Origin of the sequence: Salinivibrio sp. IB868, assembly GCF_001995655.1 — a bacterium.
GTDB classification, from domain to species: Bacteria; Pseudomonadota; Gammaproteobacteria; order Enterobacterales; family Vibrionaceae; genus Salinivibrio; species Salinivibrio siamensis.
In genome coordinates this window covers 57672-236042 of record NZ_MUEW01000005.1, presented here as the reverse complement: position 1 = coordinate 236042, position 178371 = coordinate 57672, and the positions used below count along the sequence as shown (strand labels likewise).

Here is a 178371-nt window from a genome sequence, read left to right as displayed (position 1 = left end):
GTAGGACATCGCCAGGCTTGCTTTCTTGTTTTCAGATTTTTGGAAAAATCTGAAGGCAAAAACGGATTTAAGCATCAAAGCAGATTGACGTAAGACTTTGATGAGACAGGATTGGTGCGGAGTGGTAGTTCAGTTGGTTAGAATACCGGCCTGTCACGCCGGGGGTCGCGGGTTCGAGTCCCGTCCACTCCGCCACTAGTTATAGGGGTATAGCTCCAATTGGCAGAGCAGCGGATTCCAAATCCGCGTGTTGGGGGTTCGAATCCCTCTACCCCTGCCACTCGAAAAGCACTGACATCCGTCAGTGCTTTTTTTGATCTATTCAAACAAGTCTTCTAATAGTTTTTGGCCACAAATTGGCTTGGACCTGTTGCATCGGGCTGGTGACTGAAACAAAGCTCATAAGCAAATGCCGTGGTATGCATTGGCTCTGTTCGGCTCTCACTGTGATATTCGACTTCCACAATCACTCTCTGATACCCCGACCCCTCAAATGCATCAAGTTTAGGTAGAAAATGGGATAAGTCCTCTGCTTTTAAAAGCCAACCCTCAACGCGATCATTGACAGAATCGCTGAGCTCAATGCCGGGATAACCTGAGGCCGATCCCCAACCACGGTCGGTGCGTATTGCTTGTATACTCGCAGGGAACCACTGACCATGGACTTCCGCGAGCACATGGTGATTTGTGCCTTCTGGACACAGGGTTCCGTATACGAAGAGGTTGTTAAGCATAGGCGTCGCTCCATGAATGCACTTTGTTATTATTTCTTTTCTATCCTATCTCTGAGTTGAAGCAAGCAGCAAGTAATAAGTCAGTGCAACCACTTGTATTTCAGCCTTCATGATCGCAAAATCGGCGCCCATTCTAGTAACAACCTATACTCACACTGGCAAGCGTTATGGTGGTGATCAAGCAATGAAAAAACGTATTGGCAAGGTAGTGGCATGGGGCAGTGCTATTTTTGTCCCTGCTGCGGTGATTGGTGTCAATGGCTACTTCACCGTGCCTGACAGCACCCAGCTCCATACAGTGTCTGGTATACATCGCCAGTGCGTTGATTACACACATTCTTCGCCGCTTGACGAACAAGGCCGTTTTTCTTTGTTGGTGTGGAATATCTATAAACAGCAGCGCCCTCAGTGGGACACGGCGTTAAACCAGTATCATCAACCTCACCGTTTGATGTTGTTGCAAGAGGCAAGCTTTGGTCCACAATTGGCGCGTTGGATCACGCAAGCATCATTGCACTATGACCAAGCTTATGCGTTTGCGATGCAAGATGCTGTTGCAGGGGTGATGAACCTTTCCAAAGTGAACCCTTTGCACAGTTGTGCGTATACTGCGGTCGAGCCTTACCTGCGCCTTCCTAAAAGTGCTTTGTATAGTGAGTACCAGCTCTCCAATGGACAGCGCCTTGCGGTGGTGAATATTCATAGCATTAACTTTACTTATGCAATGGCCGCTTATAAGAAACAGTTGGCGGCATTGGAGCAAGCTTTGGCGCGTGTCGAAGGGCCTATTATTTTAGCCGGTGATTTTAATACTTGGTCTCAACGGCGGTTAGACGCGGTGAGAGCGATGGTTACGCGCTTATCATTACAAGAAATGAGTTATCACCCCGATGAGCGAATGACTAAATTTGGGTTGCCGTTGGATCATGTTTTCTACCGTGGGTTATCGGTAGAAAAGGCGAGTGCGATAGATAATGGTGCCTCCGATCATGCAGCGATAGAGGCACAACTGAAAGTGACAGGATAGAGGCAACGAGGGGAGCCCCCTCGCTGAACTTTCCTAACTTAGTGCTATGACGATGGCCCAACTGGCAAAAACGGCAACCCAAGGCAGGGTAGCGACGACAATCGCTTTGCCATGATTGAGTGGTGTCCAAGTGCCGATAACCGTAATGCTTAATACCCAGTACCACGGGAGCAGTAGTGGTAAGCTTGCTGCCCATGCACTCCATGAGGAGGCGAGCGGCAATTTTAGCAAGCCATTAAGACTATTTAAGTCCGCATGAGCCGGCAAAATAAAACCGGATGATAAAGTCATATTGGTATAGCTTGCTAAATCGCCTACGACGGCGGGCAAAAAAATAAAGCAAGAGGCCGCGAGCCAGTGACGATAGCCAAAGTTAGGGGCTTCTTGTTTGGTGGCTAACCGAAACCACAATGCCAAGGCAAAAATGACCGCCGCTCGGCCAAACCAATCTCCGAGCACTTCAGAGGCAAGAAGTGTTTCACGTTGTAACCACTTTTCAGCGTCTGCAGGTGGCATCGATAATTGTTGCGCGAGTGCTTGCTGAAGCGCGGCAAGGTTGGTGTGATCAAAATAAGCACTCCAAAATGCAATAGCGCTTAGGCACATGAGCAAATAAGCCAACCAACCCCATACCGGGCGCTGGCTTAATGCAGCAAAGCACGCACTGGGACGAAGGACGATGTCTCTTAAGGCGAACAATGGATTGGCTGAAGCTTGCATCATGAGCCGCTACTCCGAGAAATGTCGATATGCAGTGTTAGCTTTTGACCTGGTTGGATATACGCGTTTTGGCGTAACTGGTTCCATTTAACCAGCTCGGCGACTGATACATTGTAGCGTTGTGCAATACTGCTCAACGAATCACCTTGTCGAATTCGGTAGGTAATCGTGCGGATGCGACGTGCATCCCCCTCTTTATCCCAAACGACCAACTTCTGGCCAATGCTGAGGGTGTCGCGAGGACTCATGCCGTTCCACTTAGCGAGCTGACGATAATCAACGTCATAACGACGGGCGATTGTCCAAAAGCTGTCGCCTTGGCGGACTGTGTGGGTGCGCTTGTGGCCGTCTCGCTCCGCCGCTTGCAATGCTGCGAGGCGCTGTGGTGCGCTTAGCGTATATTGTGATTCATCTTTCAGCGAAACAGGGATCATCAGGCGCTGACCCACGCGAATACGTGAGGAGTGGAGTTGGTTAGCACGTTTTAATACTTTGACGGTGGTGTTGTACTCAGCCGCGATTTCACTCAGGCTATCACCTGACTTCACCGCATAACGTTCCACACGAAGCCCTTGGTTGTCATTTTTAGCCAACTCAGTATTAAAGCGTTCCACATTTTCGTTGGGCAACAATAAGTGGGTGGGGCCTGATGGTGACGTTGCCCAATGGTTATACGCAGGGTTAAGGCTTTGCAGCTCAGAAACACTTAAACCGGCATAGTTAGCCGCGAGAGCGAGATCCATTTGCATCTTAGGATCGACCAAGGTCAGTGCTGGCTGGTTAGGGATCGCAGGGACCTCTAAGCCATATTGATCTTGATGGCGTAGTACATCGCCAAGTGCAATCAGCTTAGGCACATAACTGCTGGTTTCTTTGGGGAGATCCAAATGCCAAAAATCGGTGGGTTGGCCGCGTTGCTTGTTGCGACGAATAGCACGAGCCACGCGTCCCTCGCCGGAGTTATATGCAGCGATAGCGTGTAACCAATTACCATCAAACATGCCATGCAAGTACTCGAGGTAATCGAGCGCTGCATCGGTTGATTGCACCACATCACGTCGGCCGTCGTACCACCAATTTTGTTCCAGGCCAAAACGGCGGCCGGTTGCTGGGACAAATTGCCAAAGGCCAGCAGCCCGGCCATGCGAGTAAGCAAATTGATCAAACGAGCTTTCTACGACTGGAAGCAATGCCAGCTCGAGTGGCATGTTGCGTGCTTCGACTTTCTCTACGATCAGGTGCAAAAATGGCGTGGCGCGCTCAGCTACCGTGGCAAGGTGATTAGGGTACTTTAAGTACCAATTACGATAACGGCGCACCGAGGCGTTATCAGGTACTGGAAGCGAAAGCTGCATACTGATGCGTTGCCACACATCACTCTGTTTTTGCGGGGAAAGTACCGTAGGCGTCGCGGGGGTGGCTTTCTTGGGCGTCTCTGTGGCTTTATCAGGCGAGCGCGTTGTTTTTTTTGCGACAACGGGCGGTGCCTCGGAGGCGATATCCGTATTTTGAGCGTCGCCGATAGACTGACAGCCGCTCAGCAACAGCGTGCTCAATATAATAAAACGGTACTTCATTGCATAAAACCTTCGTCCAAAATAGCCGATGATGATAGGGGCTGGCCTCATTGATGACAAGAGACTCAGCTCAAAATTCGTCCTTCCACTGACGCAGCGCACGGAAAACGGCAAGCTCATCGTCGGCAGTGGTGCGACCTACGACCGCTTGAATGACCGTCGGCTCTTGAGTGCGCAAAAATGGATTAATGCGCTTTTCTCGCTCTATGGTACTGGGGAGCGTTTGCTTTCCTTGGGCGCGTAAGCGGTTCACTTCTTCCCGGTATAGATGTAATGCATCGTTTTCAGGCTCCACAGTCAGCGCAAACGCGACATTGGCGGCGGTATACTCATGGGCACAATACACTTGGGTTTCGATGGGGAGCGATGCCAGTTTTTTCAATGAGTTGAGTGATTGTTCAGCGGTGCCACCGAGTAAACGGCCACAACCGGCTGAAAACAATGCATCGCCACAGAACAGCTTACCATCGCCGACAAATGCAATGTGATCGTCGGTGTGGCCTTCGACACCGACGACCAAAAAGCGATGGTCAAAGACATCAATTTGGTCACCGTCACCAACCGCCATTGAACGTTGAGGTATCGGGTGAACATCTGGGCCGATCACTTTGGCGCTTGGCGCATAGCGTACAAGATCGTCAATGCCATTGGTGTGATCCCAATGGTGGTGTGTGATAAGAATGCACGATAAAGTCAATGAATTCGCTTTGAGGTAGTCAATAACCTGACTTGCCTCACCCGGATCGACCACGGCGCAGCGATTATCTTCACTAATAATGAGCCATATGTAATTATCGTTAAATGCAGGTATGCTTTTTACATGAAGCATTGGGTTCTCCAGCGATAGAATGAGCCTTAATCAATGAAACCAGCGCGCATAGAACATCAGTTTGACTATCCCTATACGTGGGACCAAGTTGCTTACGGTGATTGGGCGCGCACCCAATTGCAAACTCGGCTGGATGAATGGTTGCCGACCTTATTTGGCTACCATTTGCTGAAATTGGGCGGCTTAAGCTGCGAGCTAGTCAGTGAACAGTGTAACATTCAACACCAAGTCTGTGTCGACCAACATAACCCAATGCGCAATGTGACCGCGACACATTATGCCTTGCCATTTATCGAGAAATCTTTTGATGCGTGTGTATTAGCGCACCAACTTGATTATAGCGATGATCCGCACCGTTTATTAAGAGAGGTTGATCGTGTGATGATTGATGACGGTTGCTTGATCATATCGGGTGTTAACCCCGCAAGCTTTTTGGGCGTAAAAAAAGTGCTACGTGGCAGGCATCAACGGCTTCCGTGGGGGGGACGGATGTTTTCACCTCTTCGCGTTAAAGATTGGTTGAGTGTCATGAACTATGAGGTGGTTGAGGCGCACCAGATGGGACTGTGGCCGACTCATCGACCCAGTGCCCGCCATGCTTGGGTAGAGAGTAGCGCCAGTATGGTGACACCTGCGCTTGGGTCCATTTATTTGATCATTGCGCGTAAGCGTAGCTACCCACTAAAACCCATTAAGCCTCGTTGGAAACTCAAGCAAGCGGTCTCACCGCTGGGCGGCGTTGTTCCCAACGGCGGCTAGAAATAGGATTAGTCTGCAGGCTGATAGCCTTCATCGATCTCGGTAGGGTGGTTGGCAGCGTCGCGCGCGAGCTCGTCACAACGCTCATTTTCCGGGTGTCCAGCGTGGCCTTTCACCCAGTTCCAGGTGATTTGGTGCTTAGATGCCGCTTGATCAAGCTGTTGCCATAAATCGGCATTTTTCACCGGTTTCTTATCCGCCGTCTTCCATTGGCGTTTTTTCCAATTATGGATCCATTGGGTGATCCCTTGTCGAACGTACTGGCTGTCTGTAGTGAGAACCACGTTACAGCTTGTATTAAGCGCATTTAAGCCGACAATTGCCGCCATTAGTTCCATGCGATTGTTGGTGGTGAGGGTGAAACCGGCACTCAAGGTTTTTTCATGTTGTTTGTAGCGCATCACCACACCATACCCGCCCGGCCCCGGGTTGCCGAGACAAGAACCGTCTGTGAAAATTTCTACCTGCTTGGTCATCTTTGATACTATTGGCTATTCATCTGAGCCAAGTTTGACACAGTTATTGCCATGAAAGCGAATTACGATCGCCTCGTTGTGCTTGATACCGAAACCACCGGTATGAACCGCGAAGGGGGGCCACATTACCAAGGCCACAATATTATTGAAATCGGTGCGGTTGAGATTATCAACCGTAAGCTGACGGGGCGGCACTTTCATGCCTACATTCAGCCTACACGCGCGATCGATCCTGAGGCGATTTCGGTACACGGTATCACCGATGCCTTTTTGGCCGACAAGCCGCGATACGCGCAAATCCATCAAGCCTTTGTTGATTTTATTCAAGGGGCGGAGCTGATCGCCCATAACGCGCCCTTTGATGTGGGGTTTATGGATTATGAATTCAAAAACCTAGGTGTCTCGCTGCAAACCACTGAGCTTTGCACCATCACAGACACCTTAGCGATGGCGAAGAAAATCTTCCCTGGAAAGCGTAACAACCTTGATGTGTTGTGCGATCGCTACGGTATTGATAACTCTCGGCGAACGCTTCACGGCGCTTTGTTGGATGCGGAGATCCTTGCTGACGTATACCTATTAATGACCGGGGGACAAACTAACTTGTCATTTAATGCGGGTACTGAGACGGATAATGCGAGTCCAATGGCACCAAGAACCGTTAAGCGTCAGAAATCGCTAAAGGTTATTCCCGCATCGGCCGATGAAATGAGTGCGCACGAAGCGCGTTTAGACTTTATTGAGCAAAACGGTAGCTGTCTTTGGCGGCAGTAGGAGAAGGCATGAAGAAGCGATGGTGGGCGGTGTGTGTTTGTTTTCCCTTGTTGGCACACGCTAACGAGCAAGAAATTCGTCTGCTGGAAAATCGCTTCCGTGTTGATCCAACCATTGAACGTGCGGCCTTCGTGATTTATCGAGAAAAGCCAAGCATGCCAGTGGTATTGGTACGCCCGGACGGCACCAAATATTATGCATGGCGCCACCCAGACAAAGTATCCTGGCATCAAGAATCAGACATGGACATCGTGTCGATTACCGACCCCATGCCAGGACCATGGCAAGCGATTGGCCGAGTGAGCCCTGACAACAAAGTCCGTGTTTTAAGTGACTTGCGTATGCAGGTTGAAGACTTACCCAGTCGTCTTTATCAAGGCGAGGCGGTGAAGTTTACCGCACAGCTCATGCTGGGCGATAAGCCCCTTAACTTGCGTGACTTCATTGAGCGTGTCGATTTGACCGTACACTTTACTGAGTTCATCGAAGATCCGGAGTCGCTTAATCCCGATCAGCGGCCACAGCCCAAAGCATTAGGGCAATTTAGTGACGACGGCTCGGGGCTTGATGAAGCACCCAATGACGGCGTTTTCACCGTGTCTTTGCCGATTAACGTCATGCCAGGAAAATACCGCGCACGCGTGACCTCGGGTAACGGTATTTTTTTCCGTACTTTAGAGCAACAAGTCTTAGTTTACCCGACACCGTTAATGGCCACGTTTAAACAAAGCCAAGGAGAGGGCGAACCGCATCAATTGGTTGTTGAGTCGGAGAAGGCCAGTATTGAGCCAGGTAGCGTGTCTGTTCACGCCAAATTCACCGATACCGAAGGAAAAACGACGGTCTACCAAACAACCGCTGAGGAAGAGCAGCAAACGATTACGCTCGATATTCCTTATGCCAGTACACCTGGACAATACAAATGGCGGACAACCTTGTATGCGACGGATCAGTTATCGGGACGACCCTTGGTTTTTCCTCTTCCAGAACAAACCTTTGCGGTCACCGATTACGCGGCGCTGGAAGAAGCCGAAGCAGAGCGTGAAGCGCGTGAACAAGCCATGATGGAAGCAGCGGAGGCGCGCCGCCAACAACGAGAGCGAGAAGAAGCACGAACCACTTCCCTGTTGATCATTGGATTAGGTAACTTATTGGTGATGCTGATAGGTGCCGCCACTTGGTTTGTCTTGCGAAAACGCAAAGCACGCAAATTGGCTGAAGCGGCGCAAGAGCTGGAAGCCCCTCCACTGGACAGCGACGGAGACGACCAAGCCAGTGAGCTTGACATGGATAGGCCGGATAAAAACGACTAGCACTGTGGTGCGAGTAAGCCCATCTATACGGGCAATAAAAAAAGAGAGGGAAGCCCTCTCTTTTTACGTCACGCCATTGATGCAGGAAAAAGCGGTTAAGCCGCGTTATGCATCTTGCTCTCCTTGACCGACGCGGCGGGCAGCTCTGACGGGTCAAAGTCATCTACATTGATCGTTTCAAGACGGCCTTGCTCGGCTTCTCGCAATAGTGCAGCTTCTTGCTCGGTAATCACGCCGGCGCTCAAGCCTTTATCCGCGACTTGGTCGAGGAACATAAACGGTAGCTTCTCACCGATGCCATCACACACTTTTTTATGAATAGGCTCGGCATTCAAAATGTCATGCAGTGCCTTTTCAATATTACCAATCGCATTACCTGGCTCGAAGTACTGACCTCGGCCGAGGCGATCACGCGTTGCACTGGGTGATTGTAAAATGACAGCTAGTTTGCCATCGAGGCGATCGCCAGGCTGACGGCGTCCTTTACCCAGCGGGAATACCAGTACGCGCACCAAGCCAGCAACCACTCGATTCGGGAAGTTAGCGATAAAGCCATCCAGTGCTTGTTCAGCTTGGTACATGGCGTCTTGCATGCCCCAATGCACCAGAGGGAGATCCTCTTTCTGATAGCCTTCATCGGCATAGCGTTTCATGGTGGCTGACGCAAGATAAAGCTGGCTCAGCACATCGCCAAGGCGCGCTGACAAGCGCTCTTTACGCTTGAGGTTGCCGCCTAATACTGCCATAGATACATCGGCGAGTAGCGCGAGCGCGGCACTGTAGCGATTCATCTGCTGGTAATAACGACGTGTCGCGTCTTTGCGGGGAGCTTTAGACAAACGACCATCGGTAAGACCAAGCCAGAAAGCACGTGCAACATTGCTAAACACAAAGCCAACATGACCAAATAAGGCCTTATCAAACGCTGCGAGGGCGGCTTGCTGATCGCTATTTTCGCTGGCACGAATCTCATCCAACACGAATGGATGGCAACGAATCGCACCTTGACCGAAGATGATCATTGAACGCGTCAGGATGTTAGCGCCTTCCACCGTGATGGCGATCGGCGAACCTTGATAGTTGCGTCCCAGGAAGTTTTTTGGTCCCAGGCAGATGCCTTTACCGCCTACCACATCCATCGCATCAATCACACCTTGTTGACTGCGGTGGGTACAGTGATATTTAACGATGGCAGAAATGACCGAGGGCTTCTCGCCGATATCGATACCCGTCACCGTCAGCGCGCTGGCGGCATCCATCACGTAGGCGTTGCCAGCAATACGCGCGAGAGGCTCTTCAATCCCTTCCATTTTACCAATGGGGAGTTTGAACTGACGGCGAATGCGTGCGTAAGCCCCTGTTGCTAGGGCGGCTGACTTTAGTCCCCCCGTGGTATTGGAGGGTAGGGTAATACCGCGACCGATGGACAAGCACTCCATCAGCATACGCCAGCCTTGGCCTGCCATTTTCTGGCCACCAATAATAAAGTCCATCGGTACGAAGACGTCGTTGCCTTGAGTTGGACCGTTTTGGAAAGGCACGTTAAGCGGGAAATGGCGACGGCCAATTTCAACCCCTTCGAGGTCCGTTGGGATCAACGCACAGGTAATGCCAAGTTCATCCTGATCGCCTAATAGGTGTTCAGGATCGCGTAGCTTAAACGCCAGACCCAACACAGTGGCAACCGGGGCGAGGGTAATATAACGTTTGTTCCAGGTGATTTTCATCCCCAGCACTTCTTCACCTTGCCACATACCTTTGGTGACCACACCATAATCAGGAATCGAGCCTGCATCAGAGCCCGCCTCTGGGCTGGTCAACGCAAAACAAGGGATTTCTTTACCTTGGGCCAAACGAGGGAGGTAATGGTCTTTTTGCTCTGTGGTGCCGTAATGCTGGAGCAATTCACCTGGGCCTAGTGAGTTAGGGACCCCCACGGTGGATGACAGCACACCAGAGACGCCTGACAATTTTTGCAGCACCAAGGATTGTGCGTAGGCAGAAAATTCCAAGCCACCATATTGCTTTTTGATGATCATGGCGAAGAATTTGTTGTCTTTCAAATATTGCCAAACATCCTCGGGCAGGTCAGCGAGTTCATGCGTGACTTGGTAGTCATCGACCATGCGGCAGACTTCGTTGACCGGTCCATCTAAAAATGCCTGCTCTTCCGCACTCAGCGTCGGGGCGGGAATGTCATGCAGTTTGTTCCAATCCGGCGCGCCGCGGAATAGGTCGGCTTCCCACCAGACTGTTCCCGCATCAATCGCTTCTTTTTCCGTCGCTGACATTTCTGGCATCACGGATTTAAATGCTTTGAAAGCGGGCTTGCTGAGCCAGTTGCGACGAAACGTCACGATATTGAGGGGCAACGCGATCACGGCAAAGATCAACCAAGTGATCTCCCCGACGCTGCCCATGATTGTCCCTACAACTAGTCCGGCTGCGAGCACGGCAGTCGATACCAGCAGCTTAGCACGATGGTATGCGAGTACACCGGCCAGTATTAGCATGGCGGCGATATATAACCCTGTTGCCATCACGTCATCTCCTTAGGTTTTGGTTTGCCCTTACTGTCGTGGTAAGAGGTCGTACCACTCAATGTAAGCAAATAATTAACGAATTGTAAAATGATACGGTGTGACCTAGCTTGCAAGGTGAGAAAATCACCACTTGAGGATGAGGACAACTGGCAAGATAGGTTGCCATTCAAGCAAACGTGACCTGGCTCGCTTGTCGGAAGGGCGCGGCAGTCGACAGCCGTAAAACGATGCGGGTACACTGGCAGTCATGTGACGTTATGCCTGTCAGGCAAGAACGTCAGATATTTGTTAACAGTGGGAAGGTGCCATGTACCAAGATATTATTCGCGGTGAGCTGACAGAAGCTGCCGATGTGTTAACAGCGTTTTTAAGTGATGACAATAACATTCAGCAAATCGAGAAAGCCGCGAAACTGTTGGCCGATAGTTTTAAGGCCAGTGGCAAGGTGCTCTCTTGTGGCAATGGCGGCTCGCATTGTGATGCCATGCATTTTGCTGAAGAATTAACCGGTCGCTACCGAGAAAACCGTCCTGGTTATCCCGCGATTGCCATTTCAGATCCAAGCCATATTTCGTGCGTGTCGAATGACTTTGGCTACGAGTATGTTTTCTCGCGTTATCTTGAGGCGGTGGGCATGAAAGGCGACGTGTTGTTTGGGCTATCTACATCGGGCAATTCGGGGAATATCCTCAATGCCATTGATGTCGCCAAACAAAAAGGCATGAAGACCATTATGCTTACAGGAAAAGACGGCGGCAAAATGGCAGGTCTCGCTGATATTGAAATCCGTGTGCCTCACTTTGGTTATGCGGATCGTATTCAGGAAGTCCATATCAAAATTATCCATATTCTTATCCAGCTAGTGGAAAAGGAAATGGCAGCGTAACCCCTCGGAGGTAGATGAAAGAATGTGCGAGCTGCTTGGCATGAGTGCCAACGTCCCAACCGATATTTGTTTTAGCTTTACTGGCTTGATTCAGCGCGGCGGTAAAACGGGCCCGCATCGCGATGGCTGGGGGATCACCTTTTATGAAGGCAAAGGGTTTCGCACCTTTAAAGATCCGGCACCCAGTAGCCAATCCAAGGTCGCAGAGCTGGTCACCAGTTATCCGATAAAAAGCTGTGCGGTGGTTAGCCATATTCGCCAAGCAAATCGAGGTGGGATCAGCTTAGAAAACACACATCCTTTCACTCGTGAGATCTGGGGGCGTTATTGGACGTTTGCTCACAATGGGCAGTTATCTGGGTTTGAGAGCCTGGATACTGGCCACTTTAAGCCTGTCGGGGAAACGGACAGTGAGAAAGCGTTTTGTTGGTTATTGAATGAGTTGTTTAAGCACTATCCGCAACAGCCAGACAATATGTGTGAGGTGTTTGACTTTATCGCTTCACGCTGTGATCGCCTGCGCGCGTTGGGTGTCTACAACATGCTGTTTAGCGATGGCGACTATGTCATGGCGTATTGTACCAATAACCTCCATTGGATCACGCGTCGCGCTCCGTTTGGAAAAGCTAGCCTGATCGACCAAGAGATGACGGTCGATTTTCATGAGCAAACCACGCCTAACGATGTGGTGACCGTGATTGCCACGCAACCCCTTACCAACAACGAGCGCTGGCATAAAATGGCTGAAGGGGAATATTGTGTGTTTCACTTTGGCGAGGTGTATTGCGCCAATCACACATCGGTATCTTAGCGAATAAAAAAGGCGCGAATGCGCCTTATTTTATGTTGTCAGTGTCTATACGAGCTACGCGTCTGCGGCATAGCCGGCGTGGCCGAGTGCCTGACCATCAAGCCAAGCGTGATCTTCCATCATCTTCAGGCGGCCATCGACAAACCACTTGACCACCAGTGGGTAGATCCTGTGCTCTTGTTGTTGGACGCGCGCGGCGACAGACTCTGCGTCGTCGTCCTCAAAAATAGGTACACGAGCTTGGAGTATCACGGGGCCACCGTCGAGCTCTTCAGTGACAAAATGCACCGATGTACCATGCTCGGTATCGCCAGCATCAATCGCACGCTGGTGGGTATGCAGTCCTGTGTACTTGGGGAGCAGGGAGGGGTGAATGTTGAGCATTCGCCCCGCATAGTGGGCAACGAAACCTGGGGTTAAAATACGCATAAAACCCGCCAGTACGACGAGGTCGGGCTGATAGGCATCTAGCGCTCGAATAAGCGCCGCATCATACTCTTCCCGGCTAGCATAATCGGTGTTGGCAACCACTTGATCCGGTATCCCCGCGTGCTTGGCACGCGTGAGCCCATAGGCGTCAGCTTTATTGGCAATCACGGCGACAATGTTCGCGTGCTGCGCGTGAATGTTATCAATCAATGCTTGCAAATTGGAACCGCTGCCGGAAATCAAGACGACAATGCGCTTCATGCTTTCAGCTCCACCTGTGCGTCGTCGCCCGTCGCGTGAGCAATATGGCCCAGTTGCCAGGCGGTTTCGCCCGCTTGATTTAACAGGGTAATCGCTTTGTCAGCTTCAGCCTGAGGGAGTGCAATCACAAGTCCCACACCACAGTTAAAGGTGCGTAGCATTTCATAGTCACTGACGTTGCCTTTTTCTTGCAACCAGTTAAACACAGCCGGCCATTGCCAACTGGTGTTGTCGATCACCGCCTTGGCTCCATCGGGCAATACGCGGGGGATGTTCTCCCAAAAGCCGCCACCTGTGATATGAGAAATCGCGTGAACGGGGATTTGCTCAAGCAGGGCTAATACCGATTTGACGTAAATGCGGGTCGGGGCTAGCAAGTGATCGATGAGTGGTTGGCCTTCTAGGTCGTCACTCAGGTTTGCTTGACTGATTTCGAGGATCTTTCGGATCAGCGAGTAGCCGTTTGAATGCGGGCCACTAGACGCAAGGCCAATCAAGACGTCGCCATCGCTGACTTGGCTCCCATCAATGATGGCAGACTTCTCGGCAACACCGACACAAAAACCAGCCACATCGTAATCATCGCCGCTGTACATGCCAGGCATTTCCGCGGTCTCGCCGCCGATAAGGGCGCAACCTGCTTGCTGACAGCCTTGGGCGATACCCGTCACAACGTCCGCCGCGACGTCAACATCCAACTTGCCTGTTGCATAGTAGTCGAGGAAAAAGAGAGGCTCAGCACCTTGCACGATCAGATCGTTAACGCACATTGCAACCAGATCGATGCCGATAGTATCGTGTTTATTCGCATCCAGTGCTAAGCGCAGCTTGGTACCTACGCCGTCTGTACCAGAGACCAATACCGGTTCTTTGTATTTGGTTGGCAATGAACAAAGCGCGCCAAAGCCTCCTAGGCCTCCCATGACTTCGGGCCGGTGCGTTTGTTTTACTACCCCTTTAATGCGGTCGACTAGTGCGTTACCAGCGTCAATATCGACACCAGCGTCCTTATAGCTAAGAGATGATTGTTTACCGCTCACTGCAATTCCTCGCCGGAGTTGGAAGTCAAAAGTCGGCGCTATTCTATCAGTGGATTCAGAGAAAGGAAAACGTTTGCGTAGGCTGTTTGGCGAGAATCTGGGCGATATGTCAAGCCCTAAGCCTACGCTAGCAAAAACCTTTCATGTATACTACCGAGAATTTGTTTTTTGTAAGGAGTCTAAGATGAAGGTCGTGGAAGTAAGGCACCCGTTAGTCAAACATAAAATCGGCTTGATGCGCGAGCGAGATATTAGCACCAAACGGTTTCGCGAGCTTGCGACCGAAGTGGGCAGTCTGCTGACTTATGAAGCGACGTCTGACTTCGATACAGAAACAGTAACGATTGATGGCTGGGATGGCCCAGTTAATGTCGATCAAATCAAAGGCAAAAAAGTCACCGTGGTGCCTATTTTGCGTGCAGGCTTGGGCATGATGGATGGGGTGCTTGAGCATGTCCCAGGTGCGCGCATCAGTGTCGTCGGTGTGTATCGCGATGAAGAAACCCTAGAGCCTGTCCCTTACTTTCATAAACTAGCCAGTAATATCGACGAGCGCATGGCCTTGGTTGTGGATCCGATGTTGGCCACGGGGGGGTCGATGATTGCGACTATCGACTTGCTCAAAGAGCAGGGCTGTCAGCAGATCAAAGTCTTGGTATTGGTCTCTGCCCCAGAAGGGATTGAGGCATTGAAAAAAGCGCATCCTGATATTGAGCTTTATACGGCGGCTATCGATGAAAAGCTGGATGACAAAGGGTACATTGTACCTGGGCTTGGTGATGCCGGTGATAAGATTTTTGGTACCAAGTAAGCGTGCGTGAGCGGGCTAAGCCACTGCGTCAATGTCCGCTGAAGCATAAAAAACCCGCTCATTGGTAGCGGGTTTTTTCATACCAGAAGATAGCGCCTGACTCGTGTTGCAAAAACGACGCCTCTACGCAGTCAACGCCCCTATTCAGCCAACGTGGCCAAGTAACGCTGAATTTGAGCCTTAATGCCGGGGCCATCGAGCTCAAGCTCGGCGTGCACTTCTTGCTGGGTGCCTTGAGAGATAAAGCGATCGGGTAAACCGATTTGCCGTACAGGCTTGATAACCCCATGGCGCATCATCGCTTCAATCACCCCGGAGCCTGCACCACCTGCGATCGCATTTTCTTCCACGGTGACCAGGCAGTCATGCGTCTTGGCCATGTCGAGTAGCAGCGCTTCATCTAAAGGTTTAGCAAAGCGCATATCAACCAAGGTGGCATCCAGCTCGTCTGCTGCTTCCTGAGCATGCGGCAATAAGGTACCAAAGTTGAGGATGGCTAACCGTGTTCCCCGACGTTTGATCACGCCTTTGCCAATCGGCATCGCTTGCATCTTCTGTTCAATCTCTGCACCGATACCACTGCCGCGAGGATAGCGCACCGCCGCTGGCCCATTATGAATATGGCCGGTATACAGCATTTGGCGACACTCGTTTTCATCACTTGGCGTCATCACCACCAAGTTGGGGACACAGCGTAAATAGCTTAAATCAAAAGCGCCTTGGTGGGTTTGGCCATCTGCGCCAACAATCCCGCCACGGTCAATGGCAAACAGCACGGGTAAATTCATGATCGCGACATCGTGAATGACTTGATCATAGGCGCGCTGTAGGAAGGTCGAATAAATGGCCACCACAGGGTGGTAGGTACCGATTGCCATGCCTGCAGCCAGCGTCACTGAGTGCTGCTCAGCAATGGCGACATCAAAATATTTGTCTGGGTGCGTTTTAGAAAAGCGCACCATGCCGGAGCCTTCGCGCATGGCTGGCGTAATCGCGAGTAACTTGTCATCTTGCGCCGCCATATCACATAGCCAGTCGCCGAACACATTAGAAAACGTTGGGCTCGCTGGCTTGGATTTAGGCAGCGTGTGTACACTGGGATCAAACTTAGGCACGGCATGGTACCCAATCGGATCTTTTTCCGCCGGCTCGTACCCTTTGCCTTTTTTGGTCATGACGTGCAAAAACTGCGGCCCTTTTAAATGGCGCATGTTTTTGAGGGTTTTGACTAACTCTTCGACATCGTGGCCATCAATCGGGCCAATGTAGTTAAAGCCCAGCTCTTCAAACATGGTGCCTGGGACAACCATGCCTTTAAGGTGCTCTTCCGCGCGGCGCACTAACTCTTTAATTGGTGGCGCGCCCGACAATACTTTCTTACCGCCTTCACGAATACTGGTGTAGACATTGCCAGAGAGGAGTTGGGCAAAGTGATTATTCAGCGCGCCGACGTTTTCAGAAATGGACATCTCGTTGTCGTTGAGTACCACGAGCATATCGGGTTTGATATCGCCGGCATGGTTCATGGCTTCAAATGCCATCCCAGCGGTGATTGCGCCATCGCCTATCACACTGACTACACGTCGATTCTGCCCCTCTTTTTGCGCACTAATGGCCATACCGAGCGCGGCGCTGATGGACGTTGAGGAATGACCAACCGACAGCACATCGTAGGGGCTTTCTCCGCGCCACGGAAAGGGGTGCAAACCGTCTTTTTTCCGGATAGTTTGCATGCGCTCACGTCGTCCAGTCAGGATCTTGTGCGGATAGGCTTGGTGCCCTACGTCCCAAACGAGGTGATCGAAGGGCGTGTTATACACATAGTGCAGCGCCACAGTCAGCTCCACGGTACCTAGCCCAGAGGCAAAGTGGCCACTTGAGTGACTGACCGTGTTGAGTAAATAGGTACGTAACTCTTCACAAAGCTGCGGCAGGTGATCGCGTGGTAAGGTACGCAACTCTTCCGGCGTATCAGCAAGAGCGAGAGTGGGGTATTTTGATATATCCAGTGTCATAATGGTTCGGCGCTTTTATTAATCATGCTAGTTGTTGCGCTCGATGATATATCGGGCAAAAACTTCCAATTGTTCGGTATTGTAGGGGATTGCCTCCAAGGCGTGTAGTGCCTCTCGGTAAAGTTGTTCGGCTTTTTCTTGTGCACCGGCCAGCCCCAGCAATGCCGGGTAGGTACTTTTATCTGCGTTTACGTCTGACCCTTGTGGCTTACCCAGTGTTTGGGTATCGCTGGTAATGTCCAAAATGTCGTCTTGAACTTGAAACGCGAGACCGATGGCGTCAGCAAAGCGATCAAGCGCACTTAAATGGCGCACGCCGGACTCGCCAGCGGCATAAGCACCGAGCCTCACCGCCCCTTTGATCAATGCACCGGTTTTATTGTGGTGAATGCGTTTGAGTGCTTCAAGATCAACAGCACGTCCCTCCGCGGCTAAATCTAATGATTGTCCTAGGCACATACCCGCAGCACCGCTGGCCGTAGCCAAGGTTTTCACCATATGTATACGGTAAGGTTCGGCCGCTGGATTGAGTTCGCCTTCAGCCAGCACGGTAAAGGCCAGTGTTTGTAACGCGTCACCGGCCAAAATCGCGGTCGCTTCATCAAAGGCGACATGACAGGTTGGCTGCCCGCGTCGCAAACTGTCGTTATCCATGGCAGGCAAATCATCATGAATCAACGAGTAGGCGTGAATACACTCCACGGCGACAGCCGGTGTATCAATTTGCGCAAGTGGCACACCAAACAACTGCCCTGTGGCATAGGTTAGAAAGGGGCGAATGCGTTTACCACCCAAGAGCAAACCATGGCGCATTGCCTGGATAAGCGGTTGATCTTGAGAGGATAAGGTATCAAGCCACGCTTCGAGTTGTTGATTACTTCGGGTTTGCGTTTCGCGCAGCGCATCGTGTACAACAGTGTTAATCATCGTCTTGAGGAGAAAACTCAGTCAGTGGCCCATCATCTTCTTGCGAAAGCAAGATCTCGACGCGTTGCTCTGCGTCTGCAAGGGTTTTTTGTCCTTGACGCGTGAGTGCAATGCCGCGTTCAAAACGTTTCATCGCGGTATCGAGGGGGAGTTCGCCGGACTCTAGCGCACCGACAATGCTATCTAACTCTTTGAGCGTGTCCTCAAAGGTCATATTTTCTGGTTTCTTCACAGCCATGATGCCATAAAATTAGAAAAGAGAGGCTAGACGGTAACTCAGTGGTTAAGGGCGGTCAAACCACTCGGCGTGTTTTTGTGTGCTTGGCGCCACCGTAGTAAAAGGCATGTTATCCTTGTTGGTATCGGCGTATTTACGCTAAACCTATAGGGTTGGTTGCCGATATAATCAATACCCTAAAAAATGAAAAACAATGACTTGATGTAATTTAAGGGAGACTGACGTGGATATAGCGACGCTCATCGGCATTATCGGCTCGTTCGCATTCGTAATAATGGCGATGCTGTTGGGCGGCACCATGAACATGTATTTTGATGTGCCATCGGTGCTTATCGTCATTGGCGGGAGTTTATTTGTTGTTCTCACCAAATACACCGTAGGACAGTTTTTTGCCTGTTTTAAAATTGCAGGCAAGGCGTTCATGTTCAAATCTGATGACCCCGAGGATCTGATTGCCAAAATCATTGAGATGGCTGACGCCGCCCGTAAGGGTGGCTTCCTCGCGCTCGAAGAGATGGAGGTCAGTAACTCGTTTATGCAAAAAGGCGTGGACTTGCTCGTCGATGGTCATGATGCCGACGTGGTTCGCGCCACGCTGCACAAAGATATTAACCTTACCGAGGAGCGCCACGATCATGGCATCGGTTTTTACAGTGCCTTGGCTGATGTGGCGCCAGCGATGGGGATGATAGGGACCTTGATAGGGCTGGTGGCCATGCTATCGAACATGGATGATCCGAAGGCGATTGGCCCTGCAATGGCGGTTGCTTTGTTGACCACCATGTACGGTGCGATGTTGGCCAACATGGTGGCGACCCCCATCGCCAATAAACTTGCCTTGCGCAAGGAGCAAGAGAAACTGAATCGACGCTTGATTATGGACGGCTTACTTGCGATTCAAGATGGACAAAACCCGCGTGTCATTGATGGCTTTTTGAAAAACTATCTCAATGAGGGTAAGCGTGAGGTTGATGTCGATAATTAATCGGACTGAGGTTTTGGCTTCAGCGATCGCCAATTAAGGAGTCTTCATGGCACAACAACAAGAAGAAGAGGAATGTAAATGTCCGCCTCCCGGCTTACCGCCGTGGATGGGGACGTTTGCGGACTTGATGTCGCTTCTTATGTGCTTTTTCGTCCTTCTGTTGTCATTTTCAGAGATGGATGTGCTTAAGTTTAAGCAAATTGCCGGTTCGATGAAGTTCGCTTTCGGGGTACAAAATGTCCTTGAGGTGAAAGACATTCCCAAAGGAACCAGTGTGATTGCCCAAGAGTTCCGTCCGGGACGCCCAGAGCCGACACCGATTGAAGTCATCATGCAGCAAACCATTGATATGACGCAGCGCACCTTGGACTTTCAAGAGGGCGAAGATGATCGGTCGGGCGGCTCCCAACGCAATACATCAGATAAGGAAGGCGGCACCAGCGCCCAAGTGGCGTCACAATTGGAGCAGCAGCGAATGCAGCAGCAACTTGAGCAGCTGCAAAAGGCGTTGATGCAGGCGTTGCAACGCGAAATCGATGAAGGCGCGGTTGAAGTAGAGAATTTAGGGCAACAGTTGGTGATAAGGATCCGCGAAAAAGGGGCGTTTCCACAAAACTCGGCGTTTCTGCAGCCTAAGTTCCGCCCCATGGTGCGTCAAATCGCGCAACTGGTAAAAGACGTGCCGGGGGAAATAAAAGTCTCAGGACATACCGACAGCACACCTTTGGAGTCAGAGCTGTACCGATCCAATTGGGATCTCTCCGCACAGCGTGCGGTGTCAGTGGCACAAGAGATGGAGAAAGTGCCTGGTTTTAACCATTTAAGGATGAAAGTGGAAGGCCTGGCGGATACCAAGCCGCGTGCCCCGAACAACTCACCGGAAAACCGTGCATCTAACCGACGCGTGGAAATTGCTGTGATCCAAGGAAAACCCACCTATTCGGATGAAATCTCTACCGAGAACGCGTCCCCCAATGCCCCCTAGCGGCCTATCCCGGTGATAACTGACTGTCTGATAAGGCAAGTTGTCACCGGTCACTCCCACTTTTTAGCGACGCAAAAATACCCGGTTTCAGCGGCAGCCTGGTTATTGTATAATCCGCGGCCTTGTTTCCAGCTGTATCGAACCGGTTATGAAGTTTATCGTTAAAATTCACCCTGAGGTGATCGTCAAAAGTGAGTCAGTCAGAAAGCGTTTTACAAAAATCCTCGAATGCAATATTCGTAATATTTTAAAGCGTCGGACTGATAATACGGCGGTATATAACCGTCGGGATCACATTGAGGTGACGTTAAAACAACCTAACGAGCGCCAATTGGTTTTGGATGTGCTGACCAACACACCAGGCGTGCAAACCGTGCTTGAGGTTGAGCAAACCCTGTTTAACGATTTACATCATATCTATGAGCTCACTTTGGCGGACGTACGTCATCAAATCGAAGGCAAAACCTTTTGTGTGCGCGCTAAGCGTCGTGGGCAGCATGACTTTACCTCTATCGATCTTGAGCGCTATGTCGGTGGCGGATTAAACCAAGCCGTCCCGTCGGCCAGCGTGCAACTGAAAAAACCGGATGTCACCGTGATGATGGAAGTGGACCACGACAAGCTCAACGTGGTGAAACATCGTCACGCAGGCTTAGGGGGCTTTCCGCTCGGTACACAGGAAGATGTATTGAGCTTGATCTCTGGCGGGTTCGATTCAGGCGTTTCCAGTTATTTGCACATTAAACGCGGCAGTAAAGTGCACTACTGTTTCTTTAATCTAGGCGGAAAATCGCATGAAACGGGTGTGCAGCAGGTGTCTCATTACCTATGGAATAAATTTGGCTCGTCGGCCAAAGTGAAGTTTATTTCGATTGATTTTGAGCCAGTTGTTAACAACATCCTGGAAAATATCGATAACGCGCAAATGGGCGTGGTGCTTAAGCGTATGTTTATGCGTGCGGCGGCCATGGTGGCCAAACGGTTTGGTATTCAGGCACTGGTGACCGGTGAGGCGTTAGGACAGGTGTCGAGCCAAACACTGACCAACCTGCGCATGATTGATAATGTCACCGATAGCTTGATTTTGCGTCCACTGATTAATTGGGACAAAGAAGACATTATTCAAACGGCGCGTAAAATTGGTACGGAAGATTTCGCCAAGACCATGCCTGAGTATTGTGGCGTGATTTCCAAAAAGCCAACGGTGAAAGCCGAAAAAGCTAAGCTGGAACACGAAGAAACCAAATTTGATTTTAGCTTGCTAGAACAAGTGGTTGATAACGCCACTGTGATGGATATCCGTGATATCGAAGCATTGAGCCAAGAAAAAGCGCCGGAAGCGGAGCTGGTTAATGAGGTAGAGAACGGCGCAGTAGTGCTTGATATTCGCAGCCGTGAAGAGCAAGAAGATAAGCCTCTTGAGATTGAAGGCGTCGATGTCGTGCATATTCCCTTCTTTAAACTGGCGACCCAGTTTGGCGACCTTGACCAAACGAAAACCTATTTGCTCTATTGCGAGCGAGGCGTGATGAGTCGCTTGCAGGCGCTGTATCTTAAAGATATGGGCTTTGAGAATGTCAAAGTGTATCGGGTGTAACGCAGTTTTGCCGCAATAAAAACAGGCAGCCATTTGGCTGCCTGTTTACGTTTGAGCCTTGCATGAGCCTAGCCTTCTGTAAACTTTTTCTCATAATGCAGTTGAGGCAGAGGCATCATCGGCTCCGCGACTTGCCATGCCAAGGCTTTGCCGCCGAGCACGTGAACGATTTCAATCGCGAACTCCATTGCCGAGCCTGGCCCCTGACTGGTAATTAAACGGTGGTCATAATCGGTCATCACGCGGCGGCGGCTTAGCCATTGCTCTGGGATCTGATCGCTAACGCTCGGGTGACAACTCATGTGTGACTGTGGGAATAGCTGGTGGCGTTGTAGTACCAAAGCTGGTGCGGCACAAATCGCAGCGACCCAAGCATTGTCGCTCTGTTGTTGTTTAACCATTTCAGTCACAAGGTTGCTGTCCCCCAAACACTGCGCGCCTTCAATCCCTCCGGGTAAGATCACACAGTCAAATGGTTGATCGGCCACCATCGCCAGCGCCGCGTCGCAAACTAGCTTCACGCCACGCGAGCAGGTTAGCGTGAGCGCGCCTTCCGGATCGGCGCTGGCCACGGTGACGTTAAATCCGGCACGCTTCATCACATCGATGGCGGTCACGGCTTCCATTTCTTCTGTGCCATTGGCCATACAAATCAGGACTCGTTTATCACTCATGATGATTCCTTATTGCTCTCTACTTGTTGAACGGCTTGGTAGAGCTGCTGGTGGTGTGGGGTTGAGATCTGGTGTGCCTGTGCGCGTTGCAGCACATAGCCCGTAATGTATTCCAGCTCTGTTGGGCGACGGTAAAACACATCGCGATTCATTGAAGAGTAGTTGTCAGCGGTTGCCTTGGCGACCGTTTCCACACGTTGACGCACCTCGGTGGCAGAGGCGAGGATCCGCTCCGCCCGCATCACAGTGGCTAATTCTTGACACAGCGCATCAATAATAGGGTCATAATCAAGCTTGAGCAGCTCACCGTTTTTGATCCCGTGTAAAGCGGTGAGCGGGTTGATGACGCTATTGACTGCCAGTTTATACCATAGCGATTCAATGATATTGGTCTGCCAGGTTGCTGTCGGCAAGGCATGATCCAACACATCCGCAAGAAACTGACAGGCTTCACCGGCTTTGTTACCTGCCCCGAGCGCCGTGGGGCCATGGCCCGTATGTTGATATTCGCCTGTTTCAGTACGAAATACCCCTTGTGAGGTGGTTGCGAGTAGCAGCGGCTGGCTGGCAGGTAGGGAATCAATGAGCCATTGGTGAGGTCCCATCCCATTATGCATCAGCATTACCATGGTTTCCGGCTCGAGATGAGTAAAGCACGGGGTTAAGGCTGCTTGCACGTCATAGGCTTTGGTGCAAACCAGCCAAAGATCACTGCAACGAAGTAAGTCTGGTTGGTTGGCGGGCAAGATAAGGGAGTGACCGTCAAGATTCAGCGTTCGCTCATCAGCGCCATCGCGGGTGATAAGATGAACGTGATGGCCAGCTTGGCTTAATTTTACTGCCCATAAGGTGCCGATCGCACCCGCGCCTATCAAGGTGATCCGCATGACACTCGCCTACTGGTTAAAAGGCCAGTGTATCATAGACAATATAAGGCGGGGAGCACAGCGCCGGCAGGGACCGGCGCTGATAAGATTAGAATTTATACGTCGCGCTAAGGTAGTGAGAAATCCCTGAGCTGTCAGCGACTGCACCTACAACATTGTTGGCATTACCATCTTCAAAAAGATAAACATCATTATAGGCTTTTAGACCATAACCGAGGGCGTAGTTGTCTGAGTGCCAGTACAGGCCGTTAAACATCGCACCGCCATGGGTCGCTTGATTGTTGCCTTTAAAGTTGTCATCGGCACCGAATTGGTAATCGATATAACCTTGGTATGACAGGAAGCTACCGTTGTCGAAAAAGTGGAAAGGTTTAAACCAGTTGGTCGAGAATTGATAGCCATTCCAATCTTTGTTATTGATGTCATACAAGCCATAAAGGTTCATGCCTACTTTACCAAACCACGGCAGCTCGACATCGGCACCGATACCCCAGAACGAGTTGTTGACATCACCATCGCCACCGCCCCAGTTAAACAGGGTTGAAAAGTAGACTTCTTGTACCGGGCCAAACGACAAATCTTGTCCGGTGATGCCATCAATTGAGAAGCGCGGCGCCAACTTCATGAACGCTTTCGATGCACCTTTTTTATTGTTGTTATCACTGTCGTCTTCAGCCAAGTCAAAAATATCCACATAACCATAGAGATCGACCACGCCTTTGCGGCCGCCAAACTCCATTTCTAGATAGTTATGATCTTTATCGGTGTCATCACCAAACTGTACTTTTTCATCAATCGAGTACATGGCATTAAACTGAAGCCATTTATGATCATTTTTGTAGATGTCATCCGAGTAATCGGCGGCGTTAGCAACGGATACGCCGCTGGCGGCGATAACGGCGAGTGCGAGTAGGGATTTTTTCATAGTGACTGCCTCTGCTGGGTCTTGTTGTTGCGCAGTGCGCATTGGATAGACGCAGTATATTGATTAAGTTCACTATAAAGAATGTAATAAACATAGACACAAAAAAAGGCTGTGATCAGCAGCGGATTGTAAACCGTTGCATGACAGTTTTATGTGATCATTGTTACTGAATTAATCACAGTGGCGCGCAAAATTTTGCACTCCACTGTGATATCTCTGGGTTAGTCACGACGGGAATTTAGGCAGTGTCCAGCACGCTTTTCATTTTGTGACGGTGATTGGCGAAAGTGCCTACCGATGTAGATCAGCATGACCAGTCCGGGGATCACCATTAGCGCGGTTATTACGAAAAATGTTGACCAGCTATCGAGCCAGTCGACCATCATGCCACTGAACGACGCGACCGTAGTGCGACCTAGGTTCCCCAAGGACGCGAGCAGTGCATACTGGGTGGCCGAAAACGCACGGCCGGTCAAGAAGGTCAAGAAAGAGACGAATGCAATAGTGGCAAAGGCCGAGGTAAAGTTATCCACCAAGATGGCACCCAGGAGCAGGTGCTCGTTGGGGCCGACCATTGCAATCCAGGCGAACATGAGGTTGCTGGATGCCATGGCAACACCGCCAATAAACAGCCCTTTAATCACGCCAAAGCGTAGATTAATGTAGCTGCCAATCAAGGTGTAAACCACGGTAAGCCCCCAGCCGACCAGCTTGGAGTAATAACCAATTTGCTCATTGGTAAAGCCGACATCTTTGTAAAACACGATCGACATGCGACCGAGAAAGGCTTCGCCCAGTTTGAACAAAAAGACAAACAACAGCAGCGTGAGGGCTACATTAATGCCGTTGCGACGGAAGAACTCGGCAAAAGGTTCCACCACCGTCACAGCAAACCAGGCTTGGAAGCCACTATAGCCCTGGCTGAGATAATGTTTGGTGGCATTGTCTTGGCGCTGTTCACGATCACTGACAGGCTCTTTGACATACAGGGTCGCGAGAATCATTAAGCCGACAAAGCCGGCCATTATCACATAAACTTGGTTCCACCCTATGGCATCGGCATTAATAAAACCGATATAGCCAGGCACGGAATAACCTGTCCACCAACCAATGACTGACATCGCCGAGGCGAGCGGAAACTTCTCGGTTTCGTGTTCGGCGAAGTTATCGATGCGGAAGGCATCAATGGCAATGTCTTGTGTAGCTGACGCGAGAGCGATAGAAAAAATCAGCGATGAAAGCACAAGGGTGGTGACCCATGGGTCAATCGCTTGCAGGCCTTGCATGTTAACCCGAGACAAGGCCAAGGTGGCCAAAAGCATCAGTGATTGTGTCACCACAATCCAGCTGCGGCGATGGCCGAGCTTCTCATTCAGTACCGGGATTTTAAGCCTATCAAGCAGGGGCGCCCACAAAAAGTTGACGGCGTATAGCACGAACACTGAGCCAAAAAGGCCAATAGCAGTGCGCGATAACCCCTCATCGGCCAGCCAACCATTTAAGTTGGAGCCAATTAATACCCAAGGGAAACCACTACAGCACCCCATTAAAAAAACAAAGAGCAGGCGACGGTCGGCGTAGGCCGCCAAGGTCGTTTTTAGCTTGGATGACTGCATAATAAGGTGGCCTACTTAAAGACTAGGGGATTGAGACACGATTGATAGCGGTAATAATAATCGGTTGCTGCGGCACATCCTGCATCCGTTTGCTAGGGATAGTAACGGTTGGCTGCTCGGTCATGGCCTGGATAGTGTTAAACCCTTCCACGACACGGCCAAACACCGTATACCCCAGCTTAGTTGGGGTTGCATCTAAAAAGCCATTATCACTGACATTGATATAAAATTGGCGAGTGGCAGAGTCGGGATCTTGGGTTCTGGCCATCGCGATAGTGGCGCGACTGTTACGCAGACCATTGCGCGACTCATTATCGACTGGCTCATAGGATGGGCGGCGATTGAGGTCTTTATCAAATCCGCCTCCTTGCACCACAAAACGTGGGATCACCCGATGAAATTGGGTGCCGACGTAACTGCCATCCTCGACGTAGCGTAAAAAGTTGCTGACCGTCTTGGGGGCTTTGTCCTCATTTAGTTGCAAGACAAAGTCTCCCTGGGTCGTTTCAACGGCTACCATCACATTAGCTTGCACTGGCGCCACGACCAGTGCAAGTGCCCATAAAAGTGCGCGTAACTTCATGATTAAAAGTGCGCTTTCATGTGATCAAGCAGCTGCTCATCATTGGCGATGTCTTGTAAGACAGCTTCCAGTAGGTTGTTTAATGCCATTTCGATATCATCAGGCGAGGCGCTGCTAACGCCACTCTGGGTTGATTTGCCGGTATAACGTTTAACAAAGCGGCCATCAGGCGATTCAGCGACCAGCTGCAGTTGCACGGACGCTTCCATGTCGTGTTTAAACACCGTGTGCTTAACACGGACTAAGGCGTCTAGAATATCGAGGCGGAGCATGCCAGGACCATTTGCGACAACGCGGAACCCTTGTGCCGAAAGCTGGCGTGAAAGTGTGTCTTCAAGAACCACGCGCAAGTTTTGGCTGGCATGTAAAGGTTTGACATTAGAGCGACCGCTATCAATCACCGCGACGAACTGAGCCGTCCGTAAATCCTTACTCTTTACCACCACAGGAAGGTTGTTGACCTGTTGCTGATTGGATGACGCTGGGGACGGTGCAATGGTTAGTTGTGGCTCGCGAGGTGTCGAGCAGCCTGCAAGGACCAACACGGCGGCGGCAATAATCAGTTTCTTCATGGGGTTCAGCATCCTTTTGTTAAATTTGGGCGTTGACTGCCTTGAGAATAACGAATTTTTTATTTGACGCAACGACAGTCACGTTACCAAAAAGACGTTTTAGCTTAGTATGATAGCCGAGATGGCGGTTGCCAATGACTAAAAGCGCTCCATTCGTAGTCAGAACACGTTTTGCGTCACAAAACATTTGCCACGCAATATGATCAGTGATGGTCTGTTGTTGATGAAACGGTGGATTGCACAGCACAAGATCGATATCTGTGTGGTCAAAATCGGTCAAGCAATCCCGTGCTGAACATTCAAAGCGACTTGGGTCAATACCATGGCTTTCAAGGTTGTGTTGCGCACTGGCGACGGCCATATGGCTTTCATCGACAGCATAAATGTATGCCTGAGGATTGGTGCGGGCCGCCTGCAGGGCAAGCACACCATTGCCACAACCAAGATCCAGAATTTTTCTTTCTTCGTTCGAGCTTGGGATTTGCGGAAGCATTAAGTAAGCCGCGATATCCAGTTTTTTGGCTGAAAAAACGTTTGGCCAATTAGCCAGACGCATCGAAAATTCAGGCACATCGACATAGCTGCACGGATCGTTCGGTTTTTGTGCAGGAGCGTCCGCAGTGGGAAAGATCAAACGTGCTTTTTTCTTCGCCAATGAGGTGGTGGTGGTGCCAAGCCAGTGCTCAAACTGATTCAGTGTCGAGGTATGGATCTCTTTTGCCTTGGCACCGGCGAGGATGCGTGTGGCCGGCGTTGTTACAGAAGCCAGTTGCTGGAGTTGCCACGCTAACATTTTACTGCTTTTAGGCACCCGCATCATCACCGCATCGAGGGCGGTAGGTAGCGCCTCCATGCTCGAAAGTTGATGGATAGGCGGCAGCTGGTTTTGCTTAAGGTTTGCGGTGGTTGCTTGCTGTGAAACGACAGAATCGCTGATTTGAATCACTTCATAACCTTGCGAGCATGCCCAACAACTTAAGGCGCCAAATTGATCGTTGAGAACTAAAACCCGCGCCCCGTCTTTTAATGGCCAGTTGCTAGCGTGTTCCACCATATATTCATCTGCTGCATCAAACGCTTGCAGCGTTTCATTTTTTCGGCGTGGGTAGCGGTGCAATGTCAGGGTCGATTCGCTACCTGGAATCGCAAGTTGTGTTTTCATGAGAGCGTTTGCGTCGGAGGTCACAGACTGCGTATATTGTCGCACTCACACCACAACTGCAATTCAAACTCGGTGCGTATGCCATTAATGATGACGTGATCAGGCTATTGAATTCGCAATTTTATCGATAACGACTAAGATCTGGGCAACTTGCCCTTAATAGGTTGGGGAAGCCATGAAAATTCAAACGCAAATTACAGAGAAACTGGCACACGCTTTTGCGCCTGTTCATCTTGATGTCCGCAATGAAAGCTATATGCACAATGTGCCCGAAGGCGCAGAGAGTCATTTCAAGGTTGTCGTAGTGTCAGATGAGTTTGAAGGTAAGCGTTTAATACAGCGTCATCGTGCTATCAATACCACCTTGGCGGACGAGCTTGCCAATGATATTCATGCATTGGCTATTCATACTTACACCCCAGAAGAGTGGCAAGAGCAGGCGCAAGCACCAGATTCGCCAGCATGCCGCGGTGGCGGTTTGAAATAATGGTTAGCCAATATGCTTAGGCGTGTTGATTCTTCACGTTATGGCAACAAATTCTTACATAAAGTCATCGGTGGCGATCGTGTCAACGCGCCCCTTGGCACACAACGCTAAGGGCGTGTGGTCGGGGAACGTAACCTTAAGGCGAGCAAAAAAACAACAGTAAAACTGTGAGCTTACAACGAGCATTGTTTGAACAGGTATGCATAATTGCCACGCCCTAGTGACAATACCCATAGAATCAATACTGGGGTTAGTGATAGAATGCCGTGCTTAAAGACTAACCTAGGCTACCTTTGTGTAACGTTATGGTTAGCAGGATGTTGCGACGGTGCGCCCTCAGGCCACCATACAGTCGAAAGTCGTGTCTTTAACTGCGCAATAACAGAATTCTTTTTCCCGTTAATGTAGTGCAAGTGCGTATGATTACAATAAAAAAGGGTTTGGATATCCCCATTGCTGGGACTCCTGCTCAGGTGATAAATGATGGCCCAGCTGTCAAGAAAGTCGCCTTGCTTGGCGAAGAGTACGTTGGAATGCGCCCCACGATGCATGTGCGAGTGGGTGATGTGGTGAAAAAAGGCCAGGGTCTTTTCGAAGATAAGAAAAACCCAGGTGTGGTATTTACTGCTCCAGCAGCTGGTAAAGTGGTTGAAGTCAACCGCGGTGCCAAACGTGTTCTTCAATCTGTCGTCATTGAAGTCGATGGTAACGAGCAAGTCACATTCAGCAAGTATGAAGCTTCGCAACTGGCGTCTCTTGAGCGTCAAGCGGTAGTTGATCAATTGGTTGAATCGGGGATGTGGACTGCGCTCCGCACGCGCCCGTTTAGCCGTTCGCCCGCTATTGATGCGTTGCCGGAAGCTATTTTTGTAAATGCAATGGACACCAATCCGCTCGCCGCGGATCCGAAGGTGATCATTGATGAGCAAAAAGAGGCATTCGTTGCAGGTCTTGATGTACTCTCCCGCTTAACTGACAAAAAAGTGTTTGTCTGTAAGGCGGATGTTGAGTTACCCACCAGTCAGCAACCTAACGTTGAACAACATGTCTTCGCTGGTCCTCACCCAGCAGGCTTAGTTGGCACCCATATCCACCACTTGCGCTCAGCAAGCATGGAGAAAAAGGTGTGGCATCTGAACTACCAAGATGTGATTGCGTTTGGCCACTTGTTCCTTACCGGTGAAATCAACACTGACCGTGTGGTGTCATTGGCAGGCCCGATGGTTAACAAGCCACGCTTGGTGCGCACGCAGTTAGGCGCGAACCTTGATGAGTTGACTGATGGCGAGCTAATGGCGGGTGAAAGCCGTGTTATTTCTGGCTCTGTGCTCTCGGGAACCAAAGCCTCTGGCCCGCATGCTTATTTGGGTCGCTTCCACCTGCAAGTGTCTGTATTGCGTGAAGGCAACGAAAAAGAGCTGTTTGGTTGGTTGTCGCCAGGTAAAAACCGCTTCTCGGTGACGCGTGCCTACCTTGGCCACCTATTCAAAGGCCAACTTTTCAATTTGACCACCTCGACCAACGGCAGTGATCGTTCCATGGTACCAATCGGTAATTATGAGCGAGTAATGCCACTAGATATCGAGCCAACAATGCTGCTGCGTGATATCTGTGCTGGCGATACAGATAGCATGCAACAGCTGGGCGCGCTGGAGTTAGATCCTGAGGATTTGGCCCTTTGTACCTTTGTCTGCCCAGGCAAGTACGAGTACGGACCAATGCTCCGCGAGAGCCTAGAAAAGATTGAGAAGGAAGGGTAACAGATGAGCCTTAAAAATTTTCTAGAGCAAATCGAGCCACACTTTGAGCCAGGCGGCAAACATGAAAAATGGTTTGCCCTGTACGAAGCGGTCGCCACCATTTTGTACACCCCGGGTATGGTGACCAAAGCCGGCGCGCATGTACGTGACAGCATCGATTTGAAACGCATCATGATCATGGTGTGGTTTGCCGTGTTCCCTGCGATGTTCTGGGGCATGTATAACACCGGTAACCAAGCCATCATGGGATTGATGGACTTGTATTCTGGTGATCAACTGGCACAGGTGATCAGTGGTAACTGGCATTATTGGCTCACCGAGTCGATTGCGGGGCCGCTAACCGCCGCGGGGTGGGGAACCAAAACCATTCTAGGCGCCACCTACTTCCTGCCTATTTATGCCACCGTATTTATTGTAGGTGGTTTTTGGGAAGTCCTGTTCTGCATCGTGCGTAAGCATGAAGTCAACGAAGGTTTCTTCGTTACCTCGATTCTCTTTGCGCTGATCGTGCCGCCAACCTTGCCATTGTGGCAGGCTGCACTGGGTATTACCTTTGGTGTGGTGGTTGCAAAAGAAATCTTCGGGGGAACTGGGCGTAACTTCTTGAACCCGGCGCTTGCCGGACGCGCGTTCTTGTTCTTTGCTTATCCCGCGCAGATCTCTGGCGATTTGGTGTGGACAGCTGCAGACGGCTACTCAGGCGCAACGGCACTGAGCCAATGGTATTCAGGTGGTGAAGAAGCACTGCAACACAATGTCACTGGACAAACGATGTCTTGGATGGATGCCTTTATCGGTAATATCCCAGGCTCTATCGGTGAAGTGTCAACCTTGGCTATCTTGATTGGTGGTGCGGCCTTGGTGTACATGCGCATTGCCTCATGGCGCATCATCTTAGGTACCTTCTTGGGTATGGCCGTTGCGGCAACCCTGTTTAACCTGATTGGTTCCGACACTAACCCGATGTTTAGCATGCCTTTTTACTGGCACTTGGTACTAGGTGGCTTTGCATTCGGCATGATGTTTATGGCAACGGATCCCGTTTCAGCCGCGTTTACTAACAAAGCGAAGTGGTGGTACGGCGCATTGATCGGTGCCATGGCTGTGATCATTCGCGTGGTCAACCCAGCATACCCTGAAGGCATGATGCTGGCGATCCTGTTCGCTAACCTGTTTGCACCCTTGTTCGATAACTTGGTGATTCAGGGCAACATCAAACGGAGACTGGCTCGTAATGGCAAGTAGTAACGATAGTATTAAGAAAACGCTGATCGTTGTTATCGCGTTGAGCTTGGTGTGCTCAATCGTAGTATCCGGTGCAGCGGTAGCGCTACGTCCTTTGCAGCAGATGAACGCAAAGCTAGACGTACAAAAGAACATTCTTTCAGTCGCCGGCATTGAGGTGTCGGGCGGTAAGAGTGCGATCAACGATGCGTACAACAAGTACATTGAGCCGCGTCTAGTTAGCCTAGAAAAAGGCGACTTTGTTAGCGCTGATGCGGTGAATGTTGAGGAAGTCGCTGACTATGATCAGCGTGAAGCCGCCAAAGACCCTGAATTGTCAAGAAAACTGAGTGGTGAGGAAAACATTGCGGGTTTTGGCCGTCGTGCTGATATCGCAAAGATCTACTTAGTGAAAAACGACGCAGGTGATTTGCAACGTCTCATCTTGCCAGTTAAAGGCTCGGGTCTTTGGAGCATGATGTATGCGTTTGTTGCGGTCGAGCCCGATGGCAATACGGTGGCAGACATCGTCTATTATGAGCAAGGGGAAACCCCGGGCTTGGGTGGCGAAGTTGAAAACCCGAAATGGCGCGCGAAGTGGGATGGCAAAAAGCTGTTTAACGACCAAGGCGAGCCTGCTATCAAGGTGGTTAAAGGCGGTGCACCGAGTGATAGTGAACACGGTATTGATGCGCTATCGGGTGCAACCCTGACCAGTAACGGTGTGGAGAAACAATTTGATTTCTGGCTAGGTGATTTGGGCTTTGGTCCATTCCTAGCAAAAGTTCGTGAGGGAGGCCTGACCAATGGCTGAAGCGAAAGAACTGAAGAAAAATCTGCTATCGCCGGTGTTAGACAATAACCCGATTGCCCTTCAGGTTCTCGGTGTATGTTCGGCACTGGCGGTGACGACGCAGATGCAAACGGCCTTTGTTATGACCTTGGCGGTGATGTTCGTGACTGCCATGTCTAACTTGTTCGTATCGCTGATCCGCAATCACATTCCTAACAGTGTACGTATCATCGTGCAAATGGCGATCATCGCGTCATTGGTTATCGTGGTTGACCAGACACTCAAAGCCTTTGTCTACGATATTTCCAAGCAGCTATCGGTATTTGTTGGCCTTATCATTACCAACTGTATCGTGATGGGCCGCGCGGAAGCGTATGCGATGAAATCGTCGCCGCTGCCGTCATTTATCGATGGTTTGGGTAACGCACTAGGTTATGGTTTCGTTCTGATGACGGTTGCCTTCTTCCGCGAGCTTCTGGGCTCAGGCTCTGTCTTTGGCGTGTCTATCCTGCCTGTAGTCAGTGAAGGGGGTTGGTATCAGCCAAACGGCATGATGCTATTGGCCCCATCTGCATTCTTCCTAATCGGCTTTTTGATTTGGATTGTGCGTACCTTCAAACCAGAACAAGTTGAAGCGAAGGAGTAACAGCACATGGAACATTATTTGAGCCTGCTGGTGCGCTCAATCTTTATTGAGAACATGGCGCTGGCATTCTTCCTCGGCATGTGTACGTTCTTGGCGGTATCTAAGAAAGTCAAAACAGCGTTTGGCCTTGGTGTCGCCGTGGTGGTGGTATTGACTATCGCAGTACCGGTTAACAATTTGGTCTACAACCTGATCCTGCGTGAAGACGCGTTGGTGAAGGGGATCGATCTAAGCTTTCTAAACTTTGTGACCTTTATCGGTGTTATCGCCGCATTGGTCCAGATCTTGGAAATGGTATTAGACCGCTTCTTCCCGCCACTTTACAACGCGTTAGGTATCTTCCTGCCGTTGATCACGGTGAACTGCGCCATCTTTGGTGGCGTATCATTCATGGTACAGCGTGATTACAACTTCGCAGAGTCAGTCGTATATGGCTTCGGCTCTGGGGTGGGCTGGATGTTAGCCATCGTCGCCCTTGCGGGTATCCGTGAGAAAATGAAGTATTCAGACGTGCCGCCAGCACTGCGGGGATTGGGGATCACCTTTATCTCTGTTGGCCTGATGGCATTGGGCTTTATGTCTTTCTCTGGTGTGCAACTGTAAGCCGGGTAAACTGCGAGAAAAGGAATAGTCAATGGACATTATTCTTGGTGTAGTGATGTTTACTCTGATTGTGCTGGCATTGGTATTGGTGATCTTGTTCGCCAAATCCAAGCTGGTACCAACCGGAGACGTCACAATTGATATCAATGACGATCCTGAAAAAGCGATCGTTACTCAGCCAGGCGGTAAACTGCTTGGCGCACTGGCTGGTGCTGGTGTGTTTGTATCGTCTGCCTGTGGTGGCGGTGGTTCATGTGGTCAGTGCCGCGTGAAGATCAAAGAAGGTGGTGGTGATATTCTGCCGACCGAGCTTGACCACATCACCAAAGGTGAAGCACGTGAAGGTGAGCGTCTTTCATGTCAGGTTGCAGTCAAGCAAGACATGAAAATCGAGCTTCCCGAAGAAATCTTTGGGGTGAAAAAATGGGAATGTGAAGTTATCTCCAACGATAACAAAGCCACCTTCATCAAAGAGCTTAAACTACGTATCCCTGATGGTGAGTCGGTTCCCTTCCGAGCTGGCGGTTATATTCAAATTGAAGCGCCACCGCACCACATCAAATACTCAGACTTTGATATTCCAGAGGAATATCTTGAAGACTGGGAGAAGTTTAATCTTTTCCGCTATGAGTCGAAGGTGGATGAAGAGATCATCCGTGCGTACTCGATGGCAAACTACCCAGAAGAGGAAGGCATTATCATGCTGAACGTGCGTGTGGCAACGCCACCACCACGTAATCCTGATGTGCCACCAGGTCAGATGTCGTCCTATATTTGGTCACTCAAGCCAGGTGACAAGTGTACAATCTCTGGGCCATTCGGTGAGTTCTTTGCTAAAGACACCGATGCGGAGATGGTATTTGTGGGTGGTGGTGCCGGTATGGCGCCAATGCGCTCACACATCTTTGACCAGCTTAAGCGTCTGAACACCGATCGTAAGATCACCTTCTGGTATGGTGCGCGCTCTAAGCGAGAAATGTTCTATGTCGAAGACTTCGATATGCTCCAAGAGCAAAACGATAACTTCGAGTGGTATTGTGCGCTATCGGATCCACTTCCAGAGGATAACTGGGAAGGGGACACGGGCTTTATTCACAATGTCCTTTATGAAAACTACTTGAAAGATCATGAAGCGCCAGAAGATTGTGAATATTACATGTGTGGGCCGCCGATGATGAACGCCGCCGTGATTGGTTTGCTTAAAGACCTGGGTGTCGAAGACGAAAACATTCTTCTGGATGATTTCGGCGGGTAAACACCGACAGTCTGTCTTACCTCTTAATGGCTGGCCTATGGGTCAGCCATTTTACGTATGAAACTGATGTCGAAGGACACCACTATGAAGACGTTATGGTTACGCTGTGCATGGGTATTTGCGCTAGCTGTCGGATTGCTCGGTTGCGACCGTGCTCCTGAGCTGGTGCATCTGACCGGTGAGACCATGGGAACATACTACTCGGTGAAATATATCGCCACCGACAACGCGCCATCACAGGATGTGATTCAAGCTGAAATTGATAAGCGCTTGGAACGAGTCAACGATCAGATGTCGACGTATCGTACCGATTCTGAACTCAGCCAGTTCAATCAGCGGAAAGCGGATACACCAATGGACGTATCGCCAGCAACCGCGACCGTGGTGAAAGAAGCGATTCGGCTGAATGAGTTCACTCAAGGGGCGCTCGATGTCACTGTAGGCCCGTTGGTGAACTTATGGAGCTTTGGCCCCGAGAAACGCCCAGAGAATATTCCGAGCGACAAAGACATCGCCTCACGCATGGAAAGGATTGGGTTGGAGCATTTACAGGTTGAAGGCAACACCCTCACCAAAACCCATCCTGATCTGTATGTCGATTTGTCGACGATTGCCAAAGGGTATGGGGTAGATGTGGTCGCCAATTATCTCGCCACGCTTGGTCTCGATAATTATTTGGTTGAGATTGGCGGTGAGTTACAATTAAAGGGTGTCAACCAAGATCAAAACCCGTGGCGGATTGCCATCGAAAAACCCAGTGCTGGCGCGCAATCTGTGCAAGAGATCATTCAGCCCGGTGATATGGCCGTCGCTACGTCTGGCGATTACCGTAACTATTTTGAGCAAGATGGTGTACGTTATTCGCACATTATCGACCCCAAAACAGGACGACCCATTAATCATCACCTCGTGTCCGTCACTGTGCTTGATCCGTCTTGCATGACCGCTGATGGTTTAGCGACGGGCTTTATGGTGTTGGGGCCGGAAAAGGCCATGGCGCTGGCCAACCAAGCGGATATTCCCGCGTTTATGGTGGTCAAAACCGATGACGGGTTTACAGAAATGGCGTCAGAGGCCTTTAAACCGTACCTAAACCGTTAGTGCGTCACGCGCACTGGCGGCTACTATTACACGCATTAGGCGTGGAACTAGCGTTCAGCGTTATGTTGCTGAGCGTGACGACTAAAAGTAGGTGAGCAATTATGTCAGTTTTTCTTATCACCTTTGCTGTCTTTGTACTCGTCATTGCCGGCATGGCAATTGGTTACATCGTGCAGCAGAAAACGATCAGTGGTAGCTGTGGTGGCTTAGGGGCCGTCGGTATCGAAAAAGAGTGCGACTGCCCAGAGCCATGTGATGCGCGGAAAAAGCGAGAAGATCGCGCGGAAAAAACGCGTGAATGGAAGAAAAACCAAATCATCTAAAGAGAATGCCCACCGTGGTGACCGCCACGGTTGGGCTGTTAGCGACGCAGCATAATGACGAGCTCAAAAACCCGCCGAGCGAGCAAGAAAATTATCCATATCGACATGGACTGTTTTTATGCGGCCGTCGAAATGCGGGATAATCCTGCGTTACAAACCATTCCCTTAGCGATTGGTGGGTCTGCGGATGGGCGAGGTGTGATAGCGACCTGTAATTATCCGGCGCGCCGATTTGGGATCCGCTCGGCAATGGCGACCGCCCAAGCTCTTAAACTATGCCCTGGGTTAACCGTGATGCGCGGCGATATGGGCAAATACCGCCGAGTATCTCAGCAGCTTCATGCTATTTTTCATCGCTACACCGATCTCATCGAGCCGTTATCTTTGGATGAAGCTTACCTCGATGTCACCGACACTGTGTGTCTACAAAACTCTGCGACGCGGATAGCTCAAGCGATTCGGCGCGATATTTATCAAGAGCTTGGTCTCACCGCATCAGCCGGTGTAGCACCGGTGAAGTTTGTCGCTAAAGTCGCCTCTGACAAAAACAAACCGGATGGCATTTGTGTGGTGGGGCCTGAGCAGGTGGATGACTTTGTCCGTGACCTCCCTTTGCAGTCAATTCCTGGTGTGGGTCGAGTCACATTGACAAAACTACATGAATGGAACCTTTTTACTTGCGCAGATATCCAGGCCTGCGATCAAACCGATTTGATACAGCGGATGGGGAAATTTGGTGCCGTGCTATGGCAGCGGGCGCACGGTATTGACCCACGAGAGGTTGAAGTTGAGCGAGTTCGCAAATCCGTGGGCGTAGAGCGGACCCTCTCCGAGGATATTGACCAGCTCGAGGCCTGTCTACCCTGGATAGATCACCTCTATCAAGCGTTATTGGTTCGCTTAGAAAAAGCCGATGCTAGTGGCCGAATTTGTCGGCAGGGGATAAAAATCAAGTTCAATGATTTTCAAACCACCACGGTGGCGCATCGATGCGAGTCACTTGACCGCGCGTTGTTTGATACCTTGCTGCATGAGGCGTTTTATCGTGGCGAGGGACGACACATACGACTGATTGGGCTATCGGTGGGATTGGGGGACGATAATGCCCCCCAACTTAGCTTACTGGGTTAGGCTGATTTAGTGGGGATCGCCTTTAAAATCGCCTGCATTTGCTGCCAGTAATGGCCCACACTGTCGATATGCACTTTTTCATCGGGTGAATGTGGGAACTTGATGGTCGGGCCGAAGGAGATCATATCCATCGTTGGATACGGCTTCTTAAACAAGCCACATTCAAGGCCAGCATGAATCACCATAATGTCAGGCTTACGCTGATAAATACCTTCATAGGTGTCACGGAAAATATGCATGATTTGTGAGTCAGGATCGGGCTTCCAGCCTGGATATGCGCCTGAGAACTCGACCGTGACATTGGCGAGGCTTGCCAAAGATTGCAGCATCCCCTGCATCATTTCTCTGCCTGAATCGATTAACGAGCGGATCAGAAATAGCACAGTAATGCGATCCTCTTCGGTGTTGATAACCCCTAAATTCAGTGACGTTTCGACCACGCCCGGAACATCATCACTCATTCTGACAACGCCGTTTGGTGCGGCATTCAAGGCCGCCAATAAACGGGATTGCACGGCGCGTGTCAGCGGTGCAATGGGGTTATCACACGGCTCTAGAATGACAGTGACTTGCTGTTCAAGCTGGCCAAGTTCGTCTTTCATCAGCATGGCAAAATCATCGACAGCCGCCGCCAGCGCTTGCTGCTGGCCTTTAGGGATGGCGATATCGGCAAACGCCTCTCGCGGGATGGCATTACGCAAGGTGCCGCCCCGCAATGCGAGTAGGCGTGTATCCGTTTCTCCAAGATGATGACTGAGCAAACGGGCCAGTAATTTATTGGCATTGGCGCGTCCGGTGTGGATGTCGACTCCTGAGTGACCACCTTTTAGCCCTTTGATCCCCACGGTAAAGCGCGCAAGCCCCTCGTCGTTGATTTGTCGCTCAATCGGAAAATGCATGCTGGCATCGACGCCACCGGCACACCCCATATAGACTTCGCCTTCTTGCTCCGAATCCGTGTTGAGCAAAACGTCGCCTTCTAGCCATCCTGCTTCCAAGCCAAATGCGCCATCCATTCCGGCTTCTTCATTGGTGGTAAGTAGCACCTCTAGCGGGCCATGCTCAATGTCATCCGCATCTAGTACCGCAAGGCATGAAGCCATGCCAATGCCATTGTCCGCGCCTAATGTCGTGCCATCAGCGGTCACCCAGTCACCATCGACATAAGGACGAATAGGATCGCGAGTGAAATCGTGATCGGTATGCTCGTTTTTCTGCGGCACCATATCCAAGTGGGCTTGGAGTACGACCCCTTTACGGTTTTCCATTCCGGGCGTTGCCGGTTTACGAATAAATACGTTCCCCGTTTGATCCTGACGGACGTCTAGGCCGCGCCCTTTAGCCCAGTCGATAATAAATTGAGCAAGTTGCGACTCATGATAAGAGGGATGAGGAATAGCACAGATCTGGTCGAAGAATGCCCAAACGGGGCGGGGTGATAATTGGCTGATTTCAGACACGGTAGACTCCATTTTATTTTATCTATGGCCTTTTTCGTAGCAGGCCTCTCTGGAATGGAAAAACAAACCCAAGGATATCACTGTCTCTATGTCGACAACAGTCACGGAGAGAAACCACTTATGCCGGCATTACTAGGCGTTTTTATTGTAACTAAATTACACATATGAACTTTTTGTGACTATGGTCACCATTATACTTGTAAATAAATTACCATTGGGGTATTATCTAGACATTGGCAACCAAGCTTGCCAGTTGTTCATGGAGTGAACCCGAGTATTCGCCTCCAAGGAACCGAGATAAATGTGAACAACATTGGTTTAAACTTGAGAGAGGTTAAAAATGGAAGGCATGGTATCAAGCTACTACTGGAACCAGCAGTCAGTCTATACACAAGGTTTTACGTATCCGGCACCGTTCGGGTATAGCAAGTAAGTTTTACGATTCCCCCGCTCTTACAGAGACATTTCTGATCCAGAAGCAAACGCTTTAATTCTGGCGCCGCACAATGTGTGGCGTTTTTTTTGCCTGTTTGCTACCAAATAATGACGATTTTGACAGTTATCTGTTCGAGTCGGCGATATTTACCCTTGTTCCGGTCTTTTTACGCTGGAAATTTCCGCCATCGATCGGTAAGATTTGCGCCAAATTTTACCACGCAAACGTTTTCCTTTTGGTATCTAGCGATACACCACTTTTAGTTTGGGACATAACCGATGTTAGAGCGTTTATTTAAACTCAAGGCCCATGGCACAGATCTTCGCACGGAAGTGATTGCTGGGTTTACCACCTTCTTAACCATGGCGTACATCATATTCGTCAACCCATCGATTTTAGCCGAAACGGGCATGGACAAAGGCGCTGTCTTTGTCGCCACCTGTCTCGCTGCCGCAATTGGTTGTTTGGTGATGGGGATTGTTGCCAACTATCCGGTGGCGCAGGCGCCGGGGATGGGCTTGAATGCTTTCTTCACCTACACGGTGGTATTGCAAATGGGACACTCGTGGCAAGTTGCGCTAGCGGCGGTCTTTATCTCGGGCCTATGTTTTATCTTGCTGAGTGTATTGCGCGTGCGAGAGTGGATTATTAACTCCATTCCCATGTCATTGAGGACGGGGATCTCCGCTGGTATTGGTCTTTTCTTGGCACTGATTGCCTTACAAAATGCGGGGATTGTGGTTGATCATCCAGCCACCATGGTGGCACTGGGCGATGTGACCGCGTTCGCCCCCGCGATGGCGGCACTCGGGTTCTTCCTGACCATTGGCCTTGTGCATCGTGGTTTGAAAGGGGCGGTCATGATTGCGATTTTAGCGGTCACCGTGATTGGTGTGATTGCCGGAGATGTGGCTTATGGGGGCGTGATGTCAGCACCACCGAGCTTAGCACCGACGTTTATGCAGCTAGATTTTTCTGGCGCATTGGAAGTGGGGTTGGTGTCGATTGTGTTCGCATTTTTGTTTGTTGACCTTTTTGATACCGCAGGAACCTTAGTGGGTGTGGCACAGCGCGCGGAACTTCTCGACAAAGATGGTAAACTACCGCGTTTAAATCGTGCTTTACTGGCAGACAGTACCGCGACCTCCGTCGGGGCGCTTTTAGGCACGTCAAACACGACTTCTTACATTGAGAGTGTCTCCGGGGTCGCCGCGGGCGGGCGCACAGGCCTAACGGCGGTCGTTGTCGGCATCTTGTTTTTGCTCGCGCTCTTTTTTGCGCCGCTCGCAGGGATGGTGCCAGCTTATGCGACCGCCGGCGCATTGTTTTATGTGGCGATCTTGATGATGTCTGGCTTAGTCGGTATCAATTGGCGAGATCTCACAGAAGCGGCCCCTGTGGTGGTTGTCTGTTTGCTGATGCCGCTGACGTATTCGATTGCAAGCGGTATCGGGCTTGGCTTTATTGCGTTTTGTGCCGTAAAAACCTTTGCGGGCAAAGGGCGAGAAGTCCCTGTCAGTATTTGGATTTTGGCGGGGTTGTTCTTACTCAAGTTCGTTTTCTTGGTGTAAAACAGCTGCCCACATTGATGTTATAACAAGGCGAGAGTCGCCACGAGGTTTTCACCATGAGCAATAAGTTTATTATCACTTGGGACAATATGCAGATGTACACCCGTCAGTTGGCGGAGAAATTGCTGCCCGCAGAGCAATGGAAGGGGATTATTGCCGTAAGCCGCGGAGGCCTCGTACCCGCAGCCATACTGGCTCGTGAATTGGGTATTCGTCATGTCGATACTGTGTGTATTTCAAGCTATGACCATGACCATCAACGCGATATGCGAGTGGTGAAGCAAGCCCCAGGTGATGGTGAAGGCTTTATCGTGGTGGATGATCTGGTCGATACCGGGGGTACCGCAGAAATGGTCCGCCAGCTATACCCGAAAGCGCGCTTCGTCACTGTCAGTGCTAAGCCGGCAGGGAAACCTTTGGTAGATGACTATGTGGTCGATATTGCCCAAGACACCTGGATTGAACAGCCTTGGGATATGGCGGTCAGTTATATTGATCCCATCGCCAAGTAAGTCATTCATACTCCCACCCCAAAAAACGTCGCGTTGTTACGCGGCGTTTTTGGTTTCTGGGGTGACGCTTTTGGCTGGTATGGCTGATTAGTGCGGAAAATCATGGCCTTGATATGTGTATGGTTTAAACTAACAGCACGTTACATAAAAAGCCTAGGAGCGGGTGTGTCGGACAACGAATCACAAAATCTATCGGTCAAGCTGTTTGCTAAACACAAGCATGCCACCGAGACATCGACCCTGTTCGGTGCCGTTCAGCAAACCCAACAGTCAGATTACTCGGCATTTGATGGTGACAGTGAGTCGAGTTGGTATCGAATGCGCCGTCGTGGTCAGTGGACGTGGCAAGGGGTTGAGCCATTGGAAATGGAGGCCATCTTTGCCCGTATCGCTCACTCAGACAACTCGCGTTCGGTAGAAACATTGCTCGATACCGTTGAAGGCTACCGCTCGGGAAACTGGAATTATGAATGGACAGCGGTTGGCATGCAGCATCAAAAAGCCGCCCAAGCCTTGATGGATGAGGGAAAAGCCAAACAAGCGGGGGAGCAATGGCTACAAGCTTGCACATATTTTGGTATTGCCGCTTACCCACACTTGAAAGGGGACAGCTTGGCGCTACAGTCGGAAACCTTGGCATTTAAGGCGTTCGAGAGTGCGATTGCACAACTGCCGTTCACAGTGAAAACGGTGGAGACGCGGCTAGATGGGAAATCATTGAAAGGATATCTCTATTTACCCCGCACCGACGCCACGCTACCGGTGGTTATCTTAAGCGGCAGCTTAGATAGCTTACAAACTGACTTGTGGCGCTTGTTTGTTGACTATTTTGCCCCCGCCGACATTGCTGTGTTGACCCTAGATATGCCTTCCGTGGGGCATAGCTGCCATTGGCATCTCAATGAAGATACCAGCCGTTTGCACACCGCGATGTTGGATAAGTTGGTCGATGTCCCTTGGGTGGATCATCACCGTGTGGGCACCATGGGCATTCGCTTTGGTGCCAATCCGGCAGTGAGAATGGCGTTTCTCGAGCCGCATCGCGTGAAAGCCAGTGCGTCACTCGGTGGTATTGTTCATGCGTTACTGACAGACGCCTCTTTAATGAAAAAAATGCCGCCTATGTACTTGGATACCCTCGGATCACGCTTGGGGCGTCGTATTCCTATCGACACATTAAAAACGCGCTTACAGGCGTGGTCGCTAAAAAACCAAGGGTTGCTTACTGGCCGACGCACTGAGGTGCCGATCTTAGCGCTTAGCCTAAAAGATGATCCCGTTTGTCCGGAGTCAGACAATCAAATGATCGCCAGGTACAGTCGTGGTGGCAAAGCCATGACGTTACCCAATACCCCACTGCACGATGGTTATCACCGTGCCTTGACCGAAACCGTTAAGTGGTTCGAGGATGTGCTCTAATCGGGATACCGCGGCACGGATAGCATAGGCGCTACCCGTGAGAGGGATAAAAATGAAGATGTGATCCACCGCTGAAAGCGGGATATTGTCGTTCACCTGATGGCTAAGCCCATGATATACCATGAACAAGGACGTCACAGTGCCATTGGAGGACACGATGAGCGATAAATTACCGCTTTCACATGGACGATTAAAAACACGCTTTACTGCATTGGGCCCCTACTTTCGAGAAGGAAAGTCAGACACCGAGCGCTACTTCTTCGATAGCCTTTCTGTCTGTGTGGATGCTAAAAAAGATCCTGACGCACGTGAGTTCTGGGGCTGGTGGTTTGAAATGACCCCGGAGGGGGAAGGGTTTACCTATCGTTATGGGTTTGGTTTATTTGATAAAAAAGGGGATTGGGTCGCCAAGTCGATTCCGCGTGAAGCGCAAGCGGCCGTGGATAAAACCTTGACTAACTTTTATGCCAAATTGAGTGCGTTGCTGGACGATGAACTAGGCCTGTCTCTTTCACCAAGCCAAGCACTGACTGAGCCGGAACTGGCCTGCTCTGAATAACCCGTCATTTGCCTGATCCCACCCCTTGTTAAATAGGTGAGGGATTGATAAAAGAGAGACATACGCTTTTGTGGATCAGGCAACCATGACAATTCAAGATGTATTTCAAGACGGTGACCTCGCGGCCAGCGTCTCTCCCCAAACGCTAGTGGTAAAACTCGGCACCAGTGTGTTGACGGGCGGTTCTGCGCGCTTAGATCAGGCACACATGGTTGAGCTGGTGCGTCAATGTGCCCGTTTACGGCAGCAAGGTCATCAGGTGATCATCGTATCATCAGCTGCGATTGCCGCGGGCAGAGAGCACCTCGGCTATCCAGTACTCGCTGACACGGTTGCCAACAAGCAAATGCTGGCTGCGGTGGGTCAGTGCCGTTTAATACAAACCTGGGAACATTTATTTGGTTTGTACGGCTTTCAAGTCGGACAGATGCTGCTTACCCGGGCCGATCTAGAGCACCGTGAACGCTTTCTCAACGCGCGTGATATGCTTCAGGCCTTACTGGATAATGGCATTGTGCCGATTGTGAATGAGAACGATGCGGTTGCAACGTCCGAAATCAAGGTGGGCGATAATGATAACTTATCTGCCTTGGTGGCCATCCTCGCCGATGCAGACAAACTCCTCCTTTTAACTGACCAACCCGGCTTGTTCACGGCCGATCCGCGTTCAAACCCGGATGCCGAGCTGATTCGTGAAGTCCATACCATTGATGAAACCTTACGCAAATTAGCAGGTGGTAGCGTAGGGGGCCTGGGCACAGGTGGTATGGCGACCAAGCTTCAAGCGGCTGATATTGGCCGTCGAGCGGGGGTAGAGGTGACCATCGCCGCGGGGAGTAAGCCTGAAGTGATTCAAAAAGTCACCGCTGGGGATAACGCAGGCACGCGCTTTTTGCCCTTAGAAAGCCCCTTAGAAAGCCGTAAACGCTGGATCCTTGCCGGACCGCCACCCGCGGGGGATATTGTCGTCGATGCGGGCGCGATTACCGCCGTGACGCAAAAAGGTAGCAGCCTGTTAAGTAAGGGGATTGTTGCAGTGAAAGGGGCGTTTGCGCGTGGTGAAGTGGTGCGTATTCTCTCGGTTGAAGGAAAATGCGTCGCGCGCGGTATTTGTCGCTATACCGCCAGTGATTTGCGCCGTATCGCTGGCGCTCATAGCCAGCAAATCGCAGATATTCTTGGTTATGAATACGGTCCTGTCGCGATGCACCGTGATGACCTAGTCGTAGTAGACAATTAAAAGAGCAAAGACGGGGACATAATGAGTTTACAAAACATGGGCAAAGCAGCCAAAGACGCTGCGCACCAACTGGCCGTCACATCGACGAGCAACAAGAACCGAGCACTCGCCATTATTGCTGACGAGCTGGATGCACAGCAAAGTGCAATATTAGCCGCCAACCAAAGCGATCTCGCCGCCGCTCGTGAGGCAGACATGGATCCTGCGATGTTGGACCGTTTAACCCTGACCCCAGACCGTTTAACCAATATGGCGAGCGATGTGAGGCAAGTGATTGCGCTGGCCGATCCCGTGGGCCAGATGCTTGATCATAAGCTGCTTGAAAACGGCATGTCATTATCAAAGCGCCGTGAACCGCTAGGAGTGATTGGGGTCATTTATGAGGCGCGCCCGAATGTCACCATTGATATCGCGGCATTGTGCTTAAAAACGGGCAATGCAGCGATTCTGCGGGGAGGGAAAGAAACCTTCGCGACTAACCAGGTATTAGTGAAAGTGATACAAACTGGGTTAGAGAAAGCGGGGCTGCCGCATGCCTCGGTGCAATATATTGAAAAACCTGATCGTGCGCTGGTCTCTGAGTTACTGACTCTTGATGATTATGTCGACATGATCATTCCACGCGGTGGTGCCGGACTGCACAAAATGTGCAAACAAAACAGTACCATCCCTGTGATTATCGGGGGGTTTGGCATTAGCCACTTGTATGTCGATCACAGTGCCGATCTTGATAGAGCACCCGATGTGATCCTCAATGCCAAGACAGACCGCCCATCCGCCTGCAACGCGCTAGACACCTTGCTGGTTCACAAAGACGTGGCAGCACAATTATTCGCTCGCTTGCTGACGGCGTTTAATCAGCATGGGCTGCACATCGTCGCCGGATCAAGTGCGTTACCGTATCTGGATGGTGTGGCGCAACTGCGTGAGGCGCAATCAGGAGACTTTGATACGGAATGGCTCGGGCCAACCCTTGGAGTGGTGGTGGTTGATAGTGTGGATGAGGCACTCGCGCATATGCGCGCGCACAATGCCAGCCATTCCGATGCCATTTTGACCAACGACTTGCAGGCGGCAGAAACCTTTATTAATGGTGCCGGCTCGGCGGCAGTGTACGTCAACGCCTCAACGCGCTTCACCGATGGTGCGCAGTTTGGGCTTGGGGCAGAAGTGGCGGTTTCGACGCAAAAGCTGCATGCACGTGGCCCGATGGGGCTTGAGGAGCTGACTACCTATAAATGGGTGGGGCGTGCGGACTATTTATCACGTCACTGAGTACCCAAGGTAACCGATAATAAAAAACCGCTAGTCTGGCTAGCGGTTTTTTTGTCTCAACAGCTTGGGCGTTTATTTAATTTCCACGCCTTTTGCCTGTAGATCGGCATGGTAGGAAGAGCGAACAAAGGGGCCGCATGCGGCATGCGTAAAGCCTAAATCAAGAGCAATGTCTTTCAGCTCGTCAAACTCTTCAGGCGGGACGTAACGCTCTACTGGCAAGTGGTGGCGGCTTGGTGCCAAGTACTGGCCAAGCGTGAGCATGGTGACGCCGTGAGCACGCAAGTCCTTGAGAACCTCGATGATCTCTTCTTTGGTTTCACCCAAGCCCATCATCAAGCCCGATTTGGTCGGCACCTCTGGATGCATCTCTTTGAACTTTTTCAGCAGATCCAGCGACCATTGATAGTTGGCACCAGGACGCGCTTTTCGGTACAACCGTGGCGCTGTTTCTAAATTATGGTTGAAAACATCGGGTGGGTTGTTTTGCAAGATATCGAGTGCGCGATCCATACGGCCACGGAAGTCAGGAACCAGTGTTTCAATTTGGATCTCTGGATTGAGCGCGCGGATTTCTCGGGTACAGTCAACAAAGTGTTGGGCGCCCCCGTCACGTAAATCATCACGGTCAACCGAGGTAATGACTACATAGCGCAGTTTCATGTCTTTGATGGTTTGCGCCAGATGCTTTGGCTCTTCGCTATCAGGGGCGACGGGACGACCGTGGGCAACATCACAGAAAGGGCAACGGCGGGTACAAATCGCCCCGAGAATCATAAAGGTTGCCGTGCCGTGACTAAAGCACTCCGCCAAGTTAGGACACGATGCCTCTTCACACACGGAGTGAAGGTTGTTTTTACGCATCGCGTCTTTAATTTCTTTAATACGCGCAGTCTCAGCTGGGAGTTTGATCTTCATCCAATCAGGCTTGCGCAGCACTTCTTTTTGCTCGGTCGGCATATTTTTGACCGGGATAAGCGCCATTTTGTCGGCGTCGCGGTACTTAACACCGCGTTCCATCTGAATCGGTTTGCTCATAAATCGCTGCTTTCCGTTGTAAACTCAACCTCAGAGTACGTCAGCTGTTGAGTTAAAGTGTCTACCAGCACAGGTTGAACGTCCTCGAGCGTGACTTTGCCAACCTGATCGCTCAGTTGCGTCATGGCCATACCAGCGTAACCACATGGGTTAATACGCTGAAACGGTGATAAGTCCATATTGATGTTGAGTGCCAGTCCATGGAATGAGCACCCGCGACGGATACGGAGCCCAAGAGAACATATTTTTGCGTCGTTAACGTAAACACCGGGCGCATCTGGGCGGGCGTAAGCGTCAACGTGGAAGTGTGCTAGTGTGTTCACCACAAGATCTTCAATATGGCTCACGAGCGCTCGCACACCGACTTTTTTACGTTTGAGGTTAATCAGGAAATAGGCGACGAGTTGCCCTGGCCCATGATACGTCACCTGTCCGCCGCGATCTGATTGTACGACAGGGATGTCGCCTGGGACCAACACATGTTCCGTTTTTCCCGCTTGTCCTTGGGTAAAAACCGGATCATGCTCAACCAGCCAAACTTCATCACGCGTATTGTCGTCACGCCGATCGGTGAAGTGGCGCATCTGTTCCCAGACGCGGAGATACGGTTGACGGCCAAGGTGCCTTACAACGAGTTGGTGCTGCAAACCCATTTCCCATGTTGTTGTCAGTGGCGATATTATAGAGGCTGGCAGCGCGATTTAAAGCCGCCAGTCGTGTGGGTATTCGAATTAGAGCACCATGCGGACGATGTCAATTTCACCCAGCTCTTTATAGAGGATTTCCACTTGCTCAATGGAGGTCGCCTTAATGGTGATCGACACCGAGTGATAGGTACCCTTGGCACTGGGCTTGACGGCTGGGCTATAGTCGCCTGGCGCGTGGCGTTGGATCACGGTCAATACATGATCGGGTAGTTCAGGTTTTGCCTGGCCCACCACCTTGTAGGTGAATTGGCAAGGAAACTCCAACAGATCTTTTAATTTCGGTTGCTCTTGCATGTTAACTCCCAACTGCAGGCTGATAGAGGCACGCGTTTGTGCGATTGATCACGATTAACGCGAAATACTAATCTGCCAAGCGCGAGAAAACAAGCCGCCCACCAAGTTGGTGGGCGGCACAGAGAGGGATTAACCGACGAGGTTTTTAAACATCATCACGATGTAATCTATTAAGCGACTAAAAAGCCCGCCTTTTTCAACATCGTTTAGGGCGACAAGCGGGTATTCCGCCACATCTTCATCATCCACTTGATAGAAGAGTTTACCGACGACATCACCTTTACTGATCGGGGCTTCCAATGTGTTGTCGAGGACAAAACTGGCTTTCAGATCTTGCGCCTTGCCACGGGGAAGCGTGACAAAGGTATCTTCAGTGACGCCGAGCGCGACTTCGTCTGTATCACCCATCCAGACCTTCTCAGTCACAAAGGTTTCGTTGGCTTTATGGGGGGCCACGGTCTCGAAGAAGCGGAAACCATAGTTGAGTAGTTTTTTGCTCTCTGCTTTGCGGGCGTTGGCGCTCTTGGTGCCCATCACCACCGAGATAAGACGCATGTCGCCTTCAGTGGCTGAGGTGACCAAGTTGTAGCCTGCACCGTCGGTGTGGCCAGTTTTGATACCGTCAACGTTCAAGCTTTTATCCCATAGCAAGCCGTTGCGGTTGTATTGCGTGATACCGTTGTAAGTGAAGGCTTTTTCTTTATAAATACGATATTCCGCAGGCACATCGCGAATCAGGGCTTGGCCGAGCAGCGCCATATCGTACGGTGTGGTGTAAAGATCTTTGGAGTCCAAACCGTGAACATTGGAAAAATGGGAACTGTCCATACCTAGGGTTTCGCCCCAGCGGTTCATCAAGTCGACAAAGGCGTCTTCTGACCCCGCAACATGTTCAGCCATCGCTACACAGGCGTCGTTGCCTGACTGGATGATAATGCCACGATTGAGGTCGGCCGCTTTCACCGTGGTACCCACTTCGATGAACATCTTCGAAGAGCCGGGAAAGTTTTTGGCCCACGCATTCTCACTAATGACGACGTCATCATCCATTGAGATATTGCCACGCTCAACTTCCTGACCAATTACGTAACTGGTCATCATTTTCGTCAAACTGGCAGGATTAAGGCGTTGATAGGCGTTGTTTTCAGCCAGTACCTCGCCAGAATGATAATCCATCAATACGTAGCCTTTGGCGGCAATTTGCGGCGCATCAGGGACAACAGCAGGTGCGGCTTGAGCGGTAGCAGAGGCGAATAAGGCTGCAGAAAGCAGTGTACGCATGCGGAAAACGGTTTTATTCATCATTGTTAGTACTTATGTCGGTTATCGATGTCGATACTGTGCCCTCACTATACCAAATTGCGGATAGAGGGACAGGCTCGATTTCTTTAACTTATTGATTGTTTGTTTTAGCACTTGTGACAGATGTGTCGCCATTAACAAGTGCTTCGGTGACGATAAATGCCCCCGGCAACTGATGCTGCTTTGCCGTGCGCATCGCTTGTTGCGCTTGGTCTCGATCATAAAAAGGACCAAAGCGAACACGATACACGGTATCACGGCGGGCGATATGTGTAGGTAGACCATGGGTCTTCGCCAATTGTTCCGCTTTTTGATTGGCTTTTAGGCCATCAGAGAGGGCAGCCAATTGCACATAATAGGCATGATGGCGAGCGGAATGCCACTCGTCATCCGCTGGTTTACTCGGTGAGAGTAGACGCAGTGACACGGGGGCTGTCCCCGTCTTTAATACATCCAGCTTCTTGGCCGCGGCATAACTCAGGTCTATCAAGCGCTTGTTGTGAAAGGGCCCTCGGTCATTGACGCGCACAATGGCCTTTTTACCATTATTTTGGTTGGTGACTTCCACGTAACTGGGCAGGGGAAGGGTTTTGTGCGCGGCTGACATGGAGTACATATCATACACCTCGCCATTGGAGGTACGATGGCCATGAAACTTCTCCCCATACCAGGAGGCAATGCCCGCCTCTTGGTAGCCTTTTGGATCGCGTAAGATTTGGTAGCGCTGACCATTTAACGTGTAATCTTTGTTACCCGCGAGGCTGTAAGGCTCATACCTGGGTTGGGCGTTTTCTGCGTGAATAACTTGTGGCACCGTCTCGGGTGCTTTATCACTTTGCATGTCGTAGCGACCTTGCTGGCTGCTGCATGCACTTAATAAGACGATAGCGCTAGAAACGATAATAGCTCGCATGTTTATGCCCTGGATAACATTTTACGATGAGTGTGGATAGACATCAGAATGCCAAAACCGGCCATCAGTGTGACCATTGAGGTGCCGCCATAGCTGATAAGTGGTAAGGGTACCCCAACCACAGGAAGAATGCCGCTGACCATGCCAATATTGACAAAAACATAAACAAAAAAGCTTAACACGATACTGCCAGCCATCATTCGGCCAAATGCCGTTTGGGCGCGGCTGGCGAGCATTAGCCCTCGACCGATCAAAAAGAGGTACAGGGCTAACAAGACACAGACACCGATCAACCCCCATTCTTCAGCGATAACGGCGAAAATAAAGTCTGTGTGTCGCTCAGGGAGAAACTCCAATTGAGACTGTGTCCCTTGTAGCCAGCCTTTGCCGCTTAAGCCACCAGAGCCAATGGCAATTTTAGATTGAATGATGTGATAGCCTGCGCCCAAGGGATCGGACTCTGGGTTAAACAGGGTCAGCACGCGGGTACGCTGGTAATCATGCATTAGGAAAAACCAGAGTACAGGGACAAAACTGGCCAGCGCAATCACCGCTGCTGTGATAATTTTCCAGCTTATCCCGGCCAAAAACAGCACGAACACCCCAGAGGCGGCAATCAGTATTGAGGTGCCTAAATCTGGCTGCTTAGCAATCATAATGGTGGGCACAAACAATAACACTAGGGCGATGAGCAAGTGAGTAAATTTGGGGGGCAGCGGATCTTTGCCAATAAAGCGGGCAAGCATGAGCGGTACCGCAAGTTTAATGATCTCTGAGGGTTGGAAGGTGACCACTCCGAGATCAAGCCAGCGCTGCGCGCCCTTTGCGGTTTCGCCAACCAATAGTACCGCCGCCAGTAACACCACCCCCACGGCATACAAATAGGGCGCCCAAAACTCATAGTGGCGCGGCGGCACTTGGGCGAGGGCAAACATGACCGCGAGTGCCAATAGCATGCGGATCGCCTGGCGCTCCATCATCACCATGCTTTGGCCACTGGCGCTATACATCACCACCAGGCCGAAGCCCATCAGTAACAAAATGCCCACGAGCATGGGTAAGTCGAGATGCAAGCGATCGAACAAAGAGCGTTTCGCGCTGACTTGGGCAAGTGAACTCATTGTTTGGCCTCTTTGGTCTCTTTGTCTTCTAACAAGATATGGTCGAAGATGCGGCGGGCAATGGGGCCCCCGTTGCTCGAGCCACCCCCTGCGTTTTCCAGTACCATAGAGACCGCGACTTCCGGGTTCTCAAAGGGGGCAAAGCCGATGAAAAGGGCGTGGTCTCGCAGGTGTTCAGCAATTTCGTCCGCGTTATATTCTTCATCTTCACCCAGCCCGAAAACCTGTGCGGTGCCTGACTTACCGCCCGATAAATACTCCGCCGAACGGAATGAACGACGCGCGGTCCCTTTGCGACCGTGGTTAACCAGTTGCATACCTTTGAGGCCGACATCCCAATATTTATCGTCGACCCCTTTAATCGGTGGAAACGGCTCGGTGTCGGGTTTGTGGGTGCCGTGTTCATCGCGTGTTTTATTTAACAGTTTGGGGGCTTTGACTTCGCCACGGTTGAGCAGCACGGTCAAGGCTTTGACGATTTGCATCGGGGTGGCAGTCCAATAACCTTGCCCAATTCCGACGGGAATCGTGTCACCTTTATACCAGGGTTGGCGGTAGCGACTCATTTTCCATTCACGGTTAGGCATATTAGCGCTGCTTTCTTCTTGAATGTCGATGCCTGTGTATTGGCCAAAGCCAAATTTTTCCATCCACATAGAGAGTTTATCGATCCCCATGTCATAAGCGATTTGATAGAAGAAGGTATCGACTGACTCCTCGATCGACTGCACGATATTTACCCGTCCGTGCCCCCAAGGGAGCCAGTCACGGAAAGGGCGCGTATCCGAGTTAGGGATCCGCCAATAACCAGGGTCGTTACGCGTGGTCTTGGTGGTGATAACGCCTTCTTCTAGCGCGGCGACAGCAATGAAAGGCTTCACGGTGGAAGCTGGCGGGTAAATGCCTAGGGTGGCGCGATTCACCAAGGGACGATCTTTATCATTGAGCAACTGCCGATATTGGGTACCGGAAATACCATGCACAAATAAGTTAGGATCGTAGCTGGGCGTTGACACCATCGCCAGGACGCCCGAGGTGTCAGGGTCGACCACCACCACCGCGCCTCGTCGGTCACCGAGGATGCCGCGCACGTAAAGTTGCAGGTCAATGTCGAGATTAAGAATCAGATCCTTACCCGGTTGCGGGGGCACATATTTAAGCGTACGTATTACACGGCCACGGCTGTTCACCTCAACTTCTTGGTAGCCCGCTTTACCATGCAGTGTTGATTCGTAGTATTTCTCTATCCCCAGCTTGCCAATATCACGGGTTGCTTTGTAGTTATTGAGCACCCCTTTTTGCCTGAGTTTGGCAATATCGCGATCATTGATTTTGGCGACATACCCGAGCACATGGGTCAGTGCATCGCCGTAAGGGTAATGGCGCTTTAAGTAGGCTTTGATTTCCACCCCAGAAAATTGATGCTGGTGCGCGGAAAAAATCGCGACTTCTTTATCGGTGAGCTGTGTTTTCAATGCCACGGCATTAAAACGTCGCGAGCGGCGACGCTCTTTTTGAAAGCGCGTAATGTCTTTGTCGGTCAATGAGAGTAAGTCTTTTAGCTGGGCGAGGGTTGCCGGCATATCATCGACTTGCTCAGGCGTCACTTCTAAGTGATAAACGGGGCGGTTTTCCGCCAGCAATTTCCCATTGCGGTCATAAATGAGGCCACGGTTAGGCGCCACCGGGACGACTTTAATGCGGTTATCGTTCGAGCGGGTTTGGTAGTCTTGGTGTTCGGTCACCTGAATATGATAAAGGTTGGTTAGCAGCACCCCAACCAACGCCATGATACCGACAAAGCAGACGATAGCGCGTCGCACAAACAAGGCCGCCTCGGCGCTGTGGTCTCGGATTTCAACTCGTTGGCGCTTCATCTTTGCTTATTCTCGATGATACGGGTGATTGGTGGTCAAGCTCCACGCTCGATATAGGCTCTCGGCCATAATGACGCGTACCAGCGGATGGGGGAGGGTCAGTGGCGATAGCGACCAGCTTTGCTCCGCGGCCGCTTTACACTGTGGTGCTAGCCCCTCTGGCCCACCGATCAAAATGGCGACATCGCGGCCATCAAGTTTCCACTTTTCCAACTGGTTAGCCAATTGCGGTGTGTCCCAAGGCTTGCCGGGAATATCGAGTGTCACAATGCGGCTACCACGGTTGACGGCCGCCAACATCGCTTCCCCTTCTTTTTGCAAGATACGGGTGATATCGGCATTTTTGCCCCGCTTGCCAGCAGGTACCTCTACCAGCTCGAGTGGCATGTCTTTTGGAAAGCGGCGTTGATATTCTTCAAAGCCTTGCTCCACCCATTTGGGCATTTTATTACCCACCGCAATCAATTGGATTTTCATGGTTTAGTTCCAGAGTTTTTCCAATTGGTAGAGTTGGCGTTGCTCCTCTTGCATGACATGCACCATAACGTCACCTAAATCGACCACAACCCATTCGCTGTCATCTTGTCCTTCCGTGCCGAGAGAGTCGATATCGACCGCTTGGGCCTGTTCACACACATGCTCGGCAATGGAGGCAACATGACGGCGAGAGTTGCCGGTGCACAGCACTAAAAAGTCGGTAATGCATGATTTGTCGCGTACATCCAGAGTCACAATATCGCTGGCTTTTAACTCATCGACCTTATCGGTCACAAACTGTTTTAACTCGTTAGCTTGCAAAGAAAACCTCTATGTGTTGCTGATGGTCTTATTAGGCCAGTATACCATTTGCTAACCCGTTGGACACGCTAGGGCGTGAGTGGTTCGGACGCTTGGCACATGAGTGCACAAAAATAATGCAGATCTGGCCAAGGGTCGCTACCAAAGTCCGTTTTTAGCCTGATCTCTAACTGTGCTAAGCGGCGTAGCAGTGCGGTTAATCGGGCTTTGTTGAGCCGATTGAGAGCGGCGGTGAGCATGGGACGACGTGTTTGCCATACACGAAGTTGGTCAAAGATGGCATTCAGCGGCCTGCCTTTTTGCCCCTGCTCGTGAATGGTATACAACTGTTTGAGCTCCTTTTGGATCAGTCGTAAAAGGAGAGTGGGCTCTTCACCTTCAGCATGCAGTTGCTCAAGTATCCGTTGCGCGCGTTGTGCCTTTCCTGCTAGCAGCGCATCGGTGAGCTGAAAGGGTGTAAAGTGATGGTGGCGTGACAGGGCACTCTCTATGCGTGGCAGGGTTAAGGCGCCATCCGGATAGAGCAGTTGTAGAATGTGCAGGCTTTGTACCAATGCCAATAGGTTTCCTTCATGCCATTGTGCTAACAACTGTAGCGCTGGTTGGTCTGGCTTTAGCCCTAACTGGCGACACCGTTGCTCAATAAAACGCGGGAGTTGACGGGCATCCGGGGTATTACACACCACGTATAAGCCGTGTTGGGCGAGCGCTGAAAACCATTTAGCGCTTTCTTGCTTCTTATTGAGTCTTTCCCCTTGCACCAATAGGAGGATATCAGGATGCAGATAAGCGGCCAGCTCGGTAAGCTGCTTGGCTTGCGTGCTGGTGAGGCCATTATCAGGGCAGGAAAGTTCAATAATTTGCCGAGAAGCAAACAAGCTAAGCGCTTGACAGCAGTCGATAACCTCTTGCCAATCTAGTTGCCCATCGATGACAAATTTATGATGCTCTTCAAAACCTTGGGTGCGTGCCGCGCTTGTAATGGCGTCACGCGCTTCGAGTTTGAGTAATGGGTCGGAGCCAAAGACCAAGTAAGTTTGGCGCAGCGGTTGATTGAGCTGCTGCGCCAATTGGTCGGGATAGGTTCTCATCATTGCGCGGTATTCGTCTCGGTTTGTCGCGTTTCGATGATCACGTTGGGCTCTGTTGGCGTTTCACCTTGCTCGAGCTTCTCCATGGCCGCTTGTTCGGCCTGTTGGCGTTCAAACTCGGCGATATCGCCTTTTAATTGGGAAAGTTGACGCATAATTTGCCGAGTGGCTTCTGTACGCATCTCAGCGACTAACTTATCTTCTTCCACCGATTTTGCCAGCGCTGTCAGCGGGTTATCTAGGAAATTACGGCTTAAGGTGGTGTTGTAGGTATAACTGCCTTTATCAGGCACGGTGACGCGATAGCGCGCGACATAGCGAAACTCTTTCTCCGCCACGCGGCTGTTTTGATAAAGCGATAACGTCTGTTCGCTATTGCTTTCACCGAGCAAGTGGATATTGGCCACGTCCTTGGAAGGGGAGACAAGATCGACCTTGTGTTGACGTAAGGCATTTCGCATTTGCCGGGTGAGCTCACCATAAGGGTCAAAGCTCGTTAACGACACCTTATCAACCTCATCGGGCAGGTTGTAGCTGCCACGCAAGGCAAACCCGCAAGACGCGATGGTCAAACAGACCATCGCGACAAGCAGGGAGCGAAGCATTGTCTTAAACAGATTCACTCCATCGCTCCTTGTTAGTTGGCAACAATGTTAACCAGCTTGCCAGGTACATAAATCACCTTGCGCACGGTTTTGCCTTCGGTAAATTTCACCACGTTTTCATCTGCCATCGCTTGGGCTTCCACTGCGTCTTTCTCCGCATCTGCGGCGACGGTGATCTTGGCGCGTAGCTTACCGTTGACTTGGACGATAATCAGCTTTTCGTCCTCAACCATGGCTTCTTTATCTGCCTCTGGCCACGCTGCGTCATCAATGTGGGTCTCACCCAATGCATTCCACAGGCTAAAGCAGATATGTGGGGTAATGGGGTAAAGCATTAGCACCACCGCTTTGAGGGCTTCGTCGAGCACCGCGCGGTCTTGTTCGCTTTGTTGTGGGGCTTTCACCAATCGGTTCATTAGCTCCATAATCGCCGCGATGGCGGTGTTAAAGGTTTGACGGCGCCCCATGTCATCACTGACTTTCGCAATGGCTTTGTGCACCTCGCGGCGCAGCGCTTTTTGCTCATTGGTGAGCGCGCTAGCATCCAGTGCCACGACAGGTCCTTGTTGGCTGTGCTCGTAAACCAGTTTCCAGACGCGACGCAAGAAGCGGTGTGACCCTTCAACCCCTGATTCTTGCCACTCCAGCGTCATATCCGCAGGCGCGGCGAACATCATGAACAGGCGCACCGTATCAGCCCCGTACTTCTCGACCATGAGCTGCGGATCAATGCCGTTGTTTTTAGACTTCGACATCTTGGTCATGCCCGCATGGGTCACCGCATTGCCTTGGCTGTCTACCGCATTAACAATTTGTCCTTTGCTGTCACGCTCAACGGTGACGTCGGTTGGCGAGACCCACACGCGCACGCCTTTGTCATCGGTATAGTAGAAGGCATCAGCCAGTACCATGCCTTGACAGAGCAGTTGCTTGAAGGGTTCATCGCTATCGACCATGTTTTCGTCACGCAGCAACTTGTGGAAGAAGCGTGAGTAAAGCAGGTGCATACAGGCGTGCTCAATCCCACCAATATACTGATCGACAGGCAGCCAATAGTTGGCAGCGCTTGGGTCGAGCATCTGATCGGCCTGCGGCGAGCAATAGCGTGCATAGTACCAAGACGATTCCATAAAGGTATCGAAGGTGTCGGTTTCACGCAGCGCAGGCTTGCCTTGATACTGGGTTTGTGCCCATTGTTTGTCGGCTTTAATCGGGCTTTGCACCCCGTCCATTACCACGTCTTCTGGCAGGATAACCGGCAGCTCATCCGTCGGGACAGGGACCACGTCACCGTCTTCGGTGTTCAGCATTGGGATAGGTGCGCCCCAATAACGCTGACGAGAAACGCCCCAGTCACGTAAGCGGAAGTTGACCGTTTTTTGCCCTTTACCCAAAGACTCAAGCTTAGCGGCAATCGCACCAAACGCGGCATCAAAGTCTAAGCCATCGAATTCACCAGAGTTAAATAGCTTGCCTTTTTCGGTATGTGCTTGCTCAGACAAATCAGGTGCGTTGCCATTTTCATCCAGGATCACAGGCTCAATATCGAGGCCATATTTGCTGGCAAATTCAAAATCGCGTTGGTCGTGTGCAGGCACGGCCATGACTGCGCCCGTCCCATAATCCATCAACACGAAGTTGGCGACAAAGATAGGTACGCGGCGGCCGTTTAATGGGTGCGTGGCGTACAAGCCCGTCGCCATGCCTTTTTTCTCCATGGTGGCCAGCTCAGCTTCCGCTACCTTGGTGTTACGGCACTCTTGCACAAACTCCGCCAAGGCTGGGTTGTTCTTGGCCGCGGCATCGGCCAGTGGGTGACCGGCGGCAATACCGACATAAGTCACCCCCATCAGGGTATCAGGGCGGGTGGTGTAGACGCCCAGCGCAGGGTGATCGCCCTCAACATCGAAGGTCAGCTCAACGCCTTCTGAACGGCCAATCCAGTTGCGCTGCATGGTTTTTACCATCTCTGGCCAACCATCCAGTTTGTCGATGTCTTGCAGCAGCTCTTCTGCATAATCGGTGATTTTGATAAACCACTGTGGAATTTCTTTTTGCTCAACCGGGGTATCGCAGCGCCAGCAGCAGCCTTCATGCACCTGCTCGTTCGCCAACACGGTTTGATCGTGTGGACACCAATTCACTGACGAGGTTTTTTTGTATACCAAGCCTTTGTTATAAAGCGTGGTAAAGAATTCTTGCTCCCAGCGGTAGTAATCAGGGCTACAGGTTGCGATTTCGCGATCCCAGTCGTAACCAAAGCCCAGCATTTTCAGCTGGCCTTTCATGTAATCAATGTTTTCATATGTCCAAGGTGCAGGGGCGGTTTTGTTTTTGATAGCGGCCCCTTCGGCCGGCAAACCAAATGCGTCCCAACCAATAGGTTGCATCACATTTTTGCCTTGCAGGCGCTGATAACGCGAGATCACATCACCGATGGTATAATTACGGACATGCCCCATGTGAAGTCGGCCACTGGGGTAAGGGAACATAGAAAGACAGTAGAATTTTTCTTTGTTAGGGTCTTCATGAGCCACAAAGGTTTTATTGTCGTCCCAATGGGCTTGAACTTTTTGTTCAATATCTTGCGGGCTATATTGTTCTTGCATCGATGGCTTCCGAGATTCTGTGAGAAAGGTAAAACCTGAAAGAGAAATATCGTCATAGAATAACGAAAGGCAGAGACCGCAACAACACTTGAATCAGGACAGAACCATGAATAAAGAGAAAGAACCGCAACAAAGTATCATTGAGCGGGTAAAAGAGGCACTGGAAAACAGTCCAGAGGCTTTGTCTCGCTGGGTCGAGTTGTCTGATCAATATCTCAAAGCAGCTGCGGATCTTACCAAAGATGAGTGGGCGCTGATTGAGGCTTACTTCAAGCGCGATGTGAAAGCGTTTGGTGAGCAGTACGACAAATCTCAAGGCGAAGACATGGACAGTCAGGTGTTTAACGATCTGATTGCCAACTCGATTTGGGAACAGCTGGCAGAAATCACCGATCGCACTCAGCTAGAGTGGCGTGAAGTGTTTGACGACCTTCAGCACCATGGCGTGTATGAAGCGGGTGAAATTGTCGGGCTGGGCGTATTGCAATGTGAGCAGTGCCACCACCAGTCACGCCACAGCCGGGTGGATGTGATTGCGCCTTGTAGCAAGTGTGGCCACCGGTATTTCTCTCGCCGCCCTTATCCGGTGTAAGCCAAGCGCGGTGCTTGGCTTAGCCGAGGCGGTTAAGATACCAAGGGCGAGGATAACGGTCAGTTATCAGTCAGACGAGGCGTTATCTTTGCCCTCAAAGCGTTGGCGCTCTTCGCGTTCCACTTGAGACAGGCGTGGCAGTTTTAGCCCTTGTGATTTTCCCATCCAACGCGCGAAGACGATATTGCTGGCGAACGCACAGGCGACCAAGACAAGCTCGATAGCGGCCAACCAGCGTTCCCCTTCATCGACATAAATAAGGGTCAATGCGTGCAAAAAGTAAAACATCAAAATAAAGTTCGCCCACGCATGAGTAAAGGCCTTTCCTTTCAAGATCCCCGGTAGCGGAAGGAGCAGCGGGATGGTCCAGCCGATCGTTACCGCCCAAGCATTGAGGTGTGGGTGGGGCGATAAAGACGCATGCCAGATTACTACCCAACCAATCAGGCCGAGGTTACTCAATAGCGAGAGCCTACGCATTAATGCAAGCCGAGAGTCAGTCACAGTACTATCCTATTGTCCCAAGTGGTGGTGAAAGGTTTGTGCAAAACGTGCAAGACGTTGACCTAAGGTTTTGGCGATTTGTTTCTCGTCTGCGATTAAAGGCAGGTTCGGCTCTGCCACACTCGACGCACCATAAGGCGAGCCGCCACCTTGCGTGGTATGTAGCGCACGTTCGCTATGTGGCACACCGAGCAACACCATACCATGATGAAGCAGTGGTACTGTCATGGTGAGCAGGGTGGTTTCTTGTCCGCCATGCAGCATTGATCCGGCGCCAAACACGGCTGCAGGTTTATCAATCAGGGCGCCTGATAGCCACTCCCCACTGGTACTGTCGATAAATTGCTTCAAAGGCGCGGCCATGTTGCCAAAACGCACCGGACTGCCGAGGGCTAGGCCATGACAGTCCAGCAAATCTTGCCGAGTGACAAACGGGTCTTTCGCGGTTGTGTCTGGCACTTGGCCATCAGGGTAAGCGGGCAGCTCGGGCACCGTGCGCAATACCGCTTCAGCGCCTTGCGCCTCGATACCACGGGCGACTTGCTGGGCGAGTTTGCGTGTATTCCCCGAGCGGCTGTAGTAGAGCACTAATACTTTCGTCATTTTATTAGCGTGAGGACGTTTTCAGGTGGACGACCAATGACCGCTTTTTCGCCCTTGACGGCGATTGGACGTTCGATCAATTTGGGATTGTTAACCATGGCGTCGAGTAATTGCGCTTCGTCCACGGAGGCATCGCCCAAGTTTGCCGCTTTATAGTCTGCTTCTTTGGTTCGCATCATCTCCCGAAACGAGCTGAGTCCGAGTTGCTGTTTTAACATCGTCAACGCTTCAGCAGACAAAGGGGTGTCGAGATACTTGATGATAGTTGGCGTGACACCGTTGGACTCCAACAACTTGAGGGTTTCACGACTTTTTGAACAACGGGGGTTGTGGTAGAGGGTTATAGCGGTCACAACAATGATCCTTTTTGAGTGAATTAACGGTCGCTAAGCGCTTTAAAGCGGGCTTGTTGGCGACGAAGTTGATCAAGACGCGCATCATACCGTGCCTGCGCCAAGCTACCTAGTTCTGAGAGCTGAGCGGCTTGGGTATAATTGCGAATGGCTTTGTCCCATTGTCCGCGTAAGGCATACCGCTCACCTTGGGCGGCCAGCTCACCGTCTCGATGCGTCCCGGTACTTTCGTACGCTTGTTGTAACAAAAACCAACCGTTGCTGTCATCTGGATGCTGGTGTGTATATCGTTCCAGCATGGAGATCGCCTCGCCTCCTCGCTTGGCTTTGACGAGGGTATAGGCACGATTGAGCAATAATACGCGGTTATTAGGCTGATGGTTCAATGCGTTTTCAAGGCGCGTCAATGCCTTGTCGTACTGTTTCTCACCGATGTTTAAATCGGTCATCGCATCGAGGAAAAATCGATTATTAGGTTGCGCCTTGATAAGTGGGGTTAATTTTTCTCGCGCATCGTCAAAACGACGGGCATCAATATCAAGCAACGCCATCCCGTAGTTGAGGCTTTGCTTTTCGGCCGGCGAGGCCTCTTTATGACGCCGTTCAAACCAATCCATCGCCGAGCGGCTGGCGATGCCGCTATATCGCGCGACGATACGGGCGCGCGCGAGTTGATAATCGGGCGAGACAGGTACCCGTTTTTGTGGGTATTGGCGGGCACGAGCGCGAGAATCAGTGATCCGTGAAGCCGGTAAAGGGTGGGTGCTGAAGTACTCGGGCATTTGGCTGGCGTAACGGTACTCATCCGCCAATCGTGAGAAAAATCGCGGCATGGCTTGCACGTCAAAATCAGCACGTGCGAGGGTTTCAATGCCGATCCGATCGGCTTCTTCTTCATTGCGACGGGTGAAGTTTATTTGGTTTTGCATACTGCCCGCTGTCGCGGCGTGTGCCGCTGCAATCCCGGCTTCGGGAGAGGCAATCGCGAGCATCAACGATCCCACTAAGGCGGCGACGGTCAGCGGCGAGGTTTGCGCTTGCTCCTCCATGCTTCTTGCAAGATGACGCTGGGTGACATGGGCGATTTCGTGGGCCATCACCGATGCCAATTCGCTTTCCGTTTTTGCATGGAGGAACAGCCCAGAGTGCATGGCCACGTAGCCACCGAAAAAGGCAAAGGCGTTGATTGCCTGATTATCGATTAAAATAAATCGAAAGGGTGTGCGAACATCGTTGGCATTCGCCACCAGTCGATGGCCCAAGCCATTAATATACTCGTTGAGCAGAGGATCGCTGATGATGGGCTTGCTGGCTCTTAGCATCCGCATGTAGGCATCACCAAACTCTTTCTCTTTGGCAACCGATAAGGTACTGACGGCGGCGGTACCGATATCAGGTAAGTCACTTTGATATGACTCAACACGTGCCGACACAGGTGCGCTCGCTAAAACCCCCGCTAGTGCATAACAGAGCAGGCGGCGAGCGTTGTTGCCTTTGTGAGAGCCAAGTGCGCGAGATGACATAAGTATGATGACCTTTAAATGCAGGGTGTACTTAGGTACAGACCGATAAAACCCGTTAGGGTTTCGTTGGCGTTCTATCTAATGTCCATTACAATACTGACGATAATACCGACCGGTGAGCCAGAATGGAATCTCAAACACTTGATTTGCGAGAACATGTTTGTCCAATGGCGCTATTGCTGGCAAAGCGCGCCGCCGCGTTATTGCAGTCAGGTGAGCAATTGGTGATTTTACTCGGTGATCAAGGGGCGAAAGACGATATCCCCAAGTATTTTAAACGCGAAGGCTTCAGCATGAGGTGGTTAGACACGCCAGCTTCGCGGCTACTCATCACAAAGAAATAGCGGGCTTTTTATGTTTGATATGTTACATCGCTGGTATCGGCGACGTTTTTCTGACCCACATGCCGTGAGCCTGGTGGCGATCCTTCTTTTTGGTTTTATTACCATCTACTTTTTTGGCAATTTGCTCGCCCCATTATTGGTCGCGATCGTGATGGCCTATCTACTTGATTGGCCGGTAAATCGTCTCTGCCGGCTGGGTTTGCCCCGCATTTTGTCAGTGCTGGTGGTACTGACTGTGTTTGTCAGCTTAACCTTGATGGCGTTATTCGGGTTGGTGCCGACCATATGGAACCAGGGGGTCAGCTTGGTGGCCGATGTGCCAAATATGTTTAATAACATGCAAGCACTGATGCTGAGTTTGCCAGAACGCTACCCAGAGCTGATCAATCCCCATATGGTCAATACCTTTGTCGATACCTTGCAAAATAAAGTGCTCAACCTTGGCGAAACATTGGTAAAAGGTTCATTGGCGTCTTTGGTGAACTTAGTCGCGGTGGCGGTATACCTGATTTTAGTGCCCCTGCTGGTGTTCTTTTTGCTCAAGGACAAAGTACAAATGTTGGCGATGTTCAAAGGCTTGTTACCACGCAACCGTCGTCTTGCCTCTCGAGTCGGCCATGAGATGAATCAGCAGATCTCCAACTACATCCGGGGCAAAGTGACTGAAATCATTATCGTCGGGGTGACCAGTTATTTGACCTTTAGCCTGTTAGACCTTCGCTATGCGGTCCTACTCAGTGTGGCGACGGGCTTCTCTGTCTTGGTGCCTTATATTGGTGCGGCGATTGTCACCGTCCCGATAGCCATTGTTGCCTTGTTCCAGTGGGGGCTTGAGCCTGGTTTTTGGTATGTAATGATCGCCTATGGCGTTATCCAAGCGCTAGATGGCAATGTGCTCGTCCCCGTACTTTTTTCAGAAGCGGTGAATTTACATCCAGTCGCCATCATAATAGCCGTACTGGTTTTCGGTGGACTCTGGGGCTTTTGGGGGGTATTTTTTGCTATTCCATTGGCGACCTTAGTGAAAGCGGTGTGGCAAGCGCTGCCAGTGATTGAGCTGGATGACGATCCCAAGACAGATATTGAGTGATCCATCTTGTTTTCACGCCCCTAATAAAAGGGGCTGAGCGGCAGGTAAACATCGACACGTCGTGATCAGTTTGGCCCACAGAAGTAGTAATGAAAACAGGGTTGGCATGGCACAACACAGGCAAGAACAAACGCAAGTAGAAAAGTTTCGCGTCGCGGTGATAGGTGGCGGTGTTGCGGGAACCACAGCGGCAATGCGCTTGGTTGAGCGTGGGGTGGACACCCAGGTGTTTGAGGCGGGCACCGGCTTGGTGAGTGGGCCGCCAATTTGCCATCTGCACGCGGGCGGCAATTTGTATCGTGAAATTTCACTCGATCAATGCCTGACCTTACTCGAACAGTCGGTGGCCACGGTGCGCATGTATCCGCATTCGGTCAATCGTCGACCGACTGTCCTCGCCGTTCCTCAGCAAGACCCAGGTTCATTAGACAGTGTGATTGCACGTTTAGAAACCCTGCGTGAGCGTTATGCGCAATTGGTTGAGATCGATAGCGATAATAAAGTCATGGGTGAGCCGAGCGATTATTTCCGTTTGTATCAGCAAGAGGAACTGGAAGCATTGCGCGCTCAAGACTATCACAGCGTGATCGATGCTGCCGATCGATGGATGTGGCCCGTGGCGCAATCGCTCGATTTAAGTGCAATGAAATACCCTCTGGTCCTGGTGCAAGAATACGGGCTTAGCGTGTTTCGCTTGGCGGCGGAAGCGCAATTGACCCTTGCCGACGCGCCTCATTGTCAGCTTAATTTCAATCACAAAGTGATGGATACTCAGCCCATCTCGTCAGGGTGGCGGGTAACCTATCAAGACCAGTCAGGGCAGATACAGACCACCGACGTTGACTATCTTATCAATGCGGCCGGATTCCGCACGGGGACAATCGATGATATGGCCGGGTTTGGTCGCGAGCGTTTGGTCGAATACAAAGCCGCGTATATCGCGCATTGGACACGGACTGAGTATCAGTGGCCGGAAATCATTGTCCACGGTCAACGGGGCACCCCACAGGGAATGGCGCAGTTGACTCCTTACCCGGATGGTTTTTTCCAGCTGCACGGTATGACTCAAGACGTCACCTTGTTTGAGCGTGGTTTAGTGAAAAGCTCTGCGGAGTCGGCGCAACCGACTGTCGATGCACGTTATGTGAAAAACATCGATAAAGGCTGGGACTGGCAAGAAGTGTGTGAACGCACTGATCGTGCGATTGACCATTTTGGCCAGTGGTTACCGGCATTTAAACAGGCCGAAGTAGGTGGCAAACCCTTGTGTGGTGCGCAGCAAATCCCCGGGGATGATCCTTCGTTACGTGCCTCGGATGTGTCGTTTGATGGTGAACGTTATGCGCGTTTGGAAATTGTCAAAGCATCGTCGGCGCTGACGGCCATCAATAAAGTACTGACGCAATTTGAAGATTCAGGTTGGATATCTCCTACCTCTTATCAGCCATTGTCTCGCCCCAACACCGCGAAGATAATCGATACCGCTTGCGAGCTTGCGACACGCCGCGGATACCCTGAGGCGTTGGCAAAGCCTGTCGGCTAATCATACAAAAAAGCGCACGGTGTACGTGCGCTTTTAGTCAGCAGCATGTAGGCTGCTTTGTCGCCAAAGCTAACGTGTCGCCAAAGCCAACGTGGACTGACGTTACGCTTGGTTTAAGTAATCAAGCACCACTTGGTGGTGATCCTTGGTTTTAAACTTATTGAACACATGTTCTATCTTACCGTCTTTGCCAACCAAAAAGCTTAGACGATGAATCCCATCGTATTCTTTGCCCATGAATTTTTTCGGTCCCCAGACTCCGAACGCATCGGCGACGGCATGATCTTCATCGCTCAACAGCGTGAAGTTAAGTGCGTCGCGTTCAACAAAACGGGCCAGTTTTTTCACCGGATCTGGACTTATGCCAAGCACCACGGTGTCAAGTGCATCCAACTCGGCTTTCGTATCGCGTAGCGAGCAGGCCTGCGTTGTACAACCCGGTGTCATCGCCTTTGGGTAGAAATAAACCAGAACACGTTTGTCACCTTTGAATTGGCTAAGCGTGACGGTGTCGCCATTTTGATCTTGCAGTGAAAAATCGGGCGCTTGTGCGCCTTCGGTGATTGTTTGCATGCGCTGCGTTTCCTTTTTGTCGGTAAACCGAATTCACGATGATAGAGGGTGTTCGCGATTACGCAAGTTTTTGATAATAGGATCACTGACTTGACAGGATTTGACTGCCCATTGACGCAGACTCACCCCTTCCTCGATTATAACGATAAGACACATTGTCTATCGATGAAAAAATGTCGATTAAGACATGCCTAGACGCAGGGTTATTCTTGTGTTTGCCCAGCGCCAAAAGTAACATTGCAAGCATCACTAATAAGGGAGACGAACATGGTTTCTGGAAGCATTGTGGCGCTCGTCACACCAATGGATGCACACGGCGAAGTTGATTACGTTAGCCTGGAAAAACTGGTCGAGTTTCATATCCAATCGGGCACTGATGCGATTGTCGCAGTGGGCACGACGGGTGAGTCGTCGACAGTAACCGTGGATGAGCACATTAAAGTTGTGCTGAAAACCTTGGAATTTGCTAACGGGCGTATTCCGGTTATTGCGGGAACTGGCGCCAATGCCACCCATGAAGCAATCACTTTCAGCAAAATGTTTGCTGGCTCAGGTGTGGCCGCCTGCCTAAGCGTGACCCCTTATTATAATAAACCAACCCAGGAAGGTTTGTTCCAGCATTACAAAGCCATTGCTGAAGCCACGGACCTGCCACAGATTTTATATAATGTTCCCGGGCGTACCGCGGTCGATATTCAGCCTGAGACAGTAGCGCGACTGGCGGCATTCGACAACATCATTGGTCTGAAAGATGCCACCGCTGATGTAAGCCGAGTGGCGATTCATCGGGAACTTTGTGGCGACGATTTCCTCTTATTCAGTGGCGATGATTTAACGGGCTTGGATTTTGTCTTGGCCGGGGGGCACGGCGTTATCTCTGTGACCAATAATGTGGCGGCTGCGCAAATGGCTAAAATGATCAAACTGGCGCGCGCAGGTGAAGCAGAGCAAGCGCATGCCATTAACGAAACCTTGATCCCCCTACATCGTCACCTGTTTGACGAAGCCAATCCGATCCCTGTGAAGTGGGCAGTCCGTGAGATGGGCTTGATTGCGGATGGGCACCTTCGTCTGCCATTAACTGAGTTAAGCGAGCACTTGCGTCCAGATGTTCGTGAGGCACTGCGTGTCGCAGGTGCTGTTTAAGCCGTTGGAGTGTCAATGAAACCAGTATTTAAGCTCGGCCTATGTGCCATCATGGCCACCAGTGTGGTGGCCTGCAGTGGTGGCGTCGAGCAGCGCCGTCAAGCCAAAGATGACTTTGACTATTTGCAAACAACCCCGTTGTCGCCATGGCAAACCTTGCCGGATCAAGCGCCGTATTTTTCCACCAATTATCAGATCCCGACACAAGATTTTAATGGTGAAGTCGGTCAGAACGTTGATATTCGTCCGCCGCGCCAAGTGCTGGATCTGATCCCGGGCGCACGGATACAACGTGATAGCCGTGGCGTCACCCTTGCCGTTGCCAATGAAAAGCAACTCGATAAAGTATGGCAAACGGTAGAGCGTTTGGTCAGCGAGCAGACCATCCCAGTGTCGTCGCAAACGGCAGACCAAGTAGAAACCGGTTGGATTGCTTGGGAAAAAGAAGACAGCGCCCATCAAGCACGCTTCCGTTTATCGCGCCTTGAGCAAGGTCGCCGCTTTGCGTTAGGGGTTAATATGATTGACTCGCGTGCGAAAGCCAGCGATGAACCGCTCACCCCTGCGTTGCGTGAGCGCTACAACACCCTGATGACTAACCTTATCACGGTGAGTCACGATGCGGCATTGCGTGCCGAAGCGCGCCGTTTGGCGGAGCAGCGCCAGTCTGATATTCCGATTAGCTTTGGTACCGATCGCAGTGGGTTGCCGGTCATCATCGCGCGCGCCCCATATGATGTGGTTTGGGAAAAGCTGCCTGCTATCATCAAGCCTTTAGGGTTCACGGTAGAAAGTCGTAACCAGTCGCAAGGCACGGTGAAAACCCGTCACGTCGCGCCAAATGATGAGCGTTGGCAATCCCTTGGTGTTGATCCGATTTCGTTCCCGGACAACAGCTATACCTTGTTGCTGGGCGATCTAGGCAACCGCACGTCACTTAACGTGACCAACAGCGATGGTAAGCCTGTCGATGAGGCGACGTTAGAAGCGCTGAGCCCAGCGCTCAAAGCGGTCATTGCCCAAGTGAACCAAGCATCAGAGTAATTTTATAGGGACGCGGTGAGCGTCCCTTACTTTTAGCGCCTAATGGAGAGTATAGGTAATGGAAAAACGTGCTGAGTTGTATCGCGGTAAGGCAAAATCTGTCTATGCCACAGATGATGAGCACCGCTTTGTTCTGCACTTTCGCAATGACACGTCGGCTTTTGATGGCGAGCGTGTTGAGCAGCTTGAGCGAAAAGGCGAAGTGAATAACAAATTTAATCACTTCATCATGCAAAAGCTTGAGCAGGCGGGCATCCCCACCCAAATGGACCAATTGTTGTCCGATACCGAGTGTGTGGTGAAAAAGCTAGATATGATCCCTGTAGAGTGTGTGGTGCGCAATATTGCAGCCGGTTCACTTTGCCGTCGCCTTGGCGTCGAGGAAGGGACGGCACTGACGCCACCCACCTTTGAGTTGTTTTTAAAAAACGACGCGCTACACGATCCCATGGTCAATGAACCCTTGTGTGAGTCTTTGGGCTACGCCACGCAAGCGCAATTGGCGACGATGAAATCACTGACCTACAAGGTGAACGATGTCCTCAAAGCGCTGTTTGCGGAAGGAGAGCTGTTGTTGGTCGATTATAAACTTGAGTTTGGTGTTGATCATCAAGGTAATATTGTTCTGGGTGACGAGTTTAGTCCTGACGGTTGCCGATTGTGGGATGCCAATACCCGAGAAAAACTGGATAAAGACCGTTTCCGTCAAGGCCTAGGTGGTGTTGTGGATGCTTACATCGAGGTGGCAAAGCGTATCGGCCTTACCTTGTAATTTTTGGTTTTAAAAAGCAAACGTTTGCTTTTTGCGCGCGAAAAATAGCGCCATCAATATGGCGCTATTTATTCTTTATGCTCGTCTGATTGCGCTTGATCATTCCCCGCATCGCTTTCTTTGGATGACGACTGTTTATCCGGCTTCTCTTTGTACTTAAGGCCAAACTTTGCGTTGGCGGTGTACTTGAGTGCCATGATATTACTGACCACCACGGCAACCACGATGGCAATAATGACATAAGGGTTGGTTAGCCATTCCATTGTTCCACCTCGCAGAGATTGGTGACGTAGGTTGAATATATCCAATCCAATTGGTCAAGAATAGTACGTTTACCACAAATAGGGGCATTGCCGATCGCGTTGGCAAGCATGTCTTGGCTAAATGCTGACAAAAGGGTGGCGCTGGTGGCGATATGGCTGATATGCCAAGGCTCCCTCGCAACACCGCCCTTATCCTCGGCATAAGGAAGGAAGAACCCCCATTGCGGGGCGTGGGTTTTAAGCCACTGAGAAAACGCGGCCTGAGGGCCATCATCATATTCCGGTGGGGTGAGCGCCAACCTTTGATGTGGAGCCAGTGCACGCTTGTCATACACGTCTAAATCTGTTCCCCAATGATGGCGGCTTGCCCCAGGCAAAGCTGACCAACGCAATATTGCCTTGACGCGCGCATCATCAGACAGTTGCGTGATATCCAGTGGCTGGCTGTCGGCATCTAGCACCGGTTTTTCGCCATTAAATTTACCATTCCAGATAGCCAACTGACGGGCAAACGAGCGATAGCCGCTGGCGACCATTAGGGTAAAGCCCGCTTGTGATGCCGCCTGTTGTAAGGCGGCAAAATCAGCCAGTACAGCCTGATGCAAGCATGGTGCATTAGGTTGGTTGTTGATCGGTGCGAGCACTGAGCCGTCTTGGCCAGTGAGCTGTGCGGACGTTGGGGTCAAGGGAGTGCTTTCTCCAACACCTTTTGATACATGTCCGTCAGCTTTTCTAAATCCGGGATACTGACACATTCATTCACCTTGTGGATAGTGGCATTCACCGGGCCCAGCTCAATCACTTGCGCACCCATTTGCGCAATAAAACGTCCGTCGGAGGTGCCGCCAGTGGTCAGCAGTTCCGGTGTTTGATGATTCACCTCTTCCACCGCCGCCACCACCGCGTCCAGCAACGTACCTTTATCGGTTAAGAAAGGGTCACCACTGTGCGTCCACTCAAGGGTATAGTCGAGCCCATGGGCGTCTAAAATAGAGTAAACCCGCTTTTTGATGGTTTCACTGTCCAGCTCGGTGCTGAAGCGGAAGTTAAACTGCGCATGGCATTCCCCTGGGATGACATTGGCCGCGCCTGTGCCAGCCTCGATATTGGGGATTTGGAAGCTTGTGGGGGGGAAAAACGCATTGCCTTTGTCCCAGAGTGTTTGCGCAAGCTCGGTGAGCGCTGGCATCGCCTGATGCACTGGGTTGTTGGCAAGATGCGGATAGGCGACATGGCCTTGTGTCCCTTTGACGTAGAGATCCCCGGTGATTGACCCGCGACGGCCGTTTTTCACCACATCACCGACATGGTGTGTGCTAGACGGTTCGCCAACAATACACATATCGATCTTCTCGCCGCGCGACATTAGGGTATCGACGACGCGGGTAGTGCCGTTAATAAACGGGCCTTCTTCATCTGAGGTGATTAAAAACGCGAGAGAGCCAGAGTGGTCAGGGTGCTGGGCAATAAAACGCTCAACCGCGACAACCATGGCGGCCAATGAGCCTTTCATATCCGCGGCGCCACGTCCATGGAGGTGATCGTCAATCACTGTCGCTTCAAACGGCGGTGTATGCCATTGTTCGCGCGGCCCTGAGGGAACCACGTCAGTGTGGCCGGCAAAAGCAAACAGAGGGCCTTCCGTCCCCCGCCTGGCCCAAAGGTTAGTGGTATCTTCAAACACCATGGTCTCAATGGTGAAGCCCAAGGCTTCTAACCGCGCAATCATTTGATCTTGGCAGCCGGCATCTTCCGGCGTGACCGATTCTCGGTTTATCAGATCTTTCGCTAAAGCCAGCGTGGCAGAGTCAGTCATCGGGGTTTCCTTACAACAAAAATGAATCGACTATCACATTACGCGAAAATATCAGCGTATTGGTTCTCTTTAAAGCCGAGGTAATAGCTACCTTTGTGTACGAGCAATGGGCGTTTAATGATCGCTGGGTTGTCGAGCATGATTGCGATAGCGCTGGCTTGGTCTAAATGGGCTTTTTGCTCATCGCTTAGTTGGCGGTAGGTGGTGCCACGTTTGTTGATTAACGCTTCCCAGCCCAGTTCGGCAACGAAAGTTTGCAGCATTTGTGCGTCTAAGCCATCTTTCCGGTAGTCGTGATATTGGTAGTCGATACCTTGGTTATCCAACCACTTTAGGGCTTTTTTTAGGGTGTCGCAGTTTTTAATCCCAAATACAGTTGTCATGGTCTTATCGTGATTGTTGGCAAAGGTTTAAGAGTGACACCACTGGTTAATGAACGCAATACTTGGCGCGGCAGGGATGTACGCCATGTGATGGCGCAAAACCGTGTGAAATGCGTGGGTAAATGCGCCTGCAGCACGTCGATTTGATGGCGTTTTGATCAAACGCAAAACCTCTTAGCAGGCGCCATGAATAATGGGATCATTCGTAATTGTTGGAGGTTCGTATGGAACTCAACCCGGTATTCGCTCGGCGCTTGTATCTCGCCGCACTGGTAGAAGAGATGGAGCGCCCAAATGTTCCGCGTTTGATTGAGGCAACAGGCTGGCCGCGTCGCACTATCCAGGATGTGCTCAAATCTTTGTCAGGGCTAGGCATTGATATGACATTTATCCAAGATGGCAAGCGCCACAACGATGGTTATTACCAGCTAAAAGACTGGGGCCCGTTTCGTCGCGATTGGGTCGAGGATAAAAAGCGAGACATTCGCTCGTATATCAACTAGTGATCGCCTAAGGGACGGACCAGTTTCGCCTCGACCAGTGTGCGTCGAATGGCATCAGCACGCCGACGGTTTGCGCCAAAGTCGTAATAGCCAATACGAGAGGCAGAGCGAAGCGCGAGCTGGTTATCACTGAGTGAGACTTCAACATCATCGACAAAGCGCAGCACCCGGGTGGTGAAGCGCAAGTGTGCGTAGTTTTCTTGGGCTGAAACCACTTGAGCACCTGGCATTGAGGCAACTTTCTCAACAATGGTCGCCAAGGCAACATCGGTGTTAGCCAGCGGTAAGGGCGCTAACTGAAATGTCGCGCGCGTGTCTTCTGTTGAAACACAATTAGGGCTGTCACCACAGGCAGTGACAGGCGGTTGTTTTGCCATGGGGCCTCCTTTCGAGCAGCCGAACAGTGTAAAAAGTACAATGAGGCCGAGCAGATTTTTTCCCATTATGCCCCCACGAGCGTGTAACCAATAAACCCTATCCAGCTTACGACGAGTAAAAGCCAAGGTAAACGGCTGTGCCCTTTATCTTGTGCAGTAGGCTGCGGTGAAGAGGCAGGCTCGCTGAGTTGGTCGACAGCCGGTGTCGGTTTTTGCTGTTTTTTGCGCGCTTTGTCCTGCGCCCGCGCCTTTGCTTTTTGTTCTTTTTTGTACTGCGCAATCCCTTTCTCAATCCCTTGAGCGATCAGTTTCGTCTGAGCCTTGGTTTGTCCAGGCTTTTGCGTGGCTTTGGCAACGCGCATGGCGTCTTGTTGCGTCTCTGGCGAAATCGTTGCTTTGGCTTTTGTTTTGGCCATGAGGGCTCCATGTAACGCTAAATAAATGGCTCGTCCCTAGGATAACAAATTTTGCTTTTGCGCTTGCAGTTTTTATCGCATGTCGCCATGGTAAATGCGTGACTTCTCAATCAAAAATCTTATGGACACGTTTCATCATTTCGACGACAAAGGGTATATCAAGGCCCCCCAGATCGCCGTACTGTGCCTGCTACTGTTAAGTCGCGCATGGTGGCTACTGGCGATGGCCGGTGTCAGCCGAGAGCAGGGCAGCGAGCTGCTTGCGCTGGTTTATCCGGACACCGCTGCGTTTTATCTCAGTTTAGGGATTGGCCTGGTGCCGCTTGGGCTATTACTGTTGGTGGGGAGCTGCGACAAGGCGCCTGAATGGTTAACACAGCATTGGCACTTAGGTTATTGGTGGGTGTGGCTATTGTGGACGTGGGAAGCCTATCAAGTGGTGCATACGCTCACGATGACGGGGGGACGGTTTGATTGGTTGCTTGCCTTGCACGGGCTTTGGTTAGTGTGGGCGAGCCTTTATTGGCTGAGAAGCCAGCGCGTAAAGCGCTTTTTTTATCAGTTCACATAGACTGGGCAACGCCGGGCATAAAAAAACGCAGCACGAGGCTGCGTTTTTTCCTCACTAAGTAAACCTAATTACTTAGTAACGCGCAATACAGATGTTTCACCCACAGTGACGGCACCAGAGAGCTTAGTCAGCTCTTTGATTTCGTCCATGTTAGAGATAACAACCGGCGTTAGCGTTGATTTGGCTTTCTCTTCGAGCATGCCTAAATCAAATTCGATCACGGTATCACCGGCTTTCACCGTTTGACCTTCTTCCGCAATGCGCTTAAAGCCTTCGCCTTTTAGCTCGACAGTGTCGATGCCAAAGTGCACGAACAGCTCTACGCCGTCATCAGACTCAATTGAAAAAGCGTGGTTGGTTTCGAAAATCTTACCGATTGTGCCGTTAACTGGCGCAACCATCTTGTCGCCCGATGGTTTAATCGCAACACCATCACCGACGATTTTCTCAGCAAACACAACGTCAGGCACGTCTTCGATGTTGACGATCTCACCCGACAATGGGGCGATAATTTCAATGGCACTAGCGTCGTTGCTGTCTTCAGACACCAACTTCTTCAGTTTGTCGAACAGACCCATAGTGTTGCTCCTAAGCAGTGATTCTTTGCTGATTGTATATTAGCAAGCGGTTTTTTCCGCAATAAATTTTTCGACATAGGCCTCGATTTCTGCCGCAGTTGGCAGAGTGAGTGCTTTGTCGGCCATCGCTTTCACATCAGCAAAGTTGGCATTACGGATAATCTTCTTGATGCGAGGGATAGAGATGGCACTCATACTAAACTCATCCAAACCCATTCCCATCAATAGTAACGTTGCTTTCTCGTCACCTGCAAGCTCTCCGCACATACCCGTCCATTTACCTTCCGCATGTGAGGCATCAATCACTTGCTTGATAACTGTCAATACAGCAGGAGACAGTGGGTTATACAGGTGCGAAATCAGCTCGTTACCACGATCGACCGCCAAGGTGTACTGGGTCAAATCGTTGGTGCCAATGCTGAAGAATTCCACTTCTTTTGCGAGGTGGTGAGCGATCGCAGCCGCGGCTGGCGTCTCAACCATCACACCGATTTCCAGATCAGCGTCGAAGTCGTGACCTTCTTGGCGCAATTCTGCTTTATAGGTCTCGATCGCTTCTTTCAGCTCTCGGATTTCTTCCACAGAAATAATCATCGGGAACATCACACGGATTTTACCGTGTGCCGATGCGCGAAGAATGGCACGAAGCTGATCGCGGAGAATTTCGCGACGATCGAGGCTAATACGGACTGCACGCCAACCCAAGAATGGGTTCATTTCTTCCGGCAAGTCCATATAAGGCAGATCTTTGTCACCGCCGATATCCATGGTGCGGATGATCACTGGGTGACCATCAATCGCTTTCGCTACCGCTTTATAAGCTTGGTATTGCTCTTCTTCGGTAGGAAGCGAGTCGCGATCCATAAACAGGAATTCGGTGCGATAAAGACCGACACCTTCACCGCCGTTACGGTTCACGCCGTCACAGTCTTTGACTGTACCTACGTTACCGCACACTTCGACTTGGTGACCGTCCAGCGTGATGGCTGGCAGATCTTTAAGCTTAGCCAGTTCCGCTTTTTCGGCGATATGTTGATCGCGAATCGCTTTGAACTTGCTGAGCTCTTGGTCTGATGGGTTGATAACGATTTGGTTGTTAATCGCATCAAGCACCAGCATGTCGCCGTTTTTTACTTTGCTGGTTGCATCATTGGTGCCTACAATCGCTGGTAGCTCAAGCGAGCGCGCCATGATTGAAGAGTGTGAAGTGCGACCACCAATGTCGGTGATGAAACCAAGCACATAATTCAGGTCAACCTGTGCTGTTTCTGAAGGCGTCAGATCGTTTGCAACCAGGATCACTTCTTCGTTGATAGCGCTCAACGACACCATGTTGATGCCAAGTGCGTTTTTGACGAAGCGTGAACCGATATCACGGATATCCGCGGCACGCTCTTTCAGATAATCGTCGTCGAGTGACTCAAGCGTCACCGCTTGTTCTTCGATAACGCTGTAGATTGCGTGATCAGCGGTTGCTAGGTTTGACTTAATGAAGCTGACGATCTCTTCTTCGAGCTCTTCATCTTCAAGCAGCATGATGTGACCTTCGAAGATAGCTTCTTTCTCTTCGCCAAAGGTCTCCCTTGCTTTGTCTTTGATCGCTTCAAGTTGCGTCTTAGACTGTTCGCGAGCATCCAATACGCGCTGAATTTCTTTGTCGATTTGAGACGCAGCAATCTTATCTTTATTGATGACAACGTCTTCTTCTTGCAGCAGCAGTGCTTTACCAAAAGCAATACCAGGTGATGCCAGGATGCCTGAAATCATAGCTTTACCTTACGTTTATCCAACTTAAAACCGATAGAAAAAGAGCCGGATTACTCCAGCTCGTCCATCAGTTTTACTAGGTGATCAACGGCCTGTTGTGCTTGCGCACCTTCAGCAGAGATAGTCACCTTAGTGCCTTTGGTCAAGCCAAGGGTTTGAAGTTTAAATAGGCTTTTTGCGCTCGCGCTCTTACCGTTAGATTCAACAGTGATGTCAGCGTCGTAGCTTTTCGCTTCTTTGACGAACTGCGCCGCTGGACGAGTGTGTAGGCCGTTTTCTGCAGTAATCTCAACTTGCTTCTGATACATGATTCACCCCGTTTCTCTATTTTTTTAAATCTATGTATTAAATATAAGGTTAGCTTAACCGCTAACGGGCGACTTCGCTATCCGTTGACGCTAACCTAACCAAGAAATCGACCCGATAGCTTAATCCATGTCAATTTCGTGTCATCTTTTTGCCATTTTTGACCTTCCACTCATTAGGCGCGAGGGCTTTTATTTTGATGCGGAAAATAAAAAGGCAGACGTGTTTTACTAAAGCTTAATATAAAAATCAAACAAAAAAGGCCCAATTTGGGCCTTTGCGAATAGGGGGTTATGGAGGCTGGTTGGCTAACCTGCTGTTACTGCTCGGTTTCCAGCTCGGTGAACATTCCAGCAAACAGTGGCGAGCTGAGATAACGCTCTGCTGCACTTGGCAAAATTGTGACGATCTTCTTATTTGCGAACTCGGGAAGCTCGGCAATTTTGTTTGCCGCAACCACGGCTGCACCTGAAGAAATCCCGCCCAAGATGCCTTCTTCTTCCATCAAACGGCGAGCCATCGCAATGGCTTCGTCTGAGCTGACAGAGACCACCTGGTCAACAAGCCTGACATCCAAGTTTTTTGGCACAAAGCCCGCGCCAATACCTTGAATTTTGTGAGGGGCAGGCTGCACGTCTTGGCCCGCGATCGTTTGTGCAATCACTGGTGATTCAGCAGGTTCGACCGCGACCGTGGTGATGGCTTTGCCTTTGGTGTTTTTGATGTAGCGGCTAACACCGGTTAGGGTGCCACCTGTGCCAACACCGGCAACAAATACATCGATTTCACCGTCGGTGTCTTCCCAGATTTCAGGCCCTGTGGTTTTTTCATGGATCTCAGGGTTGGCGGGGTTATCAAACTGTTGCAGCATCAGGTATTTGCCTGGCTCTGCTGCCATGATTTCTTCGGCTTTGGCAATCGCCCCTTTCATGCCTTTTGGCGCTTCGGTGAGCACCAGCTTGGCGCCCATGGCTTTAAGCAGTTTACGGCGCTCAAGGCTCATTGACTCCGGCATGGTAAGGGTCAGCTTATAACCACGTGCCGCCGCGACATAGGCGAGTGCGATCCCCGTGTTACCACTGGTTGGCTCAATCAATTCGATACCGGGTTTGAGGGTGCCTTTTTTCTCTGCATCCCAGATCATATTGGCGCCGATACGGCACTTGACGCTGAAGCTTGGGTTGCGTGCTTCAACTTTGGCTAACACGTTTGGCTTTGCCACGCGGTTTAGGCGAACTAGCGGTGTGTTTCCGATGGTTTGTGTATTGTCTTCGTAAATCTTGCCCATTGTATCGTTCCTTCATGACACCGATTTTAATCACACTCCAAGCATATCTCTGCTGCTTGGTTTTGAAAGGATCGGTTGGTTATATCTTATTGTGACATTAACCAATAACTGATTGGTTAACCGAAAAAAGCCCACACCGATGATGTGAGCGTTCGCGTAGACGATCACAGACTAATTGCGTCCCAATGACGCTTTGTGCTTATCCACCCACATGGCGGTCGCGCCGCATACGGCCGCAGGCATCACCAGTAGATTGAGAAAAGGGGTCATGGTAAATAGCATCACCACGGCGCCAAAGCCAAGCGATGCGCCCCGCTGTTGATTTAAGGTCTGGCGCATGGCGGGAAACGACACCTTGTGATTGTCAAACGGGTAATCACAGTATTGAATCGCCATCATCCACGCGCTAAACAAAAACCAGATCACTGGCCCCACAGTTTGTCCGACCGCTGGTATCCACAGCAGTAACAAAAAACCTATTGCTCTGGGGATGTAGTAAGCGAGCTTTTGCCATTCTCGTTTCATCACCCGCGGGATATCTTTAATGATGCCAGCCAAGCCATCATCAGGCGCACGCGTTCCCGACAGCTTTGCCTCCACGTGTTCGGCCAATAGACCATTGAACGGCGCCGCTATCCAGTTGGCCAATGTGCTGAACACATAGGAGAACACGACCAAGATAGCAACCACCACCAAAGGCCAAATCAAAAAAGAGAGCCAGGACAACCACTCAGGTAAGCTGGCCATCCAGTGATCGATCCAGTCACCAACTTGTGAAAGCAAATAGATGAACGCGCCGCCAAGCAGCAACACATTGATCAAAATAGGAATGATCACAAACCGGCGTAAGCCGGGGGCCATCATCAGAGAAAAGCCTTGGAACAGGTAGCCAGCACCACTTTGGGGACGAGGGCGAGCATTATTCGCCATGATATCTCCTTGAGAACAATGTAGGTCACAACAATCCGCATGCATGCGGTCGATACAAAAATAACGGTGTGCGCTATATTACGGGGGGAATCCTTGCGATGACAACGACCCAATAATGGGAAAGTTTAACGATTTGTGTGTCTTGATTCGTTAAATTCTCCCCAACTTTTGATACAGTTAACTAAGTTGACCATTAACGCATTGCGTCAGCCAACGGGCCCCGCTTATGATCACACAAACCTTTGCAAACTGGTTGGCGTTGTGACATAAGCGAATCAAAACGCTGAACATAGATAGATTTGAGAATCGATGATGCAGGAATTGCGCCTTGTACTGATTGTGTTGGGAGCACTAGCAATCGCAGCTTTGCTTTTGCATGGCCTCTGGACAAACAAGAAAGAAAAGACGACCAAGTTTGGTGAAAAGCCGTTGGGAAAACTGGATGACGACAGTGACGAACAAAAGTTTGACCAAGATGGTATTGGTGCCGTCAGAGTTGTCAGTCGCGCTAAAAGCGAGAGCGATAAGCCTGCGCGCCAAGAGCCCGCGATGAACTTTGGTGATAAACCTGATGTGGATCCCTTGTTCGCAGGGCAAACTGGCACCGTGTCTGAATCTGAACAGACCCTGTATCCTTCAATGTCTGCGACTGATGATGAGCCTTCGCTTTCAGCCGCCACTCCGCACGTAACCGGTCAAGCTCACGAAGAACCAGAGGCGCCGCAGGCACACGCTACGGTGGCCGATGATGAGCCATCAGAGCCTGCGCCAAGCGTGCATCAAGGTGATACGGAGACGGCTGAACAGGGTGAGCCGCAACACAGTGATGAACCACCAAAGGCAGATGAGCCCGCGGATGAGACCGAAGTACTTGTGTTGCATGTGCATGCGAACAATAGCGACGTGTTCAGTGGTCTTGAGCTGATCCCGACCCTTGAGCAATATGGCCTCCGTTTTGGTGATATGGGCATTTATCACCGTCACTCTGATCTATCGGGGAGCGGAAAAGTCTTGTTCAGTGTGGCCAATATGGTCAAACCCGGTACGTTCGATATCAGTCATAGCGAAAGCTTTGAAACGCCTGGCATTAGCTTTTTTATGACGCTGCCGTGTTACGGTGAGCCAGAGCAAAACTTTAAGCTTATGCTGCAAACGGCCCAGCAAATCGCGGATGAGTTAGGTGGATTAGTGCTGGATGACTCACGCACGATGATGACGCCATCACGATTGGATGAATATCGCGAGCGCGTTAAAGCCTTCATGGCCAAATAGCCTGCGCTGACGCGACCACGGTTTAAGCATACAGCGGGACATGGCTCCCGCTGTATGTGATTTATAGATATACTTGCCCGCAACCGACTCTGCTCAGACGACGAATCAAACATGGCTTACAGCAAACAACAACTCGATGATTTAAAGCATCAGCTCAACTATCATGCCTATCGCTACTATGTAGAAGACAGCCCAGAGCTGCCCGACGCTGAATACGACCGCCTGATGCAAACCCTATTGGCCATCGAGGCCGAGCATCCCGAATGGGTAACCAGTGACTCGCCAAGCCAACGGGTAGGGGGCGCGCCCCTGAGTGCATTTGAAACCGTGACTCACGAGCTGGCGATGCTTTCACTTGATAATGCCTTTGAACCCGCTGATTTGGATGCGTTTGAACGTCGTTTGAAAGAGCGCCTATCGCTAGACGCTGAGCAAGCGGTGACCTACACCTGTGAACCCAAGCTCGATGGCTTAGCGGTGAGCCTGATTTATGAAAACGGTGAGCTGGTGCAAGCGGCGACGCGGGGAGATGGCACTACCGGCGAGAACATCACCCACAACGTCAAAACCATTCGCAATGTTCCCCTCACGCTACAAAAAGGGGATTGGCCAACGCGGCTCGAAGTGCGCGGTGAAGTCTTCATGCCGAAAGCGGGCTTTGAGGCACTCAACGAAGCGGCATTGAAACGAGGCGATAAAACCTTTGCCAATCCGCGCAATGCGGCGGCAGGCAGCCTGCGTCAACTTGACCCCAAAATTGCCGCCAACCGACCATTGAGTTTCTATGCCTATGCGGTGGGTGTCATGTCGACCCCGTTTGGGCAAGGGCAAAGTGAGCGCTTACAAAAGCTGAAAAAATGGGGCCTAGCGCTCAGTCCGGAAGTGAAACGGGTGGAAGGGCTAGACGGCGTGAAAGCCTATTACCAAGACATTATGGCGCGTCGTGATGCGCTGCCCTACGAAATTGATGGGGTGGTGATCAAGGTTGATAGCATTACCAGCCAAGAACGATTAGGTTTTGTGGCGCGGGCACCGCGTTGGGCCATTGCTTACAAATTCCCGGCGCAAGAAGAAATCACCACGCTTAACGATGTGGAATTCCAAGTGGGCCGTACCGGGGCGATTACGCCCGTCGCTAAGCTTGAGCCGGTATTTGTAGGCGGCGTGACGGTCAGTAACGCCACCTTGCACAACGGTGATGAAATCGAACGATTAGGCGTTCATATTGGTGACACCGTGGTGATCCGCCGTGCCGGTGACGTCATCCCTCAAGTTGTTGGTGTGGTGGAAAGCCGACGCCCTGAGCAGGCGAAACCGATTGTGTTTCCCCATGCGTGCCCCGTTTGTGATTCAGCGGTCACTCGCATCGAGGGAGAGGCAGTGGCACGATGCACCGGTGGTTTGATTTGTCTGGCGCAGCGCAAAGAAGCGATCAAACACTTTGCGTCACGTAAGGCAATGGATATTGACGGCTTGGGCGATAAAATCGTCGAGCAGCTAATCGAAAAAGAGCTGATAGAAACCCCCGCTGATCTCTTTACCTTGACGCCAGGTCGGGTGACGCTGCTAGACAGAATGGGGCCAAAGTCAGCCCAAAACTTGGTTGATGCATTGGAAAAAGCCAAAGCCACCACCTTGCCACGCTTTATTTATGCCTTGGGGATTCGTGAGGTAGGCGAGGCAACCGCGCAAAATCTCGCTTTGCATTTTCACACCCTTGAGGCGTTGCGCGCGGCCGATGAAGACGCACTCATTAACGTGCCGGATGTCGGTGCGATCGTCGCGGGTCACATCGTCCGCTTCTTTGCCGAGCCGCACAACCAGAGTGTGCTAGAAGCCTTGCTGGATACTGGGATCCACTGGCCGGAAATCAGTGCGCCTTCTGAGCCAGATGCGCAACCGTTAGCCGGTAAAACCATTGTCCTGACTGGCACCTTATCGCAAATGTCTCGCAGTGATGCCAAAGCGGCGCTACAGGCGTTGGGCGCAAAAGTAACCGGCAGTGTCTCGGCAAAAACCGACATGTTAGTGGCGGGAGAGGCGGCAGGCTCCAAACTGACCAAAGCGCAAGATTTGGGCGTTACTGTGCTCGATGAAGATCAGATGATTGCCATGCTCAATCAGTAGCTTGTACCCATCACGCTGTGCGCTTCGCCGTGTAAGCGAATAACCGCGCACAGGCGCAATAGTTTACATGGCCATGTACCGTGTCTGGGCATGGCCTGATTGTGGAATTTACCTGTACTGGTAAACTAACCGTTACATATCATTCTCAGCACTGGGATAGGGATCCTAATGACGATTAAAACCCGCTTTGCCCCCAGCCCAACCGGCTTTTTGCATGTTGGTGGCGCGCGTACAGCACTTTATTCTTGGCTTGCAGCACGCAGCCAAGGTGGACAATTTGTATTGCGTATTGAAGATACAGATATTGAACGTTCAACCCAAGAAGCGATTGATGCCATTTTAGAAGGCATGGAATGGCTGGGCCTTAATTGGGATGAAGGGCCGTACTACCAAACGAAACGCTTTGACCGCTACAACGCGCTAGTCGATCAGCTGTTGGCAGAAGACAAAGCCTACAAGTGTTATGCCCCCAAAGAGCTGCTAGAGGAGATTCGCGAAGAGCAGAAAGCGAATGGCCTAAAAGCACGTTATGATGCCAATCACCCCAAGGTGATTGCGGCCAACAGCCAAGCAAACGCTGACGACCCACACGTCATTCGTTTCCGTAACCCCAAAGAGGGCAAGGTGGTGTTTGACGATAAGATCCGCGGTCGGATTGAAATCGCCAACAGCGAACTGGATGATTTGATCATCCGCCGCACTGACGGTAGCCCAACCTACAACTTCTGTGTGGTGGTTGATGATTGGGATATGGGGATCACCCAAGTTGTGCGTGGGGAAGACCACATTAACAACACCCCGCGTCAAATCAATATTTATGAAGCCTTGGGCGCGCCTGTGCCTGAGTTTGCTCACTGCTCGATGATCCTTGGCGACGATGGTGCCAAGCTGTCTAAGCGTCATGGTGCGGTGAGTGTGATGCAATATCGCGATCAAGGTTTCTTGCCACAAGCACTGCGTAACTACTTAGTGCGCTTGGGCTGGTCTCACGGCGACCAAGAAATCTTCTCGATGGAAGAAATGATTGATTTCTTCTCCCTAGAGGCGATCAGTAAATCAGCCTCTGCCTTCAATACGGAGAAGTTGCGTTGGCTGAACAACCATTACATCAAAAACGGTGATCCAGCTGAGGTCGCGTCACACTTGCAATGGCACCTGGATCAGCAAGGCATTGATGCCTCGACAGGACCTGCTTTGACCCAGGTTATCCAGCTGGTGGGTGAGCGTTGTGACACCCTGGTTGAGCTGGCCGAGCAAAGCCGTTATTTCTATCAAGACTTTGATGAGATTGAGGCAACCGCCGCCAAGAAACACCTTCGCCCAGTGGCGCTTGAACCACTGCAAGTGGCAAAAGGCAAGATTGAAGCGCTGGACGAGTGGACGGTTGATGCTCTGAAAGCGGTGATTGCGGATACCTGTGCAGAGCTAGACGTGGGCATGGGCAAAGTCGGGATGCCATTGCGTGTTGCGGTTACAGGCGGCGGTCAATCTCCGTCGGTGGATGCGGTGATGCACCTGATTGGTAAAGACCGTGTGGTGGCGCGTATCGATCAAGCTATCAAAGTGGTTGAAGCTCGAGCCGCACAAAGCTAAAAAGTTGCGACACCGCGGCACAATCAAAAAAGGGCGCTGCGGCGCCCTTTTTTAGTTTGTCATCGCCTGTCTTAATGTGACTCTTCTTCCATCTGCGCACTATCAACAATGTGGTTCTCGCCCATTTTTCGCGGTAGGACAAGATTGAGCACGATGGCCACTAAACCACACAAGCTGATGCCTTGTAAGCTGAAATCACCAATGCCGAAGGCCATCCCGCCAATCCCAAAGACCAAGGTGACGCCGACAATCGCGAGGTTGCGCGAGTCGTGGAGATCAACTTGATTGCGAATCAAGGTATTGAGGCCCACGGTGGCGATAGAACCAAACAGTAGGATCATGATACCGCCCATCACCGGCAAAGGAATGGTTAATAGCAGTGCCCCCAGTTTACCCACAAAGGCGAGCACGATGGCAGTGATCGCCGCGTAGGTCATAATCTTAGGATTAAATGCTTTGGTAAGCATCACCGCCCCGGTGACCTCACTGTAGGTGGTATTGGGCGGGGCTCCAAACATTGATGCGGCGATAGTGGCCGCGCCGTCACCTGCCATGGTGCGATGAAGGCCGGGCTTTTTAAGGTAGTCTTTGCGAGTGACGTTGGAAATGGCCAGCATATCGCCCACATGCTCCACCGCGGGCGCTATCGCCACGGGGATCATAAATAAAATGGCGTTAATGTTAAATTCTGGCAAGGTAAAGGCGGGCATCATCAACCAGCTGGCATTTGTCACCTGAGTAAAGTCGACAATCCCCATCACTAGGCTCGCCACATAGCCAATTGCAATGCCAGCCATAATCGGAACCAGCTTGAAAAAGCCTTTGGCGAAGACGCTGACCGCGATGGTGGTCAGTAATGAAAGCAGGGAAATCCAGATAGCGATATCACCGGCGATGAGTTGCTCACTGCCGTCGCCACTTTTACCTAGCGCCATATTGACGGCGGTGGGGGCCAAACCAAGCCCAATCACCATAATCACAGGGCCAACCACCACGGGTGGAAGTAGCTTGTGAATAATGTCGACACCTTTGAGGCGAATGATGCCTCCCATAATGAGGTAGATAACCCCGGCGGCCATCAGTCCACCCATGGTGGCAGGAATACCGAAATTGTTAACGCCGTACAGAATGGGGGCAATGAAGGCAAACGAAGAGGCGAGAAAAATAGGAACAGAGCGGCGGGTAATAACTTGAAAGATTAGCGTACCTATCCCGGCCCCGAAGAGGGCGACGTTGGGGTCAAGCCCGGTTAACAGCGGCACCAACACCAAGGCTCCAAATGCGACGAACAGCATTTGTGCCCCTTGTAAAACTTGCATCATGATCTCACCTCTAAAAAAAAATCGCGCAATGCTAGCACAAAGCGTTTCTGTGATTCCTGTCATGTTTTTAAATGTGAGACCGGTAGCAAATAAATGATGTAACGGATTTCATTAGCAAGGGGTAATTGTGAAATACGCCTTTTTGCAGCGACGACTATCACTTTATCGCGTTTGCCCTATCTTTTTTACAAATGAGGATTGCTGAACCTAGAGCTGTCAGCTTATGATCGCTCCACGCCCATTTATCCATGTGGAAAGACTATGAATCGATTTGTGTTGGCCTTAATTGCCTGTCTATGGTTGCCCAGTGCGCTGGCAAACGATCTTTATCACGCCAGCATTCCGCTCGAGAATGGCGCGCAAACCTCGCAACAAGCAGCCAAAAAACAAGGGTTAAGCGCGGTACTGACCAAGGTATCCGGTCAGCGGAATCTGTCCGACAATCCGGCAGTTAAACAAGCGCTACAAGAGGTAGATAGCTTGATTACCCAGCTTGGGTACGGCGAGAGTGATACGGCAGGTGAAGCACCGACGCGTACGTTAGAAGTCGGGTTTGACAGTCAACAAGTACGGGAAATCTTGCGTCAAGCGGGGCTACCTTTGTGGGGAAGCCCGCGCCCGTCGGTACTGGTGTGGCTGGTGGATGACCGCGGCCTTGAGCGACAAATTATTTGGGAGCAAAGTGAGCGTCCCGTGATTGATAAGCTGCGTCAAGCGGCGGCATTGCGTGGGTTGCCTGTTCTGATCCCTGTGGGAGATTTTGATGATCTGATGGCGATTTCGAGCAGTGATTTGTGGGGCGGGTTTATTCAGCCCGTTGAAGAGGCCAGTGAGCGTTACCAGCCAGACGGTATCGTGATTGCCAAACTGACTGACCAAGGCATTCGTTGGCAGCTTTTCCCTGAAGCAAACCAAATGCAAACCAATCAAACCCGTGGTCAGGCGCGTGATGCAGCCGCAATGATTCATTCACTTGCTGATTATTACGCGCAGCAAACCGGTGTGATCCTCGATCAAAACGATGATAGTGCGTCTGTCGTGATCGCGGTCGGTGGTATTAATAACGGCAATGATTATGTCGCACTCGAGAAAACGCTGGCAAACTTAAATGCGGTACAAGGTGTACATTTACGCAAGCTTAATGATGACACCCTGGTATTCGATGCGCAGTTGGCCGCGTCACAGCAAGCACTGATTAAAGAGCTAACTGCCAACCGAGAAGTGCGTTTAATGACTTCTCAGGAGCAAGAGGCTTATACGGCGAACACATCGCCAACTGCCAGCGATGCGCAACATACCACACAGCCGGCTGTTGAGCTGGAACAAGGTGAGAAGGCGGGCGAACAGGGGGAGAGCGATAGCACACAAACGCTTGTTCCCGACCCACAACCGTCGGCGGAAAAGCGTCTGTGGTTTGTTTGGCAGCCGTAACGGTGCGGTGACAACCCAATTTAAAAAAGGCTAGCCAACACGGCTAGCCTTTTTGATGGGTAGATGAGGCGTTTACGCTCTGTACGCGTCAATGACTACCAGTTGGCAGGACTAAATTGTTGACCGGCGAGGGCAGCTTCTACCATCAGTCCTCCCTTTGCATGGGTAAAGACAGTCAGGCCATTGACGTAATAAGCTTTCGACTGACGGTTACTGGCGGAGGCTGAGGTGCCAGAGGTACCTGTTTGCGCCGATGCCCCCTCGGTCAATGCGGTGGCAGACGCTTGCGCGCCTAGCTCCACTTGTCCTTGCATAAAGCGGTCATACGCTGTTTTGTCTTTAAAGAAAACAATTTCACTGAACGCTTGACCACCAAAGGTCAGCCCGACCGATACCTGTTTGAGCTCCGCGGCACTCACTGGGGAGCCTTGACGATAAACGACGCCCTTACCATAGGCACCGCCTACCCAAAAACCCCCTTTGCCGACAGAAGGGAAGACGGCATAGCCGTAGGCGTTATCAAAAAAGGGTTGTGTTTGTGGGTACTGCTTAAATTGTTCGCGCGCGAGGTTGGCTTGACGAACCTGATCTTGCTGCGAGCTAGCCGCACAACCGGTTAATGCCGTCAATGCGACAATGACCAACGCTAACCAGCGATGAGAAAGACGTAACATGTTTGATCTCCTTATGGCGTCAATGAAAATGACCAAAAGCGCAATCAGATTACGTCAGTTTCTCGCGGATAATGTCAGAGGTTTGTCGATATTTTCGCTTGCCGGCTGGGATCGCGACGCCACGCAATGAAACCGATACACCCGCTTATCAGTATCCAAAGCCATAGCGGGGCATTGCCCCATTGGCGGTAAGGCGTTTCCCCTCGGGTGCGGGTGACTTGCGTGGTGAGCACCTGGGTTTCAAATTGTGGCAAGGTAGTTTGAATCTGGCCGTGCTCGTCCATCAAGGCTGTCACACCGTTATTGGTCGCGCGTATCACTGGCAAGCCAAACTCGAGTGCGCGCATGCGTGCAATTTCAAGGTGTTGCCAAGGGCCAATCGAGCGACCAAACCATGCGTCATTCGACAGTGTAATGATGGCGTCACTGTCGGCATTCAAGTTGTCGCGGATCTGCGCGGGAAAGGCAATTTCATAGCAAAGCGCGGTGATATAGTCCCAGCCGTTGGCGGGCAGGGCAGGTTGAACCGGCTCGCCCGGTGAAAATGACGACATCGGCAGGTTAAACAGCGGGGCGAGCGGGCGTAATAGTGCCTCAAATGGCACAAACTCGCCAAACGGTAGCAAATGATGTTTGCTGTACTGGGTGGGGGCCGGATAGCGATACTCGGGGGCCCCTGCACCCAGTGCCAGTACATTGTTAAAGTACGCGCCCTGTTCATTTTGGTCGAGCGCGCCTGTGATCACCGTGGTTTGGTTATGCTTGGCGGCTTGATCAAGCTGAGAGAAAAAGCGAGGCAGTTCGCGCTCCAGGGCTGGGACGGCGGCTTCTGGCCAAATAATGACATCACTGTCCCAATGCTGGCGGGTTAAATCTAGGTACTTCATCAGCGTTGGCCAGCGCTGATCGGGACGCCATTTCAGCGCTTGCGGCACATTGCCTTGAATTAACGAAATCTGCTGCTGTTGGTCGGTTTTTGTGACCCATTGAATCGTACCGAGGCCATAGCTAACCGCGATAAGCCCTAACCCGGCGGCGACGGCACCATAGCGTGCTTGTCCTTGCCACTGGCCCCAGCGAGGTGTGATGAGCGCGAGTAGGCCAGCCAGTATAGCCAAGACAAGCGTGATCCCCTGCACGCCGAGCACAGGGGCAATGCCAGCCAGTGGACTGTCGATTTGGCTGTAGCCAGGCCAAAGCCAAGGAAAGCCGGTAAATACCCAGCCTCTAAGCCAATCAATCACAAGCCATAAGGCGGGTGCGAGGATTAACCACTTAATACCCGGCTGGCTACTGGGCAGTTTGTTGACCAATGCGCCGAACAATGCCGGATAGAGGGAGAGATAGGCAATCAGCAGGCCCATTAATGACAAGCCAGCAATGGCCGGCATGCCACCAAAATGGTCAATGCTCACGTAAACCCAGCTAACGCCGGTAGTAAATTGGCCCAGCCCCCAGCAAAATCCCAACCACGCACTGCGCTTGGGCGAGGCGTTTTGTAGCAGGGTGAATAAGCCCCACAAGGCAACCAGCATCAATGGCCAGTACGAGAAGGGAGAAAAGGCGAGGGTGGCGCTGGCACCAAAAGCGGCAGCCAGTAATGACTGCCCGCTTTGGCGTAAACGGTTAGGCGTTTTCACTGTTTGTTTCGCTACTGTCTGGGACGGTGACTTGTAGCTGAATGATACGACGACTATCAGCGGCCGTCACTTTAAAGTGATAATCACCAATATCGACTTCTTCACCGCGATCAGGGAGATGGCCAAAGCTGGTCATTACCAGACCACCGATGGTATCGACCACATCGTCTTGGAACTGAGCGCCAAAGTGTTCATTAAAGTCTTCCAAGGTCGTCAGGGCTTTGACCGAGAACGTATGACGGCTGAGCTGGCGGATTTCCTGCTCCTCTTCGTCGTCGTACTCGTCTTCGATCTCACCGACGATCTCTTCTAAGATATCTTCAATGGTCACTACCCCTGACACGCCCCCGAACTCGTCAATGACAATCGCCATGTGGTAGCGCTCTTCTTGGAACTCTTTGAGTAGACGGTCAACCCGTTTACTCTCAGGTACCACCACAACAGGGCGTAACACTTTTTCGATGTCAAAGTCTTCGGCATCTGGGCGCAGGTAGCGCAACAAATCTTTCGCAAGCAAAATGCCTTCAACATGGTCTTTGTCATCACTGATCACAGGATAACGAGAGTGTTGGGCATCAATAATAATATTAATGATCGCTTCCAATGACTGCGATCGTTCAACGATTACCATCTGCGAGCGGGGTATCATGATATCTCTCACACGCATGTCAGAGATTTGCATCACACCTTCCAGCATGTCCCGTGTGTCGTGATCGATCAGGGCGTTTTGCTCTGAGTCTCGGAACACGTCCACCAGCTCTTGTCTGTCTTTTGGATCAGCTTGGAAAAACTGACCCAGCCGCTCGAAGAAGGTCTTCCTACTCGGACCGTCTGAGTTTTGCGAATTATCGTCGTTCATTCAGTTTCATTCAGTTAGTTAACGCTCGATGAAGTCGTTAGCATAAGGGTCACTGACCCCCATGGCGGCGAGAAGCTCTCGCTCCAATGCCTCCATTTGCTCGGCTTCATCATCCTCAATATGGTCGTAACCCAGTAAGTGTAAGCTACCATGAACAACCATATGTGCCCAATGATCCATCAGTGCTTTGCCTTGTTGTTGGGCTTCTTGTTCAACAACTTGACGGCACACGATGAGGTCACCAAGCAAATCAATTTCCACCCCAGGAGGGGGATCAAACGGAAAAGATAACACGTTTGTAGGCTTATCTTTGCCGCGATAGTCGCGATTTAGGCTTTGGCTCTCACCTTCGTCGACAATACGAATCGTCACTTCCGCTTGGGGGCGAGCGGCACGCACTGCCTGCTCAAACCAAGCTTGGAGCTGATCGTCACCGGGCAAGCCTTGTTCGTTCTCACAGGCAATTTGCACATCGACATAGTAGCTCATGACGGCTCCTGTGAGCCTGGCACGGCAGGTTGCGCTGCAACTTGCTGGGCTTCACGTGCTTCTCGACGACGAGCCTCTGCTTCTTTTCGCGCTTTGGCGTCTTCCGCTTCCCACTTATCATAGGCTTGGACGATACGCGTCACCACATGGTGGCGGACGACATCATCCGCTTGGAAAAAGTGGAAGCTAATTTCGTTAACGTCGGCGAGCACCTCAATCGCATGGCGCAGGCCTGAGCGTGCATTTCTCGGTAAGTCGACCTGGGTCACGTCACCGGTGATCACGGCCCGTGAATTAAAGCCAATCCGCGTCAAGAACATTTTCATCTGCTCGACCGTGGTGTTCTGGCTCTCATCCAAGATAATAAAGGCATCGTTCAAGGTTCGGCCACGCATATAAGCCAGAGGTGCCACCTCGATCACGTTACGATCGATCAGTTTCTCGACCCGCTCAAAGCCGAGCATTTCAAACAGTGCATCGTAAAGTGGACGTAAATAGGGGTCGACCTTTTGGCTTAAATCACCGGGCAAAAAGCCCAGCTTTTCGCCGGCTTCAACCGCTGGGCGCGTGAGCAAGATACGACGGATCTCTTGACGCTCAAGTGCATCCACCGCGGCGGCGACCGCAAGATAGGTTTTACCCGTCCCCGCTGGGCCAATACCAAAGGTGATATCATGATTGACCATATTGGCGATGTACTGCGCTTGGTTGGGCGTGCGCGGTTTTATCACCCCTTTTTTGGTCTTAATGTTGATTTCTTTACCGTAAGGAATGCTCGACTCGGTGTTTTGCTCCAACACCCCCGACTCTTTGATCGCCAAATGAATCGCTTCTGGCTCAATGTCTGGAGAGCTGCCTCGCACCGGGGCGGTGTCAACGTATAAGCGTTTTAAAATATCAACCGCGGCATTGGCTGTATGGGGCTTACCCATCACAGTAAATGCATTATGGCGGTGACTAATTTCCACCCCCAAGCGGCGCTCAAGCTGTTTGATATTATCGTCAAACGGGCCACATAAGTTGGCAAGACGGGTGTTGTCGGCAGGTTCTAGGTTCAGGTCAAGAGAGATGATTTTAGACAAGATTATCCTCGCTTTCGGCGCCGGCTATCCGGCGCCGTTGAATTGATGAACGCGTTATGGCGTGAAAACACCAACACCAAGCTCGTTTTCATTGCGCGTCTTCGCCATGATTTCGGTTGGCGAGACGGCGACCCGCAAGTCCATATCTTTTTCGGTACGAACCAGCTCGCCGCGCAGCGAGTTTGGCATCACTTCAGTTATTTTGACGTCAACAAATTGGCCAATCAAATCGACAGAGCCTTCAAAGTTGACCACTCGGTTGTTCTCGGTACGACCACGCAACTCCATCAGGTTTTTGCGTGATGGGCCTTCAACCAAGATACGTTGTTCGGTATCTAGCATCATGCGCGAGTAGCGCATGGCTTGGCTATTCACTTGTTGTTGCAAGCGGTACAAGCGCTCTTTTTTCACTTGCTCTGGCGTATCGTCAGGCATATCGGCAGCTGGTGTGCCTGGACGAGATGAGTAAACAAAGCTAAAGCTCATATCGAAATCGACATCTTTAATCAATTTCATGGTCGCTTCAAAATCTTGCTCGGTTTCGCCAGGAAAGCCGACGATAAAGTCAGAACTGATAGTGATATCAGGACGCGCCTGACGCAACTTACGGATTTTTGATTTGTACTCAATCGCCGTGTGCGGGCGTTTCATCATGGTCAAAATCCGATCTGAGCCGCTTTGTACCGGCAGGTGCAAGAAGCTTGCAACCTCAGGGGTATCACGATACACCTCAATAATATCATCGGTAAATTCAACCGGATGGCTGGTGGTGTAACGGATACGGTCAATACCATCAATGGCCGCGACATAACGCAGCAGCTCCGCAAACGTGCATACATCACCGTCATGGGTGTCGCCACGGTAGGCGTTCACGTTTTGTCCCAACAGGTTAACTTCACGCACACCTTGTTCTGCCAGCTGTGCAATTTCGAACAATACGTCATCCAGCGGGCGGCTGACTTCTTCGCCACGGGTGTAAGGGACTACGCAGAACGTACAGTATTTTGAACAGCCTTCCATGATCGAGACGAAGGCGGTCGGCCCTTCTGCACGAGGCTCAGGCAGACGATCGAATTTTTCGATCTCTGGGAAGGTAATGTCCATCACTGGCGCATGATCCGAGCGCGACTGCTTGATCATCTCTGGCAGACGGTGCAAGGTCTGTGGGCCAAAAATCACATCCACATAAGGCGCACGCTCACGAATATGGTCGCCTTCTTGAGTTGCCACACAGCCACCGACACCGATCACCAGCTCTGGGTTTTTATCTTTGAGGGTTTTCCAACGCCCGAGTTGATGGAATACCTTTTCTTGTGCCTTTTCTCGAATCGAGCAAGTATTGAGAAGGAGAACATCTGCGTCTTCTGGTTGTTCGGTCAGCTCATAGCCACCGGCAGAATTGAGCAGATCTGCCATTTTGGATGAGTCATACTCATTCATTTGGCAACCCCAGGTTTTGATCAGCAGTTTCTTAGCCATGTAACTTCACGCTCATTGTTAATCTTATGGACGACATTACCCTTTCAAGCTGTATGGTTTTTAATCAGTCAATCAGCTTGGCAAGCCGCGTATTGTACTGCTTTCCAATATCGCTGACCAGATCACAGGCTCGGAGAAATCGTGTCGATCCGGCTAAACGTTTGAGCGGATGCGACAAAGGCCAACTCGGAAAAGCGAATTTGCCCTCACTTTGATCGGATTGATATCGAATTCTCGTTTACCTTCAGTAGAATGCTTGCATCAACGGCACAAAGAGACGGTCATGAATCAATTTGAAGTTATTATAGTCGGTGGTGGCATGGTTGGCGCCGCGGCCGCACTCGGGCTTGCTCGCCAAGGCCGCCAGGTGGCGTTAATCGAGCGCCAGCCCCCTGAGCCTTTTGAACCTTCACAACCGATGGACCTGCGAGTGTCCGCGATTTCTCAGGCATCGGTGAGCCTGCTCAAGGATCTCGGTGCGTGGGCGAGTGTTGAAGCCATGCGTGTTTGCCCCTACCGCCGCCTAGAAACCTGGGAAGCGGAAGACAGCCGAGTATGTTTCAGTGCCGACCAACTCGACTTGCCACAATTAGGATATATGGTCGAGAACCGCTTGATTCAACTCGGCTTGTGGCAGCAGTTTGCTCGTTTTGACAATTTGCACCTCGTCTCACCGGCCTCGATCACGCGTATGACGCAGGCGGGCGATCTGCATCAAGTCCAATTAGAGAGTGGTGACACCTTGAGTGCTCCTTGGCTTATCGGCGCAGACGGTGCCCACTCCAAAGTGAGAGATTACGCGCAAATCGGCCTTACCAGCTGGGATTATCGCCAGCACTGCATGCTCATCCATGTCGAAACGGCCGCCCCCCAACAAGACATTACCTGGCAGCAGTTTTTCCCCACCGGGCCGCGCTCGCTGTTGCCGCTTTGTGGCCACAATGCCTCGCTAGTATGGTACGACAGCCCAGCGCGTATTCAACAGTTGTGCCAGCTCAATGCCGAACAGCTCAAAGCCGAGATCGTGAGCCATTTCCCACCGGAAGTGGGCGACGTCACTCCCATCAATTGGGGGGCATTCCCGCTGACACGCCGTCATGCTCAGCAGTACCATCGTAATGGGGTCGTAGTGATTGGTGATGCCGCCCACACCATTAACCCGCTGGCAGGGCAAGGGGTGAACTTAGGCTTTAAAGACGTCGCTGCACTGCTGGATGCGTGTGCCGATGCGGGCGCACAATGGCAAGCGGCGTCAACGTTAAAGGCATACGAAAAAGCACGCCGTACGGATAACATGATGATGCAAACCGGAATGGATGTGTTTTATACCGCGTTCAGCAATCAGTTTACGCCGCTAAAATTAGCCCGTAATGCGGTGTTTAAACTGGCTGAACACAGTGGCCCAGTGAAAACGCAGGTGTTGAAATATGCACTTGGGCTCTAGTCTTCGCGACAAGGAGGTGAAATGACTGGCTACCAGAATATTATTTTTGATATTGGCAATGTGATCGTGCGTTGGTCACCAGAAGAAATTATCCGCTTAACTTTGGGGGACGCGGCGGATGCCCACGCGCATGCCAATCAAATCTTCCAAAGTGATATCTGGCAAGCGCTGAATCGTGGCACGCTCACCGAGGCGCAAGCCAAGCAACGTTTTGCCGATGACACGGCGCTTAGCCCCGCGCAACTTGAGGCATTGTTTTATTACATTAAACAGACTCAAATTTGTCTTTACGGCAGTGTTGATTTGCTTCGCTCGGCCAAAGAGGCCGGATACGGGGTTTATGCGTTAACCGATAATGTGCGCGAAATCGTGGCGTTCTTAAAACAGCGCTACGCGTTTTGGTCACTGTTTGATGGTGCGATTGTGTCAGCCGAAGTAGGGTACTTAAAACCCGAACCTGCTATTTATCAACGCTTGTTGGATGATTATCACCTTGACCCAGTTTCATGTGTGTTTTTGGATGACAGGGCGGCGAACGTCGAGGGCGCGAAAGCATTCGGCATGGCGGGCATCCCCTTTACCGATGCACAGCAAGGTCGCGCAGAACTGGCCAAGATGGGGATCGTGGTGTAGTGGATGCGGTCAACATGAGCCTTTAAACGCAAAAAAGCCCACATGATGTGGGCTTTTTAATATGGCTGGGGTACCAGGATTCGAACCTGGGAATGACGAGATCAAAACCCGTTGCCTTACCGCTTGGCGATACCCCAGTAGGCTTTGCCTAACTTGGTGCGGAGAGAGGGACTTGAACCCTCACGTCCTTTCGGACACTAGCACCTGAAGCTAGCGCGTCTACCAATTCCGCCACCTCCGCAAAAGGTGGGTAACTCGGCAATAAAAAACGCTGCCAAATTACAAAAATACATGGTGGCTACGACGGGATTCGAACCTGTGACCCCATCATTATGAGTGATGTGCTCTAACCAACTGAGCTACGTAGCCACGCTATAAGGCAAAAGCCTTAAGACGGAACGGATTATGCGGATCGAGAGCCTGAGCGTCAAGTATGGCTACCCATTTTTTTATGATTTTCATCTCGTTGGCTGCAATATTCACCAGTTTGTGCTGATTTTGCCAACAGTATGCGTACAAGGCTTGCTCTGGACAGTGGTGAGGTCAGCTGTAAGACAAAAAAAGCCAGCCCGTAGGCTGGCTCAAGATCATCAGGGTGGGGTCTCGACAACACACCCATGGCGCTTAACGCTTGCGCGTTAAACGTTGAAACGGAAGTGAATGACATCGCCGTCTTTAACAATGTACTCTTTGCCTTCAAGACGCCACTTACCCGCATCTTTGGCACCGCTTTCGCCATTGTTAGCAATGTAATCATCATAGCCAACGACTTCGGCGCGGATAAAGCCTTTTTCAAAGTCGGTGTGGATTTTACCTGCCGCTTGTGGCGCGGTAGAGCCAATCGGCACTGTCCAGGCGCGCACTTCTTTCACCCCTGCGGTGAAATAGGTATGCAAGGTAAGCAGCTCGTAACCGGCGCGAATAACGCGATTAAGGCCCGGCTCTTCAAGGCCCATTTCATCTAAGAACGCGGCCGCTTCTTCGGCGTCCAGCTCGGCAATTTCGCCTTCAATTTCGGCGCACACAGCCACCACGGTCGCGCCTTCTTGGGCGGCGATGTCGCGCACTTGCTCCAAATATGGGTTATTTTCAAAGCCATCGTCGTTAACGTTGGCAATGTACATGGTGGGCTTGAGCGTCAAGAAGTTAAGATACTGCACCGCAGCGGCTTCTTCTTTGCTCAGTTCGACTGAGCGCAACATGTTGCCTTCTTCTAGCACAGGCAGCAGTTTTTCCAATACCGTCAGCTCAAACTTGGCGTCTTTATCGCCACCTTTGGCTTTTTTAGCGTTGCGTTGCATCGCGCGCTCACAGCTTTCTAGGTCGGCGAGCGCCAATTCGGTGTTAATCACGGCAATGTCATCAGCAGGGTCGACTTTGCCCGACACATGGACAATATTGTCATTTTCAAAACAGCGCACCACATGGCCAATGGCGTCGGTTTCACGGATGTTGGCCAGGAATTTGTTACCCAGGCCTTCACCGCGTGATGCACCCGCGACCAAGCCGGCGATATCGACAAACTCCATGGTGGTCGGTAGCACTTTTTGTGGGTTCACAATTTTGGCTAACGCATCCAAGCGCAAGTCAGGCACAGGCACCACGCCCGTGTTTGGCTCGATGGTACAAAATGGAAAGTTAGCGGCGTCAATGCCCGCTTTGGTCAGTGCGTTAAATAGTGTGGATTTACCTACGTTTGGTAGGCCCACGATGCCACATTTAAAACCCATGAGATGGTAACCCTTTAATCAAAATTACTGTGCTTTGAAGGTATGTAAACGATTTTGCGCTTTAGCAAGATCGTCTTTGAGCAGTATTTCAAGGCTGCGAACCGCCTCATCAGTGGCCTGTTCTAACAGACTCTGCTCATTGGCGGGGGCTTTGGTAAGCACATATCCCGCCACCTTATCCTTGTGACCCGGATGGCCAACACCAATCCGGAGTCGATAAAATGATTTATCATTTGCCAGTTTGCTGATGATGTCACGTAGCCCATTATGGCCACCGTGCCCACCACCTTGTTTAAACTTGGCCACACCGGGTGGTAAGTCTAGTTCGTCATGCGCCACCATGATGGCGTCGACGGGAATATTGTAAAAGTTGGCGAGTGCTTGCACGGCCTTCCCGGACAAATTCATGTACGTGGTTGGGATCAACAAACGCAGATCTTGCCCGTGGACATTGATACGGCCCGTCATACCAAAGAATTTTTTTTCTTCTTTTAACGGTGCATTGTGGATCCGCGCAAGCTCTTGCACGACCCAAGCGCCCGCGTTGTGGCGTGTTTGGGCATATTCTGGCCCTGGATTGGCCAATCCAACTAGTAAGCGGATCTGATTACTCACAACGTTTCTCGCTATTTGTCTACTTATCGTAGCCGGTGAGCATCGCGCCCACGCAAAAAGGCGACATATCCTACCATTGTTGTGACTAAAGGGTCGAGCCAGCACCGACAAATGGCAGATAAAAAAACACCCCGCACAAGGGCAGGGCGCTTAGGGGCTGTTGCTGAGGTTAACTCAGTGACGATGGCTAACTTACGAGTTAAACATCGCAGAGATAGACTCTTCGTTGCTGATGCGGCGAATCGCCTCAGCGAGCATGCCAGAGAGCGTTAATTGCGATACGCGGCCAGTGGCCTGGATCTCAGCGCTCAATGGGGTGGAGTCTGTTACCACGATTTCATCAATCACAGACTCAGCGATATTTTTCGGGGCATCGCCAGAGAAAACCGGGTGAGTGGCGTAAGCGAAGACGCGCTTAGCCCCGCGGTTTTTCAACGCTTCGGCGGCTTTACACAGGGTGCCACCGGTATCAATCATGTCATCAACGATGATGCAGTCACGCCCTTCGACGTCGCCAATCAAGTGCATCACTTGTGAGACGTTGGCACGTGGACGACGCTTATCGATAATGGCGATGTCAGTGTCATCCAGCAGCTTCGCGGTTGCACGCGCGCGAACCACGCCGCCAATGTCAGGAGACACAACCACAGGGTCTTCCAGGTTCTTCGCCAGCATGTCTTCAAGCAGAACAGGGGTACCAAAGATGTTATCGACCGGTACGTCGAAGAAGCCTTGGATTTGTTCAGCGTGAAGATCCACCGTAAGGACGCGGTCAACACCCACGTTAGAAAGGAAATCTGCAATGACTTTTGCGGTGATAGGAACACGAGAGGAGCGGACGCGGCGGTCTTGACGGGCATAACCAAAGTAAGGGATCACAGCGGTTATGCGGCCAGCCGATGCACGTCGAAACGCGTCTATCATCACGACCAGTTCCATTAAGTTGTCATTGGTCGGGGCGCAGGTGGACTGGAGGACGAACACGTCACTACCGCGCACATTCTCGTTAATCTGAACGCACACTTCACCGTCAGAAAAACGGCCTACAGTGGCGTCACCCAGTGACATGTAAAGACGGTTTGCGATACGTTGGGCGAGAACGGGTGTCGCGTTACCAGCGAACAGCTTCATATCAGGCACGGTGGAAACCTCGGGTTGCATCCATTTAGTAGTCACTGACCGACGGTTTGTTGCTGCAGCGCATCAAGTAGGGGTGAACGATTCAACCCACGTGCAACAAACCCTGTCAGCCAGTTAGGCATAGTGTCGAGTGTGGCCTGGGCATCTTGTGCAGTGTCAAACTCGGCAAACACGCACGCGCCTGTCCCAGTCATCCTAGACGGCGCGTATTCTAGCAGCCACGAAACAGCCTTATCAACCTCGGGGAATTGTTTACGGGCTATCTTTTCGCAATCGTTTTCGTATTTTTGTGCCATTAGCGCAGAAACTGTGCGCTTTGGCGTGTTTCGTTGCAACTGAGGGTGAGTGAAAATTGCAGCGGTTGAGATAGACACGTCAGGCTTTACCACCAAGTAGTATTTCTCGCGCGGCGCGACGGGCGTAAACACCTCTCCAATGCCTTCTGCGACTGCCGCCTGGCCATAAATGAAAATCGGCACATCTGCACCCAGCGTCAGGCCAAGTTGCGCCAGCGCTTGTTGGCTGACTTGGGTTTGCCACAGATGATTGAGTGCGACCAGCGTGGTGGCCGCATCGGATGACCCACCGCCAAGGCCGCCGCCCATAGGAAGGCGTTTTTCCACGTCAATATGTGCGCCTTGTTGGCATCCCGTATATTGCTGCAACGCTTTCGCGGCTTTGACAATCAAGTTGTCGTTTTCACTGACCCCCTCTATCGCGGGACTGAGGCTGATCGTGCCACTCGCGTTCGGCGTAATAGCTAGTGTGTCGCCATGGTCGAGAAACTGAAACAGGGTTTGCAGCTCATGATAGCCATTGTCGCGACGACCGGTGATGTAGAGAAACAAGTTAAGCTTGGCAGGCGCGGGCCAAAAGGTGGCTTTAGTCATTATCGAGCGTCCAATCAGAAATCATTAACTTAATGGTTTGCTGGCCTTTGGTAAGGGTAATACGTGTGGGTAGCGCAGGCTGCGTGTCAGCGCTGTAGTCTTGATAATCAATGTCCCAGCCCTGCGCTCCTTTGAGGGTCGCGACACGGTTATCTGGCCCAAGCAAAAAGGTGTCTTGCGCGCGCGGTAGGCCAATGAGCCAAGGGGCAAGGGCATCAACAGGCAATGGCGCGCCAGTTAAGTAGGCCATCAGACGCGCAGGATTAGGGTCTTGATAGGTCTCACCTTGGTCATCAATCACGGTCGCGCCTTGGGCATTCATGGTTAGCGACAGCAAGGTGGTGCCGAGAAAATTGGTGAGCCGCAGTTGAGATTGGGCGGGCGAGTGCCGCCAGTACAAATTGGCAGAAAAACGCGTGCTGGGGGCAATAAACGCGACCTTACCCCGTGCGGTGTAGCTATCCACCGATGCCAAGGCGTCGCGATGGCTCTGCCACTCAGTCGTGGGGGCTGGGGCAGTGGCACACCCCGCGAGTAGCGCTAAAAACAACGCCAAGACGCTCACGCGTAAAGAGGAGAACATCAAACCGAATATCCTTTTTGTTTTGGTCAACCGAGCATGGGTTTCGTCAGCCGACCATGGGTTTGGGTCAGACGACATCAATCGCTGTGTAACGCTACTTTGCCACAAGCGCCGGAATGAGAGAAGCCAGTCAAGCGCTTGGTTGTGTGGAGGAAAGAAAGGAATGTTTGTGGTTGTACACCTTTACATCGATCTCGTGAGGCTTCACATTTCCGTGCCACGAAAATGCTGCGATACAATGTTCGCTTTAATTCGCGGGGGGCATCAAGTAAAATCCTCCGCTCCAATCCTTACTGGTGCTGTCGGTAACAACGCTTCATGAGCCTGTTAGTTCTCGGAATTAATCACAAAACGGCCCCCGTCGAGCTGCGGGAAAAGGTCGCCTTTTCGCCGCAACAGCTTGAGCAGGCGTTAGGGCAGCTTTCCGAGCATCCGCAGGTGCGCAGTTGCGTGATCGTTTCAACCTGCAACCGTACTGAGATTTATGCTGAGCTCAACCAGCCGGGTGTGGGGGTATTGGTAGAATGGCTAACGCGCTTTCATCAGCTCAGTAGCGACAGCCTAATGGCCAGCATTTATTACCATGAAGAGCAATCTGCGGTGAAGCACTTGATGCGGGTGGCGTGCGGGTTAGACTCCTTGGTGTTAGGCGAGCCGCAAATACTGGGGCAAGTGAAGCAAGCGTACGCCAGTGCCGGTGACGCGGGAATGATTTCTGGCTCATTGGAGAAATTGTTTCATAAAGCCTTTGCGGTGGCGAAGCGGATCCGTACCGAGACCGAGATTGGCGGCAATGCGGTGTCAGTGGCCTTTGCTGCTTGCACATTGGCGCGCCAGATTTTTGAGTCGTTATCCGACGTAACCACCTTGCTCGTGGGCGCTGGCGAGACCATTGAACTGGTGGCCAGGCATTTAAAAGAGCACCAATGCAGTCAGATTATTTTTGCTAACCGCACACAATCACGCGCGCAGGCACTTGCCGAGCAATTTGACGCGAAAGTGTCGGGGCTCGATGCCCTTGAAGAGCAACTCTGCCACGCTGATATTGTGATTAGCTCGACGGCGGCGCCTATGCCATTGATTGAAAAGGCGATGGTAGAAAAAGCCTTGAAACAGCGGCGTCACCAACCCATGTTGCTGATTGATATTGCCGTCCCGCGTGACATTGATGAAAACGTGGGCAGTCTCGCGGACGCGTATCTCTACAGCGTGGATGACTTACAGTCGATTGTGGAGCACAACCGCGAGCAGCGAAAGCTCGCGGCGATTCAAGCCGAAGCGATTGTGACCGAAGAAAGTGCTGATTTTATGCGCTGGTTACGCTCACGCGAAGCGGTAGACAGTATCAAGCAGTACCGTACACAGTCTGAACACATTAAACAGGCGGAATTGGAGCAAAGTATTCAGGCTCTAGCCAATGGCGCTGACGCAGAAAGCGTATTACGCCAGCTGAGTAACCGTCTGACCAATAAACTGATCCATCCCCCCACGCAGGCGATGCAGCAAGCGGCGCAAAATGGTGAGCCGGATAAACTGGCGGTGATGCGCGTTTGTCTGGGGCTGGACAGTGACAACTAACGAAGAGACATATGAAAGCATCAATATTAGCCAAGCTAGAGTCGCTATCTGAGCGTTACGAAGAAGTTCAGCACCTGCTCGGCACCCCAGACATCATTAATGATCAGAACAAATTCCGCGCGTTGTCGAAAGAGTATTCGCAGCTGGAAGAGGTGATCAAGTGCTTCAGTGAGTTCAAGCAAGCGCAAGAAGACTTAGCTGCCGCAAAAGAGATGGCCAACGAAGACGACGCAGAGATGCGTGAAATGGCGCAAGAAGAAGTCGCGCAGGCTGAACAAACCATTGCATCACTGACCGATCAGCTCCAGATTTTGCTGCTGCCGAAAGACCCGAACGATGACCGCAATTGCTTCCTAGAAATTCGCGCCGGTGCCGGTGGGGATGAAGCCGGGATTTTTGCCGGGGATTTATTCCGCATGTATAGCCGTTATGCTGAGCAGCGTGGCTGGAAACTGGAAATTATTAGTGCCAGTGAAGGGGAGCACGGCGGCTTTAAAGAAGTGATTGCCCGCGTTGCCGGTGAAGGCGCGTATGGTGTGCTTAAGTTTGAGTCTGGTGGTCACCGCGTTCAGCGCGTGCCCGCAACAGAGTCACAAGGGCGCGTGCATACCTCGGCGTGTACCGTGGCGATTTTGCCAGAAATTCCAGAAGCGGAAGCCCCAGAGATTAATCCAGCTGATCTGAAAGTGGACACCTTCCGTGCATCCGGTGCCGGTGGTCAGCACGTCAACACCACAGACTCTGCGATTCGTATTACTCACTTGCCGACTGGCACTGTGGTGGAATGTCAGGATGAGCGCTCACAGCACAAAAACCGCGCCAAAGCGATGTCGGTATTGGCAGCACGCTTGATTAAAGCGGAAGAAGAAAAGCGCGCCGCAGAAGAGGCATCAACCCGTCGTAATCTGCTGGGTTCGGGCGACCGCTCAGACCGGATTCGTACCTATAACTACCCACAAGGTCGGGTGTCAGACCATCGAATCAATCTGACGCTGTACCGTTTGGATGATGTGATGCAAGGCGATCTTAATAGCTTGGTCGACCCGGTGATTCAAGAACACCAAGCAGACCAACTTGCGGCCCTGTCTGAGCAGCAGTAATGACAGCAACGATTAGCGCACTACTGGCCGATAGCACCACAGAGCTGACCGCTTTATCGGGCGGCGCTGCGGCTGTCGACGTGAGGGCCTTACTCTGTCACGTATTAGGGCAGCCAAGCAGTTACCTCTACACCTGGCCTGAGCGCAAACTCACCGCGGCACAATTGGCGCAATTTCGCCAGCTGTTTGCCCGTCGTCTACAAGGCGAACCCGTGGCGTATATTTTGGGTTACCGCGATTTTTGGACGCTACGACTCAGTGTCTCATCCGCAACCTTAATCCCGCGTCCTGAAACCGAGCTGCTGGTGGAACAAGCGCTGGCCGTGCTGCCTGCCACGCCTTGTCGTGTGCTGGATTTAGGCACAGGGACGGGGGCTGTCGCCTTAGCCATTGCCAGCGAGCGGCCTGATGTTACCGTCGTAGGGGTCGATTTGATGCCAGAAGCCGTGGCCTTGGCAAGCCGTAATGCCCACGACAACCGCCTTCCCAATGCCCACTTTATTCAAAGTGACTGGTTCGACGCGCTCAGCGATATGAACCCGTTTGAGGTGATTGTGAGTAATCCGCCGTATATCGACAGCGCTGACCCGCACCTTCAGCAAGGCGATGTCCGCTTTGAGCCGGCCAGCGCCTTGGTGGCGGAAGAAAGTGGCTTGGCCGCGATTCGTCACATCGGCCAAACCGCGGCCACGTATTTGGTCGATGGGGGCTGGCTGATGGTCGAACATGGCTACAACCAAGGCGAAGCGGTGCGGTCTGCATGGAAAGAAGCGGGCTGGCCTGATGCCAAAACCCAACAAGATTACGCTGGGCTCGATAGAATCACCTTGGCACAGCGACTTTAACTGACACTGATAGGAAGCAGGAATCGTTATGATCTACATGGCCCTGAAGCACACCCACTTACTGACCGTGGTTTTAAGTCTCTCATTATTTGTGATCCGGTTTGTCTGGGTAATGCGCGACAGTGAGATGATGAATAAAAAATGGGTCAAGGTCACGCCGCATGTGGTCGATACCCTATTATTGAGCACCGGTGTGGCGCTGATTTTTGTGACCGGGTTTATTCCCTTCACCGAATCTGGCGCGTGGCTCACGGAAAAGCTGACCTGTGTCTTGGCTTACATTGCCTTGGGCTTTGTGGCCTTGCACTACAGCCGAGGTAAATTATTCCGAACGGTAGCCTTTTTAGGCGCATTAGGGTGGGCCTATGCCGCGGCTAACCTTGCACTACTCAAAGTTCCTCACGTAATGGGATAAACATGATGCCATTAACCGATCAACAATTAGACGCGCTGACATTGGCAGAAGGGGCGGCGACCCTGAACCATGCCATCGACTCGTCAGTCGATGTGCATCAGGTTAAAGCGTCACTGGATCGCCTTGCCGACGAAGCGGAGCACCAGCTTGGTGCCGAGCCCGATATGGCATTACGTCTGGATGGCCTGTGCCGTCTGTTTTATCACCAGTGGCAATTCAAAGGCGACATCGAGCAGTATTTTTCATCGGATAACGTCTTTATTAATAAGGTATTAGAGCGAAAAACTGGGATCCCAGCCTCATTGGGCGCTGTCTTTTTATATCTGTGCGAGCGCTTGTCGCTGCCGGTTAAGCCAATGGCGTTTCCTAGCCAGCTGGTACTGCGTATTGATGAGTTGGAAGACGCGCCGGTTTTCATCAACCCGTTTAACGGTGAACGGGTTAATGAACGTATTTTGCGTGGCTGGCTAAAAGGGAGCCAAGGCCCACTTGCCGAGCTTGAATCGTCGCACTTGCAGCCAAGTGACAACCCCACGATTATCGGTCGTTGGCTCACCGTGGCGAAAAGTGCGCTATTACGGGAAGAAAAATACGCCATGGCGCTGCGTTGTAGTGAGCTGGCGCTAACCTTTAGCCCTGATGATCCTTACGAGATTCGCGACCGTGGCTATATTTTCCAACAATTGGATTGCGATCGTGTGGCGGCGACTGACTACGAGTATTTTATTGAGCAATGCCCGGACGATCCGGCGGCAGAACTGCTAAAAATGCAAGTAAAGGCGCTTAACGAAGAGCAACCAACGTTACATTAATGCGTGATCACGCATGACTAAGGATACCTGTATGACGCAAAAAACCGTCCACATTGGTGACACCCCTGTTGCCAACGATCGCCCGTTTACTTTGTTTGCCGGCATGAACGTGCTGGAATCACGCGATTTGGCCATGCAAATTTGTGAGCATTACGTCAAGGTGACCGACAAGCTTGGCATTCCGTATGTTTTCAAAGCCTCATTTGACAAGGCGAACCGCTCATCAGTGCATTCTTACCGTGGCCCGGGCATGGAAGAGGGGCTCAAGATCTTTGAAGAGCTAAAAAGCACCTTCGGCGTAAAAGTGATTACTGACATCCACGAGCAATATCAAGCGGCACCGGTGGCGGAAGTGGCGGATGTGATTCAATTGCCTGCCTTCTTAGCGCGCCAAACCGATTTGGTTGAAGCCATGGCAAAAACCGATGCGGTTATTAACGTTAAAAAACCTCAGTTTATGAGCCCTGGACAAGTGGGTAACATCGTCGACAAATTTGCCGAGTGTGGCAACGAGAAAGTGATCTTGTGTGAACGTGGCAGCTGCCATGGCTATGATAACTTGGTGGTGGATATGCTCGGCTTTGACGTGATGAAAAAAGCCTCAAACGGCAGCCCGATTATTTTTGATGTTACCCACGCGTTGCAATGCCGTGATCCACAAGGTGCCGCCTCTGGTGGACGTCGTCAGCAAACGGTTGATTTGGCCCGTGCAGGTTTAGGGACCAAAATTGCTGGTTTGTTTATCGAAGCGCACCCAGATCCAGACAATGCCCGTTGTGACGGGCCGTCAGCGCTACCACTGGACAAGCTTGAGCCTTTCCTGGCACAAATGAAAGCGCTGGATGATGTGATTAAACACTTTGCAGAGATTGATATCCGCTAATTAGCGGTCGATCGATACCGATAAGAAAGCTGCCGAAATGGCAGCTTTTTTTGTCTGTATTGAACACAATAGGTCAGCCAGTGACGGGCGCGGTCCCTAGGATAAAAGGGGAGGTCAGCAGTTGCGGAGTAATGAGTCAGCAATCTAGACAAGCAATCAAGATATTTAGATGTTTAGACGTCCATTTGTTGACTGGACGGCTAGAGGTCTGTAACCTTGATCACAGTTTTAAAAGAGGTATTACAAAAACTGCCATGACAACATCAGCAAACACCACACCGCAGCCCTCTGCGCTTGCACTCCTCCCCCTACTATTATTCTTAACCCTTTTTATTGGGGCGGGCGTTTATTTCACTTTAGAGGGCGCGGACTACGCGTTTTATCAACTCCCCGCGCATGTGGCGATTCTGCCGGCCGTGATGCTTGCCATTGGCTTGAGCCGTGAACGTTTGAACACCGCCATCGAACAGTTTATTCGTGGTATGGGACACGGTGACATCATCGCCATGTGCTTAATTTATTTGCTCGCCGGCGCGTTTTCCGCGGTGGCCGATGCGACGGGCGGGGTCGACGCCACGGTAAACCTAGGATTGGCTCTTATTCCAGAGAGCTTAATCTTGCCTGGGTTGTTTGTGATTGCGGCGTTTATCTCAACGGCAATGGGCACCTCGATGGGCACCATTGCCGCGTTGGCACCGTTTGCATTGAATATGGCGACAGCCACGGGGCAGGCACCAGCCGTGATGGCCGGAGTGCTGCTAAGTGGCGCCATGTTTGGTGATAACCTTTCTTTTATCTCTGACACCACCATCGCTGCGACGCGCTCACAAGGCTGTAGCATGCGTGACAAGTTCAAAGAGAACGTGGGGATAGCCATTCCCGCCGCCATCGCCGCGATTATTCTGTTTGTGTTTAACAACCAAAGCGCACCCGTCGACGCACCAGAGAGTATTAACTATTTGGCGGTATTACCCTATTTGTCGATCATTGTGTTGGCGTTAGCGGGATTAAACGTGTTTGTGGTGCTCACCGCGGGGATTGCATTGGCGTTGTGTGTGGGCTTAATGAGCACCCCAGATTTCACCGTGATGACCTTCAGCCAAGAGGTCAAAGCGGGCTTTGCCAGTATGCAAGAAATCTTTGTCCTGTCGCTAATGATTGGCGGGATAGCGGAGCTAATGCGTTGTCAGGGTGGGCTGAGCTTTTTAACCCAGGCCGTGAACCGTGTGATCGCTCGGTTTGAGAAAAACCGCGGCGCGCATCACTCCCGTGCAAGCGAGTTTGGCATTGCCTTGCTGGTGTCTTTTTCTAACCTGTGCACCGCTAACAACACGGTCGCCATTGTGGTCTCAGGGCAAGTGGCGAAAAACATTGCCAGCGAGCACTCGGTGCCGGCGAAACGCAGTGCCAGCTTGCTGGATATCTTTTCCTGCGTGGTACAAGGCCTGATCCCTTATGGCGCACAAATCCTGCTCCTTGGCGCGAGCTTTGGCTTGTCGCCTTTGGTGATTGTTAGCCATTCTTACTATTGTTTCTTCCTCGCCGCGTCTGCATTGATTGCGGTGATTAGCCGCCGATGGTGGCAAGCGCGTCGCGCTTAATCGCGACGGTTGACACATCACGGCGCTGTCTTTTCTTGTCTAGATAGGTAAGCAAAGGCTGCGCCGTTTTTGATCTGTCTAGAGTGCAGGCTCTAGAAATTTTGTCTCGATCACCAAAGTCGCCTTATCTAGGCGTTGTAAGGTGATCGTAGCAACAAAAATATGAAATCACTCAGCACCATAGCATCAATTCTTTTAGACTAGATAGCGTTTTATAACCACCGACAATGATGTCGATGGTGGTTTATCCATCGCTAAAAAGGTCTATGATCATGAAGGAACGTCTTTGTTTAAAGGCAGCGGTCAGCGCTGCATTAATTGCATCATTGGCAGGCTGTGCCAACTCTGGTTCAGAGACACAAGAGCAAGGTTGGGCGCCAGATACCACTTATAAACTCACCATTCTTCATACCAACGATCACCACGGTCGTTTCTGGCACAACCGCTATGGCGAATACGGCATGGCAGCACGTAAAACCCTAATTGATGATCTGCGCGCAGAAGCCAAAGCGGAAGGCAGCGAAGTACTGCTACTATCGGGCGGTGACATCAACACGGGGGTACCAGAGTCAGATTTGCTGCAAGCGGAGCCTGATTTTAAAGGGATGACCCAAATTGGTTACGATGCGATGGCCATTGGTAACCACGAGTTCGATAACCCGCTTAGCGTGCTTGAACAGCAAATGCAGTGGGCTGACTTCCCGATGCTCTCTGCCAACATTTACGATAAAGAAACCGGTGAGCGTAAGTATCAGGCTTACGAGATGTTTGAGCGCAATGGTCTGAAAATTGCGGTTGTGGGTCTGACTACCGAAGATACCGCCAAAATCGGTAACCCAGAATACATTGGCTCGCTCGACTTCCGCGACCCGAAAGCCGAAGCGAAAAAAGTGATCGCCAAGCTGAAAGAAACCGAGAAGCCTGACATCATCATCGCCGCGACCCATATGGGTCACTACGCCGACGGTAAGAGCGGCGTGAATGCCCCAGGCGATGTGGCGCTAGCACGTTACATGGATGACGGTGACCTCGACCTTATCATCGGCGGCCATTCACAAGAGCCTGTGTGTATGGAAGGCCCGAACATGTATAACAAGAGCTTCGAGCCTGGGGATGCATGTACGCCAGACCAACAAAATGGCGCGTGGATTATGCAAGCCCACGAATGGGGTAAGTACGTAGGTAAAGCGGAATTTGAATTCCAAAACGGCGACCTTAGCCTTGTTAGCTATGACCTGATCCCGGTTAACCTGAAGAAGAAAATTAAGGTTGATGGCGAGAAAAAACGCGTCTTTATTCAAGATGAAATTGAAAAAGACCAAGCGCTGTATGATTTCTTGAAGCCTTACCAGGACAAAGGCCAAGAGAAGCTGAGCGTCAAAATTGCCGAAAGCAACGGTAAGCTTGTGGGCGACCGCAACATTGTGCGCTTCCAGCAGACCAACCTAGGCCGTCTAATTGCCACCGCTCACATGGAGCGCGCCAAAGCAGACTTTGCGGTCATGAACTCAGGCGGTGTGCGTGACTCTATCATTGCCGGTGACATCACCTATAAAGACGTGCTCAAAGTGCAGCCGTTTGGCAATATGGTCACCTATACCGACATGAGCGGTAAAGAAGTGATGGATTACCTCAATGTGGTGGGAACCAAGCCAGTTGATTCGGGTGCCTACGCGCAATTTGCGGGTCTGTCGATGGTCGTTGAAGACGGTAAAGTCCATGACGTGAAGATTGGCGGTGAGCCTATTGATATGGATAAAACCTATCGCTTCACCGTGCCAAGCTTTAACGCTGCGGGCGGCGACGGTTATCCAAAACTGACTAACCACCCTGGTAACGTCAATACTGGCTTTGTTGATGCAGAAGTATTGAAAGACTATCTGGAAGACAACAGCCCAATCGATGTCAACGACTATGCGCCACAAGGTGAGATCGTTTACAAATAAATGGATGTAAGATTGCCAGAAGAAAAAGCGGTACCGATGCGGTGCCGCTTTTTTTATGTAATCATTAGTGACGGGTTAACAAATAAGTGGCAAAAACGATGACGCCTGCAATCAAATTAGCAGAAAAACAAAGCATTGCGTTTGAAGTTCACCAGTACCAGCACGATCCCAATAACCTTAACTTTGGTGAAGAAGCTGTCCAAGCGTTAGGGCAAGACCCCGCTCGGGTATTCAAAACATTATTGTTTTGTATTAATGGTGACAGCAAGCAGCTGGCGGTGGCGGTTGTCCCCGTCAAAGGTAGCCTCAACCTAAAAGCCGCTGCCAAAGCCGCGGGTGGCAAGAAAGCAACCATGGCCGATCCGCAAGTGGCCCAGCGCACAACAGGCTACCTGGTCGGAGGGATCAGCCCCCTAGGCCAGAAAAAGCGGCTACCGACGCTTGTCGACCGCTCCGCGCAGCAGTTTGAGACTATTTGTGTCAGTGCTGGGCGGCGTGGACTGGAAATCGAACTCTCACCGGACGATCTGCTGTCTTTGACGGCGGGGCAATATGCCGCGATTGGCGATTAAATAAGAAGGATACACAGATGACTCTTACCATTTGGGCGTCGCTCGCGTTGGTTTGCATGCTTGGGGCGATGTCGCCCGGGCCGAGCTTGGTGGTAATGGCAAAGCATAGCCTTGCCAATAGTCGCTTACATGGCATTGTGGCTTCATGGGCGCATGCCTTGGGGGTTGGCCTCTACGCGCTAATTACGATGTTAGGGTTGGCGGTTATCTTTAAACAATCCCCGTTGCTTTTTACCGTCATTGCCTACGCAGGCGCTGGCTATCTCGCTTGGCTAGGAGTGAAATCATTGCTCAGTAAAGGCGGGGTGGCAGCTAAATTAGAAGCGGGACAACCCGCCAGTTTAGGCGAGGCGGCACGCGATGGGGCGATGATCTCGATGCTCAACCCAAAGCTGGCACTATTTTTTATTGCCTTGTTTAGCCAGTTTGTTGCGGTGGGCACGGACTTATTTAGTCGTAGTGTGATTGTGCTGACGCCATTATTGATTGATGGGCTTTGGTACACCTTGATAGCCTTTTTGTTATCTAGCCCTGCCATTGTCGACAAGCTACGTCACCACGGCGCGTGGGTCGATAAGCTCTCAGGTGTGGTATTGATTGCGCTGGCCGTGCGTGTGGTGGTTACGCTGCAATAGTGAGGCGAGCCAGAGGCAACAAACGGACGCGTTAATAAAAAGACTGGCAAGTGGCCAGTCTTTTTGCTTTTAAGGGCGGTGGCTTAAGTGACGTTCGCGGGTTTCTAGCTTTTTCTCTTGGCTTTTTTTGAGCATCACATACAACGCACCGGTGCCGCCTTGATGACGGAGTGCCGAGTGGTAGCAGAGCACATCTGAAATTTGTTGTAGCCACTGACAGACATAGCTTTTCATCATTGCCTGTGGGTTACTGCGCTCGCCTTTTCCATGCACAATAATCACGGTGCGCACATCCATACGCTGGCATTGTTTTAAAAAACGTAAAATTTCATCTCGGGCTTTTTCCAATGACATCTTATGCAGGTCGAGCCTTGCGTTGACGTCATATTTTCCCAGTCTTAGTTTACGAAACACGCCATCCTGTACGCCATCGCGTTTGTAAGCCATCACCTCGTCGGGCTTCACCATCTGGGCGTACTCGAGCGACAGGTATTCAGGATCGCTGTTTGCCAGTTTCTGTGCGGCCTGTTGGCGTGCAAGCTGGGCCTCAGTGGGCTGATGCGAGCCTGTTTGCTCCTCAACCTTGTCCTGCTTGATGGGCGCCACATCTGACATCATTTCTCGAAACAGCTCAAACTCGTTTTTATCACTCATCACTACAGTGCCATGTGCGTCGTGGAGTCATTTGGGGACAGTATAAACGAAAATAAAAAAAGAAACCTAGAGCCACACTCTGTGACCAACCATGCAACTCCAGGTTAAGCAATTATGCTTAAAGATAGGTAGGCAATAAAACAGGTTATTGAGGTTTGGAAGTCATCACTTTGTAGACAAAATAGCCGCCGAAAAAGCTGATCAGGCCAAATGTACAGATGATGACAATCATGGATGACAAGCCCACGGCGTTGCCGAAAAGTAGATCAAGCCAAAAGTCCATAGTCTGTACCCTCGTGTCCGTTAATGTAGGGTCAGGATGCCAATAGGAAGCGGGTTGAATACTGATCAGGATCAAGAGAAATGTCGAACAAATTATCAACATTTGTTAACAACGATCCGATCACAAACTGCGCGCAACTGATGCGAGTTTCACCGTTTAATGCGCTTAAGTGAAAAAATACACGGCGAGGGCTTGAGGTTTCGCGGTGCTTGAGTATGATAGGCGACCTCAGCAGGCAGGATGCACTTAAACGCATACTAAGCTGCTTGACAAGTTTGATACCTATTCGTAAAACTTGTCAGAGATGTCGGTGAATAGCGCAGTTTGGTAGCGCATCTGGTTTGGGACCAGAGGGTCGGGGGTTCGAATCCCTCTTCACCGACCACTATTTAGGTAGTGGAGAGCGCGTTTGGTCGGGGGCCGGAAGCCCGGTCGCATCAAATCCCTCTTCACCGACCATTATTTTGAAACTGAGTGATCGAAGGTTACTTGGTTGACGTAAAAAGCATTAACGGTGAATAGCGCAGTTTGGTAGCGCATCTGGTTTGGGACCAGAGGGTCGGGGGTTCGAATCCCTCTTCACCGACCAACAAGAAACCCCAGCCTTTTGGCTGGGGTTTTGTCGTTATAGTGGCAGGGTGTTTATGGTTTTGGGTAATGCTGGAAGGCTTGCGTGTTGCCTGCGTCATCAAACGCCATCACCGTGTAGGGCTGGTGACGGTCGCCATATTCCATGCCTGGCGAGCCGATCGGCATGCCAGCGACAGCGAGACCTTCTAACCCAGTATTGGTAGCGAGTAGCTTTTTCACCTCTTTGGCTGGTACATGCCCTTCAATCACATAGCCGTTAATACGTGCGGTATGGCACGATTGCATATCGGCAGGTACGCCCATCTCTTGCTTGATGGACGCCATATCATCATGTGGCTTGACCTCTAGCTCAAAACCGGCTTGCGCCATGTGCTCAACCCAATCGTCGCAACAGCCACAGCTGGGCGATTTATACACCACGCCGCTCGCGGCCATCGCTGAGGCACTCATCAGGCCCACTGTCGCTGCAAGTAATTGTAAACGCTTCATTATCGCTCCTTGTTATTTGTCGTCTGATTTTATTTTGAAAAAACGTAGTCGATTGGCGTTGGTGACAACCGTAATCGAAGACAGCGCCATCGCGCCCCCTGCGATAACTGGGCTGAGCAACATGCCAGTGAAGGGATAGAGGATGCCGGCCGCGACTGGGATCCCTAAGGTGTTATAAATAAAGGCCCCAAAGAGGTTCTGCTTCATATTGCGCACGGCGGCTTGAGACAGAGCAATCGCGTTGGCCAATGCCCCCAGGTGCTGGTGCATCAAGGTGATTTGCGCACTTTCTATGGCAATATCACTGCCACTGCCCATGGCGACACCTACATCCGCCTGAGCAAGAGCGGGGGCATCGTTAATGCCATCGCCGACCATCGCCACACGCTTGCCTTGCTGTTGCAGCGCTTGAATTTGCTCGGACTTACCATCCGGAAGTACACCTGCAATCACATGATCAATGCCTAGCTGACGACCAATGGCATTGGCGGTGTCAGGGTGGTCACCAGAGAGCATGATCACTTCGAGCCCTTGCGCTTGCAGGTTGGCAACCGCGTCAATGGCATCGTCACGAATAGGGTCACTGACGCCAATCAGCGCTTGCACACTGTCTGTATTGGCAAGATAGATGGCGGTCTCGCCACGCTGAGTCATGGCGTCGATGTCGCTTTGATGGGAGGCAGTCTCGATCCCTTGTGCGTCCATCCAGGCTTGGTTGCCAATGAAGTAGCGCGCCCCATCGATCTGCGCCTGGATCCCTTTGCCAGATTCGCTGTTAAAGTCGTTTGATGTTGGCAGCGAGAGATCCTGTGCCTTGGCATAATTAACAATAGCCTGCGCCAGCGGATGCTCAGAATGCTGCTCCAGCGAGGCGGCGATCGCCATTAAACGTTCTTGGTCGCCGTTAATCGCTTTTACATGGGTGACTTCGGGTTGGCCGCGTGTCAATGTCCCGGTTTTATCAAACACTAGCGTGTGAAGTTTGGCCGCGGTTTGTAGCGCATCCGCATCACGAATTAATACCCCGACTTCGGCGGCGCGACCCACCGCAGCAGTCACCGATAAAGGCGTGGCCAAGCCAAGCGCGCACGGACACGCGATAATTAGCACGGTCGTGGCGGTGACTAGCATATAGCTGACCGACGGCTCTGGGCCGACAACATACCAGATAGCCGCCGTGATCAGCGCAATGGCCACTACGATGGGCACAAACACCGCGGAAATGCGATCGGCAAGCTTGGCCAGCTCAGGTTTACTGCTTTGGGCTTCGCGCACCAAATCGATAATACGCGCCAGCATAGTATCGCTACCGACGCCGGTGGCTTTAAACGTCAAGCTCCCTTTTTGGTTGACTGTCCCCGCGTGCAGCGTGTCTCCCTGCTGTTTGCTGACCGGCACGGGCTCACCTGTGAGCATCGACTCATCAATATAGCTGCTGCCTTCGACCACTTCGCCATCTACCGGCACTTTCGCCCCCGGTTTTACCCTAAGCGTCATCCCTTGTTTGACTTCATCAAGCGGACGCTCTGTCTCCTGGCCGTTCTCGATAACCAGCGCCGTGGGCGGCTGCAAATCAAGCAGCTGGTCAAGCGCTTTGGAGGTGTTGGCACGTGCGCGTGCCTCAATCGCATGGCCTAGGCTAATCAAACCAATGATCATCGCTGAGGCTTCAAAATACACATGCCGTGCTTGTTCAGGGAATAATGCCGGTGCTACGACGACGGCGGTAGAATACAGCCATGCTGCGCCCGTCCCGAGCGCCACCAAGGTATCCATGGTGGCACGTTTGTGCTTCAGTGCCTGCCAAGCATTGGCGAAGAAATGACGGCCCCCGGTGGCGAGCAGCAAGAGGGTAAGGATAGCCACCGCGCCCCACGCCCACTGATCTTGGCTGGATTGAATGGTCATGCTGCCACCGAATATCCCCCAAGCCATAATTGGGCCACCAAGACCTAAGCCAGCTATCGTACTGCGTTTAAAGTTTTTTAACTCGGCGGCTTGTTGGTGCTGCTGGCGCTCGCGGCGGTCATTATCATCCTCGACTTTTTCTGCGCCGTAGCCAGCGTTCTCCACCGCGTCAACTATAGCATCAGGTGAGGCATTGCCTTTTACAATCGCACTGCGTTCGGCCAGATTAACGCTCACATTGGCCACGCCATCAACGCCACTAATCGCGTTTTCCACACTGCTTACACAGCTGGCACAGGTCATCCCAGACAATACGTATTGCTGACGGCTCACGTTGGAGGTTGCTTTCACGGTGTCATCGCTGGATGAATGCGCTTGTTCAGAGCGAGAGGCGGCGGAGCGGTTGCGTGCACTGTCACTGGGCTTGGCGTTTAACTCTGGCCCACTGACCGTGTCTGAGGCTGTGTGACTACCGGTTTCAGTGTTTTGGTTATCGTCGGTGGCAAGCTCAGCCTGATAGCCGAGCTGGTCAACCAGCTCAATCAGCGTATCAGCGCTCAAGCTGGTGTGCACATGAGCCTCAGTTTTACTCACTGAGTGAGAAAACACCGTGGGCTGCTCGTCCAGTGCCGCTTCGACTTTGGCCACACAGCGGCCGCAGTTTAGCCCGCTTAAGGCCAAGTGATAATGCTCGCCGACCTGATAGCCGAGCGCTTCAATCGCGGATACCGCCTGGCGAAGTGGGTACTCGGTGCTTTCACCCAGGGCCTCTAACGACACTGACTGGGTGTCAATCTCTTCAATACGAATCCCGTCGATACCCTCAAGTGCTTTTGTCACTTTTTTCACACAGCCTTGGCAGCTTAAACCACTAAGCGGCAATGTGTAGTAGGTGATGTTAGTGTCGGTGGTAGTCATTGCCTCTCCTTATCGCCTGACATGATTCGATGTTGGCGATTGTCGCAATTTTCGTTAGGCTAAACTGTAAACCTTATAGCTACTGGAAGGTCAAGCGAGCAAAATGAAAATTCAACAAGTGGCAGAGAAAACCGGCCTAACTAGCAAAACCATTCGTTTTTACGAACAAAAAGGGCTGATCACCCCGCCGCATCGGGCGGAGAATGGCTATCGGGACTATCGCGCGCAGCACGTGAGTGAGCTGCAAATGATCCGTCGGGCGCGACTGGTGGGGTTTACCTTAGAAGAAAGTGCGGATTTGTTAGCGTTGTCGCGCGATCCGTCGTTACGCAGTGCCGATGTCAAAGCGCGCGCCGAGACAAAATTGGTAGAGATTGATGAGAAAATGGCAGAACTGGCGGCAATGAAAACCACACTGCACGCCTTAACGCAGGCTTGTCCGGGCGATGGTGACGCGCAGTGCCCGATTATCGAAGCACTGCGCGGTGACAGTGAGCTAGGCGAGTTGGACGCCAGCCCCTCAAGTTGTTGTGCATCAGGGGATGAATCGCCCGTGACAAACTAACATTTAGTAAAGCAGCGAATAGAGCTGACGACGATAACGCGACGCCACCTCATTGCCTTGGCCGAGCGCGGTAAGGATGTCCATCAGGGTTTTCTTAGCTTCACCCTCGGCATGATTCATGTCGCGGCGAAGAATGTTCATCAGCAGCTCAAGCGCTTCTTCACTGCGATTGATCTGATTGAACTGCACTGCCAGCTCATAGGCGACGTTGGCGTCGTCTGGGTTTTCTTCGAGTTGAGCTTGAAGACGGCGGATTTCAGGCGCATCAATCGCTTGGTTATGTAGCTCAATCTTGGCGACCAAGCTTTTGTAGGTGGCATCTTGATCTTGCATCAGCACGGTATCCAGCAGCGCTTGCGCCGCATCAAACTGATGAGTCTCGACCAAGCATTCCGCCATCGCCAGTTTGTACTCACCCTTATCGCCGTGACTGGTTTCCAGCGGCTTTAAAATCACCAAAGCATCGGTGTAATTGCCTTCGGCCATAAGCTGACGCGCTTGCTCGAACGCTTGATCTTCTGGGCTTGGAAGGTGCTTGTTCAGCATCTCGCGTACGGTTTCTTCATTTTGCGGGCCAGCGAGGCCATCCACAGGTTGACCGTCTTTAAACAGCGCCAGGGTTGGCAGCGCACGCACGCCAAATTGCGCGGCAATCAGCTGCTGCGCTTCGCAATCGATGGTCGCCAGTGTGAAGTTGCCGTGACTGTCGTGAGCAATTTGTTCAACCGTGGGTTTAAGCTCCACGCTTTCGGGCATCATGCTTGCCCAAAAGTACACCAGCACCGGCGTGCGAGACGACGACTCGAGAATCTGCTGAAAATTATGCTCGGTTAATTCGACGATATAGTTTGCGTTCATCATGGATCCTGACCAAGTGGATTTGCTTTAAGGGTGGGGGCAAACGTGCAGAAATTCAAGCAACTGGGCGTGTATTTGGGCGTGTTATTACGGTTCTGACCAAAGGCGAAAGGGATTAAAAAGAGAAAAAACGAAAAAGCCACCGGAGGGTGGCTCATTTCGTCGGTCTGCAAGCGAAGTCATTACAAAACAAGTGCGAGTTACAACACGAGCACCACGCACAAAGCGACGCTCAAGCAGAGCCAGTTCAATTGATGCAAGGTCATCAGCCGGCTCCTTTATGATTGTTATCGAGGGTGTTGCGTTATTGGCGGATAATGTTCTAACGGACGTTTTCCACCAGTGACGGTCAGATTAGCGCTCGTCTATGACAAACGTATGACAAATGCGACAGCAACCACGCTTTTTTGGCGTTTTTTTCGCTGTTGCATCAACCGCCTTTGAGCAAGACCCGATCCAGCCAGCGGCTGGGAAGGAGCCGTTTGAGGATTGCCATCCACACTGTCGGTTGAGTCACGCGATAACGTATTTTGGGGCGAGGCGAGAACAAGGCATGCGTCAGTGGTGCGACAAGCGCGTCAGCGGGCAACGTATATTTGTTGCCACCTTCGTCTGCCGCAAGGCGGTCAAGTTGGGCTTGGTAGGCCTGTTGATGGCGGCTTTTATTAGGGTCTACCCAATGTTTAAAGGCGCTGAGTGCATTGGCACGAAACGCGGTTTCAATCGGGCCGGGCTCAATCAAGCTTACCTTAATCGGCGTGTCGCTAAGCTCTAAGCGCAAGGTATCGGTCCAGCCTTCGAGGGCAAATTTGCTGGCGTTATACGCGCCACGGTATTTCAATGCCACGATACCCAGCACCGAGCTATTTTGCACAATGCGTCCCTCGCCATAATTAAGCAGCATCGGCAACAAGGCTTGGGTTAAATGGTGCCAGCCAAACACATTGGTCTCAAACTGAGCGCGTAAGGCGTCGGTGGGCAAATCTTCCAGCGCGCCCGGTTGGCCGTAAGCGCCGTTATTAAACAGTGCAAAGAGTTTGCCGCCTGTCATTTGCTCGACGGTTTCGACCGCTTGGTTGATGCTGGCCGTGTCTGACACATCTAACTGAATACAAGTTAGGCCTTCTTGCTGTAAACGGCTGACATCGTCAGCCTTTCGGCAACTGGCGATCACCGTGTGTCCTTGCTCATGCAAGGCTTTGGCGCAGGCATAGCCGATGCCGGTAGAACAGCCGGTGATTAAAATGGCGTTATTCAGCGGTGAGGCAGTGTCCATAAGATCCTCATTCATGATTCGGTTGCGTCAGACAAGTAAGGCGCGAGTTTTTCTGCCATAAAATCGGCAATCCAAGGTTGTGCTTCTGGCATCGGGTGAATGCCATCATCACGCATCCATTCAGGCTTTTGGATCACAGTCTCCATAAAAAAGGGCAGCAAGGGGGTTTGTGTTTGCTCTGCCAGTGTAGGATAAATATCAGCAAATCCTTGTGCATAGCGCTGACCATAATTAGGCGGGATTTGGATTTGCACCAACAAAGGCGTGGCATCGGCGGCGCGGGTTTGAGTGATCAATTGCTTAAGGTTGTCTCGTATACGATTAAAGGGCCAACCGCGTAGGCCATCATTGCCGCCGAGCTCAATCAGCACCCATTCTGGCTGGTGGCGTTCTAATAATTGCGGCAGACGCTGCAGGCCATTGGCGGTAGTGTCGCCGGAAATGCTGGCGTTAATCACCTCAACCTCGACATCGTGGTCGTTGAGCGCGCGCGGCAACTTAGCAGGCCAGGCTTGTTCAGCCGCCATTTGGTAGCCAGCGCTTAAGCTGTCACCAAGGACAAGGAGCGTTTGTGCACTGGCACTGCTCACCCACAAAAAACACAACAAAGTAAGGATGCGTAACATGGCCTCTCCTGTTATTCGAGCCGAAAAAATTGCAAAACATGTCGTGACACGCGAACAGCCGCTTACCATTCTGCAGGATGTCTCGCTACAAATCGAGGCAGGCGAGTCGATTGCATTAATGGGCGTGTCCGGCGCAGGAAAATCCACCTTAATGACCTTGCTTGCAGGATTAGATACGCCCAGTGAAGGCGAGGTCGATCTGCTCGGCCACAAGCTTTCCACCTTGGATGAAGATGCGCGTGCGGCGCTTCGTGCCGAATCGGTGGGGTTTGTGTTCCAAAGTTTTTTACTGGTGCCGTCACTGAACGCGCTTGAGAACGTGATGCTGCCGCTCACCATTCGCGGTGAGGAAGAAGATGAAACCCGCGCCAAGCAACTGCTGGCGTCGGTGGGCCTACAAGGACGCGAAAGTCATTTGCCGTCGCAACTCTCTGGCGGGGAGCAGCAACGGGTGGCCTTGGCACGTGCCTTTATTATTCGCCCACAAGTGTTGTTTGCCGATGAGCCGACCGGCAATCTTGACCAAAAAACCGCGGCGACCATTATCGATTTATTGTTTGAGCTGAACGAAAAGCATGGCACCACCTTGGTGTTGGTCACCCACGATCCGGCGCTGGCCAAGCGTTGTCAGCGTACTTTGATGATGGACAGCGGCAAACTACAGGAGCGAGTGAATGGCGAGTAAAAACGGACTACTCAATCGCTGGGCGTGGCGCGAACTGTTACACGGGCAAATTTGGCCAGTGGCGGTGGCGCTGGCACTGATCATCACCTGTGTGTTTGCGCTGTCGGCATTGGCCGACCGCATTGAAAATGTGCTCACCCAGCAAGGGCGCAACTTAATTGCTGCCGATACCGTGTTGCGCACTCGCCAGCCGCTTACCACCGAACAAATTGAGGCGTTTAAACAAGCTGGCGCCACGGTATCTGCCCAAACCCGCTTTGGCACCATGGCGTTCAGCGAGCAAAAAATGCAGCTGGTGAGTGTAAAAGCGGTGGATAGCCTTTATCCGCTGCGTGGCGACCTAGTGCTGGAGCAAAACGGCCAAGCGATTGGCGGTGACCGACGCATTCAACCCGGTGAGCTATGGCTGTCTGAGCGGGTGTTCAGCTTGTTGGATGTGAAACCTGGCAACACCGTCTCGATTGGTAACCTCGATTTAAATGTGAGCGGCACATTGGCCGCTGAGCCGGAGCTCTCATTTAACCCCTTTAGCCAAATGCCCGCGGTAATGATGCACCGTGCCGATGTGCCGGCTGCGGGCGTGGTGCGCGAAGGCAGTCGCGTGCGTTATCGCTACTTTTTAACCGGTGACGAGCCCAGCCTTAGTGCGGCTAAAGCCAGCTATACGCTGCAAGATGGCGAGCGCTGGGTGGATGAAAATACCTCCGATCGCACCGGCGATATGCTGGATCGCAGCCGTCAGTACTTGTCATTAACCGTGGTGCTGGTGATTGTGATGGCCGCGGCGACGTTAACCTTAACTTGTCAGCACTATGCCAAAAGCCGTGCGGACTTGGTGGCGATGCTAAAAAGCCTCGGCGCTAGCCAGCAATGGGTGCGGCGCTGGTTGGCTCGGCAGTTAACCTTATTGTTTGTCCTTGCCACCGCCGTGGGGTTAGCGGCGGGTTACACCCTCGAAGTGCTCTTGCGCTTGCCGCTGACCGATGTGCTGCCCTCGCCATTACCAAGCTATGGCTGGGTGCCTTGGGTGCTTGCGCCCGGTGTCGCGCTGTTGGTGGCGCTGCCAGCCTTGGGGGTGCCGCTGCTTAAACTGCTGGATGCGCCCGCGTTGGCCGCCGTGCAATCGCAGGCTGCCATCGGACGTCGCCGTCGTGGCACCGCGGCTGTTTTGATTGCGATACCGGTGGGGGCGCTTGCGCTGTGGGCGTTTGACAACACCTTGCTATGGACAGTGCTGGGGGCGATGGCGGTGATGATCGTCTTGCTGGCGCTGGCAGGGTTAGGCCTGCTTAGGTTGGTGAAATCACGGGTGCGTGCGCCGTCGGTCAAGCTCGCCTTAAGCCGAATTACCCGCAACAAACTGGCTAGCAGCGTGCAGTTAGGGGCGCTCGCGATCTCCTTTATGCTCTTGGCGATTATCTGGCTGCTGCGCACTGACTTGCTCGCCGATTGGGGACGGATGCTGCCGCCCGATGCGCCTAATGTGTTTGCGCTGAATATCGCCCCGAGTGAGCAGCAAGACTATGTGGGTGAACTCGACGAAGCCAGCCTAATGCGCTCCGATGCCTACCCCATCGTGCGTGGCCGGCTGGTGGGCAAAAACGGTGAGCGTTACCAGATCCCAACCGACGAGGCCGAGCGCGATGAAGCGGATGAGGCCTTGCGCCGCGAGCTTAACTTTACCTGGCGTGACAGCTTGCCGTCACACAACGAGGTGATTGCCGGGGACTGGCCAACCGAGAATGGCGTGTCGGTAGAGGCCGACATTGCCGAGCGTTTGGAGATTGAGATTGGCGACAGCCWGACTTTTAGCGTGACCGGCCAAGACTTTACCGCCATGGTGAACTCGATTCGTGAAGTCGAGTGGCGCAATATGCGGCCTAACTTCTACTTTATTTTCGACCGCGAGACGCTCGCCGACAAACCGGCCAACTGGCTGGTGAGCTTCAGGCTCGATGAATCACAAACCCCGCTGCTCAATCGCTTGGCACGGGAGTATCCGACCGTCACGCTGCTTGATTTGCGCACCATGAGCAGCCGTATTCAGTCGATTTTGCGTCAAATTGGCTTGTCGCTCTCGGTATTAGCGGGGCTGGCGGTGATCAGCGGCTTGCTGCTGCTACTGACTTTGCTGCGTATCAGCCTGAGCGAACGCCAGCAGGAGATAAACCTCTATCGCACTTTGGGTGCGAGCCGCACCCGTATTCAACGCACCTTGTGGAGCGAATACGGCGTGATGGCCTTTGTATCGGGCTTAATGGCGGTGCTTGGCGCAGAAGCGGCGATGGTCGGCCTGCTGAAATGGGGCTTTGAAATGGAAGTACGTCTGCATCCTGAGCTCTGGGCGGTGTTGCCTGTGTTGGCGGTGGCGCTGGTGTTTGTCACGGTCGCCTCGATGCTGCGTAAACTGATTGACCCGCAACGGCGTTAACGCGATAAAACATATCTGATTCGTCGATAACAAAGCGGGTATCAAGAAAATTGATACCCGCTTTTTTGTGCAGAACGGCTAGCAAGCAACACGCTGTGTGAAAGGAAAGGGCCGCTATTTAAAAAGTGACTGCATCGCTTCTTCCACCTTGGGGTGCTGGAATTGAAAGCCCGCATCCTCGAGTGCGTGAGGCAGGGCGCGCTGGCTATCGAGCAGCAAATGCGAGGCTTCGCCCATCATGGTTTTAATTGCCAGTGTGGGGACAAAGAACACATGCGGGCGTTTTAAGGCACGGGCGAGGGCCTGGCTAAAACGTTTATTGGTGACCGGCTCTGGCGCGGTGCAATTAAACGGCCCCTTGAGCTCAGGGGTGTTGAGCAGATGGATAATCGCACCGACCATATCATCAATATGAATCCACGGCATGTATTGCTGGCCTTTGCCAATTGGGCCGCCCAACCCGAGTTTATACGGCAGCATCATCCGCTTTAGCGCACCACCTTCAGCGCTTAACACCACGCCGGTACGCAGCAAGCACACCCGCGTTTGTTGCGACGCGCCTTTTAAGGCAATTTTCTCCCACTGATGACACACATGTTGGGCAAAATCATCGGCATGGACCACCAAGGTCTCATCAAAGCTGCGATCTTGCTGATCGCCGTAATAGCCTACTGCCGAGCCGCTAATAAAGGTGTGTGGTGGGGTGCTGCTGGCATGAATTTTCTCCACCAGTTTTTCGGTTAGCCCCCAGCGACTGGTGCAGATAATCCCTTTTTGCTGCTCACTCCAGCGTTTATCGGCAATCGGCTCACCCGCCAAATTAATAATGGCATCAATATCATTGAGGTGAGGGAGGTCATCAAGCCGCTCTAACGGGGTGACCTTATCGCCAAAGCACTGGGAGACCTTTTGCTTGGAGCGGGATAACACAGTGATCTGATGCTCGGTCAGCAAGCGTGGAATTAACGCCTGACCAATCAGGCCAGTGCCGCCAGTGATTAAGAGTTTCATGCCTGATGTCCTAACGTCGAGTAATGGTGATTATTACTAACGCTAAGAGGGTTTTAGACTTAGCGCAAGTGATTGCTTTGTATCCTGTTACGTGCCGCAACCAAAATCGGTTTGATCGCGCAGTTTTCTCTTCTGCTCCTCGCACCCCAAATTGGGAGTGCTAACATTAATAGGCACATAAAAGGTGTGTTTTTCATTCTATTGCGCAGGGAGTCATGTCGCCTACATGCAAGCGTTATTCAAATCATTGCTAGGAAGCTTTCGCGATCTCTTACCTATCATCCTAGTGATTGGCTTTTTTCAAGTGATTGTTCTGCAACAACCGTTGCCTAACTGGATATCCATCACCTTTGGGTTGGTGCTAGTGGTCGTCGGGCTGACCTTATTTGTATATGGCTTAGACATGGGGCTATTCCCGATTGGCGAATCCATGGCGCACTCCCTTGCCCATAAAGGTAGCTTAGGCTGGTTGATTGCGTTTGCGTTTTTGCTCGGCTTTGGCACCACCATTGCCGAACCCGCACTCACCGCGGTGGCGGCAGAGGCGGCAGATGTCGCCGCCAATGGCGGGATGATACACACCAGCGAAGCGGCCAAAGACAACTATGCCAACGGCCTGCGGCTAACCGTGGCGCTCTCGGTTGGGTTTGCGATTGTACTGGGTGTGGTGCGAATCATGAAAGGCTGGCCGATCCACCGTTTGATTATTGGCGGCTATTTGCTGGTGGTGGCGATGACCATGGTCGCACCGCCGAGTATTATCGGCATTGCCTATGACTCAGGTGGGGTGACCACCTCGACCATCACGGTGCCATTGGTCACCGCGCTCGGCGTGGGACTGGCGACCGTGATCAAAGGGCGTAATCCTATGGTGGATGGCTTTGGCTTGATTGCCTTTGCCTCTCTGTCACCGATGATCTTCGTGATGGCCTACGGCATGGTGGTGGCATGAACAATCCACTCACCCTGTTTCTCGACACCTTTTTCTCCACCGTGCGCGATGTGATCCCGATTATCGCGATCATCTTTGGCTTTCAGCTGTTTGTATTGCGCAAAGCGCTCAACAACCCCAAACGGATCTTTCTCGGCTTTTTCTATGTCATTCTCGGCTTGAGCCTGTTTTTAATGGGGCTCGAGTTGGCGCTATTCCCACTCGGTTCGTCGATGGCCGAGCAGCTTACTGCCCCCGATTTTGTCGGCGCAGCGCTCAAAGCAGGCGGCGAGATTAACTGGCAAGCCTATTACTGGGTGTATCTGTTTGCCGCAGCGATTGGCTTTAGCACCACGGTGGCTGAACCCTCATTGATCGCAGTGGCGATTAAAGCGGCCAAAGTGTCGGGCGGGGCGATTCGGGTAAACGGTTTACGTGCCTCAGTGGCACTGGGCGTTGCCATGGGGATTGCTTTGGGGTGTTACCGCATTGTGGTGGGCGATCCGCTCCATTATTACATCATCACCGGCTATGTGGTGGTGGTGATCCAAACCTATTTTGCCCCGCCGTTTATCGTGCCTTTGGCCTATGATTCTGGAGGGGTGACCACCTCAACCGTGACCGTGCCCTTGGTGACGGCGCTGGGGTTGGGGCTAGCCTCTACCGTACCGGGAAGAAACCCGATGCTCGATGGGTTTGGCTTAATTGCGTTTGCCAGTTTGTTTCCGATGATCACCGTGATGGGCTATGCCCAAATCACAGCCTATTTACAGAAAAAGCACGCACAGCGTTCATCGTAAGGAGAGCCTATGCGGTTCAAATTAATCATGGCGTTTATTGAAGATGCCAAAACCGATGCGGTGCTCGATGCCGCCAGACAAGCCGGCGCTACCGGCGCGACCATTATTAACAACGCGCGTGGCGAAGGCTTGGTGAAAAAGAAAACCTTTTTAGGGCTGACGCTGGATGTGCAGCGGGACGTGGCCATCTTCCTGGTGGAAGAGCACTTAGCGCGCACCATACTTGAAACCATTAATGACGTGGGCGAGTTTGATGCTACCTCCGGCAGTGGCATCGCAGTGCAAATTGATGTGGAAGATGCCGTGGGCGTGGCCCACCAAATGCGAGAATTAACCGAAGTGGTGAAGGACGAGTTATGAAACAACATAAAACGGTAAGAGATGTGATGCATGCCCATGCCGTGTGTATTGATGGGCTCACCACGGTCGAAGAAGCGATCCGCATTGCACGCGAACAAGAAGTGAAAGCGATTATCGTCAATAAACGCGATGAGCATGACGAATTCGGCATTGTGTTAATGAACGACATTGCCAAAAAAGTGCTCGCCAAAAACCGCGCGCCATCACGGGTGAATGTTTATGAGATTATGACCAAACCCGCGCTCAGCGTCTCTCCCAATATGAATGTGAAATACTGCGCCCGTTTATTCGAACGCTTCGGCATCAGCCGCGCCCCTGTTATCGAAAACGGCCAAGTCCTCGGCATGGTGAGTTATAACCTGATCGTGATCTACGGCATGCTCGCCGAGGAAGTGGAGAGCCAGCATAGGAAGGATTAGGGGGATAGGTGGTAAAGGTTATCTTTTAAGTTAATGGGGGAGGGCTAACTTACTACTGCCCCATTGTGAGTTAATGTTGTTCCAATTCACTAGATCTGCAGCCATAACTTGACCAAGTTTTCCTAATGCGTGATTATGTGATCAGTTGAGTATTTGGGCCTTAAGTTAGCTACTGAAAGATTGGTGCATTTAGCCAAACTAGTGAGGGAAAAGTGAGCGACTCTATAACAATAAAAGGGGTTACTAGCTACCATCCGACCACTCCACAAATTATCGATATATCAAAGCAGAACACGTTGATTTTTGGTTTAAATGGATCTGGTAAATCCACAATTTCTAACTTCTTGTATGATAGGGAAAAATTCGACAGTTGTAGTCTTAATATTGAAGGGAATATTACCCCGATAGTTTACAATCAAGCTTTTGTAGAGCAAAATTTTGTAAATAGCTCAATGCAGGAAGGTGTTTTTACATTGAGCAAAGACAATGCAGATCTTGAAGCTAGAATTGCTGAAAAGTCAAAATTGAGGGAAAAGCTCTTAGCATTATACAACGGGATCAAAGCCAAGATATCAGAAGCTGAAAAAGCTCAAGGAAAGGCGACAGATTCTGCTATCGAAGAAGTATTCAAACAAAAATATATCATCGAAAAGACATCTCTTGCACCATTTCTTGAAGGTTTTAAAAGGCCTAAAAGTAACTTTTATAAAAAAGTAAAGTCTCAAAAAGGAGTATCCCAAGACTCTATTGAAAGCCTTCAAGCTGAGTATGATTCCTTAACTCAATCTGATAAAGTGCTACCGACACTAATTGAGCTACCTTCCCCACCAAGCCTAAGTATTGAAGAGACAACTATTCTTTCGGAGCCAATTATAGGCTCATCAAGTAGTCAGCTCGCGGAGTTTATCACTGAACTCGACAACCAAAATTGGGTTAAGAATGGAAAAGAAAATTATTTAGGGAAAGAGCAAACAAAATGCCCTTTTTGTCAAAAAGATACTATAGATGATACCTTTCGCGCTGAACTTTCCTCATTATTTGACAAAACATATGATTCCAATGTGAAAAAAGTTGAAGCTATCTCTAAGTCTTATGCTGATGCTGTCACTAACTATATAGCATCCATTAAAGGGGCCTTTATCAATTGCTCGTTATATGACCCAAACTTACATAATGTTGATCCAATTATTGCCCTATTAGAGCGTGGCTATCAAGACAACCTAGACTTGATCAAATCCAAGGTTAAAACACCAAGCTTATCCATTAAAATAATTGACTATAAAGAAAGAACGGCCCCTTTAACACGTATATCTGAAGAGATAAATGAAGCCATTCAAGTGATAATAAAAAAAGCAAAAAAATTCAGGGAAAGCAAGAAAGATATTCAAGACAGGATGTGGGACTCGGTGAAATATCACACTGAGCCTATTTTCTCATTGGAAAAGCGCTTAATAGATGAAAAGTCCAGTGAAATAAAACAACTGAACGAAGAATTGAAAAGAGTGAAACAGGTTGGACAGAAAGTTGCTAGCAGAATTAGTTATCTTCGGTCAAAAACGTCAAATATTGATGATACCATTGAAAGGATTAATGTAAATTTGAAGAGTCTAGGTCTAACGAGCTTTGAAATTGTCTCTTCAACTGACCCAGAACAAAAAAATTATTTTGTGCTTAGCCGAGGGGAAAAGGCTAATGAAGGAAAAGAAGTGTTTAAGTCTCTCAGTGAAGGTGAAAAAACACTTATAACCTTTTTGTACTTTATCGAGAAATGTAACGGAAGTATGAGTAAGGATTCAGATATTGCTGATAAAGAAAAACTGATCGTTATTGATGACCCTATTTCTAGCCTCTCTCAAAACTATATCTATGACATCGCTTCTCTAATCCACACCAAAATCATTAAAGGCAGTAGATTCAAAAAGGTCATTGTGCTAACCCATAGCTTGTTTTTCTATCAAGAACTATTGAAGTTAGCCCCGCAAGGTAAAGACAGAAAAGGAAATTATAGGTTCAATGATAAATACTCACTATATCGCTTAAATAAAAAGCAATACACATGTTTACAACCGATGAATAGAGATGAATTAAAAAATGATTATCAGTCTTTATGGCAAATAATCAAAGATGTGATTGATGGTAGTGCTAACCCTGTCGTTTTGCCTAATGTGATGCGCAACATTCTTGAGTATTATTTCGGTTTTGTACATCAGAGAGATAAGCTGTCTGGTATCCTGAATGAATTAGCAGAAAGAGAGCCAGACCAAGGATACAAAGCTTTTTATCGCTACATTAATAGGAGTTCACACTCCGATCCAACGAACATGGGTTTGATGGTCGAAGTTGAGCCTCGAGCTTACTTGGAAAGATTCAAATCTATATTTGTACAGAGTCAAGACGAGGAACATTACCGTTGCATGATGGAGTTATAATGGTTACCACTAAGGTATTCAATCAACTTATCGTCTTGGCAGCGATCGGCGGTGTTTACACACTACCTCAAGCTTGCCTAGACGAAATCGAGTGTACTGACGTACATCAACGATTTTCTGTCTCATCGGCAAAATCTCCACTTATTGCCTGTGCTTGCCACAGGCAGCCTCATCACACAATGTAATAAGCTACTTCGGTTCAGTAGGCTGGAGAATTACCTAAGTGGTAACAGTACAAGTCTAATATACTTCTATTTTTGTGTAAATCGATTACATGGTTTGAATGAGGTAGATTTTAGTTACTCTTACAAATCTGAGTTATGTAGGATAGGGGGCGTTGTTGATTAGATTGCTCATGTAAAGTTCTGATATAATTATAATTACTCCTGTTGCTCAACTCGGTAGCTAACAGATATACCGAGTCTTATGACTTTGTTCATCGCTTCCAGACTCTGACAGCAGCACCGCTATAGTTACTATGACTTCATTGACTTCGAGTAACCAAGCCTCAACTCTACCCCTAATGCATCCAAAATCGCTATCAGTGTCTTAAGGTTCGGATTGCCTTTTTGGCTGAGTGTGCGGTAGAGCGTTTCTCGTGAAAGACCGGTTTGCTTGGCGATATCTGCCATTCCTATGGCGCGTGCGATCACACCCAGTGCATCGGTGATAAATGCGGGATCGCCCGTTTGCACCGCTTCATCTAAGTAGTCTTGAAGTGTTTCTTGATTGTCCAAGAACACCGCTGGATCAAATGGGTGTGTCGTTATCATCGCTGAATCCCTTTTACATCTAGCATGTGAGGTCCTGCTATCTGCCGCCGCTTTCATGCCTTCTAGTCTAGCGCTTAAGCAACGCCTGTGATCCGCTATGCTCAAATAAAAATCGATAAACCTTATCATGGTTAACGCTATCCTGTGGCTTTTCGCGCCATTCCGTCAGCCCGCCATTAACCCACATGTCTCTTTATGCGTATTTTATGTCGCTTAGTGTCAAGTTGTGGCGTGTTATTCCGGACACACTGTGGCCAGTTTAATCAAGCGACAAGAGGCCGAACATGAATCGCAGCGTCATTCTTACCTGCGCCGTCACCGGTGCGGGCGATACCACGGGCAAAAACCCCAATGTGCCAATCACGCCAAAACAGATTGCCGACAACTGTATTGAGGCGGCGCGTGCTGGTGCCAGTGTCGCTCATATTCACGTGCGTGATCCTGAAACGGGCGGTATTAGCCACAACATTGATCACTTCCGTGAGGTGATGGAGCGCGTTCGCGAATCAGACGTCGATATTGTCATGAACATCACCGGCGGTGGTGGCGGGGATTGGGTGCCGGATGCCCAAGACCCAAGCCGTGGTGGCCCGGGCACCGATATGCAAACCCCAGCCGAGCGTCATGCGCCAGTGGGCGAGCTATTGCCTGAGCTTTGTACCTTAGATTGCGGCAGCCTGAATTTTGGCGACATGGTGTACATTAACACCGCTGACTGGCTGCGTGAGCAAGCCCGAATGGTGCAGGCCGCGGGTGTGAAAGCAGAGCTGGAGTGCTTTGACTTAGGCCACGTTTGGTTTGCGCGTCAGCTGCAAAAAGAAGGTTTGCTCGAGGGCGATCCGCTGTTTCAGCTGTGCTTAGGCATTCCATGGGGCGCGGAAGCGGACACCGAAACCATGCTGGCAATGCGCAATAAGTTGCCGGAAAACGCCAACTGGGCGGCGTTTGGAATTGGTCGCCATCAGATGCCGATGGTCGCGCAAGCCATGTTGCTGGGTGGCCATGCGCGCGTGGGCTTGGAAGATAACCTCTACCTGGAAAAAGGGGTAATGGCGACCAACGGCGGCTTGGTAGAAAAGGCGAGCACCATCATTGAAAACCTCGGTGGTCGTATTATGACGCCTGCACAAACGCGCGCCGCGCTGAAACTGGTTGACCCTAAAACCGGTAAGCCGGTTGAAGGAGGTGAGCGATGAGTAAGCAGTTAGCGGTCATCGGCACTGGCGTGATTGGTAATGGCTGGATTGCGCGTGCCTTGGCGCAAGGCTGGGACGTGGTTGCTTATGATCCCGACCCACAAGCGCCTACTCGCACCCGTGCCTTCGTGGCCAATGCCTGGCCATCGTTAGAAAAGCTAGGCCTTGCTGAAGACGCAGATCCTGCCCGGTTAACCTTTGTTGATAGCCTTGAGCCGGCGGTGAAAGAGGCCGATCTGGTTCAAGAGAACGTGCCGGAGCGCATTGATATTAAGCGTGAGACCTTGGCGGCTATTGATGCGGCTGCGGCGCCAAACGCGATTATTGGCTCATCGACGTCTGGGTTTAAACCCACTGAGCTGCAGAGTGATTGTGATCATCTTCCCGGACGCGTCATCGTCGCGCATCCTTTTAATCCGGTGTATCTGCTGCCGTTGGTGGAATTGGTGGGCGGCGAAGCCACTCAATCCGATCATATCGATCGCGCCCATGCACTCTACCAAGAATTGGCAATGCGTCCCTTGGTGGTTAAGCGTGAAATCGAGGGGCACATTGCTGACCGCTTGATGGAAGCGCTGTGGCGTGAAGCCTTGCACCTGGTTAACGATGGGGTGGCGACCACCGAGGAGATTGATGCGGCAGTGGTTTATGGCTGCGGCCTGCGCTGGTCACTGATGGGCACCTTCTTAACCTTCCATCTGGCCGGTGGCGAGCAGGGTATGCGCCATATGCTAGAGCAGTTCGGCCCGGCGCTAAAACTGCCGTGGACCAAGCTGGAAGCGCCTGAGCTGACCGATGAGCTGATTGATAAAGTGGTCGAAGGCTGTGAACACCAAGCCGCGGGTCGTCCGGTCTCTGAGCTAGACCGTCGCCGTGATGCCTTCTTGGTCGAGCTTTTGGACTTGGTACAAAAATACTGGCCCGAGGCTGAAGGTTTGGAAGGGCGCATCTAATGGCACTGTTAAAGATAGACGTCGCCCCCGAATGGGTCGATTATAACGGGCACATGAACGACGCCGAGTACGCGCGTGTGTTCTCGCTGGGTGTCGATGCGTTAATGGCCACCATTGGCTTGGATGACGCAGGCCGCACCCAACATCGCTACACTATTTATACCCTAGAAACCCATTTGTGTTACCGACGTGAGGCGCATCAAGGCCAGACCTTGGTGGTCGACGTGACCGTGTTAGCGCGGGATCAAAAGCGTCTGCACGTGTTTATGCAAATGTGTGATACCCAAGGTGAGGTGCTGGCCACCAGCGAGCAGATGCTGATGGGCATCGATACGCAAACCGGTCGCCCAGCGCCGTTTCCGGATGTTGTCGCCAGCCTGATTGAGGGGCTGCCTGCCGCATCCGATCATGATTGGCCCCAGCTTGCGGGGCGTCGCATCGGTCTGCCCAGTAGGCCGTGAGCGCGTCTTCACCGAGATGGTGAGCCATCATGAGGTCCCGCCCAGCAGTCGGCTGGGCGGATAACGGGATCGCCGGCCCGACTTCCGGCTCAAGGAGGAATCATTATCGCTACTTCAACACCCCCACACTCACCCCAACGCGGTGACAGCCAGCAGGCTGCTACCTCGACCGATTATATGGTCACCGAGCTTGCGCAAGGTGGCTTCTTTCAAGGCATGCATCGCGGCATGACCATTTGTTCAGCCGTGCTGGTACTGGCGTTTGTATTGTTCACCGGCTTTCAATCCGAGACGGCCAGTGTCTTGTTTGGCACTACGCGCACCTGGATTGAAAGTACCTTTAGTGGCTACTACCTGGTCACCGTGATGCTGTTATTGACCGTGTGCGGTTTTATCGTTTTCAGCAAGTACGGTAACGTGCGGCTCGGCCCTGACGACAGTCGCCCGGAGTTTAGTAACTTCTCCTGGTTCTCGATGCTGTTCTCTGCCGGCATCGGTATCGGCATCCTGTTTTTTGGGGTGGCCGAACCGATTTTTTACCTCGATAACACCGGCGGATTTGGTTATCCCAACAACCCCCACGCTGATATGGCGGGCGCGGCTACCATTGGCTATGAGCGCGCCATCGATGCGCTGCGGGTCACCGTGTTCCACTGGGGGCTGCATGGCTGGGCCATCTATGTGATTGTCGGTATGTCGCTGGCGTATTTTGCCTACCGTAAGCAACTGCCTTTGGCCCTGCGCTCGGCGCTTTATCCTTTTATCGGCGATCGTATTTTCGGCGTCTGGGGCCATCTGTTTGACATCCTCGGGGTGCTGGGTTGCGTGTTTGGCGTGGCGACTTCACTCGGGCTTGGCGTGAGTCAAATGGCCGTGGGGCTGGAGCGCTTGATGGGTATCGCCTCTGGCTTATCGACCCAACTGGTGTTGATTGCAGTGATTTCGTTTATCTCGATTGTTTCGGCGGTCTCTGGTGTGCGCCGCGGGATCCGTATTATCTCGCAGATGAATATTTGGGTGTCGGTGTTTGTCGTTGGCGTCTTTTTAATTGGCGGCCCCACACTGTGGTTGTTCGGCGCGTTTGGTGAAACCTTACTCGACTATGCGATTAACTTTATCCCGATGGGGCTGTGGTTTGCTGATGAGCCGGGTACGGTAGATTGGCAGCAGGCTTGGACTATTTTCTATTGGGGCTGGTGGCTTGCCTGGGCGCCGTTTGTAGGGTTGTTTATTGCGCGTATTTCCAAAGGGCGCACCCTGCGTGAGTTCGTGTTGGGGGTATTGTTTGTGCCTACCTTGCTGATCTTTGTCTGGTTGGTGATTTTTGGCGGCAATGCGATTTATCAGGAGCTTTATGCCAGTGGCGGCGTGGGCAGTGCCGGCATTATTGACTTGGTCAATGCTTGGGAGTTACCAGCGGCTCTGTTTGCGGCTGCCGATGGCATTGTTGGTACGGGGACTTTCGGCTGGATACTCTCGGCCTTGATGGTGTTCTTGCTGATGAGCTGGTTTGTGACCTCGTCGGACTCGGGCACCCTGGTGCTGACGACGATTTTGTCACTGGGTGACGAAGAGCCGCCGCGGCGTTTCCGCATTATCTGGGGCGTGGTGATTGGCTTGGTGGCGGCGACGCTGCTGATGGCCGGTGGCCTTAAAGCGCTACAGACGGCGTTGATCGCCGCTGCCTTGCCACTGAGCGTGGTGATCCTGGTAATGACCGCCGGGGTGTTAATCTCACTGTTTGGTGAATCGCGCCGCTCGCTAGTCGCGGCGAAAAAATAGCGATTCGCCAAAAAATAGCGGCTTGAAGCGTCGTCCTGTGACGCTTTGAACGCAATATCCGCTCACTCCGTTGCCGATTAAGGTAGTGGGGTGAGCGCTTTTCTTTTCTTACCTCTACGGCGCTTGACGTATCTGACGCGGTGATGCGCCGTAATGGCTGCGAAACGCGCGGGAAAAGCTCGAGCTTGAATTAAAGCCACACGCCAACCCCACGGACAACACATCGAGATCGGTTTCTTTTAGCAAGTAACGGGCTCGTTCTAGCCTTAACCCCAAATACCAGCTTCGCGGGGACTGGTTTAGCTCGCTGTCGAAAAGCCGTTGCAGATGACGAAGTGAAATACCGCTGCGCTGAGCCACCTCGGCCAAAGACAGGGGGGATTCTATATGGCGCTCCATCACATCTACCGCGTCGACCAGACGTCGTCGATGGGTGCCGAGGCGGCGGGCGAGTGTCATTCGCTGCTGATCGCGCCGAGTACGAATGCGCTCGTGCACCAGCTGCTCAGAGACGTCGATGGCCAATTGGGTGCCGTGGCGACGTGCAATCACATCCAATGCCATGTCCATCGCTGCTGCGCCCCCCGCGCATGAGAAGCGTCGCGATCCCAGTTCAAATAGCTCATCTGAGGTTTTCACCTCCGGGAAGCGCTCTTGAAACGAGGGTAGGCTTTCCCAATGCAAGGTGACACGTTCCCCTTTAAGCAGATCGGCAGCGGCCAGCAAAAAGCAGCCGGTATCGAGCCCGCCGAGCGCGCACCCCGCCGCATCAAGACGGTGCAGCCAGCGCATTAAGGGGCGGCTTAGATAGGCTTCTGGGTCAAAACCGCTACACACGGCCAGCGCGGGCAGGTCATGCACCGCATCGATGGCTTTATCCGCCAGCAGTGACATGCCGTTAGACGCCTTCACCGGTTTGCCATCTTCACTGATCATTTGCCAATCAAATAGCGCTTCGCCACTGATTTGGTTGGCAATACGCAGCGGTTCGACGGCAGAGAAAAAGGCCATCATCGAGAAGCGGGGCAGTAAAAGAAAGCCGATGCATTCTGGCATCGGGCCGGTGTATTCAAGACGCATGACCGCAAGCTAAACGTGAAGAGTGATGAACTATGATGACTGGCCGCCGCTATGGGGGTCAAGTTAAGGGGGAGCGTCTTTGTCCCGATACTATCTTTATATGTCCTTTTAGCCACTTTTGAGCGTGTGGTTTGGTGCTTATTATTTCGTCACTAACGCAAAGCATAGTGACACTGGAGCGCAATCATGAAAATCACACAAATTCGTAATGCAACACAAATAATTGAATATGCAGGTAAAAAATTCCTCATTGACCCGATGTTAGCCCCGAAGGGGACGTACCCCGGCTTTGAAGGCACAGCCAATTCGCACCTATCGAACCCCACCGTTGAATTACCTTTACCGATTGAAAGTATTATCGATGTGGACGCGGTGTTATTAACTCATACGCACCCAGATCACTGGGATGAGGCTGCCGTGAACATAATCCCCAAAGATAAAACGATTTTTGTGCAACATGAGCGGGATGAGGCTATTTTACGCTCTCAAGGGTTTATCAATGTGCAGATCTTTTCTGAAGAGGTTGATTATCATGGTATTTCATTTATCCGCACGGTATGCCAACACGGCTCTGATGCTGCTTTTCAAAATGAACAAATGGCGGACAGATTAGGTGAAGTGACGGGGGTTATCTTCTCGCACGCGACGGAGGAAAAGCTGTATTTGGTTGGTGATACGATCTGGATCCCAAGTGTTGAACAAACCATGATAAAACAACAGCCAGGTGTGGTTATTCTCAACACAGGTTGGGCACATGTCCTTGGTTTCGGCCCTATTATCATGGGTAAGGAAGATGTGCTCAAAACACATCAAGTGCTGCCTGAAGCTAAAATTGTCGCCACACATATGGGGGCTGTGAATCATGCGTTGGTAACAACGCAAGAAATGCGCGCTTATGCAAAAGCAAACATGATCCATGAGTGTGTGTTTGTGCCAGAAGATGGTGAGACAGTGACCCTTTAGGGTGGGTCAATAAAGCATCATAAGATGCTGTGCTGGTGAGCAACACAGAGTAGTGCGTCTTCATTACTCTGTGTTTTAACGATGGAAATGGCCTATGTATCCCACAGACAGTAACAAACTCCCCTCGGTGGCTATTGTCGTTTTTAATCACTTTAGCCCATTTCATATTTCCGTCCCGAGTATTGTGTTTGGGCCTAGCACGTTGAATGAGGCTTATTTTGACCTCAAGTTAGTCGCAGGAGAACCTGGTCCCATTCTTTCCGATATTGGTATGGAAATTCATACTGAGCATCAGCTGGATGCGCTAGCGCACAGCGACATCATCGTCATTCCCTATTGGCGAACCATTGATGAACGCCCCAATGAAGCACTGCTTGCTGCGCTTCAACGTGCTCATGCCCGAGGCGCATTCGTTGTTGGTTTATGTCTTGGCAGCTATGTGCTTGCCTATGCGGACTTGCTGGTAGGAAGGCGAGCGTCGACACATTGGGAACTAGAACAAGACTTTAGCCAACGGTTTCCGTGTGTTTTGCTGGATACGAATGCCTTGTATGTTGAGGATAATCACGTGATCACTTCAGCAGGTACGGCTGCCGGGATTGACTGTTGTCTCTATATTTTCCGCAAGTTCTACAGCAGTACCATTGCAAACCGAGTGGCAAGAAGAATGGTCGTGCCGCCATATCGTGATGGTGGACAAGCTCAGTTTATCGACCAACCCATACCGGTGACGTCATCCGACTCTCGTATCAATGCGTTAATGGAGAATATCAGACGTAACCTCAGTCAAAAGCACTCATTGGATGTGCTCGCTGAGTCTGTGATGATGACCCGCCGCACGTTTACCAGAAAATTTAGCCGGGCGACAGGAATGTCATTTGGAGAGTGGTTGACCACCGAGCGACTAAATGTCGCTCAAGATTTGCTTGAATCTACGGACTTATCTATCGAGCAGGTTGTCGAAAAAACAGGCTTTAGCTCGGTGCTTATGTTCAGAGAAAAGTTTAAAGCGCGCTATGAAGTGACGCCTAATCAGTGGAGAAAAGCGTTTTATCGTCAATCCAATAATCAGACCTAAGTGTCAGTTGGGTTGTTCTCTGCATCAAAAAGCCCGCGCATTTCAGCACGGGCTTAATCATTTCAGTATGTTACGCGTAGTGGCTTACCAGCCTTTTACCACGGCGCCGTCAAAGATTTCCATCGCGGCGTTGTAAACCGCATCAGTTTGGTAGGCTTTAACAAAGGTTTTGACGTTTTCTGCGTCGACGTTGTCTTTGCGCGCCACAATCAGGTTCACATAAGGCGATTCTTTGTCTTCAACAAAGATGCCGTCTTTGTTTGGCGTTAGGCCCACGCCTGCTGCAAAGGTGTTGTTGATGATAGCCAAGTCCACATCTTCCAATGAGCGAGGCAGTTGTGGGGTTTCTAGTTCGATGATTTCTACGTTTTTCGGGTTCTCAACGATATCCAGTTTAGTCGCGTTAATACCTGCGCCTTTTTTGAGCTTGATGATCCCTTGCTGCTCAAGCAATACCAGTGAACGGCCTAGGTTCGATGGGTTGTTAGGCACGGCAATTTTACCGCCCTCTGGTAGATCTTCGACGCTATCTAGCTTGTAAGAATAAGCCGCAATCGGATACACAAAGGTGTTGCCGGCAATCGCAAATTCATAACCACGGTCTTTGATTTGTGCGTCCAAGTAAGGTTTGTGTTGGAAAGCATTCACGTCGACCGAGCCATCATCCAGTGCCGCGTTCGGTGACACGTAATCGGTAAAGGTCACCAGCTCTACCTCAAGACCGAGCTTTTTCGCTTCTTCCACCGCATGTTCAGCCACTTGTGCTTCTTCGCCGGCCATCACGCCCACGGTGATGCTGTTGGTATCGGTCGCGGCTTGTTCTTTCTCGCCGCAGCCAGTCAGCACCAAGGTTGAGGCAAGGCCAAGGGTGGCAAGTAGTGTTTTGATCGTGGTTTTCATTGTCTGTCTCCCTGTTTGGAACATATTCGTCATTATTGTGTTTGATTTAGCGGTGATCGGCGCGTCGCACCAAGTAATCACCAAAAGATTGAATCGCTTGCACTAAGACTACCAGCATTACAACGGTGATCAGCATCACTGTGGTGTCAAAGCGCTGATAGCCATAGCGGATGCCCACATCCCCAAGGCCGCCGCCGCCGACCGCACCGGCCATGGCCGAGTAGCTCACCAAGGTAACCAAGGTAATGGTCGCGCCATTGATGATGCCGGGTAACGCTTCCGGTATGAGCACTTTATAAATAATCTGGAACGGGTTCGCGCCCATCGCTTTGGCCGCTTCCTCTAGCCCAGCCGGTAACTCGAGTAACGCCCCTTCAACCAAGCGGGCAATAAATGGAATCGCGCCGACGGTAAGCGGCACAATCGCCGCCGCGGTACCAATCGAGGTGCCAACCACCATGCGGGTAAACGGAATAATCGCCACCAGCAAGATAATAAAGGGGATAGAGCGACCAATGTTCACTATTGCGCCGAGCACCTGGTTAACTTGCGGTTGGCCCAGCAAACCACCGGGTTTGGTCACATGCAGTAACACGCCCAATGGGATGCCAATCACAAACCCCATGATCCCGGAGGCAAACACCATGTACAGGGTTTGGCCAGTGGCTTCGAGGAGCAAGTTGATAAGGGCGCTGTTTTCATTGACCCAGTGGGTGAGTTGATCAATCAACATAGCCGAGTACCTCCGTGTTGACATGGTGCTTGTTGAGGTAAGTGATGGCGTTTTCAACCGCCTCTTTTGGACCCATGATTTCCGCAAGGAGTAGGCCGAATTTCACGCCGCCGGCGTAGTCGATATCTGAGCTTAAAATGCTGATGTCGATATCAAACAGACGCGAGATCTGGCTGATTAATGGGTCATCGACCGTCGCGCCGGTAAACTCGAGGCGCACCAAGGGGTAACTGCCTTCGAAGTATTCTTGTTGTAAGCGCTGGGCAAAATCATGCGGCACTGACAAGTCGAGGGTTGAACGAATAAATTGTTTGGCCAAGTCGGATTTGGGATGCGCAAAAATCTCGCCCACCGGGCCGGACTCGACGAGCTCGCCATCGCCAATAATAGCGACGTCGTCACAGATACGTTTGACCACATCCATTTCGTGGGTGATCAGCAAAATGGTGAGGTTGAGCTTTTGGTTGATGGTTTGCAGCAGCGACAGAATGGATTGCGTAGTGGCTGGATCCAGTGCGCTGGTGGCTTCATCACAAAGCAGAACGTTGGGGCTTGGCGCCAATGCACGGGCAATGGCGACACGTTGTTTTTGTCCGCCACTGAGGCTGGCAGGATACACATCACGCTTATCGGCCAAGCCGACCAGATCGAGCAGTTCGCTCACGCGTGTTTCAATCTCATCGCGGCTCGAGCCACTTAGCTCAAGCGGCAGGGCGATGTTGTCGAACACGGTGCGTGACGAGAGCAAATTAAAGTGTTGGAAAATCATCCCGATTTTACGGCGCGCTTGGGTCAACTGGCGGCTGGGTAGCGCAGTGAGGTTAGTGCCACCCACTTTGACTGAGCCGCTGGTTGGGCGCTCGAGCAGGTTAACCATCCGGATCAGGGTACTTTTCCCTGCACCGGAGGCACCGATCACACCAAATACTTTCCCCTTGGGAATAAATAAGTTGATGTCATTAAGGGCATGAATTCGGCGTTCCCCGAGTTCGAATACCTTGTTGAGGTTGGTTATCTCAATCATCACATGTCCTTGGCGAATAATTTGATCACAGCAGACTCACTCAGCGGCTTGTGCCACATTCTTGCTGTCGCTCTGGTTATTGATGCTATGAGTTAGTCAAAATTAAGTCAATGGATATTTTTACTTCTGGACGTCTAAATGGCAATAAGTCCAATCGCTTGGTTATAAACTCAACAGTAGGCTTGATCTCAAACGATAAAGGGCGTTTACTAGGAGCCCCTGTAGTGCTTTGTTCTGATTACGCTTTATGCCAACTGCTTTGATTGATACCACCATGCTTTCCTTGTTCATCCCGACCTTTTTTCTGGTGTCCGTGACACCTGGGATGTGTATGACCCTCTCGATGACGCTGGGAATGACCATCGGCGTTAAGCGTAGCCTGCATATGATGTGGGGCGAGTTAATTGGCGTGGGGTTGGTAGCGATTGCCTCGGTAATTGGGGTGGCGGCAATGATGCTTAACTATCCGTCTATCTTTCAGGTGTTCAAATACGTCGGTGGTGCCTATCTGGCGTTTCTTGGGGTACAAATGTGGCGATCTCGCGGGAAAATGGCCATTCCTGAGGATGATGACGCTAGCCCCAGTGAAGCATCAGCGTGGTCCTTGGCGACCCAAGGATTTGTCACCGCGATTGCTAACCCGAAAGGCTGGGCGTTTATGATCTCACTGTTGCCTCCGTTTATTAATCCTAAATTAGCGCTGCCCAGCCAGTTAAGTGTGCTGGTGTTGATTATTCTGCTGACCGAGTTTAGCTGCTTGATGTTGTATGCCAGTGGCGGTCGCACGTTGCGTCAGTTTCTGCAGCAAAGAGGCAACGTGCAACTGCTTAACCGTGTCGCTGGCACCTTGATGGTGGGCGTTGGCGTGTGGCTGGCGCTGGGGTAGGACGTGATCAATCCGTGTTACGCCCGTGATGCTCAGCGACCAAAGCGGTAAACATCGCCCTAGCGGTGGGGAGAATCGCATCGGGAAAATCATAATCGGGGTTGTGCAGTTGCGGATGATGCTCGCCACTGCCAATGCCAAATAACGTGCCCGGCCAACGGGCGAGAAACTCGGCCACATCTTCTGACCAACGCATCGGTTCATTAAGCCAATGTACCTCAACCCCTAGCGATTGCGCGGCATTGGCGACATGCTGTGTATGGTGTGTGCTGTTCTCGGCCGCGATAAAGGGCTCATGCCAGCTAAAACTGACCGTCAACCCTGCCCGAGCCGCCAGCGTGTTCACTTTGTCTATCAAGTCGGCTTTCATGGCCTGAAAGCAGGCGTTGTCATCACTGCGTAAGGTAGCCATCACGGTCGCGTGGCCGGGGGCGACGCCGTAGGCGGGCTCTCCTAACTGGGCGTGAACCAAGGTGACAAGGCTGTTGGCCTCAGGGTAGGCGTCGGGCAGTTGTGTCAGGGTATGCATCACGCCTGTCATCGCACCGGCAGGGCTAATCCCGCGTTCGGGGTAGGCGGCATGAGAGGTTTTACCGTACAGCTCAATGGCGACTCCGGTCGAGGCACAGGCAAAGGTCCCTGGGCGTACCACGATTTGATGCTGATTAAAGCCGGGGAGATTGTGAAAGGCGTAGACGTTATCAATTTGCGCGTTGGTAAGTGAGGGGGACTCGCACATCCTAGCTGCGCCTTCGCCGGTTTCTTCTGCAGGCTGAAAGGCAAGCAGCACAGTACCACGAGCGGGCGGAGTGTGGCTAAGCTCGGCAGCGACGGCTAGCAACGCCGCGGTATGACCATCATGGCCACACGCATGCATCACGCCCGAATGCTGGGAGCAATAAGCCTGTGTTCCACGCTCTTCAATCGGGAGCGCATCAAAATCGGCGCGTAGCAAGGTGGTAGGCCCTGGCGCAGCGCCTTGAATGGTGACCAGGATCCCGTGGCCGCCGACATCAGTGGCTGGGTGAAAGCCAAATTGTCGCAACTGGGCAGCGATAGTACGTGCGGTGAGGGCTTCGTGGTTAGAAAGCTCAGGGGTTTGGTGCAGGGTATGCCGTAGCGTGACGGGATCGAACTCGTTAGCCATCTTCGACTCCAAAACCAGAATGGATATGCCATGCTAGATCGCGTTTGCATGTCACGTTGTGAACGCAAACGCAAAAAAGCCAGCAACAGGTGCTGGCTTTTGTTTTATCTCGACAGGGCGTGGTGAAAATTACACTTGGCCGTTGTCTTCCGCTTGTTTCGCTTGGATAGCTGTCAGGGCCACTGTGTAAACAATGTCATCTACCAGTGCACCACGAGACAGGTCGTTCACCGGTTTGCGCATGCCTTGCAGCATTGGACCGATAGACACCAGCTCAGCAGAACGCTGTACCGCCTTGTAGGTGGTGTTACCTGTGTTCAAGTCTGGGAAGACGAACACGGTCGCTTTACCGGCAACCGGTGAATCCGGTGCTTTCGACTTAGCAACATTTTCCATGATTGCTGCGTCGTACTGCAGTGGGCCATCAATCACCAGATCAGGGCGTTTCTCTTTGGCAAGGCGGGTGGCTTCGCGAACTTTATCCACGTCAGCCCCTTTACCTGAGCTACCAGTCGAGTAAGAGATCATCGCTACGCGTGGCTCGATACCAAAGGCGCTGGCGGAATCGGCCGATTGAATGGCGATTTCTGCCAGTTGCTCAGCGTTTGGATCTGGGTTGATCGCACAGTCACCGTATACCAGCACTTGCTCAGGCAGCAGCATGAAGAAGACCGACGACACCAAAGAGGCGTTCGGGGCTGTCTTGATGATCTGCAGCGGTGGGCGAATGGTGTTGGCCGTCGTGTGCACGGCACCGGAAACCAGGCCGTCCACCTCGTTGGCTTCTAGCATCATGGTACCCAGCACCACGGTGTCTTCCAGGTGCTCTTGCGCAATCACTTCGGTGATGCCTTTGCTCTTACGCAGCTCAACCAAGCGAGCCACGTACTTGTCACGCGCTTTCACTGGGTCAATGATTTCTACGCCAGCGCCCAAGGTCACGCCTTGCTGATCGGCAACACGTTTAATTTCTTCTGGGTTACCCAAAAGCACACATTCAGCAATTTTACGCTCTGCGCAGATAGCGGCGGCCTTGATGGTGCGTGGCTCGTCACCTTCTGGCAGCACAATGCGCTTGGCGGCTTTACGCGCAAACTCGGTGAGCTGGTAACGGAAGGCGGGTGGGCTGAGGCGACGCTCGCGGTTAGAGCCAGAGCTTAGTGACTCAATCCAGTTGCCATCAATGTGGCTGGCCACATGGTCGTTCACAAACTCAACGCGCTCTTTGTCGTCAGCCGGGACTTCGAGGCTGAAGCTTTGCAGGTTGAGTGAGGTTTGCCAGGTGTTACCTGCGGTGGTGAACACTGGTAGGCCAGTTTCAAAGGCACGGTCACACAATGCTTTGAGCTGGTCAGGGATCGAGTAACCACCGGTCAGTAGCAGTGCACCGATTTCCACGCCGTTCATCGCTGCCAAGCAGGCCGCGACAATGACGTCTGGACGGTCTGCCGAGGTCACTAGCAGTGAGCCAGGGCGGAAGTGCTCAACCATGTTAGGAATAGAGCGTGCGCAGAAGGTAATGCTCTTAATACGGCGCGAGTGAATTTCACCTTCATTAATGATGGTGGCATTCAAGTGCTTAGCCATATCGCTGGCACGGGTAGCAATCAGATCGATTTTCCATGGCACACAGCCCAGTACGCGGATTGGGCTCGTGTTGAAGATCTGCATCACTTCAACGTTAGTCGGACGCGCGCCGTCTGCATCGTCAAAGATCTCTGACAGATCGGGACGGGTGCGGCCAGCATCATCCACAGGGGCATTGAGCTTGTTGATGATCACGCCAGAGATGTTGCCGTTTTTGCTGCCGCCAAAGTTGGTGCAAGCAAACTCGATACGCTCTTTTAGCTGCGCAGGGTTGTCGGTACCTGGTGTGGTCACAAAGACAATCTCTGCATCCAGCGTCTTGGCAATCTCGTAGTTGATTTGGTTGGCAAACGGATGGTTACGCGTGGTGACCAAGCCTTCAACCAGTGCCACTTCGGTGTTTTGGGTGGCGCGTGTAAAGCGTGCAAGCACTTCTTCAAGCAGCACGTCTTCTTGATCGGAACGCAGCAGATCTTCGGCCTGGTTCATTGACATCGACTCGGCGACTTTCATGTCACTGTTGGCGTGAATGATTTCTGTCGTCAGGTCAGTGACATCAGTGTCGCTACCGTGATGAGGCTGCGCAATGGGTTTAAAAAATGAGACGCGGACGCCTTTACGCTCCATCGCTCGCATCACGCCGAGGCTGACACTTGTCAGGCCGACGCCGGAGCCGATTGGGATTAGCATAATAGTACGGGACACGTTGACTTCCTCTTACTATCTGATTGGCGTGCCGGACAGGCCGGCACAAATATAAAAACGGCTGAGTGGGATCAGCCGTTGGGAATGGTCTTACAGGCCAGTTAGGCGCGCGGTGTCTTGCGCAATGACCAACTCTTCGTTGGTTGAAATCACCATCGCAGGCACGCGGCTTTCGTCTGTGGTGATCACGCCTTCACCGCCAAAGCGGGCTTTTAGGTTGCGTTCTTTGTCGACGTCAACACCCAGCAGAGATAGGCGCTCGAGTACCAATTCGCGGATTGGGCCTGAGTTCTCACCGATACCGCCGGTGAAGACAATCGCGTCTAGGCGACCATCGAGGGTCGCGGTGTAGCTGGCCACGTACTTAGCAAGACGGTGACAGAACACGTTCATCGCGCGAGTGGCTTCTTCTTTCTCGCCATAATTGTCTTCGACAAAGCGGCAGTCAGAGGTCACTTCGGTCAAGCCTTGTAGGCCAGACTCTTTGGTTAGCATGGTGTTGATTTGCTCAACGCTGTAGCCCAGTGCATCGTGCAGGTGGAAGATAATCGCTGGATCTAGGTCACCAGAGCGGGTGCCCATTACCAGGCCTTCCAACGGGGTCATGCCCATTGAGGTGTCGACGGATTTGCCGTTTTTAATCGCACAAACTGACGCGCCATTACCGAGGTGGCAGTTAATGATGTTCACTTCATCAACAGGTTTGCCAAGCTGCTCAGCGGCGGCGTTAGCGATAAAGTAGTGCGAGGTACCATGCATGCCATAGCGACGGATGCCGTGCTCTTTATAAAGGTTATAAGGCAGTGCATACAAGTAAGCTTCTTCTGGCATGGTTTGATGGTATGCCGTATCGAATACAGCGACATTTTTCAGCGCTGGGAAGGCTTTTTTCGCCGCTTCGATACCTACGATGTGGGCTGGGTTGTGCAGCGGTGCAAAGCTGGCTGCATCGTGGATCCCTTTCAGTACATCGTCCGTAATTAATGCTGACTGAGTGAAGTGCTCGCCACCGTGAACAACACGGTGGCCAATGGCACCTAGGTTCTCGGCAAGCTCAGGCTTAGAAGCCAGGATGGTATCAACAATGAAGTTAAGCGCTTCATTGTGTGCGGCACCTTCGCCGAGTTGGGCTTCATGCTTACCGTCCATCTTCCACTTGATGCGGGCTTCTGGAAGGTGAAGGCATTCGGCTAGACCGGTAAGATGCTCATCGCCTGATTGAGCGTCGACAATGGCGAACTTCAAAGAGGAGCTTCCGCAATTGAGTACGAGAACCAGCTTGGACATGTATGACTACCTATGTTTCGTAAGACAGAGTGTATTGAACAAAAAGGATAGTGGACAAACAGAGACACTACCTTTTTAAAAAAAGAATTATCTCATGCGTTGTCGCGGGGAAAGAACCATCTTTATCCGTCCTGGATAAATGAACGCTCCGTCGAGTACAACCAGATTAGGTTGCGAGACAATCGAATCCGAGCAACAATGATAAAGTGCGCTAAGGATAGCGGGACTTGATACAGATAACAAAAATTTTTTGAGCAATACTGGTTAATTTTGAAAGTTTTTAAACAGTTTGTTTAATTTTTATTGTAAAAGTTGAGTGACAGCGCCTTGTGTCACACTGAGCGAGTCACACGAGTAAGTGAGGTAGGTATGACAACGAATAAGTCAATCTGGCGTTGCCTGCAAGATGGTCAGAAGTACATGCAGGAATGGCCAATGAGAAAGGAGTTGGCACCGGTATTCCCCGAGAACCGTGTGATTACCATGACTCGCTTTGCGATCAAAGTGATGCCAGCGGTGGCGGCGATTAGCGTGTTATTACAGATGTCGGCCAATAATGTACAAGGGCTGCCGCAGGCGGTGATTGTGGCCTTGTTTGCATTGAGCTTGCCGGTGCAAGGTTTGTGGTGGTTGGGTAAGCGTCGTGATACGCCTCTGCCGCCAGCGCTTGCGGGTTGGTATCGCGAGCTGCATCAAAAGATCACCAGTGAAGGACATGCGATGCAGCCGATCAAAAACCAGCCTCGATACAAAGAGCTTGCGCATGCGTTAAGCCGCGCGTTTAAAGTAGATCGCGCTGCGTTGGAGCGTTGGTTCTAACAGACACGCGGCGGCGTCGCTATCGACTAGCGAACAGATATAGAGAAGAAGCGACAACAAAACGCCGACCGTTTGGTCGGCGTTTTTGTATATGGGAAAGTGTCTGTGGGAAAGCGTGAGCGCTTAGCTATTTGTGGCGCGCGTGCACTGAGCGGCACCTTGCCCTTTCATTTGGCTCACCGCTTGGCGCATTTCGTCCATCGACAGCCAGCGCTGTGGCATGGGTAGCACGTGTAAGCGCAAGTCGGGCGCGTCGTCGCTTAGCATGGCTTGGTCGCTTACCGCGGTGATCAATGCAATGCGCAGTTCAGGGTTACGGGCGTGAATTTGTGCCGCGGTTCCCAAGCCTTCGGCGATGTGAAAGCGCCCGGCAATATGCACAATTTGGCTGTCAGGTTGAGCGGCATGGTAATCGACGATGCTTTCGGCCATGGTGGCATCCCACGCAAGCTGAGCCGCATACTGGGCGTCTGTTTGGCTGGCGCTGCCATGGTGCATATTGGCCTTAAATTTGCGCTTATACGGTGAATCTTGGGTATCTATGGTGTCGGCAAACCAGCTACGCTGTTGCTCGGACAGACTATCGAGATACGACAAGCCTTGCTTGCCAATACAGCGCACCAGCCGCTTGGGGGCGTTGGCAGCAATTACCTCGATTTGGCGTTGCTTGGCCAGTTCAATCAAGGGCCGGTAACTGCCATCATAATTATCCCATGCATTGGCTTGTCGCTTTAACGTGTCTTCGCCGATCTCGCCAGCAAGATATTGGTCAAGTACGGGTTGTGCATCGCGACTGAATTGCTCCATCGACAGGGCCACTGGGTGCTCTGAGGCGAGTTGGCTGAGTAGCTCAGCTTGAAAGCGGTGCACGCCTGGATGGCCGTGCCATTCGCCAATGAGCACCACATCGGCATCCGACACTTGGCGGGCCACTTGGGTCAGGCTCAATGATTCGCCCTCTGCGCGAGTGACTTGGTAGTCAAATAAAGTGGCAAGCGCATCGGTTCTTGCATGAAGCGTCGAACTGGTGAATACGATGCAGGCTGCGGCGAGCCAGGCGCTGATGATACGAACCGATACGCGACCTTGTTTCATGGAATGTCTCCTTGGCTATCATTGCTCGGCGGCGTGATGGCGATACACGCGCAGGGTGAAGTCGGCGTCGCACTCAAAGGCCTCGCTGTTCGCTAAGGTGTCACGCCATTCATCCGAGGCGCGCCAGGCAAAGGGCGTCATTTGCAGCAGAGTCAGGGCTTGCTCACCTGCCAATGTCATCGAGTAATGCAGTGAGTGCTCACTTTCAAGTTGGAAGCCTGGTAGGGCTTCAGGTGGCGTTTCGTGTAAACGCACCTCTTGATAGATACCGGCTTTTAGCTGAAATAGATGACGTGGACCTGGCGTAACCGTCACCACCACGCCGCCAGGCTTAATCGCGCGCGCTAACTCTTCACCGTTACAGGGCGCATAAATCCGTACCACACCATCCAAGCTGTTGTCGGCAAACGGCAGGCGTTGGGAAGAGGCAACCGAGAACTGACACTGTGGGTACCACTTGGCCGCATAACGCACCGCCACTTTGGCAATATCTAATCCGTGAACAGACCATTGTTGCTCTGCGGTTTGATCGGCAATCGCGTGGGTGTAGTACCCTTCACCACAGCCGACATCCAAGATGGTTTTGTGCTCGCCACCGAGCGCTTGGGTGAGAGCGTCAATCATCGCTTGGCGCATCGGCGCATAGTGGCCAGCGTTTAAAAACGCCCGACGCGCTTGGGTCATGGCCTTGTTGTCGCCCGGATCTTTAGAGCGCTTAAATTGCACGGGGAGCAAATTGAGGTAGCCTTCTTTGGCGCGGTCAAATTGGTGATTGTTCGCGCAATAGGCGCCACGTGAGGTGGCTTGCAGAGACTGTTGGCACAGTGGGCATCGATAAATCATGGTCGTTCGGTGTGTTAGCGTGAATGGGCTTAAGGGTACGGGCTTGCGATGGATTCGACAAGCGCGAGACGCGCAAATAAAAAGCCGCCTCGCGGGCGGCTGAGATTCGGGATGGTCGCGCTCTGCGGTTTAGGCGGCGAGGATTTGCTCAATCTCGGTTAAGCTTAAGTGGAATTGGCGCGGGCAATGACGCCATACATCCAGCATGCGACGGTATTTGTCCAACATGGGCATTTGGCTGTTAAAACGATGCTCGCCCTGATCGAATTGCGGATAGAGTCCCTCCGTATCGACAAGAAAGCGGACATAATGCACTAACGCACCTTCGGTGGCGGCGTCGAAGCCCCAGAATTGAACGCGGCGCGGTGATAAGGCGGCTTGGTTGGCGTCGTCCAAGAGGTTGTATGAGGCCTGCATGGCATGGTGCATTTCCATGATATCAATGATCTCACGACACTGGGTTTCGCATAGCGCCTCGAACTGGCTGATCACTTCTGCCATTTGCAAGCTGTAACCGCGCTCAATAATGGTTTGTAAGCGGCGATACTTTTCGCTATTAGAGGGATCGAGGTGGCACATTAATTGGTATTGATTAGATAAAATTAGACGTTGTGCAGGGGTCATATCCATCGCGGTTGGCCTCTTAACTCTCAAAGGTACAATAGTCATTCATCAATTGATGAGGGAATAAATAGAGACTACCAGCTCTATGAGGGGGAAATCTTGATCTGGGCTATGTCCGTAGCACGTTTATCACCCGCTAGTTGTTGTGTCAGTCAAAGGTAGAAAAGGTCAGTGACTAGGGATTGAATATGTTTGAGTTCGCCGAAGTGAGCGGTTGGCAATGGAGTGGCTGGTTATTGTGGGCAGCGGTGCTGTATCGAACCTATCCGCCGGAATTTTTTTCTAAGCTGCGTCAAGAAACCGGTTACCAGCATTTGGCGTTTTCCTCGGCGGTGGTGTTGTTTGCTTTATGGGCGCTTCAAGCAGGGATCAAAGCGGGGCTAGATATCCACTTTTTAGGCGTGACCACGCTCGCCTTGTGCCATGGCTGGCGTATCGCTATTTGGATTGCCACTGTGCCTCTAACACTGATGGCGGTGTTTGGTTTTGTCCCTGTCGCGGACTTGGGGATGACCGCGCTCACCACGGCGGTGCTGCCAATCACTTTTAGTTATGCGATTTTCGCGCTTAGTTACCATTATTTAACCCGCCACCTGTTTATTTATATTTTTATCGCCGCTTTTATCGGCGCGGCGCTGACCATGGTATTCCAGCTGTCCGTGACATCGTTGTGGTACGGGCTGGCAGAGCGACATAACTGGCAAGACATTGTCCATAACTATCTGCAAATTGCGCTCCTGATGTGGTTCCCTGAGGCGTTATTAAATGGCATGGCGGTGACAGTGATGGCGGTATATCGGCCTCATTGGCTACGCACCTTTTATGACCGTGAGTATTTATCGCCTGAGCGTTAGGCCGTGTGTCAATGCGGCGATGACGGCAACATCTCGATGAAAAATGCCGCCAGTATTGACCGGCGGCGTGATCGATAACGGCTATCTCTGTGTTAGGTGGTAACTAAGTGTTAGGCGGTGACTAAGCCTTCTTTCGCATCGGCGGGAAGGATATCCATTGCATTACCGTAAAGTGGCGCGAGTGCTCGAATCACATCGGCGCGCGTGATCACCCCCACCAAGCGCTCGTCTTTCATCACCGGATAAATATAGGGACGAGACAGTGTTTGCGTTTTGGCGCGCTCTAATGCCGATTGGTTGGTAAAGCGGGTGGCAATGCCCGCATCACTGACCGGATAGAGCACTTGGTTATCAATGCTCATGTACTGCGCCAGCTCAATCACCGATTGGTCTGCCTCAACGGTTTGTACCTCGGTGCGCATCAGATCTTCAACTTTGGCATCCATGTCGGGTTGATAGTCATTCCACCATAGATCCACTAAGACATCTTGCACCGAGAAAAAGCCAACCAGTTGATTTTGGCTGTCTACCACAGGGGCGCCTTGAAGTTTGGTGCGGTTGAGCTGCTCTAGGGCGTCCGCCACAAATTGCTGGGCTTTTAAAGCACACTGAGCCGATTGCATGTTGTTTTCAATGGTTAAGGTTTCTTGGGTCATAATAGGTCTCTCAGAATAAGGCGCAGACGGGAGCGTCAATGCAGAAATGTGCGCGGTTTTGTGTTCTCTTTCTGGGTTGATAATCAGCCAATAGCCCATACCAACCAGGCCAGCGCCACCGACGATATTGCCAAGGGTGACGGGGATTAAATTGGCACTGATAAACTGGATGAGATTGACGTCATTAAAGGCCGCGGGGGAACTGCCCACCGCTTGCCAAAAGCTGTCTGGTGCGAAGGTGGCGATGCTCATGCCCAAAGGCACCATGAACATATTGGCCACGCTATGCTCAAAACCGGTGCTGACAAACATGGCAACAGGTAAGATCACCATCACGGCTTTGGTCAGCGGGTTTTGCGAGGTGAATGTCATCCAAATCGCCAGACAAACGAGCAAGTTACAAAGCACACCGAGGGAGAACGCTTGCAGCCAGCTGTGATGCAGCTTGTGCTGCGCGACATGAAGAGCGTTGAGCCCCCACTGTCCATCATCAAGCTGATATAAACCCGCCGCCATCACGATCAGCACCAACAATAGCGCGCCGCATAAGTTGCCGATATACACCCTTGCCCAGGTATAAAGCAGGCTACGTGTACTAATTTTGCCGTTGGCGCGAGCAAGCATGGACAGCACCGTGCTGGTAAATAGCTCGGCCCCGCCGAGTACCACGAGAATTAATCCCATGCTAAAGGCCAGTCCGCCCATCAGCCGAGTGAGCCCCCAGCCGGCCGTGCTCCCCGTGGTCACCGTGAGGTAAAACACGAATGCCAACCCGATAAATAGGCCTGCCATCATCGCCAGCCCGACGGCCATACGGGTCGATTTGCGCGATTTGCTCTCTGCGTATTGTTCGGCTTGCACCAGCAGCGCAGCGGGGCCGTCAGTGTGGATAGGGGTTACCATCGGCTGCCTCCTCTTTTGGCAATGTGTACCCGACCTTGAAGACAAAAAAACATACTGGTTGTACTCCTTTTTAGACTGAATGTGAATAAATCCAGCCTATGCGTGTGGTTATCAGGAGTAAAATTGATATTGCTTAGGGTAATAATCACAAAAATTGATAGTCTAATGTCATCAAAGTCAGACAGTAAGGATCTTAGATGCGCTACTCACTTAAGCAGCTCGCGGTGTTTGAAGCGATTGCCGCGATGGGCAGTGTGAGCCGTGCTGCCGACCATTTAGCGTTAACGCAGTCGGCGACTAGCATGGCGCTTTCGCAGCTTGAAAAGCTACTCGGTAGGCCGCTCTTTGAGCGCCAAGGTAAGCAAATGCAGCTCACCTATTGGGGAGCATGGTTGCGACCCAAAGCACGACAACTGTTGTTTGACGCGCAACAAATTGAAGCAGGGTTTGATGGGCAGCACATTATTAGTGGTGATATTGCCTTAATTGCCAGTCAGACCGCAGCAGAACACCTAATTCCAGACCTTATCAGTATTATTGATAGTGATTTTCCCGAGCTGAGAATCGACTTTACGGTGAAAAATACCCAGAAGGTGATTGATAGTGTGCGTCGGTATCAGCACGACTTGGGGATCATTGAAGGGCGTTGTGACGACAGCCGGTTGAAGCAACAGGTGTGGTGCCATGACCATTTGGTGGTGGTGGCAGCCAAGCATCACCCTTACGCGCAGCGCGATCAAGTAAGTTTGGCGCAACTTGAGCAAGCCCAGTGGGTATTGCGAGAGCCGGGAGCGGGGACGCGACACAGTTTTGATAGTGCCATTCATGGCGTTATCGAAGATCTTGATGTGCGCCGTGAGTATGAGCAGGTGCCGGTATTGCGCACCTTGGTGGCTAACTCCAACTACCTCAGTTGCTTGCCGTATCTTGATGTCGAGAAGTGGATAGAACGTGAAGAGCTGGTGGCGCTGAACGTGCCGGAGCTAAATATGCGCCGCACATTGTCGTTTATCTGGCGAGCAGACGCGGCGGATAACCCGTTGCGTGACTGTATTATCCGTGAAGCCATTCGAATGACGAAGGCGCGGCGACGCGAGATGTAAGGCGAAAAAGCCGGCTGCATGGCCGGCTTTATGGGGTTAACGCTTAGTAGGTGACACTGTGACCGTAACTGGCAATAATCGCTTTGACGCTATCCATCACTTCTTTTGATGGGGGCGAGACGTCTTGCAGTTCGTACTCATGACCCAGCGCTTCCCATTTGTGCGCGCCGAGTTGGTGGTAGGGAAGTAACTCGACTTTTTCGATGTTATCCATGTCTTGAATAAATTGGCCAAGACGATGGGCAGAGTCGTCATCATCGGTGTAGCCGGGGACAACCACGTAACGAATCCAGGTTTTTTGCCCAATTTTGTGCAGGTACTTAGCAAAGTCGAGCGTTCGCCGGTTTGATACGCCCACCAAGTCTTCGTGGACTTCATCGTTGAGTTGCTTCAAATCCAGCATCACTAAATCGGTGGCATCAAGGACTTCATCAATCACCGGGGTATGTTTGCGAATATAGCCGTTGGTATCTAAACAGGTGTGGATCCCTTCCGCGTTAGCGGCTTGGAAAAAGTCACGCACAAACTCAGGTTGCAACATGGCCTCACCGCCAGATGCTGTCACCCCGCCACCCGAGGCGGTAATAAAATGGCGATAGGCACGCACATCTTTCATTATTTCATCCACGGTGACTTCTTTGCCGCCGTGCGTGTCCCACGTATCACGGTTATGGCAGTATTTGCACCGCATCAAGCAGCCTTGCATAAAGACAATAAAGCGGATGCCAGGGCCATCTACGGTGCCACAGGACTCAAACGAATGGATGCGACCAATTGTCGACATAGCTGTCTCCAGACTGCGAATGGCTATACCGTCATTTTATTACAAAAACCGGTGTGAAGATAAGGGAATTCCTGGCTTTTTCGCACTTCTCACCTTCGTATTTCTTCTATGTTGCATCCCTGTCATAGCTTGATCACAGTTCCAGTTTTTCGTCGCCTAGCGAATGAGACGTTAACCAGATAAATTCCATGCAGATTTTGTGACTTTTTGTTTTTTTGTCCAAACTTACGTGCGACACGTCGCCAAAGCGATACATGCTTATGCCAGGTTGCATGCAAGCAAGGAGATGCTTGGTGTCAGGCTAGGATCAAAGCAAATGCTAGGACTTATAATGAGAAAAATCAGTGATCTGAGAGTGAAAAATAAGCTTGTTGCACTAATGCTGGTTGCCGTTGTGTTACTGGCAGGGATCAGCGCGTACACCATCAACAAAGAGCGGGAGCAGTCTTATGCTGAACGGACGGCTTCCTTGCGTGCCAATATTGAGGTGGCGCAAAGTGTGGTGGCCTATTATCGCCAGCAGGCACCACAAATTGGCGTAGACGAAGCAAAGGCACAAGCGATCGCGCAGCTTAATAAACTGCGTTACGACGGGAATAATTACTTTTGGGTACTCAAGCCCGACCTCACCATTGTGAATCACCCGATCAAGCCCAAGCTAAACGGCACCAGTGCTGATGGGCTGACCGATGGTGACGGCAAGCACCACTGGCGTGAGATGGTGCAAGTCAGTCAAGGCGCGCAGGGCGGCGTGCTCGATTACACCTGGCGTTCACCTGAGGGCGAGATGAAGCCGAAAATTTCCTATGTGAAACGCGTTGATGGCTGGAATTGGATTATTGGCTCAGGCGTGCATGTCAGTGATATTGAGGAGCGGGTGATACAATCTGCGTGGCAAATCGGTGGTTTAACCCTGTTATCTGGCGCTATCTTGCTGGTAGCCGGTGGGTTTGTCAGCCGCGATATCGTGGTGCCCTTGGATGAGCTGGTGGAAAAATTCGATCGCATTGCTGGTGGCGATCTTCGGGTCGAGTGTGGTTATACCCGTCATGACGAAATTGGCAAACTCGCTCGGCGAATGGATACCGCGATGAGCAGTGTCCGCGAGGCGCTGCGTGTTGCGCATGATGAAGCCAAGCAATCATCGACCATGGCCTCCTCCATAGCGTCAGCCAGTGAGGAAAGTGCGCAAAGCATTCAATCGCAGCGCGCACAACTTGAGCAGCTCGCCACGGCGATGAACGAAATGACGGCTACCGTGGCCGATGTTGCCGATCACGCTGAGCAAACTGCGCAAGCAACCAACGATATTTCGTCGATGGCGGAAGATAGCAACCATAAGCTAGATAGCACGGTGGCCAGTATCCGCAACGTTGCTGAGCGTATTGCCGCAGCGGATAAATTGGTGAATCAAGTGAAGCAAGGGGTGATGGAGATCAGTGATGTGGCGACGGTGATCCAAGGCATCTCTGAGCAAACTAACCTGCTGGCACTCAATGCGGCGATTGAAGCGGCGCGAGCGGGTGAGCAAGGCCGTGGCTTTGCGGTGGTGGCCGATGAAGTGCGCTCGCTCGCTCAAGGCACGCAAAAATCGACCACTCAAATTCAAGGCACGATTGAATCGCTCACCAACAATGCGATTGAGGCCGCTGAGGCAATGACATCAAGTCATCAATCGAGTGAAGACAGTGTCAATACGGCGCTAGAAACCCAAGCGCAGTTGAAGGAAATGGTGAGTGCCTTACATGGCTCGAATGACCGCGTGGTACAAATCGCCGCGGCGGCAGAAGAGCAGGGGACGGTGTCGGAAGAGATGAACCAAAATGTGAGTAATATTCACAACTCGGCCAACGAAGTGAGCGGTGCGGCGTCGCACCTTGCCGAGCAAAGCCAGCTGCTTGCCGATTCAGCACGTGAGTTGGACAGTAAGTTGGACCGCTTTGAAGTGGGGTAATGGCTGATTGCGCCTAGCTGGCAGGTTAAACAACTGTTCGCTGGGCGTCGGCTTTTTGGCGTTGCCCCCGGACAAAGCAAGACATAGCGCTGAAAAACGACAGACAAACAAAAACCGCCAGCATTGCCGGCGGTTTTTTCTTTAGGCGTTAACCCTTATTTATCTCTTACAGTGAAGAGGTAAAGGTACGGGTAATCACGTCTTGTTGCTGCTCTTTGGTCAGCGAGTTAAAACGTACCGCGTAACCAGAAACACGGATGGTCAGCTGAGGATAGTTCTCAGGGTGCTCCATCGCGTCCAGCAGCATTTCACGGTTCATCACGTTGACGTTCAAGTGCTGGCCACCTTCTTGACCGCTTTCGTGGTGGAAGTAACCATCCATCAAGCCTGCCAAGTTAGCGCGTTGTGCGTTCTCATCTTTACCCAGTGCATTTGGCACGATAGAGAAGGTATAAGAAATACCGTCTTTGGCGTGAGCAAATGGCAGTTTACCGACAGATGTCAGTGACGCAACCGCGCCTTTTTCATCACGGCCGTGCATCGGGTTAGCACCTGGGCCAAATGGCATGCCGGCTTTACGACCGTCAGGCGTGTTACCCGTTTTCTTACCGTATACCACGTTTGAAGTGATAGTCAGGATAGACTGGGTAGGCACCGCGTCACGGTAGGTCTTCAGTGAACGGATTTTGTTCATGAAGCGCTCAACCAGGTCACAAGCGATTTGGTCAACACGCTCGTCGTTGTTACCAAATGCTGGGTATTCGCCTTCGATATCAAAGTCGATAGCAATACCGTCTTCGTCACGAACAGGCTTCACTTTGGCGTATTTAATCGCGGCTAATGAGTCAGCTGCTACCGAGAGGCCCGCGATACCACATGCCATGGTGCGATACACATCACGGTCGTGGAAAGCCATCAGTGCCGCTTCATAGCTGTACTTGTCGTGCATGAAGTGAATGCTATTTAGGGCAGTCACATACTGTTTAGCCAGCCAATCCATCAGGTGATCCATGCGGTCCATAACTTTGTCATAGTCCAACACTTCGTCAGTCATTGGCGCGTGTTCAGGCGCAACTTGGATTTTCAGCTTCTCGTCAATACCACCGTTGATGGTATAAAGCAGGGTTTTCGCCAAGTTGGCACGGGCACCAAAGAATTGCATCTGCTTACCAACAATCATGGGTGACACGCAGCACGCAATCGCATAGTCGTCATTGTCAAAGTCAGTGCGCATCAGATCGTCGTTCTCGTACTGGATAGACGAGGTGTCGATAGACACTTTGGCACAGAACTTTTTGAAGCCTTCTGGTAGCTGCTCAGACCAAAGCACGGTGATGTTTGGCTCTGGGCTTGGCCCCATGGTGTATAGGCTGTTAAGGAAACGGAAGCTGGTACGTGAAACCAGTGGACGACCGTCAACACCCATACCGGCAACAGATTCTGTTGCCCAAATTGGGTCACCAGAGAAGAGATCATCATACTCAGGTGTACGCAGGAAGCGCACCATGCGCAGCTTCATCACGAAGTGGTCGATCAGCTCTTGCGCTTGCTCTTCAGTCAGTTTACCCGCCGCGATATCGCGCTCTACATAGATATCGAGGAAGGTAGAGGTACGGCCAAGCGACATGGCGGCACCGTTTTGGGTTTTCACTGCACCCAAGTAACCGAAGTATGTCCACTGAATGGCTTCTTGCGCGGTTTCGGCTGGGCGAGAAATGTCACAGCCGTATTTTGCGGCCATTTCTTTCAATTGACCCAGTGCGCGATGCTGCTCTGCAATTTCTTCACGCAGCTGCATGGTCATCTGCAGATCTTCACCGTTTTCGAATTTCTCTTGCAGCGAGTCGAATTGGGCTTTCTTGTCTTTCATCAAGAAGTCGATACCGTATAGCGCAACACGACGGTAGTCACCGATGATACGGCCACGGCCATATGCATCAGGCAAACCGGTCAACACGCCAGATTTACGGCACTTCATGATTTCTGGGGTATAAATATCGAAAACGCCTTGGTTGTGGGTTTTACGATATTCGGTGAAGATTTTCTTCACTTGTGGGTCAAGTTCGCGGCCATAGGCGTCGCATGACCCTTGAACCATGCGGATACCACCATACGGGAGCATCGCGCGTTTTAGCGGCGCGTCAGTCTGTAGACCGACAATCTGTTCCAGATCTTTCTCGATGTAGCCGGCGTCGTGAGACGTCAGGGTCGAAACCACAGACGTATCAAAATCAACCGGTGCATGCGTCGCGTTCTCTTGCTTGATGCCTTCCATCACGCGCGCCCACAGTTTGCGAGTGGCGTCAGTTGGCTCAGAAACTAGGAATGATTCGTCGCCCTCGTAAGGGGTATAGTTTTTCTGGATGAAGTCACGAACATCAACTTCTTTGCTCCAGTTACCTTCAACAAATCCTTCCCATGCATTGGAAACGTGCTCAGACATGTTGCACCTACCTGTACTCTTTTCAAAAAGATATGTATTGGGACCAGGTTCAGTCATCGTATTTGTCAGTATGGCTGACGCCTGCGACCCATCGATTTATCCGGATACCCCGCCCGAAAGCGGGGTAATGTTATTACAACAAAGATGGAATGCCGGGAATCATTCCGACTGCCAACATGGCAGCAATACAAATGATCACTGTGGCGGTTGGAATCACCAGACGGTCAACGGTAGAGAGCGTTGTCGGGCGCTCTTTATCACCGATAAGGCCGTTGTTGTCCAAGAGCATAGTGACTGCCCAACCAAAGACTGGGTTAACAGCCATGGAGGCGAAAATACAAATACCCGCTGCTTGGCTCGACTTGGCGTCTTTCACCATCTGCATGCCTGCTTCAAGCAAGGGCAAGAAAACACCTGACAGTAGCGCGATGGTCATCACGGGTGGCCAAGTGGCGACATCCATTGGGTAGCCAATCAAGGCAACGGCAATACATAACAGACCCAGTACAATGGCACCGCCAGGGATGGGTCGACGCGCAATCGCCGCCGGAATCATGTAGGTTCCCCACGATGAAGTGATGTTACCGCCACCCACTGAGGCCCCGACCATTTGACGGATAGAACAACCTGTCATGGTGTCATCCACGTCCATCAATACTTTTTCGGCTTTCTTCGGATAATTTAGTTCCTGGAATATACGGTGACCAAGAAAGTCCGGTGACCACATCGCTACCGCGAGCAATGCAAATGGCAAGGATGCGAGGAAGTGCGACAGGTTAGGAAGTCCTAGCTGCCAGCCTTGCTCGGTTGAGCCCCACCAGTAAACCGGATTGAGGTTAGGCACACCTGGTTGAGTAACGAACTCCAGTGAAGAGCCAGCACCCAGCGCGGTAGCAATCAGTCCGCCGGTGACCGCACACACGGGAATCGCGAGCCAGCGTTTACCGATGCGCGCTAAGAAGGCATAGATCACAATCGATACGGCGAGAATTAAAATGGAGATATAGCCCATATCAATCGCCGCGCCCCATGCGAGCAGACTCTCAATCTGGCCTTTTGCACCACCAAAGCCAAGGAAAATCAGCAAGCCACCGGCGACCCCTTGACTGGTCAAGTTAACTAATTTGGAGCCACCTTTCAGGTAACTGAGTATCAGGCCAAAGGCACCAATCAGAATCCCCAATGCCAATGGGTGAGCACCTGCTAACGCGATGGTCCCGACCAGTGGAATCATTGGCCCATGGTTGCCGGCCAAGTTGGCGCGTGGGTTAATAAACCCGCACAACAGGACACAGAACAGAAGCGCTGGGATAAGCATTTCTACCCGCGCCACTTCAACGGCAAACGCTTTACCCAAGGTGATGTGATCCCAAGCGGCGGTTAAACCATCCGCCCAGGACATCATCACAGCAGAGTACATGGCGATAATGCCGATAGTACCCGCGAGCGCTGGGACAAGGTCTTCGATTTCAAAACGGAAGTCACGGCCAGGCAAGTTTAAGCCCCAACGGCGCGGACGCATAATTTGTAGTTCGTGATTCAGGTAGTCAGCGCGGGAGGCAAATGAAGAAGCCGGCTTGTGCTTCTTTTGATATTCGCTCTTTTCTTCGTGACTCACACTGCGGTCTTGAGCATGTGTTGCCATAATTTCCTCGTCGTACAGAAAGCAAACGCTTTCGAAACAGTGGCTTAGCCAGTCTTTATGTGTTGTTAACGCTGGCCTTGTGGCCGTGTTCTGTTTCGTTATCAGCATGCTAACAACAGGGGGGGCGCAGAATGTTGACTTAGATCATTACCGTGTAATTTTTTTACGTGCTACGCCCACTTGTGCCGAGGTTTTTGACCCTGTGTTCCTCTGGTCTCGCCGATAAACCAGCATTTATGTAATTTAATTACCAATCTAAGCGGCGAATATGTGCTACAAAACAGTAAGATAAACTCGCCTGATGTAAAGCGGACGTGGTGGCATCCTGAATCTGTGTCAATAAATAAAGACAGCCACCGCTTGCTCGCTGTAGTGAATAAAAAAGATAGGTTATAGTCGATATATTGTCCTCTAAAAATGGATCCTTATGGTGCGCCGATTGTTCCGCCTGTTTGTTTGTTCTCCCATGCTGATGCCAAAGTGGCGTTGTTTGAGCTTGGGTGTCTTGCTGTTTTGCCCTTTTATGGTTGTCAAGGCCGCGGGGGTAGAAACAGTGAGCGCAGCGATTCAAAACGGCGACTATCAATATGCGCTCACCGAGGTCGATACATTGCTGACTCCATCGGATCAGCAGGCGCTGGCACCCTCCGAGCGTGCGGAGCTGCAACGTTTGCAGGCTATCGCCCACCTTTACCTTGGTCAGCGCGCCGAAGCCTACCGAGCCTATCGTCTTGCATTGGCATTGAACGCGCTCAGCAAAGAGAGCGAGGCGGATGCGTTAACTGCCGTGATTAGCTTGGCGTTTCGAGTCGAGCAATATGAAGAAGTATTGAACTATGCCCGCCAGCTCCGCGATAAGCACACACTGCAGCCGACCTCTGCTCGCTTCGCGATGCAGGCTGCTTATGCCCTGTCTCGTTTCGACGTGGCGATTGAGTATGCGCGCCAGCTGAAAAAGCTCGGCGCGGAGGATGCATTTATCCTGCAAACCAAAGGGCTCAGTGAAGTGGCGCTATCACGCTTTAAGGCGGCGGCAGCGACATTCGATCAGTTGGTCAATCAACCCGATGTAGCCCCTCGTTGGTTAGAGCAGGCCGCACGCGCCCACGCTAAAGCGGGCTCGCACCAAGCGGCACGCCAGTATTTAGCGCGTGCCAATGCTGACATTGCCCTTTACCGGACTCTCTCCGCCGGGCAAATGGAGCTGGGGGCCTCACAGCAGGCATTGCTATATTGGCAACAGGGATTACAGCAATTGACCCGGCTACCCACGCGTGATGAGCAGTTATTTCTGGTGCAGTGTTTGATTAAAACAGACCAGCGCGTGGCGGCGTTAAACCGGATCAGTGAAGTGAATTTGAGCGAGCCAGACAAGCAAACGCTCAAACTACAGGTGATGTTAGCGTATCAGCTTAATCATTGGCAGGAAGTGATTGATACCGCGCAAGTGGCGCTCTCTTACGGCCTGAAAGATGATCGTATGCTGTGGCAGTGGTTATCCATCAGTGCGATTAAAGCTGGGGACTATGCACTAGCAGACTATGCGCTAGAACAGTGGGAGGCGCGTGATCCTACCGGCCTTGCCGAGCGCTGGCGTGACACCTTAGAGCTGCTCAAAGCGAAGCGAGCGAAACGTCGCGACGCGCGGCTGTCATAAGGTGAGAGGCTGCCTACTTTAAAAGCGCCACTGTCTTTTTTAGTAGGCGTTTAACTATGGTGTTCACAGTTTTGTTACGCACCGCTGATCGCATTGAAATGAAATAAATTGCACGTCTATCCCCTCCAACGCTAATTTTTGTCAGCTTTCACGATAAAAATAACCAGCTTTCTTCAAGTTAACTTCTATACTTACCTCGGTTAAAGCCGGTTTAGTACGGCTAATGGCTGACAAAGCAATTGTTGGTTTTTTCAGCAGTAAATTTTACGATTGACTTTTTATGCAGTAATAGTGACTATAATGAATGCACTTTAAAGGTTAACAAAATGTTGCTCATTGCGTTGAGGGGTGATATTTTCAATCCATACTCAGTGCATTTGGTGCGCTTTAACCACAAACACAACAGATTTCACGGATGACAGGAGTTAGCGCATGACGGATGCTGTGGCGCTACAGGTAAAATCACTTAAAAAAAGCTTTGGGCAGCATCAAGTGCTCAAAGGTATTTCCCTCGACGCCCACCGCGGCGACGTGATTTCCATTATCGGCTCTTCCGGTTCTGGCAAGAGCACCTTTCTTCGCTGTATCAATCTGCTGGAAACCCCCACGGGCGGTGAAATTTGGGTCAACGGTGAGTTGATCAAAATGAAAAACAATCGTGCCGGTGAGCCCATCCCCGTCAGTGACAAGCAAGTGCAACGCATTCGTTCGCGGCTGGCGATGGTGTTTCAAGGGTTCAATCTTTGGTCGCATATGACGGTGCTGCAAAATGTTATTGAAGCGCCCGTGCATGTGCTAGGTGTGCCTAAGGCACAAGCGATTGAAGAAGCAGAAGCGTTATTACACCGCGTTGGGCTTTATGAGCGCCGCGATTACTACCCAGGCCATTTATCCGGTGGTCAGCAACAACGTGCAGCGATTGCGCGCGCACTCGCGGTAGAGCCAGAAGTCTTGCTGTTTGATGAGCCAACCTCCGCGCTGGATCCTGAATTAGTGGGAGAAGTGCTGGGAGTGATGCGCTCACTGGCTGAGGAAGGACGTACCATGCTGGTGGTTACCCATGAAATGAGCTTTGCGCGCGATGTCTCTAACCATGTGATGTTCTTGCACCAAGGGTTAGTAGAAGAGCAAGGCAACCCGAAAGAGTTGTTTGATTCGCCAGAATCAGAGCGTTTGCAGCAGTTTATCTCATCGATTTATTAATCTATTTATTAAAAATATCAATAGCATAACCATGCAATAGGGCAATGCCCTGACAACATCGTAAAAACGACAGGAGACAGGAAGATGAAAAAATGGCTAGTTGCCGCCGCTGTAATGGCCGCGGTTGGGTCAACCTCCGTAGCAGCCAAGGATTGGAAGGTCGTACGTTTCGGTATCGAAGGGGCCTATCCTCCATTTAGCTGGACCACCAACGAAGGCGAGCTGAAAGGCTTTGATGTGGATATGGCCAATGCGCTCTGCGAAGAGATGCAGGCAAAGTGTAAGATTGTCGCACAGGATTGGGATGGCATTATTCCATCACTGCTGGCACGTAAATACGATGCCATTATCGCCGCGATGTCCATTACCGAAGAGCGGAAGCGAAAAGTTGACTTCACCAACAAATACGCGCTGATCCCTAATAAATTTGTGGCTGAAAAAGGCACGGATCTGACCTTTACCAAAGAGGGGTTAGAGGGCGTTAAAATTGGTGTACAACGTGCGACCACGCACGACAAATACCTGACTGATAACTATGGTGACTCGGTGGATATCGTGCGTTACGGCACCTTTGACGAAGCCTACCTGGATCTAAAAGCAGGCCGTATTGAGTCAATCCTTGGCGATGCGTCGGCACTCCAGCAAGGGCTGCTCGACAAAGAGGGGGGTGACGAGTTTGCGTTCATCGGCCCGTCACTGACTGACCCTGAGTGGTTTGGTGAAGGCTTTGGGATTGCGACACGTAAGCAAGACAAAGAACTGACCAATAAGCTCAACCAAGCGATCGATTCGTTGCGTGAAAAAGGCGTGTATGACGAGATTGCTGCCAAGTATTTTGACTACGACGTTTACGGCGAGTAATAGGCAGGCGGGCAGCATGAAAGTGCTGCCCGATTCATATGATTGATTTGAAAGGTTACGAGTGGTCCCTGCTTGAAGGCGCATGGGTGACCCTTCAGGTTGCGCTGCTCTCGTTAGGTCTTGCCATGCTACTGGGTATGCTGGGCGCACTGGCGAAACTCTCCAAATTTGGCTGGCTGCGTGGGATAGCGACGGTCTATACCACGGTCATACGCGGGATCCCTGATCTGGTGCTGATGATGCTGATTTTTTACGGCGGTCAAATGCTGCTGAACAACAGCTTGTATGGCATCAATGAGTGGCTTAACGAATACATGGCCGGTCAAAACCCCAATCACGACTGGACATCCTATTTACCTGACTATATTGATGTGAGCCCATTTATTGCCGGGATCCTAACCATCGGGTTTATCTTTGGTGCTTACATGGCGGAAACCTTCCGTGGCGCTATCATGGCGGTGGACGCTGGGGAAATGGAAGCCGCACGTGCTTATGGCATGAGCAGTAGTTTGGCATTCCGCCGTATTTTGCTGCCGCAGATGATCCGACATGCGCTACCAGGCTTTGGTAACAACTGGCTGGTGCTGCTCAAAACCACTGCGCTGGTGTCGATTATTGGTCTTGATGACATGGTGCGAAAAGGCGCGTTGGCGGCCGGCTCAACTCAAATGCCATTTACTTTTTACTTTACCGTTGCACTGATTTTCTTGCTCTTTACCAGTATCTCGACCACGGGACTGCGCTGGATGGAGCGTCGTTTTAGCATTCACACGCGGTAGGTGACCATGGATTTTTCTCTCGTACTCGAAACCTGGCCGATATACTTAGAAGGCCTTTGGACCACCGTATGGCTGGTCGCCTCTGCGTTGGTGATTGGCTTAGTGGTCGCGGTGCCGGTAGCGGTCGCGCGTAATGCGCAATTCCCTTTATGGCGCTACCCAGCGTGGGCGTTTATTTATTTTTTCCGGGGTACACCGCTGTTAATTCAGTTGTATCTGATTTATTACGGCTTGAGCCAAGTGATCAATGTCGAGAACAGCTTGTGGCAGCACGCTTGGTTCTGCGCCTTGGTGGCCTTTGTGCTCAACACCGCCGCTTACACAGCGGAAATCATCCGTGGCGCGATTAATGGCCTCCCTAAAGGGGAAGTCGAGGCGGCGATTGCTTATGGCATGAGCCCCTATAAAGCCTTTTCGCGCATTGTGTTGCCGAGTGCGATGCGTCGTGCGTTACCCGCGTACAGTAACGAAGTGGTGTTTATGCTACACGGCTCAGCGGTGGCAGGGATTATCACCATTGTCGATTTAACCGGTGCCGCTCGGATAGTGAACTCTCGCTATTATGCGCCGTTCGAGTCGTTTTTGACCGCAGGCGTGTTTTATATGGCGCTGACATTTAGCATCCTTTGGATGTTCCGCTTAGCGGAGCGCCGCTTCCTACGCCATTTAAGGCCGCTGAGCTAGAATTTAAGGTGCTATTTTTTAGCACCTTATTAATCCCTCCTTTAGTCCGACATGCAAAATTGGCGAATCTTCAATGCTATAGTTAGCCGAGGTACTGCGATCTATATAGAGCGATAACAGCATGAAAATTGGAGAACTCGCGCGCCGATCAGGATTATCGGCCTCGCGTATACGTTTTTATGAACGCATAGGGCTTCTCAAAACAGTGACTCGTCAGTCAAATGGCTACCGACGTTATCCGCCGGAAGCACTAACTGTATTGTCTATGATCACTGCGGGGCAGCAAGCTGGCTTTAGTCTTGACGAGCTGAGAACGTTACTTCCAAGCAATATTTCTCAGTGGGATCATGCCAGTTTGGTAGCCACGCTAGAAAACAAAATATCCGAGCTGGCAGAACTTGAGAGAAAAATAGTCGCGAGTAAAGCTCAGCTGGAGACGGTGTTAAATGATATTGCGGCCAAGCCGTATGACATGGACTGTGCTGAAAACGCACAGCGAGTGATGTCTCGGGTAGGATTAGTTTTATCATCGTCCAACCCTGAGCAAGATTCAGGAAAATAATCGACTAATTTGAGTTTGACCTTAAACCTTACTTCAACCTTAGAGTAGGAATTCTACGGAATGTGGAGTGTTGAATGAGGTCAATATATGCAAACAATAATGGGTGCTAACGGTCAGATAGGGCGTGAACTGGCAATTGCCTTGAAGCGAGATTATACCCAGTCGATTCGCTTAGTTAGTCGCCATCCCCAAAAAATTCACGATACAGATGAAGTCTTTCCTGCTGACTTACTTGATTCAGAACAGACGAAAGCAGCTGTTGCTGGCTCGAGTATTGTGTATTTGACCGCAGGTTTGCCAATGAACCCGAGGCTTTGGGCTTCTTCGTGGCCGGTGATAATGCGAAATGTTATTCAAGCCTGTATCACTCATAAAGCTAGCTTGGTCTTTTTCGATAATACCTATATGTACCCGCAAACTGCATCGCCGCTTGTCGAATCTACACCTTTTCGGCCAATTGGCGTGATGGGACGCGTGAGAGCGGAAATAGCCTCAATGCTATTGGCTGCGATGCAACAAGAACAAATAAATGCAGTCATTTGTCGAGCGCCGGAGTTTTATGGACCAGGAAAGACACAGAGCATTACGAACTCAGCCGTCATTGATAACTTGCTTAAAGGAAAACGAGCAACCGTATTATTGCGTGATGATGTGAAACGAAGTCTTATTTATACGCCAGATGCTAGCCGAGCGATGGCGTTGATTGGCAATACACCTGATGCGTATGGACAAACATGGCACTTGCCTTGTGATGATCACCGACTAACTTATTCTGAGTTTATTGCCTTAGCGGCGGATGTATTTGGCACATCTCCTCACTATCGAGTGGTGACATCGTTTCAACTACGTTTAGCGAGTTGGTTTGATAAGCGCTACAGATATATGAGAGAGCTATTGCCTCGTTACCAGACAGATAATGTGTTTGTTTCAGATAAGTTTAAGGCACGCTTTCCTGATTTTAGGGTGACAGAGTGGCGCCTCGGCTTAGCCAATATAATGAGTGAACGTCAAAAGGAGAGGGCATAATGGCTGGGACAGGAAAGACAAAGCGCTGGATGATCTATGGCGTCTATGGTTATACCGGACAGTTGATTGCGGAAGAGGCAGTGAGAAGAGGGTTTACCCCCATCCTAGCCGGCCGAGATCCTCAAAAAACAATAGAAGTGGCGAATGCACTAGGACTTGAATGCAGGACGTTTAGCCTAACTGATAAAGCGGAAGTTAAAAAGAACATTGCAGATATCGATATATTACTTAATTGTGCCGGACCGTTCTCAACGACGGCTGAGGTCATGATGGATATATGCTCACAGCTTGGTACGCATTATCTCGATATCACTGGAGAGATTGCAGTATTTGAACTGGCCCAAAGCTTTAGTCAACAAGCAAGACAAACAGGGGCTGTGATTTGCCCAGGCGTCGGCTTTGATGTTATTCCAACGGACTGTGTTGCCGCAATATTGAAGTTCGCTTTGCCAGATGCTACCCAGCTTTCTCTGGGCTTTGATTCGCGTTCAGGCTTTTCTCCGGGGACGGCGAAGACCTCAATAGAGGGGCTTGCGGACGGAGGAAAAATTAGAAGAAATGGTATTATTCGCACTGTGCCATTGGCCTACGATGTAAAAAAAATTGACTTTGGCAATGGCGAAAAGTTAGCAATGACTATTCCTTGGGGGGATATATCAACGGCTTATCACTCTACGGGGATACAGAATATAGATGTATATATTCCAAGCTCTGAGAAGATGGTTCGTCAGGCTCGGCGCGCTAACCTGATTCGTCCTTTACTTAAGCTGAGTATCATACAGTCTTTGGCTAAGTTTTGGATATCCAAAAAGGTAAAGGGGCCTAGCCATAAAGAGAGGGAGCGTTATCCTACTTATGTGTGGGGTGAAGCGACTAACGCTAATGGTGACACGGCTACCGCTCGAATTAAAACGGCAAATGGCTACCATTTGACAATGATAGGGGCGATTGAGGTTGTCTCTTTTCTGCTAGAAAATGGTTGTGTTGGTGGTACTTATACGCCTTCTCAGCTGATGGGGGCCGATTTTATAGAGCGTTTATCGGGAGATGAATCCATCATTTTATCCTAATTGCTAAACCGAATACCGCAGCCTTCTTATGCTGCGGTATTTATCGTTGAATGACAGATTAATCGTTTGATCGTGTCGCCAACGACAGATCAATCATGCTGATTTAAAGGTCGCCCAAATCGGCGCGTGATCTGACGGTTTTTCAATCGCTCGGAGCTCGTAGTCAATGCCAGCATCGATGCATTGATTCGCCAGATCTGGAGTGGCCAGAATCACGTCAATACGCAGGCCGCGGTTATCGTCAAAGCCGCGTGAGCGGTAGTCAAACCACGAGAACTGATCGTTCACGCTAGGATGCAGGGCTCGGAAGGTGTCAACAAACCCCCAGTCCATTAGAGTGCCCAGCCACTCACGCTCTTCGGGTAAGAAAGAGCACTTACCGGTGCGTAGCCAGCGTTTGGCGTTTTGCTCACCAATGCCGATGTCATCGTCTTTCGGGCTGATATTAATGTCGCCCATCACCACCAACTGCTCACTCGGATCACGGTCAGCTAAATAGGTCATTAAGTCTTGATAAAACTTACGCTTGGCGGGGAATTTGGTTTCATGGCTGCGGTTTTCCCCTTGCGGGAAGTAACCGTTAAGCACAGTGATTGGCTTGCCGTTTTCGTCTTCAAAGGTCGCCATGATCATCCGGCGTTGAGCGTCCTCATCATCAGTAGGAAAGCCTTTTTGCACGCTGATAGGGGACTTTTTACATAGCATTGCCACGCCATAATGGGCTTTTTGGCCATGAAAGTGCACTTCGTAACCCATCGCTTCGACATCCGCGAGCGGGAAGGCGTCGTCATGAACTTTGGTTTCTTGTAACCCGATCACGTCAGGTTGATGCTTTTCAATCAAGGCTTGCAATTGATGCAAACGAGCACGAATACCATTGATATTGAATGAAATGATTTTCACGTGTGAGGCTGCCTTTGTTGTCTTGTTAATAGCAAGACACTTTACCAGCTTAGTTCAATGAACGGAAAGGCGGCCTCTATCTCTGTAGGTTATGGAAACGCGCGATATTGTCTAAGCGTTAGTGCGCAAGAGAGAATTCACCTAAGCATTCGCCTTGGCTAAAAATGGCGCCAAGCTCGGTGCTAGGATCAAACTGTAGCGTCGGTTGGGATAGTGTCGGTAGGCGATGGAGCAAGTGCTTGAGGATAATATCCCCATTAAATTGATGAATCGCGACCTGCCAGTTGGCAAGATTAGGGAGTGAAAAGTTAACTATCAATGGCGTTCCTTACTGTTTTGGTTGTGTTGTTAGCGGTTTTAGTTTGTGTTTGTGCACGGCGTAAATGATACCAGTGACGCAGTCTGCCGTTAGTAGCGGCCATATTTTATCTCCATGAGTTAAATGATTATTGCTCTGCCCCCTCAGTGGTTATCCGTCATAGGCCGCGCAGATGCGTCGGTTTCTTTTGGGGTGAACGATCACCATTAATACAGTGATACCCACCAATGAGTGATAGCAAAAGGGGTGTTAACGGGTTATCAATCTAGGAAAAAGCGAAAGTGGATTGCTGCAGAGAGTCTATGCGGGAAATAGCGTGGTCTGTCTCGACTTTGACTTGATGTCTTTTGATGCTCCGTATCTAGAGCTTTGACCACACTACAGCATTTCTTACGGATGTAAAGGGCTTTTTAGACCGCAACGAGATAGCGATAGTGCTGTGTTTGTCATTCTAGCCACTATTCTACTTGCTGTTTGATTTGACATATGGTTTTTCATATATATGATTTATCGTATATATTGAAAAGAGAAAATGCAGATGTGTCAAACGCTTAGTTTTTACAAGGCTTTATCCGAGCCCACTCGGCTGACCTCTCTATTGTTGCTCTCACAGCATGGTGAGTTATGTGTATGTGATCTGATGGAGGCGTTAGCCCTAAGCCAACCAAAGATTTCTCGGCATTTGGCGGAGCTACGTAAGCACCAATTGGTTGTCGGAGAGCGTCGAGGAAAGTGGGTCTATTATCAGCTTCATCCTGCATTACCCGACTGGATGGTCGGTATTTTGCACACTACCGCTATCAACAACCCTTCACTTCTCTCGCCTTTCACTCCAGTGATGCAGGGAAAAACGGTGTGTGAGGATCATCAATAGTTAACCTCTCGCATCATGATGGGTGCCTGTTATTCAACGTCAGTAATCACCAAGGATTTGTATTATGTCTCAATCTGAAACCTGCGCGCCGTCGGCCGCCCAAAAGATGGGTTGGCTTGATCGGTATTTAACGGTATGGATTTTCCTCGCTATGGCCATAGGGGTCAGCATAGGGTGGATTTATCCAGAAGTGGCGACCCTCAGTGAGCGTTTATCGGTCGGCAGCACCAATGTGCCGCTGGCGATTGGCTTGATCTTAATGATGTATCCGCCACTGGCAAAAGTGAATTATCGTTTATTGGGCTCGGTCACGCGCGACAAAAAAGCCATCACGCTGTCGCTGATCATGAACTGGATCGTGGGTCCCATTCTCATGTTCGCGCTGGCGGTGCTGTTTTTACGTGATGAGCCAGGCTACATGGCAGGAGTGATATTGATTGGTCTTGCCCGTTGTATCGCCATGGTCTTGGTGTGGAACGATATCAGTGGCGGTAACAAAGAGTATGGCGCAGCCCTAGTGGCACTGAATAGTTTATTTCAGATCCTGACTTACAGTGTGATGGCATGGCTCTTTATCACCGTTTTACCCCCCATGCTGGGTCTACAAAGTTTTGTGGTGGATGTCACCATGGGAGACATCGCGCAAAGTGTGCTGATTTACTTGGGTATCCCTTTTTTAGCGGGTTACCTATCACGTGCCGTGTTGGTCGCTAAAAAGGGCGAGCAATGGTACGAAGATGTCTTTCTGCCACGTATCTCACCGATGACGTTAATCGCTTTGTTGGCGACCATTGTGTTGATGTTTAGCCTCAAAGGGGAAGCGATTATTGCGTTGCCGCTTGATGTGCTGCGTATCGCTGTACCGCTAGTGACCTACTTTGTGTTGATGTTCTTTATTAGCTTCTTTGTGGGCAAAAAACTGGGGATCCCCTATGACCGCAACGCGTCAATTGCGTTTACCTCATCCGGTAATAACTTTGAATTGGCGATTGCGGTGGCAATAGCAGTCTTTGGCATTCACTCTGATCAAGCCTTTGCAGGAGTGATTGGGCCGCTGGTGGAAGTGCCGGTGTTGATTGCCTTGGTGAATGTCGCGCTAAGGATGAAGCGGCGTTATACGATTTAATATGAAGCTTTTATGAATTCCGGCCTGTCCCAGTTGCATGCATGCTTGGGTCTATTAATATATGCATATCCATATATGCATTTAGTAAAGCGTTATGAGAGAGCCTATGTTGCCTCACCAGTTTTTCAAATTATTGGCCGATGAAACGCGCGTGCGATGTTTGCTGCTTATTGCCCGTGAAGGGCAGTTATGTGTATGCGAGCTTACCGAAGCGCTAGATACCTCGCAGCCGAAGATCTCACGCCATTTGGCGCAACTGCGGGCCAGTGGTGTGTTGGTTGATACGCGCCAAGGGCAATGGGTGTTTTATCGCTTAGCCGCTGACTTACCCGGTTGGATGCGCAAACAAATTCAGGGGTTAGTTGATTCCAACTGCCTAAAAGACACTTATCAAGAAGATATTACGCGGCTTGCCAAGATGGCGTCTCGCCCTACCTGCTGCGTGTAAAGGAGAGAGCAATGACAATTAAAGTCGGGATTAATGGGTTTGGCCGTATCGGTCGTTTGGCATTACGGGCAGCATTTGATTGGCCAGAGCTCGAGTTTGTGCATATTAACGATGTGGCGGGAGATACCGAAACGCTGGCGCATCTGCTGGAGTTTGATTCGGTGCAAGGGCGCTGGCACCACGCGGTGAGTGCAGAAGGCAACCGCGTGCAGATTAACGGCCAAACACTAACGACAAGCCAAGAAAAAGCGATTGATGCCGTCGATTGGTCAGGCTGCGATGTGGTGATTGAGGCCACAGGAAAACACCGTGACGCGGATTTGCTGCAAAAATACTTGGACAAAGGCGTAAAGCGTGTGGTTGTCTCTGCGCCAGTCAAAGATGAGCGAGTGGCGAATATTGTGGTGGGAGTGAATGACGCGATATTTGATCCCAGCAAACATCGAATCGTTACCGCAGCGTCGTGTACCACGAACTGCTTGGCTCCGATTGTGAAAGTGATCCATGAAAAGCTGGGGATTGCGCAGTCGACCTTCACCACCATTCATGATTTAACCAATACTCAAACGATTTTAGACGCGCCGCATAAAGACTTACGTCGCGCCCGCGCCTGTGGCATGAGTTTGATTCCGACCACCACAGGATCGGCGACAGCCATCGTGGAAATTTTCCCGGATCTAAAAGGCAAGATTAATGGCCATGCGGTGCGTGTGCCACTCGCCAATGCGTCGCTAACGGATGTGATCTTTGACGTGGAAACCGATACCACTGCTGATGAGGTGAACGCCCTGTTGCAAGAGGCCGCGGATGGCGAGCTCAACGGCATTCTTGGCTTTGAGGCGCGTCCTTTAGTCTCGATTGATTACCGTGGCGATCAGCGCTCCACCATTGTCGATGGTTTATCCACCATGGTAGTGGGCAAGCGTATGGTCAAAATCTATGCGTGGTATGACAACGAAATGGGGTATGCCACGCGCACCGCAGAGTTGGTGCGCAACGTCGGCGGCGTTGATCAGTAATCGCTTTTTTATCGGGTAGCGATGCGTGCCCCGTGCCGCATCGCCCTTTTTTGTATGTGAATCGATGACCACTATGTTTGCTCAATTAAGCCAATCCGTGCGCCAGTATATGCTGGTCACTTTTAACTATTGGAATTTTACCATCACCGACGGCGCACTGCGGATGCTGGTGGTGCTGTATTTTTATGAGTTGGGCTACGGCACCTTAGAAATCGCCTCGCTGTTTTTGTTTTACGAATTCTTCGGCGTGGTCACCAACCTTATCGGTGGATGGCTCGGTGCGCGTTTAGGCCTCAATCGCACCATGAATATTGGCCTTGGCATGCAAATTATCGCGCTTGCCATGTTAGCGGTGCCATCCGTTTGGCTCACCATTCCCTGGGTGATGGCAGCTCAAGCCTTGTCTGGGATTGCGAAAGATCTGAATAAAATGAGCGCCAAAAGCGCGATTAAAACCTTGGTGCCTGACAACGCAGAGGGGGCGCTGTTTAAGTGGATTGCGATCTTGACCGGCTCGAAGAATGCACTCAAAGGTGTGGGCTTTTTTGTTGGTGGCGCATTGCTTTCTCTGATTGGCTTTCAGTACGCGGTGGCGGCGATGGCTGGCGTGTTGAGTTTGGTGTTTATCGGCAGTGTGGTGTCGCTCAATGCGGAGTTGGGAAAAGCCAAAAGTAAGCCCAAGTTTTCGGAAATTTTTTCTAAGTCTCGTAGTGTGAATATCCTCTCAGCGGCACGGATGTTCCTTTTCGGCGCGCGAGATGTGTGGTTTGTGGTGGCCTTGCCAATTTATCTCGGCACCACATTTGGTTGGAGCCACAGTGCGGTGGGCGGCTTTCTTGCGCTATGGGTGATCGCTTACGGCATGGTGCAAGGCATTGCGCCGAAAATCACTGGGCGCCAATCTGGCCATTCACCGGGTGGTAAGGCGGCTCTCGGTTGGGCATGTTTACTGGCGATGGTGACGGGTGTCATTGCTTATGCAATTGGCGAACAGTGGCATCCGCAAGGGGTGATTATCGTTGGACTCATGGTGTTTGGGGCGATCTTTGCGATTAACTCTTCACTGCATTCCTACTTGATTGTCAGCTACGCCAAAGGCGATGGTGTGTCGCTGGATGTGGGATTTTATTATATGGCGAATGCCATGGGACGCTTAATTGGTACTGTGTTATCCGGTTGGGTGTTCCAAGTATGGGGACTCGCCGCGTGTCTTTGGGTGTCTTTCGCATTTCTAGTTCTAACTACTGTGATTTCGCTAGGGCTACCCAGCACGGCTGTCTCGACAGACCAAGCTTAAATAAACAGGGGTAGCATGGATATGCTTACCCCTGTTTCAAACTACGTTTACTCGTTGAGCATATTGCTGATTTTCTTCTGCAGCTCTTTATCTTCACGTGCTTGACGAAAAACAGCGTTATATTCTTCTATCGTCAGGCCCGTTGCCTCAATCGCTTGCGCCATTTCTTTTTGCGTCTCCGCCATTAGCGCTTTCGCCTTTTCTTCACTGCGAATGCTCTCAAGCTTGCTTTTGTAATCTTTTGAGATTGAAACCACCTGTTCAGCGGCCTCTGCGTAGCTGCTTACCACTTGGTCGGTCAGCTGATCCGCTGACAGTTCGTTTGTTTCGTTGGCAGCGAAACTTGGCAGACTGGCTGCAACAACAAACGCAAAAGATAGGGTCGCTAGTAAACGTTTCATCAATACTCTCCTTTTATTCATCACGGTCACCCTAAAAGAGATGGAGAGTGATGGTCAAACGCGAACAAGCAATCAGACAAATTCTCACAAGACCATGACATTGTTGATAGTGTAAGGGTTGTTCAGCTTTTTCGAATAACTCCAACAAGTTGCTCTGCCGACTTTCCTTAGCGCGCTTCTTATACTGCTGATAGTAAAAAAGGAGGACATATGGGAAAACTGATAGACGGTATTTGGCATGATGTATGGTATGACACCAAGTCGTCGGGTGGTCGATTTGTCCGTGAAGACGCGGGCTTTCGTCATTGGGTGACCGCTGATGGCCAAGCTGGACCAAGTGGCGATGCGGGCTTTAGCGCTGAATCAGGCCGCTATCATCTGTATGTTTCTCTTGCTTGTCCATGGGCACATCGCACCCTGATTATGCGCCATTTAAAAGGACTTGAGCCTCATATAGCGGTTACGGTCGTCGCGCCTGAGATGCTAGAACATGGCTGGACGTTTTCTGAGCCAGAGCCGCTGTATGGATACGACTATGCCCATCAGCTCTATACCCACGCGAAGCCTGATTACACCGGTCGAGTCACCGTTCCGATTTTATGGGATAAGCAAACTCAGACGATTGTCAGTAATGAATCCGCTGACATTATTCGAATGTTTAATTCGGCGTTTAATGGTATGACGGGCAATCATGACGATTATTACCCAGACAACCTGCGTGCGGCGATTGATCAGTGGAACGAGTTTGTTTACCCCAATGTGAATAATGGCGTGTATAAATGTGGCTTTGCCACCGAACAAGAGGCTTATGAAGAAGCCTTTGATCAGTTATTCACTGCATTGACGGTGTTGGATGATCATTTAAGTCGCAATCGTTATCTTGCCGGAAATCAGATTACTGAAGCAGACTGGCGGCTGTTCACCACGTTAATTCGCTTTGACCCCGTCTACGTGGGCCATTTTAAGTGTAACAAGCAACGTATTGCCGATTACTGCAATTTATTCTGTTACATGAAAGAGTTATTCCAAGTGCCAGGCGTGGCAGAGACAGTCGATATGCACCATATCAAAACCCATTATTATTACAGCCACGGCAACATTAACCCGACGCGCATTGTGCCGAAAGGACCAGAGCAAGACTTGTGGTCACCGCATGGCCGCGCATCACTCGCATCTCACGCGGAATGATGAAGTTATCACCGCAAAAGCAACGAAAAAGGGCCAGCAAATGCTGGCCCTTAAAGATGGTGGTGGAGGAAGGATTCGAACCTTCGAAGGCTGAGCCGTCAGATTTACAGTCTGATCCCTTTGACCGCTCGGGAACTCCACCATGGAGTCTTGCTTTGTAAAAGTGGTGGTGGAGGAAGGATTCGAACCTTCGAAGGCTGAGCCGTCAGATTTACAGTCTGATCCCTTTGACCGCTCGGGAACTCCACCACGGAGTCTTGCTTTATAAAATGGTGGTGGAGGAAGGATTCGAACCTTCGAAGGCTGAGCCGTCAGATTTACAGTCTGATCCCTTTGACCGCTCGGGAACTCCACCACGGAGTCTTGCTTTGTAAAATTGGTGGTGGAGGAAGGATTCGAACCTTCGAAGGCTGAGCCGTCAGATTTACAGTCTGATCCCTTTGACCGCTCGGGAACTCCACCACGGGAACGAGGCGAATCTTACCAAACCGACTGGAGCTGTAAAGGGTTTTCTCTGTCCCGATTAGTGGTTGGTGCTTTTTTCAGCGTCTTGCGTGCGAAAAACGGTGTAAGTGAGCTTTTTTGATGTTTTTTGAAACCTGGCTGTCCTTACACAGTCTTACCTCTGTCTCGCTTTATCGCACAATCCTATGTAATAACGATAAAAAACAGTGTCTTTACAATTCTTTAAGGACAAAAACATGCAGATCAGTACACTGGTGCTATCCAACATATAAGGTACATGGCAATGAAAAAGTGGATGCTATTGGGCGTCGTGGTATTGGCGGGCGTCGCGTTCTGGAAGTGGGGCGATATCCAGCCCTCGAGCGAGGAGGCCTCTGCGCCACCACCGGGGGCACGATCTGTGGATGTGATGACGGCACAAGTGGAAACCAAACCGGTTGCGCCGTCGTTGTCATTGGTGGGCAATGTTAAAGCCCATCAGCAGATTGATATTGAGTCAGAAGTCTCGGCGCGCATTGAAACTGTGCATGTAAAACCGGGCGAGACGGTTGAAAAAGGGGCGCCTTTGGTGACCTTTAATCGCGCCAAAGCCCAAGCGGCGGTGTTGGAAGCGTCGGCTTATCTCAATGATGAGCAGCGCAAGCTAAAGGAGTACACCAAGCTGGCGCAACGTGGTGCCTTAACACAAACCGAGTTGGATGCGCAGCAAGCCAGTGTCAATATTGCCAAGGCCCGTTTGCAATCGGCGCAATCTGATTTAGATGATCATCGTTTAATCGCGCCTTTTTCCGGTCGCATTGGTTTGTTTGATTTAAGCGTCGGCCAGCGCGTGGATGTGGGCGAAACGCTTTTTAGTCTCGACAACCTGTCACGCATGAACCTTGATATTCAGGTGCCAGAGCAATACGTCGGACTGCTTTATCCCAATATGCCAGTGGCGGTCACGTCGCAAGCGTATCCCGATGATGCCTTTACCGGCACGGTGAGCGTGGTGGACTCTCGGGTGGATAAAGACGCGCTATCAGTCAGTGTTCGTGTGGCGCTGGATAACCCTGAACGCCAATTGCAGCCCGGCATGCTGATGGAGGCGAAACTGACCTTGCCGGAGCAGCAAGCGGTGATTGTGCCTGTGCAAGCTCTGCAGTATTCCGGTACGCGTCGCTATGTCTTCCGCGTTGATGACGAAGGCATTGCCCATCGTACTGAAATTACCCTTGGTGCGCGGATTGATAACCAAGTGGTGGTGAGTAAAGGACTTGAACCCGGTCAGCACATTGTGGTGCAAGGTTTGGTGAATATGCGCGATGGGGCGCAAGTGTCTGTATTAAATGCGGAAGCACCGAAAAATCCAGAAGATGACCAAAGCCGTATCGATGATACCGTGTCTGAGACGGAGGCCAGCTAATGTGGTTGTCTGATGTCTCAGTGAAACGGCCAGTGATGGCGATCGTATTGAGCTTGTTGTTATGTGTCTTTGGCGCGGTTTCTTTCTCGACCTTGTCCGTGCGTGAGATGCCTGATATCGATAGCCCGGTGGTGAGTATTTACACCGGCTATTCTGGCGCCTCGGCCAGCATTATGGAAAGCCAAGTCACGCAGTTGATTGAGGATGAGCTTTCCGGCATTAGCGGCATTGAAGAGATCACCTCGGTCAGCCGCAATGGCTCATCACGGATCACGGTGGAATTTAAACTCGATCACCCTCTGACCGAGGGGGTGAGTGATGTGCGTGATGCCGTGGCGCGCGCGCAAGGGGGACTGCCTGATGATGCCAACGATCCGATTGTGTACAAAGACAACGGCACTGGCGAAGCGGCGGTTTATATCAACTTGGCCTCGTCAGAGATGGACCGCAACCAACTGACGGAATACGCCCAACGTACGCTGGAAGATAGATTCAGCTTGATCTCTGGGGTGAGCTCGGTCGATTTATACGGCGCGCTGTATAAAGTGATGTATGTGAAGCTGGATCCCACCCAAATGGCGGGGCACGGTGTCACCACCCAAGATATTCTTGATGCATTGCGGGATGAAAACTTAGAAAGCCCGGGCGGGGAAATCCGCAATGACGTGATGACCATGCCAGTGCGTAGCGATCGTTTATATCGTGACGCAGAGGATTTTAAACAACTGGTGGTACGCACCACGGCGAATGGCACCGCGATTTATTTGTCGGATGTGGCGGAGGTGGCCATTGGCTCACGGAACGAAGATGCCACCTATAAAAACAATGGTATCAATAATTTAAGTTTGGCGCTGATCCCACAATCCGATGCCAATCCGCTCGATATTTCTGACCGCGCTCATAAGCTTGTCGATGAGATGCAGACCTTCCTGCCCGAAGGTACGCGTCTTTGGGTGGATTACGATACTACGGTATTTATTGAGCGCTCGATTGAGGAAGTGTATAGCACCCTCTTTATCACTGGGGCGCTGGTGGTATTAGTCCTGTATATCTTTATCGGCCAAGCGCGCGCCACCTTGATCCCAGCAGTGACTGTGCCGGTATCCTTGATATCCGCCTTTATCGTTGCCTCAGCGATGGGCTTTTCGATTAACTTGCTGACCTTAATGGCGCTTATTCTCGCGATAGGCCTCGTGGTGGATGATGCCATTGTGGTGGTCGAAAATATCTTCCACCACTTACAACAAGGCGATAAACCCTTGGTGGCCGCTTACCGTGGCGCACGGGAGGTGGGTTTTGCAGTGATCGCCACCACCGCAGTGTTGGTGATGGTGTTCCTCCCCATTACCTACATGGATGGCATGATTGGTAAGTTGTTCACCGAGTTTGCAGTGATGCTCGCCGTCACCGTGCTCTGTTCGTCCTTAATAGCGTTGACGCTTACGCCGGTGCTTGGCAGTAAACTGCTGCGCTTAAATGTGGCATCTAGTCCTGTGAACCGCGTGATCACCCGTGGGTTTGATGTGCTTGAAAGTTACTATCGCCGAGTATTGGCACATGTCCTGCGTTGGCGTTGGATTGCGCCTGTGGTTATCTTGCTCTGTATTGGCGGCAGTGGCGTGCTGATGCAACACTTACCGTCGCAATTAGTGCCACAAGAAGATCGCGGGGTGCTGCTGGCGTTTGTCCGTGGTGCGGAAGGCACGGCGTACAACCGTATGGTGGGCAATATCGAGCAAATTGAGCAGCGCTTAATGCCCTTGGTCGAGGCGGGGACCCTGAGCTCGGTCAGCTTACAAACGCCAGCGTTTGGTGGTCGGGCCGGCGATCAAACGGGCTTCGTGATCATGCTATTGCCGGATTGGGATGAGCGCGACCGCTCCGCACAAGATATCTTGGCGGAAGTCCGGCAGGTGTTAAATGGTGTGCCAGATGTGCAAGTGTTCCCGTTTGCGCCTGGTTTTGGGGGTGGCAGTTCAGAGCCCGTGCAATTTGTGTTAAGTGGTCCAGACTATCCTGAGCTTCACCGCTGGGCGGAGAAATTGGGCGAAATGGGCCGCGAGGCGGCCATGATTGACAGCCCCGATTATGACTACAACCAAAATACCCCTGAGCTAGTGGTCAAAGTAGATCGTCGTCGCGCCGCTGAACTTGGGATTTCGGTGCGGGATGTCTCCGATACTTTAGAGGTGATGCTCGGTGGCCGGGCCCAGACCAGCTATGTGGATCGCGGTGAAGAATACGATGTGTATGTACGCGGCGATGAACAGGCCTTTAGTAGCAAAGGGGATCTTACCCGTATTTATATGCGTAGCCGCAGCGGCAAGTTGGTTTCGCTGGATGCAGTGACCACGGTGGAAGAAACAGCGTCCGCGCAGCGTTTAAGCCATACCAACAAGCAAAAGTCGATCACCTTATCGGCGCATTTAGGCGAGGATGTGACACTGGGTCAAGCGCTTGATTATCTCGATCAAATCGCGGCTGAGAACTTGCCGGCCGATATCTCGGTGGGCTATTCAGGGGAGTCGAAAGATTTTCGTGACAACCAAACCAGTGTGCTGGTGGTGTTCGGTTTAGCGCTCTTGGTTTCGTACTTGGTGTTAGCGGCGCAATTTGAAAGCTTTATCAACCCCTTGGTGGTGATGTTGACGGTGCCCATGGGGATGCTAGGCGGCTTTTTAGGCCTGTGGCTGACCAACCAAGGGATCAATATCTACAGCCAAATTGGTTTGATTATGCTGATTGGGATGGTGACCAAAAACGGTATTTTGATCGTGGAGTTTGCCAACCAATTGCGTGACCGTGGCATTGCATTTGATAAAGCGATTATCGATGCGTCAGTCCGTCGCTTGCGACCGATTTTGATGACGGCGTTTACCACCTTGGCAGGGATGATCCCACTGATCCTCTCCACTGGCGCGGGGGCGGAAAGTCGTATCGCGGTTGGGACGGTGATCTTCACCGGCATGGCCTTTGCGACCTTTGTCACCTTGCTGGTGATCCCGGCGATGTATCGCTTGCTCTCCGTTCATACTCACTCGCCTGAGTATGTGGCGCAGCAATTGCACAAAGCGCTCGCGGTGGAAACTGTGCATCGGGCTAGTCATGGTGAGTTTGATACCCATCCGCATGATGAGCCGCATAAATAACTGCTGTTGTATTCTCGATACAAAAACCGCCTCATTGCGAGGCGGTTTTTTATTTCTTGTCGCTGCCTGTGAGTGCCCGCTATTAGGCGTTTTCGGCTTGTTTGCGTTGTAGTGCGGCTTGCACGTCCGCTTGGTTGGCGAGGTAGTCATCTAAGCCACGCTGACGCAAGTGACAGGCTGGACACTCGCCACAGCCAGTGCCTTTAATGCCGTTATAACAGGTTAGGGTGTGGTCGCGTACAAAATCGAGGGCATGATACTGGTCGGCCAGTGCCCAGGTCTCAGCTTTATTCAGCCACATCAATGGTGTGACTAAGGCGAGTTTTCTGTCCATGCCTTGCTCAAGGGCTTGCTGCATCGATTGAATAAAATCATTGCGACAATCAGGGTAGCCAGAAAAGTCAGTTTCGCAGACACCGGTGATCACCGCCTCAGCGCCAATTTGATAGGCGTAAATGCCTGCCAAAGTCAAAAACAAGATATTACGACCCGGCACAAAGGAATTGGGCAGGCCGTTTTCGTTCAGTGCATTGGAAACGGGAATGTTGTCGCGTGTGAGCGAGCTAATCGCCAATTCATTGAGCAAACCAGCATCCAGTACCTTGTGCGCACTGACGTTGCGGTTTGCAGCAATCTCACGGGCAACGTCAATTTCTTGCTTGTGGCGCTGGTTATAGTCGAACGTGAGGCAATGCACTTCGTCGTACTCTGCCTGCGCTTGAATCAAACAGGTGGTTGAATCCTGTCCTCCGCTAAATACCACAACGGCTTTTTTCATCGGTTTGTCCTTTGGCGGTGCTACTTACCCAGTGTTACACAGAGCACGGATGGTACCCCTGTGTGGTATCGACAGCAAGCCAGAAGCTCTTGAGTCATCATGATGCCAAAGAACAAATGTCCAAATGGATCAACGGCTGACTGCGCGTCAGGCAACGCGCAGTGCTTGTCTCTATGCTTACTATTTCGCCACAAAGGCTTTTAACCCTTCGAGCGTCTCGGCTGGGATAGGGCAGCTTTTACCGGTTTTAAAATCGCAATAGACAATCAAGGCCTCGCCCTCGGCCACACAGCGTTCTTGATTGTGACTGTAGATTTCATACTTCATCGCATAGCGCTTTTCTTGAATATTCTCGACCCAAGCCACGGTGGTGATGGTATCTGGATACACCAAAGGGGCGCGATAATCGCAGCGGGTTGAGGCGACCACGGGGCCTAAGTGCAGCCGTTTGGCTAGCTCGAATACTTCCAGTTTTTCAAGCATCACCACACGTACATCTTCAAAGTAGCGAAAGTACACGGTGTTATTGATGTGTTGCAGGGCATCCATGTCGTTCCAGACAATCGCCTGCGTATGAGAGAGCGGGTAGTTTTCTACTGGGATATTTGCCACAAGACAATCCTCCTTAATTGTGTGCCTTGATTGCACACCAAGCACAATGACA

At 51.3% G+C, this 178371-nt stretch carries 173 protein-coding genes and 11 tRNA genes; 90 read left to right on the top strand and 94 right to left on the bottom strand.

From position 1 onward, the window contains the following. Window positions 1–118: 118 nt before the first annotated feature. Window positions 119–195 (top strand) — tRNA-Asp (locus BZG20_RS07850). Between the two features lie 8 nt (window positions 196–203). Continuing rightward, window positions 204–280, top strand: a tRNA-Trp gene (locus BZG20_RS07845). A gap of 55 nt (window positions 281–335) precedes the next feature. Here the strand turns inward: BZG20_RS07845 and BZG20_RS07840 are convergent. Continuing rightward, window positions 336–734, bottom strand: a complete 399-nt coding sequence (locus BZG20_RS07840) for a gamma-glutamylcyclotransferase family protein (RefSeq protein WP_077578633.1) — start codon at window positions 732–734, stop codon at window positions 336–338. A gap of 184 nt (window positions 735–918) precedes the next feature. Between BZG20_RS07840 and BZG20_RS07835 the strand changes: the two genes are divergently transcribed. Continuing rightward, window positions 919–1761: an endonuclease/exonuclease/phosphatase family protein gene (locus tag BZG20_RS07835; RefSeq protein ID WP_046073781.1), complete on the top strand. Its 843-nt coding sequence runs from the start codon at window positions 919–921 to the stop codon at window positions 1759–1761. 33 nt (window positions 1762–1794) lie between these two features. On the opposite strand, the gene BZG20_RS07830 is transcribed toward BZG20_RS07835, so the two are convergent. The 3 genes from BZG20_RS07830 to gloB form a co-directional block, all read right to left on the bottom strand. After that, window positions 1795–2484, bottom strand: coding sequence for a YIP1 family protein (locus BZG20_RS07830; RefSeq protein WP_338012964.1), 690 nt, complete (start codon window positions 2482–2484; stop codon window positions 1795–1797). Beyond that, window positions 2481–4058, bottom strand: a complete 1578-nt coding sequence (locus tag BZG20_RS07825) for a LysM peptidoglycan-binding domain-containing protein (protein ID WP_077578631.1) — start codon at window positions 4056–4058, stop codon at window positions 2481–2483. The genes BZG20_RS07830 and BZG20_RS07825 overlap by 4 nt, the downstream gene beginning before the upstream one ends. A gap of 70 nt (window positions 4059–4128) precedes the next feature. After that, window positions 4129–4887 carry a hydroxyacylglutathione hydrolase gene (gene gloB / locus BZG20_RS07820; RefSeq protein ID WP_046073779.1) on the bottom strand — a complete coding sequence of 253 codons (759 nt, stop codon included), beginning with the start codon at window positions 4885–4887 and terminating at the stop codon, window positions 4129–4131. Window positions 4888–4920: 33 nt separating this feature from the next. Between gloB and BZG20_RS07815 the strand changes: the two genes are divergently transcribed. After that, window positions 4921–5646 carry a methyltransferase domain-containing protein gene (locus BZG20_RS07815; protein ID WP_046073778.1) on the top strand — a complete coding sequence of 242 codons (726 nt, stop codon included), beginning with the start codon at window positions 4921–4923 and terminating at the stop codon, window positions 5644–5646. An 8-nt stretch (window positions 5647–5654) separates the two neighbouring features. Here BZG20_RS07815 and rnhA read toward each other — a convergent pair whose 3' ends face one another. Then, window positions 5655–6122: a ribonuclease HI gene (gene rnhA, locus BZG20_RS07810; RefSeq protein ID WP_077578630.1), complete on the bottom strand. Its 468-nt coding sequence runs from the start codon at window positions 6120–6122 to the stop codon at window positions 5655–5657. 51 nt (window positions 6123–6173) lie between these two features. Here rnhA and dnaQ point away from each other — a divergent pair, with 51 nt between their 5' ends. Together dnaQ and BZG20_RS07800 are read left to right on the top strand one after the other, a co-directional pair. After that, on the top strand, window positions 6174–6896 hold the full coding sequence (gene dnaQ, locus BZG20_RS07805; RefSeq protein WP_046073776.1) for a DNA polymerase III subunit epsilon: 723 nt from the start codon (window positions 6174–6176) through the stop codon (window positions 6894–6896). 8 nt (window positions 6897–6904) lie between these two features. Then, complete coding sequence (locus tag BZG20_RS07800) at window positions 6905–8209, top strand: TIGR03503 family protein (protein WP_077578629.1); 1305 nt, start codon at window positions 6905–6907, stop codon at window positions 8207–8209. A gap of 95 nt (window positions 8210–8304) precedes the next feature. Here the strand turns inward: BZG20_RS07800 and fadE are convergent, their stop codons facing one another. Next, complete coding sequence (gene fadE / locus BZG20_RS07795) at window positions 8305–10749, bottom strand: acyl-CoA dehydrogenase FadE (protein ID WP_077578628.1); 2445 nt, start codon at window positions 10747–10749, stop codon at window positions 8305–8307. Between the two features lie 310 nt (window positions 10750–11059). Here fadE and lpcA point away from each other — a divergent pair, with 310 nt between their 5' ends. Together lpcA and BZG20_RS07785 are read left to right on the top strand one after the other, a co-directional pair. Then, window positions 11060–11638, top strand: coding sequence for a D-sedoheptulose 7-phosphate isomerase (gene lpcA, locus BZG20_RS07790; RefSeq protein ID WP_046073773.1), 579 nt, complete (start codon window positions 11060–11062; stop codon window positions 11636–11638). A 22-nt stretch (window positions 11639–11660) separates the two neighbouring features. Beyond that, window positions 11661–12449 carry a class II glutamine amidotransferase gene (locus tag BZG20_RS07785; protein ID WP_046073772.1) on the top strand — a complete coding sequence of 263 codons (789 nt, stop codon included), beginning with the start codon at window positions 11661–11663 and terminating at the stop codon, window positions 12447–12449. Between the two features lie 54 nt (window positions 12450–12503). Here the strand turns inward: BZG20_RS07785 and purN are convergent, their stop codons facing one another. Both purN and purM read right to left on the bottom strand, forming a co-directional pair. Further along, window positions 12504–13139: a phosphoribosylglycinamide formyltransferase gene (gene purN / locus BZG20_RS07780; protein WP_077578627.1), complete on the bottom strand. Its 636-nt coding sequence runs from the start codon at window positions 13137–13139 to the stop codon at window positions 12504–12506. Beyond that, window positions 13136–14179, bottom strand: a complete 1044-nt coding sequence (purM, locus tag BZG20_RS07775; protein ID WP_077578626.1) for a phosphoribosylformylglycinamidine cyclo-ligase — start codon at window positions 14177–14179, stop codon at window positions 13136–13138. The genes purN and purM overlap by 4 nt, the downstream gene beginning before the upstream one ends. 184 nt (window positions 14180–14363) lie before the next feature. Between purM and upp the strand changes: the two genes are divergently transcribed. Then, entirely contained in the window at window positions 14364–14990 is a 627-nt protein-coding gene (gene upp / locus BZG20_RS07770) for a uracil phosphoribosyltransferase (RefSeq protein WP_046073769.1), read from the top strand. A 140-nt stretch (window positions 14991–15130) separates the two neighbouring features. Here upp and dxs read toward each other — a convergent pair whose 3' ends face one another. From dxs to xseB, 3 genes are read right to left on the bottom strand one after another with little or no spacing between them, the layout of a single operon-like run. Beyond that, window positions 15131–17005 carry a 1-deoxy-D-xylulose-5-phosphate synthase gene (gene dxs, locus BZG20_RS07765; protein WP_046073768.1) on the bottom strand — a complete coding sequence of 625 codons (1875 nt, stop codon included), beginning with the start codon at window positions 17003–17005 and terminating at the stop codon, window positions 15131–15133. 27 nt (window positions 17006–17032) lie between these two features. Beyond that, window positions 17033–17932 carry a (2E,6E)-farnesyl diphosphate synthase gene (ispA, locus tag BZG20_RS07760; RefSeq protein WP_046073767.1) on the bottom strand — a complete coding sequence of 300 codons (900 nt, stop codon included), beginning with the start codon at window positions 17930–17932 and terminating at the stop codon, window positions 17033–17035. Beyond that, window positions 17925–18170, bottom strand: a complete 246-nt coding sequence (gene xseB / locus BZG20_RS07755) for an exodeoxyribonuclease VII small subunit (protein ID WP_046073766.1) — start codon at window positions 18168–18170, stop codon at window positions 17925–17927. Before xseB ends, ispA begins: the two co-directional genes overlap by 8 nt. A 223-nt stretch (window positions 18171–18393) precedes the next feature. Here xseB and pomA point away from each other — a divergent pair, with 223 nt between their 5' ends. From pomA to thiI, 3 genes are all read left to right on the top strand, one after another. Then, a complete protein-coding gene (gene pomA / locus BZG20_RS07750; RefSeq protein ID WP_046073765.1) occupies window positions 18394–19155 on the top strand; it encodes a flagellar motor protein PomA in 762 nt (253 codons plus the stop codon). 46 nt (window positions 19156–19201) lie between these two features. Continuing rightward, window positions 19202–20140 (top strand): flagellar motor protein MotB, encoded by a 939-nt coding sequence (locus BZG20_RS07745; RefSeq protein ID WP_077578625.1) that lies wholly within the window; start codon window positions 19202–19204, stop codon window positions 20138–20140. A gap of 148 nt (window positions 20141–20288) precedes the next feature. Further along, on the top strand, window positions 20289–21737 hold the full coding sequence (gene thiI, locus BZG20_RS07740) for a tRNA uracil 4-sulfurtransferase ThiI (protein WP_077578624.1): 1449 nt from the start codon (window positions 20289–20291) through the stop codon (window positions 21735–21737). A 68-nt stretch (window positions 21738–21805) separates the two neighbouring features. On the opposite strand, the gene BZG20_RS07735 is transcribed toward thiI, so the two are convergent. The 7 genes from BZG20_RS07735 to BZG20_RS07705 form a co-directional block, all read right to left on the bottom strand. Continuing rightward, on the bottom strand, window positions 21806–22411 hold the full coding sequence (locus tag BZG20_RS07735) for a DJ-1 family glyoxalase III (RefSeq protein WP_077578623.1): 606 nt from the start codon (window positions 22409–22411) through the stop codon (window positions 21806–21808). Next, the gene (locus BZG20_RS07730; protein WP_077578622.1) at window positions 22408–23298 is read right to left on the bottom strand and encodes a 2-dehydropantoate 2-reductase; all 891 of its coding nucleotides are present in this window, start codon (window positions 23296–23298) and stop codon (window positions 22408–22410) included. The genes BZG20_RS07735 and BZG20_RS07730 overlap by 4 nt, the downstream gene beginning before the upstream one ends. 88 nt (window positions 23299–23386) lie before the next feature. Beyond that, entirely contained in the window at window positions 23387–24223 is an 837-nt protein-coding gene (locus BZG20_RS07725) for an outer membrane protein OmpK (protein WP_077578639.1), read from the bottom strand. 221 nt (window positions 24224–24444) lie between these two features. Next, the gene (locus tag BZG20_RS07720) at window positions 24445–25839 is read right to left on the bottom strand and encodes an MFS transporter (protein WP_077578621.1); all 1395 of its coding nucleotides are present in this window, start codon (window positions 25837–25839) and stop codon (window positions 24445–24447) included. A gap of 22 nt (window positions 25840–25861) precedes the next feature. Beyond that, window positions 25862–26422 carry a peptidylprolyl isomerase gene (locus BZG20_RS07715; RefSeq protein WP_077578620.1) on the bottom strand — a complete coding sequence of 187 codons (561 nt, stop codon included), beginning with the start codon at window positions 26420–26422 and terminating at the stop codon, window positions 25862–25864. A gap of 2 nt (window positions 26423–26424) precedes the next feature. Further along, the gene (locus BZG20_RS07710) at window positions 26425–26994 is read right to left on the bottom strand and encodes a YajG family lipoprotein (RefSeq protein ID WP_046073758.1); all 570 of its coding nucleotides are present in this window, start codon (window positions 26992–26994) and stop codon (window positions 26425–26427) included. Window positions 26995–27013: 19 nt separating this feature from the next. Continuing rightward, complete coding sequence (locus BZG20_RS07705) at window positions 27014–28156, bottom strand: methyltransferase (protein ID WP_077578619.1); 1143 nt, start codon at window positions 28154–28156, stop codon at window positions 27014–27016. A 175-nt stretch (window positions 28157–28331) separates the two neighbouring features. Here BZG20_RS07705 and bolA point away from each other — a divergent pair, with 175 nt between their 5' ends. From bolA to dinB, 10 genes are all read left to right on the top strand, one after another. Then, on the top strand, window positions 28332–28643 hold the full coding sequence (gene bolA, locus BZG20_RS07700; protein WP_077578618.1) for a transcriptional regulator BolA: 312 nt from the start codon (window positions 28332–28334) through the stop codon (window positions 28641–28643). 419 nt (window positions 28644–29062) lie between these two features. After that, window positions 29063–30403, top strand: coding sequence for a Na(+)-translocating NADH-quinone reductase subunit A (locus BZG20_RS15920; protein WP_108743429.1), 1341 nt, complete (start codon window positions 29063–29065; stop codon window positions 30401–30403). Between the two features lie 3 nt (window positions 30404–30406). Next, complete coding sequence (locus BZG20_RS15915; protein ID WP_046073755.1) at window positions 30407–31648, top strand: NADH:ubiquinone reductase (Na(+)-transporting) subunit B; 1242 nt, start codon at window positions 30407–30409, stop codon at window positions 31646–31648. After that, the gene (locus BZG20_RS07690; RefSeq protein WP_077578617.1) at window positions 31638–32441 is read left to right on the top strand and encodes a Na(+)-translocating NADH-quinone reductase subunit C; all 804 of its coding nucleotides are present in this window, start codon (window positions 31638–31640) and stop codon (window positions 32439–32441) included. Before BZG20_RS15915 ends, BZG20_RS07690 begins: the two co-directional genes overlap by 11 nt. Next, window positions 32434–33066, top strand: coding sequence for an NADH:ubiquinone reductase (Na(+)-transporting) subunit D (locus tag BZG20_RS07685; protein WP_046073753.1), 633 nt, complete (start codon window positions 32434–32436; stop codon window positions 33064–33066). Before BZG20_RS07690 ends, BZG20_RS07685 begins: the two co-directional genes overlap by 8 nt. 6 nt (window positions 33067–33072) lie before the next feature. Next, entirely contained in the window at window positions 33073–33669 is a 597-nt protein-coding gene (gene nqrE / locus BZG20_RS07680; protein ID WP_046073752.1) for an NADH:ubiquinone reductase (Na(+)-transporting) subunit E, read from the top strand. A gap of 31 nt (window positions 33670–33700) precedes the next feature. After that, entirely contained in the window at window positions 33701–34924 is a 1224-nt protein-coding gene (gene nqrF / locus BZG20_RS07675; RefSeq protein ID WP_046073751.1) for an NADH:ubiquinone reductase (Na(+)-transporting) subunit F, read from the top strand. 84 nt (window positions 34925–35008) lie between these two features. Continuing rightward, entirely contained in the window at window positions 35009–36025 is a 1017-nt protein-coding gene (locus BZG20_RS07670) for an FAD:protein FMN transferase (protein WP_046073750.1), read from the top strand. Window positions 36026–36126: 101 nt separating this feature from the next. Next, complete coding sequence (nqrM, locus tag BZG20_RS07665; protein WP_046073749.1) at window positions 36127–36348, top strand: (Na+)-NQR maturation NqrM; 222 nt, start codon at window positions 36127–36129, stop codon at window positions 36346–36348. A gap of 54 nt (window positions 36349–36402) precedes the next feature. Continuing rightward, the gene (dinB, locus tag BZG20_RS07660; protein ID WP_077578616.1) at window positions 36403–37479 is read left to right on the top strand and encodes a DNA polymerase IV; all 1077 of its coding nucleotides are present in this window, start codon (window positions 36403–36405) and stop codon (window positions 37477–37479) included. On the opposite strand, the gene BZG20_RS07655 is transcribed toward dinB, so the two are convergent. Next, complete coding sequence (locus BZG20_RS07655; RefSeq protein WP_046073748.1) at window positions 37476–38939, bottom strand: aminoacyl-histidine dipeptidase; 1464 nt, start codon at window positions 38937–38939, stop codon at window positions 37476–37478. The genes dinB and BZG20_RS07655 overlap by 4 nt on opposite strands. A gap of 714 nt (window positions 38940–39653) precedes the next feature. On the opposite strand from BZG20_RS07655, the gene BZG20_RS07650 reads away from it, so the two are divergent. From BZG20_RS07650 to BZG20_RS07625, 6 genes are all read left to right on the top strand, one after another. After that, complete coding sequence (locus BZG20_RS07650; RefSeq protein WP_046073747.1) at window positions 39654–40946, top strand: NCS2 family permease; 1293 nt, start codon at window positions 39654–39656, stop codon at window positions 40944–40946. A 56-nt stretch (window positions 40947–41002) separates the two neighbouring features. Beyond that, window positions 41003–41458, top strand: a complete 456-nt coding sequence (gpt, locus tag BZG20_RS07645) for a xanthine phosphoribosyltransferase (protein WP_069361135.1) — start codon at window positions 41003–41005, stop codon at window positions 41456–41458. A 165-nt stretch (window positions 41459–41623) separates the two neighbouring features. Next, the gene (gene frsA / locus BZG20_RS07640; protein WP_077578615.1) at window positions 41624–42877 is read left to right on the top strand and encodes an esterase FrsA; all 1254 of its coding nucleotides are present in this window, start codon (window positions 41624–41626) and stop codon (window positions 42875–42877) included. 157 nt (window positions 42878–43034) lie between these two features. Further along, a complete protein-coding gene (gene crl / locus BZG20_RS07635; RefSeq protein WP_077578614.1) occupies window positions 43035–43436 on the top strand; it encodes a sigma factor-binding protein Crl in 402 nt (133 codons plus the stop codon). Window positions 43437–43521: 85 nt separating this feature from the next. Continuing rightward, window positions 43522–44676, top strand: a complete 1155-nt coding sequence (proB, locus tag BZG20_RS07630) for a glutamate 5-kinase (protein ID WP_077578638.1) — start codon at window positions 43522–43524, stop codon at window positions 44674–44676. 21 nt (window positions 44677–44697) lie between these two features. Beyond that, on the top strand, window positions 44698–45951 hold the full coding sequence (locus BZG20_RS07625; protein ID WP_077578613.1) for a glutamate-5-semialdehyde dehydrogenase: 1254 nt from the start codon (window positions 44698–44700) through the stop codon (window positions 45949–45951). 72 nt (window positions 45952–46023) lie between these two features. Here the strand turns inward: BZG20_RS07625 and lipA are convergent, their stop codons facing one another. The 12 genes from lipA to leuS all read right to left on the bottom strand — a co-directional run bounded on the left by lipA (window position 46024) and on the right by leuS (window position 58306). After that, window positions 46024–46989 carry a lipoyl synthase gene (gene lipA, locus BZG20_RS07620; RefSeq protein WP_046073741.1) on the bottom strand — a complete coding sequence of 322 codons (966 nt, stop codon included), beginning with the start codon at window positions 46987–46989 and terminating at the stop codon, window positions 46024–46026. Continuing rightward, a complete protein-coding gene (lipB, locus tag BZG20_RS07615) occupies window positions 46986–47636 on the bottom strand; it encodes a lipoyl(octanoyl) transferase LipB (RefSeq protein WP_172969991.1) in 651 nt (216 codons plus the stop codon). Before lipB ends, lipA begins: the two co-directional genes overlap by 4 nt. A gap of 84 nt (window positions 47637–47720) precedes the next feature. Beyond that, window positions 47721–47990, bottom strand: a complete 270-nt coding sequence (ybeD, locus tag BZG20_RS07610; protein ID WP_046073739.1) for a DUF493 family protein YbeD — start codon at window positions 47988–47990, stop codon at window positions 47721–47723. 129 nt (window positions 47991–48119) lie between these two features. After that, the gene (locus BZG20_RS07605; protein ID WP_046073867.1) at window positions 48120–49292 is read right to left on the bottom strand and encodes a serine hydrolase; all 1173 of its coding nucleotides are present in this window, start codon (window positions 49290–49292) and stop codon (window positions 48120–48122) included. Between the two features lie 91 nt (window positions 49293–49383). Next, window positions 49384–50205: a septal ring lytic transglycosylase RlpA family protein gene (locus tag BZG20_RS07600; protein WP_046073738.1), complete on the bottom strand. Its 822-nt coding sequence runs from the start codon at window positions 50203–50205 to the stop codon at window positions 49384–49386. A 2-nt stretch (window positions 50206–50207) separates the two neighbouring features. Continuing rightward, window positions 50208–51326, bottom strand: a complete 1119-nt coding sequence (gene rodA, locus BZG20_RS07595) for a rod shape-determining protein RodA (protein WP_046073737.1) — start codon at window positions 51324–51326, stop codon at window positions 50208–50210. After that, window positions 51323–53203 (bottom strand): penicillin-binding protein 2, encoded by a 1881-nt coding sequence (gene mrdA / locus BZG20_RS07590; protein ID WP_077578612.1) that lies wholly within the window; start codon window positions 53201–53203, stop codon window positions 51323–51325. The genes rodA and mrdA overlap by 4 nt, the downstream gene beginning before the upstream one ends. A 6-nt stretch (window positions 53204–53209) precedes the next feature. Next, on the bottom strand, window positions 53210–53680 hold the full coding sequence (gene rlmH / locus BZG20_RS07585) for a 23S rRNA (pseudouridine(1915)-N(3))-methyltransferase RlmH (protein WP_077578611.1): 471 nt from the start codon (window positions 53678–53680) through the stop codon (window positions 53210–53212). 3 nt (window positions 53681–53683) lie between these two features. Then, window positions 53684–54001, bottom strand: coding sequence for a ribosome silencing factor (gene rsfS / locus BZG20_RS07580; RefSeq protein WP_046073734.1), 318 nt, complete (start codon window positions 53999–54001; stop codon window positions 53684–53686). Between the two features lie 68 nt (window positions 54002–54069). Continuing rightward, window positions 54070–55092: a DNA polymerase III subunit delta gene (holA, locus tag BZG20_RS07575; protein WP_046073866.1), complete on the bottom strand. Its 1023-nt coding sequence runs from the start codon at window positions 55090–55092 to the stop codon at window positions 54070–54072. After that, the gene (lptE, locus tag BZG20_RS07570) at window positions 55092–55715 is read right to left on the bottom strand and encodes an LPS assembly lipoprotein LptE (protein ID WP_231637399.1); all 624 of its coding nucleotides are present in this window, start codon (window positions 55713–55715) and stop codon (window positions 55092–55094) included. The genes holA and lptE overlap by 1 nt, the downstream gene beginning before the upstream one ends. A gap of 14 nt (window positions 55716–55729) precedes the next feature. Continuing rightward, window positions 55730–58306: a leucine--tRNA ligase gene (gene leuS, locus BZG20_RS07565; RefSeq protein WP_077578610.1), complete on the bottom strand. Its 2577-nt coding sequence runs from the start codon at window positions 58304–58306 to the stop codon at window positions 55730–55732. 106 nt (window positions 58307–58412) lie between these two features. Here leuS and BZG20_RS07560 point away from each other — a divergent pair, with 106 nt between their 5' ends. Further along, window positions 58413–58898, top strand: coding sequence for a zinc ribbon-containing protein (locus BZG20_RS07560; protein WP_046073731.1), 486 nt, complete (start codon window positions 58413–58415; stop codon window positions 58896–58898). Between the two features lie 66 nt (window positions 58899–58964). On the opposite strand, the gene BZG20_RS07555 is transcribed toward BZG20_RS07560, so the two are convergent. From BZG20_RS07555 to BZG20_RS07540, 4 genes are read right to left on the bottom strand one after another with little or no spacing between them, the layout of a single operon-like run. After that, window positions 58965–59378 (bottom strand): DUF2069 domain-containing protein, encoded by a 414-nt coding sequence (locus BZG20_RS07555; RefSeq protein WP_077578609.1) that lies wholly within the window; start codon window positions 59376–59378, stop codon window positions 58965–58967. A 33-nt stretch (window positions 59379–59411) separates the two neighbouring features. Further along, window positions 59412–60005, bottom strand: coding sequence for an NAD(P)H:quinone oxidoreductase (wrbA, locus tag BZG20_RS07550; protein ID WP_077578608.1), 594 nt, complete (start codon window positions 60003–60005; stop codon window positions 59412–59414). After that, window positions 60002–60358 carry an arsenate reductase (glutaredoxin) gene (gene arsC, locus BZG20_RS07545; protein ID WP_077578607.1) on the bottom strand — a complete coding sequence of 119 codons (357 nt, stop codon included), beginning with the start codon at window positions 60356–60358 and terminating at the stop codon, window positions 60002–60004. The genes wrbA and arsC overlap by 4 nt, the downstream gene beginning before the upstream one ends. Window positions 60359–60381: 23 nt before the next feature. After that, complete coding sequence (locus BZG20_RS07540; RefSeq protein ID WP_077578606.1) at window positions 60382–61881, bottom strand: M48 family metalloprotease; 1500 nt, start codon at window positions 61879–61881, stop codon at window positions 60382–60384. Window positions 61882–62006: 125 nt separating this feature from the next. On the opposite strand from BZG20_RS07540, the gene BZG20_RS07535 reads away from it, so the two are divergent. The 3 genes from BZG20_RS07535 (at window position 62007) to BZG20_RS07525 (ending at window position 64858) form a co-directional block, all read left to right on the top strand. Further along, window positions 62007–62225, top strand: coding sequence for a sulfurtransferase TusA family protein (locus tag BZG20_RS07535; protein WP_046073727.1), 219 nt, complete (start codon window positions 62007–62009; stop codon window positions 62223–62225). 10 nt (window positions 62226–62235) lie between these two features. Next, complete coding sequence (locus tag BZG20_RS07530) at window positions 62236–63315, top strand: AI-2E family transporter (RefSeq protein ID WP_077578605.1); 1080 nt, start codon at window positions 62236–62238, stop codon at window positions 63313–63315. Window positions 63316–63421: 106 nt separating this feature from the next. Beyond that, the gene (locus BZG20_RS07525) at window positions 63422–64858 is read left to right on the top strand and encodes an FAD-dependent oxidoreductase (RefSeq protein ID WP_077578604.1); all 1437 of its coding nucleotides are present in this window, start codon (window positions 63422–63424) and stop codon (window positions 64856–64858) included. Window positions 64859–64960: 102 nt separating this feature from the next. On the opposite strand, the gene bcp is transcribed toward BZG20_RS07525, so the two are convergent. Continuing rightward, window positions 64961–65431, bottom strand: coding sequence for a thioredoxin-dependent thiol peroxidase (gene bcp, locus BZG20_RS07520; RefSeq protein WP_046073724.1), 471 nt, complete (start codon window positions 65429–65431; stop codon window positions 64961–64963). A gap of 267 nt (window positions 65432–65698) precedes the next feature. Between bcp and dapA the strand changes: the two genes are divergently transcribed. From dapA to purC, 3 genes are read left to right on the top strand one after another with little or no spacing between them, the layout of a single operon-like run. Continuing rightward, complete coding sequence (gene dapA, locus BZG20_RS07515) at window positions 65699–66577, top strand: 4-hydroxy-tetrahydrodipicolinate synthase (protein ID WP_046073723.1); 879 nt, start codon at window positions 65699–65701, stop codon at window positions 66575–66577. Between the two features lie 15 nt (window positions 66578–66592). Beyond that, complete coding sequence (gene bamC / locus BZG20_RS07510; RefSeq protein ID WP_046073722.1) at window positions 66593–67621, top strand: outer membrane protein assembly factor BamC; 1029 nt, start codon at window positions 66593–66595, stop codon at window positions 67619–67621. A 58-nt stretch (window positions 67622–67679) separates the two neighbouring features. Continuing rightward, window positions 67680–68393, top strand: coding sequence for a phosphoribosylaminoimidazolesuccinocarboxamide synthase (purC, locus tag BZG20_RS07505; protein WP_077578603.1), 714 nt, complete (start codon window positions 67680–67682; stop codon window positions 68391–68393). A gap of 68 nt (window positions 68394–68461) precedes the next feature. On the opposite strand, the gene BZG20_RS07500 is transcribed toward purC, so the two are convergent. From BZG20_RS07500 to BZG20_RS07485, 4 genes are read right to left on the bottom strand one after another with little or no spacing between them, the layout of a single operon-like run. Then, window positions 68462–68656 (bottom strand): DUF2897 family protein, encoded by a 195-nt coding sequence (locus tag BZG20_RS07500; protein WP_046073720.1) that lies wholly within the window; start codon window positions 68654–68656, stop codon window positions 68462–68464. Beyond that, window positions 68644–69342 (bottom strand): M15 family metallopeptidase, encoded by a 699-nt coding sequence (locus tag BZG20_RS07495; protein WP_327294921.1) that lies wholly within the window; start codon window positions 69340–69342, stop codon window positions 68644–68646. Before BZG20_RS07495 ends, BZG20_RS07500 begins: the two co-directional genes overlap by 13 nt. Next, a complete protein-coding gene (gene dapE / locus BZG20_RS07490; protein WP_046073718.1) occupies window positions 69339–70472 on the bottom strand; it encodes a succinyl-diaminopimelate desuccinylase in 1134 nt (377 codons plus the stop codon). Before dapE ends, BZG20_RS07495 begins: the two co-directional genes overlap by 4 nt. Window positions 70473–70510: 38 nt before the next feature. Then, complete coding sequence (locus BZG20_RS07485) at window positions 70511–70855, bottom strand: ArsC family reductase (RefSeq protein ID WP_046073717.1); 345 nt, start codon at window positions 70853–70855, stop codon at window positions 70511–70513. Between the two features lie 224 nt (window positions 70856–71079). Here BZG20_RS07485 and BZG20_RS07480 point away from each other — a divergent pair, with 224 nt between their 5' ends. Beyond that, entirely contained in the window at window positions 71080–71358 is a 279-nt protein-coding gene (locus BZG20_RS07480; protein ID WP_025740011.1) for a helix-turn-helix domain-containing protein, read from the top strand. Here BZG20_RS07480 and BZG20_RS07475 read toward each other — a convergent pair. Together BZG20_RS07475 and BZG20_RS07470 are read right to left on the bottom strand one after the other, a co-directional pair. Beyond that, the gene (locus tag BZG20_RS07475; RefSeq protein WP_158010027.1) at window positions 71355–71735 is read right to left on the bottom strand and encodes a DUF1499 domain-containing protein; all 381 of its coding nucleotides are present in this window, start codon (window positions 71733–71735) and stop codon (window positions 71355–71357) included. The genes BZG20_RS07480 and BZG20_RS07475 overlap by 4 nt on opposite strands. A 65-nt stretch (window positions 71736–71800) precedes the next feature. Then, window positions 71801–72151: a DUF2956 domain-containing protein gene (locus BZG20_RS07470; protein WP_046073715.1), complete on the bottom strand. Its 351-nt coding sequence runs from the start codon at window positions 72149–72151 to the stop codon at window positions 71801–71803. Between the two features lie 121 nt (window positions 72152–72272). Between BZG20_RS07470 and BZG20_RS07465 the strand changes: the two genes are divergently transcribed. Then, a complete protein-coding gene (locus BZG20_RS07465; RefSeq protein WP_158010026.1) occupies window positions 72273–72722 on the top strand; it encodes a DUF2919 family protein in 450 nt (149 codons plus the stop codon). A 68-nt stretch (window positions 72723–72790) separates the two neighbouring features. On the opposite strand, the gene crr is transcribed toward BZG20_RS07465, so the two are convergent. The 5 genes from crr to cysZ form a co-directional block, all read right to left on the bottom strand. After that, window positions 72791–73300 (bottom strand): PTS glucose transporter subunit IIA, encoded by a 510-nt coding sequence (gene crr / locus BZG20_RS07460; protein ID WP_046073714.1) that lies wholly within the window; start codon window positions 73298–73300, stop codon window positions 72791–72793. A gap of 39 nt (window positions 73301–73339) precedes the next feature. Next, the gene (gene ptsI, locus BZG20_RS07455; protein WP_077578600.1) at window positions 73340–75067 is read right to left on the bottom strand and encodes a phosphoenolpyruvate-protein phosphotransferase PtsI; all 1728 of its coding nucleotides are present in this window, start codon (window positions 75065–75067) and stop codon (window positions 73340–73342) included. Window positions 75068–75117: 50 nt separating this feature from the next. Further along, complete coding sequence (gene ptsH, locus BZG20_RS07450) at window positions 75118–75375, bottom strand: phosphocarrier protein Hpr (protein ID WP_046073712.1); 258 nt, start codon at window positions 75373–75375, stop codon at window positions 75118–75120. 317 nt (window positions 75376–75692) lie between these two features. Further along, window positions 75693–76661, bottom strand: coding sequence for a cysteine synthase A (gene cysK / locus BZG20_RS07445; protein WP_077578599.1), 969 nt, complete (start codon window positions 76659–76661; stop codon window positions 75693–75695). Between the two features lie 171 nt (window positions 76662–76832). After that, window positions 76833–77591, bottom strand: a complete 759-nt coding sequence (gene cysZ, locus BZG20_RS07440; protein WP_046073710.1) for a sulfate transporter CysZ — start codon at window positions 77589–77591, stop codon at window positions 76833–76835. A gap of 309 nt (window positions 77592–77900) precedes the next feature. Here cysZ and zipA point away from each other — a divergent pair, with 309 nt between their 5' ends. The 3 genes from zipA to gltX all read left to right on the top strand — a co-directional run bounded on the left by zipA (window position 77901) and on the right by gltX (window position 82583). Then, complete coding sequence (gene zipA, locus BZG20_RS07435) at window positions 77901–78863, top strand: cell division protein ZipA (protein WP_077578598.1); 963 nt, start codon at window positions 77901–77903, stop codon at window positions 78861–78863. A 111-nt stretch (window positions 78864–78974) separates the two neighbouring features. Continuing rightward, the gene (gene ligA, locus BZG20_RS07430; RefSeq protein ID WP_077578597.1) at window positions 78975–80990 is read left to right on the top strand and encodes an NAD-dependent DNA ligase LigA; all 2016 of its coding nucleotides are present in this window, start codon (window positions 78975–78977) and stop codon (window positions 80988–80990) included. 168 nt (window positions 80991–81158) lie between these two features. Next, window positions 81159–82583: a glutamate--tRNA ligase gene (gene gltX, locus BZG20_RS07425; RefSeq protein ID WP_046073707.1), complete on the top strand. Its 1425-nt coding sequence runs from the start codon at window positions 81159–81161 to the stop codon at window positions 82581–82583. 71 nt (window positions 82584–82654) lie between these two features. On the opposite strand, the gene BZG20_RS07420 is transcribed toward gltX, so the two are convergent. After that, a complete protein-coding gene (locus BZG20_RS07420; protein ID WP_046073706.1) occupies window positions 82655–83905 on the bottom strand; it encodes a uracil-xanthine permease family protein in 1251 nt (416 codons plus the stop codon). Window positions 83906–84166: 261 nt separating this feature from the next. Between BZG20_RS07420 and BZG20_RS07415 the strand changes: the two genes are divergently transcribed. Next, the gene (locus BZG20_RS07415; RefSeq protein WP_077578596.1) at window positions 84167–85336 is read left to right on the top strand and encodes a DUF2066 domain-containing protein; all 1170 of its coding nucleotides are present in this window, start codon (window positions 84167–84169) and stop codon (window positions 85334–85336) included. A gap of 95 nt (window positions 85337–85431) precedes the next feature. Here BZG20_RS07415 and BZG20_RS07410 read toward each other — a convergent pair whose 3' ends face one another. The 6 genes from BZG20_RS07410 to miaB form a co-directional block, all read right to left on the bottom strand. Further along, window positions 85432–86010 (bottom strand): lipid-binding SYLF domain-containing protein, encoded by a 579-nt coding sequence (locus BZG20_RS07410; RefSeq protein ID WP_077578595.1) that lies wholly within the window; start codon window positions 86008–86010, stop codon window positions 85432–85434. 74 nt (window positions 86011–86084) lie between these two features. Then, window positions 86085–87650 (bottom strand): apolipoprotein N-acyltransferase, encoded by a 1566-nt coding sequence (gene lnt, locus BZG20_RS07405; RefSeq protein ID WP_077578594.1) that lies wholly within the window; start codon window positions 87648–87650, stop codon window positions 86085–86087. Next, window positions 87637–88509, bottom strand: coding sequence for a CNNM family magnesium/cobalt transport protein CorC (corC, locus tag BZG20_RS07400; RefSeq protein WP_046073703.1), 873 nt, complete (start codon window positions 88507–88509; stop codon window positions 87637–87639). Before corC ends, lnt begins: the two co-directional genes overlap by 14 nt. 18 nt (window positions 88510–88527) lie before the next feature. After that, the gene (ybeY, locus tag BZG20_RS07395) at window positions 88528–88998 is read right to left on the bottom strand and encodes an rRNA maturation RNase YbeY (protein WP_077578593.1); all 471 of its coding nucleotides are present in this window, start codon (window positions 88996–88998) and stop codon (window positions 88528–88530) included. Continuing rightward, complete coding sequence (locus BZG20_RS07390; protein WP_101494455.1) at window positions 88995–90083, bottom strand: PhoH family protein; 1089 nt, start codon at window positions 90081–90083, stop codon at window positions 88995–88997. The genes ybeY and BZG20_RS07390 overlap by 4 nt, the downstream gene beginning before the upstream one ends. Before the next feature lie 51 nt (window positions 90084–90134). Then, window positions 90135–91559 (bottom strand): tRNA (N6-isopentenyl adenosine(37)-C2)-methylthiotransferase MiaB, encoded by a 1425-nt coding sequence (miaB, locus tag BZG20_RS07385; protein ID WP_046073700.1) that lies wholly within the window; start codon window positions 91557–91559, stop codon window positions 90135–90137. Window positions 91560–91842: 283 nt separating this feature from the next. Between miaB and BZG20_RS07380 the strand changes: the two genes are divergently transcribed. Together BZG20_RS07380 and BZG20_RS07375 are read left to right on the top strand one after the other, a co-directional pair. Next, a complete protein-coding gene (locus BZG20_RS07380; RefSeq protein ID WP_077578591.1) occupies window positions 91843–93003 on the top strand; it encodes a 2-octaprenyl-3-methyl-6-methoxy-1,4-benzoquinol hydroxylase in 1161 nt (386 codons plus the stop codon). Window positions 93004–93024: 21 nt separating this feature from the next. Continuing rightward, a complete protein-coding gene (locus BZG20_RS07375; RefSeq protein ID WP_077578590.1) occupies window positions 93025–93636 on the top strand; it encodes an HAD family phosphatase in 612 nt (203 codons plus the stop codon). Between the two features lie 62 nt (window positions 93637–93698). On the opposite strand, the gene BZG20_RS07370 is transcribed toward BZG20_RS07375, so the two are convergent. The 8 genes from BZG20_RS07370 to lolB all read right to left on the bottom strand — a co-directional run bounded on the left by BZG20_RS07370 (window position 93699) and on the right by lolB (window position 98594). Continuing rightward, window positions 93699–93773: transfer RNA gene (locus BZG20_RS07370), tRNA-Gln, on the bottom strand. 17 nt (window positions 93774–93790) lie between these two features. After that, window positions 93791–93877 (bottom strand) — tRNA-Leu (locus BZG20_RS07365). A gap of 51 nt (window positions 93878–93928) precedes the next feature. Then, window positions 93929–94005, bottom strand: a tRNA-Met gene (locus tag BZG20_RS07360). Window positions 94006–94274: 269 nt separating this feature from the next. After that, window positions 94275–95366, bottom strand: a complete 1092-nt coding sequence (ychF, locus tag BZG20_RS07350; protein ID WP_077578588.1) for a redox-regulated ATPase YchF — start codon at window positions 95364–95366, stop codon at window positions 94275–94277. A 24-nt stretch (window positions 95367–95390) separates the two neighbouring features. Beyond that, window positions 95391–95981 carry an aminoacyl-tRNA hydrolase gene (gene pth / locus BZG20_RS07345; protein WP_077578587.1) on the bottom strand — a complete coding sequence of 197 codons (591 nt, stop codon included), beginning with the start codon at window positions 95979–95981 and terminating at the stop codon, window positions 95391–95393. 192 nt (window positions 95982–96173) lie between these two features. Further along, window positions 96174–97121, bottom strand: coding sequence for a ribose-phosphate pyrophosphokinase (locus BZG20_RS07340; RefSeq protein WP_046073862.1), 948 nt, complete (start codon window positions 97119–97121; stop codon window positions 96174–96176). A 32-nt stretch (window positions 97122–97153) separates the two neighbouring features. Beyond that, window positions 97154–98011 (bottom strand): 4-(cytidine 5'-diphospho)-2-C-methyl-D-erythritol kinase, encoded by an 858-nt coding sequence (ispE, locus tag BZG20_RS07335; protein WP_077578586.1) that lies wholly within the window; start codon window positions 98009–98011, stop codon window positions 97154–97156. After that, window positions 98004–98594, bottom strand: coding sequence for a lipoprotein insertase outer membrane protein LolB (gene lolB, locus BZG20_RS07330; protein ID WP_241829524.1), 591 nt, complete (start codon window positions 98592–98594; stop codon window positions 98004–98006). Before lolB ends, ispE begins: the two co-directional genes overlap by 8 nt. A gap of 318 nt (window positions 98595–98912) precedes the next feature. Between lolB and hemA the strand changes: the two genes are divergently transcribed. From hemA to BZG20_RS07280, 10 genes are all read left to right on the top strand, one after another. Further along, window positions 98913–100172 (top strand): glutamyl-tRNA reductase, encoded by a 1260-nt coding sequence (gene hemA / locus BZG20_RS07325; RefSeq protein ID WP_046073693.1) that lies wholly within the window; start codon window positions 98913–98915, stop codon window positions 100170–100172. Window positions 100173–100183: 11 nt separating this feature from the next. Continuing rightward, entirely contained in the window at window positions 100184–101272 is a 1089-nt protein-coding gene (prfA, locus tag BZG20_RS07320) for a peptide chain release factor 1 (protein WP_046073692.1), read from the top strand. Beyond that, window positions 101272–102117 carry a peptide chain release factor N(5)-glutamine methyltransferase gene (prmC, locus tag BZG20_RS07315; RefSeq protein WP_077578584.1) on the top strand — a complete coding sequence of 282 codons (846 nt, stop codon included), beginning with the start codon at window positions 101272–101274 and terminating at the stop codon, window positions 102115–102117. Before prfA ends, prmC begins: the two co-directional genes overlap by 1 nt. Window positions 102118–102148: 31 nt before the next feature. Beyond that, entirely contained in the window at window positions 102149–102532 is a 384-nt protein-coding gene (locus BZG20_RS07310; protein ID WP_046073861.1) for a SirB2 family protein, read from the top strand. A 2-nt stretch (window positions 102533–102534) separates the two neighbouring features. Next, entirely contained in the window at window positions 102535–103344 is an 810-nt protein-coding gene (locus tag BZG20_RS07305) for a tetratricopeptide repeat protein (RefSeq protein WP_046073690.1), read from the top strand. A 31-nt stretch (window positions 103345–103375) separates the two neighbouring features. Beyond that, window positions 103376–104227 carry a 3-deoxy-8-phosphooctulonate synthase gene (gene kdsA, locus BZG20_RS07300; RefSeq protein ID WP_046073689.1) on the top strand — a complete coding sequence of 284 codons (852 nt, stop codon included), beginning with the start codon at window positions 103376–103378 and terminating at the stop codon, window positions 104225–104227. A 254-nt stretch (window positions 104228–104481) separates the two neighbouring features. After that, window positions 104482–105828 (top strand): Na+/H+ antiporter NhaC family protein, encoded by a 1347-nt coding sequence (locus BZG20_RS07295; RefSeq protein ID WP_077578583.1) that lies wholly within the window; start codon window positions 104482–104484, stop codon window positions 105826–105828. A 272-nt stretch (window positions 105829–106100) separates the two neighbouring features. After that, on the top strand, window positions 106101–107774 hold the full coding sequence (ushA, locus tag BZG20_RS07290) for a bifunctional UDP-sugar hydrolase/5'-nucleotidase UshA (protein ID WP_046073860.1): 1674 nt from the start codon (window positions 106101–106103) through the stop codon (window positions 107772–107774). A 98-nt stretch (window positions 107775–107872) separates the two neighbouring features. Further along, window positions 107873–108346 (top strand): Cys-tRNA(Pro) deacylase, encoded by a 474-nt coding sequence (gene ybaK, locus BZG20_RS07285; protein ID WP_077578582.1) that lies wholly within the window; start codon window positions 107873–107875, stop codon window positions 108344–108346. A 17-nt stretch (window positions 108347–108363) separates the two neighbouring features. After that, window positions 108364–108981, top strand: coding sequence for a LysE family transporter (locus tag BZG20_RS07280; RefSeq protein ID WP_046073686.1), 618 nt, complete (start codon window positions 108364–108366; stop codon window positions 108979–108981). A 69-nt stretch (window positions 108982–109050) separates the two neighbouring features. Here BZG20_RS07280 and smrA read toward each other — a convergent pair whose 3' ends face one another. Both smrA and BZG20_RS07270 read right to left on the bottom strand, forming a co-directional pair. Beyond that, window positions 109051–109635, bottom strand: a complete 585-nt coding sequence (smrA, locus tag BZG20_RS07275; protein WP_077578581.1) for a DNA endonuclease SmrA — start codon at window positions 109633–109635, stop codon at window positions 109051–109053. Window positions 109636–109780: 145 nt separating this feature from the next. After that, entirely contained in the window at window positions 109781–109918 is a 138-nt protein-coding gene (locus BZG20_RS07270) for a DUF3149 domain-containing protein (protein WP_046073685.1), read from the bottom strand. 308 nt (window positions 109919–110226) lie between these two features. Between BZG20_RS07270 and BZG20_RS07265 the strand changes: the two genes are divergently transcribed. Together BZG20_RS07265 and BZG20_RS07260 are read left to right on the top strand one after the other, a co-directional pair. Continuing rightward, a tRNA-Pro gene (locus tag BZG20_RS07265) sits at window positions 110227–110303 on the top strand. A gap of 127 nt (window positions 110304–110430) precedes the next feature. Beyond that, a tRNA-Pro gene (locus tag BZG20_RS07260) sits at window positions 110431–110507 on the top strand. Window positions 110508–110560: 53 nt separating this feature from the next. Here BZG20_RS07260 and BZG20_RS07255 read toward each other — a convergent pair. Together BZG20_RS07255 and BZG20_RS07250 are read right to left on the bottom strand one after the other, a co-directional pair. Beyond that, the gene (locus BZG20_RS07255) at window positions 110561–110998 is read right to left on the bottom strand and encodes a DUF411 domain-containing protein (protein WP_077578580.1); all 438 of its coding nucleotides are present in this window, start codon (window positions 110996–110998) and stop codon (window positions 110561–110563) included. A gap of 12 nt (window positions 110999–111010) precedes the next feature. Continuing rightward, a complete protein-coding gene (locus BZG20_RS07250) occupies window positions 111011–113824 on the bottom strand; it encodes a cation transporter (RefSeq protein WP_077578579.1) in 2814 nt (937 codons plus the stop codon). 103 nt (window positions 113825–113927) lie between these two features. Between BZG20_RS07250 and cueR the strand changes: the two genes are divergently transcribed. Further along, the gene (gene cueR / locus BZG20_RS07245; protein WP_077578578.1) at window positions 113928–114389 is read left to right on the top strand and encodes a Cu(I)-responsive transcriptional regulator; all 462 of its coding nucleotides are present in this window, start codon (window positions 113928–113930) and stop codon (window positions 114387–114389) included. Window positions 114390–114392: 3 nt separating this feature from the next. Here cueR and BZG20_RS07240 read toward each other — a convergent pair whose 3' ends face one another. The 3 genes from BZG20_RS07240 to tesA all read right to left on the bottom strand — a co-directional run bounded on the left by BZG20_RS07240 (window position 114393) and on the right by tesA (window position 117149). Continuing rightward, window positions 114393–115247, bottom strand: coding sequence for a co-chaperone YbbN (locus BZG20_RS07240; protein WP_046073681.1), 855 nt, complete (start codon window positions 115245–115247; stop codon window positions 114393–114395). Between the two features lie 430 nt (window positions 115248–115677). Then, entirely contained in the window at window positions 115678–116505 is an 828-nt protein-coding gene (locus tag BZG20_RS07235) for an SDR family oxidoreductase (protein WP_077578637.1), read from the bottom strand. A gap of 29 nt (window positions 116506–116534) precedes the next feature. Next, complete coding sequence (gene tesA / locus BZG20_RS07230; protein WP_077578577.1) at window positions 116535–117149, bottom strand: multifunctional acyl-CoA thioesterase I/protease I/lysophospholipase L1; 615 nt, start codon at window positions 117147–117149, stop codon at window positions 116535–116537. On the opposite strand from tesA, the gene BZG20_RS07225 reads away from it, so the two are divergent. Then, window positions 117148–117834, top strand: coding sequence for an ABC transporter ATP-binding protein (locus tag BZG20_RS07225; protein WP_077479687.1), 687 nt, complete (start codon window positions 117148–117150; stop codon window positions 117832–117834). The genes tesA and BZG20_RS07225 overlap by 2 nt on opposite strands. Further along, window positions 117824–120265 (top strand): FtsX-like permease family protein, encoded by a 2442-nt coding sequence (locus BZG20_RS07220; protein WP_077578576.1) that lies wholly within the window; start codon window positions 117824–117826, stop codon window positions 120263–120265. Before BZG20_RS07225 ends, BZG20_RS07220 begins: the two co-directional genes overlap by 11 nt. 114 nt (window positions 120266–120379) lie before the next feature. Here the strand turns inward: BZG20_RS07220 and BZG20_RS07215 are convergent, their stop codons facing one another. After that, a complete protein-coding gene (locus tag BZG20_RS07215; RefSeq protein ID WP_077578575.1) occupies window positions 120380–121276 on the bottom strand; it encodes a TIGR01777 family oxidoreductase in 897 nt (298 codons plus the stop codon). Window positions 121277–121502: 226 nt separating this feature from the next. On the opposite strand from BZG20_RS07215, the gene BZG20_RS07210 reads away from it, so the two are divergent. The 5 genes from BZG20_RS07210 to BZG20_RS07190 all read left to right on the top strand — a co-directional run bounded on the left by BZG20_RS07210 (window position 121503) and on the right by BZG20_RS07190 (window position 126215). Further along, complete coding sequence (locus tag BZG20_RS07210; protein WP_074213141.1) at window positions 121503–122228, top strand: DUF1538 domain-containing protein; 726 nt, start codon at window positions 121503–121505, stop codon at window positions 122226–122228. Continuing rightward, on the top strand, window positions 122225–123007 hold the full coding sequence (locus BZG20_RS07205; RefSeq protein ID WP_069361068.1) for a DUF1538 domain-containing protein: 783 nt from the start codon (window positions 122225–122227) through the stop codon (window positions 123005–123007). The genes BZG20_RS07210 and BZG20_RS07205 overlap by 4 nt, the downstream gene beginning before the upstream one ends. 9 nt (window positions 123008–123016) lie before the next feature. After that, window positions 123017–123367, top strand: coding sequence for a P-II family nitrogen regulator (locus BZG20_RS07200; protein WP_025674528.1), 351 nt, complete (start codon window positions 123017–123019; stop codon window positions 123365–123367). Further along, a complete protein-coding gene (locus BZG20_RS07195; RefSeq protein WP_025674526.1) occupies window positions 123364–123786 on the top strand; it encodes a CBS domain-containing protein in 423 nt (140 codons plus the stop codon). Before BZG20_RS07200 ends, BZG20_RS07195 begins: the two co-directional genes overlap by 4 nt. A gap of 212 nt (window positions 123787–123998) precedes the next feature. Next, window positions 123999–126215, top strand: a complete 2217-nt coding sequence (locus BZG20_RS07190; RefSeq protein ID WP_077578574.1) for an AAA family ATPase — start codon at window positions 123999–124001, stop codon at window positions 126213–126215. Between the two features lie 476 nt (window positions 126216–126691). On the opposite strand, the gene BZG20_RS07185 is transcribed toward BZG20_RS07190, so the two are convergent. After that, window positions 126692–126988 carry an addiction module antidote protein gene (locus tag BZG20_RS07185; RefSeq protein WP_077578573.1) on the bottom strand — a complete coding sequence of 99 codons (297 nt, stop codon included), beginning with the start codon at window positions 126986–126988 and terminating at the stop codon, window positions 126692–126694. 284 nt (window positions 126989–127272) lie between these two features. Here BZG20_RS07185 and BZG20_RS07180 point away from each other — a divergent pair, with 284 nt between their 5' ends. The 4 genes from BZG20_RS07180 to BZG20_RS07165 all read left to right on the top strand — a co-directional run bounded on the left by BZG20_RS07180 (window position 127273) and on the right by BZG20_RS07165 (window position 131380). Beyond that, window positions 127273–128184 carry a 3-keto-5-aminohexanoate cleavage protein gene (locus BZG20_RS07180; protein WP_077578572.1) on the top strand — a complete coding sequence of 304 codons (912 nt, stop codon included), beginning with the start codon at window positions 127273–127275 and terminating at the stop codon, window positions 128182–128184. Further along, complete coding sequence (locus BZG20_RS07175; protein WP_077578571.1) at window positions 128181–129137, top strand: L-carnitine dehydrogenase; 957 nt, start codon at window positions 128181–128183, stop codon at window positions 129135–129137. The genes BZG20_RS07180 and BZG20_RS07175 overlap by 4 nt, the downstream gene beginning before the upstream one ends. After that, window positions 129137–129598 (top strand): thioesterase family protein, encoded by a 462-nt coding sequence (locus BZG20_RS07170; protein ID WP_077578570.1) that lies wholly within the window; start codon window positions 129137–129139, stop codon window positions 129596–129598. The genes BZG20_RS07175 and BZG20_RS07170 overlap by 1 nt, the downstream gene beginning before the upstream one ends. 177 nt (window positions 129599–129775) lie before the next feature. Continuing rightward, a complete protein-coding gene (locus tag BZG20_RS07165; RefSeq protein ID WP_077578569.1) occupies window positions 129776–131380 on the top strand; it encodes a BCCT family transporter in 1605 nt (534 codons plus the stop codon). A 114-nt stretch (window positions 131381–131494) separates the two neighbouring features. On the opposite strand, the gene BZG20_RS07160 is transcribed toward BZG20_RS07165, so the two are convergent. After that, on the bottom strand, window positions 131495–132460 hold the full coding sequence (locus BZG20_RS07160; protein ID WP_077578568.1) for a GlxA family transcriptional regulator: 966 nt from the start codon (window positions 132458–132460) through the stop codon (window positions 131495–131497). Window positions 132461–132646: 186 nt separating this feature from the next. Between BZG20_RS07160 and BZG20_RS07155 the strand changes: the two genes are divergently transcribed. After that, complete coding sequence (locus BZG20_RS07155; RefSeq protein WP_077578567.1) at window positions 132647–133423, top strand: MBL fold metallo-hydrolase; 777 nt, start codon at window positions 132647–132649, stop codon at window positions 133421–133423. A gap of 94 nt (window positions 133424–133517) precedes the next feature. Further along, the gene (locus tag BZG20_RS07150) at window positions 133518–134501 is read left to right on the top strand and encodes a helix-turn-helix domain-containing protein (RefSeq protein ID WP_077578566.1); all 984 of its coding nucleotides are present in this window, start codon (window positions 133518–133520) and stop codon (window positions 134499–134501) included. Between the two features lie 84 nt (window positions 134502–134585). Here the strand turns inward: BZG20_RS07150 and metQ are convergent, their stop codons facing one another. Genes metQ through metN form a run of 3 tightly spaced genes read right to left on the bottom strand, consistent with a single transcriptional unit; the run spans window position 134586 to window position 137158 of the window. Continuing rightward, window positions 134586–135401: a methionine ABC transporter substrate-binding lipoprotein MetQ gene (gene metQ / locus BZG20_RS07145; RefSeq protein ID WP_077578565.1), complete on the bottom strand. Its 816-nt coding sequence runs from the start codon at window positions 135399–135401 to the stop codon at window positions 134586–134588. 46 nt (window positions 135402–135447) lie between these two features. Beyond that, a complete protein-coding gene (locus tag BZG20_RS07140; RefSeq protein ID WP_077578564.1) occupies window positions 135448–136134 on the bottom strand; it encodes a methionine ABC transporter permease in 687 nt (228 codons plus the stop codon). Further along, window positions 136124–137158, bottom strand: a complete 1035-nt coding sequence (gene metN, locus BZG20_RS07135) for a methionine ABC transporter ATP-binding protein MetN (RefSeq protein WP_077520233.1) — start codon at window positions 137156–137158, stop codon at window positions 136124–136126. Before metN ends, BZG20_RS07140 begins: the two co-directional genes overlap by 11 nt. A gap of 247 nt (window positions 137159–137405) precedes the next feature. On the opposite strand from metN, the gene BZG20_RS07130 reads away from it, so the two are divergent. Further along, window positions 137406–138044: a LysE family translocator gene (locus BZG20_RS07130; RefSeq protein WP_077578563.1), complete on the top strand. Its 639-nt coding sequence runs from the start codon at window positions 137406–137408 to the stop codon at window positions 138042–138044. A gap of 7 nt (window positions 138045–138051) precedes the next feature. On the opposite strand, the gene BZG20_RS07125 is transcribed toward BZG20_RS07130, so the two are convergent. The 3 genes from BZG20_RS07125 to BZG20_RS07115 form a co-directional block, all read right to left on the bottom strand. After that, complete coding sequence (locus tag BZG20_RS07125; protein WP_077578562.1) at window positions 138052–139191, bottom strand: amidohydrolase; 1140 nt, start codon at window positions 139189–139191, stop codon at window positions 138052–138054. Window positions 139192–139320: 129 nt separating this feature from the next. Beyond that, window positions 139321–141468, bottom strand: coding sequence for a phosphate acetyltransferase (gene pta, locus BZG20_RS07120; RefSeq protein ID WP_077578561.1), 2148 nt, complete (start codon window positions 141466–141468; stop codon window positions 139321–139323). A 105-nt stretch (window positions 141469–141573) separates the two neighbouring features. Further along, window positions 141574–142770: an acetate kinase gene (locus tag BZG20_RS07115; protein WP_077578560.1), complete on the bottom strand. Its 1197-nt coding sequence runs from the start codon at window positions 142768–142770 to the stop codon at window positions 141574–141576. 369 nt (window positions 142771–143139) lie between these two features. On the opposite strand from BZG20_RS07115, the gene yfbV reads away from it, so the two are divergent. Continuing rightward, a complete protein-coding gene (gene yfbV / locus BZG20_RS07110) occupies window positions 143140–143589 on the top strand; it encodes a terminus macrodomain insulation protein YfbV (protein ID WP_077578559.1) in 450 nt (149 codons plus the stop codon). Between the two features lie 123 nt (window positions 143590–143712). Here yfbV and BZG20_RS07105 read toward each other — a convergent pair whose 3' ends face one another. The 3 genes from BZG20_RS07105 to BZG20_RS07095 all read right to left on the bottom strand — a co-directional run bounded on the left by BZG20_RS07105 (window position 143713) and on the right by BZG20_RS07095 (window position 146157). Beyond that, a complete protein-coding gene (locus BZG20_RS07105; RefSeq protein WP_077578558.1) occupies window positions 143713–144684 on the bottom strand; it encodes a ChaN family lipoprotein in 972 nt (323 codons plus the stop codon). Between the two features lie 18 nt (window positions 144685–144702). Continuing rightward, entirely contained in the window at window positions 144703–145527 is an 825-nt protein-coding gene (rlmA, locus tag BZG20_RS07100) for a 23S rRNA (guanine(745)-N(1))-methyltransferase (protein ID WP_077578557.1), read from the bottom strand. 129 nt (window positions 145528–145656) lie between these two features. Further along, window positions 145657–146157 (bottom strand): YfbU family protein, encoded by a 501-nt coding sequence (locus BZG20_RS07095; RefSeq protein ID WP_077578556.1) that lies wholly within the window; start codon window positions 146155–146157, stop codon window positions 145657–145659. A gap of 182 nt (window positions 146158–146339) precedes the next feature. Between BZG20_RS07095 and BZG20_RS07090 the strand changes: the two genes are divergently transcribed. Beyond that, window positions 146340–147005, top strand: coding sequence for an energy-coupling factor ABC transporter permease (locus BZG20_RS07090; protein ID WP_077578555.1), 666 nt, complete (start codon window positions 146340–146342; stop codon window positions 147003–147005). Window positions 147006–147115: 110 nt separating this feature from the next. On the opposite strand, the gene focA is transcribed toward BZG20_RS07090, so the two are convergent. Next, window positions 147116–148564 (bottom strand): formate transporter FocA, encoded by a 1449-nt coding sequence (focA, locus tag BZG20_RS07085; RefSeq protein ID WP_077578554.1) that lies wholly within the window; start codon window positions 148562–148564, stop codon window positions 147116–147118. A gap of 197 nt (window positions 148565–148761) precedes the next feature. Between focA and BZG20_RS07080 the strand changes: the two genes are divergently transcribed. Further along, window positions 148762–149667, top strand: coding sequence for a LysR substrate-binding domain-containing protein (locus BZG20_RS07080; RefSeq protein WP_046073653.1), 906 nt, complete (start codon window positions 148762–148764; stop codon window positions 149665–149667). A 43-nt stretch (window positions 149668–149710) separates the two neighbouring features. Here the strand turns inward: BZG20_RS07080 and pflA are convergent, their stop codons facing one another. Continuing rightward, window positions 149711–150451 (bottom strand): pyruvate formate lyase 1-activating protein, encoded by a 741-nt coding sequence (pflA, locus tag BZG20_RS07075; protein ID WP_046073652.1) that lies wholly within the window; start codon window positions 150449–150451, stop codon window positions 149711–149713. A 331-nt stretch (window positions 150452–150782) separates the two neighbouring features. Here pflA and BZG20_RS07070 point away from each other — a divergent pair, with 331 nt between their 5' ends. After that, the gene (locus BZG20_RS07070; RefSeq protein WP_198531465.1) at window positions 150783–152405 is read left to right on the top strand and encodes a methyl-accepting chemotaxis protein; all 1623 of its coding nucleotides are present in this window, start codon (window positions 150783–150785) and stop codon (window positions 152403–152405) included. A gap of 166 nt (window positions 152406–152571) precedes the next feature. Here the strand turns inward: BZG20_RS07070 and pflB are convergent, their stop codons facing one another. Then, a complete protein-coding gene (gene pflB / locus BZG20_RS07065) occupies window positions 152572–154848 on the bottom strand; it encodes a formate C-acetyltransferase (RefSeq protein WP_046073650.1) in 2277 nt (758 codons plus the stop codon). A 133-nt stretch (window positions 154849–154981) separates the two neighbouring features. Continuing rightward, complete coding sequence (locus BZG20_RS07060) at window positions 154982–156493, bottom strand: DUF3360 family protein (RefSeq protein ID WP_046073649.1); 1512 nt, start codon at window positions 156491–156493, stop codon at window positions 154982–154984. Window positions 156494–156920: 427 nt separating this feature from the next. Between BZG20_RS07060 and BZG20_RS07055 the strand changes: the two genes are divergently transcribed. From BZG20_RS07055 to BZG20_RS07020, 8 genes are all read left to right on the top strand, one after another. Beyond that, the gene (locus BZG20_RS07055) at window positions 156921–158150 is read left to right on the top strand and encodes a hypothetical protein (RefSeq protein ID WP_077578552.1); all 1230 of its coding nucleotides are present in this window, start codon (window positions 156921–156923) and stop codon (window positions 158148–158150) included. A 432-nt stretch (window positions 158151–158582) separates the two neighbouring features. Continuing rightward, window positions 158583–159353 carry an ATP-binding cassette domain-containing protein gene (locus tag BZG20_RS07050; protein WP_046073647.1) on the top strand — a complete coding sequence of 257 codons (771 nt, stop codon included), beginning with the start codon at window positions 158583–158585 and terminating at the stop codon, window positions 159351–159353. Between the two features lie 84 nt (window positions 159354–159437). Then, window positions 159438–160214 (top strand): ABC transporter substrate-binding protein, encoded by a 777-nt coding sequence (locus BZG20_RS07045; protein ID WP_077578551.1) that lies wholly within the window; start codon window positions 159438–159440, stop codon window positions 160212–160214. Window positions 160215–160252: 38 nt separating this feature from the next. Next, window positions 160253–160993 carry an ABC transporter permease gene (locus BZG20_RS07040; RefSeq protein ID WP_046073645.1) on the top strand — a complete coding sequence of 247 codons (741 nt, stop codon included), beginning with the start codon at window positions 160253–160255 and terminating at the stop codon, window positions 160991–160993. A 6-nt stretch (window positions 160994–160999) separates the two neighbouring features. Further along, on the top strand, window positions 161000–161677 hold the full coding sequence (locus BZG20_RS07035; RefSeq protein ID WP_046073644.1) for an ABC transporter permease: 678 nt from the start codon (window positions 161000–161002) through the stop codon (window positions 161675–161677). Window positions 161678–161798: 121 nt separating this feature from the next. Then, window positions 161799–162239 carry a MerR family transcriptional regulator gene (locus tag BZG20_RS07030; RefSeq protein WP_077578550.1) on the top strand — a complete coding sequence of 147 codons (441 nt, stop codon included), beginning with the start codon at window positions 161799–161801 and terminating at the stop codon, window positions 162237–162239. Window positions 162240–162326: 87 nt separating this feature from the next. Continuing rightward, window positions 162327–163265, top strand: coding sequence for an NAD-dependent epimerase/dehydratase family protein (locus tag BZG20_RS07025; RefSeq protein WP_077578549.1), 939 nt, complete (start codon window positions 162327–162329; stop codon window positions 163263–163265). Next, window positions 163265–164335, top strand: coding sequence for a saccharopine dehydrogenase NADP-binding domain-containing protein (locus BZG20_RS07020; RefSeq protein ID WP_046073641.1), 1071 nt, complete (start codon window positions 163265–163267; stop codon window positions 164333–164335). The genes BZG20_RS07025 and BZG20_RS07020 overlap by 1 nt, the downstream gene beginning before the upstream one ends. A 93-nt stretch (window positions 164336–164428) precedes the next feature. Here BZG20_RS07020 and xthA read toward each other — a convergent pair whose 3' ends face one another. Both xthA and BZG20_RS07010 read right to left on the bottom strand, forming a co-directional pair. After that, window positions 164429–165238, bottom strand: a complete 810-nt coding sequence (gene xthA, locus BZG20_RS07015) for an exodeoxyribonuclease III (protein ID WP_046073640.1) — start codon at window positions 165236–165238, stop codon at window positions 164429–164431. 118 nt (window positions 165239–165356) lie between these two features. Next, window positions 165357–165557, bottom strand: a complete 201-nt coding sequence (locus BZG20_RS07010; RefSeq protein WP_046073639.1) for a hypothetical protein — start codon at window positions 165555–165557, stop codon at window positions 165357–165359. Between the two features lie 538 nt (window positions 165558–166095). On the opposite strand from BZG20_RS07010, the gene BZG20_RS07005 reads away from it, so the two are divergent. The 5 genes from BZG20_RS07005 (at window position 166096) to arsJ (ending at window position 170321) form a co-directional block, all read left to right on the top strand. Next, entirely contained in the window at window positions 166096–166431 is a 336-nt protein-coding gene (locus BZG20_RS07005) for a metalloregulator ArsR/SmtB family transcription factor (protein ID WP_046073638.1), read from the top strand. A 64-nt stretch (window positions 166432–166495) separates the two neighbouring features. Beyond that, the gene (arsB, locus tag BZG20_RS07000; RefSeq protein ID WP_077578548.1) at window positions 166496–167557 is read left to right on the top strand and encodes an ACR3 family arsenite efflux transporter; all 1062 of its coding nucleotides are present in this window, start codon (window positions 166496–166498) and stop codon (window positions 167555–167557) included. 106 nt (window positions 167558–167663) lie between these two features. Beyond that, the gene (locus tag BZG20_RS06995) at window positions 167664–168005 is read left to right on the top strand and encodes a metalloregulator ArsR/SmtB family transcription factor (RefSeq protein WP_021024015.1); all 342 of its coding nucleotides are present in this window, start codon (window positions 167664–167666) and stop codon (window positions 168003–168005) included. A gap of 11 nt (window positions 168006–168016) precedes the next feature. Then, window positions 168017–169024 carry an ArsJ-associated glyceraldehyde-3-phosphate dehydrogenase gene (locus BZG20_RS06990; RefSeq protein ID WP_077578547.1) on the top strand — a complete coding sequence of 336 codons (1008 nt, stop codon included), beginning with the start codon at window positions 168017–168019 and terminating at the stop codon, window positions 169022–169024. A 73-nt stretch (window positions 169025–169097) separates the two neighbouring features. Next, window positions 169098–170321, top strand: a complete 1224-nt coding sequence (gene arsJ, locus BZG20_RS06985; RefSeq protein WP_077578636.1) for an organoarsenical effux MFS transporter ArsJ — start codon at window positions 169098–169100, stop codon at window positions 170319–170321. Between the two features lie 47 nt (window positions 170322–170368). Here arsJ and BZG20_RS06980 read toward each other — a convergent pair whose 3' ends face one another. Further along, entirely contained in the window at window positions 170369–170722 is a 354-nt protein-coding gene (locus tag BZG20_RS06980) for a DUF4168 domain-containing protein (RefSeq protein WP_046073635.1), read from the bottom strand. A gap of 210 nt (window positions 170723–170932) precedes the next feature. Between BZG20_RS06980 and BZG20_RS06975 the strand changes: the two genes are divergently transcribed. Next, on the top strand, window positions 170933–171910 hold the full coding sequence (locus BZG20_RS06975) for a glutathione S-transferase family protein (protein ID WP_077578545.1): 978 nt from the start codon (window positions 170933–170935) through the stop codon (window positions 171908–171910). A 57-nt stretch (window positions 171911–171967) separates the two neighbouring features. On the opposite strand, the gene BZG20_RS06970 is transcribed toward BZG20_RS06975, so the two are convergent. From BZG20_RS06970 to BZG20_RS06955, 4 genes are all read right to left on the bottom strand, one after another. Beyond that, window positions 171968–172052, bottom strand: a tRNA-Tyr gene (locus BZG20_RS06970). 22 nt (window positions 172053–172074) lie between these two features. Beyond that, a tRNA-Tyr gene (locus BZG20_RS06965) sits at window positions 172075–172159 on the bottom strand. 21 nt (window positions 172160–172180) lie between these two features. Next, window positions 172181–172265: transfer RNA gene (locus tag BZG20_RS06960), tRNA-Tyr, on the bottom strand. A gap of 22 nt (window positions 172266–172287) precedes the next feature. Further along, window positions 172288–172372 (bottom strand) — tRNA-Tyr (locus BZG20_RS06955). 286 nt (window positions 172373–172658) lie between these two features. Here BZG20_RS06955 and BZG20_RS06950 point away from each other — a divergent pair. Next, the gene (locus tag BZG20_RS06950) at window positions 172659–173780 is read left to right on the top strand and encodes an efflux RND transporter periplasmic adaptor subunit (protein ID WP_077578544.1); all 1122 of its coding nucleotides are present in this window, start codon (window positions 172659–172661) and stop codon (window positions 173778–173780) included. After that, on the top strand, window positions 173780–176929 hold the full coding sequence (locus tag BZG20_RS06945) for a multidrug efflux RND transporter permease subunit (RefSeq protein ID WP_077578543.1): 3150 nt from the start codon (window positions 173780–173782) through the stop codon (window positions 176927–176929). The genes BZG20_RS06950 and BZG20_RS06945 overlap by 1 nt, the downstream gene beginning before the upstream one ends. A gap of 82 nt (window positions 176930–177011) precedes the next feature. Here BZG20_RS06945 and queC read toward each other — a convergent pair whose 3' ends face one another. Together queC and BZG20_RS06935 are read right to left on the bottom strand one after the other, a co-directional pair. Beyond that, window positions 177012–177707 carry a 7-cyano-7-deazaguanine synthase QueC gene (gene queC / locus BZG20_RS06940; protein ID WP_077578542.1) on the bottom strand — a complete coding sequence of 232 codons (696 nt, stop codon included), beginning with the start codon at window positions 177705–177707 and terminating at the stop codon, window positions 177012–177014. A 180-nt stretch (window positions 177708–177887) separates the two neighbouring features. Further along, window positions 177888–178319: a thioesterase family protein gene (locus tag BZG20_RS06935; protein ID WP_241828641.1), complete on the bottom strand. Its 432-nt coding sequence runs from the start codon at window positions 178317–178319 to the stop codon at window positions 177888–177890. Window positions 178320–178371: the final 52 nt, after the last annotated feature.

Bases quoted from the DNA above. Each gene is read 5' to 3' on its own strand.
- BZG20_RS07840 (WP_077578633.1), bottom strand. From the start codon at position 734: ATGCTTAACAACCTCTTCGTATACGGAACCCTGTGTCCAGAAGGCACA.
- BZG20_RS07835 (WP_046073781.1), top strand. From the start codon at position 919: ATGAAAAAACGTATTGGCAAGGTAGTGGCATGGGGCAGTGCTATTTTT.
- BZG20_RS07830 (WP_338012964.1), bottom strand. From the start codon at position 2,484: ATGATGCAAGCTTCAGCCAATCCATTGTTCGCCTTAAGAGACATCGTC.
- BZG20_RS07825 (WP_077578631.1), bottom strand. From the start codon at position 4,058: ATGAAGTACCGTTTTATTATATTGAGCACGCTGTTGCTGAGCGGCTGT.
- gloB (WP_046073779.1), bottom strand. From the start codon at position 4,887: ATGCTTCATGTAAAAAGCATACCTGCATTTAACGATAATTACATATGG.
- BZG20_RS07815 (WP_046073778.1), top strand. From the start codon at position 4,921: ATGAAACCAGCGCGCATAGAACATCAGTTTGACTATCCCTATACGTGG.
- rnhA (WP_077578630.1), bottom strand. From the start codon at position 6,122: ATGACCAAGCAGGTAGAAATTTTCACAGACGGTTCTTGTCTCGGCAAC.
- dnaQ (WP_046073776.1), top strand. From the start codon at position 6,174: ATGAAAGCGAATTACGATCGCCTCGTTGTGCTTGATACCGAAACCACC.
- BZG20_RS07800 (WP_077578629.1), top strand. From the start codon at position 6,905: ATGAAGAAGCGATGGTGGGCGGTGTGTGTTTGTTTTCCCTTGTTGGCA.
- fadE (WP_077578628.1), bottom strand. From the start codon at position 10,749: ATGGCAACAGGGTTATATATCGCCGCCATGCTAATACTGGCCGGTGTA.
- lpcA (WP_046073773.1), top strand. From the start codon at position 11,060: ATGTACCAAGATATTATTCGCGGTGAGCTGACAGAAGCTGCCGATGTG.
- BZG20_RS07785 (WP_046073772.1), top strand. From the start codon at position 11,661: ATGTGCGAGCTGCTTGGCATGAGTGCCAACGTCCCAACCGATATTTGT.
- purN (WP_077578627.1), bottom strand. From the start codon at position 13,139: ATGAAGCGCATTGTCGTCTTGATTTCCGGCAGCGGTTCCAATTTGCAA.
- upp (WP_046073769.1), top strand. From the start codon at position 14,364: ATGAAGGTCGTGGAAGTAAGGCACCCGTTAGTCAAACATAAAATCGGC.
- dxs (WP_046073768.1), bottom strand. From the start codon at position 17,005: ATGACACTGGATATATCAAAATACCCCACTCTCGCTCTTGCTGATACG.
- ispA (WP_046073767.1), bottom strand. From the start codon at position 17,932: ATGATTAACACTGTTGTACACGATGCGCTGCGCGAAACGCAAACCCGA.
- xseB (WP_046073766.1), bottom strand. From the start codon at position 18,170: ATGGCTGTGAAGAAACCAGAAAATATGACCTTTGAGGACACGCTCAAA.
- BZG20_RS07745 (WP_077578625.1), top strand. From the start codon at position 19,202: ATGGCACAACAACAAGAAGAAGAGGAATGTAAATGTCCGCCTCCCGGC.
- thiI (WP_077578624.1), top strand. From the start codon at position 20,289: ATGAAGTTTATCGTTAAAATTCACCCTGAGGTGATCGTCAAAAGTGAG.
- BZG20_RS07735 (WP_077578623.1), bottom strand. From the start codon at position 22,411: ATGAGTGATAAACGAGTCCTGATTTGTATGGCCAATGGCACAGAAGAA.
- BZG20_RS07730 (WP_077578622.1), bottom strand. From the start codon at position 23,298: ATGCGGATCACCTTGATAGGCGCGGGTGCGATCGGCACCTTATGGGCA.
- BZG20_RS07725 (WP_077578639.1), bottom strand. From the start codon at position 24,223: ATGAAAAAATCCCTACTCGCACTCGCCGTTATCGCCGCCAGCGGCGTA.
- BZG20_RS07720 (WP_077578621.1), bottom strand. From the start codon at position 25,839: ATGCAGTCATCCAAGCTAAAAACGACCTTGGCGGCCTACGCCGACCGT.
- BZG20_RS07715 (WP_077578620.1), bottom strand. From the start codon at position 26,422: ATGAAGTTACGCGCACTTTTATGGGCACTTGCACTGGTCGTGGCGCCA.
- BZG20_RS07710 (WP_046073758.1), bottom strand. From the start codon at position 26,994: ATGAAGAAACTGATTATTGCCGCCGCCGTGTTGGTCCTTGCAGGCTGC.
- BZG20_RS07705 (WP_077578619.1), bottom strand. From the start codon at position 28,156: ATGAAAACACAACTTGCGATTCCAGGTAGCGAATCGACCCTGACATTG.
- bolA (WP_077578618.1), top strand. From the start codon at position 28,332: ATGAAAATTCAAACGCAAATTACAGAGAAACTGGCACACGCTTTTGCG.
- BZG20_RS15920 (WP_108743429.1), top strand. From the start codon at position 29,063: ATGATTACAATAAAAAAGGGTTTGGATATCCCCATTGCTGGGACTCCT.
- BZG20_RS15915 (WP_046073755.1), top strand. From the start codon at position 30,407: ATGAGCCTTAAAAATTTTCTAGAGCAAATCGAGCCACACTTTGAGCCA.
- BZG20_RS07690 (WP_077578617.1), top strand. From the start codon at position 31,638: ATGGCAAGTAGTAACGATAGTATTAAGAAAACGCTGATCGTTGTTATC.
- BZG20_RS07685 (WP_046073753.1), top strand. From the start codon at position 32,434: ATGGCTGAAGCGAAAGAACTGAAGAAAAATCTGCTATCGCCGGTGTTA.
- nqrE (WP_046073752.1), top strand. From the start codon at position 33,073: ATGGAACATTATTTGAGCCTGCTGGTGCGCTCAATCTTTATTGAGAAC.
- nqrF (WP_046073751.1), top strand. From the start codon at position 33,701: ATGGACATTATTCTTGGTGTAGTGATGTTTACTCTGATTGTGCTGGCA.
- BZG20_RS07670 (WP_046073750.1), top strand. From the start codon at position 35,009: ATGAAGACGTTATGGTTACGCTGTGCATGGGTATTTGCGCTAGCTGTC.
- nqrM (WP_046073749.1), top strand. From the start codon at position 36,127: ATGTCAGTTTTTCTTATCACCTTTGCTGTCTTTGTACTCGTCATTGCC.
- dinB (WP_077578616.1), top strand. From the start codon at position 36,403: ATGACGAGCTCAAAAACCCGCCGAGCGAGCAAGAAAATTATCCATATC.
- BZG20_RS07650 (WP_046073747.1), top strand. From the start codon at position 39,654: ATGTTAGAGCGTTTATTTAAACTCAAGGCCCATGGCACAGATCTTCGC.
- gpt (WP_069361135.1), top strand. From the start codon at position 41,003: ATGAGCAATAAGTTTATTATCACTTGGGACAATATGCAGATGTACACC.
- crl (WP_077578614.1), top strand. From the start codon at position 43,035: ATGAGCGATAAATTACCGCTTTCACATGGACGATTAAAAACACGCTTT.
- proB (WP_077578638.1), top strand. From the start codon at position 43,522: ATGACAATTCAAGATGTATTTCAAGACGGTGACCTCGCGGCCAGCGTC.
- BZG20_RS07625 (WP_077578613.1), top strand. From the start codon at position 44,698: ATGAGTTTACAAAACATGGGCAAAGCAGCCAAAGACGCTGCGCACCAA.
- lipA (WP_046073741.1), bottom strand. From the start codon at position 46,989: ATGAGCAAACCGATTCAGATGGAACGCGGTGTTAAGTACCGCGACGCC.
- ybeD (WP_046073739.1), bottom strand. From the start codon at position 47,990: ATGCAAGAGCAACCGAAATTAAAAGATCTGTTGGAGTTTCCTTGCCAA.
- BZG20_RS07605 (WP_046073867.1), bottom strand. From the start codon at position 49,292: ATGAATAAAACCGTTTTCCGCATGCGTACACTGCTTTCTGCAGCCTTA.
- BZG20_RS07600 (WP_046073738.1), bottom strand. From the start codon at position 50,205: ATGCGAGCTATTATCGTTTCTAGCGCTATCGTCTTATTAAGTGCATGC.
- rodA (WP_046073737.1), bottom strand. From the start codon at position 51,326: ATGAGTTCACTTGCCCAAGTCAGCGCGAAACGCTCTTTGTTCGATCGC.
- mrdA (WP_077578612.1), bottom strand. From the start codon at position 53,203: ATGAAGCGCCAACGAGTTGAAATCCGAGACCACAGCGCCGAGGCGGCC.
- rlmH (WP_077578611.1), bottom strand. From the start codon at position 53,680: ATGAAAATCCAATTGATTGCGGTGGGTAATAAAATGCCCAAATGGGTG.
- holA (WP_046073866.1), bottom strand. From the start codon at position 55,092: ATGAGAACCTATCCCGACCAATTGGCGCAGCAGCTCAATCAACCGCTG.
- leuS (WP_077578610.1), bottom strand. From the start codon at position 58,306: ATGCAAGAACAATATAGCCCGCAAGATATTGAACAAAAAGTTCAAGCC.
- BZG20_RS07560 (WP_046073731.1), top strand. From the start codon at position 58,413: ATGAATAAAGAGAAAGAACCGCAACAAAGTATCATTGAGCGGGTAAAA.
- BZG20_RS07555 (WP_077578609.1), bottom strand. From the start codon at position 59,378: ATGCGTAGGCTCTCGCTATTGAGTAACCTCGGCCTGATTGGTTGGGTA.
- wrbA (WP_077578608.1), bottom strand. From the start codon at position 60,005: ATGACGAAAGTATTAGTGCTCTACTACAGCCGCTCGGGGAATACACGC.
- BZG20_RS07540 (WP_077578606.1), bottom strand. From the start codon at position 61,881: ATGTCATCTCGCGCACTTGGCTCTCACAAAGGCAACAACGCTCGCCGC.
- BZG20_RS07535 (WP_046073727.1), top strand. From the start codon at position 62,007: ATGGAATCTCAAACACTTGATTTGCGAGAACATGTTTGTCCAATGGCG.
- BZG20_RS07530 (WP_077578605.1), top strand. From the start codon at position 62,236: ATGTTTGATATGTTACATCGCTGGTATCGGCGACGTTTTTCTGACCCA.
- BZG20_RS07525 (WP_077578604.1), top strand. From the start codon at position 63,422: ATGGCACAACACAGGCAAGAACAAACGCAAGTAGAAAAGTTTCGCGTC.
- bcp (WP_046073724.1), bottom strand. From the start codon at position 65,431: ATGCAAACAATCACCGAAGGCGCACAAGCGCCCGATTTTTCACTGCAA.
- dapA (WP_046073723.1), top strand. From the start codon at position 65,699: ATGGTTTCTGGAAGCATTGTGGCGCTCGTCACACCAATGGATGCACAC.
- bamC (WP_046073722.1), top strand. From the start codon at position 66,593: ATGAAACCAGTATTTAAGCTCGGCCTATGTGCCATCATGGCCACCAGT.
- purC (WP_077578603.1), top strand. From the start codon at position 67,680: ATGGAAAAACGTGCTGAGTTGTATCGCGGTAAGGCAAAATCTGTCTAT.
- BZG20_RS07500 (WP_046073720.1), bottom strand. From the start codon at position 68,656: ATGGAATGGCTAACCAACCCTTATGTCATTATTGCCATCGTGGTTGCC.
- dapE (WP_046073718.1), bottom strand. From the start codon at position 70,472: ATGACTGACTCTGCCACGCTGGCTTTAGCGAAAGATCTGATAAACCGA.
- BZG20_RS07485 (WP_046073717.1), bottom strand. From the start codon at position 70,855: ATGACAACTGTATTTGGGATTAAAAACTGCGACACCCTAAAAAAAGCC.
- BZG20_RS07480 (WP_025740011.1), top strand. From the start codon at position 71,080: ATGGAACTCAACCCGGTATTCGCTCGGCGCTTGTATCTCGCCGCACTG.
- BZG20_RS07475 (WP_158010027.1), bottom strand. From the start codon at position 71,735: ATGGCAAAACAACCGCCTGTCACTGCCTGTGGTGACAGCCCTAATTGT.
- BZG20_RS07470 (WP_046073715.1), bottom strand. From the start codon at position 72,151: ATGGCCAAAACAAAAGCCAAAGCAACGATTTCGCCAGAGACGCAACAA.
- BZG20_RS07465 (WP_158010026.1), top strand. From the start codon at position 72,273: ATGGACACGTTTCATCATTTCGACGACAAAGGGTATATCAAGGCCCCC.
- crr (WP_046073714.1), bottom strand. From the start codon at position 73,300: ATGGGTCTGTTCGACAAACTGAAGAAGTTGGTGTCTGAAGACAGCAAC.
- ptsI (WP_077578600.1), bottom strand. From the start codon at position 75,067: ATGATTTCAGGCATCCTGGCATCACCTGGTATTGCTTTTGGTAAAGCA.
- ptsH (WP_046073712.1), bottom strand. From the start codon at position 75,375: ATGTATCAGAAGCAAGTTGAGATTACTGCAGAAAACGGCCTACACACT.
- cysK (WP_077578599.1), bottom strand. From the start codon at position 76,661: ATGGGCAAGATTTACGAAGACAATACACAAACCATCGGAAACACACCG.
- cysZ (WP_046073710.1), bottom strand. From the start codon at position 77,591: ATGGCGAATAATGCTCGCCCTCGTCCCCAAAGTGGTGCTGGCTACCTG.
- zipA (WP_077578598.1), top strand. From the start codon at position 77,901: ATGATGCAGGAATTGCGCCTTGTACTGATTGTGTTGGGAGCACTAGCA.
- ligA (WP_077578597.1), top strand. From the start codon at position 78,975: ATGGCTTACAGCAAACAACAACTCGATGATTTAAAGCATCAGCTCAAC.
- gltX (WP_046073707.1), top strand. From the start codon at position 81,159: ATGACGATTAAAACCCGCTTTGCCCCCAGCCCAACCGGCTTTTTGCAT.
- BZG20_RS07420 (WP_046073706.1), bottom strand. From the start codon at position 83,905: ATGATGCAAGTTTTACAAGGGGCACAAATGCTGTTCGTCGCATTTGGA.
- BZG20_RS07415 (WP_077578596.1), top strand. From the start codon at position 84,167: ATGAATCGATTTGTGTTGGCCTTAATTGCCTGTCTATGGTTGCCCAGT.
- BZG20_RS07410 (WP_077578595.1), bottom strand. From the start codon at position 86,010: ATGTTACGTCTTTCTCATCGCTGGTTAGCGTTGGTCATTGTCGCATTG.
- corC (WP_046073703.1), bottom strand. From the start codon at position 88,509: ATGAACGACGATAATTCGCAAAACTCAGACGGTCCGAGTAGGAAGACC.
- ybeY (WP_077578593.1), bottom strand. From the start codon at position 88,998: ATGAGCTACTATGTCGATGTGCAAATTGCCTGTGAGAACGAACAAGGC.
- miaB (WP_046073700.1), bottom strand. From the start codon at position 91,559: ATGGCTAAGAAACTGCTGATCAAAACCTGGGGTTGCCAAATGAATGAG.
- BZG20_RS07380 (WP_077578591.1), top strand. From the start codon at position 91,843: ATGAATCAATTTGAAGTTATTATAGTCGGTGGTGGCATGGTTGGCGCC.
- BZG20_RS07375 (WP_077578590.1), top strand. From the start codon at position 93,025: ATGACTGGCTACCAGAATATTATTTTTGATATTGGCAATGTGATCGTG.
- ychF (WP_077578588.1), bottom strand. From the start codon at position 95,366: ATGGGTTTTAAATGTGGCATCGTGGGCCTACCAAACGTAGGTAAATCC.
- ispE (WP_077578586.1), bottom strand. From the start codon at position 98,011: ATGACTAAAGCCACCTTTTGGCCCGCGCCTGCCAAGCTTAACTTGTTT.
- lolB (WP_241829524.1), bottom strand. From the start codon at position 98,594: ATGTTCTCCTCTTTACGCGTGAGCGTCTTGGCGTTGTTTTTAGCGCTA.
- hemA (WP_046073693.1), top strand. From the start codon at position 98,913: ATGAGCCTGTTAGTTCTCGGAATTAATCACAAAACGGCCCCCGTCGAG.
- prfA (WP_046073692.1), top strand. From the start codon at position 100,184: ATGAAAGCATCAATATTAGCCAAGCTAGAGTCGCTATCTGAGCGTTAC.
- prmC (WP_077578584.1), top strand. From the start codon at position 101,272: ATGACAGCAACGATTAGCGCACTACTGGCCGATAGCACCACAGAGCTG.
- BZG20_RS07305 (WP_046073690.1), top strand. From the start codon at position 102,535: ATGATGCCATTAACCGATCAACAATTAGACGCGCTGACATTGGCAGAA.
- kdsA (WP_046073689.1), top strand. From the start codon at position 103,376: ATGACGCAAAAAACCGTCCACATTGGTGACACCCCTGTTGCCAACGAT.
- BZG20_RS07295 (WP_077578583.1), top strand. From the start codon at position 104,482: ATGACAACATCAGCAAACACCACACCGCAGCCCTCTGCGCTTGCACTC.
- ushA (WP_046073860.1), top strand. From the start codon at position 106,101: ATGAAGGAACGTCTTTGTTTAAAGGCAGCGGTCAGCGCTGCATTAATT.
- ybaK (WP_077578582.1), top strand. From the start codon at position 107,873: ATGACGCCTGCAATCAAATTAGCAGAAAAACAAAGCATTGCGTTTGAA.
- BZG20_RS07280 (WP_046073686.1), top strand. From the start codon at position 108,364: ATGACTCTTACCATTTGGGCGTCGCTCGCGTTGGTTTGCATGCTTGGG.
- smrA (WP_077578581.1), bottom strand. From the start codon at position 109,635: ATGAGTGATAAAAACGAGTTTGAGCTGTTTCGAGAAATGATGTCAGAT.
- BZG20_RS07270 (WP_046073685.1), bottom strand. From the start codon at position 109,918: ATGGACTTTTGGCTTGATCTACTTTTCGGCAACGCCGTGGGCTTGTCA.
- BZG20_RS07255 (WP_077578580.1), bottom strand. From the start codon at position 110,998: ATGAAGCGTTTACAATTACTTGCAGCGACAGTGGGCCTGATGAGTGCC.
- BZG20_RS07250 (WP_077578579.1), bottom strand. From the start codon at position 113,824: ATGACTACCACCGACACTAACATCACCTACTACACATTGCCGCTTAGT.
- cueR (WP_077578578.1), top strand. From the start codon at position 113,928: ATGAAAATTCAACAAGTGGCAGAGAAAACCGGCCTAACTAGCAAAACC.
- BZG20_RS07240 (WP_046073681.1), bottom strand. From the start codon at position 115,247: ATGAACGCAAACTATATCGTCGAATTAACCGAGCATAATTTTCAGCAG.
- BZG20_RS07225 (WP_077479687.1), top strand. From the start codon at position 117,148: ATGGCCTCTCCTGTTATTCGAGCCGAAAAAATTGCAAAACATGTCGTG.
- tesA (WP_077578577.1), bottom strand. From the start codon at position 117,149: ATGTTACGCATCCTTACTTTGTTGTGTTTTTTGTGGGTGAGCAGTGCC.
- BZG20_RS07215 (WP_077578575.1), bottom strand. From the start codon at position 121,276: ATGAAACTCTTAATCACTGGCGGCACTGGCCTGATTGGTCAGGCGTTA.
- BZG20_RS07210 (WP_074213141.1), top strand. From the start codon at position 121,503: ATGCAAGCGTTATTCAAATCATTGCTAGGAAGCTTTCGCGATCTCTTA.
- BZG20_RS07205 (WP_069361068.1), top strand. From the start codon at position 122,225: ATGAACAATCCACTCACCCTGTTTCTCGACACCTTTTTCTCCACCGTG.
- BZG20_RS07200 (WP_025674528.1), top strand. From the start codon at position 123,017: ATGCGGTTCAAATTAATCATGGCGTTTATTGAAGATGCCAAAACCGAT.
- BZG20_RS07195 (WP_025674526.1), top strand. From the start codon at position 123,364: ATGAAACAACATAAAACGGTAAGAGATGTGATGCATGCCCATGCCGTG.
- BZG20_RS07185 (WP_077578573.1), bottom strand. From the start codon at position 126,988: ATGATAACGACACACCCATTTGATCCAGCGGTGTTCTTGGACAATCAA.
- BZG20_RS07180 (WP_077578572.1), top strand. From the start codon at position 127,273: ATGAATCGCAGCGTCATTCTTACCTGCGCCGTCACCGGTGCGGGCGAT.
- BZG20_RS07175 (WP_077578571.1), top strand. From the start codon at position 128,181: ATGAGTAAGCAGTTAGCGGTCATCGGCACTGGCGTGATTGGTAATGGC.
- BZG20_RS07170 (WP_077578570.1), top strand. From the start codon at position 129,137: ATGGCACTGTTAAAGATAGACGTCGCCCCCGAATGGGTCGATTATAAC.
- BZG20_RS07165 (WP_077578569.1), top strand. From the start codon at position 129,776: ATGGTCACCGAGCTTGCGCAAGGTGGCTTCTTTCAAGGCATGCATCGC.
- BZG20_RS07160 (WP_077578568.1), bottom strand. From the start codon at position 132,460: ATGCGTCTTGAATACACCGGCCCGATGCCAGAATGCATCGGCTTTCTT.
- BZG20_RS07155 (WP_077578567.1), top strand. From the start codon at position 132,647: ATGAAAATCACACAAATTCGTAATGCAACACAAATAATTGAATATGCA.
- BZG20_RS07150 (WP_077578566.1), top strand. From the start codon at position 133,518: ATGTATCCCACAGACAGTAACAAACTCCCCTCGGTGGCTATTGTCGTT.
- metQ (WP_077578565.1), bottom strand. From the start codon at position 135,401: ATGAAAACCACGATCAAAACACTACTTGCCACCCTTGGCCTTGCCTCA.
- BZG20_RS07140 (WP_077578564.1), bottom strand. From the start codon at position 136,134: ATGTTGATTGATCAACTCACCCACTGGGTCAATGAAAACAGCGCCCTT.
- metN (WP_077520233.1), bottom strand. From the start codon at position 137,158: ATGATTGAGATAACCAACCTCAACAAGGTATTCGAACTCGGGGAACGC.
- BZG20_RS07130 (WP_077578563.1), top strand. From the start codon at position 137,406: ATGCCAACTGCTTTGATTGATACCACCATGCTTTCCTTGTTCATCCCG.
- BZG20_RS07125 (WP_077578562.1), bottom strand. From the start codon at position 139,191: ATGGCTAACGAGTTCGATCCCGTCACGCTACGGCATACCCTGCACCAA.
- pta (WP_077578561.1), bottom strand. From the start codon at position 141,468: ATGCTAATCCCAATCGGCTCCGGCGTCGGCCTGACAAGTGTCAGCCTC.
- BZG20_RS07115 (WP_077578560.1), bottom strand. From the start codon at position 142,770: ATGTCCAAGCTGGTTCTCGTACTCAATTGCGGAAGCTCCTCTTTGAAG.
- yfbV (WP_077578559.1), top strand. From the start codon at position 143,140: ATGACAACGAATAAGTCAATCTGGCGTTGCCTGCAAGATGGTCAGAAG.
- BZG20_RS07105 (WP_077578558.1), bottom strand. From the start codon at position 144,684: ATGAAACAAGGTCGCGTATCGGTTCGTATCATCAGCGCCTGGCTCGCC.
- rlmA (WP_077578557.1), bottom strand. From the start codon at position 145,527: ATGATTTATCGATGCCCACTGTGCCAACAGTCTCTGCAAGCCACCTCA.
- BZG20_RS07095 (WP_077578556.1), bottom strand. From the start codon at position 146,157: ATGGATATGACCCCTGCACAACGTCTAATTTTATCTAATCAATACCAA.
- BZG20_RS07090 (WP_077578555.1), top strand. From the start codon at position 146,340: ATGTTTGAGTTCGCCGAAGTGAGCGGTTGGCAATGGAGTGGCTGGTTA.
- focA (WP_077578554.1), bottom strand. From the start codon at position 148,564: ATGGTAACCCCTATCCACACTGACGGCCCCGCTGCGCTGCTGGTGCAA.
- BZG20_RS07080 (WP_046073653.1), top strand. From the start codon at position 148,762: ATGCGCTACTCACTTAAGCAGCTCGCGGTGTTTGAAGCGATTGCCGCG.
- pflA (WP_046073652.1), bottom strand. From the start codon at position 150,451: ATGTCGACAATTGGTCGCATCCATTCGTTTGAGTCCTGTGGCACCGTA.
- BZG20_RS07070 (WP_198531465.1), top strand. From the start codon at position 150,783: ATGAGAAAAATCAGTGATCTGAGAGTGAAAAATAAGCTTGTTGCACTA.
- pflB (WP_046073650.1), bottom strand. From the start codon at position 154,848: ATGTCTGAGCACGTTTCCAATGCATGGGAAGGATTTGTTGAAGGTAAC.
- BZG20_RS07060 (WP_046073649.1), bottom strand. From the start codon at position 156,493: ATGGCAACACATGCTCAAGACCGCAGTGTGAGTCACGAAGAAAAGAGC.
- BZG20_RS07055 (WP_077578552.1), top strand. From the start codon at position 156,921: ATGGTGCGCCGATTGTTCCGCCTGTTTGTTTGTTCTCCCATGCTGATG.
- BZG20_RS07050 (WP_046073647.1), top strand. From the start codon at position 158,583: ATGACGGATGCTGTGGCGCTACAGGTAAAATCACTTAAAAAAAGCTTT.
- BZG20_RS07045 (WP_077578551.1), top strand. From the start codon at position 159,438: ATGAAAAAATGGCTAGTTGCCGCCGCTGTAATGGCCGCGGTTGGGTCA.
- BZG20_RS07040 (WP_046073645.1), top strand. From the start codon at position 160,253: ATGATTGATTTGAAAGGTTACGAGTGGTCCCTGCTTGAAGGCGCATGG.
- BZG20_RS07035 (WP_046073644.1), top strand. From the start codon at position 161,000: ATGGATTTTTCTCTCGTACTCGAAACCTGGCCGATATACTTAGAAGGC.
- BZG20_RS07030 (WP_077578550.1), top strand. From the start codon at position 161,799: ATGAAAATTGGAGAACTCGCGCGCCGATCAGGATTATCGGCCTCGCGT.
- BZG20_RS07025 (WP_077578549.1), top strand. From the start codon at position 162,327: ATGCAAACAATAATGGGTGCTAACGGTCAGATAGGGCGTGAACTGGCA.
- BZG20_RS07020 (WP_046073641.1), top strand. From the start codon at position 163,265: ATGGCTGGGACAGGAAAGACAAAGCGCTGGATGATCTATGGCGTCTAT.
- BZG20_RS07005 (WP_046073638.1), top strand. From the start codon at position 166,096: ATGTGTCAAACGCTTAGTTTTTACAAGGCTTTATCCGAGCCCACTCGG.
- arsB (WP_077578548.1), top strand. From the start codon at position 166,496: ATGTCTCAATCTGAAACCTGCGCGCCGTCGGCCGCCCAAAAGATGGGT.
- BZG20_RS06995 (WP_021024015.1), top strand. From the start codon at position 167,664: ATGTTGCCTCACCAGTTTTTCAAATTATTGGCCGATGAAACGCGCGTG.
- BZG20_RS06990 (WP_077578547.1), top strand. From the start codon at position 168,017: ATGACAATTAAAGTCGGGATTAATGGGTTTGGCCGTATCGGTCGTTTG.
- arsJ (WP_077578636.1), top strand. From the start codon at position 169,098: ATGTTTGCTCAATTAAGCCAATCCGTGCGCCAGTATATGCTGGTCACT.
- BZG20_RS06980 (WP_046073635.1), bottom strand. From the start codon at position 170,722: ATGAAACGTTTACTAGCGACCCTATCTTTTGCGTTTGTTGTTGCAGCC.
- BZG20_RS06975 (WP_077578545.1), top strand. From the start codon at position 170,933: ATGGGAAAACTGATAGACGGTATTTGGCATGATGTATGGTATGACACC.
- BZG20_RS06950 (WP_077578544.1), top strand. From the start codon at position 172,659: ATGAAAAAGTGGATGCTATTGGGCGTCGTGGTATTGGCGGGCGTCGCG.
- BZG20_RS06945 (WP_077578543.1), top strand. From the start codon at position 173,780: ATGTGGTTGTCTGATGTCTCAGTGAAACGGCCAGTGATGGCGATCGTA.
- queC (WP_077578542.1), bottom strand. From the start codon at position 177,707: ATGAAAAAAGCCGTTGTGGTATTTAGCGGAGGACAGGATTCAACCACC.